General features: G+C 67.2%; 216 protein-coding genes, 1 pseudogene and 2 riboswitches (2 of these 219 only partly in view). Of the genes and pseudogenes, 91 read left to right on the top strand and 126 right to left on the bottom strand.

What is annotated here, in order from left to right:
* A protein-coding gene (locus ACNO8X_RS07695; protein WP_418004818.1) for a DUF5933 domain-containing protein crosses the window boundary here: on the bottom strand, positions 1-127 show its 5' portion. Its footprint begins 1,205 nt before the window's first position; only the first 127 of its 1,332 coding nucleotides appear in the window; it begins with the start codon at positions 125-127; its stop codon lies beyond the left edge, outside the window.
* 234 nt (positions 128-361) lie between these two features.
* Here ACNO8X_RS07695 and ACNO8X_RS07690 point away from each other — a divergent pair, with 234 nt between their 5' ends.
* The gene (locus tag ACNO8X_RS07690) at positions 362-910 is read left to right on the top strand and encodes a carboxymuconolactone decarboxylase family protein (protein WP_204354741.1); all 549 of its coding nucleotides are present in this window, start codon (positions 362-364) and stop codon (positions 908-910) included.
* Positions 911-918: 8 nt separating this feature from the next.
* Here ACNO8X_RS07690 and ACNO8X_RS07685 read toward each other — a convergent pair whose 3' ends face one another.
* The 3 genes from ACNO8X_RS07685 to ACNO8X_RS07675 all read right to left on the bottom strand — a co-directional run bounded on the left by ACNO8X_RS07685 (position 919) and on the right by ACNO8X_RS07675 (position 3,118).
* On the bottom strand, positions 919-1,128 hold the full coding sequence (locus tag ACNO8X_RS07685) for a hypothetical protein (protein WP_308204067.1): 210 nt from the start codon (positions 1,126-1,128) through the stop codon (positions 919-921).
* A gap of 67 nt (positions 1,129-1,195) precedes the next feature.
* Positions 1,196-2,590 carry a dihydrolipoyl dehydrogenase gene (gene lpdA / locus ACNO8X_RS07680; protein WP_260936877.1) on the bottom strand — a complete coding sequence of 465 codons (1,395 nt, stop codon included), beginning with the start codon at positions 2,588-2,590 and terminating at the stop codon, positions 1,196-1,198.
* Positions 2,591-2,644: 54 nt separating this feature from the next.
* The gene (locus tag ACNO8X_RS07675; RefSeq protein WP_418004817.1) at positions 2,645-3,118 is read right to left on the bottom strand and encodes a DUF779 domain-containing protein; all 474 of its coding nucleotides are present in this window, start codon (positions 3,116-3,118) and stop codon (positions 2,645-2,647) included.
* On the opposite strand from ACNO8X_RS07675, the gene ACNO8X_RS07670 reads away from it, so the two are divergent.
* A complete protein-coding gene (locus ACNO8X_RS07670; protein WP_418004816.1) occupies positions 3,112-5,178 on the top strand; it encodes a prolyl oligopeptidase family serine peptidase in 2,067 nt (688 codons plus the stop codon). The genes ACNO8X_RS07675 and ACNO8X_RS07670 overlap by 7 nt on opposite strands.
* Before the next feature lie 51 nt (positions 5,179-5,229).
* Here the strand turns inward: ACNO8X_RS07670 and ACNO8X_RS07665 are convergent, their stop codons facing one another.
* The 7 genes from ACNO8X_RS07665 to ACNO8X_RS07635 all read right to left on the bottom strand — a co-directional run bounded on the left by ACNO8X_RS07665 (position 5,230) and on the right by ACNO8X_RS07635 (position 10,839).
* Entirely contained in the window at positions 5,230-6,111 is an 882-nt protein-coding gene (locus ACNO8X_RS07665; RefSeq protein WP_418004815.1) for a hypothetical protein, read from the bottom strand.
* Between the two features lie 28 nt (positions 6,112-6,139).
* Positions 6,140-7,006: a polyphosphate kinase 2 gene (gene ppk2, locus ACNO8X_RS07660; RefSeq protein ID WP_043401274.1), complete on the bottom strand. Its 867-nt coding sequence runs from the start codon at positions 7,004-7,006 to the stop codon at positions 6,140-6,142.
* Positions 7,007-7,067: 61 nt separating this feature from the next.
* Entirely contained in the window at positions 7,068-8,585 is a 1,518-nt protein-coding gene (locus ACNO8X_RS07655) for an aldehyde dehydrogenase family protein (RefSeq protein WP_418004814.1), read from the bottom strand.
* 88 nt (positions 8,586-8,673) lie between these two features.
* Positions 8,674-9,237: a PA-phosphatase gene (locus ACNO8X_RS07650; RefSeq protein ID WP_418004813.1), complete on the bottom strand. Its 564-nt coding sequence runs from the start codon at positions 9,235-9,237 to the stop codon at positions 8,674-8,676.
* Positions 9,234-9,767: a mycothiol transferase gene (locus tag ACNO8X_RS07645; RefSeq protein WP_418004812.1), complete on the bottom strand. Its 534-nt coding sequence runs from the start codon at positions 9,765-9,767 to the stop codon at positions 9,234-9,236. The genes ACNO8X_RS07650 and ACNO8X_RS07645 overlap by 4 nt, the downstream gene beginning before the upstream one ends.
* On the bottom strand, positions 9,768-10,151 hold the full coding sequence (locus ACNO8X_RS07640; protein WP_043984863.1) for a VOC family protein: 384 nt from the start codon (positions 10,149-10,151) through the stop codon (positions 9,768-9,770).
* An 82-nt stretch (positions 10,152-10,233) separates the two neighbouring features.
* Positions 10,234-10,839, bottom strand: a complete 606-nt coding sequence (locus ACNO8X_RS07635; RefSeq protein WP_418004811.1) for a hypothetical protein — start codon at positions 10,837-10,839, stop codon at positions 10,234-10,236.
* Between the two features lie 134 nt (positions 10,840-10,973).
* Between ACNO8X_RS07635 and ACNO8X_RS07630 the strand changes: the two genes are divergently transcribed.
* From ACNO8X_RS07630 to ACNO8X_RS07620, 3 genes are all read left to right on the top strand, one after another.
* Positions 10,974-12,722 (top strand): N-acyl-D-amino-acid deacylase family protein, encoded by a 1,749-nt coding sequence (locus ACNO8X_RS07630; RefSeq protein WP_418004810.1) that lies wholly within the window; start codon positions 10,974-10,976, stop codon positions 12,720-12,722.
* A gap of 25 nt (positions 12,723-12,747) precedes the next feature.
* On the top strand, positions 12,748-13,098 hold the full coding sequence (locus ACNO8X_RS07625) for a pyridoxamine 5'-phosphate oxidase family protein (RefSeq protein ID WP_418004809.1): 351 nt from the start codon (positions 12,748-12,750) through the stop codon (positions 13,096-13,098).
* Between the two features lie 63 nt (positions 13,099-13,161).
* Positions 13,162-13,992, top strand: coding sequence for an endonuclease domain-containing protein (locus ACNO8X_RS07620; RefSeq protein ID WP_418004808.1), 831 nt, complete (start codon positions 13,162-13,164; stop codon positions 13,990-13,992).
* 68 nt (positions 13,993-14,060) lie between these two features.
* On the opposite strand, the gene ACNO8X_RS07615 is transcribed toward ACNO8X_RS07620, so the two are convergent.
* The 3 genes from ACNO8X_RS07615 to ACNO8X_RS07605 form a co-directional block, all read right to left on the bottom strand.
* Complete coding sequence (locus ACNO8X_RS07615) at positions 14,061-15,584, bottom strand: hypothetical protein (protein ID WP_418004807.1); 1,524 nt, start codon at positions 15,582-15,584, stop codon at positions 14,061-14,063.
* Between the two features lie 212 nt (positions 15,585-15,796).
* Positions 15,797-17,422, bottom strand: a complete 1,626-nt coding sequence (gene groL, locus ACNO8X_RS07610) for a chaperonin GroEL (RefSeq protein WP_043401237.1) — start codon at positions 17,420-17,422, stop codon at positions 15,797-15,799.
* A 207-nt stretch (positions 17,423-17,629) separates the two neighbouring features.
* The gene (locus ACNO8X_RS07605) at positions 17,630-18,190 is read right to left on the bottom strand and encodes a TetR/AcrR family transcriptional regulator (protein ID WP_418005813.1); all 561 of its coding nucleotides are present in this window, start codon (positions 18,188-18,190) and stop codon (positions 17,630-17,632) included.
* 102 nt (positions 18,191-18,292) lie between these two features.
* Between ACNO8X_RS07605 and ACNO8X_RS07600 the strand changes: the two genes are divergently transcribed.
* Positions 18,293-19,198, top strand: a complete 906-nt coding sequence (locus ACNO8X_RS07600) for an SDR family NAD(P)-dependent oxidoreductase (RefSeq protein WP_418004806.1) — start codon at positions 18,293-18,295, stop codon at positions 19,196-19,198.
* A gap of 77 nt (positions 19,199-19,275) precedes the next feature.
* On the opposite strand, the gene ACNO8X_RS07595 is transcribed toward ACNO8X_RS07600, so the two are convergent.
* Positions 19,276-19,611, bottom strand: coding sequence for a pentapeptide repeat-containing protein (locus tag ACNO8X_RS07595; protein ID WP_418004805.1), 336 nt, complete (start codon positions 19,609-19,611; stop codon positions 19,276-19,278).
* An 842-nt stretch (positions 19,612-20,453) separates the two neighbouring features.
* Between ACNO8X_RS07595 and ACNO8X_RS07590 the strand changes: the two genes are divergently transcribed.
* Entirely contained in the window at positions 20,454-25,046 is a 4,593-nt protein-coding gene (locus tag ACNO8X_RS07590) for a PGRS repeat-containing protein (RefSeq protein WP_418004804.1), read from the top strand.
* A 77-nt stretch (positions 25,047-25,123) separates the two neighbouring features.
* Here the strand turns inward: ACNO8X_RS07590 and ACNO8X_RS07585 are convergent, their stop codons facing one another.
* Together ACNO8X_RS07585 and ACNO8X_RS07580 are read right to left on the bottom strand one after the other, a co-directional pair.
* Positions 25,124-25,801, bottom strand: a complete 678-nt coding sequence (locus ACNO8X_RS07585; RefSeq protein ID WP_418005812.1) for a M24 family metallopeptidase — start codon at positions 25,799-25,801, stop codon at positions 25,124-25,126.
* A 31-nt stretch (positions 25,802-25,832) separates the two neighbouring features.
* Entirely contained in the window at positions 25,833-26,594 is a 762-nt protein-coding gene (locus tag ACNO8X_RS07580; RefSeq protein ID WP_418004803.1) for a polysaccharide deacetylase family protein, read from the bottom strand.
* A gap of 138 nt (positions 26,595-26,732) precedes the next feature.
* Between ACNO8X_RS07580 and ACNO8X_RS07575 the strand changes: the two genes are divergently transcribed.
* Together ACNO8X_RS07575 and ACNO8X_RS07570 are read left to right on the top strand one after the other, a co-directional pair.
* Entirely contained in the window at positions 26,733-27,230 is a 498-nt protein-coding gene (locus ACNO8X_RS07575; protein ID WP_418004802.1) for a cupin domain-containing protein, read from the top strand.
* Between the two features lie 348 nt (positions 27,231-27,578).
* Positions 27,579-29,024 (top strand): hypothetical protein, encoded by a 1,446-nt coding sequence (locus ACNO8X_RS07570; RefSeq protein ID WP_418004801.1) that lies wholly within the window; start codon positions 27,579-27,581, stop codon positions 29,022-29,024.
* Positions 29,025-29,084: 60 nt separating this feature from the next.
* Here ACNO8X_RS07570 and ACNO8X_RS07565 read toward each other — a convergent pair whose 3' ends face one another.
* Positions 29,085-31,844, bottom strand: a complete 2,760-nt coding sequence (locus ACNO8X_RS07565; protein WP_418004800.1) for an AAA family ATPase — start codon at positions 31,842-31,844, stop codon at positions 29,085-29,087.
* 112 nt (positions 31,845-31,956) lie between these two features.
* Between ACNO8X_RS07565 and ACNO8X_RS07560 the strand changes: the two genes are divergently transcribed.
* Both ACNO8X_RS07560 and ACNO8X_RS07555 read left to right on the top strand, forming a co-directional pair.
* A complete protein-coding gene (locus ACNO8X_RS07560; protein ID WP_418004799.1) occupies positions 31,957-32,598 on the top strand; it encodes a TetR family transcriptional regulator in 642 nt (213 codons plus the stop codon).
* Between the two features lie 30 nt (positions 32,599-32,628).
* Positions 32,629-34,347, top strand: coding sequence for a DEAD/DEAH box helicase (locus ACNO8X_RS07555; RefSeq protein WP_418004798.1), 1,719 nt, complete (start codon positions 32,629-32,631; stop codon positions 34,345-34,347).
* 77 nt (positions 34,348-34,424) lie between these two features.
* Here ACNO8X_RS07555 and ACNO8X_RS07550 read toward each other — a convergent pair whose 3' ends face one another.
* A complete protein-coding gene (locus tag ACNO8X_RS07550) occupies positions 34,425-35,240 on the bottom strand; it encodes an HAD-IIA family hydrolase (protein ID WP_418004797.1) in 816 nt (271 codons plus the stop codon).
* A gap of 67 nt (positions 35,241-35,307) precedes the next feature.
* Between ACNO8X_RS07550 and ACNO8X_RS07545 the strand changes: the two genes are divergently transcribed.
* The 5 genes from ACNO8X_RS07545 to ACNO8X_RS07525 are packed head-to-tail and all read left to right on the top strand — an operon-like array spanning position 35,308 to position 41,269.
* Positions 35,308-36,228 (top strand): SDR family NAD(P)-dependent oxidoreductase, encoded by a 921-nt coding sequence (locus tag ACNO8X_RS07545; protein ID WP_418004796.1) that lies wholly within the window; start codon positions 35,308-35,310, stop codon positions 36,226-36,228.
* A gap of 4 nt (positions 36,229-36,232) precedes the next feature.
* Positions 36,233-37,432, top strand: a complete 1,200-nt coding sequence (gene glp / locus ACNO8X_RS07540) for a gephyrin-like molybdotransferase Glp (RefSeq protein WP_418004795.1) — start codon at positions 36,233-36,235, stop codon at positions 37,430-37,432.
* A 29-nt stretch (positions 37,433-37,461) separates the two neighbouring features.
* Positions 37,462-38,190: a phosphatidylserine decarboxylase gene (locus ACNO8X_RS07535; protein WP_418004794.1), complete on the top strand. Its 729-nt coding sequence runs from the start codon at positions 37,462-37,464 to the stop codon at positions 38,188-38,190.
* A complete protein-coding gene (pssA, locus tag ACNO8X_RS07530) occupies positions 38,187-39,077 on the top strand; it encodes a CDP-diacylglycerol--serine O-phosphatidyltransferase (RefSeq protein ID WP_043401210.1) in 891 nt (296 codons plus the stop codon). Before ACNO8X_RS07535 ends, pssA begins: the two co-directional genes overlap by 4 nt.
* Entirely contained in the window at positions 39,074-41,269 is a 2,196-nt protein-coding gene (locus ACNO8X_RS07525; RefSeq protein ID WP_418004793.1) for an AAA family ATPase, read from the top strand. The genes pssA and ACNO8X_RS07525 overlap by 4 nt, the downstream gene beginning before the upstream one ends.
* 68 nt (positions 41,270-41,337) lie before the next feature.
* Here the strand turns inward: ACNO8X_RS07525 and ACNO8X_RS07520 are convergent, their stop codons facing one another.
* A complete protein-coding gene (locus ACNO8X_RS07520; protein WP_418004792.1) occupies positions 41,338-41,931 on the bottom strand; it encodes a TetR/AcrR family transcriptional regulator in 594 nt (197 codons plus the stop codon).
* Between the two features lie 88 nt (positions 41,932-42,019).
* On the opposite strand from ACNO8X_RS07520, the gene ACNO8X_RS07515 reads away from it, so the two are divergent.
* Together ACNO8X_RS07515 and ACNO8X_RS07510 are read left to right on the top strand one after the other, a co-directional pair.
* Positions 42,020-43,294: an NADH:flavin oxidoreductase/NADH oxidase family protein gene (locus tag ACNO8X_RS07515; RefSeq protein WP_418004791.1), complete on the top strand. Its 1,275-nt coding sequence runs from the start codon at positions 42,020-42,022 to the stop codon at positions 43,292-43,294.
* Positions 43,291-44,040 carry a hypothetical protein gene (locus ACNO8X_RS07510; RefSeq protein ID WP_418004790.1) on the top strand — a complete coding sequence of 250 codons (750 nt, stop codon included), beginning with the start codon at positions 43,291-43,293 and terminating at the stop codon, positions 44,038-44,040. Before ACNO8X_RS07515 ends, ACNO8X_RS07510 begins: the two co-directional genes overlap by 4 nt.
* Here ACNO8X_RS07510 and ACNO8X_RS07505 read toward each other — a convergent pair.
* The 3 genes from ACNO8X_RS07505 to ACNO8X_RS07495 form a co-directional block, all read right to left on the bottom strand.
* On the bottom strand, positions 44,003-45,517 hold the full coding sequence (locus tag ACNO8X_RS07505; protein ID WP_418004789.1) for a zinc ribbon domain-containing protein: 1,515 nt from the start codon (positions 45,515-45,517) through the stop codon (positions 44,003-44,005). The two genes, ACNO8X_RS07510 and ACNO8X_RS07505, sit on opposite strands and share 38 nt — an antisense overlap.
* On the bottom strand, positions 45,514-47,049 hold the full coding sequence (locus ACNO8X_RS07500; protein WP_418004788.1) for a S53 family peptidase: 1,536 nt from the start codon (positions 47,047-47,049) through the stop codon (positions 45,514-45,516). Before ACNO8X_RS07500 ends, ACNO8X_RS07505 begins: the two co-directional genes overlap by 4 nt.
* Before the next feature lie 78 nt (positions 47,050-47,127).
* Positions 47,128-47,415, bottom strand: a complete 288-nt coding sequence (locus ACNO8X_RS07495) for a hypothetical protein (RefSeq protein ID WP_418004787.1) — start codon at positions 47,413-47,415, stop codon at positions 47,128-47,130.
* 352 nt (positions 47,416-47,767) lie between these two features.
* Here ACNO8X_RS07495 and ACNO8X_RS07490 point away from each other — a divergent pair, with 352 nt between their 5' ends.
* Complete coding sequence (locus ACNO8X_RS07490; protein ID WP_418005811.1) at positions 47,768-48,391, top strand: LGFP repeat-containing protein; 624 nt, start codon at positions 47,768-47,770, stop codon at positions 48,389-48,391.
* Here the strand turns inward: ACNO8X_RS07490 and ACNO8X_RS07485 are convergent, their stop codons facing one another.
* Both ACNO8X_RS07485 and ACNO8X_RS07480 read right to left on the bottom strand, forming a co-directional pair.
* Positions 48,392-48,841 (bottom strand): SRPBCC family protein, encoded by a 450-nt coding sequence (locus ACNO8X_RS07485; RefSeq protein WP_418004786.1) that lies wholly within the window; start codon positions 48,839-48,841, stop codon positions 48,392-48,394.
* 15 nt (positions 48,842-48,856) lie between these two features.
* Complete coding sequence (locus ACNO8X_RS07480) at positions 48,857-49,870, bottom strand: VWA domain-containing protein (RefSeq protein WP_043401193.1); 1,014 nt, start codon at positions 49,868-49,870, stop codon at positions 48,857-48,859.
* Positions 49,871-50,030: 160 nt separating this feature from the next.
* Between ACNO8X_RS07480 and ACNO8X_RS07475 the strand changes: the two genes are divergently transcribed.
* From ACNO8X_RS07475 to ACNO8X_RS07445, 7 genes are read left to right on the top strand one after another with little or no spacing between them, the layout of a single operon-like run.
* Complete coding sequence (locus tag ACNO8X_RS07475) at positions 50,031-52,865, top strand: Na+/H+ antiporter subunit A (RefSeq protein ID WP_418004785.1); 2,835 nt, start codon at positions 50,031-50,033, stop codon at positions 52,863-52,865.
* On the top strand, positions 52,862-53,332 hold the full coding sequence (locus ACNO8X_RS07470; protein ID WP_043401188.1) for a Na(+)/H(+) antiporter subunit C: 471 nt from the start codon (positions 52,862-52,864) through the stop codon (positions 53,330-53,332). Before ACNO8X_RS07475 ends, ACNO8X_RS07470 begins: the two co-directional genes overlap by 4 nt.
* Positions 53,329-54,918 (top strand): Na+/H+ antiporter subunit D, encoded by a 1,590-nt coding sequence (locus tag ACNO8X_RS07465; RefSeq protein WP_418004784.1) that lies wholly within the window; start codon positions 53,329-53,331, stop codon positions 54,916-54,918. The genes ACNO8X_RS07470 and ACNO8X_RS07465 overlap by 4 nt, the downstream gene beginning before the upstream one ends.
* Entirely contained in the window at positions 54,915-55,445 is a 531-nt protein-coding gene (locus tag ACNO8X_RS07460; RefSeq protein ID WP_133760971.1) for a Na+/H+ antiporter subunit E, read from the top strand. Before ACNO8X_RS07465 ends, ACNO8X_RS07460 begins: the two co-directional genes overlap by 4 nt.
* Entirely contained in the window at positions 55,442-55,729 is a 288-nt protein-coding gene (locus ACNO8X_RS07455) for a monovalent cation/H+ antiporter complex subunit F (RefSeq protein WP_260936798.1), read from the top strand. Before ACNO8X_RS07460 ends, ACNO8X_RS07455 begins: the two co-directional genes overlap by 4 nt.
* Positions 55,726-56,061: a monovalent cation/H(+) antiporter subunit G gene (mnhG, locus tag ACNO8X_RS07450; RefSeq protein ID WP_418004783.1), complete on the top strand. Its 336-nt coding sequence runs from the start codon at positions 55,726-55,728 to the stop codon at positions 56,059-56,061. Before ACNO8X_RS07455 ends, mnhG begins: the two co-directional genes overlap by 4 nt.
* Positions 56,048-56,959 carry a class I SAM-dependent methyltransferase gene (locus ACNO8X_RS07445; protein WP_418004782.1) on the top strand — a complete coding sequence of 304 codons (912 nt, stop codon included), beginning with the start codon at positions 56,048-56,050 and terminating at the stop codon, positions 56,957-56,959. Before mnhG ends, ACNO8X_RS07445 begins: the two co-directional genes overlap by 14 nt.
* Here the strand turns inward: ACNO8X_RS07445 and ACNO8X_RS07440 are convergent.
* The 6 genes from ACNO8X_RS07440 to ACNO8X_RS07415 all read right to left on the bottom strand — a co-directional run bounded on the left by ACNO8X_RS07440 (position 56,952) and on the right by ACNO8X_RS07415 (position 61,694).
* Entirely contained in the window at positions 56,952-58,298 is a 1,347-nt protein-coding gene (locus ACNO8X_RS07440; protein WP_418004781.1) for a hypothetical protein, read from the bottom strand. The two genes, ACNO8X_RS07445 and ACNO8X_RS07440, sit on opposite strands and share 8 nt — an antisense overlap.
* A gap of 81 nt (positions 58,299-58,379) precedes the next feature.
* On the bottom strand, positions 58,380-59,015 hold the full coding sequence (locus ACNO8X_RS07435) for an LON peptidase substrate-binding domain-containing protein (RefSeq protein ID WP_418004780.1): 636 nt from the start codon (positions 59,013-59,015) through the stop codon (positions 58,380-58,382).
* A gap of 2 nt (positions 59,016-59,017) precedes the next feature.
* Complete coding sequence (locus ACNO8X_RS07430; protein ID WP_418005810.1) at positions 59,018-60,166, bottom strand: glutamate--cysteine ligase; 1,149 nt, start codon at positions 60,164-60,166, stop codon at positions 59,018-59,020.
* Positions 60,147-60,866, bottom strand: coding sequence for a superoxide dismutase[Cu-Zn] (sodC, locus tag ACNO8X_RS07425; RefSeq protein WP_043401173.1), 720 nt, complete (start codon positions 60,864-60,866; stop codon positions 60,147-60,149). Before sodC ends, ACNO8X_RS07430 begins: the two co-directional genes overlap by 20 nt.
* A gap of 10 nt (positions 60,867-60,876) precedes the next feature.
* Entirely contained in the window at positions 60,877-61,344 is a 468-nt protein-coding gene (locus ACNO8X_RS07420) for a LytR C-terminal domain-containing protein (protein ID WP_043401170.1), read from the bottom strand.
* 41 nt (positions 61,345-61,385) lie between these two features.
* Positions 61,386-61,694, bottom strand: coding sequence for a DUF3263 domain-containing protein (locus ACNO8X_RS07415; protein ID WP_029105136.1), 309 nt, complete (start codon positions 61,692-61,694; stop codon positions 61,386-61,388).
* 221 nt (positions 61,695-61,915) lie between these two features.
* On the opposite strand from ACNO8X_RS07415, the gene ACNO8X_RS07410 reads away from it, so the two are divergent.
* Positions 61,916-62,509: a peptide deformylase gene (locus tag ACNO8X_RS07410; protein WP_043401167.1), complete on the top strand. Its 594-nt coding sequence runs from the start codon at positions 61,916-61,918 to the stop codon at positions 62,507-62,509.
* The gene (locus ACNO8X_RS07405) at positions 62,509-63,378 is read left to right on the top strand and encodes a GNAT family N-acetyltransferase (RefSeq protein WP_418004779.1); all 870 of its coding nucleotides are present in this window, start codon (positions 62,509-62,511) and stop codon (positions 63,376-63,378) included. Before ACNO8X_RS07410 ends, ACNO8X_RS07405 begins: the two co-directional genes overlap by 1 nt.
* A gap of 100 nt (positions 63,379-63,478) precedes the next feature.
* On the opposite strand, the gene gjpA (ACNO8X_RS07400) is transcribed toward ACNO8X_RS07405, so the two are convergent.
* Together gjpA (ACNO8X_RS07400) and gjpA (ACNO8X_RS07395) are read right to left on the bottom strand one after the other, a co-directional pair.
* A complete protein-coding gene (gene gjpA, locus ACNO8X_RS07400; RefSeq protein WP_418004778.1) occupies positions 63,479-65,002 on the bottom strand; it encodes an outer membrane porin GjpA in 1,524 nt (507 codons plus the stop codon).
* A 130-nt stretch (positions 65,003-65,132) separates the two neighbouring features.
* Positions 65,133-66,692 carry an outer membrane porin GjpA gene (gene gjpA / locus ACNO8X_RS07395; protein WP_418004777.1) on the bottom strand — a complete coding sequence of 520 codons (1,560 nt, stop codon included), beginning with the start codon at positions 66,690-66,692 and terminating at the stop codon, positions 65,133-65,135.
* A gap of 651 nt (positions 66,693-67,343) precedes the next feature.
* Here gjpA (ACNO8X_RS07395) and ACNO8X_RS07390 point away from each other — a divergent pair.
* From ACNO8X_RS07390 to ACNO8X_RS07370, 5 genes are read left to right on the top strand one after another with little or no spacing between them, the layout of a single operon-like run.
* Positions 67,344-68,816, top strand: coding sequence for a DUF3375 domain-containing protein (locus tag ACNO8X_RS07390; protein ID WP_418004776.1), 1,473 nt, complete (start codon positions 67,344-67,346; stop codon positions 68,814-68,816).
* Between the two features lie 18 nt (positions 68,817-68,834).
* Positions 68,835-69,503, top strand: coding sequence for a DUF4194 domain-containing protein (locus ACNO8X_RS07385; RefSeq protein ID WP_260971112.1), 669 nt, complete (start codon positions 68,835-68,837; stop codon positions 69,501-69,503).
* Complete coding sequence (locus ACNO8X_RS07380; protein ID WP_418004775.1) at positions 69,496-72,837, top strand: ATP-binding protein; 3,342 nt, start codon at positions 69,496-69,498, stop codon at positions 72,835-72,837. Before ACNO8X_RS07385 ends, ACNO8X_RS07380 begins: the two co-directional genes overlap by 8 nt.
* A gap of 10 nt (positions 72,838-72,847) precedes the next feature.
* Positions 72,848-73,633 (top strand): exodeoxyribonuclease III, encoded by a 786-nt coding sequence (locus ACNO8X_RS07375; RefSeq protein ID WP_418004774.1) that lies wholly within the window; start codon positions 72,848-72,850, stop codon positions 73,631-73,633.
* Complete coding sequence (locus ACNO8X_RS07370; RefSeq protein WP_418004773.1) at positions 73,634-74,641, top strand: alpha/beta hydrolase; 1,008 nt, start codon at positions 73,634-73,636, stop codon at positions 74,639-74,641.
* Here the strand turns inward: ACNO8X_RS07370 and ACNO8X_RS07365 are convergent.
* A complete protein-coding gene (locus ACNO8X_RS07365; protein WP_418004772.1) occupies positions 74,638-75,198 on the bottom strand; it encodes a TetR/AcrR family transcriptional regulator in 561 nt (186 codons plus the stop codon). The genes ACNO8X_RS07370 and ACNO8X_RS07365 overlap by 4 nt on opposite strands.
* Positions 75,199-75,312: 114 nt before the next feature.
* On the opposite strand from ACNO8X_RS07365, the gene ACNO8X_RS07360 reads away from it, so the two are divergent.
* The gene (locus ACNO8X_RS07360) at positions 75,313-78,357 is read left to right on the top strand and encodes an MMPL family transporter (protein ID WP_418004771.1); all 3,045 of its coding nucleotides are present in this window, start codon (positions 75,313-75,315) and stop codon (positions 78,355-78,357) included.
* Between the two features lie 10 nt (positions 78,358-78,367).
* On the opposite strand, the gene ACNO8X_RS07355 is transcribed toward ACNO8X_RS07360, so the two are convergent.
* From ACNO8X_RS07355 to ACNO8X_RS07345, 3 genes are all read right to left on the bottom strand, one after another.
* On the bottom strand, positions 78,368-78,691 hold the full coding sequence (locus ACNO8X_RS07355; protein WP_418004770.1) for a hypothetical protein: 324 nt from the start codon (positions 78,689-78,691) through the stop codon (positions 78,368-78,370).
* A gap of 453 nt (positions 78,692-79,144) precedes the next feature.
* Positions 79,145-79,969: a transposase gene (locus ACNO8X_RS07350; RefSeq protein WP_418001500.1), complete on the bottom strand. Its 825-nt coding sequence runs from the start codon at positions 79,967-79,969 to the stop codon at positions 79,145-79,147.
* Positions 79,970-80,094: 125 nt separating this feature from the next.
* Positions 80,095-80,439: a transposase gene (locus ACNO8X_RS07345; RefSeq protein ID WP_418001499.1), complete on the bottom strand. Its 345-nt coding sequence runs from the start codon at positions 80,437-80,439 to the stop codon at positions 80,095-80,097.
* 92 nt (positions 80,440-80,531) lie between these two features.
* Between ACNO8X_RS07345 and ACNO8X_RS07340 the strand changes: the two genes are divergently transcribed.
* The gene (locus ACNO8X_RS07340) at positions 80,532-81,989 is read left to right on the top strand and encodes a DUF222 domain-containing protein (RefSeq protein WP_418004769.1); all 1,458 of its coding nucleotides are present in this window, start codon (positions 80,532-80,534) and stop codon (positions 81,987-81,989) included.
* A 67-nt stretch (positions 81,990-82,056) separates the two neighbouring features.
* Here ACNO8X_RS07340 and ACNO8X_RS07335 read toward each other — a convergent pair whose 3' ends face one another.
* From ACNO8X_RS07335 to ACNO8X_RS07300, 8 genes are all read right to left on the bottom strand, one after another.
* Entirely contained in the window at positions 82,057-82,677 is a 621-nt protein-coding gene (locus tag ACNO8X_RS07335; protein ID WP_166651249.1) for a hypothetical protein, read from the bottom strand.
* 800 nt (positions 82,678-83,477) lie between these two features.
* Positions 83,478-83,867, bottom strand: a complete 390-nt coding sequence (locus tag ACNO8X_RS07330; RefSeq protein WP_418004768.1) for a hypothetical protein — start codon at positions 83,865-83,867, stop codon at positions 83,478-83,480.
* Positions 83,868-83,870: 3 nt separating this feature from the next.
* Positions 83,871-84,641: a MerR family transcriptional regulator gene (locus tag ACNO8X_RS07325; RefSeq protein WP_418004767.1), complete on the bottom strand. Its 771-nt coding sequence runs from the start codon at positions 84,639-84,641 to the stop codon at positions 83,871-83,873.
* A 9-nt stretch (positions 84,642-84,650) separates the two neighbouring features.
* Positions 84,651-86,135: a flavin-containing monooxygenase gene (locus ACNO8X_RS07320; RefSeq protein ID WP_418004766.1), complete on the bottom strand. Its 1,485-nt coding sequence runs from the start codon at positions 86,133-86,135 to the stop codon at positions 84,651-84,653.
* Between the two features lie 2 nt (positions 86,136-86,137).
* On the bottom strand, positions 86,138-87,058 hold the full coding sequence (locus ACNO8X_RS07315; RefSeq protein ID WP_071287571.1) for a reductase: 921 nt from the start codon (positions 87,056-87,058) through the stop codon (positions 86,138-86,140).
* Positions 87,059-87,069: 11 nt separating this feature from the next.
* Complete coding sequence (locus tag ACNO8X_RS07310; protein ID WP_418004765.1) at positions 87,070-87,927, bottom strand: SDR family NAD(P)-dependent oxidoreductase; 858 nt, start codon at positions 87,925-87,927, stop codon at positions 87,070-87,072.
* Entirely contained in the window at positions 87,927-88,913 is a 987-nt protein-coding gene (locus ACNO8X_RS07305; protein WP_418004764.1) for an alpha/beta hydrolase, read from the bottom strand. Before ACNO8X_RS07305 ends, ACNO8X_RS07310 begins: the two co-directional genes overlap by 1 nt.
* Before the next feature lie 138 nt (positions 88,914-89,051).
* Complete coding sequence (locus tag ACNO8X_RS07300; RefSeq protein WP_418004763.1) at positions 89,052-90,782, bottom strand: MFS transporter; 1,731 nt, start codon at positions 90,780-90,782, stop codon at positions 89,052-89,054.
* Positions 90,783-90,988: 206 nt separating this feature from the next.
* A riboswitch (TPP riboswitch) is annotated at positions 90,989-91,104 on the top strand.
* Between ACNO8X_RS07300 and thiC the strand changes: the two genes are divergently transcribed.
* The 6 genes from thiC (at position 91,095) to ACNO8X_RS07270 (ending at position 96,725) form a co-directional block, all read left to right on the top strand.
* Positions 91,095-92,705: a phosphomethylpyrimidine synthase ThiC gene (gene thiC, locus ACNO8X_RS07295; protein ID WP_418004762.1), complete on the top strand. Its 1,611-nt coding sequence runs from the start codon at positions 91,095-91,097 to the stop codon at positions 92,703-92,705. Its footprint overlaps the riboswitch before it by 10 nt.
* Before the next feature lie 209 nt (positions 92,706-92,914).
* Positions 92,915-93,457, top strand: a complete 543-nt coding sequence (locus tag ACNO8X_RS07290; protein WP_418004761.1) for a hypothetical protein — start codon at positions 92,915-92,917, stop codon at positions 93,455-93,457.
* A gap of 24 nt (positions 93,458-93,481) precedes the next feature.
* A complete protein-coding gene (gene thiD, locus ACNO8X_RS07285; RefSeq protein WP_418004760.1) occupies positions 93,482-94,312 on the top strand; it encodes a bifunctional hydroxymethylpyrimidine kinase/phosphomethylpyrimidine kinase in 831 nt (276 codons plus the stop codon).
* Positions 94,302-94,928, top strand: a complete 627-nt coding sequence (locus ACNO8X_RS07280) for an alpha/beta family hydrolase (protein ID WP_418004759.1) — start codon at positions 94,302-94,304, stop codon at positions 94,926-94,928. The genes thiD and ACNO8X_RS07280 overlap by 11 nt, the downstream gene beginning before the upstream one ends.
* A 14-nt stretch (positions 94,929-94,942) precedes the next feature.
* Positions 94,943-96,430, top strand: coding sequence for a flavin-containing monooxygenase (locus ACNO8X_RS07275; RefSeq protein ID WP_418004758.1), 1,488 nt, complete (start codon positions 94,943-94,945; stop codon positions 96,428-96,430).
* 16 nt (positions 96,431-96,446) lie between these two features.
* Complete coding sequence (locus ACNO8X_RS07270) at positions 96,447-96,725, top strand: hypothetical protein (RefSeq protein ID WP_083420435.1); 279 nt, start codon at positions 96,447-96,449, stop codon at positions 96,723-96,725.
* Here the strand turns inward: ACNO8X_RS07270 and ACNO8X_RS07265 are convergent.
* The 5 genes from ACNO8X_RS07265 to ACNO8X_RS07245 all read right to left on the bottom strand — a co-directional run bounded on the left by ACNO8X_RS07265 (position 96,722) and on the right by ACNO8X_RS07245 (position 102,095).
* Positions 96,722-97,912 (bottom strand): MFS transporter, encoded by a 1,191-nt coding sequence (locus ACNO8X_RS07265; protein ID WP_418004757.1) that lies wholly within the window; start codon positions 97,910-97,912, stop codon positions 96,722-96,724. The genes ACNO8X_RS07270 and ACNO8X_RS07265 overlap by 4 nt on opposite strands.
* Positions 97,913-97,935: 23 nt before the next feature.
* Positions 97,936-98,574 carry a GntR family transcriptional regulator gene (locus ACNO8X_RS07260; protein WP_418004756.1) on the bottom strand — a complete coding sequence of 213 codons (639 nt, stop codon included), beginning with the start codon at positions 98,572-98,574 and terminating at the stop codon, positions 97,936-97,938.
* A 68-nt stretch (positions 98,575-98,642) separates the two neighbouring features.
* Entirely contained in the window at positions 98,643-99,065 is a 423-nt protein-coding gene (locus tag ACNO8X_RS07255) for a hypothetical protein (RefSeq protein ID WP_418004755.1), read from the bottom strand.
* 82 nt (positions 99,066-99,147) lie between these two features.
* Positions 99,148-100,626, bottom strand: coding sequence for a M28 family peptidase (locus ACNO8X_RS07250; protein ID WP_418004754.1), 1,479 nt, complete (start codon positions 100,624-100,626; stop codon positions 99,148-99,150).
* Positions 100,623-102,095, bottom strand: a complete 1,473-nt coding sequence (locus tag ACNO8X_RS07245) for a M28 family peptidase (protein ID WP_418004753.1) — start codon at positions 102,093-102,095, stop codon at positions 100,623-100,625. The genes ACNO8X_RS07250 and ACNO8X_RS07245 overlap by 4 nt, the downstream gene beginning before the upstream one ends.
* Positions 102,096-102,245: 150 nt before the next feature.
* Here ACNO8X_RS07245 and ACNO8X_RS07240 point away from each other — a divergent pair, with 150 nt between their 5' ends.
* The gene (locus tag ACNO8X_RS07240; RefSeq protein ID WP_418004752.1) at positions 102,246-103,994 is read left to right on the top strand and encodes a glycosyltransferase; all 1,749 of its coding nucleotides are present in this window, start codon (positions 102,246-102,248) and stop codon (positions 103,992-103,994) included.
* 49 nt (positions 103,995-104,043) lie between these two features.
* Here the strand turns inward: ACNO8X_RS07240 and ACNO8X_RS07235 are convergent, their stop codons facing one another.
* The 10 genes from ACNO8X_RS07235 to thiO form a co-directional block, all read right to left on the bottom strand.
* Positions 104,044-105,636 (bottom strand): PGRS repeat-containing protein, encoded by a 1,593-nt coding sequence (locus tag ACNO8X_RS07235; protein WP_418005809.1) that lies wholly within the window; start codon positions 105,634-105,636, stop codon positions 104,044-104,046.
* A gap of 620 nt (positions 105,637-106,256) precedes the next feature.
* Positions 106,257-106,781, bottom strand: coding sequence for a hypothetical protein (locus tag ACNO8X_RS07230; protein ID WP_418004751.1), 525 nt, complete (start codon positions 106,779-106,781; stop codon positions 106,257-106,259).
* Between the two features lie 94 nt (positions 106,782-106,875).
* Positions 106,876-107,868: an HTTM domain-containing protein gene (locus ACNO8X_RS07225; protein WP_418004750.1), complete on the bottom strand. Its 993-nt coding sequence runs from the start codon at positions 107,866-107,868 to the stop codon at positions 106,876-106,878.
* 8 nt (positions 107,869-107,876) lie between these two features.
* The gene (locus ACNO8X_RS07220; protein WP_418004749.1) at positions 107,877-108,329 is read right to left on the bottom strand and encodes a hypothetical protein; all 453 of its coding nucleotides are present in this window, start codon (positions 108,327-108,329) and stop codon (positions 107,877-107,879) included.
* A 137-nt stretch (positions 108,330-108,466) separates the two neighbouring features.
* Positions 108,467-109,210: an ABC transporter permease gene (locus ACNO8X_RS07215; protein ID WP_418004748.1), complete on the bottom strand. Its 744-nt coding sequence runs from the start codon at positions 109,208-109,210 to the stop codon at positions 108,467-108,469.
* Complete coding sequence (locus ACNO8X_RS07210) at positions 109,207-110,115, bottom strand: ATP-binding cassette domain-containing protein (protein WP_418004747.1); 909 nt, start codon at positions 110,113-110,115, stop codon at positions 109,207-109,209. The genes ACNO8X_RS07215 and ACNO8X_RS07210 overlap by 4 nt, the downstream gene beginning before the upstream one ends.
* A gap of 34 nt (positions 110,116-110,149) precedes the next feature.
* Entirely contained in the window at positions 110,150-110,920 is a 771-nt protein-coding gene (locus ACNO8X_RS07205; protein WP_418004746.1) for an SGNH/GDSL hydrolase family protein, read from the bottom strand.
* Positions 110,917-111,675 (bottom strand): thiazole synthase, encoded by a 759-nt coding sequence (locus ACNO8X_RS07200; protein ID WP_418004745.1) that lies wholly within the window; start codon positions 111,673-111,675, stop codon positions 110,917-110,919. The genes ACNO8X_RS07205 and ACNO8X_RS07200 overlap by 4 nt, the downstream gene beginning before the upstream one ends.
* On the bottom strand, positions 111,668-111,865 hold the full coding sequence (thiS, locus tag ACNO8X_RS07195; RefSeq protein WP_071289580.1) for a sulfur carrier protein ThiS: 198 nt from the start codon (positions 111,863-111,865) through the stop codon (positions 111,668-111,670). Before thiS ends, ACNO8X_RS07200 begins: the two co-directional genes overlap by 8 nt.
* Positions 111,859-112,866, bottom strand: a complete 1,008-nt coding sequence (gene thiO, locus ACNO8X_RS07190; RefSeq protein WP_418004744.1) for a glycine oxidase ThiO — start codon at positions 112,864-112,866, stop codon at positions 111,859-111,861. The genes thiS and thiO overlap by 7 nt, the downstream gene beginning before the upstream one ends.
* A 6-nt stretch (positions 112,867-112,872) precedes the next feature.
* Positions 112,873-112,983, bottom strand: a riboswitch (TPP riboswitch).
* A gap of 25 nt (positions 112,984-113,008) precedes the next feature.
* Between thiO and thiE the strand changes: the two genes are divergently transcribed.
* Positions 113,009-113,689, top strand: a complete 681-nt coding sequence (gene thiE, locus ACNO8X_RS07185; RefSeq protein WP_418004743.1) for a thiamine phosphate synthase — start codon at positions 113,009-113,011, stop codon at positions 113,687-113,689.
* On the opposite strand, the gene ACNO8X_RS07180 is transcribed toward thiE, so the two are convergent.
* Positions 113,679-114,164, bottom strand: a complete 486-nt coding sequence (locus ACNO8X_RS07180; protein ID WP_418005808.1) for an NUDIX hydrolase — start codon at positions 114,162-114,164, stop codon at positions 113,679-113,681. The two genes, thiE and ACNO8X_RS07180, sit on opposite strands and share 11 nt — an antisense overlap.
* Positions 114,165-114,360: 196 nt before the next feature.
* On the opposite strand from ACNO8X_RS07180, the gene glnX reads away from it, so the two are divergent.
* The 3 genes from glnX to ACNO8X_RS07165 are packed head-to-tail and all read left to right on the top strand — an operon-like array spanning position 114,361 to position 118,942.
* Positions 114,361-115,677, top strand: a complete 1,317-nt coding sequence (glnX, locus tag ACNO8X_RS07175) for a protein kinase G-activating protein GlnX (RefSeq protein WP_418004742.1) — start codon at positions 114,361-114,363, stop codon at positions 115,675-115,677.
* Positions 115,678-115,685: 8 nt separating this feature from the next.
* Positions 115,686-116,639: a glutamate ABC transporter substrate-binding protein gene (locus ACNO8X_RS07170; RefSeq protein WP_418004741.1), complete on the top strand. Its 954-nt coding sequence runs from the start codon at positions 115,686-115,688 to the stop codon at positions 116,637-116,639.
* Positions 116,639-118,942: a serine/threonine-protein kinase PknG gene (locus tag ACNO8X_RS07165; RefSeq protein ID WP_418005807.1), complete on the top strand. Its 2,304-nt coding sequence runs from the start codon at positions 116,639-116,641 to the stop codon at positions 118,940-118,942. The genes ACNO8X_RS07170 and ACNO8X_RS07165 overlap by 1 nt, the downstream gene beginning before the upstream one ends.
* A gap of 261 nt (positions 118,943-119,203) precedes the next feature.
* On the opposite strand, the gene ACNO8X_RS07160 is transcribed toward ACNO8X_RS07165, so the two are convergent.
* The 4 genes from ACNO8X_RS07160 to fgd all read right to left on the bottom strand — a co-directional run bounded on the left by ACNO8X_RS07160 (position 119,204) and on the right by fgd (position 124,385).
* Complete coding sequence (locus ACNO8X_RS07160) at positions 119,204-120,073, bottom strand: cytochrome c oxidase assembly protein (protein WP_418005806.1); 870 nt, start codon at positions 120,071-120,073, stop codon at positions 119,204-119,206.
* Positions 120,074-120,154: 81 nt separating this feature from the next.
* On the bottom strand, positions 120,155-121,279 hold the full coding sequence (locus ACNO8X_RS07155; RefSeq protein ID WP_418004740.1) for an acetate kinase: 1,125 nt from the start codon (positions 121,277-121,279) through the stop codon (positions 120,155-120,157).
* On the bottom strand, positions 121,276-123,345 hold the full coding sequence (gene pta / locus ACNO8X_RS07150) for a phosphate acetyltransferase (protein ID WP_418004739.1): 2,070 nt from the start codon (positions 123,343-123,345) through the stop codon (positions 121,276-121,278). Before pta ends, ACNO8X_RS07155 begins: the two co-directional genes overlap by 4 nt.
* Positions 123,346-123,374: 29 nt before the next feature.
* Positions 123,375-124,385, bottom strand: coding sequence for a glucose-6-phosphate dehydrogenase (coenzyme-F420) (gene fgd, locus ACNO8X_RS07145; protein ID WP_418004738.1), 1,011 nt, complete (start codon positions 124,383-124,385; stop codon positions 123,375-123,377).
* Positions 124,386-124,420: 35 nt separating this feature from the next.
* Here fgd and ACNO8X_RS07140 point away from each other — a divergent pair, with 35 nt between their 5' ends.
* Positions 124,421-125,158, top strand: a complete 738-nt coding sequence (locus ACNO8X_RS07140; RefSeq protein ID WP_418004737.1) for an MBL fold metallo-hydrolase — start codon at positions 124,421-124,423, stop codon at positions 125,156-125,158.
* A gap of 202 nt (positions 125,159-125,360) precedes the next feature.
* Here ACNO8X_RS07140 and ACNO8X_RS07135 read toward each other — a convergent pair whose 3' ends face one another.
* Positions 125,361-125,654 (bottom strand): hypothetical protein, encoded by a 294-nt coding sequence (locus ACNO8X_RS07135; protein ID WP_418004736.1) that lies wholly within the window; start codon positions 125,652-125,654, stop codon positions 125,361-125,363.
* 118 nt (positions 125,655-125,772) lie between these two features.
* Complete coding sequence (locus ACNO8X_RS07130; RefSeq protein ID WP_418004735.1) at positions 125,773-126,981, bottom strand: FAD-dependent oxidoreductase; 1,209 nt, start codon at positions 126,979-126,981, stop codon at positions 125,773-125,775.
* A 75-nt stretch (positions 126,982-127,056) separates the two neighbouring features.
* On the opposite strand from ACNO8X_RS07130, the gene ACNO8X_RS07125 reads away from it, so the two are divergent.
* Positions 127,057-127,911, top strand: coding sequence for an SDR family oxidoreductase (locus ACNO8X_RS07125; RefSeq protein WP_418004734.1), 855 nt, complete (start codon positions 127,057-127,059; stop codon positions 127,909-127,911).
* Positions 127,912-127,995: 84 nt separating this feature from the next.
* Positions 127,996-129,015 (top strand): annotated as a pseudogene (locus ACNO8X_RS07120) (YbfB/YjiJ family MFS transporter); the annotation flags it as partial.
* Between the two features lie 39 nt (positions 129,016-129,054).
* On the opposite strand, the gene ACNO8X_RS07115 reads toward ACNO8X_RS07120, so the two are convergent.
* Positions 129,055-129,984, bottom strand: a complete 930-nt coding sequence (locus tag ACNO8X_RS07115) for a LysR family transcriptional regulator (protein ID WP_418004733.1) — start codon at positions 129,982-129,984, stop codon at positions 129,055-129,057.
* A 121-nt stretch (positions 129,985-130,105) separates the two neighbouring features.
* Between ACNO8X_RS07115 and ACNO8X_RS07110 the strand changes: the two genes are divergently transcribed.
* Positions 130,106-130,819: an SDR family NAD(P)-dependent oxidoreductase gene (locus ACNO8X_RS07110; RefSeq protein ID WP_418004732.1), complete on the top strand. Its 714-nt coding sequence runs from the start codon at positions 130,106-130,108 to the stop codon at positions 130,817-130,819.
* A gap of 99 nt (positions 130,820-130,918) precedes the next feature.
* On the opposite strand, the gene ACNO8X_RS07105 is transcribed toward ACNO8X_RS07110, so the two are convergent.
* The 6 genes from ACNO8X_RS07105 to ACNO8X_RS07080 are packed head-to-tail and all read right to left on the bottom strand — an operon-like array spanning position 130,919 to position 134,930.
* Positions 130,919-131,311, bottom strand: a complete 393-nt coding sequence (locus ACNO8X_RS07105; protein ID WP_418004731.1) for a hypothetical protein — start codon at positions 131,309-131,311, stop codon at positions 130,919-130,921.
* A 10-nt stretch (positions 131,312-131,321) separates the two neighbouring features.
* Positions 131,322-132,521, bottom strand: a complete 1,200-nt coding sequence (locus ACNO8X_RS07100) for an O-succinylhomoserine sulfhydrylase (RefSeq protein WP_418005805.1) — start codon at positions 132,519-132,521, stop codon at positions 131,322-131,324.
* 20 nt (positions 132,522-132,541) lie between these two features.
* Positions 132,542-132,955 carry a rhodanese-like domain-containing protein gene (locus tag ACNO8X_RS07095; RefSeq protein ID WP_043398286.1) on the bottom strand — a complete coding sequence of 138 codons (414 nt, stop codon included), beginning with the start codon at positions 132,953-132,955 and terminating at the stop codon, positions 132,542-132,544.
* 20 nt (positions 132,956-132,975) lie between these two features.
* A complete protein-coding gene (locus ACNO8X_RS07090) occupies positions 132,976-133,425 on the bottom strand; it encodes a lumazine-binding protein (protein ID WP_418004730.1) in 450 nt (149 codons plus the stop codon).
* A gap of 1 nt (position 133,426) precedes the next feature.
* Complete coding sequence (locus ACNO8X_RS07085) at positions 133,427-134,566, bottom strand: ATP-grasp domain-containing protein (RefSeq protein ID WP_418004729.1); 1,140 nt, start codon at positions 134,564-134,566, stop codon at positions 133,427-133,429.
* 55 nt (positions 134,567-134,621) lie between these two features.
* A complete protein-coding gene (locus ACNO8X_RS07080; RefSeq protein ID WP_133761138.1) occupies positions 134,622-134,930 on the bottom strand; it encodes a UBP-type zinc finger domain-containing protein in 309 nt (102 codons plus the stop codon).
* Between the two features lie 58 nt (positions 134,931-134,988).
* Here ACNO8X_RS07080 and ACNO8X_RS07075 point away from each other — a divergent pair, with 58 nt between their 5' ends.
* The 5 genes from ACNO8X_RS07075 (at position 134,989) to ACNO8X_RS07055 (ending at position 139,370) form a co-directional block, all read left to right on the top strand.
* On the top strand, positions 134,989-136,581 hold the full coding sequence (locus ACNO8X_RS07075; protein ID WP_418004728.1) for a Na+/H+ antiporter: 1,593 nt from the start codon (positions 134,989-134,991) through the stop codon (positions 136,579-136,581).
* Positions 136,582-136,870: 289 nt separating this feature from the next.
* On the top strand, positions 136,871-137,266 hold the full coding sequence (locus tag ACNO8X_RS07070; protein ID WP_418004727.1) for an ArsR/SmtB family transcription factor: 396 nt from the start codon (positions 136,871-136,873) through the stop codon (positions 137,264-137,266).
* Positions 137,263-137,745: an SRPBCC family protein gene (locus tag ACNO8X_RS07065; protein ID WP_418004726.1), complete on the top strand. Its 483-nt coding sequence runs from the start codon at positions 137,263-137,265 to the stop codon at positions 137,743-137,745. Before ACNO8X_RS07070 ends, ACNO8X_RS07065 begins: the two co-directional genes overlap by 4 nt.
* A 29-nt stretch (positions 137,746-137,774) precedes the next feature.
* A complete protein-coding gene (locus tag ACNO8X_RS07060) occupies positions 137,775-138,236 on the top strand; it encodes a VOC family protein (protein ID WP_418004725.1) in 462 nt (153 codons plus the stop codon).
* A gap of 204 nt (positions 138,237-138,440) precedes the next feature.
* Positions 138,441-139,370 (top strand): GH25 family lysozyme, encoded by a 930-nt coding sequence (locus tag ACNO8X_RS07055; RefSeq protein WP_418004724.1) that lies wholly within the window; start codon positions 138,441-138,443, stop codon positions 139,368-139,370.
* Here ACNO8X_RS07055 and ACNO8X_RS07050 read toward each other — a convergent pair whose 3' ends face one another.
* Positions 139,371-139,856, bottom strand: coding sequence for a MarR family winged helix-turn-helix transcriptional regulator (locus ACNO8X_RS07050; RefSeq protein ID WP_418004723.1), 486 nt, complete (start codon positions 139,854-139,856; stop codon positions 139,371-139,373).
* 64 nt (positions 139,857-139,920) lie between these two features.
* On the opposite strand from ACNO8X_RS07050, the gene ACNO8X_RS07045 reads away from it, so the two are divergent.
* Entirely contained in the window at positions 139,921-141,894 is a 1,974-nt protein-coding gene (locus ACNO8X_RS07045) for an MMPL family transporter (RefSeq protein ID WP_418004722.1), read from the top strand.
* Here ACNO8X_RS07045 and ACNO8X_RS07040 read toward each other — a convergent pair.
* Both ACNO8X_RS07040 and ACNO8X_RS07035 read right to left on the bottom strand, forming a co-directional pair.
* Positions 141,891-142,538 carry a PaaI family thioesterase gene (locus tag ACNO8X_RS07040; protein ID WP_418004721.1) on the bottom strand — a complete coding sequence of 216 codons (648 nt, stop codon included), beginning with the start codon at positions 142,536-142,538 and terminating at the stop codon, positions 141,891-141,893. The two genes, ACNO8X_RS07045 and ACNO8X_RS07040, sit on opposite strands and share 4 nt — an antisense overlap.
* On the bottom strand, positions 142,535-143,824 hold the full coding sequence (locus ACNO8X_RS07035) for an adenylosuccinate synthase (protein ID WP_418004720.1): 1,290 nt from the start codon (positions 143,822-143,824) through the stop codon (positions 142,535-142,537). Before ACNO8X_RS07035 ends, ACNO8X_RS07040 begins: the two co-directional genes overlap by 4 nt.
* A gap of 81 nt (positions 143,825-143,905) precedes the next feature.
* Here ACNO8X_RS07035 and ACNO8X_RS07030 point away from each other — a divergent pair, with 81 nt between their 5' ends.
* From ACNO8X_RS07030 to ACNO8X_RS07020, 3 genes are all read left to right on the top strand, one after another.
* Positions 143,906-144,541 carry a peptidase M50 gene (locus ACNO8X_RS07030; RefSeq protein WP_418004719.1) on the top strand — a complete coding sequence of 212 codons (636 nt, stop codon included), beginning with the start codon at positions 143,906-143,908 and terminating at the stop codon, positions 144,539-144,541.
* Between the two features lie 9 nt (positions 144,542-144,550).
* Positions 144,551-145,324, top strand: a complete 774-nt coding sequence (locus tag ACNO8X_RS07025; RefSeq protein ID WP_418004718.1) for a site-2 protease family protein — start codon at positions 144,551-144,553, stop codon at positions 145,322-145,324.
* A 99-nt stretch (positions 145,325-145,423) separates the two neighbouring features.
* Positions 145,424-146,314, top strand: a complete 891-nt coding sequence (locus tag ACNO8X_RS07020) for a cation diffusion facilitator family transporter (RefSeq protein WP_418004717.1) — start codon at positions 145,424-145,426, stop codon at positions 146,312-146,314.
* Here the strand turns inward: ACNO8X_RS07020 and ACNO8X_RS07015 are convergent, their stop codons facing one another.
* A complete protein-coding gene (locus tag ACNO8X_RS07015) occupies positions 146,315-146,728 on the bottom strand; it encodes a DUF3151 domain-containing protein (RefSeq protein WP_043398243.1) in 414 nt (137 codons plus the stop codon).
* Positions 146,729-146,860: 132 nt separating this feature from the next.
* On the opposite strand from ACNO8X_RS07015, the gene ACNO8X_RS07010 reads away from it, so the two are divergent.
* The gene (locus ACNO8X_RS07010) at positions 146,861-147,301 is read left to right on the top strand and encodes a hypothetical protein (RefSeq protein WP_418004716.1); all 441 of its coding nucleotides are present in this window, start codon (positions 146,861-146,863) and stop codon (positions 147,299-147,301) included.
* A gap of 22 nt (positions 147,302-147,323) precedes the next feature.
* On the opposite strand, the gene fbaA is transcribed toward ACNO8X_RS07010, so the two are convergent.
* On the bottom strand, positions 147,324-148,370 hold the full coding sequence (gene fbaA, locus ACNO8X_RS07005) for a class II fructose-bisphosphate aldolase (protein ID WP_418004715.1): 1,047 nt from the start codon (positions 148,368-148,370) through the stop codon (positions 147,324-147,326).
* A gap of 88 nt (positions 148,371-148,458) precedes the next feature.
* Positions 148,459-149,472: an alcohol dehydrogenase catalytic domain-containing protein gene (locus ACNO8X_RS07000; RefSeq protein ID WP_418004714.1), complete on the bottom strand. Its 1,014-nt coding sequence runs from the start codon at positions 149,470-149,472 to the stop codon at positions 148,459-148,461.
* Positions 149,473-149,537: 65 nt separating this feature from the next.
* Between ACNO8X_RS07000 and ACNO8X_RS06995 the strand changes: the two genes are divergently transcribed.
* Positions 149,538-150,209, top strand: a complete 672-nt coding sequence (locus ACNO8X_RS06995) for a VTT domain-containing protein (protein WP_418004713.1) — start codon at positions 149,538-149,540, stop codon at positions 150,207-150,209.
* A gap of 76 nt (positions 150,210-150,285) precedes the next feature.
* On the opposite strand, the gene ACNO8X_RS06990 is transcribed toward ACNO8X_RS06995, so the two are convergent.
* Both ACNO8X_RS06990 and ACNO8X_RS06985 read right to left on the bottom strand, forming a co-directional pair.
* Positions 150,286-151,188, bottom strand: coding sequence for an LLM class F420-dependent oxidoreductase (locus ACNO8X_RS06990; RefSeq protein ID WP_418004712.1), 903 nt, complete (start codon positions 151,186-151,188; stop codon positions 150,286-150,288).
* A 42-nt stretch (positions 151,189-151,230) separates the two neighbouring features.
* Positions 151,231-151,986: an IclR family transcriptional regulator gene (locus ACNO8X_RS06985; protein WP_036420446.1), complete on the bottom strand. Its 756-nt coding sequence runs from the start codon at positions 151,984-151,986 to the stop codon at positions 151,231-151,233.
* Between the two features lie 165 nt (positions 151,987-152,151).
* Here ACNO8X_RS06985 and ACNO8X_RS06980 point away from each other — a divergent pair, with 165 nt between their 5' ends.
* Complete coding sequence (locus ACNO8X_RS06980) at positions 152,152-152,913, top strand: CoA transferase subunit A (RefSeq protein WP_071285609.1); 762 nt, start codon at positions 152,152-152,154, stop codon at positions 152,911-152,913.
* Positions 152,910-153,563 carry a 3-oxoacid CoA-transferase subunit B gene (locus ACNO8X_RS06975; protein ID WP_418004711.1) on the top strand — a complete coding sequence of 218 codons (654 nt, stop codon included), beginning with the start codon at positions 152,910-152,912 and terminating at the stop codon, positions 153,561-153,563. Before ACNO8X_RS06980 ends, ACNO8X_RS06975 begins: the two co-directional genes overlap by 4 nt.
* Here the strand turns inward: ACNO8X_RS06975 and ACNO8X_RS06970 are convergent.
* Positions 153,560-156,466, bottom strand: coding sequence for an RND family transporter (locus ACNO8X_RS06970; RefSeq protein ID WP_418004710.1), 2,907 nt, complete (start codon positions 156,464-156,466; stop codon positions 153,560-153,562). The two genes, ACNO8X_RS06975 and ACNO8X_RS06970, sit on opposite strands and share 4 nt — an antisense overlap.
* Before the next feature lie 135 nt (positions 156,467-156,601).
* Between ACNO8X_RS06970 and ACNO8X_RS06965 the strand changes: the two genes are divergently transcribed.
* Positions 156,602-157,825, top strand: coding sequence for a sensor histidine kinase (locus ACNO8X_RS06965; RefSeq protein ID WP_418004709.1), 1,224 nt, complete (start codon positions 156,602-156,604; stop codon positions 157,823-157,825).
* A complete protein-coding gene (locus ACNO8X_RS06960; protein WP_418004708.1) occupies positions 157,818-158,495 on the top strand; it encodes a response regulator in 678 nt (225 codons plus the stop codon). Before ACNO8X_RS06965 ends, ACNO8X_RS06960 begins: the two co-directional genes overlap by 8 nt.
* A 3-nt stretch (positions 158,496-158,498) precedes the next feature.
* Here the strand turns inward: ACNO8X_RS06960 and ACNO8X_RS06955 are convergent, their stop codons facing one another.
* A complete protein-coding gene (locus tag ACNO8X_RS06955; RefSeq protein WP_418004707.1) occupies positions 158,499-159,350 on the bottom strand; it encodes an SDR family oxidoreductase in 852 nt (283 codons plus the stop codon).
* Positions 159,351-159,526: 176 nt separating this feature from the next.
* Between ACNO8X_RS06955 and ACNO8X_RS06950 the strand changes: the two genes are divergently transcribed.
* The 3 genes from ACNO8X_RS06950 (at position 159,527) to ACNO8X_RS06940 (ending at position 161,558) form a co-directional block, all read left to right on the top strand.
* On the top strand, positions 159,527-159,865 hold the full coding sequence (locus tag ACNO8X_RS06950; RefSeq protein ID WP_418004706.1) for an intersectin-EH binding protein Ibp1: 339 nt from the start codon (positions 159,527-159,529) through the stop codon (positions 159,863-159,865).
* Between the two features lie 23 nt (positions 159,866-159,888).
* A complete protein-coding gene (locus ACNO8X_RS06945; RefSeq protein ID WP_090562895.1) occupies positions 159,889-160,053 on the top strand; it encodes a hypothetical protein in 165 nt (54 codons plus the stop codon).
* 107 nt (positions 160,054-160,160) lie between these two features.
* Entirely contained in the window at positions 160,161-161,558 is a 1,398-nt protein-coding gene (locus ACNO8X_RS06940; protein ID WP_418005804.1) for an alpha,alpha-trehalose-phosphate synthase (UDP-forming), read from the top strand.
* A 67-nt stretch (positions 161,559-161,625) separates the two neighbouring features.
* Here ACNO8X_RS06940 and ACNO8X_RS06935 read toward each other — a convergent pair whose 3' ends face one another.
* The 12 genes from ACNO8X_RS06935 to ACNO8X_RS06880 all read right to left on the bottom strand — a co-directional run bounded on the left by ACNO8X_RS06935 (position 161,626) and on the right by ACNO8X_RS06880 (position 173,501).
* A complete protein-coding gene (locus ACNO8X_RS06935) occupies positions 161,626-162,126 on the bottom strand; it encodes a mammalian cell entry protein (protein WP_418004705.1) in 501 nt (166 codons plus the stop codon).
* A complete protein-coding gene (locus tag ACNO8X_RS06930; protein ID WP_418004704.1) occupies positions 162,126-162,854 on the bottom strand; it encodes a mammalian cell entry protein in 729 nt (242 codons plus the stop codon). Before ACNO8X_RS06930 ends, ACNO8X_RS06935 begins: the two co-directional genes overlap by 1 nt.
* A complete protein-coding gene (locus ACNO8X_RS06925; protein WP_418005803.1) occupies positions 162,854-164,509 on the bottom strand; it encodes an MCE family protein in 1,656 nt (551 codons plus the stop codon). Before ACNO8X_RS06925 ends, ACNO8X_RS06930 begins: the two co-directional genes overlap by 1 nt.
* A gap of 2 nt (positions 164,510-164,511) precedes the next feature.
* Positions 164,512-165,717, bottom strand: a complete 1,206-nt coding sequence (locus ACNO8X_RS06920; RefSeq protein ID WP_418004703.1) for an MCE family protein — start codon at positions 165,715-165,717, stop codon at positions 164,512-164,514.
* On the bottom strand, positions 165,717-167,129 hold the full coding sequence (locus tag ACNO8X_RS06915) for an MCE family protein (protein ID WP_418005802.1): 1,413 nt from the start codon (positions 167,127-167,129) through the stop codon (positions 165,717-165,719). The genes ACNO8X_RS06920 and ACNO8X_RS06915 overlap by 1 nt, the downstream gene beginning before the upstream one ends.
* A complete protein-coding gene (locus tag ACNO8X_RS06910) occupies positions 167,129-168,184 on the bottom strand; it encodes an MCE family protein (RefSeq protein ID WP_418004702.1) in 1,056 nt (351 codons plus the stop codon). The genes ACNO8X_RS06915 and ACNO8X_RS06910 overlap by 1 nt, the downstream gene beginning before the upstream one ends.
* Positions 168,177-169,211, bottom strand: a complete 1,035-nt coding sequence (locus ACNO8X_RS06905; protein ID WP_418004701.1) for an MCE family protein — start codon at positions 169,209-169,211, stop codon at positions 168,177-168,179. Before ACNO8X_RS06905 ends, ACNO8X_RS06910 begins: the two co-directional genes overlap by 8 nt.
* A 25-nt stretch (positions 169,212-169,236) precedes the next feature.
* Positions 169,237-170,439 (bottom strand): MCE family protein, encoded by a 1,203-nt coding sequence (locus ACNO8X_RS06900; RefSeq protein ID WP_418004700.1) that lies wholly within the window; start codon positions 170,437-170,439, stop codon positions 169,237-169,239.
* A gap of 13 nt (positions 170,440-170,452) precedes the next feature.
* Positions 170,453-171,295, bottom strand: a complete 843-nt coding sequence (locus tag ACNO8X_RS06895) for an MlaE family ABC transporter permease (RefSeq protein ID WP_418004699.1) — start codon at positions 171,293-171,295, stop codon at positions 170,453-170,455.
* Between the two features lie 43 nt (positions 171,296-171,338).
* Positions 171,339-172,103 (bottom strand): MlaE family ABC transporter permease, encoded by a 765-nt coding sequence (locus ACNO8X_RS06890; protein WP_029105067.1) that lies wholly within the window; start codon positions 172,101-172,103, stop codon positions 171,339-171,341.
* 275 nt (positions 172,104-172,378) lie between these two features.
* Positions 172,379-173,296: a 3-oxoacyl-ACP reductase gene (locus ACNO8X_RS06885; RefSeq protein WP_418004698.1), complete on the bottom strand. Its 918-nt coding sequence runs from the start codon at positions 173,294-173,296 to the stop codon at positions 172,379-172,381.
* Between the two features lie 13 nt (positions 173,297-173,309).
* Entirely contained in the window at positions 173,310-173,501 is a 192-nt protein-coding gene (locus tag ACNO8X_RS06880) for a ferredoxin (protein ID WP_043398182.1), read from the bottom strand.
* A gap of 201 nt (positions 173,502-173,702) precedes the next feature.
* Between ACNO8X_RS06880 and ACNO8X_RS06875 the strand changes: the two genes are divergently transcribed.
* Genes ACNO8X_RS06875 through fadD17 form a run of 3 tightly spaced genes read left to right on the top strand, consistent with a single transcriptional unit; the run spans position 173,703 to position 177,584 of the window.
* Complete coding sequence (locus tag ACNO8X_RS06875; RefSeq protein ID WP_418004697.1) at positions 173,703-174,884, top strand: acyl-CoA dehydrogenase family protein; 1,182 nt, start codon at positions 173,703-173,705, stop codon at positions 174,882-174,884.
* A 16-nt stretch (positions 174,885-174,900) separates the two neighbouring features.
* On the top strand, positions 174,901-176,001 hold the full coding sequence (locus tag ACNO8X_RS06870; protein WP_418004696.1) for an acyl-CoA dehydrogenase family protein: 1,101 nt from the start codon (positions 174,901-174,903) through the stop codon (positions 175,999-176,001).
* Between the two features lie 26 nt (positions 176,002-176,027).
* Positions 176,028-177,584, top strand: a complete 1,557-nt coding sequence (fadD17, locus tag ACNO8X_RS06865) for a long-chain-fatty-acid--CoA ligase FadD17 (RefSeq protein ID WP_418004695.1) — start codon at positions 176,028-176,030, stop codon at positions 177,582-177,584.
* On the opposite strand, the gene ACNO8X_RS06860 is transcribed toward fadD17, so the two are convergent.
* Positions 177,581-178,678 carry a methyltransferase gene (locus ACNO8X_RS06860; protein ID WP_418004694.1) on the bottom strand — a complete coding sequence of 366 codons (1,098 nt, stop codon included), beginning with the start codon at positions 178,676-178,678 and terminating at the stop codon, positions 177,581-177,583. The two genes, fadD17 and ACNO8X_RS06860, sit on opposite strands and share 4 nt — an antisense overlap.
* Before the next feature lie 106 nt (positions 178,679-178,784).
* Between ACNO8X_RS06860 and ACNO8X_RS06855 the strand changes: the two genes are divergently transcribed.
* Positions 178,785-179,483, top strand: coding sequence for an LpqN/LpqT family lipoprotein (locus tag ACNO8X_RS06855; protein ID WP_418004693.1), 699 nt, complete (start codon positions 178,785-178,787; stop codon positions 179,481-179,483).
* Positions 179,484-179,499: 16 nt separating this feature from the next.
* Here ACNO8X_RS06855 and ACNO8X_RS06850 read toward each other — a convergent pair whose 3' ends face one another.
* The gene (locus ACNO8X_RS06850) at positions 179,500-180,621 is read right to left on the bottom strand and encodes an NAD(P)H-dependent flavin oxidoreductase (RefSeq protein WP_418004692.1); all 1,122 of its coding nucleotides are present in this window, start codon (positions 180,619-180,621) and stop codon (positions 179,500-179,502) included.
* 13 nt (positions 180,622-180,634) lie between these two features.
* Positions 180,635-182,287, bottom strand: a complete 1,653-nt coding sequence (locus ACNO8X_RS06845) for an acyl-CoA synthetase (RefSeq protein WP_418004691.1) — start codon at positions 182,285-182,287, stop codon at positions 180,635-180,637.
* A 69-nt stretch (positions 182,288-182,356) separates the two neighbouring features.
* Here ACNO8X_RS06845 and ACNO8X_RS06840 point away from each other — a divergent pair, with 69 nt between their 5' ends.
* The 3 genes from ACNO8X_RS06840 to ACNO8X_RS06830 are packed head-to-tail and all read left to right on the top strand — an operon-like array spanning position 182,357 to position 185,370.
* On the top strand, positions 182,357-183,157 hold the full coding sequence (locus ACNO8X_RS06840; protein ID WP_418004690.1) for a crotonase/enoyl-CoA hydratase family protein: 801 nt from the start codon (positions 182,357-182,359) through the stop codon (positions 183,155-183,157).
* Complete coding sequence (locus ACNO8X_RS06835; protein ID WP_418004689.1) at positions 183,157-184,125, top strand: NAD-dependent epimerase/dehydratase family protein; 969 nt, start codon at positions 183,157-183,159, stop codon at positions 184,123-184,125. The genes ACNO8X_RS06840 and ACNO8X_RS06835 overlap by 1 nt, the downstream gene beginning before the upstream one ends.
* A gap of 42 nt (positions 184,126-184,167) precedes the next feature.
* Entirely contained in the window at positions 184,168-185,370 is a 1,203-nt protein-coding gene (locus ACNO8X_RS06830; RefSeq protein ID WP_418004688.1) for a sensor histidine kinase, read from the top strand.
* On the opposite strand, the gene ACNO8X_RS06825 is transcribed toward ACNO8X_RS06830, so the two are convergent.
* The 4 genes from ACNO8X_RS06825 to ACNO8X_RS06810 form a co-directional block, all read right to left on the bottom strand.
* Positions 185,367-186,695 (bottom strand): MFS transporter, encoded by a 1,329-nt coding sequence (locus ACNO8X_RS06825; RefSeq protein ID WP_071285705.1) that lies wholly within the window; start codon positions 186,693-186,695, stop codon positions 185,367-185,369. The two genes, ACNO8X_RS06830 and ACNO8X_RS06825, sit on opposite strands and share 4 nt — an antisense overlap.
* A gap of 99 nt (positions 186,696-186,794) precedes the next feature.
* Positions 186,795-188,000 (bottom strand): cytochrome P450, encoded by a 1,206-nt coding sequence (locus ACNO8X_RS06820; protein WP_418004687.1) that lies wholly within the window; start codon positions 187,998-188,000, stop codon positions 186,795-186,797.
* Complete coding sequence (locus tag ACNO8X_RS06815) at positions 187,997-188,671, bottom strand: acetoacetate decarboxylase family protein (RefSeq protein ID WP_418005801.1); 675 nt, start codon at positions 188,669-188,671, stop codon at positions 187,997-187,999. Before ACNO8X_RS06815 ends, ACNO8X_RS06820 begins: the two co-directional genes overlap by 4 nt.
* A 184-nt stretch (positions 188,672-188,855) precedes the next feature.
* Positions 188,856-189,887, bottom strand: coding sequence for an LLM class F420-dependent oxidoreductase (locus tag ACNO8X_RS06810; RefSeq protein WP_418004686.1), 1,032 nt, complete (start codon positions 189,885-189,887; stop codon positions 188,856-188,858).
* A 58-nt stretch (positions 189,888-189,945) separates the two neighbouring features.
* Here ACNO8X_RS06810 and ACNO8X_RS06805 point away from each other — a divergent pair, with 58 nt between their 5' ends.
* The 4 genes from ACNO8X_RS06805 to ACNO8X_RS06790 are packed head-to-tail and all read left to right on the top strand — an operon-like array spanning position 189,946 to position 193,625.
* Positions 189,946-190,947 (top strand): Zn-ribbon domain-containing OB-fold protein, encoded by a 1,002-nt coding sequence (locus ACNO8X_RS06805; protein WP_418004685.1) that lies wholly within the window; start codon positions 189,946-189,948, stop codon positions 190,945-190,947.
* A 32-nt stretch (positions 190,948-190,979) separates the two neighbouring features.
* Positions 190,980-192,041, top strand: coding sequence for a thiolase domain-containing protein (locus ACNO8X_RS06800; RefSeq protein ID WP_418004684.1), 1,062 nt, complete (start codon positions 190,980-190,982; stop codon positions 192,039-192,041).
* 2 nt (positions 192,042-192,043) lie between these two features.
* Positions 192,044-193,222 carry a thiolase domain-containing protein gene (locus ACNO8X_RS06795; protein ID WP_418004683.1) on the top strand — a complete coding sequence of 393 codons (1,179 nt, stop codon included), beginning with the start codon at positions 192,044-192,046 and terminating at the stop codon, positions 193,220-193,222.
* A 1-nt stretch (position 193,223) separates the two neighbouring features.
* Complete coding sequence (locus tag ACNO8X_RS06790; RefSeq protein WP_418004682.1) at positions 193,224-193,625, top strand: nuclear transport factor 2 family protein; 402 nt, start codon at positions 193,224-193,226, stop codon at positions 193,623-193,625.
* A gap of 7 nt (positions 193,626-193,632) precedes the next feature.
* On the opposite strand, the gene ACNO8X_RS06785 is transcribed toward ACNO8X_RS06790, so the two are convergent.
* Entirely contained in the window at positions 193,633-194,157 is a 525-nt protein-coding gene (locus ACNO8X_RS06785) for a hypothetical protein (RefSeq protein ID WP_418004681.1), read from the bottom strand.
* A 66-nt stretch (positions 194,158-194,223) separates the two neighbouring features.
* Positions 194,224-194,748, bottom strand: coding sequence for a gamma carbonic anhydrase family protein (locus ACNO8X_RS06780; RefSeq protein WP_418004680.1), 525 nt, complete (start codon positions 194,746-194,748; stop codon positions 194,224-194,226).
* Positions 194,749-194,845: 97 nt separating this feature from the next.
* On the opposite strand from ACNO8X_RS06780, the gene ACNO8X_RS06775 reads away from it, so the two are divergent.
* Positions 194,846-196,000 (top strand): Rieske 2Fe-2S domain-containing protein, encoded by a 1,155-nt coding sequence (locus ACNO8X_RS06775; protein WP_418004679.1) that lies wholly within the window; start codon positions 194,846-194,848, stop codon positions 195,998-196,000.
* The gene (locus ACNO8X_RS06770) at positions 196,000-196,476 is read left to right on the top strand and encodes a hypothetical protein (RefSeq protein WP_043398133.1); all 477 of its coding nucleotides are present in this window, start codon (positions 196,000-196,002) and stop codon (positions 196,474-196,476) included. The genes ACNO8X_RS06775 and ACNO8X_RS06770 overlap by 1 nt, the downstream gene beginning before the upstream one ends.
* A 96-nt stretch (positions 196,477-196,572) precedes the next feature.
* Here the strand turns inward: ACNO8X_RS06770 and ACNO8X_RS06765 are convergent, their stop codons facing one another.
* Genes ACNO8X_RS06765 through ACNO8X_RS06755 form a run of 3 tightly spaced genes read right to left on the bottom strand, consistent with a single transcriptional unit; the run spans position 196,573 to position 199,624 of the window.
* On the bottom strand, positions 196,573-197,715 hold the full coding sequence (locus ACNO8X_RS06765) for a sulfotransferase family protein (RefSeq protein WP_418004678.1): 1,143 nt from the start codon (positions 197,713-197,715) through the stop codon (positions 196,573-196,575).
* A complete protein-coding gene (locus ACNO8X_RS06760; protein WP_418004677.1) occupies positions 197,712-198,494 on the bottom strand; it encodes an SDR family oxidoreductase in 783 nt (260 codons plus the stop codon). Before ACNO8X_RS06760 ends, ACNO8X_RS06765 begins: the two co-directional genes overlap by 4 nt.
* A gap of 2 nt (positions 198,495-198,496) precedes the next feature.
* Positions 198,497-199,624 (bottom strand): hypothetical protein, encoded by a 1,128-nt coding sequence (locus ACNO8X_RS06755; RefSeq protein ID WP_418004676.1) that lies wholly within the window; start codon positions 199,622-199,624, stop codon positions 198,497-198,499.
* Positions 199,625-199,784: 160 nt separating this feature from the next.
* Here ACNO8X_RS06755 and ACNO8X_RS06750 point away from each other — a divergent pair, with 160 nt between their 5' ends.
* The gene (locus ACNO8X_RS06750) at positions 199,785-200,693 is read left to right on the top strand and encodes an IclR family transcriptional regulator (protein WP_418004675.1); all 909 of its coding nucleotides are present in this window, start codon (positions 199,785-199,787) and stop codon (positions 200,691-200,693) included.
* Positions 200,694-200,752: 59 nt separating this feature from the next.
* On the opposite strand, the gene ACNO8X_RS06745 is transcribed toward ACNO8X_RS06750, so the two are convergent.
* Positions 200,753-201,277, bottom strand: coding sequence for a hemophore-related protein (locus tag ACNO8X_RS06745; RefSeq protein WP_236737201.1), 525 nt, complete (start codon positions 201,275-201,277; stop codon positions 200,753-200,755).
* Positions 201,278-201,554: 277 nt separating this feature from the next.
* Here ACNO8X_RS06745 and phoU point away from each other — a divergent pair, with 277 nt between their 5' ends.
* The 4 genes from phoU (at position 201,555) to ACNO8X_RS06725 (ending at position 204,597) form a co-directional block, all read left to right on the top strand.
* The gene (gene phoU / locus ACNO8X_RS06740) at positions 201,555-202,199 is read left to right on the top strand and encodes a phosphate signaling complex protein PhoU (protein WP_418004674.1); all 645 of its coding nucleotides are present in this window, start codon (positions 201,555-201,557) and stop codon (positions 202,197-202,199) included.
* A 226-nt stretch (positions 202,200-202,425) separates the two neighbouring features.
* The gene (locus ACNO8X_RS06735) at positions 202,426-203,115 is read left to right on the top strand and encodes an MspA family porin (protein WP_418004673.1); all 690 of its coding nucleotides are present in this window, start codon (positions 202,426-202,428) and stop codon (positions 203,113-203,115) included.
* A gap of 68 nt (positions 203,116-203,183) precedes the next feature.
* Positions 203,184-203,852: an MspA family porin gene (locus tag ACNO8X_RS06730; protein ID WP_418004672.1), complete on the top strand. Its 669-nt coding sequence runs from the start codon at positions 203,184-203,186 to the stop codon at positions 203,850-203,852.
* 94 nt (positions 203,853-203,946) lie between these two features.
* Entirely contained in the window at positions 203,947-204,597 is a 651-nt protein-coding gene (locus ACNO8X_RS06725; protein WP_418004671.1) for a GNAT family N-acetyltransferase, read from the top strand.
* Positions 204,598-204,667: 70 nt separating this feature from the next.
* On the opposite strand, the gene ACNO8X_RS06720 is transcribed toward ACNO8X_RS06725, so the two are convergent.
* The 3 genes from ACNO8X_RS06720 to ACNO8X_RS06710 are packed head-to-tail and all read right to left on the bottom strand — an operon-like array spanning position 204,668 to position 208,387.
* Positions 204,668-206,767, bottom strand: a complete 2,100-nt coding sequence (locus tag ACNO8X_RS06720; RefSeq protein WP_418004670.1) for a RecQ family ATP-dependent DNA helicase — start codon at positions 206,765-206,767, stop codon at positions 204,668-204,670.
* The gene (locus tag ACNO8X_RS06715; protein WP_418004669.1) at positions 206,724-207,389 is read right to left on the bottom strand and encodes a TIGR03943 family putative permease subunit; all 666 of its coding nucleotides are present in this window, start codon (positions 207,387-207,389) and stop codon (positions 206,724-206,726) included. The genes ACNO8X_RS06720 and ACNO8X_RS06715 overlap by 44 nt, the downstream gene beginning before the upstream one ends.
* Positions 207,386-208,387 carry a permease gene (locus ACNO8X_RS06710; RefSeq protein WP_418004668.1) on the bottom strand — a complete coding sequence of 334 codons (1,002 nt, stop codon included), beginning with the start codon at positions 208,385-208,387 and terminating at the stop codon, positions 207,386-207,388. Before ACNO8X_RS06710 ends, ACNO8X_RS06715 begins: the two co-directional genes overlap by 4 nt.
* A 256-nt stretch (positions 208,388-208,643) precedes the next feature.
* Between ACNO8X_RS06710 and ACNO8X_RS06705 the strand changes: the two genes are divergently transcribed.
* The gene (locus ACNO8X_RS06705) at positions 208,644-209,843 is read left to right on the top strand and encodes an IS110 family transposase (RefSeq protein WP_418004667.1); all 1,200 of its coding nucleotides are present in this window, start codon (positions 208,644-208,646) and stop codon (positions 209,841-209,843) included.
* A gap of 26 nt (positions 209,844-209,869) precedes the next feature.
* Here the strand turns inward: ACNO8X_RS06705 and ACNO8X_RS06700 are convergent, their stop codons facing one another.
* Positions 209,870-210,625, bottom strand: coding sequence for a glucose 1-dehydrogenase (locus tag ACNO8X_RS06700; protein ID WP_418004666.1), 756 nt, complete (start codon positions 210,623-210,625; stop codon positions 209,870-209,872).
* Positions 210,626-210,650: 25 nt separating this feature from the next.
* Entirely contained in the window at positions 210,651-211,448 is a 798-nt protein-coding gene (locus ACNO8X_RS06695; protein ID WP_418004665.1) for an SDR family NAD(P)-dependent oxidoreductase, read from the bottom strand.
* A gap of 185 nt (positions 211,449-211,633) precedes the next feature.
* Here ACNO8X_RS06695 and ACNO8X_RS06690 point away from each other — a divergent pair, with 185 nt between their 5' ends.
* Positions 211,634-213,043, top strand: coding sequence for a wax ester/triacylglycerol synthase family O-acyltransferase (locus tag ACNO8X_RS06690; protein WP_418004664.1), 1,410 nt, complete (start codon positions 211,634-211,636; stop codon positions 213,041-213,043).
* 63 nt (positions 213,044-213,106) lie between these two features.
* Here ACNO8X_RS06690 and dmpG read toward each other — a convergent pair whose 3' ends face one another.
* The 3 genes from dmpG to ACNO8X_RS06675 are packed head-to-tail and all read right to left on the bottom strand — an operon-like array spanning position 213,107 to position 215,899.
* Positions 213,107-214,171, bottom strand: a complete 1,065-nt coding sequence (gene dmpG / locus ACNO8X_RS06685; protein WP_418004663.1) for a 4-hydroxy-2-oxovalerate aldolase — start codon at positions 214,169-214,171, stop codon at positions 213,107-213,109.
* Positions 214,168-215,085, bottom strand: a complete 918-nt coding sequence (locus tag ACNO8X_RS06680; protein ID WP_418004662.1) for an acetaldehyde dehydrogenase (acetylating) — start codon at positions 215,083-215,085, stop codon at positions 214,168-214,170. Before ACNO8X_RS06680 ends, dmpG begins: the two co-directional genes overlap by 4 nt.
* A gap of 28 nt (positions 215,086-215,113) precedes the next feature.
* Entirely contained in the window at positions 215,114-215,899 is a 786-nt protein-coding gene (locus tag ACNO8X_RS06675; protein WP_418004661.1) for a 2-keto-4-pentenoate hydratase, read from the bottom strand.
* A 71-nt stretch (positions 215,900-215,970) separates the two neighbouring features.
* Between ACNO8X_RS06675 and kstD the strand changes: the two genes are divergently transcribed.
* From kstD to ACNO8X_RS06660, 3 genes are all read left to right on the top strand, one after another.
* A complete protein-coding gene (gene kstD, locus ACNO8X_RS06670; protein ID WP_418004660.1) occupies positions 215,971-217,677 on the top strand; it encodes a 3-oxosteroid 1-dehydrogenase in 1,707 nt (568 codons plus the stop codon).
* A 1-nt stretch (position 217,678) separates the two neighbouring features.
* Positions 217,679-218,539, top strand: a complete 861-nt coding sequence (locus ACNO8X_RS06665) for a MaoC family dehydratase (RefSeq protein WP_133764507.1) — start codon at positions 217,679-217,681, stop codon at positions 218,537-218,539.
* Positions 218,540-218,755: 216 nt separating this feature from the next.
* Positions 218,756-219,913 (top strand): DUF1942 domain-containing protein, encoded by a 1,158-nt coding sequence (locus tag ACNO8X_RS06660; protein WP_418004659.1) that lies wholly within the window; start codon positions 218,756-218,758, stop codon positions 219,911-219,913.
* 80 nt (positions 219,914-219,993) lie between these two features.
* Here ACNO8X_RS06660 and ACNO8X_RS06655 read toward each other — a convergent pair whose 3' ends face one another.
* The 9 genes from ACNO8X_RS06655 to ACNO8X_RS06615 all read right to left on the bottom strand — a co-directional run.
* The gene (locus ACNO8X_RS06655; RefSeq protein WP_418004658.1) at positions 219,994-220,749 is read right to left on the bottom strand and encodes a hypothetical protein; all 756 of its coding nucleotides are present in this window, start codon (positions 220,747-220,749) and stop codon (positions 219,994-219,996) included.
* 16 nt (positions 220,750-220,765) lie between these two features.
* Positions 220,766-221,890, bottom strand: coding sequence for a hypothetical protein (locus tag ACNO8X_RS06650; protein ID WP_418004657.1), 1,125 nt, complete (start codon positions 221,888-221,890; stop codon positions 220,766-220,768).
* A 104-nt stretch (positions 221,891-221,994) separates the two neighbouring features.
* Positions 221,995-223,842, bottom strand: coding sequence for a DUF2339 domain-containing protein (locus ACNO8X_RS06645; protein ID WP_418004656.1), 1,848 nt, complete (start codon positions 223,840-223,842; stop codon positions 221,995-221,997).
* A 130-nt stretch (positions 223,843-223,972) separates the two neighbouring features.
* Entirely contained in the window at positions 223,973-225,127 is a 1,155-nt protein-coding gene (locus tag ACNO8X_RS06640) for a lipid-transfer protein (protein ID WP_418005800.1), read from the bottom strand.
* A 2-nt stretch (positions 225,128-225,129) separates the two neighbouring features.
* The gene (locus ACNO8X_RS06635) at positions 225,130-225,540 is read right to left on the bottom strand and encodes a MaoC family dehydratase (protein WP_418004655.1); all 411 of its coding nucleotides are present in this window, start codon (positions 225,538-225,540) and stop codon (positions 225,130-225,132) included.
* A complete protein-coding gene (locus ACNO8X_RS06630) occupies positions 225,522-226,487 on the bottom strand; it encodes a bifunctional MaoC family dehydratase N-terminal/OB-fold nucleic acid binding domain-containing protein (RefSeq protein ID WP_418004654.1) in 966 nt (321 codons plus the stop codon). Before ACNO8X_RS06630 ends, ACNO8X_RS06635 begins: the two co-directional genes overlap by 19 nt.
* 12 nt (positions 226,488-226,499) lie before the next feature.
* A complete protein-coding gene (gene fadE29 / locus ACNO8X_RS06625) occupies positions 226,500-227,663 on the bottom strand; it encodes an acyl-CoA dehydrogenase FadE29 (RefSeq protein WP_418004653.1) in 1,164 nt (387 codons plus the stop codon).
* The gene (locus ACNO8X_RS06620; protein WP_418004652.1) at positions 227,663-228,667 is read right to left on the bottom strand and encodes an acyl-CoA dehydrogenase family protein; all 1,005 of its coding nucleotides are present in this window, start codon (positions 228,665-228,667) and stop codon (positions 227,663-227,665) included. Before ACNO8X_RS06620 ends, fadE29 begins: the two co-directional genes overlap by 1 nt.
* A 47-nt stretch (positions 228,668-228,714) precedes the next feature.
* Positions 228,715-229,356, bottom strand: partial view of a cytochrome P450 gene (locus tag ACNO8X_RS06615; protein ID WP_260936472.1) — the 3' portion only. Its footprint extends 606 nt past the window's final position; the window shows 642 of its 1,248 coding nt (coding positions 607-1,248); the start codon falls outside the window, past its right edge — the gene reads right to left on this strand; the stop codon is at positions 228,715-228,717.

Raw genomic sequence — 229,356 nt, 5'->3', positions numbered from 1 at the left:
GAAATCCACACAGCATGGCCGTGGCCTGCAGCGCGCACATGAACGTCGCGACCAGCGCAAGGCCGATCGCGACCTTCGTCCGGGGCGGTACACCCTCCTTAAGAAAGGGTGAATGCTCAGTGAACACGCCATAGACGATAGGTCGTCAGACGCCGCTACCAGCAATTTGCGACCAATTTGCGACTCAGCACATGTTCATTGCGCCCGCTGCACTCCGTGGATGGCGTAGGCAAGTTGTTGGCGCTGCTCGTCGATCGTGCGCCGGCCGTTCATCACCACCCTCGGCTCGATGCACTATCGAGGCGCTGCGCTCGCATGGCTCGACCCTATGACGCCGTCGCCTGTGCCAGACTCGGGAATTGTGAACACCATCGAGCCGGCCCGCATCGAACCCGGCGGCTTCCGTGAGCTGGGCCCACTCAACTGGGTCATCGCCAAGATCGGCGCCAAGACCATCCGGGCACCGAGGTTCACGCTGTTCAACGTCCTCGGCCAGCATCATCTGCTGTTCCTGACGTTCCTCCCCTACTCCGGCATGCTGCTGGGCCGCAGCAAGCTGGGCCTCAAGGATGCCGAGTTGGTGATCCTGCGCGTCGGGCATCTGCGCGGCAGCGAGTACGAGCTGCAGCAGCACCGTCGTCTGGCCCGCAGCCGCGGCGTCGACGCCGAGACGCAGGCCCGGATTTTCGAAGGCCCGGACGCCGAGGGCCTGACCGACCGGCAGCGCGTCCTGATCACCGCCACCGACGAATTCGTCATCACCCGATCGGTGTCCGATCAGACGTGGAAATCGCTGGCGTCGTACCTGGATCGCAAGCAGCTCATCGAATTCTGCCTGCTGGCAGCGCAATACGACGGGCTCGCGGCGACCATCGCCACCCTGCGCATTCCGCTCGACTTCCCGGACTGACCGCTCGGCTACAGGTAGGTGACTCCGAGTACCGCCAGCGTCATCAAGACCGGCGCAACGGGCAGACACCACAGGAACGCGGACTTCGCAAAAGCCTTGCGCTCCTGAAACTTTCGAGCGAAGAACACGGCGGCGCCCGCCACCACGAAGACCACGCCGGACATCACCAGCACCCAGAAGCTGATCCTGGTGGTGTCCATCGCGAGTGAGATGGCCACCAGCCACAACATGTGGCCGACGACCAAACCGCCTATCGCGGCAACAACATTCGCGCGCAAGACCGACTCAGAAGTTGATCATGTGGCCGGCCAGGCCGTGGATGGCCTCCTGCAGCGCCTCCGACAGCGTCGGGTGGGTGTGCACGTTGCGGGCCAGCTCGTTGACGGTCAGATCCCACTTCTGGGCCAGCGTCAGCTCGGGCAGCAGCTCGGACACATCGGGCCCGATCAGGTGCCCGCCGATCAGCTCGCCGTACTTGGCATCGGCGATCAGCTTCACGAAGCCGGTCGGGTCGGCCAGGCCGTGCGCCTTGCCGTTCGCGGTGAACGGGAACTTGGCGACCTTGACGTCGTAGCCTTCGGCCTTGGCCTGCTCCTCGGTGAGCCCGAAGCTGGCGACCTGCGGCTGGCAGAACGTGGCGCGCGGCATCATGCGGTAGTCGCCGAGCGCCAGGGTCTCGGCACCGGCGATGGTCTCGGCAGCGACGACGGCCTGCGCCTCGGCGACGTGCGCGAGCTGCAGCTTGGCGGTCACGTCACCGATCGCGTAGATGTGCGGGACGTTGGTGTGCATGTAGTCGTCGATCGCGATGGCGCCGCGGTCGGTGAGTGCGACACCCGTCGTCTCCAGGCCGTAGCCCTCGACGTTGGGGCCGAAACCGATGGCCTGCAACACCTTGTCGGCCTTGAGCTCCTGGCTGACGCCGTCCTTGCTCACCACGACGGTCACGTCCGAGCCATTGTCGGTGATCGACTCGACCTTGGTGCCGGTGAGAATCTTGACGCCCAGCTTCTTGTACTGCTTCTCGATCTCCTTGGAGACCTCGGCGTCCTCGTTGGGCAGCGCGCGCGGCAGGAACTCGACGATGGTCACGTCGACGCCGTAGTTCTTCAGCACGTAGGCGAACTCCATGCCGATGGCGCCCGCGCCGGCGATGATGATCGAGCCGGGCAGCTCCCGGGTCATGATCTGCTTCTCGTAGGTGACGACGTTCTCGCTCAGCGAGGTGCCGGGCACCAGCCGCACCGACGAACCGGTCGCGATGATCGCGTTGGCGAAGGTGATGTTCTCGGTACCGCCGGCGTTCAGCGCGACGCTCATCGAGTTCGGGCCGGTGAAGGTGCCGTAGCCCTCCAGCTCGGTGATCTTGTTCTTCTTCATCAGGAAGTGCACGCCCGCGACGCGGCCCTCGGCGACCTTGCGGCTGCGGTCGAACGCCGCACCGAAGTCGAAGCTGGCCTCGCCACTGATGCCGAACGTCTTGGCTTCCTTGTTGAAGATGTGCGCCAGCTCCGCGTTGCGCAGCAGGGCCTTGGATGGGATACATCCCACGTTGAGACAGACGCCGCCCCAGTACTTCGGTTCGACGATGGCGGTGGTCAGCCCCAGCTGGGCTGCGCGAATGGCGGCGACATATCCGCCGGGACCGGCTCCGAGAACGACGACGTCATAGTGAGTCACATGCACACCTTATAGGCGAGCGGTGCTTGGCAGGCGGGAGACCGATTCAACCGGCTACGTTCCCGGCAGCGGGCACGCCTCCTCGGCGCGGTCGACGATCAGCGTGCCGTCCCGGACGGGCCGCGCGCCCTGCGCGTACTGGACGCCGACGATGGGCGGCTGGGCGGCGAGCTCGGCGTTCTCCGCCTCGGCGAACACCCGCCCGCGTGACAGGAAGCGTTTGCCTTCGGGCGCCTCCAGGCTGAACCCGCTGCCCCGGCCCGCGACCACGTCGATGATCAGTTGCGTGTGCTGCCAGGCCTCGAACTGCGGGCCCGATATCCACACCGGTACGCCGTCGGCTCCGACGTCGAGCACCGCAAGCAGCACGTCCCGGTCCCCCACGATGAAATCGCCATCGGGATAACACATCGGCGACGACCCGTCGCAGCATCCGCCGGACTGATGAAACATCAACGGCCCGTGCTGGTTCTGCAGACTGCGCAGCAGTTCGGCGGCATCGGCGGTGATCAGTGCCCGTGATGGCATGCAGCCACCCTACGCCGGAGGGTAAGAATGTCCGGGTGACTTCTGATTCCCTCGCCCCGGGCGATGCTGATCCCTACCTGTGGCTCGAGGACATCACCGGCGACGACGCGCTGAACTGGGTGCGCGAGCACAACGACCCGACGATCGCCGAGTTCGGCGGCGAGCGATTCGAGCAGATGCGCGCCGACGCCCTCGAGGTGATGGACACCGATGCCCGCATCCCGTACGTCCGGCGGCGCGGCGAGCTGCTCTACAACTACTGGCGCGACGCCGAGAACCCCCGTGGGCTGTGGCGGCGCACCACGCTCGACAGCTACCGCACTGACGCCCCCGAGTGGGACGTGCTGATCGACCTCGACAAGCTCGCGGCCGACGAAGACGAGAACTGGGTGTGGGCCGGTGCCGATGTCATCGAGCCCGGCCTGAACCTCGCCCTGATCGCGTTGTCCCGCGGCGGGGCCGACGCGTCGGTGGTCCGCGAGTTCGACATGGAGGCAAGGCAATTCGTCGACGACGGATTCAACCTGCCGGAAGCCAAGTCCAGCGTCTCCTGGGAGACACCCGACACGGTACTGGTTGGCACCGATTTCGGGCCCGGCGCCATGACCGAGTCGGGGTACCCGCGGATCGCCAAGCGGTGGCACCGCGGACAGCCGCTGTCCGAGGCCGTGACGATCTTCGAAGGCGCGGCGTCCGACGTCAGCGTCGGCGCGGGCTACGACAGCACACCGGGTTTCGAGCGGTTGATGGTGTCGCAGTCCACCGACTTCTTCAATCGCGAACGCTACGAAGTCCGCGGCGACGAGCTGATCCGCATCGACGTGCCCACCGATGCCGCGCTCTCCATCCACCGCGAATGGCTGCTGATCCGGCCGCGCGTCGAGTGGGCAGTCGGTGACACGACCTACGCGGCGGGGACACTGCTGGCCGCCCGCTATGACGACTACCTGGCCGGAAACCGGGATCTGAGTGTGGTTTTCGAGCCCGACGAGCACAGCAGCATGCAGAACTTCGCGTGGACCCGCGACCGGCTGCTGCTGCAGACGTTGGTCGACGTCATCGGCCACATCGAGCTGGTCACCCCCGGCGCCTGGGAGCGCGAGGACATTCCGGGCGTGCCGAAGCACGCCACCACCGTCATCGTCGATGTCGACGAGTACGGCGACGAAATCTTCCTGGACTCAAGCGGATTCGACAGCCCGTCGCGCCTGCTGTGGGGGCATGCCGGCGGCGCGGTGACCGAGATCAAGCGGGCCCCGGGATTCTTCGACGCCTCCGAAGTCGAGGTGTCGCAGCATTTCGCGACGTCCGCCGACGGCACCCGCATCCCGTATTTCGTTGTGGGACAACGTGGCGTCACCGAGCCGCGCAAGACACTGCTGAGTGGGTACGGCGGATTCGAGTCGTCGATGCTGCCCGGCTACGCCGGGGTGCTCGGCCGGCTGTGGCTGACCCAGGGCGGCACCTACGTCGAGGCCAACATCCGCGGCGGCGGTGAGTACGGCCCGCGCTGGCACACCCAGGCGATGCGCGAGGGCCGCCACCTGGTCTACGAGGACTTCGCCGCCGTCGCAGCCGATCTGGTGCGCCGCGGCATCACCACCGTCGAACAGCTCGCCGCCGAGGGCGGCAGCAACGGCGGGCTGCTCATGGGCGTCATGCTGACGCGGTATCCGGAGTTGTTCGGTGCTCTGGTGTGCAGCGTGCCGCTGCTGGACATGAAGCGGTATCACCTGTTGCTCGCCGGAGCCTCGTGGGTGGCCGAGTACGGCGACCCGGACAACCCCGACGACTGGGAGTTCATCTCGAAGTACTCGCCGTACCAGAACATTTCGGCCGAGCGGACCTACCCCGCGCTACTGATGACCACTTCGACGCGCGACGATCGGGTGCATCCGGGCCACGCCCGGAAGATGACGGCGGCACTCGAGGCCGTCGGCCACCGCGTCAACTACTACGAGAACATCGAGGGCGGACACGGCGGGGCCGCCGACAACTCGCAGGCAGCGTTCAAAGCCGCGCTGGTGTATTCGTTCCTGGAGCGCACCGTCGGGGCGTGATTTGTGCACGTTTTTTCGCGCCGACCGCGGATTTTCGTGCACAAATCACTGTCAGGCGGCGGGGCTGGCTGCGGGCTTGGGCTTGCGCACCACCCGGCGGCCGAGGTTGCCCAGCAGCGTCACGAGCACGCCCAGCACCACCAGTCCGCCACCGACGGCCAGGGTGATGTTGAGCCACTCGTGAGCGTTGGCGATGGCGGTATCGACCATGACGTCGGCCACCTGGCGGACGTTGCCGGTGGTGCGGTTGAGCCCGTCGTTGATGTAGCGCCGCCCCGCCTCGATGCCGGCCCAGCCGGCGGCGCCGACGATCATGGTCGAGATGCCGAGGGCGGCAACGGTTTTTCCGCGGGATCGAGTGACTGCCAGGGTGAGCAGGGCGAAGATGCCCGTCAGGATGCAGATGCCGACCCGCGCCCACGGTCCCCACGTCGTCGCGGCGCGGAACTGGCCCGGCCGTACCGATTGGGCCGAATCGGTAATCGGCACTTCGATTTTCGACGGCACGCGGATGCCCAGCGCCGACAACGTCGCCTTGAACGACCGGTCCGACAGCATCGGAGACAGGTCGACGACCCACCGGCCGGACGCATCCGAGTGCGCCATGGTGTCGGTGAACAGCCAGTCGTGTGCATAGCCGTTCGCGGTGCCGAACTGGCCCGGGAACGCCGAGCTGGAGGTGTACAGGCCGGCGGCACTCGACATGGTGCTGGTGCTCAGGTCATATCCCGCACTGGTGGCCAGCTTGTTGATCTGGATGCCCAGCTCGCTGGCCGTGGCCTTCTGCAGCTCATGGTTCTTGGCCGCCGCGGTCGCCAGCGCGACGTAGCCGCCCCGGTCGACAATTGTGTGCTGCGCCCAGCAGACCGGCACAGCCACCGCCACAGCGACGGTGGTGACCAGCCACAACAGCAGTGTCGCGACGAATCGCAAGCGCCCTCCTACGTTGGTGGGCGCCGCCTCAGTCCGACAGCGCCCGTCCCACGATCAGCGGGTCGGCGTGCCCGACCACCTCATGGTCCTTGTTGTCGTAATCGAACTTACCGAGAACATGGCGCATGGCGTTGATCCGGGCACGCTTCTTGTCGTTGCTCTTCACCACAGTCCACGGCGCGACCTCGGTGTCGGTCCAGGCGAACATCTCTTCCTTGGCCGCGGTGTAGGCGTCCCACTTGTCCAGCGAGGCCAGGTCCGTCGGGGACAGCTTCCACTGCCGCACCGGGTCGACCTGGCGGATGGTGAACCGCGTGCGCTGCTCGGCCTGGGTCACCGAGAACCACAGCTTGGTGAGGCTGATGCCGTCGTTGGCCAGCATCTGTTCGAAAAGCGGTGCCTGGCGGACGAATTCAGCGTGCTGCTTGGGCGTGCAGTAACCCATGACGCGTTCCACACCGGCCCGGTTGTACCAGGAGCGGTCGAACAGCACGATCTCGCCGGCGGCCGGCAGGTGCGTGACGTACCGCTGGAAGTACCACTGGGTGCGTTCCCGCTCCGTCGGCTTCTCCAGCGCGACGACGCGGGCGCCGCGCGGGTTGAGGTGCTCCATGAACCGCTTGATGGTGCCACCCTTGCCGGCGGCGTCACGGCCTTCGAAGACGATGACGTGCCGCAGCCCGTTGGCCTGGCTCCACTTCTGCAGCTTCAGCAGTTCGATCTGCAGCAGACGCTTCTGCTCCTCGTACTCCTGCCGGTTCATCCGGTCGTCGTACGGGTAGCCCTCACGCCAGGTGTCGACCACTTCTCCGCTGTGCACCAGCACCAGTTCGGGATCGTCGTCGTCATCATCGCGGACTGCATAGCCGTCAACGGCAGCGGTGTCGAGGGTCACCGGCTGAAGGTAACCGCCGGGCCGAACCTGGCGGTGACGTCACGGTGAACAACAGGTGGCGCTACTTGGCGGTGCGCTTCGACCGGATCAGCGAAACCTTGGTCAGCACGTTGTTCATGCGGGCCAGGGCCTTCATCGAGTTGTGGTAGTAGTTGCCGCCGGTGCCCTTGCTGGTACGTGGCTCCACCACGGTCTCCTGGCGGCAGAACTTGCGGATGCCCTCGGCCCCACCGAAGCGCGCACCGATGCCCGACGTCTTCCAGCCGCCCATCGGGGCGGTGGTGCACATCAGGTTGGCCAGCACGTCGTTGATGTTCACCGCACCGCAGTCGAGCTGGAGCGCAACATCTTTGGCCCGCTGCACGTCGCCGGAGAACACGGTGGCGCTCAACCCGTACTGGCTGTCGTTGGCCAGGCGGACCGCGTCACCGACCGTGGCGACCTTCATGATCGGCAGCGTCGGGCCGAACGTCTCCTCGGTCATGCAGGCCATCGAATGATCGACGTCGACGAGCACCGTCGGCGGGTAGAAGCTGCCCGGGCCGTCGGGGCGCTTGCCACCGGTCAGCGCCCGGGCACCGGCCGCCACGGCCTCGTTGACGTGCCGCTCGGTGATGTCCACCTGGCCGGCGTCGATCTGGGCGCCCAGGTGGTAGCCCTCGCCGGCGCCCACCTTGAGGTTCTGCACGGCCTTGACGACGGCGTCGACGAACGCGTCGTAGGCCGGCTCCAGCACGTAGACGCGCTCGACGGACACACAGGTCTGCCCCGCGTTGAACATCGCGCCCCAGACCGCGGCGTTCGCGGCCAGCTCCACGTCGGCGTCCTCCAGGACGATCATGGGGTCCTTGCCGCCGAGTTCGAGGCTGACCGGGGTGAGACGACGGGCCGCGCGCTCCATGACCTTGCGGCCGGTGGCTGTCGAGCCGGTGAACTGGATGAAGTCGGAGTTGTCGATGACGGCCTCGGATATCTCGCGGGCACCCTGTGCCAGGGCCAGCACCTCGGGTGCACCGGAGTCGGTCCAGCCGCGCAGCAGCAGTTCGGCGGTCAGCGGGGTCCGCTCGGACGGCTTGAGCAGCACGGCACAGCCGGCGGCGAGCGCCCCGATGGCATCCATCAGCGCGTTGGCCACCGGGTAGTTCCACGGCGCGATGACACCGACGACCGCACGCGGGCGGTAGTGCACGGTGATCTTCTTGACCGACAGCATCGGCATGGGGGCCGGCCGGGTATCGGGCGCCAGCGCCTTCTCCATGGTCTTGACCACGTACGAGATGATCAGGATCGCCAGCGGGATTTCGGCCTTGGCGTCGACCATCGACTTGCCGGTCTCACGGACCAGCAGGGTCTCGATCTCGTCGCGGTGGTCGTTGAGCCACACCGCGAAACGTGCCAGCACCTTCGCCCGGCCCTGCGGCCCGCGGGCCTCCCACTCTCGCTGCGCGGCCCGCAGGCCGGCCGCGATCCGTGGTACGTCAGCCGGGTCCGTCCAGCGCACGGTCCCAGCGATGGCCCCGGTGGCGGGGTCGTAGATGGTGCCGGAACCGGGCGATTGGACGTCAGACGTAGCGGTCATACGGCCATGGTAACGACCAGGTGTGACACGGGTCGCACCCGGCTTGACGCGTGTCAAAAAATCTCCCCGGCGGCATCACGGCCGCGCCTCAATAGACCGCGGGCGGAGCTTTCGCCGCAGCCAGGCGCGCAGCCAGGCACACCACACTGGACCCGAACAGCAGCGCGCCGAGGGTGTCCGTGAAGTAGTGGTAGGTGAAGGCCTGGCCGAGCATGCCCAGCGGGACGAAGACGCCCGCCAGCACTCGAGTCCACAGCACCGCCCCGGCTGCTACGACGATCACGCCCAGCACGGTCACCATCAACACCGTGTGCCCACTGGGGTAGGCCAGTGCCCCGCTCTTGTGCCGGCCGAACAGCTCCTTGAGTCCGCGCTCGATGAACACCGCCAACTGCGGCGTCAGCGCGATGACCGCGGCGAGGCGCCAGCGCTTCTGCCACAACGTGATTCCCACCGCGATCACCAGCATCACCATGAGCACGCGCGGGTCCGTGAAGAACAGCAGCCAGCCCGAATACGGCTGACCGGCCCGGCCCGCATACTGGAAGACGTCGTCGACGGACGTGGAGCCCGTGCCGACGCCCCACCCCAACAGGGCCATCATCGCCAGCCCGACCGGCGGCCACCAGCGGACGAACTTCTCGACCGTCATCTGTGCGCGGCGATGCCCCGCACGTACGCGGCCTGACCCAGGTGCTGCGCGCAGTCGTCGACGATGCTGACCAGTCGCACGCTCGCGGTGACCGGCGGATTCCAGCGTCGGTCGACGATGCGCTCGAGCTCCTCCGACGTGACGGTCGCGACATACTCCAGCGTGACCTTGTGCACCGCGCGGTAGTAGCCGACCAACAACTCAACCGGCGGCCGCACCTTGCCGACATCTTCAGGAGTGTGGCCGTACCCGATGTCGTAGCCGGGCGCATCACTGTGCGGCAGGTCCAGCGCGAACCGCTGCTCCCAGCCTTCGCTCGTCCACACCTGCTCGACACCTGCGACGTCGCACAGCTGCATGTCCTGGCACCGCGCGCTGTGCCACAACAGCCACGCAATGCTGTTGGCCTCCGGCGTCGGACGCCAACACGACACCTCTTCAGAGAGGCCGTCGGTGACCTCGTCGACGTGCTCGATGAGCCGAGTGAACGAGTCGCGCAACAGTTCTCGCGCCGCCGCGGTGTCAGACATCTATCCGGCCGCGCCGTGGAAGACCGCCTCGACGTTGTTGCCGTCAGGGTCACGGACGAACGCACCGAAGTAACCGGGGTGGTATTCGGGCCAGAGCCGGGGCGCGTGCAAGGACTCTGCACCGAGTGCGACTGCCGCGTCGTGGAATGCGCTCACCGCATCGACATCGGCGGCCTGAAAAGCAAAGTGCACCTCGCGGTTCGGGCCCGACGCCTCCCCCGCGCTGGCATCGGCGATCCAGAAGTCCGGCTTGCCGTCGCGGCCGTAGCCGATGGCGATTCCGAAGTCCATCTGCCGGCTGAACCCGAGCACACCGAGTACACCGTCGTAGAACTGCTGAGATTTGGCCCAGTCACTGCAGTTGATACCGAAATGGTCGATCATGCCCCGATCGTGCCACGGGGCACCGACAACTCGGAGCGACGAACCCGAGATGGGTCCGCCGCCCCGATCGTTCAGTCGTCGGTCAGTTGTCGGCCAAGGTGCGGTAGAGCGCCTTCTTGGCCTCGGCGACTGCCGCGGACAGCGTCGTGACAGCCGCCGACAGGTCGGCCTTCTGCGCGTCGTTGCCGGTGAACTTGATCGTGCGCGCCAGCCCGGCGAGCTCGAACAAATCCTTGCGCAGCTTGATGACGTCGCCGAACTTCCCGGCCTGCCCGAGGAATGCCTGCACCGTCTCGCTGCTGACACCGCGCCAGGCGAGCAGCTGCTCACCGAACTCGGTCAGCGTCGCGACACCGTCCTCGACCGTGGCCACGCCACGAGCCGCGAGCAGCGAGAGGACGAACTCGACCTTGTCGACCGGCGGGGTGAACGCGCCGTCGGTGATCTCCGAAACCCGCTGCGCGAGCTGATCGGCCGTGGCCGGGCCTTCCTGTAGTAGCGCGGCCGCCGCAATCGCGGCACGCTTGATACGACCCCGGAAGAAGTGGTGTCCGGCGCCCGGCCCGAAGCCGCCGCCGAAACCACCGCCGAAGCCCGGGCCGCCGGGGCCACCCGCGCCGGGACCGAAGCCCCCGAATCCCGGGCCGAAGCCCCCACCGAAACCGGGGCCGAAACCAGCTGAAAACATCGCAATTCCTTTCATTGATTCGATGCATCTTGTACCTATCACGATACATCGGTTTTGCAATGCCTAGCCGTTCTAATCTTCAACTCAAAGCCAACTCACAGATCTGATGAGGGCCTGAGTCGTACGTTGTTCACATGAACGAAGCGGGCGCGGCCTACGACATCGTCATTCGCAACGGACTCATCGCCGACGGGTTGGGTGGCGCACCGTTCCAGGGCGACGTCGCAGTTCAGGATGGGTTTATCGCCGCAGTGGGCACCGTCGAAGGAGCCGGCGCCCGCGAGATCGACGCCACCGGCCTGCTCGTCACGCCGGGCTTCGTGGACCTGCACACCCACTACGACGGACAGGCCATCTGGTCGGATCGGATGACCCCGTCTTCCGCTCACGGCGTAACCACCGCGGTCATGGGCAACTGCGGCGTCGGCTTCGCACCGTGCCGGCCCGACGACCACGACGTGCTCGTCGACGTGATGGCCGGGGTCGAGGACATTCCCGGCGTGGTGATGGTCGACGGCCTGCCCTGGACCTGGGAGACCTTCCCCGAATTCCTCGACGCGGTTGACGCGGGACGCCGCGATATCGATGTGGCCGCGTTCCTGCCGCACTCCCCGCTGCGGGTGTACGTGATGGGCCGGCGCGGCGTCGACCGCGAACCCGCCACCCCCGAGGACCTCGCCCTGATGCGCAAGCTGGCGGCCGAGGCCGTGGAGTGCGGCGCCCTGGGGTTCGCGTCGTCGCGGCTGACGCTGCACAAGACCTCCGGCGGGCAACCCATCCCGAGCCACGACGCAGCGCAGGTCGAGATCGAGGCCATCGCCCGCGGCGTGGAAGACGGCGGCGGCGGACTGATCCAGTTCGTGCCCGATCTACTTGCCGGCGACTACGAGGTCGCCCTGAAAACCGTGTTCGACGTGGCGGCCGACGTCGGCCTGCCCGTCACGTTCACCCTGGCCGTCGGCAACGCCGGGCCGGCCACGTTCGAGGACGCGCTGCGGATGGTCGAGAAGGCCAACGAGAATGCCGGAGTCGGCGGTCCGCTCATTACCGCACAGATCTTCCCGCGCCCCATCGGTCTGGTCATCGGCCTGGAGCTGTCCGGCAATCCGTTCGTGCTGTATCCGTCATACCGCGAGATCGCCGATCTGCCGTTGGCCGAACGCGTCGCCGAGATGCGCAAACCCGAAGTGCGTCAACGCATTCTGAACGACACCGCGGCCGCCGACGGCCATCCACTGATGTTCGCGGCGCAGGCGTGGGACTACATGTTCCCGCTCGGCACTCCCCCGAATTACGAACCGGCACCGTCGGATTCGATCGCCGCACGGGCCGCCGCCCGCGGCGTCAGCCCGCTCGAAGAGGCGTATGACCGGGTGCTCGACGACGACGGCCACGCCATGCTGCTGGTGACGCTCGCCAACTTCCGCGACGGGTCACTCAACACGGTGGCCGAACTGATCCAGCGCGACGACGTCATCCTGGGCCTCGGCGACGGCGGCGCCCACTACGGAATGATCTGCGACGCTTCATTTCCCACGTACCTGCTGACGCACTGGGTACGTGACCGCGCGGCCGGCCGACTGGACCTTGCGCACGCCGTGAAGGAGCTGACGTCGATCCCGGCTCGCGTCGCGGGCCTGGCCGACCGCGGCCGAATCACGGTGGGTTACAAGGCCGATCTCAACGTGATCGACCATGACGCACTGACGTTGCACAAGCCGACCATCGCGCACGACCTGCCCGCCGGTGGGCGTCGCCTGGATCAGACCGCCGACGGTTACGTCGCGACCATCGTGTCCGGCGAGATCATCGCGGAGAACGGTGTGCCGACCGCGGCCCGGCCGGGCCGGTTGGTCCGCGGCCGGCAAGCGGCGCCGGCCTGAGGTTGCGGCGACCTATCCTGACGTCATGAGTGTGAAGGTGGATCTCGACAAGCTCGGCGACACCCTGGCCGACTTCCCTTTCGGCTTCCTGATCACCGTCGGTGACGATTTTCGCCCGCACACGGTGGCCGTGACCCCGGTGTTCGGCGGCGGCGCGCTCACGATCGAACCCGTCGGAAACACCACCCGGGGCAATGCCGGCGCCCACCCGGTCGTGACGGTGCTGTGGCCGCCGCGGGAACCCACGGGCTACTCGCTGATCGTCGACGGGACCGCCGAAGCCACCGATGCGGGCCTGCGGGTGGTACCGACGCGAGCGGTGTTGCATCGCAGCCCCGAAGGCATACACGACTGCGTTTCGCTCAAGGAGACCTGAGTTATCCACAGGCTGACACCCCGGGGACTGTCGTCGACGACGTCTGTCGGCTGCTATTGAGCGATGGGGGAAATCGAACAACTGCTTGCCGCGAACGGCGGGGTGGCATCCGCGGCGCAACTGCGGGAGGTGGGCTGGTCGCACCGGCAGATCAAGAAGCAGGGGTGGCAGCCGTTGCGGCGTGGCTGGTACGCCGGCCCGTCCGCCGACCCGCAAGTTGTGCGCGCGGTCGCGGCCGGGGGTGTCTTGGGCTGCGCCTCGGCACTGCGCCGCTTCCAGGTGTGGGTTCCCGATTCCGGTTTGCACATCCGGTACCCGGAGCGAGCACGCAAATCACAATCGAGAGTCCGGTCCTGCCACCCGTACCGACGTGATCCACCGATCACCGGGGCCATCGATCCCGTGGATATCGCAGTCGCATCGGCCGCGAACTGCCTGGATGCCGAGGGGCTCGTCGTGGTCCTGGACTCGATGCTGAACAAACGCATGATCCAGATGGCCGACGCGCGGGACATTGTCGCCGCATCGCGTTTCGCCTGGCTGCACCTGGCCGAGCGATGTGATCCGGACAGCGAGTCCGGCATAGAGACCATGATCCGGTTGCGACTGCGGGCATTGCGAATCCACCTACGCACTCAGGTGCACATCCCAGGAGTCGGACGAATCGACCTTCTCGTGGGCGACAGACTGATCATCGAAGCCGATAGCCGCGAACACCACATACCCAGATATCAGGCCGACCGGACGAGGGACAGAGTGGCGACGGGCATGGGGTATCTGGTGATTCGGCTGACCTATGAGGATGTTGTCTACCGCTGGGACACGGTGGCGGCGGACATCCTGGCCATAATCCGGCGGGACGGACACCTGGGCCCGATCACAACGTCGGCCTGAGAGCGCCGATAACCGGATATAGCCTCAACAACGCTCTCAGCCCGACATTGTGTCAGCCGTTGCGAACGTCAGGCAGCTGCATCCGCGCCGGTCGAATCGGAATGCGCGCTCCCGGCAGGCTTGTCGGCTCCCTCGGATGCCGATGGCTTGTCGGCTCCGCCAGGCGCCGACGCTGGAACCGTTGCCTTGTCGGGGCGGCCCGTGGCCGTGCCGGTCTGGGCGGACTTGGCACCCGGCCGAACCTTGTTGCCGGACTTGACCTTGTCTGCCTTCTTATCCGGCTTGCCGGTTGCGCTGCCCTGCGTGTCCGGCTTTGCTTCCGGAGCCTTCGAGGTCTCAGGGTCCTTCGAGGTGTCCGGGGTTTTCGAGGCGTCGGAGGAATCCGGGGCTTTCGTGGTGTCAACAGCCGTCGCGGTATCGACAGCCTTCGTGGTGTCAACAGCCTTCGCGGTATCGACAGCCGTCGCGGTATCGACAGCCGTCGCGGTATCGACAGCCGTCGCGGTATCGACAGCCGTCGCGGTATCGACAGCCGTCGCGGTATCGACAGCCTTCGCGGTATCGGGAGTCTTCGTGACGTCCGGAGTCTTCGCCGTGTCCGGCACCGTGAGAGTCACAGCGTTCGCGCTCGGCCCGCTGGCCGCCGGGACGTCGCCGGCCGCAACCCCTGAGACCGCGGCTGTCGGCACCGGTCCTGCCCCTGCGGCCGTTGTCGCGGCCAGGGTCGGCGGTGTCGGCGTCGGAAGGTTCGACAGCAGATTGTCGAGCCCCTGCTGGATGCTCGCTTCCAAGTTGGTCGCGAACTGGCCGACGGGTCCCGGAAGCGTGGTCAGCGGGTAGCCGAGATCGTGGATCAAGTATCCGGCGAGTCCGCCTTGTGCGTCGGAGCCGAGTAGCCCGTAGACCAGATTGCTGACCAGGCCGGGAATGTCCTGCGGGAATTTGATGGCCGACTCGATGGTCGCGGCCACGTTGTAGGGCAGGAAGCCGACGTAGTCGGCCACATCCCACAGCGCCCAAACCGGAGACAGCGCAACGTTGTTCACGGACGTCAGGATGCGCCCGGCAGTGGTCGCCCAGAAAGCATCGGTCGCGGCGACCCCGTCGGCCGCATCGGGCAGCCCGCCAAGAGCGGAACCGATGATGTTGGCGATGCCGTCGACGAGTCCGTTGATCAAGCCGGGCTGGGTGGTGCTCGGGCCCACCGGATAGGGGAACGCGTAGGCGATGGTGCCGATCGCGTTCGCTTTGAGGTCCCACGGAAAGGTGTAGTACGGATACGACTCGGCCGGGTTGGCGTACCGATTGACCAGCCAGCTCAACACCGAAGGGGCATAGTCCGGGCGTTGCACGGCGACCGCGATGGCGGTCAGCGCGTCGAACGGCAACGAGATCACCGCTTCGATCGGAATGGCGACGCTGCCGGCGACTCCGTCGACGAACCAGCCCGCACTTCCGAGCGCATCGGTGATCAACGAGGTGTTGGCCACGTTGGCCTCGATGGCCGGTAGCGCGCGTTCGGCCGCGCCGATTGATGCGCCGGCCGCGACCACGCCGGCGGTCAGAGCCGCCGCGGCCAATTTGGTCGGCATCAGCCGAATCGAAGCACCCATAACAGCGACCCCCTCGGAAGTGTGCCGGGCAACTGAACAATGCAGCGCCGACGAAGGAACCAATATTGACTTAGATGTCAATACTTACCAGATTCCCGGTGTCCGCGTACTTTGTTCGCAGCCAACCCGAGGGCGCACGAAAAAGCCCCGACTCGCCAAGCGAGCCGGGGCTTCCCGTAAAAGAGCTGGACTTAGAAGTCCATACCGCCCATGCCACCGGTCGGGTCGCCCGCGGGCGCTCCGGCCTTCTCCGGCTTGTCGGCGACGACAGCCTCGGTGGTGAGGAACAGCGCCGCGATGGACGCCGCGTTCTGCAGCGCCGAGCGGGTGACCTTGACCGGGTCGGCAACGCCGGCGGCCAGCAGGTCCTCGTACACGTTGGTCGCGGCGTTCAGGCCGTGACCGGCGGGCAGGTTCGACACCTTCTCGGCGACGACGCCCGGCTCCAGACCACCGTTGAAGGCGATCTGCTTCAGCGGAGCCGACAGCGCGACGCGCACGATGTTGGCACCGGTGGCCTCGTCACCCTCGAGCGACAGGGCGTCCAGGGCCGGAGCCGACTGCAGCAGGGCCACGCCACCACCGGCGACGATGCCCTCTTCGACGGCAGCCTTCGCGTTGCGAACGGCGTCCTCGATGCGGTGCTTGCGCTCCTTGAGCTCCACCTCGGTGGCAGCGCCGGCCTTGATGACTGCAACGCCACCGGCCAGCTTGGCCAGGCGCTCCTGCAGCTTCTCGCGGTCGTAGTCGGAGTCGCTGTTCTCGATCTCGGCGCGGATCTGGGCGACACGGCCCTGGATCGCGTCGGCGTCGCCGGCGCCCTCGACGATGGTGGTCTCGTCCTTGGTGACCACGATCTTGCGGGCGGTGCCCAGCAGGCTGACGTCAGCGGTGTCCAGCGACAGGCCGACCTCTTCGCTGATGACCTGGCCACCGGTGAGGATCGCCATGTCCTGCAGCATCGCCTTGCGACGGTCACCGAAGCCCGGGGCCTTGACGGCGACGGACTTGAAGGTGCCGCGGATCTTGTTGACGACCAGGGTCGACAGGGCTTCGCCCTCGACGTCCTCGGCGATGATCAGCAGCGGCTTGCCGGACTGGATGACCTTCTCCAGCAGCGGCAGCAGGTCCTTGACGGTCGAGATCTTCGAGCTGACCAGCAGGATGTAGGGATCCTCCAGGACGGCTTCCTGGCGCTCGGCGTCGGTCACGAAGTAACCCGAGATGTAGCCCTTGTCGAAGCGCATACCCTCGGTGAGCTCCAGCTGCAGGCCGAAGGTGTTGCTCTCCTCGACGGTGATGACACCCTCGTTGCCGACCTTGTCCATGGCCTCGGCGATCAGGTCACCGATGGACTGGTCACCGGCCGAGATACCGGCGGTGGCAGCGATCTGCTCCTTGGTCTCGATGGCCTTGGCGGAAGCCAGCAGCGACGCGGTCACGGCCTCGACGGCCTTCTCGATGCCGCGCTTCAGGCCGAGCGGGTTGGCGCCGGCAGCGACGTTGCGCAGGCCTTCGCGAACCAGGGCCTGGGCCAGCACGGTGGCGGTGGTGGTGCCGTCGCCCGCGACGTCGTCGGTCTTCTTGGCGACCTCTTTGACCAGCTCAGCGCCGATCTTCTCGTACGGGTCCTCCAGCTCGATCTCCTTGGCGATGGACACACCATCGTTGGTGATCGTGGGGGCGCCCCACTTCTTCTCCAGGACGACGTTGCGACCCTTGGGGCCCAGCGTCACCTTTACCGCGTCGGCGAGGCTGTTCAGGCCCCGCTCGAGGCCGCGACGGGCCTCTTCGTCGTACGCAATTGTCTTGGCCATTGCGAAGTAATTCCTCCGGTTGGGAATTGCACGTCTTTGGTCAGGCGCAGCGCCCGCGACGGACGACCTGGGGCTGTGCTCGCAGATGCGGCCCCGGCCTCACTGTCCCGACCTAGCACTCACCTATCGAGAGTGCCAAGGTTGTTTTTAGCACTCAGACAGGGCGAGTGCAAGGTCGTTCACCGTCCGCGAACCGCGGTTTCCGCCTCAGCGCGGTCGCAATCCGTCCATCATCAACTCGACCACCCGCTCGGCAGCGTCGGGGTTGTAGCGCTGCGCGGCCTGCGCCGCCACGAGCAGCGTCTTGATCTCGGGCACCGAGACGTCAGTGCGGACGGCGCCGGCGAGCTGCGCCGCCGTCAACAATTCACCGAGCAACGCCAGGAATTCATCCTCGACATGGGGCACCAAGGCGTTGACGTCGATCCCGAGGCCGGCGAGCGCGTCGACGAGGCCCTGATCGGTCTCTCCCCACTGGACCAGTGAGCGCAAGAAATCGAACAGCGCGTCACTCGGAGCGTCCGACGCCAAACATGCCCGACCGACATCCATGACCGACTGCAACCGATCCTCGATCACCGCACGGTAGAGATCGTCCTTGGTCGGGAAGTGTCGGTAGACGGTGCCGGCACCGACGCCCGCCCTCCGGGCGATCTCGTCGATGGGCACCGAAAGTCCCTCGTCGGCGAAGGTTTGATAGGCGACTTCCAGCACGCGGGCCCTGTTCCGGGCCGCGTCAGCACGCAGCGGCCGCTTCGGCTTGCAGATCATCATGCTCCCGGGAACAAATTAAACGGGGCTACCGTTCCGGATATGTGAAACTTCCGGGGCGCTCGCCCCGGATGAGGCCCAGGCTACCGAGGAACCGTCATGACCAAGTGGACAACCGCCAGCATTCCCGACCAGACCGGACGTACGGCCGTCATCACCGGCGCCAACACCGGGCTCGGCTACGAGACCGCAGCCGCACTCGCCGCCAAGGGTGCGCACGTCGTACTCGCCGTCCGCAACCTCGACAAGGGCAAGGATGCCGTCAACCGCATCCTCCAGGCCACCCCCGACGCCGACGTCGCCCTCCAGGAACTCGACCTCAGCTCACTGCAATCGGTCCGGGAGACCGCAGAACAGCTGAAGTCGGAGTACCCGGCGATCGACCTGCTGATCAACAACGCCGGCGTGATGTGGACGCCGAAGCAGACCACTGCCGACGGTTTCGAGATGCAGTTCGGCACCAACCACCTGGGCCATTTCGCGTTCACCGGCCTCCTGCTCGACCAGCTGCTGACGGTGCCCGGCTCCCGCGTCGTGACGGTCAGCAGCCTGGGCCACCGGATTCGCGCCGCCATCCATTTCGACGATCTGCAATGGGAACGCAGCTACAGCCGGGTGGCGGCCTATGGCCAGTCCAAGCTCGCGAACCTGCTCTTCACGTACGAACTGCAGCGACGACTGACCGGCGCGGAGACCGTCGCGCTCGCCGCGCACCCGGGCGGATCGAACACCGAGTTGGCTCGCCACGTGCCGCTGCCGCCCGCCATGGTGACACCCATCGCAGAACGGCTCTTCCAGAGTGCCGCGATGGGCGCCCTGCCCACGCTGCGCGCCGCGACCGACCCGGCCGCATACGGCGGCCAGTACTACGGGCCGGACGGACTGTTCCAGCAGACGGGCCACCCGAAGGTCGTCGGCTCGAGCGACCAGTCACATGACACCGAGTTGCAGCAGCGGCTGTGGGCGGCGTCCGAAGAACTGACCGGGGTGACGTTCCCGGTCTGACCATGGAAAAGCCCTGTGGGTTTGCGCGACAAGGGATTTCGCGCAGACCCACAGGGCTCCAGGACACCGAAAGGCTGCTAGTGCGGGTAGCCGATGTTCAGCAGGCCATTGCGCCCGTCGCCCACCGTGACGACACCGCCGCTCCCGTTGCCGATGTTCACCAGGCCGGTGCTCCCATTGCCAATGTTGGCGACGCCGGTGTTGCCGTTGCCCAGGTTGAGGATGCCCTTGTTCCCGATACCGAAATTGAGGACACCGGTGTTGAAGGCGCCGCCATTGAGCACACCGTCGTTGCTGCCGGGCCCGAGGTTGATGCCGGAGTCGGCGGACGCAGCGCCAGCGCCGAGCAGCGCGATTGCGCCAGCACCGGCTACCGCCGCCCCCAAGAGGACGGTTGAACGGATCATCGACATGACTTCTCCTTCGCTAGCCCGAATATTGATAAACCAAGGGTAGACAGTTCGCCAGCGATTGAAAAGGATTTCGGCAAATAACGCTACTTAATTTAGCGCATCCCCGAAACACACGCTCGATCAGAGTTTAATCAGGCGGATCAGCCAAACGATGCGACTACAAGATCAGCCAATCTCAGTAATTACCAACGATATTCATAGACATCCCGAGTGTGTTCGATATTGACGATACGAATCAATTTCGAACGCAATTGTCAAACCCTCGCTTGCGCACGTCATAAATACAACTGATGTGGCAAATTTTGATCCCTGCATAGTATTTACGCGACCGGGCAATTATGTAACCCGCAGATGCTGCGTATCCATTTGCTGCCAGATCCCGGCAAACAACCTCCGTGCCAGGTCCAACAGCTCGTCATAGAACCCGTCGAGCCTCAGGCTGAACATGTGCGCCCGCGGCGCGATCGCAGACCCACCTGGCGCGTTGAACGACCGTCCCCAGCGGCCCAAAGGCGCCCGATCGGTTGACCACAACCGAAATGAACGTGTTCTAAATATATTTCTTCGCACCATCCCGCCACCCCTTCAACCACGGCCACAGAGACCGCGGTCACCCGCCGGGCAACCCGCCAAAATATGCACGACAGCCGACTTTTCCGCAGGTGAGAATGCCTTTTTCAAGTTGATCCCGGTACCCGCGGTCCGCTGATATGAACGGACACACACTTTCCGCAAGATGTTCACAGCTTTCGATTACGGGTGTTAGTCTCCTCACGTTTATTTACCGGGGTGTCATATCTCACACCCGACGCGCGAGGAGGATCGTGGGCAAGCACAGGGCAGTGGGCACGAACAGCTGGTGGAGTGCGGCAGGGCCGCTCGCGGCTGCGGGATTGACGAGCGCGGCGTTCGCCAGCGCTGGTGTGATGCTGCTGCTGGGTCCCGATTCGCCGACGATGCAGTCGGTGACCGCGGACATCAGGCTCGTCAACACCGAGAGCTCGAGCGGCGACAGCGGCGCCAAGTCGGGCAACTCGAGCCCCTCCAAGGCCACGGACGGCAAGACCAAGAGCCCGACGAAGCCCAAGCCGCCGACCAAGCCCAAGCCTCAGCCCGGTGAGACGCCGGCCTCCGACGGCACCGGCAGCACCGGCAGCACGACCGACACCCCGCGAACCCCGCGCCAGCAGGCGCAGGACCGCATGCGCCAGTACGCGGACGACGCCAGAAAAGCGCTCAGCGACCTGGCGAAGGGCCCCAAGGTAAAGCCCGCTCCGGGCACCAAGCCAAAGCACGCAAGCACCGCCGGCGACACCTCGAGCGCCGCGACCGGCAGCTCCAACACGGGCACCCCGGGTACCCGTCCCGCGCGGGGTCCGCGATCGACGGCAGGCGTGGTCGCCGGCGGGCACGACGCCACCGAACCGGGCACTGCGCCGGCGACACCGCACACCACGACCAACCCGGCCGGCGCCACGACCCCGACGGTCCCGAGTGGCCCGTCCACCTCATCCGGCGCGGCAACCCCGGGCACCGGGGCGGTCATCACCGCCCCGACGACCAAGGCGTTCAACCCGATCACCAGCCTGCTGTCCGCGGTCAACCTGGGCGCCATGCTGGTCCCCCACACACCCACCAACCCCGACCAGATGCCCGGCGTCTGGGCCGTGATGGCCTGGGTGCGCCGCCAGGTCGAGTACGGCGCAGCCAACAAGCGAATGCACCCGGCCGCCCCGGCCTCCGTGGCCGCGAGCGCCCCACCGGCCACCAACCCGTTGGCCAAGCCCACTCCCCTGGGCGCCGTCAACCCCTTGGCCGCGCCCGCTCCTCTGGCAGCGGTCGGCCCGCTCGCTGTCCCCACCATCGTCCTACCCACGTTCGTCGACCCGACTGTGCTGGTCGCCAACTGGATCTATGGGAACGTGCACTTCGGCGTGCAAAGCTGGATCAACAGCCCCATCGGCTGGGTGGTCGACACCGGGATCAACCTGTTGGCCGGCCAGTACCTGATCGGCAACGGCGCCAATGGCAACGTGATCAACCCCAACGGTGGCAACGGCGGCCTGTGGTTCGGTGACGGTGGTAAGGGCTACTCGAGTGGCCTTCCTGGCGTAACCGGCGGCAACGGCGGCAACGCCCGCGGCTTCGGCAACGGCGGCTCGGGCGGCAACGGCTACTCGGGTTTCGGCATCTTCACCCCGACTGCCGGTGGTAACGGTGGCAACGCCGGCGGTATCGGCAACGGCGGCAAGGGCGGCGCGGGCGGCAACGGTGCCAATGGCGCCGATGGCCTTGCCGCGCTTGGCCAGAACGGTGACAACGGCCAGACCGGCGGCAACGGCGGCATCGGTGGCAACGGCGGCCACATCTTCGGCATCGGCGGCACGGGCGGCGCCGGCGGCAAGGCCGGCAACGGCGGTCACGGCGGCTCGGGTGTCCTCGGCGGCGGCGCCCTCGGCGGTGGCGGGAACGGCGGCAATGGCGGTAACGGCGGCGTCGGCGGCAAGGGTGGCAAGAAGGTCGGGTTCATCGGCACGGTCGGCGCCGGTGGCACCGGTGGCGCGGCCGGATACGCCGGCAACGGCGGCAACGGCTCCGACGGCAGCTCCTCGTTGATCCCGGACGGCGGCAAGGGTGGTGACGGCGGCAATGCCGGCACCGCGGGTGCCGGCGGCTTCAACGGCAGCGGCAAGAAGCAGGCCGCGACCGGTAACGCCAGCGCTACCGGTGGCAACGGCGGCAAGGGCGGCAACGGCTTCGACACCATCACCGCGATCGGCGTCGCGGGCAACGGCGGCGCCGGCGGTAACGGCGGCTCGGGTGGAACCGCGGGCAACGGCGGTAGCGGCGGCGCCGGTGGCACCGGCGGTAACGGCGCCAATGGTCTTGCCGCTCTTGGCGAAAACGGTCCGAATGGTGGCCACGGTGGCGGCGGCGGCAACGGTGGCGCCGGCGGCACCAACTCCGGCAACGGCGGCAAGGGCGGCGCCGGCGGTGGCGCCGGCAACGGTGGTTCCGGTGGTTCCGGTGTCCTCGGCGGCGGAGCCCTCGGCGGCGGCGGTAACGGCGGCAGCGGCGGTAACGGTGGCGGCGGCGGCAAGGGCGGCACCGCGGCCCATGGCACCGTCGGGGCCGGCGGCCAGGGCGGCGCGGCCGGGTCCGGCGGCAACGGCGGCAACGGCTCGGACGGCAGCTCGTCGCTGATCCCCGACGGCGGCACGGGCGGTAACGGCGGCAACGCGGGCACCTCGGGCGCTGGCGGCTTCAACGGCGCCGGCGCCAGCCAGGCCGCCAACGGCGCGGGCGGCAACGGCGGCAGCGGCGGCAAGGGCGGTAACGGGTTCAACACGATCACCGCGATCGGCGTCGCAGGCAACGGCGGCGCCGGCGGTAGCGGTGGTTCCGGCGGATCCAACGGCAATGGTGGTAACGGCGGCGTGGGCGGCATCGGCGGTAGCGGCGCCGACGGCCTTGCCGCACTGGGCCAGAACGGCCCGAACGGTGGCCATGGTGGTGCGGGCGGCACCGGTGGTGCTGGTGGCACCAACTCCGGTAACGGCGGCAGCGGCGGGACCGGCGGCGCGGCCGGTAACGGCGGCAGTGGCGGATCCGGTGTCCTCGGCGGCGGAGCCCTCGGCGGCGGCGGCAAGGGCGGCAACGGCGGTAACGGTGGAGCCGGCGGCAAGGGTGGCGCCGCGGCGCACGGCACCGTCGGCAACGGCGGCAAGGGCGGCGCGGCCGGAAACGGCAGCAACGGCGGCAATGGCTCCGACGGCAGTTCGTCGCTGATTCCCGACGGCGGCAAGGGCGGTGACGGCGGCAATGCCGGTAACGCAGGTGCCGGCGGCTTCAACGGCGCCGGCGCCAACCAGGCCGCCAACGGCGCAGGTGGCAACGGTGGCAACGGCGGTAAGGGTGGCAACGGCTTCGACACCATCACCGCGATCGGCGTCGCAGGTAACGGCGGCGCCGGCGGTAACGGTGGTTCCGGCGGCACCGACGGCAACGGCGGTAACGGTGGTTCCGGCGGCACCGGCGGTAAGGGCGCCAACGGCCTTGCCGCGCTTGGCGAAAACGGTCCCAACGGCGGACACGGTGGTGCGGGCGGCACCGGTGGTGCCGGTGGCACCAACTCCGGAAACGGCGGCAGCGGCGGGACCGGCGGCAATGCCGGCAACGGTGGTAGCGGCGGTTCGGGCGTCCTCGGCGGCTTCACCGGTGGTTCCGGTGGTGCGGGCGGCAACGGCGGCGGCGGCGGCAAGGGCGGCGCGGCAGCTCATGGCACCGTCGGCAACGGCGGCAAGGGCGGCAACGCCGGAAACGGCGGCACCGGTGGTGCGGGATCGGACGGAATTTCGTCGATCCAGCGCAACGGCGGCACGGGCGGGACCGGTGGCACCGCCGGCAGTGCCGGGGCAGGCGGCTTCAACGGCGCCGGCGCCAACCAGGCCGCCAACGGCGTAGGCGGTAACGGAGGTGACGGCGGTCGAGGCGGCAACGGCTTCGACGCCCTCACCATCCTGGGCACCGCCGGCCGCGGTGGAGACGGCGGCGCCGGCGGCTCGGGTGGCCTGACCGGTAACGGCGGCGCCGGCGGCGCAGGCGGTACCGGTGGCAACGGCGCCAACGGAACCATCGGGGCCTCGCTGGGTGCCACCGGCTTGTCCGGCAGCAACGCCGGCGCGGGCGGTAACGGTGGCGTCGGCGGCGCCGGCGGAACCGTCTCGGGCGTCGGCGGCGGAGGCGGTGCCGGCGGCACTGGCGGCACCGGCGGGTCCGGCGGCGTCGGCGGGCTCCCGGCATTCGGGTCCAACAACGCGGCCGGTATCAGCGGCGGCGGTGGCTTCGGTGGCACCGGCGGTGCAGGCGGTGCCGGTGGCACCGGTGGTGCCGGCGGATTCTCTGCGAACGGCCTCGACGGTGCCGGCGGTACCGGTGGCATCGGCGGCAATGGTGGCACCGGTGGCGACGGCCAGACCGGCGCGAACGGCACTCCGTTCATCAACGGCAATGCCGGTTCCACGGGCGGTGTCGGTGGCCACGGCGGCGCAGCGGGCGTCGGCGGCAACGGCGGAACCTCCGGCGACAATGTCGGTGGTGCCGGAGGCAACGGTGGCGTCGGTGGTACCGGCGGCACCGGTGGTGACGGCGGCAAGGGCTACAACGACAACGTGACCCAGTGGGGCAACGGCGGCAACGCCGGTGCCGGCGGCACTGGTGGCACCAGCGGCAACGGCGGTAACGGCGGCACCGGTGCGGGCACTGGCGCCGGTGGCAACGGTCCTGCCGGCGGTGCCGGGGGCGCGGGCGGTTCGGGCGGCGCCAACGGCGGCCACGGCACCCACGACGGCAGCGACGGTGCTCCGGGCAGCACCGGCGCCAGCGGTACCGGAGGCACCGGCAATCCGGCCGGCGGCACCGGAATCCTGATCTAGCCACAGATACCGAATGCGGTGTGGCGCCAATCGGCGCCACACCGCATTCGTCTATTCAGGACTGCCTCCGGATGCTGTCACCTCCGCAGGTCCAACAACTCCTCCTGGAACCCGCCGAATCGCCGACCGGGCTCGACGAGATGCACTTCCAGAATCCAATGGCACTGCCGCCCTTGGGAATCCATCCGCCGCATCGGTAGGTCCGAGCCGGGTGCGACATAGGAGTCGATCTCGTGGCCACGGATCTTCTCGTGCGGAAACTCCCCCACGAGGTGTCCGGCGATCGCGCCACCGAATTCCCAGCCGGCAGCTCGACTCAACCCGACGACGTGGTCGAACAACTGCGCGCCGGTGATATCCGGAGTCGACTCGAAGTGCGCCCGCGCCGCCTCCCACACTTTCGGTAAGTCATTGCGCAAGGCCAACTTTCGCGGATCGTCACCGAGCACGAAGGTACGGCCGAAGTCGGCTTCCCATTCCTCGAAGAGCGGGCCGAGGTCGACGAACACGATGTCGTCGGCAGCGATCACTCGGTCGGGCGGGTTCTCCCGCGCGGTCGCGAGCGTGTTCTCGCCGCCATGCACGATCCGCTTGTGCCAGTGCCGGGTGACGCCGAGGATTTCGGCCGCCAGATCACGGATCTCGTCGGTCACCTGACGCTCGCCGACGCCGGGCCGGATCAGCCCACGTTCTTCGATGGCGACGAACAGTTCCGCCGCCTTGTCCTGGGCATCCAGCAGCCGCGCGGCCCGCATGCCCTCGTCAAACTTCTCCACCGCACCGATGCTAGGCGGGCCGCACGAACTCCCACCCAGCCGCCCGCATATCGGCGATGGCCCCGCCGTAGCCGGCCGCGGTACCCGAGCCCGGATGGTTCATGTGCGAGATGACGACGGAACCAGGTTGCGCACCAACCACATTCGCGCGTACCCGAGCGGCGGGCAGCGTCGCCCCACAATCGCCGTTGACGCTGAACCCGAGCGGCTGTAGCCCGAGGTCATGCACGATCTGCACGGCCACGTCGTCGTAGTGGGCCGTGCCCGGACGGAACCAGGTGGGCGACTTCCCGGTCAGTGCGGTGAGCTTCATCTGGTTGCCCCACACCTCGTCGACGACCTCGGCAGCCGACCGCGTGCCCGCGATGCCGTAGGCGGCACGGCCGCTCACCGACAACGGCACGTGCCGGGTGCCGTGGTTACCGATCTCGAAGAGCGGATTTGCCGCAAGCTGTGCCGCCCGGTCGGGGTGCTGGTCGACCCACCGGGAGTTCAGGAACAGCACTGCCGGCACGTTGTTGCGCTGCAGTGTGTCGAGCAGTGCCTCGTCGACACCGCCGCGGCAGGCATCGAAGGTCAGGGCGATCTGCCGGCCGTTCGGCGGGAACGACGTGACGATCCCGGGCAGTGCCATTCCCCACTGGGTCGGCACCCGGCGCGCGTACTGGCCCGCGACCGCACCCGGATCCAGTGCGGCGGATGCCCGCGCGGCAAATGCCAGCGAACCGGCGGCAGCAGCCCCAGCAGCCAGGAATGCGCGTCTGGTTATCACTGCTCGGACGCTAGGCCGGGACTCTGAACAACGAGTGTCGGGAGCCTGTCAGTTTGCCGAGAACCGCGAAGGGTACGACCGCCCTATTGTGGGAACCGAGCAGCCGTCTCCGATCTCGATGGCCACCAGGAGCCGACCATGTCGTTGGTAGTACCGCCCTATCCCCCGGCCCGCTACACCGCCGACCAGCCGGAGATCAGTGCCACGCTGCGGCGCGGTGACGAGCCGGCCGACTACGACTCGCACGGCGTGATCCAGTACCACTACCTCGCGAACCAGAAGAAGACCGCGGGCGACTACGGCCTGTACCGCGTCGACATCGCGCCGCGCGGCGGTGGCCCGGGCCCGCATTTCCACCGCGCCATGTCCGAGGCCTTCTTCGTACTGTCCGGCACCATGACGCTGTACGACGGCACGGACTGGGTGCAGGCCGGGCCCAATGACTTTCTCTACGTCCCGCCGGGCGGCGTGCACGGCTTCCGCAATGAGGCCGACGAGTCCGCATCGGTGCTGATGCTGTTCGCTCCGGGAGCTCCGCGGGAGGCGTACTTCGAAGGATTCGGCCAGCTCGCCGAGATGACCGATGACGAACGCCGCGAGTGGTTCATCCGGCACGACAACTTCTTCGTCGAGTAACACCGCTGCCCCCGCGACCGCGCACGCTCGCGTGCGCGGCGGTTTTCTGCGCCTTCCCTGCACCGCAGCTGTGCACATTGAGTCATTTGTCTCTACCGACCAGTAACACAAACATCCCATGATGTGCGTTGCCGTCAATTTTTGCTCGATCCGTGATCGAACCGACGGATCAGTCAGGTACACGCTGCGCCAGGGACCGGCTGCAGCGAATGAGAGGAAACCATCTTGCACGCCGCCGTTCGTTCGTCCGTCCTTTCCGGAGCCACACTGCTGACGGCGGGAGCCATCGCAGTCGCCCCGATCCAACCGATGGCCCACGTGCCGTCGATCCCCTCGATCAGTCATGCAATGTCGACCGCCGCCGTCAACCTGACCAGCAGTCCGTTCGACCTGTACGGCCAGGTGCTGGGGACGGCCGTCGGAAACCTGCAGGCTGACGTCAAGTCGTACATGGAGATGGGCCTGTTCCCGATCCTGCGCCAGGTTCTGACCAACCAGGTCGGCACCATGACCGGTCTGGTCAACGCCCTCGGCGACAGCGGCAAGGCCGTGGTCACCGCGTTGACCACCAAGGTCCCCGGCTACCTCGGGGCCGCTGTCGGCGACCTGGGCAAGGCCAACATCGAGGGTGCGCTGAACAACCTCCAGCTCGCGATCCTGCTGCCCGTCATGGCCGCCATCAATCCGATCGGGCCCCTGCCGAAGGCCCTGGGCAACCTCATCTCGCAGCCGCTGCAGAGCATGATCAACATCGCCAACGATCTGCCGAACCTCATGCTCGAGCTGGGCGTCGGCCTCATCGGCCCGGTCGCCGGCACCCTGGGCGCCGTGGGCACTGCGACCCAGAACGTCATCAACGCCGTCAAGGCCGGCGACCTTGGCAAGCTGGCGACCGCGGTCATCCAGGCACCGGCGACCATCGTCGACGGCCTGCTCAACGGCGGCTACGGACCCAACCTCGGCGCCCTGCTGGGACTCGACATCCCGGGCTTCTCCATCTTCGGTGGCGGCCTACTCGGCGGCGGCGCAACCGTCCCCGGTGGCGCGACGATCTCCGGCACATTGCAGGCGATCGTCGCCGTGGTGAAGTCGATCCTCACCGACATCACTCCCACCAAGACACCGGCTGCGACCGCCGCGACGACGACCACCACCAAAGCCGTCTCCGATGTGGCTTCGGTGCCGTCCACCACGGCCGCGACGGTGACGCTGAGCACCGCCGCGACGACGAAGGCCGTCGCGGCGGACCCGACGAGCACCGACAAGACCAAGACCGCCGGCTTGACGAGCGAGGCCACCGGCTCGGCGACCGACACCACCACGAAGGCCACCGACACCTCGACCGACACCAATACCGGCACCAAGACGGACACCTCGACGGGCTCGAGCACCGACACCAAGACCACGGGTTCTGTCGCGGGTTCGACCTCCGCCGGTGACGGCAAGACGGGCGACACCAAGACCGGTTCCAGCCCGTCCGGCTCCAGCTCCTCCAGCTCCTCCAGCTCGAGCAGCTCCGGCTCGGGCTCCAACTCGTCCAGCTCCAGCAGCTCGGGCTCCAACAGCTCCAGCTCGAGCAGCGACGGCGGCACCAAGACGACCACGTCCGGCAACAAGGGCCATGACGGCAAGTCGGGCTCGGGTTCGAGTGCAGGTTCGACTTCGGGTTCGGCATCAGGTTCGGGTTCGGCTTCGGGCTCCGGTTCCGCCTCGGACTCGGGCGCCAAGGGCAGCCAATCCAAGGGCTCGCACCAGGGTTCGAAGAGCAAGTCGAAGTCGCACAGCGCGGCCTGACGCGTAAGACCAGTCGGCGGCGGCGGATTTTCCGTCGCCGCCGACTTCCATTTGGGGCCCTCAGGGACGGTCGATCGTCCAGGCCGCAGGGCGCGCCACGTCATGAATCTGATGACGACTGGTGACGCCGAGCTTGGGAAACGAGCGATACAGATGGTTGGACACGGTCCGCACCGACAGGTTCAAGATGGCCGCGATCTGCGGATTGGTGTACCCCTCGCTGACGAGGTAGACCACGTTGTGTTCCTGCGAGCTCAACGCATCGGTCTGCACCGATGACGAACGCGGACGCACTCCGGCCGCCCGCAGTTCACGGGCGCACAGCTCGACCCACGGCGCCGCGCCGAGATCCTGCATGACGGTCAGCGCCGCGGCCAGCTGATGCTGGCAGTCCCGGCGCCGGCGGTGCCTGCGCAGCCATCCGGCATAACTGATGCGCAGCCGCGCCCGCTCGAAAGGCCAACGGTTACCAGCCGGATCGGACAGCGCCTCGGCGTAGCGTGCACTCGCGGTATCTGGATTGAGTACGGCGTCCGCATGAGCGACCAGCTGGGTCAACCGCGGTGACACGGATCTGGGCAGATGCCCCACAATCCGGGTCAGATGTTCGCGGGCCTGATCGATTCGCCCCGTCAACACGGCGGCCTCGGCGTAATCCGCCAGCGCCAGATACGACGCGCATGGGTGCAGCGGCAATCCAGATTCGTCGAACTGCTCCGACAGTTCGGCGTAGGCAGCGGTGTTCTGGTTCTCCGCCAGCGCGATCGACCCCGCGACGTGGTGCATCCACGCCGCCAACATCGGCCGGTCCCGGAAGTCGGCCAACTCGGTGGCCGACTTCAGGCGCGCACGGCTGGTGGCGGCCTGCCCGCGCCGGGCAGCCACCGTGGCGATCACCAGGTCCGCGATCCGGGCCACCACGGGCACATCGGCGACCGCCGCCGAAGAGCTCATCGCGGTCGCCGATTCGACGGCCTCGTCCCAACGGCCCGAGTCGACGAAAGCCCAGGACAGCGCCGTTGAGGCCAAGCCGCCGAAGCGCGGCGCCAGCACACCGGTGTGCGCGCCGCGCAGGCAGCGCACCGCCAGGTCCGGTTCCCCGGCCAGCCAGGCCGACGCACCGACAGCGGTGAGCCCGACGGAATCGCCGACCTGACCGGCCAGCCCGACGATGTCCGGCAACTGCAGATGCGCCAGGTACGGGTCGGTGGCGGTACGGATCCAGACACTGTCGGCGCGCGCAGACACCGAGGCCGGTGGCTCGGCGTCCTCCAGCTGCCTCAGCAGGCGTGCGACGCCACACCGCCCCGCGGCATCGTCGGCGACGAAAGTGACCGTCGCGGCGACCCGAAGCGACTCCCAGGCGACCGCGGGGGCTATATCGACAGCCAGGCCCGCCGCCTTGAGCAACATGTCCAGAACCTGCTGGTTGTTGGCGTCCCAGCACCGGGCCGACCCCAACTCCGTATGGGCACGTACCTGAGATATGAGGTCGTCGACACCGTTCAGCGCGCGCCGGCTGAGCTCCGCCGACCAGTTGGGATCGCCGGCGTTGCGCGCCAGGGGCGCCGCCCGCACCAGACGCCGGGCATGCTCGCCGACATCGCTGGTCAGCATCGCCGCGCGGTGCATGACGGTCGCGGCCGCCAGATAGCCGTCCCGGCGCAGCACCTCGTCGCAGGTGTCGGCCAACTGCGCGGCCAGCGCGTCGTCGGGTGTGAGTGCCGCTTGCGCGCGATGCCACACCTGCCGGTGCGGTAGCGCCACCAGGGCCTCGGCCAGACGAAGATGCGCCGCCGAGCGCGCCGCCGACGGTGCCCGGTGATAGGCCGCCGACCGCATCAGCGGGTCCAGGAACCGCACCCTGCTCGATTCCACTCGGATGATCCCGGCGACCTCGGCCGGCGCGAGCGTGTGCGCATCCGCGAGCGCCGCAGGCATCAGGTGCCGCAGATCTTGTTCGGAGGCCGCCGCGAGCACGAGCAGCGCGGCGCGGGTCGGCGCGGGTAACCGCGCGAGACGGCGACTGAAGATACCGAGGCTGGGTGCGGGCAGCGCCAACGGTTCGGCGGCCGGCCCCGCCGTGAGGACATCGGCCGCGGCTGTCTCGGCGAAGGCGATCACGGCTGCCGGGTTACCCGCGGCCGCGGTCAGGACCTGCTCTCGTCGCAGTCCGCGCGGCACGTAGGGCTGCCGTTCGAGCAGCGCGGCAGCATCGTCGCGCTCCAGCGGTCGCAATTCGATCTCGACCGAGCGGCCGTCACCGCTGAGCACCTTTCCGGCCGTGGCCGGGATCGCCAGTACAACGGTCAACAACCGGCCTGCGCTGCGGCGGGCGGCGAACATCATCGCGGTGCGCGACGGTTCGTCGAGCCACTGTCCGTCGTCGATGCAGACCAGGACCGATTGCCGCTTCTCGACGGCGTCGAGCAGCCCGAGCAGGGCCATGGCGACCCGCACGGTGTGGAGTTGCTCACCGCTCGGCGACTGCAGGGCGGTTTCGATGACCCGCTGGTACTGGTGGGCCTCACCACCCCAGCAGCCGAGCGCGTGAATGAGTTGGTGCACACCGGCGAACGGGGTATCCGATTCGCCCGGGGTGCCGGCGATCGACAGCACCCGAAAGCCAACCGATCGGGCATGCCGGCAGGCCACCTCCAGCAGCGCGGATTTGCCGGTCCCGGCAGCGCCGGACACCACCACGGTGTGCCCGCGCGGGGTGTCGCTGATCGCGGACATCAACCTCGAAAGTTGTTCACCGCGACCGACGAGTTCCGGTGTCAGCGTGGCCGACCGTTGCGGAAAGGGCTCGGCGACCACACCACCTCCTGTGACCCACGTCCCACCCGATTCGGAACGTTAGGCAGACCTCACGGCGCTGTCAACTATCCGGTTAGTTAGCAAACTGGCCGGGGTGGCTAAGATCTCGGAAATGGGGCACCCGCGAGATTCCGACGCCACTCGGGCGCGGCTCATCTGCGCGGCAACTGCCGAATTCGCCGAGTACGGCATCGGTGGGGCGCGCGTCGATCGCATCGCTGCCAACGCGGGCGCGAACAAGGCGCAGATTTACCACTACTTCGGCAGCAAAGATCAGCTGTTCGACGCCGTGTGGGCGGCGATGACGCAGAGGTTCTTCGCCGACAGCCCGGTGGTCGCCGACGACCTGCCCGGCTACGCGGCCCATCTGATCGACGTCTATGCCAGCCAGCCCGAGGTCGGCCGGCTGATCGCCTGGCACCGGCTCGAGAGAGCCGACGATTCCAGCTCGGGCTTTCCCGGCGAGACCATGCACGAGCAGATTGCGTCGATCGCTGCCGCCCAGGCCGACGGCAAGCTCACCAGCGAGCTTCCCGCGCCGGTGCTCTTCACGCTCGTACTCACCATCGCGTCGATGTGGCACAACCTCAGCCCCACCTTGCTGGCCGTGATCGGCATCGACGACCACGCCCAGCGCAAGGCGATCGTCTGCGACGCGGTGACACGGCTGATCACCTCCTCTGGCGGCGACACCACCGAGGGGCGCGCCGGGACACGCCGGACAAATGTGCATCCGCCAAACCCGTTGCCCTAAACTGCCCTTCGACCAAGGAGGAGTCTTCGGGTGCGGGCTTATGCAGCGCCCAGCACCCAGGCTTTACGGGGCTGGCAACGTCGGGCTTTGGTGCGGTATCTGACCGCCAAGCCGCGGGATTTTCTCGCTGTCGCGACCCCTGGTGCAGGCAAGACGACCTTCGCCCTGCGGATCGCCGGTGAGTTGCTGACCGAGCGCACCGTCGACCAGGTGGTGGTCGTCGTCCCGACCGAGCACCTCAAGACCCAGTGGGCCGAAGCCGCGGCTCGCGTCGGCATGTCCCTTGACCCCAAGTTCAGCAACTCCGTCGGCCACACGTCCTCCGACTACCACGGCATCGTCGTCACCTACGCCCAGGTGGCCAGCCACCCGACCAAGCACCGGGTGCGCACCGAGAATCACAAGACGCTGGTGATCTTCGACGAGGTCCATCATGGCGGCGATGCGAAGAGCTGGGGCGAGGCCATCCGCGAGGCCTACGACGACGCGACGCGACGTCTCTGCCTGACCGGGACCCCGTTCCGGTCGGACGACAGCCCCATCCCGTTCGTCAACTATGAACCCGACGGCAGCGGCCATCAGCAGTCGGTGGCCGACCACACCTACGGCTACTCCGACGCTCTCGCCGACGGCGTGGTGCGGCCGGTGGTGTTCATGGCGTACTCGGGTGAGGCCCGCTGGCGCGACAGCGCCGGCGAGGAGCACTCGGCCCGCCTCGGTGAACCGCTCAACGCCGAACAGACCGCCCGCGCCTGGCGCACCGCGCTGAACCCCGAGGGCGAATGGATGCCCGCGGTGATCGCGGCCGCCAACAAGCGCCTGGGCCAGCTCCGCCGGCACATCCCCGACGCCGGCGGCATGATCATCGCCACCGATCAGACCACCGCCCGCGCCTACGCCAAGCTGCTGCACTCCATCACCGGCGAGGAGGCGACCATCGTCCTGTCGGACGACCCGACGGCGTCGGCCCGCATCTCGCAGTTCTCGGAGAGCAGCAGCCGCTGGCTGGTCGCGGTGCGCATGGTGTCCGAAGGCGTCGACGTACCGCGGCTGGCGGTCGGGGTGTACGCCACGAGCGCGTCGACTCCCCTGTTCTTCGCGCAGGCCATCGGCCGGTTCGTGCGCCTGCGGAAGAAGGGTGAGACGGCCAGCATCTTCCTGCCGTCGGTGCCCAACCTGCTCGAGCTCGCCAGCGAGCTGGAGCGCGAGCGCAACCACGTGCTGGGCAAGCCCCACCGCGTGTCCGACGGGCTCGACGACGAGCTGCTCGAGCAGGCGCAGAAGAAGGAAGACGAGAAGTCGGAGCTGGAGAACGGCTTCGAGATGCTCGGCTCGGACGCCGAGCTGGATCAGGTGATCTTCGACGGTTCGTCGTTCGGCACCGCGACGGAGGCCGGCAGCGACGAGGAGGCCGACTACCTCGGTATCCCCGGTCTGCTGGACCCCACCCAGATGCGCGATCTGCTCAGCAAGCGCCAGGACGAGCAGCTGCAGAAGCGCAGCGCCAAGGCCGCGGCCACCGGCGCGCCGCCGCCACCGATGACCACGCACGGCCAGCTCCGCGAGTTGCGCAAGGAGCTGAACCTGCTGGTGGCGGCGTTCCACCACCGCACCGGCAAGCCCCACGGCTGGATTCACAACGAGCTGCGACGCCGGCACCCCGGCCCGCCGGTGGCTGCCGCGACCCGCGAGCAGCTGCAGGACCGCATCTCCGCGCTCCGGAACATGCAGCGCGAGCTGACGGCCTAGCGCCGCCGTCGACCGTGTGGGTTGACGAGGGAATTTCGCCGATTTTCCGCGGAATCCCTCACTCTCGACGCGGATAGTTAAATCCCGAGCAACTCCGGCAGATCAGCGACCGACTCGACCACGTAGTTCGGCTGCATCGCGAATTCGTCTGCGGCCCAACGGTCCAGCGTGTCCTGCCGGAACTTGCCGGTGCGCACCAGCACGCCGGTCATCCCGACGACCTGCGCCGCGAGCACGTCATTGTTGAGGTCGTCGCCGACCATGTACATCTCTTCAGGCTCGACGCCGAGCCGCGCGGCCGCGGCCAGGAACCCGGCGGGTGCGGGCTTGCCGACGGCGGTGCCCTGATAGCCGGTGGTCTGTTCCAGGCCGGCCAGATAGAGCCCGGTGTCCACCCGCAGGCCGTCGGCGGTGTTCCACGCGTTGCTGCGATGCATCGCCACCACGGGGACGCCGCGGGCCATCCAGTCGTAGACCCAACTCAGGGTCAGATGCGTGTAGTCGGGTCCCGCGCCGCCGAGGAGCACCACGTCGGGCGTGTCGGGCTGCTGCGGTCCAGCGAAGTCGGCGGCGTACACCAGATCGACGCCGGGCATGTCCGCACCGATCTGGCCGTTGTTCACCAGGAAACATCGGGCACCCGGGTAGCGGTCGCGCACGTAGTCAGCGGTCAGTACAGCAGCGGTGACGACCTCGTCGGATGCGACGTCAATGCCTGCGGCACAAAGCAATTCGGCGATCTGCTGACGGGTCCGGGTAGTGGTATTGGTCAGGAACGAGCGGGCGATCTGACGCTCCTGGAGCGCCCGCAGAGTTTCGGCCGCACCGTCGATCGGACGCCACGAGGTCACCAGGACACCATCGATGTCGAAGAGGACCCCGCCGATTGCCATGCTGCCGACAGTAAACGCCCGCCGCTCCCGCGCAACTCAGGCGGTCCGCTCGGTAGTGTCTTCGGCCATGACCACCAAGTGGACCGCCAATGACGTGCCGGACCAGACGGGGCGGGTGGCGATCGTCACCGGTTCCAACACCGGGTTGGGCTATGAGACGGCGCGCGTATTGGCCGGCCAGGGCGCGCGCGTGGTGATGGCGGTGCGCGACACCGCCAAGGGCGACGCAGCGGCCGCCCGGCTCCGGGCGAGCACCCCGAACGCCGACGTCACCGTGCAGAAGCTCGACCTGGGTTCGCTGACCTCGGTCCGCGCCGCAGCCGACGACCTGCGGGCCGCGTACCCGCGGATCGACCTGCTGATCAACAACGCCGGCGTGATGTACCCGCCCAAGCAGACCACCGCCGACGGCTTCGAATTGCAGTTCGGCACCAATCACCTGGGCGCCTTCGCGCTCACCGGCCTGCTGATCGAGAACCTGTTGCCCGTCGCGGGCTCGCGGGTGGTGACGCTCGGCAGCATCGCGCACCGCATCCTCGGGAAGATCGACTTCACCGACCTGCAGTGGGAGAAGCGCCGCTACAACCGCGTCGCCGCCTACGGTCAGTCGAAACTGGCCAACCTGATGTTCGCCTACGAGCTGCAACGCCGGCTGGTGGCCACCAACGCCGAAACCATCTCGGTCGCGGCCCATCCCGGCATTTCCAACACCGAGTTGATGCGCCACATCCCCGGCTCCAGCCTGCCCGGCTTCAACCAGATCAGCGGGCTGGTCGCCAACAGCCCCGAGGTCGGCGCCCTGGCCACTTTGCGGGCCGCAGTCGACCCGAACGCCCGCGGTGGCGAGTACTACGGCCCGTCCGGGATCCGGCAGCTGGTCGGCCACCCGGTGCTGGTCCAGTCGAGTGCGCAGTCGCACGATGCCGGCATCCAGCGCCGGTTGTGGACGGTGTCCGAGGAACTCACCGGCGTCACCTTCGCGATCTAGCCCGATGCGAACTGTCGAGGAACATCAGCAGGTCGTCGCCGGGTTGATCAGCGCGCGGCCGGCCGTCACGGTGCCGTTGGCCGACGCCCTGGGGCTGGCCCTTGCCGACGATGTGGTGGCGCCGCTGTCCCTACCCGGTTTCGACAACTCGGCGATGGACGGCTATGCCGTGCTGGCCGCCGACGTCGCCGCGGCCTCTGCCGAGAACCCGGTGAAACTGCCTGTCGCCGAAGATATTCCGGCCGGTCGCACCGACCTGCTGACCTTGACGCCCGGTACCGCGCACCGGATCATGACCGGCGCGATGCTGCCGGCCGGCGCCACCGCGGTGGTGCCCGTCGAATCCACCGACGCCGCGACGGACATCGTCGCGATCTTCTCCTCCAGTTCGGAGGGCCGGCACATCCGGCGCGCCGGCGAGGACGTCACCGCCGGGATGACGGTGCTGCCGGCCGGTGAGGTGCTGTCTCCCGCGGCACTGGGCCTGGCGGCGGCCCTCGGCTTCGCCGAACTGAAAGTGATTCCGCGGCAACGGGTTCTGGTGCTGTCCACCGGAACCGAACTGGTCACGCCGGGCACCCCGCTGCAGCCCGGCCAGATCTACGAGTCCAATGCCGTCATGCTGGCCGCGGCGCTGCGCGAAGCCGGGGCCGACGTCACCACCGCACCCGCCACGTCCGATGACGTCGCGCTGTTCCGGGAAACCCTGGCCGGTCACGCCAAGGACGTCGACCTGATCATCACGACGGGCGGCGTCAGCGCCGGCGCCTACGAGGTGGTGAAAGACGCCCTTACCGGAGATGTCGAGTTCGTGAAGGTCGCCATGCAGCCCGGGATGCCGCAGGGTGCAGGCCGTTTGACGGACACCCCGAACGGCACGCCCATAGTTACGCTGCCGGGCAACCCGGTTTCGGCGCTGGTGTCGTTCGAGGTGTTCATCCGGCCGCCCCTGCGCGCGGCGATGGGGCTGACGTCCGAAAGGCCGCGCCGCTCGGCGACCCTCACCGAGAAGCTGACGTCCCCCGCCGGGAAACGGCAGTTCCGCCGCGGCGTCGTGGGCTCCGATGACGAAGTGAGCAGCTACGGCCCGCCGGCGTCGCACCATCTCCGGTGGCTGGCGACGGCAAACTGCCTGCTGGACATCGGCGAGGACGTCGTCGATTTGGCAGCCGGATCTCCCGTGCCCATCTGGGATCTCAGTTAGAGCCCCCCAAACCGTAGAATCGAGTCCCGATGGCCAGACCTTTGCGCCCCCCAGCTGATACCCCGGAGTCCGACCTGTCCCGTTTGGTCGATCTGGTCCGTTCCACCGTCCCCCCGATCCACCCGGCCGGGCTGCCGTTCGTCGGCGGCGCCCTCGGCGTCGCCGCGATCGGCGCCCGCAAGCCGTGGATCCGGGCGGCCGGCCTGACCGCGGCCGCTGCGTGCGCCGGATTCTTCCGGCATCCGTCGCGGACGCCACCGAGCCGGCCCGGCGTCGTCGTCGCTCCGGCGGACGGCCAGGTGACCCTGATCGACGAGGCCGTACCGCCCGCCGAGCTGAACCTGTCGGACGAGCCGCTGCCGCGGATCAGCATCTTCCTGTCACTGTTCGACGCGCACGTGCAGCGCGCGCCGGTGGCCGGCGAGGTGATCACCGTCAAGTACAAGCCGGGCCAGTTCCTGTCCGCCGACAAGGCCGAGGCCAGCGAGAACAACGAGCGCAACAGCATCTGGCTGCGCACCGCCGACGGCCACGACGTCGTCGCCGTCCAGCTCGCCGGGCTGCTGGCCCGCCGCATCGTGTGCAACACCCACCCGGGTGCGCACCTGGCGCTGGGTGAGACGTACGGCCTGATCCGTTTCGGCTCGCGCCTGGACACCTACCTGCCCAAGGGTTCGGTGATCGGCGTCGAGATCGGCCAGCGCGCCGTCGGCGGCGAGACCGTGCTGGCGGAACTGCCCGGCGGGTCGCCGGCATGAAACCGCGGATCAAGACTCCGCAGGTAAGCCTGCGGAAGCTGGTCCCCAGCGCCCTGACGGTCGCTGCCATCTGCCTGGGTCTGACGGCGGTCAAGTACGCCCTCGATCACCGCCCCACCGAGGCCATGGCGCTGCTGGCCGGTGCCGCGATCCTCGACGCGCTCGACGGGCGCGCGGCCCGCATGCTCAACGCCACATCCAAGATGGGCGCCGAGATCGACTCGCTGGCCGACGCGGTGAACTTCGGTGTGGCACCGGCGTTCATCGTGTACGCCACCCTGCTGGAGCACAACACCTCGCCGCTGGCGTGGATCGTGGTGCTGCTGTACGCGGTGTGCATCGTGCTGCGGCTGGCGCGGTTCAACGCGATGCTCGACGTGGAGGGCCCGGCGTTCGAGAAGGAATTCTTCACCGGCATGCCGGCCCCCGCCGGCGCGATCGGCGCCATCGGTCCGCTGGCGGCCAAGATGCAGTTCCCCGGCCCGTGGTGGGATTCGCACTGGGGTCAGGTGTTCATCTGCGTCTGGCTGATCGGCGTCTCGCTGCTGGTGGTCAGCACCGTCCCGATGCGCAAGGTGCACACCTTCGCCATCCCGCCGAACATGGTGCTGCCGCTGTTGGCCTTGCTCGCGATCCTGGTCGCCGCCTCGGTGATGTACGGCTACATCGTCATCCTGGTGATCATCGTGGCTTACGTGCTGCACATCCCGTTCGCCATCCGCACCAAGGCGTGGCTGCGCGAGCACCCCGAAGTGTGGGACGACAAACCCAAGGAGCAGCGGCAGGCGCGCCGGGCCATCCGCCGTGCGCAGCCGCGGCGGACCGACCGCCAGCACCGCCGCTCCACGGCCCGGCTCCGGTTGCGTAGGCCGGGTCCGCGGCGATGACACAGGCCCTGCAGCCTGCTTCCGACCCGACCGGCGCGCAGCTTCAGCTCACCGCCCGACTCAATACCTCAGCACTCGACGCCCGTCGCGGCGTGGTGATGCTGCACCCCGAAGCGATTGCCGCCCTGGGCATCCGCGAGTGGGACGCGGTGTCGCTGACCGGTACCCGCACCACCTGCGCGGTGGTCGGCGTGGCCGCCACCGGGACTCCCCCTGGCACCGCGCTGCTGGACGACGTGACACTGTCCAATGCCGGCGTGCGGGCCGACGCCCCGGTGCTGGTGTCCCCGGCGACGGTGTACGGCGCCCGGTCGGTGACGGTGAGTGGCTCCCGCCTGGCCTGCTCCTCGATACCACCCGCGACGTTGCGAATGGCGTTGTTGGGCAAGGTGATGACGGTCGGCGACACGGTCTCGCTGCTGCCACGGGATCTGGGTCCTGGCACCTCGACGTCCGCGGCCACCGCCGCGCTGGCCACCCAGGTCGGCATCACCTGGACCTCGGAGTTGCTCACGGTGACGGGCGTGGACCCCGCTGGACCGGTCAGCGTGCAACCGAATTCGGTGGTTTTTTGGGGCGACGGCATCACTCCGGCTGTGTCTCAGCCGGTGGCAATCCCGTCGGAAACCGCTGCCGTCCAAGCCTTTTCGATCGACGACCTGAAGGGCATGAGCGCCCAGGTGACCCGGCTGACGGAGTGGCTCAAGCTCGCTCTGGACGAGCCCGAGTTGCTCGAAACATTGGGCGCCACAGCCAATCTCGGCGTGGTGGTGTCCGGTCCCGCGGGCGTCGGCAAAGCCACGCTGGTGCGCGCGGTCTGCCGCACGCGCCGCCTGGTCGAACTCGACGGTCCGGAGGTCGGGGCCTTGCGGGCCGAGGACCGATTGGCCGCGGTCGCCGCTGCGGTGAGTTCTGTCCGCGATGGCGGCGGCGTCCTGTTGATCACTGACGTCGACGCACTGCTGCCCGCGGTCGCCGAGCCGGTGGCCACGCTGATCCTGACCGAGCTGCGCAAGGCCGTCGCCAGCCGGGGCGTGGCATTCATCGCGACGTCCGCCGTGCCCGACGGCGTGGACGCCCGGCTGCGTGCCCCCGACCTGTGCGACCGCGAACTCGGACTGACCCTGCCCGACGGCGCCACCCGCAAGGCCCTACTGGACGTGCTGCTGCGGTCGGTGCCCGCCAAGGAGCTGAACCTCGACGAGATCGCCGAGCGCACACCGGGATTCGTCGTCGCCGACCTCGCCGCGCTGGTGCGTGAAGCCGCACTGAGAGCCGCTGCCCGCGCCAGCTCCGACGGTGCCGAACCGGCGCTGACCCAGGATGATCTGGCCGGCGCACTGTCGGTGATCCGGCCGCTGTCGCGGTCGGCGACCGAGGAGGTCGCCGTCGGGTCGGTGACCCTCGACGACGTCGGCGACATGGTGGCCACCAAGCAGGCGCTGACCGAAGCGGTGTTGTGGCCGCTGCAGCACCCGGACACCTTCGAGCGCCTCGGCGTGGAACCGCCGCGCGGTGTGCTGCTCTACGGTCCGCCCGGCTGCGGCAAGACATTCCTGGTGCGTGCCCTGGCCAGCTCCGGCCGGTTGTCGGTGCACTCCGTCAAGGGCGCCGAGCTGATGGACAAGTGGGTGGGCTCCTCCGAGCGCGCCGTGCGCGAATTGTTCCAGCGCGCACGCGATTCCGCGCCGTCGCTGGTGTTCCTCGACGAGATGGACGCGCTGGCACCGCGGCGCGGGCAGAGCTTCGATTCGGGCGTCACCGATCGCGTGGTGGCCGCACTCCTCACCGAACTCGACGGCATCAATCCGCTGCGCAACGTCGTGGTGGTGGGCGCCACCAACCGGCCGGACCTCATCGACCCCGCGCTGCTGCGCCCGGGCCGGCTGGAGAAGCTGGTGTTCGTCGAACCGCCCGATGCCGACGCCCGTCGCGAAATCCTGCGTACCGCAGGCAAATCCATTCCACTGGCGCCCGACGTCGACCTCGGCGAATTGGCCGGCGATCTCGACGGCTACAGCGCCGCTGATTGCGTTGCCCTGCTGCGCGAGGCCGCCCTGACCGCGATGCGCCGGTCCATCGACGCGGCCGCCGTCACCGCGGACGACGTCGCGAAGGCCCGGGAAACCGTGCGGCCGTCACTGGATCCCGCTCAGGTGCAATCACTTCGGGAGTTCGCCGAGAGCCGGTAGGTTTCTGCCGAAACGGCATTCCAGCAGGTCCGTACTCGTACTTTTCCTGCCGGAATGCCGTTTCGGCGCTAGGAACCCGGGAGGCTCAGGACCGCCTGGATCGCGGCGCGGACGCGGCGTTCCAGCTCAGCGGTATCCGCGCTGTCGAACTTGCCGTCCAGGAACAGGAACGCCAGGCCGTGCACCAGCGCCCAGACAGCGTCGCTCAATGCGTCGGCATCCGCGGCCGGAAACGCGCGGGCGATGTTGGCCCGAAGGTAGGCGGAAATCGCCGCAACCGCCTCGACGCGCTCGGGACTGCCTGCGTCGCATTGCTCGGTGAACATGGCGCGGAACAGGGCGGGCCGCCGGAGCGCGAACTGGACGTAGGCGATGGCGACGTCGGCGATCTCGTCCGTCGTCGACGGGGACGGGCTCACCGCGACCAGATCCTGCGCCAGCTCGCGATAGCCGACGGCCGCCACGGCTGACATCAGCGCGTCCCGGTCCTGGTAGTGCCGGTAGGGGGCGGCGGCGGTGACCCCGGCGTGGCGGGCGACGGCGCGCATAGACAGCGCCGCGGCGCCCTCCTCCTCGAGCAGCGCGAGCGCCGAGTGCACCAGCGCGGTCCGCAGATCGCCGTGGTGGTACGTCGCTTTCGACATCGAACCAGACGTCGTCATGAGTCCTGCCTCACAAATGTTGACACTGTTTACATTGCCCCATATAAATGTGAGCAGCGTTTACATCATACCGACCCGAAGGCAGCCGATGTCTCCCACACTGTTCACCCCCTTCACCCTCGCATCAGGTCAGACGCTCCGAAACCGCATCACCAAAGCCGCGATGGAGGAAAGTCTGGCCGGCGCCGGGCAGGCTCCCGACGATCGGCTCATCGCGCTGTACCGCCGCTGGGGCGCCGGCGGCGCGGGCGTCCTGATCACCGGCAACGTCATGGTCCACGCCGAGGCGCTCACCGGACCGGGCGGCGTCGTCCTCGATGCGAACTCGCCGCTGGCGCCCTTCAAGGACTGGGCCGAAGCCGGCAAGAAGGGCGGGGCGAAGATGTGGATGCAGATCAGCCACCCGGGTCGTCAAGTCAACGCCAACATGCCCGGCGTGGTCTGGGGACCGTCGGACGTCGCGGTGGATGTGGGCAAGCACAGCAAGCGGTTCGGCCGGCCGAGCGCGATGACGCAGCAGCAGATCAGCGCCACCATCCAGCGCTTCGTCACCACCGCGGCCCGCGCAGAGGAAGCGGGCTTCGACGGCGTCGAGGTGCACGCCGCACACGGCTATCTGCTGTCGCAATTCCTGTCGCCGTTGGTCAACACCCGTACCGACGAATGGGGCGGGTCGCTGGAGAACCGCGCCCGCCTGCTGCTGGAGATCGTGCGGCAGATTCGGCTGGCGGTGAGCCCGGAGTTCGTGGTCGCCGTCAAGCTGAACTCCGCCGACTTCCAGCGCGGCGGCTTCGACGCCGACGACGCCGTGCGCGTCATCGCGATGCTCGAACCGCTCGGTGTCGACGTGGTCGAGCTGTCCGGCGGCAGCTACGAGAGCCCGGCCATGACCGGACGGCCGACGGACAGTCGTACCGCGGCCCGCGAAGCGTACTTCCTCGAGCTGGCCGCAGAACTCGCCAAGACCAGCCCGATCCCGCTGATGCTCACCGGCGGCATCACCCGCCAGGACACCGCGAACATGGTGCTGGCCAACGGCATCGACATCGTCGGCATGGGCACCGCCATCGCCGTCACGCCGGACCTGCCCAACCGCTGGAGCCACGGCGAGGAAGCTGTCGCGCACCTCAAGCCGGTGACGTGGTCCGACAAGACACTGGCCTCGGCGGCGAGCATGGCGCTGGTGCGCTACCAGATGCGGCAGATCACCCGCGGTGCCGAGCCGACGGGGCGCACGTACCCGCTGTGTGCCCTCATCGTCGACCAGCAAGTTCAGCACAAAGCCCTGGCACGCTACCGCAAATGGCTGCCCACTCAGCCGTCCGACCTGACCTCCCCCATTGCATTGAAGGACCACCGATGATCCAGCCGATCCCCCACAACCACGTCGCGATCATCGGCACCGGTTTCGGCGCCCTCGCGACGGCCGTCCGGCTGCACCAGTCCGGCATCGACGACGTCGCGCTGATCGAACACGCCGACGACGACGTGGCGGCATTGCGCTGGCAGGTGAATCGGCAGCGCTGGCGCATCACGACCGCCACCGGCGAGCGGACCGCGGCCCACGTCGTCGTCGCTACCGACGCTCCGGCCGAGCCGGCGATCCGGACCGCGCGACGAATCGTGCCCCGTCGCTTCCGTGCGATCTCCAGCCTGTCGGACAAATACTTTCCCGACGACAACCAGGAGACCGGCTCCGAGACCCGCCAACTGCCGCTGACCGACCGGCTGTTCGGCACCGAGGGCGTCTCGATGGCCGAAAGTTGGAACGGTGAGCCCGTCGCCTATCTGGGGACGTCCGTCCATGGTTTCCCGAACTGCTACTTGATGCACGGCCCGAACATCGGCGTGCGACACAACTCCATGGCGCAGATGCTGGAGTCCCAAGCGAACTACATCGCCGCATCGGTGACCTACGCCCGCGACTTCGGCTTCGCCGCCGTCGAACCGACACCAGCCGCGCAGCTGAACTACACCAATATCCGGCAAAGCAGCAGCGCCGACTTCCGCCGTCGCACAAGCCGTTTCATCCCGATCGATCACCTGGTCCAGCGCCCGGTGCGGGATCTGGTCAGCGCGGCGGTTCGTCCCGCCACTGAAAGCTGTTGACATACTTGCCCATATCCGCGGCCAGCTCCAGGCTGGCCCCCGTCGGCGGGCCGGACCCGGGGCCGAATTCCCGGAACGGCCCCGCCGCGGCGGCGACGAGCGCCAGATCGTCTTTCACGGCCACCATGACCAGGATGCGGGTCCGTGAGGCGACCACGTTCTGGCCGTCCGGCCAGTCGTCGGCGGCAACGCCGTATCCGGGCTGGTACCCCACCAAGGTGTTGGGCAGCTCGTAGGCCACCCGTGAATCCGGGAAGGCATCCGTGAGCAGTGTCGTCGTGATGTCCTTGGCGTCGCGTCCCCGTGCCGGTTCACCCCAGAGTCGCATCACCCCGCCACTGCCCCCGGTGTACTGAGCCGTCACACCGCTGTCGTTCATGGTCACCGAGTACGCCGTACCCGGCGCCGGATAGGAGACGCTGAAGGCGCCGTCAGGTGCGGTGAATCTGGGGTTGGTCACCACGGGCTTACCCATCAGCGGGTGACCACAGTTCGGCGGACACTGGTAACGAGCGACCGGTTTCGTTGTGGCAGCGGCTGTCCCGACCAACCCGAGGGCCACGACGATGATCACTGTGGTCCAGGTAGCCACCAGCCGTCGCGTGGTCAGTGTGCTTGTTGTCGGCGCTGCTTCGTCGCCGCCTTCGTGCCGCGACGTCAACTGCAGGACCAGCCGCAGCAGCAGCAACCCCAGCAGGGTGAACCCCACGTGCCAGGCCATCTTCGCCCACTGCGAGATACCTGCTGAGTCCTCGTCACCGAGCCACACGTGTGCCAGCACCGGAACGATCGCGATCAGCAGCACGCGCAACCAGACCCGCCGGCCACGGGGCCGGAACCACAGTGCGGCGCCGAGCATTCCGGCTGCGGCGGCTGCCGTGATGGGGATGGTGATGCCACGAATCGCGGCCTCGATGAAGAAGTCCGCCAACGGCTGGTCATGGTCGACCAGCCCGGAATCCAGCTGGGCGAACATCCGGACCATGGTTGTCGCGGCCGTCACGCCCAGTGCGCCGGTCGCGCCGATCACATAGCCGTACAACGACTTTCGATCGCCTGGGTGCAGCAGCCGGATGAGCAGGGTGGGCGCGATCACCACCAGGGCCTCCACCGCCGAAAGCCCGGCCTCCACTGTGCGCAGATGCACTGCGGCAACGCCGCTCTCGAGCGGGACGCCGTATGCGCGCGCGACCACCGCGCCGGACCCGAAGGCGAATGCCACGCCGAATCCGATACCCAGACCCGCGCTGACGAACACCCGGGCCCGCGCCGGTCCGTGGTAATCGAGCTGCCGGACGTAGAGCGCGAACAGCAGCGGAATCCCCACGGCCACAGTGGAGGTGAACAGTCCGAGCAGCCGCAGCGCCGACGCGCCGACCAGCGCGGCGAAGAAGACGGCCAGCCCGATCTGGAACGACCGGTGGGTGCGCGCCGGAAGCTGCGGAAAGAGCGAACTCACCAACCCGATGCGGCTCATCCGGACGTGCCCTGAGCCACCAGCAGGCTGCGCGCCAGCCTGTCGACATCAGGTGTGCCCAGACCGGTGACGGAGTCGAAGCCTGGGCCCGCCATCGCCACCGCGTTGCCGCCGACAGTGACGTCGTGCAGCGCCGACAGCCGACCGGCCCGCTGCACCCGGTACAGCAGCTGATTCAGATCGCCGAGCAGTCGTCCGCCATGGTCGAGCAGGTACTGGTCGATCACAGCGGCCATCCCGGCCCAGACCGGCGCCGACATCGAGGTGCCGCCGGCGAGCACGGTTTCGCCGCCGAACACCATGCGGGCGCCGGTGAAGAAGTCCGCGACCGCGGAGACGTCGGGGACGAGCCGCTTGTTGCGTCCGCGTTCCGACGGGACACCCCGCTGCCACGCCGGACGGTCGAACAGGGCGGACGTCCCGCCGCCACTCCCATGAGTCAGCGGCACGTCGAACCAGGCCAGCTCACCGAGCCACTGGCCGTGTTCGTCAGTGGACAGTGTGGTGCCGCCGACGGCCGTCATCTCGGGCACCGAGGCCACCGAATCCAATCCGATGTCGTCGATGCTCGGTGGTGCCGACCAATCCTGCCCGCCTTTACATTCCAGCCCGGCCAGGTCGCCGCTCGCGTCGAAGGCGGTCGTGCCGCTGCGGTGTGCCCGCGACAGCGCCGAGCGCACCGGCGCCAGATCGGCTGCGGTCAGCATCTTGTCGCAGCCCCAGCCGATCGACAGGCTCCACTCGGCGCCGGGGAATCGCCGGTCGGCGTCGGCCATCATCTCGCCGATCTTGCGGTAGGCGCCGTCACCGGACACGGTCGGCCGGGCATTGACGTAGACGGTCTGGGCATCGGGGGCGATGGCGTGGGCCATCTGCAGATCCATCGTCGTCTCGCCGGTGCGTTCGGATGGCATGTCCCCCACCACGACGGGTGTGAAGCGCGGCAACTGATTCAGCTCGGCGAACTTGTCGAGATCAGATTGATCGAAGCCGTCGAAACCGAAGATGACGATGGTGCGGCCCTTGCCGGTGTATCCCTGGTCGGTCAGCGGCATGACGTTGTAGGCGCGGCGCAGATCCTGCGCGGTCAGTCCGCCGGCGGGAACGTCGCGGGACACGATCAGCGGCCGCGACTCCCGGAACGGCGTGAAGCCGAGAAGCCTGCCGAATCCGGTGAGCTCGGCGGCCAGCGACGACGGCAACTCCGGTTGGCTGGTTGCCGCATAGAAGGTCTGCCCGCGGCGCCCGCGGTAGTCGCGCACGTCGACGCCCAGCGCTCCGGCCATGGCGCGCGCCGAGCCTTCGACGGTGGCCCAGTTGTCGCCCGGGCGCCACTGCACCGAAAGCCCTGCGTCCCTTGCCCATTCGATCAGCCCGTCGGGCCGGGTGGCGTGCGTCAGCGCAGCGGTGAGTTCGACGTGCGCCGCCGCCGACGGCCCCAGATCGACCGAGGCCGTCAGCAGATGCGCCAGTGGGCCCGACAGGGCCAGCTGTCCACCGTGCTCAGCAGGTGAGCCGGCGGACGCCAGCACCGTCAGCCCGGCTGCTACCAGTACTGCGCCGATGCGCCGTACGGCGCATCGGCGACCTACTGGGATGGGGCTCCCGTTCTAGTGCGGAGCGGTGACGACGTTGCCCGGCAACGCGGTCTGCGGTCCCGGAGCCTTCACGGTCGGGGAGAACGAGTTGCCACCCTTGGTGGGCCCGCCCTTCTCGCTCGGGGTCACCGGCGACGACGAGGCCGGTGCCGACGTCGTCGTGGTGGTGGTCGTGGTCGTGGTGGTCGGCTCTTCCTTCGCCTTCTCGCCACAGGAAGCGAGCAGGCCCATCGCGAGTCCGGCGGTCACGGCGATACCGGCCACCATCTTCTTGCGGGTCGAGTTACGAACGGTGGTCATACCGGTTCTCCTTTTGTCCATTCCGTTCGCCCCGACAGCCGTAGCTACGAAGAAACGGGCATCGCGATCGTAATCCCGATTCGCTTCTTACAGCATACCGATAGGTGAGTTCCACAACTGGGATATCTAGCCCAGCGATGGGACACGACGCTTCGCTGGCAAATACCCGCTGGGCATCGGCGGCACCCGCCGGCGCGACTACTGAGGCTGGTGCGACGGGAGATGACGAGGTTCGAAAAACGTTCAGCAGAACTAGTACGCGACGTACCAGTAGCCCATACGGTCAGAACCGTTCGGGACTTCGCTCCGGTGAAGTCGTTTTGGTATCGAATACAAGGGGAAATTTCACGTGATCAACGAGTTGCTCTTTCGTCGTACCGCTGCCGCCATCGGCATTGCAGCCGTAACCGGTGCTGCTGTCGTCGCCTGCTCACAGGCCAAAGAAATCGGATCCACCGCCTCGTCGGCCGCCAGCTCTGGCGCCAGCGCCGCATCGTCTATCGCGAGTTCGGGAGCCAGCGCGGCATCGTCTGCCGCCAGCTCCGCATCGAGTGCCGTCTCGTCGGCGATCGCCGGCTCGCCCACGACGGTCAACGTGCCGGGCGTCGGAGACGTGAAACTGGACGGCCCGATCGCCGATGCGTACGCCAAGGCCGGCGGCGAAACCGCCCTCGGCCTACCGACCGCTCAGCCACAGAAGGTGGGCGACGGAACGGTGCAGGCGTTCGCCAAGGGCACCATCTTCGACTCCCCCGCGACCGGCCCACACCTGGTGCAGGGCGAGATCCTGCGGGAGTACACCGAAAAGGGCGGCGCCGGCGGCGAATTGGGCTTCCCCACCACCGACGAAGCCCAGACCGCGGGCGGCCCTGACGCGCCCAAGGGCGGCTGGATCAGCGAGTTCCAGAAGGGCACCATCACCTGGCTGAACCAGGGCGACGGCACCTTCAAGGGCACCATCACTCCCAAGCAGTAGTCACTGCTCTTCGACGATCCCGGCGAGCCGGGCCAGCGACGCCTGCAGCCAGTCGGCCGACGTCCGCCTGGCCCGGTTCAGCCGCTTCTCGTCGGTCAATGCGGTCCAGTCGTAGGTATGGGTGACGCGGGTGTGCCCGTCGTCGATGGGCTCGAGCTCCCAGCGCCAAAGGTGCCCCGGCTGCGGGAGTCCGGGTTCGGACGGCTTCCACGCGATGCGCCGCCCTTCGACGAATTCCACGACGTGGTTCTCCCGGTTGGCGCCGAGGGTCAGCCCCATGACGAACACGTCGCCCACCGCGTGGACGCGTTGGCCGGCGGGCGCCTCCGCCAGGTTGTCGTTGCCGTCCCAGCGCGGCTGCTGGGCGGGATCGGCGATCAGTTCGAAGATCCGCGCCGCTGGGGCGGCGATGTCACGACTTGCGCTGACGACTCGAATTTCGTTGTCCACAAGTCATATTCAACCCTAAGTCGGCAACCGCCGATTGATGAACAGCGCGGAGATCACCGCGCAGGTCAGGGCGAAGACACCGAGCCGCAACCACGCGGTCCCACCGGGCCCGCGGATGATCTCGTAGCCGATCTGCTGCTGGATGGCGTCGTAGCTCTTGTTCAGGTCCTCGATCTTCGCCGCCGTGTACATCTGCCCGCCGGACAGCTCGGCGACCCGTTTCATCGTGGTGTCGTTGACCGGAACGTTGACGCTCTGGTCGTCGACCTTGATCTTGCCGCCCTTGGTCCCGAACGCGATCGTCGAGATCGGGGTGTCCGACTCCTTCGAGGTCCGCGCCGCGGTGTACGCGCCGTGCGGGCTGTCCGGGTTGCCCGGCCGGTTCTCCGCGCCGTCGGACAGCAACACGATGCGTTTCGGCGGTTTGTCGGTGTTACCGCTGCCACCGAGCACGTCGGCCAGCGTCGAGATCGCACGCAGGGCCGCGAAGATGCCGTCGCCGGTCGCGGTGCCGTCGTCGACGGACAGGTGATCGAGGGCAGTGATGGTCGCCTGGTGGTCCGGTGTCGGCGACACCAGCAGGTTGGTGTTGCCGGAAAAGGTGACCAGCCCGAGGTTCACGCCGGGGGTCAGTTTCTTCGCGAACTGCTTGGCGGCATCCTTGGCCGCGGCCAACCGCGTCGGCGAGACGTCGTCCGCGGTCATGGATCGTGAGACATCCATCACCAGCATGATCACCGCGCGGTTGCGCGGAGTCTTGATCTCGTGGGTGGGGGCCGCCAGCGCGACGGTCAGGGACAGCAGCGCAGCCACCGAGAACACCATCGGCACGTGCCGCCAGCGCGTCGGCTGCAGCGGCACCACATCGGTGCGCGGCTGGTCTCCGGCATAACTGCGGAGTCGGCTGGCACGGTTGCGCTGTGCCGCCAGATAGACCGCCACCAACGCGATGGGCAGCAGTGCGGTCAGGAGCAACCAGGGGTGGGCGAAGCCCGACAACGACACCGATCCGATTCCCGGAAGACTCATCGGCGCCCCGTCGCGTTCGTCACCATAAGTGAAAAGTGTAGGAGTCGGTGCAGTGTGCACCCGGTAGCGGGCCTGTGGCCTGCGAGAACCGCCAGACCACGGCACTGGTGGGCGCCCCGTAAGCTGGCCGCGGACCGTCCCCGACACCTGCCGGAGGCCCATGCTCACCGTTCTGTACGTGCACGCTATCGCCACTGTGCTCGCTCCGCTGTCGGTACGGCGCTGGGGACGGCAGGCGTTCTATCCCCTTGCCCTGGCGCCCGCCGGCTCGCTGATCTGGCTGACCCTGAACTGGCCCGGCACCGGCGAGCAGACGCTGCACATCGACTGGGTTCCGCAGCTGTACATGGACATCACGCTGCGCCTGGATTCGCTGGCGGCGATCATGTCGGTGCTGGTGCTGGGTGTCGGCACCCTCGTGCTGCTGTACTGCGCCGAGTACTTCCACCACGCCGACGGGCACACGGAGAATCGGTTGCCCAGCTTCGCCGCCGAGCTGGTCGCATTCTCCGGCGCCATGTTCGGGCTGGTGTGCAGCGACAACACGCTGCTGCTGTACCTGTTCTGGGAGCTGACGACCGTGCTGTCGTTCCTGCTCGTCGGCCACTACGCAGAACGCGCCACCAGCCGGCGCGCCGCGACCCAGGCGCTGCTGGTCACCACGGCCGGCGGTCTGGCCATGCTGACCGGCATCATCATGCTGGGCACGCTCGCCGGCACCTACCGGCTGTCCGACGTCGTCGCCAACGCGCCGACCGGGACCACCTCGTCGGTGGCCGTCGTGCTGGTGCTGATCGGCGCGCTGTCCAAGTCGGCCATCGTCCCGATGCATTTCTGGCTGCCGGGCGCCATGGCGGCACCGACGCCCGTCAGCGCCTACCTGCACGCCGCGGCCATGGTGAAAGCCGGCGTGTACCTGATCGCCCGCATGACGCCCGGTTTCGCCGATCACCAGCCGTGGCGGCCGACGGTCGTGGCGCTGGGGCTGGCGACGCTGCTGCTGGCCGGTTGGCGCGCCGTCCGCGAGTACGACCTCAAACTGATCCTGGCGTTCGGCACGGTGAGCCAGCTCGGGTTGATCACGGTGATGGTCGGGGCCGGCGGCGGAGATCTGATGCTGGCCGGGCTGGCCATGCTGTGCGCGCACGCCATGTTCAAGGCCGCGCTGTTCATGGTGGTCGGCATCATCGACCACGCCACCGGCACCCGCGACATCCGGAAACTGGCCTGGCTCGGCCGGCGCAGCCCAGTACTGCTGGGCATCGCCGTCGCCGCTGCCGCCAGCATGGCCGGGCTGCCGCCGTTCCTCGGTTTCGTCGCGAAGGAAGCCGACTTCGAAACCCTGTGGCACAGCCCGACGTTGGGCGCATCGGCTCCGTTCGTGCTGGCCACCGTGGCGTTCGGCTCGGTGTTCACCATGATCTACAGCCTTCGGTTCCTGCACGGGGCATTCGCCCGAAAAGGCTTGCCGAATCCGACGATTCGCGTCGCGGAGATGCACCGCCCCAGCATCGGTTTCCTGCTGCCGCCGGGCATCCTGGCGGTCGCCGGCCTCGGATTCGGGCTGCTGCCGAACGCGCTGGACCACGCCATCGCCGACTACACCGCGACCATGCCGGGCAGCTCCGGGTATCACCTGGCGCTGTGGCACGGCGTCAACTTCCCGCTGGTGTTGTCCGCCGCGATCGTCGCCACCGGCGCGGCGGCATTCGGCCTGCGGCACCGCCTCGAACGGATCCGGGTGCCCTATCTACCGCTCGGCAACGCCGACCGGATGTACGACGCGGCAATCCGGGGCGCGGACCGGTTCGCCGTGCGGCTGACGGCACTGACCCAGCGCGGATCGATTCCGACGACCCAGGCCATGATCCTGTCCACCCTCGCCGTGCTGCCCATCGCGGTGCTGCTCCTCGGTGAGCGCGACCACCCCGAGCTGCGGTGGTGGAACTCGCCGATCCAGGTGGTCGTCGGCCTCATCGTGCTGGCAGCGGCGATCAGTGCGACGGTGATGCGCAACCGGCTGGCGGCGGTGCTGGTGGTCGGTGTCACCGGCTACGGCTGCGGCACGCTCTATATCTTCTACGGGGCGCCCGACCTGGCACTCACCCAATTCCTGGTCGAGACACTGACTTTGGTGGTCTTCCTGCTGGTGCTGCGCACCCTGCCCGCCGAATCCGACGCCACCCACATGAAGCGGCACCGGCTGCCCCGCGCACTGTTGGCCACGGCGGTCGGCTCGTCGGTCACCGCGCTGGCGGTCTACGCCATGGCCGCACGCAACACCCGGCCGCTGGCCGAACTGCTACCCGACGCGGCCTACTACCGCGGGCACGGCGCCAACACCGTCAACGTGCTGCTGGTGGACATCCGGGCCTGGGACACGCTCGGCGAAATCTCGGTGCTGCTGGTCGCCGCGACCGGCGTGGCGTCAATGGTGTTCCGGCACCGGCGTTTCGGATCGGCGCCCCGGGTCCCCAAAGACCATCCGTCGACGCCCGACACCACCTGGCTGCGCGGCAGCGACCTGCGCGATCCACGGCACCGTTCCCTGGTCCTCGAGGTCGCGACACGCATGATCTTCCCGCTGATCATGGTGCTGTCGGTGTACTTCTTCTTCGCCGGGCACAACACTCCCGGCGGCGGTTTCGCCGGTGGCCTGACGGCCGGCCTGGCGTTGGTGCTGCGGTACCTGGCCGGGGGCCGTTACGAATTGGGCGAGACGCTGCCGCTGGACGCCGGCAAGGTGCTGGGCGCCGGCCTGACCCTGTCCGCCGGCACCGCAACGGCCTCGCTGCTGCTGGGTGCGCCCGTCCTGTCCAGCGCGGTGGTGAAATTCACGCTGCCCCTGCTGGGTTCGGTGAAGGTGGTGACGGCGCTGTTCTTCGACCTCGGCGTGTACCTCATCGTCGTCGGCCTGGTGCTGGACATCCTGCGCAGCCTGGGCGCCAAAGTCGACGAAGAGTTGTACGCACCACGTGAGGTGGCCACCCGATGACGACCTATCTCGTTCCCCTGGTGCTCATCGGCGGCCTCACCGGCACCGGTGTGTACCTGCTGCTGGAGCGCAACCTGACCCGAATGCTGTTGGGCCTGTTGCTGATCGGCAACGCGGTGAACCTGCTGATCCTGGTGATGGGTGGCGAGTCCGGCAATCCGCCGGTGCGCGGCCGCACCAGTCACGGCCAGACCGGGACCGCCGATCCGCTGGCGCAGGGCATGGTCCTGACCTCCATCGTCATCACCATGGGCGTCGCCGCGTTCGTGCTGGCGCTGATCTACCGGGCCTACCGCCTGACCACCGTCGAAGAAGTGGGCAACGACCCCGAGGACAGCCGCCTGGTGGAGCTGTCGTCCACCGACGCCCCGGCGGTCGAGGAAGACCGGGGCGAGCCGGCCGTCGTCACCGACACCGACGCACCCGCCGAACTCGACGCGCTGCCAACCGAATCGGAGCCGGCGTGACGACGGGCGCGGTGCTGGCGCCGCTTCCTGTTCTCATCCCGATCCTCGGCGCCGCCGCGACGTTGTTCGCCGGACGCCGTCCCCGGTTGCAGCAGATCATCGCGCTCGTGGCGCTCACCGCGATGACGGCGGTCTGCGCGGCTCTGGTCTACGTCGTCGATCACAGCGGCACCGTCGCGGTCCACGTCGGCGGCTGGGGCCAGACCGAACCCGGGATGGGACCGCTCGGGATTGTCCTTGTCGTGGACCGGCTTTCGGCCCTGATGCTGGTGGTGTCCGCGATCGTGCTGCTGGCGGTGGTCTGGTACGCCATCGGGCAGGGTATCCGCGACGGCGGCGACGAGCAGCCGGTGTCGATCTTCCTGCCGACCTACCTGGTGCTGTCGGCGGGCGTGTGTATCGCCTTCCTCGCCGGCGACCTGTTCAACCTGTTCGTCGGCTTCGAGGTCCTGCTGGCCGCGAGCTTCGTACTCCTGACCGTCGGCGCCAGCGAGGAGCGGGTGCGCGCCGGTATCGGCTACGTCATGGTGTCCATGGTGTCGTCGGTGATCTTCCTGATCGGTATCGCGCTGATCTACGCGGCCACCGGCACCCTCAACCTGGCCGAGCTGGCGAACCGGCTGGACGGCATCACACCGGGCACCCGGGCGGCGCTGTTCGCGGTGCTGCTGGTGGCCTTCGGCATCAAGGCGGCGGTGTTCCCGCTGTCGGCGTGGCTGCCCGACTCCTACCCCACCGCCCCGGCGCCGGTCACCGCGGTGTTCGCCGGCCTGCTCACCAAAGTCGGTGTGTACGCGATCATTCGGGCCCACAGCCTGCTGTTCCCGGGCGGCGCACTGGACAACGTATTGATGGTCGCGGCGCTGTTGACCATGTTGATCGGCATCTTCGGCGCCATGGCCCAGAGCGACATCAAGCGGCTCCTGTCCTTCACCCTGGTCAGCCACATCGGCTACCTGGTGTTCGGCATCGCCGTGTCCAACCGGGTCGGCATGGCCGGCGCCATCTACTACGTCGCGCACCACATCGTCGTGCAGACCACGCTGTTCCTGGTGGTGGGACTGATCGAGCGGCAGGCCGGCGCGTCGACACTGCAGCGCCTCGGCGGGCTGGCCGCGGCCAGCCCGCTGCTGGCGTGCGTGTTCATCATCCCCGCGCTGAATCTCGGTGGTATCCCGCCGTTCTCGGGGTTCATCGGCAAGGTGGCGTTGCTGCAGGCCGGCGCGACGAGCGCGTCGGTCCTGGCCTGGGCGCTGGTCGCCGGGTCCGTCATCACCAGCCTGCTGACGCTGTACGTGATGGCGCGGGTGTGGACGCTCGCGTTCTGGCGCGCCCGCGCCGACGCACCCGAAAGCCTGGTGACGGGGGCCCCGGCCGGTCTGTTGGTGCCGACGGCGGATGTGGCCGTCGACGATCGGGCGGACGTCGGCCGGATGCCCGTCGGGATGCTGGCTCCGACCGCGGTCCTGATCGTGGTGGGGCTGGCCCTCACGGTGTTCGCCGGGCCAATCTTCGGGTTCGCCGAACGCGCAGCCGACCAGGTCGCCGACCGCGGCCAGTACGTCTCGGTGGTGTTGACGCCATGAGGCAGTGGTTACCGCGCGCCGGCATCCTGGTCTGGCTGATGGCCGTGTGGATTCTGTTGTGGGGCAACGTCTCCGTCGCCAACATCCTCGGCGGCCTCGCCGTAGGCCTGCTGATCACGGTGCTGTTGCCGTTGCCGCAGGTTCCGGTGGCCGGCCGGCTGCACCCGCTGTCGCTGGCGTGGCTGGCCCTCAAGGTCGCCTACTACCTGGTGCTGTCGTCGGTCCAGGTGGCTTGGCTGGCGATCAGACCCGGTCCGCCTCCGCTGACCGCGGTGCTGCGGGCCCGGCTCGAGCTCAAGTCGGATCTGGTGCTGGCGCTCGCGGTCAACGTCATCAACCTCATCCCCGGCTCGATCGTGCTGGAGATCGATCAGGCCCGCCGGTTCATCTACGTCCACGTCCTCGACGTCGGGTCCGAACGCGCGGTACAGCAGTTCTACCGCCAGATCGCCGAAGTGGAGCGGTTGATGATCGCCTCGTTCGAACGTGAATCCCATTGGCAGCCAGTGGAAGCGGACCCTGCATGAATACCATCTGGATCATCGCCGCGGTCATGCTCGTCACCGCCGCGGCCATCACCGTGTTCCGGCTGCTGGCCGGTCCCGGCACCCTGGACCGGCTGGTCGCGCTGGACACGTTCGTCGCCGTCACCATGTGCGGCATCGGCACCTGGGCGGCCTACAGCCTCGACACCACGGCGACCTACAGCTTGACCGCGCTGGCCCTGATCACCTTCGTCGGCTCGGTCAGCGTGGCCCGGTTCCGCGTCCGCGACACCGATACCAACACTGAAGCCGAGCCGCCCCGATGAATCTCTTCGACGTTGTCTCAGGCACTTTGGTGCTCTGCGGTTCGGCCCTGGCACTGACCGCCGCGATCGGCGTGGTGCGCTTCCCGGACACCTTGACGCGGATGCACGCCGCCTCCAAACCTCAGGTGCTGGGACTGCTGCTGGTGCTGACCGGCGCCGCGCTGCGGCTGCGCGGGCACGCCGACGTGGGCATGCTGATCCTGGCCGGTTTGTTCACCCTGATCACCGCGCCGGTAGTGGCCAACCGGGTCGGCCAACTGGCCTATCGTGAGCAGAGTTTCCGCGACGACCTGCTGATCCGCGACGAATTGGAAGACCATGGCGCGCACTGACGACGACTCCTGGGACATCACCGAGAGCGTGGGCGCCACTGCCCTGGGCGTGGCGGCGGCCCGGGCCGCCGAATCCGGTTCGGAGCACCCGTTGTTCGACGATCCCTGTGCCCGGATCTTCGTCGGCGCGGCGATCGCGCGGGGCTGGTCGTCACCGTTCACTGCCGCCGACCCAGGTCCGGCGCAGGCCGGCCGCCTGCGCATGCTGATGGCGTACGTGCCGTCCCGCACCAAGTGGTTCGACGAGTACTTCGCCTCGGCCGGCGCCGATGGCATCCGTCAGGTGGTCATCCTGGCCGCCGGATTGGACGCCCGGGCGTGGCGGCTCCCGTGGCCGGACGGCACCGTGGTTTTCGAGATCGACCAGCCGAAGGTGTTGGCGTTCAAGGAGGAAACCCTGGCTGCCCATGGGGTCGAGCCGGTCGCCCGGCACGTCGGCGTACCGATCGACCTGCGCCAGGACTGGCCGGAAGCATTGCGGCAGAGCGGTTTCGACCCCACTCGGCCGACGGCCTGGCTCGCCGAAGGGCTACTGCCCTACCTGCCCGCCGAAGCCCAGGACCTGCTGTTCGACCGCCTCCATGAGCTCAGTGCACCCGGCAGCCGGGTCGCGGTCGAAGGGTTCGGCCCCGAGTACTTCAGCGCGGCCAAGCAGCGCATCCGGGAGGAGCGGATGGACGCGGTCCGCGCCGAAGCGGCCCGCAGCGGCAAGCCGATCTTCGACGTCAGCGACCTGTTCTACATCGAACCGCGCGAAGACATCGCCGAGTGGCTGACCCGCCACGGCTGGCAGACCAGCGTCGAGACCTCCGCCGAGGTCACCGCCCGCTACAAGCCCGAGGTCGCCGGCGAGGTGCCGGACGTGGGTAGTGAGTTCGTCGACGCCAAGCTCAGTTGAACTTGAGCTTCACCTGCTCGCCGCTGACGTCGGCAGTGGTTCCGGTGACGTACGAGGTCACTGTGCCACTGGTGGTTCCGCCGCGGCGGCCCTGACCGCTGACCTGGTAGTGCACCTCACCTGAGATCCGGACCTCCATCCGGTATTCGTCCAGATCACCGAGTTTGACGGCGCTCATGTCGGGTTGACTCCACGTCACGGTGCCGTCGACCAGCTCGCGGTCGCTGATCTTCACAGGGCACGGTGACGGCGGGACCAGCGAGCGCGACGACGAGCAGCTGCCATACGCCGCGTTGAGCAGCTTGGTGATGGTCTTGGTGCCGTCATCGTTGAGCGCGAACTTCGGCTGCAGGTAGGAGCTCGCCGAATATCCTCCGATGTCGTCGAGCAGCAACGGCTTGCTGTTGGTGACCGACACGTACGGGCTGGTGCTGCCGAGGTCCAGGAAGCCCGGGAAGACGTAGATCGCGGATTCGTCGCTGATCTCCTTGCCGAACACCGTCAGCGTCTTACGTGCCGCATTGTCGGTGCTGCTCAACGACGACAGATCGAGCTTGATGGCGGCATGGGCCAGTTGCCACTTGCCGCCTTCCTTCTTCACGTTGATCGTGGCGTCGGAATTCTTGTCGCCGAACTTGGCCGCCACATGGACGTCGCCGCGCCCGATGGATTCCATGGTCTTGTCTTCGTTCAGGATGCGGATCTCGCTGATCGGCCATTCGGCGATCTGCTTCTTCAGCACATCGCTGGAGAGGAACTCTTTCGAGGCCGGCTGGTCGCTGCTGAAGGACAGCGCCGCCTCCGCGTTACCGTTCGACAGCGCTTCCAGGTAGCCCTTGACCACCTCGCTGGCCGAACCTGAGCCGCCGCTGTCGCCCGAGCCGAACGAGTCGTAGACGTAGTAGATGCCGCCGCCCACGACGACGAGCACCACCACGATGGCCGCGATGATCAGCGGCACCTTGTTCTTCTTGGGCGGGGTGGCGAACGGCTGGGCGCCGTAGCCACCGGGCGCCGCGGGCGCACCCGGCCACCCTTGTCCGGCTCCGGGTACCGCCGGCGGGGTCCCCCACCCCTGCGGCGCAGCACCTGGCGTGCTCGGCGCCTGGCCCCAGCCGCCGGTCTGCGGCGCGGCCGGCTGGCCCCATGCCGGCGTCTGCGGCTGACTGGCCGGAGGCTGGCTCAACGGCGGCGGCGTCTGCTGCGGCGTCTGACCCGGCCAGCCCGGCGCGGCCGGTGGCGTGGTCTGGTGAATCGCCGTCTCTTCTTCGTCGGACGACCTACCGGCGCCCCCACCTGGGTTGGGACCGTTGTAACCGCTCCCCTGCCAACCCGTCATTAGCCCTCCCCGTAACGCATGAACTGTGTCCAGGATAGGGGGTGTGGCACCACCCTGGCTGCACGGAAGTGCCGAACCCCGTCATTCCTCCGACAGTTGGAACTCCACCATCGCCGTGATGCTCTCGACCGCCTCGTCGAGCGCGTCCAGCCGGGCCGCCGAATTCGGCGCAGCCAGCACCGAATACTTGTCAGCCTGACCGATCGGCAGTAGGGAAGCCAGGGCGTACAGGCGTTGTCCCACATCGGGTTTGACTGTCCTGGCCAGGATCGAGCCCCGGTCCCGCAGCCGCGCGCCCTGAATCGAGGCGATGCGTTCGAACAGCGCGATGATCCGGTCCTCGATCGCCACGATCGACGACTCGGGCACCACCGGCCCCGGCTCGTCGGGCCATCGCTCGACCTCGGCGCGCGGGTACGGATCGTCGTTGTGCCACTGCAGGATTCGGATGCGATCGGTCACACTGCAGCTCAACATGTACCGGCCGGTCCCCTGCGGCTGACACCGGTCGATGCGCGCCAGCGCCCCCACCGAGCACCGGGCTTCGCCGCCGCCGACCTCACGGCCGGCCGAGATCAGCACCACACCGAACACCTGCTCCGCGGCGGCCATGCAGTCCCGCACCAGTTCGACGTACCGCGGCTCGAAGATCCGCAACGGCAGTTCGTCGCCGGGCAGCAGCGCGGATTCCAGCGGGAACATCGGCGTGATGGCCACGGCTACAACTCCAGCTCCGCCACCAACGCGTCGACGACTTGCAGCAGGTCCCCGTCGGTCTCCTCGGCGACGCGGCGCTGCCGTTGATAGGACCCGCCCAGGGTGTAGATATCGGCGACCCGGGCCAGCTCGTCGGCGCAATTCAGCGATGCCGCAACAGGTTCCAGCCGGTTCAGCAGGTCGTCCAGGTCGTCGGTGACGAGCCGCTCATTGCTGTCCGCATCGAGGATGATCTCGGCGTCCAGCCCGTAACGCGATGCGCGCCACTTGTTCTCCTGCACATGCCAGGGCGGCATGGTCGGCAACTGCTCGCCGGCGTCGAGCCGGCGGTCCAGGTCGACGATCAGGCAGTGCGTCAGCGCAACCAGCGCACCGAGCTCGGCGATGTTGGACACGCCGTCGAAAATCCGGACTTCGATGGTCCCCAGATGCGGCGACGGCCTGATGTCCCAACGGATTTCATTCATGTGGTCGATGATGCCGGTCTTGCGCTGGTCGTAGACGAAGCGCTCGAAGTGCGACCACTTCTGGAAATGGAACGGCAGGCCCGCGGTCGGCAGCTGCTGGAACATCATCGCCCGGTTGCTGGCGTAGCCGGTGTCCTCACCGTCCCAGTACGGCGACGACGCCGACAGCGCCAGCAGATGCGGGTAGTGGTTCAGCAGCGACGTGATGATCGGCATCACCTTGTGCGCCGACGAGATCCCGACGTGGACGTGCACGCCCCAGATCAGCATCTGCCGACCCCACCACTGGGTGCGCTTGATCAGCTCGGCGTAGCGCTGGCCCTCGCTGAGCTGCTGGCTCTCCCATTCCGCGAACGGGTGTGTCCCGGCGCAGAACAGCTCCATGCCGCGCTCCCGCACGATCCGGCGTACCGGACTCAACGTGGAGCGCAGATCGTCCATGGCCTCGCCGACGTTGTCGCAGACGCCGGTGACCACCTCGACGGTGTTGCGCAGCAATTCCTTGTGCACATGCGGTGTCTCGCCGATCTCGGCGATGACCGCGGCGGCCTCGTTGCTCAGGTCACGCGTGTGGGCATCGACGAGAGCGAACTCCCATTCGACGCCGAGGGTCGGTCGTGGCGACCCGGCGAAATCGATCCGCGGTGGGGTGTGGCTGTCCGCGCTACCCGGCAGAGATGACACCGCACGCCACGCGCTTGCCGGAGTCACCGGTATTCATCGAAGTCTCGTCGGCACCCGGGACGGCACCCTGAATCTGGGCGTACCGATCAGCCGGGATGTTGCCGAAGTTGTCGGCCTTCTCATGGATGATCAGCGCGGTCTTGTTGCCGGCGAGCAGCTGCTCGGCGGTGACGGCGTCGGTGGTGGTCACCAGCTGCGCGGTGCCGTCATTGCGGACCTGCAGCGAGGCCAGGTCGCCGCTCATCGGGTGCGCGGTGTGGCCCGGAGCCTGGTAGTGCCCGCCGGCGGACAGGAAGTCGCCGGGCGCGCCGCCGGCCGGCGCGACCGAGTTCGGCTCGCACTTACCGGTCGAGTGGATGTGCAGACCGTGGAAGCCGGGTGCCAGCACGCCGCCCTCGGTCGTCTTGACCGTCAGGGTGGCAAAGCCACCGTTGAACAGGAACTCAGCGGTCGCGACCGTCGCACCGTCGGGGGTCTTCAGCTCGGCGACCAGCTTCTCGCCGATCGGCGCCGCCTGCGGGGCAGCCTTTTCGCCGGCCTTCTCGCCATGACCCTGCGGGGCGTGCTCGACACCGGTCCAGACCGCCGGCGTGGTGCCGGGCACGGAGCTGGGAACCTGTCCCGGAGGGGCACACGCCGCCACCACGGGCGCGATGACCGCAGCGGCGGCAAGGAAGCGAATCGGAGCTGAGATCGGCATGCCCGAGAGCCTAACCGGTCACCAAAACGATCACGCCCGGTCCCTTGTCATTGAGCGCCGGGATACGCGGTTCGACCGGCGCCTCGAGGATTTTGCCGACCGCCTCGGCGGCTTCCTTCTCCCCGGCCGCGTCACCGAAATACACGGTCGTGGCGGCCGGTGGGGCATCCACGCTCAGGTTATCGGTCTCCGTCACGTTCCACTGCGCCTCGTGCAGCTTGTTGGCGACGGTCTGCGCCGCGCCGGCAACCTCGGAGATGTTGAAGACCTTCACGTCGGCTTTGGCCGGCGCGGGCGTCGTCGACGTCGTCGTCGCACTGGCGGACGCGGCGCTGCTGGAGCTGCTCGACGAGCTCGACTCGGAGCTGCTGTCCGAACTCAGTGACTGGAACGCCACGAGCAGGAACACGACACCGAGGAACAGCAGCACCATGACCATGGCGCGCAGGGGTAGTCCGGAAGACTCTCGCTGATTCATTGCTCCCCACCTTATCGAGGCGGACCCTCAGGGCAGAAAAGCTAGGTGATTTCGAAACCGAGCCGACGCGCAGCCTTGGCCTTCTGCCGGCTGGCCCGCTGCCGGCGCAGTCGCTTGACCAGCATCGGGTCCGCGGCCAGCGCCTCAGGTCGATCGACCAGTGCGTTGAGCACCTGGTAATACCGGGTCGCCGACATCGAGAACAGCTCCTTGATGGCGTCCTCTTTGGAACCCGCGAACTTCCACCACTGACGTTCGAAACCAAGAATGTCGTGTTCGCGGCGGGTCAACCCGTCGGCGAGCTCAGAGTCGTCCCCGGATCGCTCAGTACGCGCCATAGCGCCGTCCATTTCGCCCCTGGACCCTTTCTCTGATCTCGGTATATGCCAGCCTGTTTCGTACGTCACAACGGATCTGGGACACACCAGGTGGTTCGGCGAACATTCAACCACGGCGGACGGTATTGAGCCGTGATCGTTACCCGCGAGTCGGATCACGGTTACATTTGCCGGACTCCGCAACGCGGCTGGCGCCTCAACGCTGGATCGTCGTCCGCCTAAGATTGCTCCTCATGGCTGTACGTCCAATCTGCATCGTCGGTGACCCTGTTCTGCACACCGCGACCACTCCGGTGACCGTCGGCGCCGACGGATCCCTTCCCTCCGATGTCGTCGCGCTGATCGACGACATGTACGAAACGATGGACAAGGCCAACGGCGTGGGCCTCGCGGCCAATCAGATCGGTGTCGGGCTGCGGCTGTTCGTCTACGACTGCGCCGACGACCGCGGCCAGACCGAGCGCCGGCGCGGCGTGGTCATCAACCCGGTGCTGGAGACCTCGGAAATCCCCGAGACCATGCCCGACCCCGACTACGACGACGAAGGCTGCCTGTCGGTCCCCGGCGAATCGTTCCCGACCGGCCGCGCCACCTGGGCCAAGGTCACCGGCGTGGACGCCGAGGGCAAACCGGTCGAACTGGAGGGCACCGGACTGTTTGCTCGCATGCTGCAGCACGAGACCGGGCATCTTGACGGCTTCCTGTACCTCGACTGTCTGATCGGCCGTAACGCGCGCGCCGCCAAGCGGATGGTGAAGTCGAACAAGTGGGGCGTGCCCGGGTTGAGCTGGATGCCCGGCGAGGTCGACGACCCGTTCGGGCACTGATGCCCGCCGGCGGGCGCGTCGGCAGCCGCGTCTCGCTTCGCTACCGGTTGCCCGAGTCGGAGGTTGAGGCCTTCACCGACGTCGTCGGCCACATCGAGGCACTCACCCCGTTCGTGGTGGTGCGCACCAAATCGGGTGAGCGCGTCGAGATCAGCCCGACTGACGTGCTGTCGGTCCGGGAGCTGTCGCACGCCCCGGTGCGCAATTCGGAGATTCGCGCGGTCGAGCATGCCGCCGCACTGGCCTGGCCGGGTACGCAGCAGCAATGGATCAACGGCTGGCTACTGCGGGCGGGTGGACCGACCAAGCGAACCAACTCGGCTGTGCCGCTGCTCTTTTCGTCGGATCTGACGGCGTTGCCGGCAATCGCCGACTGGTATGCCGCACGCGGGCTGCAGCCGTGGGTGGCGCTGCCGGAACGGTTGCTGCCGGTCCGCGCCGAGGGCGTGGAGCCGAATCGGGTGCTGACCATCGCCCTGTCGGGCGGTTCCGATGCCGCGCTGCCGTCGCACCCCGACAACCAGTGGCTGCGGATTCACGGAGCGGACGTGCCTGCCGAGGTACTGAGCGCCGTCGTCGACGGAGAAGTGGCGTTCGCCACGGTGGACGATGTCGCGATCGGGCGTGTCGCGGTGACCACGGCGCCCGGCGGCAGGGTGTGGGCGGGGTTGTCGGACGTCGTCGTGCTCGAGTCGGAGCGTCGGCGCGGACTGGGCCGCGCCGTCTGCGCGGAGATGCTCGCCTGGGCTGCGGGCCGCGGTGCGACGCACGCCTACGTTCGGGTCCCCGACGACAACACCGCGGCGATAGCGCTGGCCGAGTCGATGGGTTTTCGGCTGCATCACCGGTCTCGGTACGTGCTCCTGTAGGGCAGGGGCTACAGCTTCTTTCAACTCGCGAACAGACGCAAAACTGTCGAATTTGCGGGGAGAAGTCGACAGTTTTGCGTCAGCTCACGGAAGGGACGACCTAGCTGGCGCCGGCGTCCGAACCGTGGGCCGAACCGCCCTGGCTTGCAGTGGATTTCGCCGGGGCCGGCTTCTTCACGGGCTTCGGCTTCTCCGACTTCTGCTTGCTCGGCTTCTTGATCTCCGACTTGGGCGCGGACTTCGTCTCAGACTTCGTGTCCGATTTGGTCGAGTCGGATTTGGTCGAGTCGGAATGGGTCGCGTCCGGCTTCGTCGCGTCCGGCTTCGTCGTCTCGGGCTTGGTCGTCTCGGGCTTGGTCGTCTCGGGCTTCGTCGCCTCGGGCTTCGTCGCCTCGGGCTTCGTCGTCTCCGGCTTCAGGTTGTCGGACTTCGCGGGCGTAGCGGGTGTCTCCGAGCCGGCCTGGGTGGCGGGCTTGACCTGGGTGGCCGGCTTCACCGCGAGAGCAGGTTGCGGGATCGAAGTGATCGAGTTGTCCGTGGCTGCCTTGGTCACCGACACCTGGGTGGCGGCGGCCGGATTCACGGCAGGTGCCTTGGGGGCCAACGGATTTCCGGTGCCGCTCCAGCCGATGGCCTTGGCCAGGATGTGCCCCAGCGACATCAGCGCACCGATCGGTCCGACGCCTTGGCCGGTGATCGGCAGGTCGAGCGGGAACCCCATGACGCCGGTGGTGACGACCTGACCGAGCGAGTTGAGGATCGAACCGCCGATGTTGTTGGCGGCGCCGGTGACGGGGTCCACCCCGGTGACGCCGGGCGTGAGCAGCCCACCGAACTGGATGCTCAGATCGTGCAGGGTCGTCTCATGGGTCAGGAGTCCGGAGCCGTTGATCAGTGGCGCCAGCGCGCCGAGGTTGAGGTTGGCACCGTTGAGGAAACCGCCGACCACCTTCGCCGGGATGTTGATCACGTGCTGCAGTGCGGCCATTGCGTCGCCGGTGGACAGCGCCGCTCCGGCCGCGGTGAGGCTGTTGACCAGCGCCACCACCGGGCTGATCGCCGGACCCGCCAAGCCGATCAGGACGCCGCTGAGCGGAGAGGCAAGAACGTTGAGGACCTGGGTGATCACCTGCGTCGCCCGCGGGTCGTTCTCCGTCGGGAGCAACTTCGGCATGATGTTGAGAGCCATGTAGTGCCAGCCGTCGAGCGATCCGAAGGCCTGACCGGTGTTGTAGTCGGTGTTCAGGAGCGTGGCGGCCTGAACCACGGACTGCACGTTCTTCACCACCTGACCGAGCACCGTCCCGATGCTGCCCGGGTTCTGCAGGACCGTGCGCAGGTGGCTCACCTGGTTGGCCAGAATCTGCTGGAGCAGCACGGCCGGCGCCGCGGCGAATTCCTTGCCGAGTCGCTGCGCACTGGCACCGGCCGTCTCGAATACGTCCTGCCACGGCTGCAGCGGGTTGTACGCGGCGGTCAGCTGCACCGCGGCCGTGCTGACCGAAGGCAGCGCCGGCAGGTGGGTCGTGGCGGGTGTCGACGCCAGCAGCGGGCTGACCACAAGGGCCGCCGTGGTCGCTGCGCAGATACCCGCCTTGGTATGGCGACGGACCGCTGAATCCATGAGAACGACTCCCTCTTTCCGAGCTGATTGGGGTTGATGTGGGTACGACAAAGCGCTCGGTTGCCTGACGGAGAGTTCCGGGCGGGAATCGGTGGGTCTCCCCCGAGCAGGGAGACCCACCGACTACTGACTACTTGCTCGAAGCGCCCGATGCGTGCGAGCTGGCACCACCATCGGCACCGTGAGTCGAACCACCCTGGCTTGCAGTGGATTTCGCCGGAGCCGGCTTCTTGACGGGCTTCGGCTTCTCCGACTTCTGCTTGCTCGCCTTGGTTTCGGACGTCTTGGTCTCGGACTTCGTTTCCGACTTCGTGTCGGACTTGGTCGAGTCGGACTTGGTTGCGTCCGACTTGGTGTCCGACTTGTGGTCATCGGCCTTCGTCGGCGTCGCGGGTGTCGCGGGCGTCGCCGGGGTCGCCGGCGTGGCAGGCGTCTCCGGGGTCGCCGGTGTCGCCGGTGTCGCGGGCGTAGCCGGAGTTGCGGGAGTCTCCGCCTTGGCCGGGGTCTCGGCCTTGACAGGCGTCTCTGCCTTGGCCGGGGTCTCCGGCTTGGCCGAGGCCGGCGCGACGGCCTTCACCGGGGTCACCGCCAACGCGGGCTGCGGGATCGAGGTGATCGAGTTGTCCGTGGCCGCCTTGGTCACCGACACCTGGGTGGCGGCCGCCGGATTCGCGTCGGGCGCCTTGGGGGCCAGCGGATTACCGGTGCCGCTCCAGCCGATGGCCTTGGCCAGCAGGTGGCTGAGGTTCACCAGCGCACCGATCGGCCCGATGCCCTGACCGGCGATGGTCAGAGGATCGTTCGGGGCAAGCGACGTGAGGGCGGTCAGCCCGAGGGAGTTCAGGATCGAGCCGCCGATGCCACTCATGTCCATGCCGGTCACTCCGGCGGTGAACAGGCCGCCGAACTGGATGTTGAGTTTCTGCAGCTCATTGCCGGCGGGCATGGTCTTGGTGATCAGCGGCGCCAGCACATCCAGGTTGAGGTTGGCTCCGTTGAGGAAGCCGTTCACCATGGCAGCCGGGATGTTGATGGCGGCTTGCGCCGCTGCCATCGCGTCACCGGTGGCGAGCGAGGTGGCAATCTTGGTGATGCTGTTGACCAGCGCCACCACCGGGCTGATGCCCGGGCCCACCAGACCCATCAGGACGCCGCTGAGCGGTGACGCCAGCACGTTGACCACCTGCGTGACGATCGCGGACGCCTGCGGGTTGCCCGCCGTCGGGAGCATGTTCGGGATCATCTGTGCCACCAGCCCGTGCCAGATGTCATTCGAATCGGCGATGGTCCAGTCTTCCGGCTTGGTCCCCAGCAGCGTGGCGGCGGTGATCGCCGACTTCACGTTCTGGCCGACGTCCTGGATCACGGCGCCGATGTTGCCGGGGTTCTGCAGGATCGCCCCCACGTGGCTGATCTGGTTCGCCAGGAACTGCTGCAGCAGCACCGCCGGCGCTTCGGAGACCTCTGCGCCGATGCGCTTGGCGTTCTCCGACGCGGTGTTGAACGCGGCGAGCCATGGCTGCAGCGGGTTGTACGCCGCGGTCAGCTGCACCGCCGCGGTGCTGACCGACGGCAGCGCCGGAAGGTGGGCGGCGGCAGGCATCGACGGCAGCAGCGGGCTGACCACAAGGGCCGCCGTGGTCGCTGCACAGATACCCGCCTTGGTATGACGACGGACCGCAACATTCATGAACAAACTCCTCCAGTTGTCTGCTTACTGGCGGGTAATTTACCGACGAGTAACTCAGTTAATCCAGGGTTTTTGACGAAGTCGTAACGAATCAATAGCGACCACCGTTACTTCACGGCCCACACCACGCCGGTCGCGGTCTTAGCCGGTAAACCACCATTAATAGTCCGGCTAACCTTCCGGGCAAATGGCCAGTCGGCAAACCCATTTACGTGGCCGAGAGACCGTTCCGCGAGGCCCCGGGCGCACGGACGCACCACCCCGATATATTCCGATTAGTAATGCTCAGGCGCCGTATTCACGTCGTGACCGGCAACACACCACATCGTGATCGTGACTCGGATCTCACAGGCGTCAGCCACGGCCGGTGAGGCTCGCCCGGGACGTTTCGTACCCGTCCCGAGCAAATCGGATACGGGCCGGATCGGCGTCTCGGAGCAGTTGCTGCACCCGCCCGCGCCGAAGGCGGTGCGGACACCGGCCGGTGTCCACATACTGAGACCAAATGTGGGACGGGCCGTGCCCGGCAATATCAGCAAGCACCTTTCGGGCCTCAAACCGGAGCCACCGCTGACGCCGACCGGCAGTTCGCCAAGTATCTTGGACCGGCGGTGGAACGCACCGAAGAGTCAGGTTGGTCAGGGGTTGCGGGTGCAAGAGAATGCGGCGCTGTCGGCCGCCGAGCTGCTCGAACTCAACCGTGACGTTCAGGGCTCGCGCGCAGTCCGGCTGCTGGCCACCAACAACCTCGGGGTGTACGCCACCCTGATGGAGCGGCACCTCAGTGACGGCATGGTCGCCGAGACCGATCTGGTGGTCCGGCTGGAACGCGATCTGGCGGCCCTCGGCGAGACCGACGAACAGCTCGGCCAGTCCGGCCTCGCCCTGATCAAGTTGTGGGCCAGCCAGGGCTGGCTGCATCGGGTGGCCGAAAACCGTGCCGGAGCAGAACGCAACGTCTGCTACCTGACGCAGGACGCGCGACGCGCACTCGACTTCGTCCGCGGCATGCGCCGGGGCGACAGCATCGCCACGGGCGGCTCGATCAGCGGCATCGCATCCCGCATGCGCCAGATCGCCACCCGCGCCGGCAATGACCCCGACCGCATCCGGGCCGGCATCGAAGCCGACATCGCCGCGCTGCACCGCGAGCTCGACGAGCTCGAAGCCGGCCTGCGGCCCGAGCCCGACGTCACCGACATGTACGACGAGGCCCGCGCCATCGCGCTGCAGATGGAACGGTTGATCACCGACATCGGGCTGTACGGCACCATGATCGAGCAGGCCACGCAGGCGCTGGACGATCCCATCGATACCAACATCGAGTACCGCGACCGGCAGCGCCAGATGTACGCCGACTATCAGGCGGCGTGGGATTCGGCGGGCCGCGATTCGCACCGGGCGTTCCTGCGGATGATCAACGACCCCGACCAGCGCGCCGAATTCGAGACCGACATCGCCACCGTCGCCTCCGCCCTCCCGGAACTGGACCCGGCGTTGCGCAAGGTGATGGCCGGTTTCTTCGAGCTGATCGGACATCAGATCGACGAGGTCGAACGCATCCAGCAGCGCTGTGCGCAGCGGGTCAAGCGGTTCACCGCGGTCGGCACCATGGAGTCCAGCCGCGGCGTCGCCCGGCAGCTCAACGAGGCGATCGGCGCGGCCCGGACGCTGCTGAAGTCGTCACTGACCGACTCCCGGCTGGACATCGAGGTCCCGCTGGCGCGTCACGCGATCAGCTCCATCGGCGCGCTGAGCTTCAAGATCGGCGACCTGTCGGCGCCGAGACAGGCTGAAGCGGCACAAGGCGACGTCGACCTGTCCAGCTTCGCGGCGCTGACCACCCAGGTCGATGCACCGGCGATGTCCGAGATGCTCAATTCCGCGGTCGCCCGCCGGCCGGTGTCGCTGGCCGAGGCCGTCGCACTGCTGGATTCGGCATACCTGGGCCACGTCATCGTGTTGTGGTCGTGGGCCCTCAAGCAACCCTCAGGAGCAGGCGACCCGGGTGACAACACCATGTCGGTGCGCTTCCGTTCGCTCGACGGCCGAGACCGCGAGATCGAGGTGCCGTATCTGATGTTCACCGAGCCAGTTGCGGTGGCGGGAGCCTTACATGACTAGCCTTGGCGGAGGCCAATAATGAGCGACAGCCCAATCGATTTCGCCTCGCTTCCCGAGGTCGACGGCGCCAGCCGAGTGGCGCAGCAGCGTCGGCCCCGGTTCGACGGCGACGTCAGCGCCATGCCGGACCGGGCCTGCTGGGCACTGCAGCACCTGCTGACCCGCCGCTATATCAGCAGCGAATCCGATCGCGACATCTACAGCTGGATCCTGGAGTACCGCAACGAATTATCGGTGCGGCTGTCCGAACTCGACCTGCAGCTGCGCATCTCCGAAGGCGTCGACATCGCGTTCATCGAGCAGGCCCGCTACGAGTCCGCCAAGGGCATCAAGGTGTTGCGGCGCGAGCCGCTGGGTACCTACGACTCGATTCTGGCGCTGCACCTGGCGCAGATGATGCGCGCCGGCGGCGACCAGAGTTTCCTGATCAGCCGCGACGAGATGCATGGCATGTTCACCGGGGTGCTCAACGAAACCGACCGCGACGCCGTGACTTTCACCGCCCGGATCGACGCCGCCATCGCGCGTCTCACCGGTCTCGACATCCTGCGCCGCAGCCGCGACGACGAAGACAGCTACACCGTGAGCCCGGTGATCACCGCGGTGATGACGGCCTCGGTGATCACCGAGTTGCAACAGCAGTTCGAACAACTCACGGGCACTGGGGGATCCGATACAGATGTCTGAGCAGTTCCACCTGTCCCGGCTCCAGATCATCAACTGGGGTGTGTTCGACGGCTACCACACCATTCCGTTCAGTGCCGGCGGTTCGCTGGTCGCCGGCGCCTCCGGCAGCGGCAAATCGTCACTGCTGGATGCCATCTCACTCGGCTTCCTGCCGTTCAACCGGCGCAATTTCAACGCCTCCGGTGACAACACCGCGGCCGGCTCGAGCGCCGGCCGCCGCACCGTCGACAAGTACGTCCGCGGCGCGTGGGGTCAGCGCAGCGACGCGGGCACCAGTCAGGTCATGTACCTGCGCGGCGACGGCACCACGTGGTCCGCGGTCGCGGTCAGCTACACCAGCAACACCGGCCGCACCATCACCGGCCTGGTACTCAAATGGCTTACCGGAGAATCACGTTCGGACTCCTCGAGCCGGTTCGTCATCGGCGACGGCGATCTGGACATCGAGGACGTGTGCAACCGGTGGGCCGCGGGCCGGTTCGACACCGGGGTATTCAAGGAAAACGGCTGGCGGTTCACCACCAAGGTCGAGTCGCAGTACCTGGCGCAGCTGTACGCCTCGATCGGCATCCGGGCCTCGGACGCCGCGCAGCAGCTGCTGGGCAAGGCCAAGTCACTGAAAAGCGTTGGTGGACTGGAGCAGTTCGTCCGCGAGTTCATGCTGGACGAACCGGACAGCCTGGCCCGGCTGCCCGAGGCCCTCAAGCAGATCGATCCCCTCGTCGAGGCCCGTGAACTGCTCGCAGTGGCCCAGCGCAAGCGCAAGATCCTCGGTGACATCGAGGCGATCCAGGTGCGCTACGCCTCCGAGTCGACCGACCTCGGCATCATCGATCTGGTCGACCTGCCGATGGTGCGGGCCTACACCGACCACGTCCGGCTGCGGCACTGTCCCGCCGAGATCGAGACGCTCGACGCGACCATCGACCAGCTGGAGCACGAGAACGCCGACCTGACCCGGCAGCTGAATCTGGCCAAGGCCGAGGGCGATTCGCTCAATGCCCAGATCAACGGGGCATCGGCGAATGTCGCCCCGCTGCAGTCGCAGGTAACCGCGGCCGAGGCGCAGGCCGACGATGTGGCCCGCCGGCGCGCGGGCTACGAGGAGATGGTCGCGGCCCTTGGCGTGGAAGTGCCCGACAGCGCCGACGAATTCTGGAATCTGCGCGAGGAGTTGACCCGGCAGGCCACCGAGATGCTGGGCAAGTTGGAGTGGGGCCGCGATACCTCCACCGACGCCGAGTACGCGCAGAAGTCCGCGCGAATCCTGCGCGACAACGCGGCCAAGGAACTCAAGCGCGTCGAGCACGTGGGCTCGGCGCTGCCCGAGTCCGCGGTCACGATGCGCGACCAGATCTGCGCGGGCGTGGGCATCGACCCCGCCGAACTGCCCTATGTCGCGGAGCTTTTCGATCTGCAGCCCGAGCACACGCGGTGGCGCCTCGCGGTGGAGAAGGTGCTGCGCTCGGTCGGCCTGCGGCTGCTGGTGCCGGACCAGCACTACGCCAAGGTGCTGCGGTTCGTCAACGAGACCAACATGCGCGGACGCCTGGCGCTGCACCACGTCCGGGCCGGCTCATCCGGTCGCGAGGCAGAACCGAACACGTTGGCGGGCAAGCTGTTCCTGGTCAAGCCGAAGCATGCCTGCGCCGCCGAGGCCGTAGATGTGATCGCCGCGGCCGGTGACCACATCTGCGTGGACACCCCCGACGTGTTCGTGCGGTTTCGCCGCGCCGTCACCGATACGGGTCTGTACAAGGACTCCGACCGGCTGGCCATCAAGGACGACCGGCGCCCGATCAAGCCGTCCGAGTACATCTATCAGGGCGACATCAGCTCCAAGCTGGAGGCGCTGCACACCGAGCTCACCGAGGCCGAGGAGGCCTTCAGCGCCGCCCGTCGTGCCGCGGATGAGATTGCGGCGCAGCGGCAACGCTGGCGCGACCGGGCCGCGGCCTGTAAGGCCGTCTACGAGCAGTTCCCGCAATGGAGCCAGATCGACACCGACACCGCCGAAGGCCATGCCGACCGGCTCCGCGAACAGTACGACCTGCTGCTGGCCGACCACCCCGACATCGAGGCGCTGTCGGCCCGGGCCGAGGAATGCTGGGTCGACATCCAGACCCTGATGACCCGGCGCGGCGCCATCCAGACCCGGCGCGACGATCTCGACGGCCGTCGTACCAAGCTGATGGACCTGCAGGACCGGCTGTCCCCCGCCGACGTGTCGGAGCACGCGACAGATCTGTTGCGTCGCTACGCCGCTGATGTTCCGGTGCCGCTGGAACTGCTCAACCCTGAGCCGCACCGCGAGGCGTTGTTCGCGGCCATCCGCCGCGAACGCGACCAGCTCACCGAGAGCCGCCGGCGCTCCTACGAGGAACTGTCGCGGATCGTCGCGACCTTCGACACCTCGTTCCCGGACGCCATCCCGAACGACTCGGATGACTTCGACGAGCGCATCTACGACTACGTCGCGGTCTGCCGCCACATCGACGAGCGCGAGCTACCCGACGCCTACGACCGCATGATGCGGCTGATCACCGAACAGGCGCCCGACGCGATCCTGACGCTGCACCGCGTCGCCGAGCAGGAGACCCGGCGGATCAGCGAGCAGATCGATCGGGTCAACACCGGTTTGGGCGCAGTGGAATTCAACCGCGGCACCCGACTGACGCTGCGCGCCAACCCGCGCAGCATGGTCGCGGTCTCCGAGCTGACCGACATCGTCAAGGCCATCTCGCGACGCATCGCCGAGGTGGGGCTGGGCGACAAGAAGGCCATCCTCGATCAGTACGCCGACATCCTGCGTTTGCGAAACCGGTTGGCCGGCAACAACCCCGAGGACCGGGCCTGGACCCGGGACGCACTCGACGTGCGTAACCGCTTCACGTTCGATTGTGCCGAGTGGGATGTCGCCAACGACGAACTGATCCGCACGCACAGCAACGCCGGCGACAACTCCGGCGGTGAACAGGAGAAGTTGATGGCCTTCTGCCTGGCCGGCGCGCTCAGCTTCAACCTGGCCAACCCCGAAAGCGGCGACAACAAACCGGTTTTCGCGCAGCTGATGCTCGACGAGGCGTTCTCCAAGTCCGACCCGCAGTTCGCCTCGCAGGCCTTGCAGGCGTTCCGCAAGTTCGGCTTCCAGCTGGTGATCGTCGCAACGGTGCAGAACGCCACCACCATTCAGCCGTACATCGACGGCGTGGTGATGGTGTCCAAGTCCGAGGCCACCGGTCGCAATGCCCGGCCCGTCGCCAATGTCGCCACCAAAACCATCACCGATTTCACCGCCCTGCGTCGGGAACTGAAAGTCCCCGAACCCGTCTGATCGGAGCGTCATGCGTATCGCCACCTGGAACGTCAACTCCATCCGCACCCGGGTCGACCGGGTCACGGACTGGTTGTCCCGCGCGGACATCGACGTGCTGGCCATGCAGGAAACCAAGTGCAAGGACGACCAGTTCCCGACCATGCCGTTCGCGGCACTGGGATACGAAGTCGCGCATGTCGGACTCAGCCAGTGGAACGGTGTGGCGATCGCGTCCCGCGTGGGCCTCGACGACGTGCGGGTCGGTTTCACCGGCCAACCTCAGTGGCAGGACGCCGACGAGGCCCGCGCCATCGGCGCCACCTGCGGCGGGGTCCGGGTGTGGAGCCTGTACGTGCCCAACGGCCGGACACTGGACGACCCGCACCTGCCATACAAGCTGAAATGGCTTTCCGCCCTGCGGGATACCGCAGCCGGCTGGCTGGGGGACGATCCGTCGTTGCCACTGGCTTTGATGGGCGACTGGAACATCGCGCCGACCGACGAGGACGTCTGGGACATGGCCGAGTTCCAGAATTCGACGCATGTCTCGGAGCCGGAGCGCGCCGCGTTCCGCGCCATGAACGACGCCGGATTCGCGGATGTGGTGCGCCCGTTCACCCCGGGTCCGGGGGTCTACACCTACTGGGACTACACCCAGCTGCGGTTCCCCAAGAAGCAGGGCATGCGCATCGACTTCGTGCTGGGCTCACCGGAATTCGCAGCCCGCGTCACTCACGGCGAGATCGTCCGCGAGGAACGAAAGGGCAAGCAGCCCAGCGATCATGCACCCGTGCTCGTGGAATTGGAGAAGTAGATGGCAGCCCTCCCGATTGTCTATGCCGCTGAACCGGCCAGCCTGCGCGCCCGCATCATCCACCTCTTCGCGTCATTGTTCTTGGCCCGCATCCTGATTCGCGCGCTGACCACGGCAGGGTACGAGGCCACCTCACGCCGGATCGTCCGGATGGGACACAACGTCAACCGGCTCGCCAGTCTGCAGCGGCGTCGACCGCCACGCGGCTTCCGATTGGCCGCCGAAACTTGGAACGGTCTGCCGGCCGAGTGGGTTTCGCCCGCCACCCTCGACGCGCCGATCACCGACGGGGTCATCCTCTACTTCCACGGCGGCGGATTCGTCCTCGGCGATCTGAACACCCACCTGCGCGCCGTCGCCGCCCTCTCTCGCGTCACGCGATTGCCGTTGGTACACATCGAGTATCGGCAGTACCCCGAGGTCGATCTGGAGACGACGATCCAGGACTGCCTCGGCGCCTACCGCGAGCTGCTGAGCCGGGGCGTCGATCCGGCCAAAGTCATCATCGCCGGCGACTCGGCCGGCGGGTTCCTGGCGTTCGCCACCGCGCAACAGGCCCCGAAGCACGGGCTCCCGAGTCCCGCAGGGGTGGTCGGTATTTCGCCCTTGCTGGAACTGGACAACGCTTCGCGCGCTGCACATTCGACCGCGTCGACGGACGTCTTCGGGATTGCCACCGGCTTGCCGGTCATCACCGAGCGCATCTGCCCCACGGGAAATCTCGACCAGTTGGAGCCGGTCTCCGGCCCCATGGATGCGATGCCGCCGTCCCTGATCGTCGTCTCCGCAACGGAATCACTGCTATGCGACGCCGAGCGGATGCAGGGCAGGCTGCACCAAGCGGGGCGCACCTGCGAGGTCATGGCCTGGCCCAGTCAGCTCCACGCGTTCCCGGCCATATTTCCCGGGCTGCCCGAGAGCCGTCGGGCGTATGCGCGGATGGCCAGTTTCATCGCCGAATGTCTTTCCGGCAGAGCCACCGACGTACCACCCGCCCAGTCCGCCTAACGCAGGAGCTGCTCCACCGACTCGACAAGCGCTTCCTCGACCCGGCGTAGCGGCAATTCCGACCTGGTCGATTGCGCCATGACGATGGCGCCCTCCACCGCCGCCACGGTCAGCGTCGCCTGACGCGCCGCATCGCCGGCTGACAGCCCGGCCGATTCCAGCCCGGCAGCGATCCGGCGCTCCCAGTCGAGGAAGACCTCACCGGCGGCGTCGGCCGCTCCGGGGGCCTCACTGCGGCCGAGCGCGGCCGCGACGATCGGGCAGCCGACCTCGAAGTTGCTACTGGTCAGATTCGCGATCCACATCTCGACGAAGGCCCGTACGGCACCCACCGGACCCCGCTCACCGATCAGTCGGTCGATGCCGTCGGCCAGCATGTTGCCCGCCGTGACGGTCGCGTCAGCCACGAGTTCAGCCTTGCCGCCAGGGAAGTTCAGGTAGAGCGACCGGCGTGCGGTACCGCTGCGTTCGAGCAGCTGGCTCAGGCCCATACCCGAAACGCCCTGCCGCCGAATCAGATCGATGGCTGTGACGACGAGCCGATCTCGGGCACTCATGTGACGTAACTCCCTGTCTCGCGGCATTGTTTGCATACCGATTGGTCTACTAGCGTCTGGCTTCAATAGTAGACCGGACGGTGTAGTTCGGGTCTCGAATCGAGGGGGTCCTGGGTGGGACACAACAGCCGGTTTTTCGGCGTCACCAGCCGTTTCTGTGCGAAATGGGCGTGGTTGATCATCGGTTTCTGGGTGGCACTGGCCGGGATCCTGAACGTGACCATCCCGCAGCTCGAGCAGACCGTCGCAGAGCGCTCCGCGCCTTTCATGCCCGCCAACATCAAGGCCGCGCAGACGCTGCGTGAGATGTCCGATGCCTTCGGCGTCCCCCGGTCGTCCGCGGTGGGCAGCGTGGTGCTGGTCGATGAGCACGGCATCGACGCCGCCGACGAAGCCCTGTACCGGAACGTCGTCACCACCCTGCGGCGGGACAAGACCAACGTCGCCTACGTGCTCGACACCTACGACAATCCTCAGTTGCGCGATATCGCGCTAAGCCCGGACCACAAGGCGATCAACCTGGTCATCGCCGGCACCGGTGACGTCGGGTCGACCAAGGCGCACAAGAACACCATCGAGATCCGCGATCAACTCCACGCGCTGCCCAAACCACCCGGGGTCGGGATATACCTCACCGGGCCGTCACCGACGCTGGCAGATCTGTTCAGCGCCATGGACTTTTCGCTGCTGATCATCACCGCGGTGTCCGTTCTGCTGATCACACTGGTACTGCTGATGGTCTATCGGTCCCTGCCCACCGCGATGGTGCCGTTGCTGACCATCGGTATCGCCCTCGGGGTGGCCCGCCCGATCGTGTCGCTGCTCGGTATGACCGGGATCCTCACCGTTTCGAACTTCACCATCTCCCTGATGACCGCGATGCTGCTCGGTGCCGCCACCGACTACGCGATCTTCATCCTGGCCGGCTACCACGAAGCCCGGCGTAGCCAGGTGCCCGTCACTGATGCGATAGCTCAAGCCGGACAGCGGGTTTCAGGCATCCTGATCGCGTCGATGCTGACCATCGCGGCGGCCGCCACGGCGATGGGATTCACCGAACTGGGCATGTTCAAGGCCGCCGGCCCGCCGATCGCCATCGCCATCGTGGTCGGCCTGGCGGTGTCGATGTCACTGCCCTACGCCCTGCTGTCGATCCTGGGCGCGCGCGGACTGGCCGAACCCCGGCCCCTCAACGACCGCCGCTGGCGCCGGATCGGATCGACGATGATCCGCCGGTCCGGCGTGCTGGTGACCGCGTCGCTGGTGCTGTTGCTCGCTGCCGCATCGGTTCTCACCACCTTCCGGGTGAACTTCGACGAGAACGCCATGCAGCTCGACGACACCGAGAGCGCCATCGGCTACCAGAAGACCTATGCGCACTGGGGTGTCAATGAGGCGGCGCCGGAATACCTGATCGTCTCGGCCGACCATGACATGCGGAACACCGACGACCTCGCCGCGCTGGACCGGGTCGCGGGGCGCATTGCCGGCATGCCCGAGATCGCATACGTCCGTTCAATGACGCGGCCGGCCGGAAAGCAGTTGCCGCAGACCACCATCGGCTATCAGGCCGGGATCGTGGCAGACCGGCTCGGCGACGCGCGGACTCAGGTCGCCAGGGCAGTGCCCGACATGCACCGGCTGGACTCCGGAGCGGCACAGTTGCGCGACGGCGCCGCCTCCGCGGTGACCCAGATCCCCCAATTGGTTTCGGGCATAAAACAAGTGACCGGACTCGCCCATCAGGTCCTCGACGGGTACCAATCCGCCGGCGCGGGGCTCGCCACCCTGACCGACGGGACGGTGGACGTCCAGTCCGCGCTGGCGGATCTGACCTCCTCCACCGGATTGCTCGATGCGGCGTTGCAGGCCATCGACGGCAACGCGCAGGTCGCCGAGGCCGGTCGACTCGTGAGTTCGGCGCTCGGCTCGGCACTTTCACCGCAGCCCGGGCCGGACTGTCTGCTGAACCCGGTATGCAGCCGAGCCCGCGCGGACATCGCGGACCTCGACTCGATCTCCAATGGCGCGGTCAGCCGGGCACTGCTGCAGGCCCAGCGCCTCACCGCGATCCCGCAGGTCACCGTCGACAAGGTGCGGGCTGCCGAGCCCGCCATCCGGGATGCGTTGGCCACGTTGCAGAAAATGGTGTCGAACCTGCCCGGCGGTTCACCGGCGCAGGCCCGTGTCCAGCTGACCGAGCTGGTGCGCGGCGCCGATCAGCTCAGCGCCGGGATGACGCGCCTCGCCGTCGGGCTCGACCAGGTCAAGGGCGGCGTGGACCGGGTGGTCGACATGTCGGGGCAGCTCACCGACGGGCTCGGCCAGGCGACGGACTATCTGACGACCTTGAGCACCCACACCACCGACGGCCCGGCATCAGGCTTCTACCTTCCGCCCCAAGGTTTTTCCGACCCGAAGTTCCGGGCCGCACAGGACCTGCTGTTCTCCCCTGACGGCAAGACGGCGCGAATGCTGGTGATCTGGAAGATCAATCCGTACAGCGCCGAAGCGCTGGACGCGACGCGGACGCTGGCCCCGGCCGCGACCCAGGCTGCCGCCGGAACCTCTTTGCAGACAGCACGTTTCGCCAGCACCGGTCTGGCTACGCTGTCGGCCGACATGCGCGACCAGGTGTGGCACGACTTCGCCCTGTACGGCATCGTCGCGATCCTGGGTGTGCTGCTGGTGTTGATCGTGCTGTTGCGCAGCATTCTCGCGCCGGTGTTCATGGTCGCGGTGGTGACGCTGTCATTCGCCGCCGCCGCCGGAGTCAGCGTGCTGGTGTGGCAGCACATCATCGGAGTCGACGTGGACTGGTCGGTGTTCCCGGTGTCGTTCATGGCACTCATCGCCGTCGGCGCGGACTACAGCATGCTGTTCGCCGCACGTATCCGCGACGAATCCGGCGACGGCATGATCCGCGGCATCATGCGCAGCTTCGGCACCACCGGCAGCGTCATCACCACCGCCGGAATCGTCTTCGCGCTCACCATGTTCGCGTTGATGAGCGGACGGGTGATCAACCTGCTGCAGATCGGGTTCACCATCGGCATCGGGCTGCTGATCGACATCACTCTGGTGCGCACCGTGCTGGTGCCGGCCGCCATGGCCATGATCGGCAACCGCATCTGGTGGCCGAGCAAGGTGAAGCCCTAGGCGGTCGTAGCTACGGGCACCCCAAGAACTGACAGGTCGCGTTGGTGTTCTCGCCTGCGACTGTCCGGTAGTGGGGGTGCCCGCCGTACCAGCCGTCTTCCGCTGTCATGCCAACGACCTGAGGCGGCATTCCGCGGTGTACCAGGTTGTACCGATGGCAGGTCGTCCAGTCCCAGTCAACTTCGGTAAATCCTCCGGGGACCGGCTGACCTGGACACCAGGTACCCGAGGACGGTTCTGCTTGGGCGGTGCCGGCGCTCAACCCGAACGCGGCCAGACTCATCCCGCCGGACAACAGTGCCGCCGCGGCCAGTCGTGTGATTCGTCGCGTCATGTGGACTCACCTCTCTGTTCGTCGACACTGTCGTCGATCTGCTGCTGAATGGTGAAGGAAGCATGCAGCTCGGCTCTTGGCGAATTCTTGGCTGGCATGCCGCCGGCCCTACCCCACAGAGAGTGATGCGGCTAGCCGAGCGCGGGCATCGTCGATGCTTAGTGTGCCTAGCCACCGCGTAGTCGTTAAGCGTATCTGCGACTCGATCCTGCGGTCCGCTCAATCGGAGCAGACCCTCGACGATCAGGCCACCCAAGCGTCAAGCCCATCTGCTCGCCACTGAGGCATCGCCAACTCACCTCCTCACGACGACGCAGAATGGCTAGTTGACCTAACCGTTGAAGATCCCGTCGAGTCCAATCCTGCTGCGGCGCTTGTGTTTAGGTGTCCTAACCGTCGCCGATGCAAGCTCGCACTTTCCGCGGGTTCTTGTCAGTGGACGGGTGTCTTGCGTCAAGAAGTTGGCAGGTTTTGTGGGTTCGTCGAGTTTAGGTAGGCCTGTTTGGGGGTGCGGTCGTCGAGGGCTTGGTGGGGTCTGATGGTGTTGTAGATGGTTCGGAAGTGGTGGGCTTCCATGTCGAGGGCGTCGCCGTCGCCGATGTATCCGCGAAATAGGTGCTCGTATTTAAGGGTGCCGAAGAACCGTTCGATGACGCCGTTGGTTTGTGGGGATTTGATCCGGGTTCGGACGTGCCGCAGCAGTGGGTCGGTGTGGTCGGCGAACAGTGCCCCGAAGTCCTTGCCGCGGTAGCAGGGGCCGTTGTCGGTGACGATGGCGATCGGTGCGGGTGTCTGGCCGATGATGTTGTCGTGGGCGTCGAGGACGTCCATCAGGGCGCGGTCATCGCGTAGGTCGTCGATAGCCAGGACGCGTTGGGCTTCGTCGATGGCCAGTTGTATGCAGCGCACGGCATCGATGCCGCGGCTGGTGGGGGTGACGGTGATCGCCAGGCAGTATTTGGTGGCGTAGTCGATGACGGCACTGATCCTCCAGATGCCGCCGTTGGTGGTTTCGAATTCGGAGAAGTCCGTCTGCCAGACCCGGTTGCGTTCGGTGGGTGGGTCGCGGAACACTTTGCGGCGCAATATCGCCCAGGATTTGCGGTCGGCGCGAAATCCCTGGGGCAGCAACAAGCCTCGTCGTTTCAGTGCTCGTTGCACTGAGGAATTGGTGACGTCGTGGCCGTCGGCGCGCATCATGGCGGCGATCTTGCGGTAGCCCCAGGCTGGCCACGCTTCGGCGTATTTGGCAGCCAGGCCTTCGACGCGATCAACCACCGGCGCCGGCCACGGACCTCTATCCGCAGCGCCATGACGCAATCGGGCCAACCGCCGCCGGTAGGTGCGTTCGGGGATGTCTGCCAGTACCGCGAACCTCGAAACCGGCAGCCCCGCCGCCTCTCTTAGGGCTTCGAGGTCTTGGAAGGGACCTGATCGATCAGCGCGGCACCGCGCTGCCAAATCCGAAGCTGCACCGTGGCTTCGGCCAGCGCCAGTTTGAGTTGCTCGTTTTCGATCTGCAGGCGCCGCTGTTCGGGTGTGCCCTTAGCCCCGGCCGGGCCGCTGGGCACCTCCTCAAGCCGCTCGGCGCCAGCGGCTAAAAACTGATGCTTCCACTTCGTCACGGTTTCACGGCAGACCCCGCTGCGGCGTGCGGCCTCCCCGCACGTCATTTCGTTGGCCAACACGGCCAGCACCAGTCGGGTCTTTTCTTCGGCAGGGATCTTCGTCCGTCGCGATCTGGCCATGACTCACTCAACCTCCTGAACCCTGGCCTCGTTGTGGATAACGCGACCCTGCCAAAAAGTTTGAGTCAGTAGACGGGAGTAGGGTCGCACAGGTGTTCGAATTTGATAGTGATCCCCACGCCGAGTCCGCGGCGGTCGACGCGATCACCCTCGCCACCCGGGAAGAGAACGCGGCCGGTGCCCGCCGCCTGGCCGCGATCGGTGACCTGTGGGCGCTTCGGGCTCCTGATGATGATGTGGAAAAGCGGTATTGGGCGATCGACGGGTATTCGGGGCTGGTGGTCGAGGTCGCGGCCGCTCTTGGGGTGTCCCGCAAGCGGGCGCAGGCGCAGGTGGACCGGGCGGTGCTGCTGCGCACCCGGCTGCCGAAAGTGGCGGCGGTGTATGCCAAAGGCCTGATCGATGCGGTGCTGGTCGCGATGATCGTCTCGCGCACCGACCTGATCATCGACGACGACGTCGCCCAGCAGGTCGACGCCGACCTCGCGGCCAAGATTGCGTCCTGGGGCCGGTTGTCGAAACCGAAGATGGCACAACGCATCGACGCGATCATCGCCGCCTCCGACCAAGCGGGGGTGCACGCCCCCCAACCTCCGTCGCAGGCCCGCTACCTCGACATCCGTGTATCCGGCCCGGGAAGTGCCAATGTCTGCGGCACGGTGGATGCGGCGACCGCCGCCGTGCTGGACGCCGCCCTCGATGACCTGGCCCGCCGGGTGTGCAAGAACGATCCGCGATCGCATGATCAACGCCGCGCCGCCGCCATGGACGCCCTGGCCCGGGGTGGCCGGCTGCAGTGCCAATGCGGGCAATCCGACTGCGAGGCCGCGGCCACGCCGAATCTGCCGGCGCCGACCGTCGGGACCCGCTCGGTGATCCACGTGATCACCACCGCCGACGCCCTCGACGGTGGTGGGCCGGGATTCCTGCCGGCGTACGGGCAGATCCCCGCAGGCCAGGTGGCCCAACTTGCCGAGGGCGCGACGCTGCGGCAGGTGCACACCCCGCCGGATGTCATCGAACCGCGGTATCGGCCGTCGGCCAAGCTGGCGGAGTTCGTGCGGTGCCGCGACCTGACGTGCCGATTCCCCGACTGTGACCGGCCGGCTGAAGCCTGCGACATCGACCACACCGTGCCCTACCCAGCTGGGCCGACGCACCCGTCAAACCTCAAGTGTCTGTGCCGGTTTCATCACTTGCTCAAGACGTTCCACGGTTGGACCGATCACCAGTTCCCGGACGGGACCGTGGTCTGGACCGCGCCCACTGGGCACACCTACGTCACCAAACCTGAAGGTGCGCACTGGTACCCGCAACTCGGCAAGCCGACCGGCGCAGTCGAAATCACTGGGGAGCCGGTGCGGAAACCGGGGCGGGGGTACTGCATGCCCAAACGCAAACGCACCCGAGCCCAAGAACGCCAAGAACTCATCAATGAGACGCGGATGTTCAACGAAGAACACATCGCCGACGACGAATGGCGCCGCCGCCTCGAACTCGAAAAGATTCTGGCCGCAGAAGAAGACTGGGACCAACCAGCACCGTTCTAGACGCGGAACGGCGGCCGCTCACGCCGATTCGGCCCGGCGTGAGCAACCGTCGTCAATCCCGTTGTGGCTAAACCAGTTCCGGCACCCGTAGGTGGGCGAAGGCCACCTCGAATTCACCTTCGTCGAGCTCGGTCGCACCGGCTTCCGGAAGTCTCGATTCTTTGATCGTCTGCGCCTGAGCCCGGTTGCGCGCCATGGCTTCTCGGCTGTCGAACGTCGTGCAGGACACGCCACGGCCGGTGGCCCGATCGACCATCAGGCTGACGCTGCAGAAGCCTTCGAGTGCCTCGGTGTCGGGCACGATGTTCGACCTGAAGTAGTCGATCGCGGCATCGGCGTTCGCCGGGTCGGCATGCCCCCAGGTCACTCGAGCGCACGCGCCCTCGGGGATCTGGTGAGCGCGGTGCATGACGGCGATGTCCCACTCGTCGACGGTCGCGGCGCCGCCGAACATCCCGATGGCCCGTTCGCGGATCGGCCGAACCTGGTCAGCGAGCGCACTCATCGCCTCCTCGGATTCCCATGCCGTCACAGCGATGCACCGACCCGATTCACGGTCGGTGAGCAGCGACATGCCGACGAACCCGTTCAGCTCTTGCAGTTTGGGCATCACTTCATCGCGCAGGTGAGCCACTCCTGCGTCGATAGCCGAGGGTTGTGCATGAATAGTGGTAGAGCGTGCGTACACGACCCACCCCCTCTATATATCGGGGCAGCGCCCCAGCGGCGCCGCCGGTCCACCGATATACGTTCCTCCGATGTCCGGCAGGTGGCAATAGCCGGTCGGCACACCTCATCGCTTGAGGTATTTCCTTGACGCCCAAGGAAAATAGCTGCAGTCCCGACGCGAACTCGCTGCCGCGGAGCGTCTGCGTCAACCGGCGCGGTCATGAGCCTCAGCGATGGGGTTCGGCCCGCCCCAACGGCTGGCCACTATGCGTCGGCGGCCCGGGTGATTCTTGCTGCCGACTGACCTCGATCGTAAATATCGACGACCGCGCCATTGGCCACCATGCTCAGGTAGCGGCCGACGGCGGAGCGGAACGCCGGAAGAGCTACCCGAATCACCAAGTGGCCCGGCAAAGGCAGCCGACGGCGGTGCTCCCGCGTCGGGCGCCCCGGGGGATGGATCGACGCCACATCAATGCCTCTGCGTTTCACCGTGATTGACTCACCGCTTGCGGCAAGTTCAAGGTAATACCTTGTCGCACTGCGTAGTTGGCCAATGCCGATGGTGCGGTGCATAGTTGTCCGCCGCCTGGTCAGTGGGACACGCCGGTCACGGAGACCAGGAATCGAGTAGTGCGCAACGCCGAATCAGCCAATGAATTTCCCCTATCCCCTTGGCGTCGTTGACACCCCACGATAGTTATACCGATCGGTCTACTCGCCGTTTTGAAGTTAACCGACCGCCGCCACCGTTGTCAATGAGGTCAGGCGATATTGGGGTTGTGCGCAAGAACGGTGTTCTTGCGCCGTCTCACTTCCCTAGCTCCGCTTTCCGCCCGGAATCCGGTCGACGAACCACCCGAGCCGGGCCACCGTGGTGTCCAGCGGTTCGACGACTTCGGCGAGTCGCTGCAGGCTCGGCAGGGTCGCGGCAATCGAGTTCGCGCCGAACGCGATCTTCTCGGCGGAGGTGTCGATGCCGGCCGCGGCCTCGGTCAGGGTGGTGATCTGACTGGCGATCAATTCCGCGTGCCGGTCGATACCGGCAGCACTCACACTCAGGGCAGCGATGTTGTCCGCGATGTATTGCGACGACTTCCGTAGCTCGGCGACGTCATCCATCAACGCGAACACCGCTTGGATGAGCGTCTTCGGTCCGCGTCGCTTCCGTTTGCCGGACTCGGTCCCAGCTTCGTGTGCCCCTGCCATGACTCACGCCTTCCGTTCGGCAGGAGCCCCCTGATCCTTGGCCTCCTGCTGGTACTGCCGAAGCTCGGCCCGCACCGCTTCATCTAACGCGCGGTCAAGGCTAGCGTGGGCAGATCGGCGAGATACGCGGCGCATGGCGTCGATGAGATCGGCGGCCCAGGCAAGTTCGACATCGTTGCTGGGGTACCAGCCCGGACCCCGCTGCCGGACCACCTCGGTGTGTCCGGCCCGGGTCATGGCACGGGCCGCGTCGTCGAGCTTCTTGTCGACCGCCGTGGTGGTCTTCAGGATCGCCGCCAACGGCATGCCGCGGGAGATGAGCCTGGCGAAGTCGTCGATCACCCGGCGGTCGGGCACCAGGTACGAGTCCTTGTCGCCCGTCGGCTCGATGATGCCGCCGGCGACCAGCCGTTTCACCGTCGCGCCGTCCAGTCGGCCGAGCTGCATCTGCAGCTCTTCGCGCGTCATGGTCTGCGCCTGCGGATTCGACCACGGCGAGATCACCAGCTCCTCGAGCTCCGCCAGGTCCAACACCTCGACCAGCCCCTCGCCGCGCTGCAGGCCGGTGAGGAACTTCAAGATGTGTTTGACGGTGAAGCCCTCGCTGAGCAGCCGGACGATGGCTTGCAACTGGCTCAGGTGCCGGTCGGTGTAGATCGCGACCCGGCCCCGGCGCTGAGGCCGGGGCAGCAGGCCGCTCTCCTGGTAGACGCGGACGTTCCGGGTTGTCGTCCCCGCTTCGCGTGCGAGGTCGTCGATCCGGTACTCAGCCACCAGCGGATTCTATGCGGTCAGGACCGACGCACCGCTGGTCTGCTCAGCAGTGATCTTGAAGTCGTGCAGATTGACCGCCTTCAACTGATTGACGTACTGGGTGGCGAACCCGGGGAACATCGTCGCGTTGAAGCCGTCGTCGGTCAGGTACCAGCTCTGGCAACCGGAGTTCCACGTCGTGGATTGCAGCCGCTGCTGGATGTCCTCGTTGTAGCGGGCCTGCACCTCGGGACGCACGTCGAGCGACTTCCAGCCGAACTGCAGCAGCGTGGAGATCGCCTCGACGATGTAGTCGATCTGCGCCTCCATGTACACCAGCGCCGAGCTGTGGCCGGGGCCCGAGTTGGGCCCGAAGGTGAAATACAGGTTGGGATAACCGGATACCGCGACGCTGCGGTAGGCGTAGGCGCCCCGGCTCCATTCCGCGCTGAGCTCCCGGCCGTCGATGCCGATGACGGGGAACGGGGTGCCCTGCTTGGACACCTCGAAGCCGGTGGCGAACACGATGGCGTCGAATTGGTGCTCGATGCCTTCGACTGTCCGAATTCCCTTGGGCGACAACCGGGAAATGGGCCAGGTCACCAGCTTGCAATTGTCTGCCTGCAGCGCAGGGTAGTAGTCGCGGGTCATCAGTAGCCGCTTGCAGCCAGCCGAGAAGTCGGGCGTGAGTTGCCGGCGCAGCCACGGATCCTTCACCTGCATGCGCAGATTCGCGAGGCTCAGCGCTTCGACCACCCGGGTGAACGGGCTGTCCCACACCACGCCGAGCGCGACCGACTCATGGCCCCAGAACCAGGCCGACCGGGCAATCTTCTCGGCGAACGGCACGTCCTTGTAGATCCGCTTCATCCAGCCGCTGGTGGATCCGTTGATCCGGGGGATCACCCAGCCTGGTGTGCGCTGGAACACCTTGACCGACTTGGCGACCTTGACCAGTTCCGGGACGATCTGCACGCCGCTGGCGCCGGTGCCGACGACGGCGACCTTCTTCCCGGTGAAGTCGTAGTCGTGATCCCAACGGGCACTGTGGATCTTGTGACCCTCGTAGGTCTCGATGCCGTCGATCTTCGGGAAGCTCGCGTTCGCCAGCGGCCCGGAGGCGACGATGACGGTGCGCGCCCGGACCGGTTCGCGGCCTTCGAAGTTGACGGTCCACTCCCCCGCCACCTCGTCGAACTCGACGCCGGTCACGTTGTGACCGAACCGGATATGCGGTGCAATGCCCGAGGATTCGACCATGCTGTCGATGTACCCGAGGATCTCATCGCTGGCCGAGTAGGTATGCGACCAGTCCGGGTTGGGCGCGAAGCTGTACGAGTACAGGCGCGACGGAATATCGCACGCCGCACCGGGATACGTGTTGTCACGCCAGGTGCCGCCGACTCGGGTGCCGCGTTCGAAGATCTCGAAATCGGTGATGCCCTGGTCTTTGAGCCGGATGGCGGCGCCGATGCCGGCGAACCCGGCACCGATGATGGCAGTAGAGATTGTCATGATCAGGCCACCGGCTCGTAGGTCATCTCGTCCGACCAGCTGGGCGTGTTCCGAATCAGCGGCATCGGGATGGCGCCGGTGACAACCACCAGGGAATCGGCCAGCCAGTGGTACTTCGAGGTCCGGTCGATCACCTTCTTGGCATGCCACGAGACGAACCGGTACATCGGTACCCGACGCGCGAAAGAGCTTCGCTCGCCGACACTTTGGAACCGGCGCATCGCCTGGTACAGCCGCTCTTCGTTGACGCCCATGGCGACGATGTTGTCGCGCATCTTGTTGAGCAGCGGGAAGTAGCTCAGCGTGCCGATCACCAGCGCCGGGTTCAGCCAGCTGCCGACGAAGTCGACGGCCAGCTTGCGCAGGTCGGCGTGACCCAGGATGTCCATCACCTCGAAGTCGACCGCGAGGTGCCGCGATTCGTCGGAGTTGATGCGCTTGAAAACCTCTTGCGCCACCGGGTCTTTGACCTCATCGGTGATGAATTTGATGAGCGCACCGTCCAACGCCACTTCCAGCATCGGGATGACGGTGCCGAGGATCGACAGCGACATGCCGTCGGAGAACTTGTCGAGCCAGGTGATCACCAGTTGCACGTTGACGCTGGGCGGCGGGACCTCGTCGTTCTCGAGCATGCCCCAGCGCCGCATCAGCGCGAGCTCGGCGTTGGCGTGCTTCTGCTCCTCCGCGTGGAAGTGCTCGTAGATGCTCTTGAGCGTCGGGGTCGGGGCCTTCTTGGCCAGCGCGGCGAAGCCACGGGCGCCGACGTTCTCGATCCACATCAGGTCGGTCATGAACGGCTTGAGCTTGGCCCACAGTTCGGGCTCGATCAACTCGGCTCCCGGTGCGTCCCAGTCGATGTCGACCAGGGCCCACTGCTTGTCCTTGATCTTCTGCAGCATCTCATCGAGATCCATTGCCATGATGCGTCCTTTCAGTTCGCGGGGAGGATTCGGTTCAGCAGTCCGGCGCCCTGGGTGTACAGCGCGGGGAAATGACGTTTGAGATGCCAGATGACGTTCGCGTCGAATTGCGGTACCACGTACAACCGGCCGCCGTCGTGGGCATCGAGCGTGCGGGCGGCGACGTTGTCGGGAGACAACCCGGTCCACCGCATGAGCTGCTCGGCGAGGTTCGACGATCCTGGCGTGATGCGCCCGTCTCGCGCGACATTCGTCTTCACGAAGGTGGGACACAGCACCGTCACCGCAACGCCTGTGCCGTTCAATTCCGCCGACAACGTTTCGGACAGCGACATCACGCCGGCCTTGGAGACGTTGTAGGCGGCCATCGACGGCGCGGCGGCGAACCCGGCGGCCGAGGCCACGTTGATGATGCCGCCCTTGCCGGCCTCGCGCAGCAGTGGGGTGAAGACCTCACAGCCGTACACCACGCCCCACAGGTTGATGCCGAGTGCCCAGTCCCAGTCCTCGAAGCCGATGTCGCCCACCGGTTTTCCGCCGATGCCGACGCCGGCATTGTTGATCACCAGGGTTGGTGCGCCGCCGAAAATCTCCTGTGACTGCTTGGCCAGCAGCTCGATGGCGGTGCGGTCGGCGACGTCGCACTGCACGGCGTGGCCTTTGCCGGTCGGCAGCTGGCCGATCAGCGCCACGGTTTCCTGCGCCCGCTCCATGCTGATGTCCGCGCAGATGATCTCGCCACCGCGCCGGGCGAGTTCGAGGGCGAAGGACCGCCCGATGCCACTGCCGGCACCGGTGACCACGGCCTTCGCCTTGTCCGAGCGGCGTTCGCCGCGAAAGACATTGAGTATCGTGTCGATGCCGATCATCAGCACACCTCTTCGAGTTCGTTGGATTTGTAGGCATCGGCGATGAAGGCCGCGGCGCGACGGAGCGCCGGTGCGGCTTCGGGTGCCAGATGCGGCAGGGCCTGGAAGACGTGCACCATGCCGGGCCAGACCTCGAGCGCGCTGGTGCCGCCGGCGCGGCGCAGTTCGGCATCGAGGTAGCGGGCGTCGGCGCGCAGCATCTCGAAACCACCGACCTGAATCAACATGGGCGGCAACAGATCAGCTTTCGCGAAGTCGAGCCGCAGGCGCGGATCGGTCAGGTTCTGCCCCTGGGTGTAGAGCCCGACCATGCGCGCGGCGGCAGTGGCGGACATCGCCGGATCGCGGTACGTCGCCTTCTCCTGCTCCAGCGCGAGCCCGAGCGTCACATCGATCAGCGGAGAGAACAGCACCACGCCCGCGGGCCGGAAGTCAGCGTCGCCGGCGTGCGCCAGCAGCATGTCGCAGGTGAGATGGCCGCCGGCCGAGTCTGCGCCCATCACGATGTCCGACGCCGCATAGCCTTCCGACAACAGCCACCGGTAGCCGGCTTCGACGTCCTCGGCCGCGGTCGGGAAGCGGTGCTCGGGGGCCAGCCGGTAGTCCACCACGAACATCGGCAGGCCGGTCGCCTCGGACAACCGCGCCACCAGCTTGCGGTGCGTGCGCGCCGAGCAGATGACATACGCACTGCCGTGCACGTAATAGCCCGCACGGCTGCCGAATTCCACTCCCGGGCCCAGCACCCATTCGCCCCGCATCTCGGGCGTACGAACCGGGATGATCCTGGTGCCGCCGGGCATGGAACCGAAGGTCTCCATGATGGTGGCGATCAGCCCGCGTCCGAACCAGACACCGGGGGTGTTCATGGGGATGGCGCTGGTCAGATTGCCCAGGGTCCAACGGGTCACAGTGGCCGAGAGCGTCGAGCGCAACGTTGCGCGGCTGGGTACCTCGGGCAGCGTTGCCCGATCAGTTTCCGTCACGCCAACTAGAGCACCACCAACTGTGCCATTTGTCAATGGCACAGTCAGCGTCGGCGTCCTGACCAGCGACGAATGGCCACTTGGAGCACGGTTTCTGTCAGATTCCGTGCTCTAAGTGGCCGTTCGGCGGTGGGAAAATCAGGCCTCGTTGTCGGCGCCGGGCTCCGTGGCGTAGGTGCCCGGATTGAACATCGACGCCACCGCGCCGAGCAGCATCATGATCGCCGCCGCGCCGAAGACCACGGCCAGTCCGGAATGGAACGGTTCGGTGATCAACTGAGGGAAGAACGACTGGCCGGTCAGCGTGGCGGCGTTGACGCCGGGCTGCTGCAAGGCATGGAACGGAGCCAGCAATTCGCCGATCGGGTTGTAGCCGAGGAAGGCCGCGAACAGGCTGCCCACCGGCGGCAGTTCGGCCACCTGGTGCGCGACGTCAGCCGAAACCCCTTGCTGCTGAAGGCCGCTGGACAGTGCGGACGGCAACGTGTTGGCCAGCCCCACGATCATGAGGGAGAAGAAGATACCGATCGACAGTGAGTTGCCGGCGTTGAAGAACGTCGACCGGACGCCCGATGCCGCGCCCCGCTGCGCGGCCGGCACGCTCGACATGATGGCCGCGGCGTTGGGCGCGGTGAAGATGCCGCCGCCGACGCCGTTGAGGAACACCAGCAGCGCGAATTCCCAGTACTCGAAGTTGACCGGAATCATCAGCAGGGCAACGAAAGTCACCGCCATCAGCAGCATGCCGCCGACCGCCAGGGGCCGGGCGCCGAGCCGGTCGGAGAGGGTACCGGCGACGGGTGCCGCGACCAGGAAGCCGATGGTGGCCGGCAGCAGATAGATACCTGCCCACAGCGGGGTCGATTCAAAGTCGTAGCCGTGCAGGGGCAGCCAGATGCCTTGCAGCCAGATGATCAGCATGAACTGCAGCCCGCCGCGGCCCACCGACGACATCAGCCCGGCCAGGTTGCCCATGCCGAACGTCGCCGACTTGAACAGCCGCATGTCGACCATCGGCGACTCGACCTTGAGCTCGACGACGCAGAAGGCGACCAACAGCAGCAGGCCGACGGCGATCGATCCCAGCACCGCCGGGCTGCCCCAGCCCGTCGGCGAATTGCCGTACGGCTGAATGCCATACGTGATGCCGAGCAGCAGCACCGTCAAGCCCACGCCGAACGTCGCGGTGCCGGCCCAGTCCATCCGGCCCGGCGTGCGGGAGCCCAATTCATGCAGCGAGCGGTAGCTCCAGATGGTGCCGACGATGCCGATCGGGACGCCGACCCAGAAGACGGCCTTCCACTCCCACTCCGAGAGGAACCCGCCGATCAGCAGACCGAGGAACGAACCGGCCACCGCAGCCACCATGTTGACGCCGAGCGCCATGCCGCGCTGGTTGGCCGGGAAGGCGTCGGTCAGGATCGCCGATGACGACGCCATCAGCATGGCGCCACCGATGCCCTGAATCACGCGCCAGGCGATGAGCCACACCGCGCCGCCGCCGAGATGGAACGGATCGAATGACAACGCGACTGCAGCGAAGGTGAAGACGACGAAACCGATGTTGTAGATACGGACCCGGCCGTACATGTCACCGAGGCGGCCGAACGGCACCACCAGCACGGCCGTCACCACGAGGTAGCCCATCAGCATCCACAGCAGGTAGCTGACGTTGCCCGGCGCCAGCGGGTTCAACCCGATGCCCCGGAAGATGGCCGGCAGCGAGATCAGCACGATCGACGCGTTGATGGTGGCCAGCAGCGTGCCCAGCGTGGTGTTGGACAGCACCACCCACTTGTAGTGGGGATGGTCGTGGTCCATCTGGACACGCCGGCGCGCGGTTGCTCTGAGCTCGGTGTCAGTCGTCATCAGTCGGTCTTCGCTCCAATATCAGAAAAACATATGTTAGCTATACAAACGACCTCATGACAATTCGATTCACCGACCAACGCCCGCCGAAACGGCATTCCAGCAGAAGAAGTGCGAGTAACGGCCTGCCGGAATGCCGTTTCGGCAGGGGCACTACCTGGGCAGCGTCGCAACCTTGCCTTCCTGCGGCGATCGGCTACGGTGAACAACGTCCGCGCGGGAGCGCACACCTTGGTGCGCTGAGAGGACGGCTGTATGGCGCCGTCGACCGTATGAACCTGACCGGGTAATGCCGGCGTAGGGAGTAAGCAGATGACTGCAATTGCTGTATTCAACGACCTTTCTTGCGGCCCGATCCAGGGCAGCACCAAGGTTTACCGGGAGCTTCCCGACGGTGGAAAGGTCCCGTTCCGGCGGGTCAACCTGACCAACGGCGAGCACCTCGACCTGTACGACACCTCGGGTCCGTACACCGACGAGACCGCCACCATCGACCTGGAGAAGGGCCTGCCCGCCCGCCCCGGCGTCGTCAAGGACCGCGGCACCCAGCTGCAGCGCGCCCGCAACGGCGAGATCACCGCGGAGATGGCCTTCATCGCGGTCCGCGAAGGCATGCCCGCCGAGTTGGTGCGCGACGAGGTGGCCCGCGGTCGCGCGGTGATCCCGGCCAACCACAACCACCCCGAGCTGGAACCGATGGTCATCGGCAAGGCGTTCAAGGTCAAGGTCAACGCCAACATCGGCAACTCCGCCGTGACGTCCTCGATCTCCGAAGAGGTCGACAAGATGGTGTGGGCCACCCGCTGGGGCGCCGACAACATCATGGACCTGTCCACCGGCAAGAACATCCATGAAACCCGCGAGTGGATCCTGCGTAACTCCCCCGTCCCGGTCGGGACCGTGCCGATCTACCAGGCGCTGGAGAAGGTCAACGGGGATCCGACGCTGCTGACCTGGGAGCTCTACCGCGACACCGTCATCGAGCAGTGCGAGCAGGGCGTCGACTACATGACGGTGCACGCCGGCGTGCTGCTGCGCTACATCCCGCTGACGGTCAAGCGCGTCACCGGCATCGTGTCGCGCGGCGGCTCGATCATGGCGGCGTGGTGCCTGGCGCACCACCAGGAGTCGTTCCTGTACACGCACTTCGAAGAGCTCTGCGAGATCCTGCAGCGCTACGACGTCACCTTCTCCCTCGGTGACGGCCTGCGTCCCGGCTCGATCGCCGACGCCAACGACGAGGCCCAGTTCGCCGAGCTGACCACCCTCGGCGAGCTCACCAAGATCGCGAAAAGCCATGGCGTGCAGGTGATGATCGAAGGCCCGGGCCACGTCCCGATGCACAAGATCGTCGAGAACGTGCGGCTGGAAGAAGAGCTGTGCGAGGAGGCCCCGTTCTACACGCTGGGGCCGCTGGCGACGGACATCGCGCCGGCGTACGACCACATCACCTCGGCCATCGGCGCGGCGATCATCGCTCAGGCCGGCACCGCGATGCTGTGCTACGTCACCCCGAAGGAGCACCTGGGCCTGCCCAACCGCAAGGACGTCAAGGACGGGGTGATCGCGTACAAGATCGCCGCGCACGCCGCTGACCTGGCCAAGGGCCACCCCGGCGCGCAGGACCGCGACAACGCGCTGTCCCAGGCCCGCTTCGAGTTCCGCTGGCACGACCAGTTCGCGCTGTCGCTCGACCCGGACACCGCCCGCGAGTACCACGACGAGACGCTGCCCGCCGAGCCCGCCAAGACCGCGCACTTCTGCTCGATGTGCGGGCCCAAGTTCTGCTCGATGCGCATCACGCAGGACATCCGCGACGCGTACCCGGATGGCGTCGCCCCTGACGACATCGAGCGGGGCATGGCCGAGAAATCACAGGAGTTCGCCGACAACGGCAACCGCGTGTATCTCCCGATGGCCTGACGCGTCCGATGTTCAAACAGGCTGCGACTCTTGTGCTTACGGCAGTCGTCGCAGCCTGCTCGAACACCCCGGGCAGCCCTCCCGGAACGTCACCGACAACCACCTCCAGCACGTCGCACAGCACGGCTGCGCAACAGGCGGTGGTTGTCGGTGAAGTACCCGGCCAGCCGGCAGCGGCCGTTGCCTTACGCCGTTGGGTTGGCGACCTCGTGTCCCTCAGCACCGGCGACGTCGTCGCGAAGTGCTGGACCGTCGCCCCGGACCGAGCCAGACACATGTACGCAGACCGAGCTCCGATTCTTGCTGCGGTCGCGCAGCCGGGCATCGATGGCCAATTCGCGGTGATTTGGCAGGACGAGACCACGAACGTCTCGGTGCGGCGCAGCGAGATCCGGTCGGGTTACGCCTGCCCGTACGTGCACGCGGCCGGCGCGGGAAATCACCTGACACCCGAGGACGCCGAGTACATCGTGCAGCGGTACCTGTCCCGGGTCGTCGGAAAGCCCGTCAATCCCGACGACATCGAATCCAAGTACCGACTGAAATGCAACAACTTGTCGATGGTCGCGGAGCAACTCCTCGGAAAAGTGACGTCGTTCGACGCCAATTCCATAAAGTCGAACGGCGAGACCGACAGCCCGGTTGTCACCGTCGCCGTCCACCGCGCCGGCAGTTCTGGCGACATCCACGTGTCGCTCAGCGGCGGCATCGACGGCTCCGACAGCATCTACTGCATCAGCGACAGCGACTGAGGGGAGCACGCTAAGTTGGCTTCCATGCTTCCGCTCACCCACGCCGGCGAGACCCCACTGCGGGTGATGACCATCGCTGGCTCGGATTCCGGCGGTGGCGCCGGCATCCAGGCCGATCTGCGTACGTTCGCGATGCTCGGCGTGCACGGCTGCGTCGCCGTCGCGGCAGTGACGGTACAGAACTCGGTGGGGGTGAAGGCTTTTCACGAGCTGCCGCTGGACATCATCAGCGGGCAGATCACCGCGGTGGTCGAAGACATCGGTATCCAGGCCGCCAAGACCGGGATGCTGGCGTCGGCCGAGATCATCGGTGTGGTCGCCGAGACCTGGCAGAGCCTCGACGGTGACATCCCGTTGGTCGTCGACCCCGTGTGCGCATCGATGCACGGCGACCCGCTGCTGCACCCGAGCGCACTGGATTCTGTTCGCACCCAGCTGTTTCCGATCGCCACCCTGGTCACGCCGAACCTCGACGAGGTCCGGCTGATCACGGGCATCGAGGTGGTGGACGCGTCGACTCAGCGCGACGCGGCCAAGGCCCTGCACGACCTGGGCCCGAAGTGGGCGCTGGTCAAGGGCGGTCATCTGCGGTCCAGCGACCACAGCCCGGACCTGCTTTACGACGGCACCGAGTTCTACGAGTTCACCACCGAGCGCATCGACACCGGCCATGACCACGGCGCCGGCGACACCCTCGCCGCGTCCACGGCTTGTGCACTGGCACATGGTTTTTCGGTGCCCGATGCGGTGGCGTTCGGCAAAAGCTGGGTGACGGAATGTCTGCGGGCGGCCTACCCGTTGGGCCACGGCCACGGTCCGGTGAACGCGCTCTTCCGGTTGAGTCATGGATCTTGATGCCATCGCGGGCGTCGGGCACGAACCCGACGGCACGCCCAAAGGTACGGTGCTGCTCACGCACGGTGCGGGCAGTAACCGCGACGCCCCGCTGATCATCCGACTGTGCGATGAGTGGGCGCGCCACGGCTGGCTGGCCATCCGCTACGACCTGCCGTACCGCCGTCGCCGGCCGAAAGGCCCGCCGTCGAACTCGGCGGCGTCCGACCAGCAGGGCATCGTCGAGGCGATCGAGCTGGCCCACACGCTGACCGCCGGCCCCGTGATCGCGGGCGGCCATTCCTACGGCGGCCGGATGACCTCGATGGTCGCGGCCGACGGTGCCGATCTGGCCGTCCTCGCCCTGTCCTCCTATCCCCTGCACCCGCCCGGCAAGCCTGAGCGGGCCCGCACCGAGCACCTACCCCAGATCGCGGTCCCGACGGTCTTCACGCACGGCACCGCCGACCCGTTCGGCACCATCGCCGAGCTCACGGCCGCCGCCGCCCTGATTCCCGCGCCCACCGAACTCGTCGAGATCACCGGCGCCCGCCATGACCTGGGATCCAAGACCCTGGACGTGCCCGCACTGGCGGTTACTAGAGCCATTGGACTCATTACCCGAAGCGGTACCTGAGGTACCGTCTGAATATGACGACGCAGCAGTTCGACGCGGTCATCGTCGGCGCGGGATTCGCCGGTATCGGTGCGGCCATCCAGCTCAAACGCCTCGGGATCGACAATTTCACCATCCTCGAGCGTGAGGACGACCTCGGCGGCACCTGGTACGTCAACCACTACCCGGGCCTCGCGGTCGACGTGCCCACCACCACCTACTCGTACTTCTTCGAGCCCAACCCGAACTGGTCGCGCCTGTTCACCCCCGGCCCGGAGATCAAGCGATACGCCGACGACGTCGCCGCCAAATACGACGTGCGCCGGCACATCCGGTTCAACGTCGTGGTCGACGGGGCCCGCTGGGACGAGGACGCCTCGCTGTGGCGCATCAACGTCGATGGCGGCGAAACCCTCAGCGCCCGGTATCTGATCACGGCCACCGGCTTCCTGTCTCAGCCGAACATCCCCGCGATTCCGGGCATCGAGACGTTCGCCGGCCGCGTCATCCACACCACCGACTGGGACGACGACTACGACCCTGCGGGCAAGCGCGTCGCGGTCATCGGCACCGGCGCCACCGCGGTGCAGCTGATCCCCGAGCTCGCCAAGACCGCCGCCGACCTGACGGTGTTCCAGCGCACGCCGATCTGGGTGGTGCCCAAGATCGATCCACGCTTCGGCGCCCGGGCCAAGAAGATGTTCGCCCGATTCCCGTTGACGCAGCGTGTTCTTCGCTGGCTCACCGACTCCATCTATGAGGTCATGGTGTCCGTCGGGGTCCGGCACTACGGCATGTTCCGGGGCCGCTTCAACGTCTCGGCCTCCGACCTGTCGAAGATGCACCGGTTCTTCGTCATCCGCGACAAGGACCTACGGCGCCGGCTGACCCCGGACTACGACTTCGGTTGCAAGCGGCCGACTTTCAGCAACGGCTACTACCAGGCCTTCAACCGACCCAACGTGCACCTGCAGGATGCCGGCATCGACCGGGTCGAGGCCGACGGGATCGTCGGCAACGACGGCGTCAAGGTCGAGATCGACACGCTCGTGCTCGCCACCGGTTTCGACCTGTGGGAGGCCAACTTCCCCGCCATCGAGGTGATCGGCCGCGAGGGCCGCGATCTCGGAAAGTGGTGGCGCGAAACGCGTTTCCAGGCCTACCAGGGTGTGTCGATGCCCTACTTCCCGAACTACCTGAGCCTGGCCAGCCCGTACGCCTTCCTGGGGTTGAACTTCTTCAACACCATGGAGTACCAGATGCGCCTGATGGACCGGCTTTTCACCGAGGTCAAGGCGCGCGGCGCGACGACGTTCGAGGTCACCGAGGAAGCCAACACGGCGTTCCTGGACCGGATGACCGAACTGCTCGGCGACTCGCTGTTCACCCTCGGCAACTGCGCCAGCGCCCACTCGTACTACTTCAACCCGGCGGGTGAGCCCACGCTGCTGCGTCCGTCGTCCACCGAGACGGCGATCCGCGAAGCGTCCGAATTTCCGTTGAGCGACTACCAGATTTCGTGATCAGAGAGGACCACAGGTGACCAACGCCGCTGAAAGTGCCCCGGGGAAGAAGGGCCTGCTGGCCGGGATCGGATTTGTCCTGGCCGGGCTGGCGCACTTCGTCAAGCCGGAGCTGTTCCAGTCGATCACCGCGACGGCGTTCCCGCAGGACACCGACAAGCACCTCAAGGTCAATGGATCGATCGAGACGGCACTCGGCGTCGGGCTGATCGTGCCCCAGACCCGCAAGGTGGCGACGGTCGGCGTGCTCGGCTACGTCCTCTACCTGGCCGCGAACGTCGCCCGTAACCGCTAGGCGCGGGCCGGCAGGTGCTTGGACCAGCCGGCCGCACAGATCACCGTGCATCCTGCCGCCAGTAGGCCGACCACGGTCAGCATCGCCGGGTAGCTGACGTAGTGGGCCAGCGCGGCTAGCACCGCCGGCAGCAGGAAGCCGACGTACGCCAGCGAGTAGTACACGCCGGACACCCCGGCCAGCTCGTGGGGTTGGGCGATGCGCTGAATCTCGAGCAGCCCGGACACGATGGCGATGCCGTAGGCACTGCCCAGCAGCATGGCCACCAGCACCGCGATGGCAGGTGAGCGCGTCACGGCGGTGGCGACGGCGGCGAACACACCCGCCGACATCAGCACCATGGACACCACCACTGCGCGGGCGCTGGAATGGTCGTCCAGGCGCCGGGCGATCGGCTGCACCAGCACGCCGCAGGCCAGGGTCAGCACCGTCAGGCCCGCGGTGTACAGCAGCGCCCAGGAACCGAGTCGATCGGCGACCAACGCCGGCACGATGGCGTACGCGATGGCTGCCGAGCCGAACACCCATGGCGCCATCGGGGCCACCACGCGGACGAAGCGGCGGTGCGTCGCGGCCGGAACCCGCAACTGGGACAACAGATCTCCGCTGACGCGAGCGCCCCGCGTCTCTACGGTCCGGGTCAACACCAGCCAGAGCGCCGGAGCGCACAGCGCGGCCTGCACCAGGTAGGTCAGGGTCAACGGCAACGGGGCGAACTGAGCCAGCAGGCCCGAGCACAACGGCCCGATCGCCAGCCCCAACGACAGCCAGATCGAGGCCCGGCGCGCTCCGGCCCCGGCCGCGGCCGTGTCATAGGGCGGCGCGGACAGCTCCGCGATCCAGGTCGAGCCGACGGCCATCGCGACGCCGACACTCAGCCCACAGAGCAACCGTCCGACGAAAAGCGCTGGAAATCCACCTAATTCGCCGGTCGCGAGGATCAGGCTGCCCGCTGCCGAACTGATCAGCCCAGCAATCATCAACGGGCGACGGCCGTAGCGATTCGACATCGCGGCGGCGATCAGCAGTCCGGGGATCAGGCCCAGCACGTAGGCGCCCAGCAGGACGTCGACGTCGACACGGGAGTATCCGGCGCGGTGCACGTATTCGATCAGCATCGGGGTGAACTGGTTTCCGCCCCAACCGATGCAGAAGACGCCGGCGGCGACGGCGAGCCACGGCTTCACATTTGCTCCTTGCGTGCGCGGCCTCATCGCAGCACCACCTCGTACGTCGACTCGAGGTGCGCCACCAGCCGGGCATCGAAGGCCGCCGCGTCGCGGGCGCCGATGGCGTGCGCCAGCTCGGCGTGCTCGGCGATGAGCCGGTCGACCAGGGTCCGGTCGGCCTGCACGGCGTCGGCCATCATCCGGCGCTGCCGGTCCCCCAGCGAGCCGTAGAACCGCTGCGCGATGCAGTTGCCGGCGGCATCGACGATGTGCCGGTGGAAGGCGTCGTCGAGCTCGGCGAAGCGCACCAGGTCGGTGGCGGCCCCGCGCTGCTGGTCGATCAGCCGGGCGAGTTCGGCGGCCGCGGCCTGCGCGCTGGCCTCGGAGCGGCAGAGCCGGCGCACGGCGCTGCCCTCCAGCGCCAGACGCATCTCGAGCAGGTCGGTCGCTTCCCGCGGCGGGATCGGCACTACGACCGCGCCCCGGCGCGGCAGCAGGTCGAGCAGGTCCTCGGCGGCCAGCCGCAGGAAGGCCTCGTGTACCGGGGTGCGGCTCACGCCGAGTTCCGCGGCCACCTCGACCTCGCTGAGCAGCTGTCCACCTTTGACCGCGCCGACCAGGATCTTGGTCTTGGTGTCCTGGTAGGCGCGCTCGCTGGCGGGCGTCTGCTCGATGGCCATCTGACGACCGTATCAACTTGCATGCAAGGTTGCATACAAGCAGTGATGGAGTTAACGCCGCGCGGCGGTCAGTGCCCCTGCTGCGGCTGCTGCCACTGTTGTTGCTGCTGGCCACCGTTGTAGCCGCGCCGCTGCGGCTCCTGCGTGACGGTCTGCGTCGACGTCTGCACCGAGGTCGACGTCTCCGTCGAGGTCTGGACCGACGTCGAAGTCTCGGTCTGCGTCTGGGTGGCGGTCTCGGTGTTGGTCACCGTCTCGGGAGCCGGCGCGGGCGCCTGCTGCTGCCCGCCGCCATTCCCACCGCCGCCACCACCGCCGCCGTGGTGCTCCTTGGCCGTCGTCGTCGTGGTGGTCGTGGTGCTCGACGGGGTGACCGTGACAGTGGTCGGAGCGTTGTTGCTCTGCGAGCCGCAAGCGACGGTCAGCCCGCCCATGGCCAGGATGGTGAGAGTGCCGGCAGCCGCCGACCAACGACGATGGGTGCTTTTCATGGGCACCATTACTAACCTGGCAACCTGGCAAACAGACTCTCAGAAAGCGCGATTCTGGTTATGAGCTCGCTGTGAACCTTCGCTACTTGCCTGGTTGCCGGTGTCGCTGGTCGCGCGGCGGCACGCCGTTGGGTCCGGTCAGCGACTGCGCGTAGGTGCCGACCGCAAACGCGACCGCCGGCCCGGTGACGGTGAGTGCGGCCCGGTTCAGCTGTTCGACGGTGTCGCCCGTCGGCCCGTGCGCGGGATCGAAGGCGACGCCGGCCTGCCCGCCCCACAATCTGGCCTGCAACGGCGTCTTGCGTTGCGACGTCCCCGTCGAGATGCCGCCGACGGGAACCCCGGCAGTGAGGAACGGGCCGTAGCCGCTGCCCAGATCCATCGTCATGTCCGCGGGCCGTTTGCCCGCGAGGTAGAGGTATCCGGCCAATGTGCGCTCGACGCCGGCCGACCCGGCGGGCACCGCGTCGAGCGGAATCTCGGGGTTGGACTGCCCGGACTGGTCCCCATCGAAGGTGAAGAACCCCGCGTTGGGCGAGCCGAGGATGTCGAAATCCAGGTACAGCGCAATGTCATTCAGCGGTTCGGCGGCCAGCCCGCGCACGTACTTGGTGGCGCCTTCCTGGCCCACGGCTCCCGAACCCCAGAAGGTGAACCGCACCGCGTTCTCGATCTTGGGCGAACCGCCGAGCGCTGCGGCCGTCTCCAGCAGTGCGGACACTCCGGTCGCGGCATCGTTGATGCCCGCGCTCGTCGGCGCGCTGTCGAGGTGCGCACCCGCCAGCACGACGCTGTGCTGATCACCGGTCTTGGTCTGGGCCAGGACGTTTCGTGACTTCACACCGGTGTTCTTGGCGTCGAGGGTGAGCTTGACCGGGGCATTGGTTTTCAGCAGGACGGCATCGGCGTCCTTGCCGATGATGCCCATCGGCGTGTTGAGATGCTCGTAGTAGCCGGGGCTGAACAGCCCACGCGGGGCGCCGTTCGGGTTGGGCGGACTGACCACCAGCACTGCGACGGCCCCGCGGGCCACCGCCGCGTTCTGCTTGTCGACCACTGAGCAAGTGGTGTCGTCGACCACCGCGATGGCTCCGCGCAGATTGAGGGTGCCGTAGTCGTCCGGTGCGCATCCGGCCGGCTTGACCGCGTGCAGAGTCGGCGCGCTCAGGCCACCGGGCGCGGTGGACGTCAGCAGTGACGCCTGCACCACCGACCATCTACTACCGCCGACATCGAGCACAGGGTTGCCGGGGGCACCCCGCAGCACGCGCACATACTCCGGGGTCTCGACATCGAAACCTTTGTCTCGCAACAGATTTGCCACGTAGTCGACGCTGGCCTGGTAGCCGGGCGTGCCGTCGGCACGGGTGCCCTTGTTGTCCGCGGCGATGGCGGCGAACTTCTTCAGGTGCGAGTAGATGCCGTCGGCACCCACCTTGGCCGCCAATGAGTGGCCGAGATCGGGGTCCGGTGCGGGCGGTGGCGGGACGGGTGCCTGCGCGGGCGACGCACATGCCGTCAACGCCGCCGCCAGCAGGCTTGCCGCCAATACCCGCCTCATGACGCGGAGACCACGTGCCGGGTCCGGTCATCACGAACCGGAACGCCGTTGCGGCCACCCAGATCCTGGGCGTACCGGCCGACCCCGAAAGCCACGCCCCGGCCCATGATGTCCATTGCCGTGCGGTTGATGTGCGCCAAAGTGTCCGTCTTCTTGTGATAGTTGGGGTCGAAAGGTTTACCAGCGATGCCGCCCCACAGGCGGGCCTGCTCGTCGTTCATGTTCTCCTCATCGCCGGTGCCCAGTCCACCCGCCGGAATGCCGGCCGTGGTGAAGGCGTCGTAATCCGACCGCCCGTTGAAGGGGTAGTCCTGAGGCCGCTTCCCGGCGCCGGCCAGATACCTCGTCAGCGTGCGATCGATACCCGCGGAGCCCTCGGGGATGCGTGGCACCAGGTCGTCAGCCAGCGGCGCGCCGGACAGGTCACCGTCATAGCTGAAGTAGCCGGCGTTCTCGGAGGCGAGCATGTCGAAATTCAGATACAGCGCAATGTCTTTGAGCGCTTCGACGTCGAGGGATTCGATGTATCGGTCAGAGCCGATCGTCCCCTCCTCTTCGGCGCCCCAGAACGCGAATCGCACAGCGTTCGCGACCTCGGGCGCGCTGCCCAGCTGCAGCGCCGTCTCCAGGACCGCGGCCACCCCGGACCCGTTGTCGTTGATGCCGGGTCCTTCCTTGACGCTGTCCAGATGCGCGCCGACCATCACGACGTCGTGCGCGGAACCGGTCTTGGTCTGCGCAATCACGTTGCGGGTGCGCTCAATCCGCACTCCGGCATCGAGCTTGAGGGTGACCGGACCGGGAGCGGAGCGCAGCCGGGCCCCGTCTGCCTTCGGGATGAGCACCGCCGGAATCTTCACCGTCGCCTTGGCGCCGAGGGTGCCGCCGCGCACGGGCACCCCCGCATCGTCGACGTCGTCCTTGTTGTCGGCCACCACCAGCGCCACCGCGCCGTGGACCGCCGCGGTCGCTTCCTTCACCGCGAACGGACATGTGCCGCGGTCCACCAGCGCCACCGCGCCCTTGATCGGCAGGCCGTCGTAATCGGCGCTGTTGCAGCCTGATCCGGCCCCGCCACGAACAGGCACCAGCGGTGCGGTGAGCCCTGGGGTGCCGACCGAGTACTCCAGCGCCCGCGCCGGTAGCCGCTTGCCGGCGACGGTCAGTTCCGGCGTGTTGTTGTACGCCACCTTGACTTCCATATCCGGGGTCGCGACCTCGAATCCCTTGGCGCGCAGTGCATTAGCCACGTAGTCCACGCTCGCGTCGTAGCCCGGAGTGCCGAACGCCCGGTTGCCGCCGTTGGCGTCGGCGATGGCTTGCAGCTTGGCCAGGTGACCGGTCGTCGCGTCGACGGTCACGGCCCTGGACAGATCCCCGGCGAACCCATCAGCAGCGGGTGACGACTGCGCGCACCCCGAGATTCCGACCGCCAGCACCAGCGCGAGCGCGAGCGGCGTGCGGACCATGGGCACCACCGTAGCGTGAGCGCGCACAGATTCGGCTGCGCCTGGCCAGACGGCGAATCTGAAGGCCGACGCGAGAAACCGCAAGGACCGCGCGGAAGCGTTTCTGTCGAAGCGCAGCAAACAGCAGCCGGAATCGGGTATACGAATTCAGTGGAGATTCCGCAGGGGTCGACGATCTGTCTCAACATGATCGTGCGCAACGAAGCACACATCGTCACCGAGGTGCTGGATGCGGTCGCGCCCTTCATCAACTTCTGGGTGATCGTGGACACCGGCTCCGACGATGGCACCCAAGAGACGATCCGAAATCACATGGCGCATCTCGGAATACCGGGCGAGGTGCATGAACGGACGTGGCGCAATTTCGGCGAGAATCGTTCCGAAGCGCTGCAGCTGGCGCAAGGCCACAGTGACTACATCTGGGTCATGGACGCCGACGACACCCTGCAGGGCCGGCCCGACTTCACGCGACTCTCCAACGATGTCTACGCCATGCGGATCAGCGACGGACTCCTCTACTGGCGGCGACAGCTATTTCGCGACGGCATGCCGTGGCGATACGTCGGCGTGGTGCACGAATACGCAGACTGTGCGGAGCCGTTCCGCGAGGCGCGCCTCGAAGGCGACTACTTCATCGAATCGCGCCGACTCGGCGCCCGCAACAACGATCCGAAAAAGTACGAACGGGACCGCGACCTGTTGTTGGCGGAGGTACAGCGGGACCCGACCAACGAACGCTCAGCGTTCTACCTCGCCGAAAGCTATTTCAACCTGGGCGATTTCGCCAACGCCCGGATCTGGTCGGAACGGCGCGCCGAGATGGGCGGTTGGGACGAAGAGACTTTCTACGCCCTCTGCCAGGTGGCCAGATCAATGCACCGACTCGGCGAACCATGGCCGGCGGTACTGGACGCCTACTTACGGGCCTGGGAGTTCCGGCCTACCCGCGCCGAGCCACTGCACGACATCGCCGCCGAGTACCGCGCCCGAGGCGAGTACCAGCTCGGCCATCTGTTTGCGCAACGCGCAGCGGCGATACCGCTTCCGGAGGAAGACATCCTGTTCGTCGACGCATCCGTTTACCAATGGCGCGCCACCGACGAGCAGTCGGTGTGCGCATCGTGGATCGGCCGGCACGAAGAATCGTTCACCTTGTGCCGCGAGTTGCTGAACCGCTCCGATATCCCCGACGACGACCGTCGCAGAATCGCCACCAACCGCGACCAAGCAGCTCCGGCCCTGCTGGAGGCCGCAACGTCTTATCCAGAATCGTTGGTGCGCACTACTATTGGTCACGACGTGAAGGCTGAGATCAGCGTCAGCCTGGTAACCGGGGCACGCCGCAGCGTAGTGGAAGCGACCGTGGATTCCTTCTTGAACTGCTGCCTCGACGTCGCGCGCGTCGGCCGCTTCGTCGCGCTCGACACCGGATTGCCGGAGGCGGATCGGCGGGCGTTACTGCGCAGGTATCCGTTCCTGGAACTCATCACCGGCCCTCGCAGCGCGGGCGTCGCCCAACTGCAGTACATCCAGGACAGACTGCGCAGCCGATATTGGCTGCACCTCGGTCAGGGCTGGCGGTTCTTCTCGCCGGAGGCTCTCATCGGCCGTCTGCAGGCAGTACTGGCCGCGGAGCCGCATGTCGTCCAAGTCGGCGTCAACGTCGATGATGCCCACTCACTGGCGGGCTCATGTGCGGTCGCCGATGCCGTCCGCAGCACGGGCGACGGTACTCGGTACGTGCTCGTCGGCGCAGCCACCACAGGACCCGCGATGTTCGACGTCGAGCGACTCAATCAAGTCCTGGGCTCCGGACCCATCACCGCTCAACTAGACGGGGTGTTCTGCATCCAGCGTCCAGAGCAGGTAGAGCCGGAATCCACGAAAGACCACCCCTGACAAGGTATTTCACTGCCAGGGGTGGTCGACCGCCGTGGTTGGTTGACAGCTATGCGCCGCCGCCGGCACCACCTGCGCCGCCGGCACCGCCACCGCCGCCTGCGCCGCCCGCGCCACCTGCGCCGCCACCGGTCACCGCACCAAACGGACCCGCAATGCCGATGGAACCGTTGGTCCCCTTGCTGCCGGTACTGCCCTTGCTGCCGGTACTGCCGGTGTGTCCCGCACTGCCCGGGGTACCGCTGGTTCCGGTAGCTCCGGTACTTCCCGACGCACCGGTGCTTCCTGTCTTTCCGGTGGCACCCGTAGACCCGGTGGCGCCATTCGCACCAGTCGAGCCCTTTGCGCCTGTCGCTCCAGTGCTGCCGGCCGTTCCACCCGAACCGAGACCCAGGCCGCCCAGCAATCCGCCGCCGCCACCCGCGCCGGCCGCACCTCCGGTACCGCCCGTGCCACCGATTCCACCCGAGCCGCCCTGGCCGCCACCACCACCGGCACCGGCGTTGCCCGGGTTGCCGCCGCTACCACCAACACCACCAGTGCCCCCGGCGCCGGCCACTCCACCGGTGCCACCCGTGCCACCGGTGCCACCGGTGCCACCCGTGCCACCCGTGCCGCCGTCTCCACCCTTGTAGGGCGTGAACGGAGTCACGATCGCGTCGCCACCAGCGCCGCCGGTACCGCCCGTGCCACCAGTGCCACCGGTGCCACCCGTGCCACCCGTGCCACCGGTGCCACCAGCTCCACCAGTACCACCAGCGCCACCTTTGCCGCCGTCGCCGGCATTGCCACCGGTGCCGCCCGTGCCACCGGATCCACCGGTACCGCCCGTGCCACCGGTGCCGCCGATACCGCCGTTGCCGCCCTGTCCACCGCCGCCGAACAGCGTGAGCAACCCAGCGTTGCCGCCCGCGCCACCTGCGCCTGCAGCTGTGCCTTGCAAGCCGGTTCCGCCCGCGCCACCGCCGCCGCCAGAACCACCCGGGGTGCCTGATCCGCCGACGCCACCGGTGCCACCGGTACCACCCGTGCCGCCGGTGCCACCCGTGCCGCCGGTGCCACCGGCACCGCCCGCGTTGCCCGCGCCGCCCGTGCCGCCCGTGCCGCCGTTGAAACCGAGCAAGAAGCCGTTGCTGCCGCTGGAACCGACGCTACCCGCCGTACCCGCCGTACCTGCGGTACCCGCCGTACCCGCGGTACCCGCGGTACCCGCTTGGCCGGTCGAGCCCGTACTACCCGCGCCGCCGGTCGCGCCATCGGTACCCACAGCACCGTCGCCGCCGGCGCCGCCGGTCACACCGGTGTCGCCAAAGCCGCCGGCGCCGCCGGCGCCGCCTTTGCCACCGGTCCCGAACAGCCCGAGCAGACCCATGCTTCCGCCACGCCCACCGTTGCTGCCGGCGATCGTTGCGGTGCCGTCGGCGCCATTACCGCCACCACCACCGCTACCGAACAGCAGGCCGGCAGCACCGCCGTCCCCGCCGTCTACGCCGGCATCTGTGCTGTCCCAGCCCGCCCCGCCATCACCGAACAAAATGCCGCCGGCCTGCCCGTTCGGATGCAGGGCCGTGCCGGCCGCGCCGTTGCAGATCAGACCACACGGGCTATCCAGCGGATCCTGAGCCGGCTGCATCAGCGGCATCAACATCTGCGGCGGGTTGTTCCCACCTTCGCCGAACAAACCGGTCAGCCACCACAACGGGTTGTTCGGATCCGACGGAGGAGCCAGCGGAAGGCTGAAATCAGTCAATTGGACGGCACGCACCGGCGGCGACGACGCAGTAAGCGCATCGAGCGCCCCGGGCGGAATCGCCATGACGATGCCGGCACTCGCGGCCGCGACGCCCAAGGCACCGGTAGCGAGATAGTTGACGGACCTCAAGGTCCTGCCGGACTTTTGTTTGCGATGCTTGGACACGATCGAATCCTCCTTCGGATTCAAAGTGTTTCGTCGGCCCCGCGCTCGACTAAATGGAAATTACCACCGTTTGCCCCATTGCCAATAGATTCGTCAGAAAATTCCGATAATCGCACTTCAATGGCCAGTATTCTTCCACCATTGTTAATTTATGGAATTTGCGGCGGGCCGGATATTAACTACCGATGCAAAATAATTTTCAGCGATTTCGGCGCACAGTCCGAGCACGTAGGCCACCGGACGATGAATAGTCAATTTCGACGATCGAATTACCATTTGGTGATTCGCGACAACTTCCGATCAGCTACCGCGGGGCAGCCCGCCGGCTGCAGCGCCTGTCGGGCTTACTTGCAGAGGCCGGCGATTTTCATGCTGACGGCTTCGCCAGCCTTCAACCGACCGGCCTGCGCCGGGTCGGCGCCGCTGACCCCCGCCTGTCCGTACATCGAAATATCCTGCAGATCAATGGAGAACTCGCGAATTGCGGCAGCCAGGTCGGCGGGCGTCGCCGCATCGAGATGCGCCTGCAAGTACTCCGCGCCGCTGCTCATTGCCAGACGCGAGACCGCCGTGACGGCCTGCACCGCAACCGGCTCAGAACCGAGATCCGTGTGCGTCTGCAGCGCCACCGCCGTACGCACGGTCGCAAAGGCGCCACACGCGCGGGCCTTCGCGTCAGCGATCTGTTGCCCACTGGGCGCCGGCGCCGACGGAACTGATTGGTGCGGCGGCGATACCAACGCCCAGACTGCGACACCGAGTGCAACCATCGCAACTGCCAGCGACGCCGGAGCGATCCACCTCGGCTGAACATCCACCTCGACAGGCCGGCGCGAGACGGGCGATGCTTCCGATTCTGCGTCCGACATGATCGCGATGGTAGAACAGCGAACCCGTCAACATCGGGCTGTTGGACGAACAGCCGGCAGCACCGAGTCCATTCGAGCCATAGCTGGGGTGCGGCTATCGCGGCGGAACAGAAACAGCGTCACTGTCGTCCACCTCAACAAGGGGTGCCGCGGTTACCTTGCAACGACAGACCCGTCGTACCAGCGAACCGAGCCCACCACGAACGTCCTCCGCTACCGCCTTGCACCGTTCCCACGGCACGAACGACAGGTACAGCACGAAGACGGCCAGTGAGAAGAATCCGACGACCATCGTCAACAGGATGATCAGATGCAGGACTACGCCGGCTATCAATACCTTTGTGCGCCAACGTTTGTTCCACACGAACACCCCGACCGAGAACTCGACCAGCAGGGTGCCCCACGTCATCGCATTGCCGATCAGCGGGCTGGCGGCCATCCACGCCGGACTCGGCAGCAGCAGCATGTCGTCGAGTCGCAACGTGTAGGACACGGCGGAGCCGTTCTGCCACGTATCGCCATGCAATTTCGCAATCACCGTGGTGATGTAGATGATCGATATCTGGACCTGCATCAAACGGAGCGGCCAGACCTTGATGTCCCGCGCGGACCAGAAGGACCCCGAGTTCCGACGCTGGTCCAACGACAGCGCCGCACCACACGGCGAGAGCGCCAAATACAGTGACAGGATTCGGATCAACCCGTCACCCGAGTTGAATATCCAGGGATTGCGGCGTTCGAAAGACATGATCATCACGAACACCAGGAAGGCTGCCAGCTTGGTGCGCCAGCCGACGATCAGGACAAGCGACGCCAGCATCAGCACGATCCAGCCGACGAGCAACGCGGTATCACCCGGCCAGGCGTAGAACACGCCCCACAAGTAGGGGTACGTCGGCGGCTGCGGCACGATGCCGTTGACGCTGAACTTGTCGTACAAGTCGAATCCGAGCTCGATCGACCAGAGGAAAGCCAACGCGCCGAAGGCAATCCGGATGATCCCCAGCGTGTAAGCCGGCTCCGTACTGAACCAGAAGCTCCGCCAGCTCTGCAACGCGCTGAGGCCCGATTCACGCAACTTCGCCACCGGAGCAATCATGACGCGGGCCCAAACTTCCAGTCGTACAAGATCTTTTGTTCGTGTTCCTCCGGCGCATTGGAGCCTGGAGGCCGAAGCTTGCGGGTATCGGAGAAGATCGTGACACCGACCGGGCGCTCCCCGGGCCGCATCAGTTTCCGCACGACCCACATCGCATACGCCGGTCGGGTCACCGGCTCATTGACCAACTGTTCCTTGAACTTTCGCCACCGATCCCAGTTGAACTGGCCTATCAGCGACCGGTCGCCTTCGAATTTCCATACCCGTCGCGCACCACTGTCATACAGCACAGCGGTTTCCACTTCCGCCACCGACAGCGGCGGGTTCGGTGAGAACATGCCCCACCCCTGGTCCAAGCCCGTGAACCGGGCAACCGGCTGCAACGGCGGCACCATGGCGTCCTTGATCGGCGCGCCCGGAATGCTCCAGATCACCGCAACGGTCAGCACGATGATGATGCCGAAGCTGGCGAGAGCCTCCCGCAATTCAGACCCACGGGAGGTATGCCGCCCGAGCGATCTCTCCAACAGGCGTCGCAAACGAGACATTCTCAGGATCGTAGAACCGGGGCCCTGGATCCCGCAGGCTACGGATCGCGCCGGGTGACCACCACGAGCGCCAGCGCGAACACCACCGCCGCAACCGCGGCGAAGTAGAGGGCCGCGCCGACCGGTCCCCACCACAACGAGAACGTCTGGAACCAAGGGGTCTTGGTGAAGGTATAGGCGTTCCCGAAGGGCAGCCACGGTCCCACTCGCGCGCCGACCTGAGGCAGCGCGCCGAGCACCGGTTCCACGACGAACGGCATCAACAACACCACCGCAACCACTGCCGCGGCGTGCCGTAACAACCCGCCCAAACCGACGGCCAGCACCGCTCCCAACACGGAGTACAGCGACATCGCACCGACGGCACGCCATACCTGACTGCTGGCGAAGGACAACTCCGCGCCCTGCTGCGCGTTCACCAACGAAGCCGCAAACGCGATCGAGCCCGCCACCATGATCGCGGTGACGACGGCGGAGAGCGCCGCCATCACGATCGCTTTCGCCGCCAGCGCCCACGCCCGGTGCGGGGTGGCCAGGAACGTCGTGCGGATCATGCCGGACCGGTACTCCCCCGTTACCGACATGGCGGACAGGATCATCAGCACCGGCACGCCGAAAACACTGACGCCGATCGCCGCCCGCTCGGGCTTGAGCACCCCGTAGGGCCCCAGCGCCGCCGCCTGAATCGCGGCGAACCCCAGGCCCACCACCACAACCGTCAGGATGAGCCAGATCGGTGAACGCGTGGTCTGCAGCTTGATCCGTTCGGCATTGATGGTCATGGCGCACCCACTGCCCGGTAGTCGACAGCGTCGTCGGTCAGTCGCATGTACGCCTCCTCCAAGGAGGCCTGCTGGGCGGCCAGTTCGTGCAGCACGATTCCGTGGCCGGCAGCCAACTCCCCCACCTGCTCTGCCGAGATTCCCCGAACCAGCAGCACCCCGTCGGAAAGCTGGGCCGACGCATCGTGCGCCGTCAACAACTCCTGCAGGCGATCCAACTGCGGGCTGCGCACCCGGATGGTGTCGCTGCCGGAGCTCGTCAGGAACTCGGCCATGGTGCTCGAGCTGATCAACTGGCCCCGTCCGATCACCAGCAGTCGGTCTGCCGTGTTCGCCATCTCCGCCAGCAGGTGACTCGAGACCAAGACCGTCCGGCCCTCAGATGCCAAGTCCCGCATGAGCGTCCGAATCCACCGAATGCCCTCCGGGTCCAGCCCGTTCACCGGTTCGTCGAACAGCAACACCTCGGGATCGCCGAGCAATGCCACCGCGATACCCAACCGCTGCGACATACCGAGCGAGAATGTGCCGGCCTGTTTCCCCGCGACATCGGTCAGTCCGACGATGTTCAGCACTTCATCGACGCGCGCCTTCGGCAGTTTGTTGCTGGCGGCCAGCCACCGAAGATGCGCCCGAGCCGTGCGGTTGGGATGCACCTGCCGGGCATCGAGCAGCGCGCCGACGCTGCGCAGCGGATGCTTCAGCTCCCGGTACGTCTTGCCGAGCACCGTCACGGTGCCGGCGGTCGGGCGGTCCAGCCCGACGATCATGCGCATCGTGGTGGACTTGCCCGCGCCGTTCGGGCCCAGAAAACCGGTGACGAAGCCGGGCTCGACGGAACAGGTCAGATCATCGACGGCACGTTTGCGCCCGAAAACCTTTGTCAATCCGGTCAGCTGGATCATCGCCCGACAACCCCCTTGCCTGGTGGCAACACCATCAGGCGCACGATACGCGTTCGATCACCATCCGCGCGACGGCGCGCATACCCGCGGCATTGGGGTGCAGCGGCGCCACCCGGCCCGGCAGCGGCAGGTGAAACGCGGTGGTCCAGGGATCGGCGGACCACGCATGGTGATCGCGACTGGCGTCCGCGGCCCGCACCAGTTCGCAGCCGGTGTCCGCGGCGGCCGCGGCCGTCAGCTCGGCCAGCCGAGCGGCGACGTGCCGGCCGAGGTCGGCTTCAGTGGCACCGATCGGTGGCGCAGGTACCCCGGCCGGCGGCAGCAGCGTCAGGTAGTCGACGAACAGCACCCGGGCCTGTGGCGCACGCCGACGTACTTCTCGCCCAACGGTTTTCAATGACTCGGCCACAACATCGAGCGCCTGGTCCCGCGCCGTCGGGTCGAGTAGTCCGCGCAGCAGCCCGCCGGCGACCGGCACCGACCGCAGGAAGCGGGGCAAACAGGCGGCCCCGAGCATCGGGACGTAGCCGGCGTCGTTACCACCGATGGTGATGGTGACCAACGACTCCGTTCCGTCGAGGGCGTCGACCTGCGGCGGCTCGCCGAACTGCCGTTCGGAGAGCACGTGCGCGGTGGTGGCGCCCGAAAAGGTCACGTCGACAAGGTCGTAACCGAGATGCGCGGCGACGAGGCGCGGATAGTTGACCGCCGACCTGCCGGACCGCTTCGGTGCGCCGGGCGCCCCCGGCGCGATGCCGGGTCCGGCCGCCATCGAACTACCGAGGGCGACGTACCGCGCGGTCATAGCGCCGGGCTGGAGGCCTGCGCCCAGAACCGCTTGGGGACGCGGCCTGCCCGCGACGCCAGCCGACCGGCGCTGACCGCGGCGGCCATCGCGGCGGCCATCATCGGCGGGTCCGAGGCCCGCGTCACCGCGGTCGCGAGAAGCACTGCGTCACAACCCAGTTCCATCGCGAGGGCAGCATCGCTTGCCGTGCCGATACCGGCGTCGAGCACCACCGGCACCCCGGCGGCCGCGACGATCATCTCGATGTTGTGCGGGTTGGAGATGCCCAGCCCCGTGCCGATCGGCGCGCCCAACGGCATCACCGCGGCGCAACCGGTGTCCTCGAGCCGCCTGGCCAGCACCGGGTCATCGTTGGTGTAGGGCAGGACGACGAAACCGTCATCCACCAATTGTTCTGCGGCGCGGACCAATTCGATCGCATCCGGCAGCAGGGTGCGCTCGTCGGCGATCACTTCGAGCTTCACCCAGTTGGTCTGCAAGGCTTCGCGCGCCAGCTGCGCGGTCAGCACCGCTTCGGCGGCACCGCGACAGCCGGCGGTGTTGGGCAATGCCGCGATGCCGAGCCGATTGAGCAAATCCAGTACCCCGGTGCCGGTTTCGGCATCGATGCGCCGCATCGCGACGGTGGTCAGCTCGGTGCCCGAGGCGACGAGCGCCTCCTCCAGGATCGCCAGATTCGCCGCGCCGCCGGTACCCATGATGAGCCGGGAGCCGAACTCGCGGTCCTCGATGCGCAGGATGTCCTCAGCCACCTTGCACCGCCGTCACGACCTCGATCTTGACGCCCTCGGTCAGGACGTCGTCCCACTCCGACCGCGGCAGCACCGACCAGTCCACGGCGACGGCGATGCCTTTGTCCGGAAAGCCCAGTGTGTCAATCAATTCGGCTACCGTGGTGCCTTCACGGATGTCCACGCTCTCATCGTTGACTGTGATCAGCACAGTGCCACCTTCTCTCTCGCATCGCCGGTCAACAGGTCCGAAATCCGTTGTGCGGTCCACGGGGCCAGCAGAAAGCCGTTCCGGCCGTGACCGGTGGCCGCCAGCGTGCGGTCGTCGAGCCAGCCCACGATCGGCAGACCGTCCGGTGTCATCGGCCGCAGTCCCGCAGCACATTCGGCCAGTTCGTATTCGCCGAGTGCCGGCATCACGGCACAGGCATCGTCGAGAATGTCGCGCACGCCGGTGACCGTGGGAGCGGTGTCGCGGCCGTGCTCATACTGGGTCGCGCCGGCGACCACACCGTCGGCCCGCGGCACCAGATACACCTGGCGCCCATGCACCCGGGCCCGAACCACCCGCTGCGGCACCGGCATACAGCCCTTGCGCCAGCGCAGCCGGAGAATCTCGCCCTTCACCGGACGCACCTGCAGGCCCGGCCACAGTGCCGGGGCGTCGATTCCGTTGGCCAGCACGGTGATGTCGGCATCGCGCGTCTGATCCAGCGAGTCGACCGGCCCGGCCCACTGCACGCCCAGGCGGTCGCAGTGCGCGATCAGCCCCTCGACCACCAGCCGGTTGTCCACGGCCAGTTCGGTTTCCGCGTGAAAGCCGTGTCGAATCCCCTGCGCCAGCAGCGGTTCGAGATCGCGGGCGGCGGTCGTGAGGGTCACGGGATAGCCCTGCGCCGCCAGCCACTCGGCGACCGTGCGGACGTCGGCCGCATCGGCGCGGTCCACCGCCACCACCAGCGAGTCACGGGCCGTCACCACGTCGTCGGGCAGTCCGTCGAGGAAGCCGCCGTGCCACAGCGCCAGGGAGTCCAGGCCCAGCTGCAACTGGTCCTGCTCTCCCGGCCAGCCCTCGGAGTGCGGTGCGAGCATGCCGCCGGCGACCCAAGAGGCACCGGGCGCCTCGGTCCGGTGCACGCGCACCGACCATCCGTCGAGCGCGGCGCGGCGCGCCACGGACAGACCGATGACGCCGCCGCCAACTACAGCCATGCCAGCCGGCACGATAAATCCTCTCCCTTCGCCGGCATGATCCGGATCAGGTGTGACGGTAAGGGTAGGACGACCCCACTCTCAGCCCCCGGTCCTGGGACTCCCGTGTTGCGGCGTCCACGGTAGTCGCTACCGTCGCGCTGTGCCTAAAGCCACCCAGCGTCTGCAGTCCGCATCCCTCTACCTGTGCACCGACGCCCGCCGGGAACGCGGTGACCTGGCCGAGTTCGCGGACGCGGCGCTGGCCGGCGGCGTGGACATCATCCAGCTGCGGGACAAGGGCTCAGCAGGCGAAGCGCAGTTCGGTACCCTGGAGGCCAAGCAGGAATTGGCGGCGCTGGAGGTGCTGGCCGAGGCGGCACAACGGCACGGCGCGCTGTTCGCGGTGAACGACCGGGCCGACATCGCCCGCGGCGCGCACGCTGACGTGCTGCACCTGGGCCAGGACGATCTGCCGCTGTCGCTGGCCCGTGAGATCGTCGGGCCCGATCCGCTGTTCGGCCGCTCGACGCATGACGAGCAGCAGCTGGCCGTCTCGGTGACCGAGGACGTCGACTACTTCTGCGTCGGCCCGTGCTGGCCGACGCCCACCAAGCCGGGGCGTACGGCGCCCGGACTGGATCTGGTGCGGGCCGCGTCTCGAGCCGTCACTGCGTCGGGTTCCGCTAAACCCTGGTTCGCAATCGGCGGTATCGACCTGGCACGCGTCCCCGAGGTGGTGGCCGCCGGCGCCCGCCGCATCGTGGTGGTCCGGGCGATCACCGCTGCCGAAGATCCGGCCGCGGCGGCCCGGGCTCTCAAGCAGGCGCTGCCTACGAACTGAGCGGGATAGCCGCCGTCACGCTGCGCAGCTGTTCCCAGCTGGCGGCGAACCCGGGATGCAACGGCAGCGAGTCGACATCGTCCTCGGAGACCCAGCGCAGCTCGACGCTCTCGCGGTTGGGCACGGTCTCGAGTTGTTCAGGCGCGTCGGCGATGACCGTGGTGTACGTCCACACCTCGCCGATCGCGGTCGCGGTGACGACCGTGGTCCGGACCGTCAGCTGCTCGGCCAGCAGGCCGGCTTCCTCGTAGGCCTCCCGGACCGCGGCTTCCTCGACAGTTTCGTGGCTGTCGCGCGCCCCGCCCGGCAGCGCCCAGGTACCGCCTTGATGACTCCACGGCGCGCGGTACTGCAGCAGCACCGCCGCCCCGCCACCCGGCTGCGGCGCCCGCAGCAGAAGTCCGGCCGCGCCATGGCGACCCCAGAAGTGGGAGCCGTCAGCCGCGAGCACCCATCCGTCACCGTCGCCCTGCACGGAACCCACAATAGGACCATCCCTATTGATGCCAAGTTCTCGATGTTGGCAGAGTCGGGGCGTAGCGCTTGGAATCTCCGAATATTTGAGACCGGGCCGACCGGGAATCCACCCCCTACGCGCCGCAAGCTCTTAGACTTCTATTAAACGAGTTCGGCAGGGTCAGCGGATCCGGAAAGTTGAGGTCGGCGCACACGTGACGGTGGAGTTGGCGCACCCTTCGACCGAGCCCGTCGTGTCCCGGTCACCCGGAGCTCCCGCGCACACTCGATGGTGGTTCATGTGGACCACGCCCGGCCGCATCCTGCTCATCGGATTGATGCTGGCCAGCCTGGTGCTGGCCTGCGCCTTCGCCACGTCGACCACGATCCACGCCCGCCAGCAGGCGCTGACCACGGTGCTCGATCACACCGAGCCGCTGGCATTCGCGGCCGGCCAGCTCTACACCACGCTGTCTGTCGCCGACGCCGCGGCCGCGACGGCGTTCATCGCGGGCTCGGAGCCGCAGGATGTCCGGCAACGCTATGAGCAGGCGATCACCGATGCCGCGGTCGCGGTCACCGCCGCGTCCAGCGGTCTGACCGACGAGCCCATGGTGAAAGTGCTCGGGCACATCAATGCCGAACTGGCGGTCTACACGGGCCTGGTGGAGACGGCCCGGACCAACAACCGCGCGGGCAACCCGGTGGGTTCGTCGTACCTGTCCGAGGCGTCGTGGCTGATGCAGACCCAGATCCTGCCCGACGCGCAGCGGCTCTACGAGAACACGTCGGCACGCGTGAATTCGGAGACCAGCGGCTCGTCACAGGTGCCCGCACCGGTGATCCTGGTGGTCGCGGCGACGCTGATGTTCGGCTTCTTCTCCAACCGCTGGCTGGCCCGGCACACCCGCAGGCGCGTCAACATCGGGTTCGTCGCCGGGGGCATGGCGGTGCTGATCATGACCGTCTGGATAGGTGCCACCCTCATCATCTCGACGGCGGACACCCGGCATGCCCGCAACACGGCGGCATCGCTGCAAACCGTGACCAGCATGGCCATCACGGCACAGCAGGCGCGTGCCGACGAGACGCTGTCGCTGATCCGGCGGGGCGACGAGAGCGTCCGCAAGCAGTCGTACTACCACCGCATCGACGCCCTGCAACTGCAGCTGGCGGAGTACATGCGCCGGCCCGATGCGATCGGCAAGAAGGACCTGACGGGCGCCGATCAGCTGATCCGCCGCTGGCGCGCCGCCGACGACCGGATCAACGCCTACATCTCCACCGGTAACTACCAATCCGCCACCCAAGTGGCCCTTGGCACCAGCGAGGACGATTCGACGCCGGCCTTCGACAAGCTCGACGAGGCTCTCTCCAAAGGCATCGACGAAAGCCGCAAGCAGCTGCGCAGCGACATCCTGAATGGACGTCAGGCCCTGTCCGGAGCGACGGTCGGCGCGGCGGCGCTGAGCGTCGCCGCGGCCCTCGCGGTGGCGCTCGGGCTGTGGCCGAGGTTGAGTGAATACCGATGAGTTTTTCGATGCGTGCGCGTTTGGTCCCGGCGATGGTCGCGGTGCTGGTGGCCGCCGGTTGCGGCGAGGCCGCACCGCCGGTTGCGCCCCAGAGCATCACCATCGCACCGCCGACACCCGCCGGCATGGAGGTGCAGACCGCGGTTCCGGACCTGGGCCCGGAGGACAAGTCCGACTGCACCGCGAGCCTGCGGCCGTTCCCGACGCCCGAGGCCGCGGCGGCGGCCGTCACCAACATCAAGGACCGCGGCCGGCTGATCGTCGGGCTCGACATCGGCAGCAACCTCTTTACGTTCCGCGACCCGATCACGGGGCAGATCACGGGCTTCGACGTCGATATCGCCGGTGAGGTGGCGCGCGACATCTTCGGCACCCCATCACAGGTCGAATACCGGATTCTGTCGGACAACGACCGGATCTCGGCGCTGCAGCACAACCAGGTCGACATCGTGGTGAAGACCATGAGCATCACCTGCGAACGACGCAAACTGGTCAACTTCTCCGCCGAGTACTTCTCCGCGAAACAACGGATCCTCACCACCCGGGGCTCCGACATTCGCCGGCCATCGGATCTGTCGGGCAAGCGGGTGTGCGTCGTGAAGGCCACCACCTCGAAGGCACGGCTGCAGCGCATCACCCCGCCGCCGGTCCTCGTGGAGGCCATCACCTGGGCCGACTGCCTGGTGGCATTGCAACAGCGGCAGGCCGACGCCGTGTCCACCGATGACGCCATCCTGGCCGGCCTCGTGGCCCAGGACCCGTACCTGCACATCGTCGGCCCCAACATGGCCGAGGAGCCCTATGGCATCGGGATCAATCTGAACAACACCGGGTTGGTCCGGTTCGTGAATGGGACGCTGGAGCGGATTCGCCGCGATGGCACGTGGAACACGTTGTACCGCAAGTGGTTGACCGTGCTGGGCTCGACGCCGAACCCGCCCGTACCGAGGTACAGCGACTGATGCCCGAAAGCGAAGCGACGACTGGCCCCGTGGACGCAAGTCCCGTGGGTGCAGGTCCCGTGGATGCGGGTCCCGACACCGACCCCGGCACGCAGGCCGTTGAGGTGACGTGGGATTCGCTGGCCACCATGCGGCCGATGGGCACGCAGGCGGTGTTCCGCCCGCTGTTCGACGACTCGATGAGCATCCCGGTGCCGGTTCCGCCCGAACGTGATTCGGCGCCCACCAGCGTCGTCACCGCCACCACCCGGGTTTCGCCCGTCCGGCGACTCGGTGGCGGTCTGGTCGAAGTGCCGCGAATGGTGGATCAGGATCCGCTCGCGGCGTTGATGACCAACCCCGTGGTGGCCGAGGCCAAACGCTTCTGTTGGTCCTGCGGCAAGCCGGTCGGCCGCTCCGAAGACGGCAAGCCCGGCCAGTCGGAAGGTTCGTGCCCGCATTGCGGCAACGCGTATTCGTTTCTGCCACAACTGAGTCCGGGCACCATGGTGGCCGATCAGTACGAGGTGAAGGGTTGCATCGCCCACGGTGGGCTGGGCTGGATCTACCTGGCGCTGGACACCAACGTCAACAACCGGCCGGTGGTGCTCAAAGGCCTGGTGCATTCCGGGGACGCGGAGGCACAGGCGATCGCCATGGCCGAGCGGCAGTTCCTGGCCGAGGTCACGCATCCCGCGATCGTGAAGATCTTCAACTTCGTCGAGCACGCCGACAAACACGGCGACCCCGTGGGCTACATCGTGATGGAGTACGTCGGCGGCACCTCGCTGAAACAGGTGAAGGGCGCCAAACTGCCGGTGGCACAGGCGATCGCCTACATGCTGGAGATCCTGCCGGCGCTGGGTTACCTGCATTCGATCGGGTTGGTCTACAACGACCTCAAGCCCGAGAACATCATGTTCACCGAGGAACAGCTCAAGCTCATCGACCTCGGCGCGGTGTCGCGGATCAACTCGTTCGGATTCCTGTACGGCACACCGGGTTATCAGGCACCGGAGATCGTCCGGACCGGGCCGACGATCGTCACCGACATCTACACCGTCGGCCGCACCCTGGCCGCGCTCACCCTGGACCTGAAGACCGACAGAGGCCGTTACGTCGACGGGCTGCCCGAGGACGATCCGATTCTGGCCCAATACGATTCGTTCGGCCGGCTGCTGCGCCGTGCCATCGATCCGGACCCGCGCCGGCGGTTCGGCAGCGCCGAGGAGATGTCCGGGCAGCTGCTGGGGGTGCTGCGCGAGGTCGTCGCCCAGGACACGAGGTCGCCGCGGCCCGGCCTGTCCTCGGTGTTCAGCCCGTCGCGGTCGACATTCGGCGTCAACATGCTGGTGGCCCACACCGACGTGTACATCGACGGGCAGCAGCACACCGAAAAGATCACTGCCCCAGAGATTGTCCGGGCGCTACAGGTGCCGCTGGTCGACCCAGCCGACGTCGGTGCGACGGTGCTGTCGGCCACCGTGTTGAGTCAGCCGGTGCAGACGCTGGATTCGTTGCGCGCCGCCCGGGAGGGGTCGCTCGATTCGGAAGGCGTGGATCTGTCGCAGTCGGTCGAGCTTCCGCTGATGGAAGTGCGCGCCCTCCTCGACCTGGGCGACGTGGCCAAAGCGAACCGGAAACTCGAGAACCTGGCCGACCGGGTCGGCTGGCACTGGCGGCTGGTGTGGTTCCGCGCGGTCGGCGAGCTGCTGGCGGGCAACTATGACGCTGCGACAAAGGATTTCACCGAAGTCCTCAACACCCTGCCGGGCGAGTTGGCCCCCAAGGTGGCGTTGGCGGCCACTGCCGAACTGTCCGGATCGGCCGCAGAGCGGGCCTTCTACCAGACGGTGTGGAACACCGACAACGGCGTCATCTCGGCCGGATTCGGCCGCGCCCGCGTGCAGGCGATGGCCGGAGACCGGGAAGCCGCCGTCCACACCTTGGACGAAGTGCCCGCTACTTCAAGGCATTTCACCACCGCACGACTGACCAGCGCCGTCACCCTGCTGTCGGCACCCACCACCGCCGACATCACCGAACGCCAAATCCGTGACGCCGCACGCCGAGTCGAGGCGCTGCCGGAATCCGAGCCGCGGGTGCTGCAGATCCGGACACTGGTGCTCGGCACGGCCCTGGACTGGCTGGCCGACAACACCGCCAGCACCAACCACATCCTGGGCTTCCCGTTCACCGAGTACGGCCTGCGCCTCGGCGTCGAGGCATCCTTGCGCGGGCTGGCCCGCGTGGCGCCGACCAAGGCACACCGCTACGCGCTCGTCGACCTGGCCAACAACGTGCGGCCGATCAGTACGTTCTAGCTCGGTGCGATGCGCGGCGGCGTGTCGCGCCTGGCGTGTCGCCTCTCCTTCGACACATTCGACCTGGAGCCGTCAACTTTCCTTGACTGTCAAGGAAAGTTGACGCCTCCGGATCAAACATGCGGGGTTAACGGCCGACTTCCGCGGTCCGAGCGTTGGGCACTTGACTAGCAAACTATCTGCGGCAGTTGAGATTGCGCTGACGCAGGAAGAGTTCGAGTAGCAGTCTGCGTGGACGCACGGTCAACGCAGCGAGCCGGCTCAGCGGTAGCGGTCACGCAATTGCGGATCGTTCTGCCACCAGAGGCCGCTCGCCGGTGCATCGTCGGCCGTCTCAACGCCGGGTGCGGCAGCCGGTACAGACGGGGCGGCGGCGGCTGCGTCGAGCTCCGCATCCACCTCAGCGGCCTTGCGCTGTTCGTCAGAACCCAAGGCGCGCATGAGCAAGAGGATGAATGGCACACCGACGACGTCACCCAGAATCCACAGGATGCCGGCACCGTAAGTCTGGTCCTGGCGGATGCTCGGCCCGAAGTCGCGGCGCAGACCCGCGTAGTAGTCATAGGCGATCACCGGGCCCAGCCACAGCACCAGCCCGAGGATGCCGTCGCCGAGGCCCTCGGCCACGCTGATCCCGATGGACAGCAGCGGCGGGTACCGTCGCGGCACCGGGTCGACCTGCAACCTCGCGTAGAAATAGCCAAAACCGATACCCAGCAGCACAAGTCGCGTCAGTGACGCGAGCGGTCCGGTCATCGATGCGACGTACCACGGCGTCAGGTACAGCAGCCACGGCGTCGCCAGCATCAGCACCGACGTCACCGGAGGCGACAGGAGTACCCGTGCGACAACGGAATTCAGCACCGCGTCAACATGCTCCGCAGCCACCGGACCGAGCGCCGCGCGCACCGTCGCGACCGGACGACTGAGCGCCAAGAAGAACGGCACCACGTACAACAGCAGCAGGAGTTGCAGCGCACGCAGCCAGAACAGCGACGGCGCGTAGACCGCGATGACGCTGAACGTCGACAATGCCCACACCGCGATGGCGACACCGAAGGACCACCGCTGCGCGCTCGCCACCGGGACCCGTCGATGGGCCCAGACCATGGCACCGATGGCGAGCAGCATCAGCACCACAGCTACAGGGTCGAACGTCCCGGTCAACAAGGGCACGAGGCGCAAGCTACGCCTCAACCCTGGCAGGTTCCTTCAGACAACCTTGCAGAGGTCGACGCAGGCCCGCGCGATGGCCAGCTCTTCGTTGGTGGGAATGACCAGCACGCTCACCGGTGAGGTGTCCGTCGAGATCCGCCGGGGCCCGCGATTCGGGGACAGGTTGCGCTCCTCGTCGAGCTCGATCCCGAGCGCCAACAACCCGGCGAGCGCATCGCGGCGGACGGCGGCGTCGTTCTCCCCCACCCCGGCAGTGAAGGTGATGACGTCGGCGCCACCCAGCAGTGCGAGGTACCCGCCGATGTACTTGCGCAGCCGGTGGATGTACACGTCGTAGGCCAGCTGGGCTGCCGCATCTCCGGCATCCATCCTCTTGTGCAGCGCGCGGAAATCGGTGGCGCCGCCCAATCCCGATACACCGGAGCGGCGGTTCAGCATGACGTCGATGTCCTCGACCGACATCCCGGCGGTGCGCGACAGGTACATGATGATACCGGGGTCGACGTCGCCGGAGCGGGTACCCATCACCAGGCCCTCCATCGGCGTCATCCCCATCGAGGTGTCGATCGGCCGGCCGCCGGCGATCGCCGAGGCCGACGCGCCGTTACCCAGATGCAGGACAATCTGATTCACCGATTCGAGGGGCAGGCCGAGGAACTGCGCGGCCTGTTCGCTGACGTACTGGTGCGACGTGCCGTGGAAGCCGTATCGCCGAATGTGCCACTGCTCAGCGACATCCCGGTCGATCGCGTACTCGGCTGCGGCCGCCGGCAGATCGTGGAAGAACGCCGTGTCGAACACCGCGATGTGGGGCGCATCGGGCAAGAGCGCGCGGGCCTCGGTGATACCCAGCACCGCGGGCGGATTGTGCAAAGGGGCCAGCGGGGCCAGCTCGTCGAGCTTGGCGACCAGCGCGTCGTCGATCAGCGTGGGCCGGTAGAACTGCCGCCCGCCGTGCACCACGCGGTGCCCGACGGCCATCACGTCGTCGGGAGCGACGCCCACCGAGCCGACGGCGTCGAACACCTGCTGCAGCGCGGCGCGGTAGTCGACGACGCGCTCGACGATGCCGTCAACCAGGGACTCGCCCGTATCCGGCTGGACCAAACGGTATTTCACCGAGGACGAACCGGAATTGAGCACCAGGACCGGCCGACTCATTTCTCCCCCTGCGCCTGGATGGCCGTGATCGCGACGGTGTTGACGATGTCCTCCACCAACGCACCGCGCGACAGATCGTTCACCGGTTTGTTCAGACCTTGCAACACCGGTCCGATCGCGATGGCACCGGCGCTGCGCTGCACCGCCTTGTAGGTGTTGTTGCCGGTGTTCAGGTCCGGGAAGATCAGCACCGTCGCGCGGCCGGCCACCGGCGAATCCGGCATCTTGCTCGCGGCCACCGACGGCTCTACCGCGGCGTCGTATTGGATCGGCCCTTCGACCAACAGCTCCGGCGCGCGCTTGCGGACCAATTCCGTTGCCGCCCTGACCTTGTCGACGTCGGCACCGGTGCCCGAATCGCCGGTCGAGTAGGACAGCATGGCCACCCGCGGCACGATCCCGAACTGCGCGGCGGTCTGCGCCGAGCTGATCGCGATGTCGGCGAGCTGCTCGGACGTCGGGTCCGGCACGATCGCACAGTCGCCGTAGGCCAGCACCCGGTCCGCCAGGCACATCAGGAAGATGCTCGACACCGTGGAGATGTCCGGCGCGGTGCGGATGATCTCGAACGCCGGGCGCACGGTGTGCGCCGTGGTGTGCGCGGCACCGGACACCATGCCGTCGACCATGTTGTTGTGTACCAGCATGGTGCCGAAATACGAGACATCGTGGATGATTTCGCGGGCCTGCTCGAGGGTGACGCCCTTCTTCTTGCGCAGTTCGGCGTACTGCGCCGCGAACTGGTCGCACAGCTCACTGGTGCGGGGATTGAGCACCACAGCGGCCGACAGGTCCAGGCCCAGCTCGGCGGCCCGCGCCCGCACCGTCGACTCGTCGCCGAGGATCGTCAGGTCGGCGACCGAACGGGCGAGCAGCCGGCTCGCCGCCCGCAGGATCCGGTCATCATCGCCTTCGGGCAACACGATGCGCCGGCGATCGGCCCGGGCCCGGTCCTGCAATTGGTGCGTGAACATCTGCGGCGTGACGACCGACGGGATCGGAACCGCCAGCTGGGCAAGCAGATCCGCGACGTCGACATGCTCGTCCATCAAGGCCAGCGCGGTGTCGATCTTGCGCAGCGACGTGGCCGTCACCCTGCCCTTCGCCGTCGACGCGGCGCGGGCGGTGTCGTAGGTACCCAGCTCGGTGGCCACGATGGGCAACCGCAGGCCAAGGCCCGCAACCAGTTTCGCGATCGCCGGATGCAATGGCAGGCCGCCGTTGAGGATGAGGCACGAGATCGACGGAAAACCTTCCGCCGCATGGGCACTGGCGATGGCCAGTACCACGTCCGACCGGTCGCCCGGCGTGATGACCGCCATTGATTCGCGCAGCCGCTCCAGGCAGTGCTCGGCGGTCATGCCGGCGACCATCATCCCCATGACCTCGCGGGTCAGCAGCTCTTCGTCACCGCTGATCAGTTCGCCCTGCACCGCGTCCCGCAGCTCCGCCACCGTCGGCGCGGCCAGCAGCGGCTCCTCCGGCAGCACATAGCTTTTCGGCGCGAACCGCTGCAGTGCGGCGGCGACGTCGGCCAGTTCGTCCGGGTCGCACCGGTTGGCGACCACTGCCGCGGTGTGGGCGTGCTGGGCGGTCAGTTCGGCCAGGCACAGCTCCACGACATGGGCCACCTCGCCGGGCGTGCGATCGGCGGCCCGCACCGAGAGCAACACGGGCGCACCGAGATTCACCGCGATGCGGGCGTTCATCGACAGCTCGCTGGGCGAGGCGACGTCGGTGTAGTCGCTGCCGACGATGACCACCGCGCCGCATTTGTCGGCCACGCGGTGGTACCGGTCGACGATGTCCGCGATCGCGGCGTCGGGGTCGTCGTGCAACTGCTGATAGGTGACCCCGGCGCAGTCGTCGTAGTCCAGGCCGGCCGTGCTGTGCGCGAGCAACAACTCGAGGATGTAGTCGCGGCCGGTGCCGGCCCGCACGATCGGACGGAACACGCCGACATTGGCGACCGTGGCCGCCAGCCGGTGCAACAGCCCTAGCGCAATGGTCGACTTACCGGTGTCGCCTTCAGGCGAGGCGATGTAGATCGCGGTGGCGTCAGGCACTGCGACAGCCTACCGAGCCGGACCGGCCGTCAGGCCAGCTTGCGCAGGCGAGGCTCCAGGTCGGTCTTGAACAATTCCAGGAACCGGCGCTGATCCTGCCGGGGGTCGTGGAAGACCAGGTGGTTCAGGCCCCAGTCGACGTATTGCTTGACCTTCTCGACGGCTTCGTCCGGGTCGGAGGCCACGATCCACCGCTTGGCGACCTGTTCGATGGGCAGCGCGTCGGCGGCCGCTTCCATCTCGATCGGGTCTTCGATGGAGTGCTTCTGCTCCGCGGTCAGCGACAGCGGTGCCCAGAACCGGGTGTTCTCCAGAGCCAGTGCGGGATCCGGGTCGTACGAGATCTTGATCTCGATCATCCGGTCGACGTCGTCCGGGTTCTTGCCCGCGGCCTCGGCGCCCTCGCGCATGGCGGGGATCAGCTTGTCCTTGTAGAGCTCTTCGCCCTTGCCGGAGGTGCAGATGAACCCGTCGCCCGCGCGGCCCGCGTACTTGGCCACCTGGGGCCCGCCCGCGGCGATGTAGATCGGGATGCCACCCTCGGGCACGTCGTAGATCGAGGCGCCCTTGGTCTTGTAGTACTCGCCGTCGAAGTCGACCCGGTCGCCGTTCCACAGCTCACGCATCAGGCGTACCGATTCGCGCAGCCGGGCGTAGCGCTCCTTGAACTCGGGCCATTCGCCCTCGTAGCCGGTGGCGATCTCGTTGAGCGCCTCACCGGTGCCGATGCCCAGGAAGATCCGGTCCGGGTACAGGCAGCCCATGGTGGCGAAGGCCTGCGCGATGACGGCCGGGTTGTAGCGGAACGTCGGGGTGAGCACCGAGGTGCCCAGGAGCAGCCGCTCGGTACGCTCGCCGACGGCGGTCATCCAGGCCAGGGAGAACGGCGCGTGGCCGCCGGTATGGCGCCACGGCTGGAAGTGATCACTGACGGTGGCGCTGTCCATGCCTGCCGCCTCGGCAGCCACTGCCAGCTCCACCAATTCACGCGGCGCAAACTGCTCCGCCGACGCCTTGTAGCCCAGTCTGAGTTCAGCCATGAGTCTTTTCTACCCCCTTGCCTACACTCGTCGACATGGCGGTAGTCCTAAGCGCGATCACCGAAAATGTGCACTTCGCCCAGACCGACCTGGTGAACTGGACCCTGGTCAGCGACGACAGCGGGGTGATCCTGATCGACGCGGGTTTCCCCGGCCAACGCGACGATGTGCTCCGCTCGCTGCGTGACCTTGGCTTCGAGGCCGGCGACGTGCGGGCGATTCTGCTCACCCATGCTCACGTCGACCACCTCGGCGCAGCCATCTGGTTCGCCAAAACCCATGGCACGCCGGTGTTCTGCCACGGCGCCGAAGTCGGCCATGCCAAACGCGAGTATCTGGAACAGGTTTCACCGGCAGACCTGCTGGCGCGGGCCTGGAACCCGCGGTACCTGGCTTGGTCGATGCACATCGTCGGCAAGGGCGGGCTGGTTCGCGAGGGCATCCCGACCGCGCAGGCACTCACCGAGGACGTCGCGGCGACGCTGCCGGGCAGCCCACAGGTGATCCCCAGCCCGGGGCACACCGGCGGGCACTGCTCCTACGTGTTCGGCGACGTGCTGGTGGCCGGCGACGCCGTGGTCACCGGTCACCCGCTGATCACCAAGGGCGGCCCCCAGCTGCTGCCGCAGATCTTCAATCACGACCAGGCGGCGTGCCAACGCAGCCTGTCGGCGCTCGGCCTGCTGGACACCCAGGTACTGCTGCCCGGCCATGGCCCGGCGTGGCGTGGGCCGGTCCGGGAGGCCACCGAGCTCGCCTTGCAGCGGCGCTGACGCCCGTCGGCGTCACCCGCCGTGCTTGACCAGTTCCAGAAATAACACGAACAGGCCGGACAGCAGCAGACACCCGACGGTCCAATCGGTAAGCACAATCAAGCGTATCGACCGGACGGTCCGAACGACTGTGATTCAGCAGCCGGTCAGGCACAGACCGCCGATGCCATCACCAGGGCTCGACGCTGCGGGAGCTCCGAGGTCAGTGCAGGAGCAACATGATGAGCAACAGGAAGACACCGGCCACGAGCACGCCCCCGCTCACAGTAGCGGTGGGCATCATGACCATGTGGTGTAGCTCTTCTTCGTCAAAGATGTTGTTGCCCTGCGCATCACGATCGAGTGGGCCGTAAATCAACAGCCCCGGACCGGAGCACCGCACCGCGCGGGCCGCCCGGACGATCGGATGCTCAGCCGGCAACAGGGTGACGTAGCCCCGCACCAGAAGGCCCGTCCCGAATATCACCACTGCCACTGCGATCAGCAGCCACGCCACGGTCCAGCCCGAGAGCACACGCAAGCTTAGCCAGCGGACGGTTCGGACAGCCCAGATTCCGCAATGTCCTTGACGAACGCTGCCGGAAAGTCCTCCCCGACCGGCGGGGGCGAGTCCGTCACCGGGCGTGCACGTCTGGTGTGCGGACATGCTCGGGACGGAAACCGCGGCCGACGAGCAGCGGCGGGAGGTATTGCAGCGGACCCTTTCCCACGAACGACGGCACCGCGATCGGCGATAGGTCACCGGCCAGATTGGGCTCGATCACGCGGTTCTGGGCCAGTACCTGGCCGGCCTGGATGATGCGGGTCGGCAACTCCCGGCGGCGCTGCACCTTGGCCAGGTCGGCGTCGGCGAGCAGGCCGTTGCGCAGAGGGCCGCACAGGATGTTGGCGGCGGCTACGGCGTCGGCCACCGCCAAGTTGATGCCGACGCCGCCGGCCGGCGACATCGCGTGGGCGGCGTCGCCGATGCACAGCAGCCCGGGCCGCCACCAGGTCTTGAGCCGGTCCACGCGCACGTCGAGGTGGCTGGTGTCATCCCAGGACGTCAGATCCTGGACATGCTCGCGAAGCTGCGGCCGTACCGACACGAGTCGGGCCTTGAAGTCGTCGAGTGATCCGCTCTGCGGGTTGGTGCCCTTCGGCATGAGGTACGCGACCTGCCAGTAGTCGCCGCGATAGATCATCGCCATCAACAGGCCTTTGCGGATGATCCCGAACAGTTCCTGCGGATCGCCGGGGCGCCAGCCCAGCCGGAACCACAGCACATCCATGGGGCTGTGGGCGCTCGCCATCTCGAGCCCGGACGCCTCGCGCACCGCGGACTTGCGGCCGTCGGCGGCCACCACCAGGTCAGCGTGGACCTCCAGCTCGGGTGTGCGCACTCCGACGACCCGACCGTCCTCGCTGATGAGGTCGGTCACCTCGGCGTTGCGGATCAGGGTGAATTCCGGATAGGCGGACGCTTTTTCCGCGAGGAAGTCCAGGAAGTCCCACTGCGGCATGAGCGCGATGTAGGGCTCGGGGAAGCGCAGCAGCCGCAGGGCGCCGAAGCTGCCGAAGGTCCGCAGGGTGCCATCGGCGTCCATGCAGATCCGGTTGATCTTGGTGTGGGGCAATTTCAGGAACTCGTCGACGAACCCCAGCTCGTGCATGATGCGCAACGTGGTGGGGTGGACGGTGTCGCCGCGAAAGTCCCGCAGAAAGTCGTTGTGCTTCTCCAACACGACGACGTCGATCCCCGCCCGGGCCAACAGCAGTGCGTGCACCAGACCCGCAGGTCCACCACCGGCTACACAAACCTGAGTCCGCAGGGTGCGCGTCATGCCCTGACAGTAGCCCGCCGAAGCAGCCAAATAGGGGCTTCATTTCAAAACTTGACACGTGTAAAGTTTGCGGCCATGGACAACATCAGCGGCAAGACCATCGCGATCACCGGAGCCGCGCGGGGCATCGGCTTCGCCACCGCCAAGGCCCTTCTCGCCCGCGGCGCGCGCGTCGTCATCGGTGACCGGGACGTCGCGGTGCTCGAATCGGCGGTCTCCGACCTGGTCAAACTCGGCCAGGCGACCGGGTACCCGCTGGACGTCACCGACCGCGAGTCTTTCGAGGTGTTCCTGGACAAGGCCCGCAGCGACGGCGCCGGTCACCTCGACGTGCTGATCAACAACGCCGGCGTCATGCCCATCGGCCCGTTCCTGGACGAGTCTGAGAAGTCCATCCGCTCGGCGATGGAGGTCAACCTGTACGGGGTCCTCACCGGCTGTCAGCTGGCCCTGCCCGAGATGGTCGCCCGCCGTCGCGGCCACATCATCAACATCGCATCCCTGTCCGGGCTGATCCCGCTGCCCGGGCAGGTCGTCTACAACGCCACGAAGTTCGGAGTGGTCGGGTTGACCACCGCCCTGGCCGACGAAGTCGCGCCACATGGAGTCGAGGTGTCGGTGGTCATGCCACCCTTCACCCGCACCGAATTGATCTCGGGCACATCGGAAACCATGGCCATCAAGCCCGTCGAACCGGAAGCCATCGCCGACGCGATCGTCAAGACGCTGAACAAGCCCAAGACCCACGTCTCGGTGCCCGCGGCGCTCCGGTTCACCGCCCAGAGCGCGCAGCTGCTCGGACCGCGGGGTCGGCGCTGGATGAACAAGAAGCTCGGACTCGACACCGTGTTCATGTCGTTCGACGCCGCCAAACGACAGAGCTACACCGACCGCGCGCAGGCCGCGTTGGGCGTCATCGAGAAGGACTGAGTGCGCCTCGCTGCGAGGTAATTCCTTTCAGCTGCAAGGAGATAGGTCGTGGCCCGGGGCGGCCTCGGCACGCACCATCGGGGCATGCGCAGCTCAGCCTGGCTCTCGATCGCCCGCGCCGCGGCGGCGCTGGCCGCGGCGATGGGCATCGGCCGGTTCGCCTATACGCCGATCCTGCCGTTGATGACGGCCCACGCCGACCTCACGGCGCAGGCCGCGGGACAGCTGGCCACCGCCAACTACGTCGGCTACCTGATCGGCGCGGTGGGCGCCGCCGCCTCCCCCCGACTCGCCCGTTCCGTGGCCGCCTGCCGGGCGTCACTCGTGGCCCTGGTCGCGACGCTGGCGGCAATGCCATTGAGTACCAACGTCATCGAATGGAGCGTCCTGCGCCTGGTCGCGGGGATCGCCAGCGCGCTGGTGTTCGTGATCGCCGTCAACACACTCCTGGACCACGGACATCCGGCCCACCACGCCGGCTGGGCATTCAGCGGCGTCGGCATCGGTATCGCCCTGTCCGCTGCCCTGCCCGCCACCAGAGACTGGCAGGGCGCGTGGTGGGGGGCGACCGCATTGGCCGCACTGCTCAGTGCTTGCGCCTGGCACATGCACCCCGGTACCTCCGGCGAGACGGCGACAGCAGCCACCGAACGCCAAGCGGGCGCCCGCGGTCCATTGGCCCTGCTGATGGCCAGCTACACCCTCGAAGGCCTGGGCTACATCATCGCGGGCACGTTCCTGGTCGCCGCCGTCACACAGCAGTCACCGGGCGGGCTTGGCAGCGCGGTGTGGCTGCTGGTCGGCCTGGCCGCGGCACCGTCAGCAGCGCTCTGGGCGCGGTTCACCGGCCGCTTCTCGTACGCGGCGCTGCTCGTCGCCGCGTTGTTGCTGCAGGCCGCCGGAATCGCCTGGGCGGGAACAGGTAACAGCGCCGCTGCGCTCGTCGGGGCGGTCCTGTTCGGCGGGACCTTCATCGGCATCAGCACCTTGGCTCTGGCCGCGGGCCGTGCGCTGCAGTTCCCGGGTGCCGTCGCGCTGCTGACGACGGGCTACTCGGTGGGCCAGATCGTCGGACCGGTCGCCGTGGCACCCCTGCTGCACAACGGATTTCAGCAGGCTCTGCTCGCCGGTGCGGCCGTCGTGCTACTGGCCGCCCTGGCCGCGCTGCTGATGTGGATCTGTGGCCGGCAGCCACGCCGCGGCATCGATGCCCAGGGCGGCGACGTCACGCGTGAGCGCGTCGACGACAGCGTGCACGGCAGGGTTGTCTTCTCCCCGCCGCCACACCAGTGACCAGGTCCACAGCGGCGTCGGTTGAATCACCGGACGGCGCACCAGGTCTCGCGGCAGCGCATCCGTCTGACCCCGGGGGTTGTTGAGCACTGGCCGGCCCAGCTGCCGGACGTGCTCGAAGAACGTCGGACCCGTGACGCCACCGTCGTCGGTACGCATCACCCGCGCGCCGGTATCCGCGGCGAACTGCTCGCCGTAGCGGTTCCACGACTCCCAACTCGCCGTGTCCGAATCCACCAGCACCAGAGTGTCTTTCGCCGCCACCGGCGACTCGTCCGTGCCGACGCACAACGCGAACAGCCGGTCCACCCCCATCAGTCGCGCCTCCAGCGACAACGCTTCCAGGTCGGCGTTCTGCACCCAGCAGATGGCCAGGTCGAGGACACCGTCCGCCACCCGGGTCGCCTGCGTGTGCGACGGCATCACCCAGGTGTCGACGCGCAACTGCGCGACACCCGCCGCTCGTTCCGCGAGATCGGTCGGACACCAGTTGACGTAGCCGATGCGAATGGGCTCCGAGTTCGACAAACCGATTGCCCGCCTCCGGAATTCATCCGCCTGGGCCACCAGGGACCGGGCGTGGGGCAACAGCGAGGCGCCCGCGGCAGTGAGACTCACCGAGCGGCGATCGCGATCGAACAGTTCCACCTTGAGGTCGCGTTCGAGCGCCTTGATCTGCTGGGACAGCGACGGCCCGGCGATCCGCAACCGCTCGGCAGCACGACCGAAATTCAGCTCATCGGCAACGGCGACGAAGTACCGAAGTTGCCGCAGTTCCATGGCCACAGCGTAGTAGGCAGCACCTACCAGTAAAGAGCCAATGCGTCCCGTGACGCAGGCATCGGCCCGGCCCCGGCCGCGGTTGTGGAGGGCAGCAACATCAACCGAAAGGAACCACCCCATGAGCACAACGCCCCGCGTCGCGATCGTCACCGGCGCATCCCAGGGCATCGGAGCGGGCCTGGTGGCGGGCTACCGCAAGCTCGGCTACGCCGTCGTCGCCAACTCCCGCACCATCGCGCCGAGCGACGACCCCATGGTGCACGCGGTCGCGGGTGACATCGCCCGGCCCGGGGTCGGACAGCAGCTCGTCGACGCGGCGGTCGAGCAGTTCGGCCGCGTGGACACCGTGGTCAACAACGCGGGCATCTTCATCGCCAAGCCGTTCACCGAGTACACCGACGAGGACTACGAGGCCATCACCGGGGTGAATTCACGCGGATTCTTCGAACTGACCCGCGCCGCCATCCGGACGATGGCGGCCCAGGGCGACGGCGGCCACGTCGTCACCATTTCCACCAGCCTTGTGGACCAGGCCAACTCACAGGTGCCGTCGGCCCTGGCGTCCCTGACCAAGGGCGGCCTCAACGCCGCGACGAAAGCACTGGCCGTCGAGTACGCAACCCGCGGAATCCGCGCCAACGCAGTCGCTTTGGGCACCATCAGAACCCCGATGCATGCGCCGGAGACCCACGACTTCCTGTCGGCGCTGCACCCGGTCGGTCACCTGGGCGACATCTCCGACGTCGTCGACGGCGTGCTATATCTGGAGCACGCCAAGTTCGTCACCGGCGAGATTCTGCATGTGGATGGTGGTCAAAGTGCCGGGCACTGAAGCAACTGAAGTGGTGCCTCAACCTGAGTGTCCTTGTCACGCAAGGCGATGCGGGCTGGCAGATCGCGCACTACCAGGTTTCACCCGTCACCTGACGAATCAGAACTGCGGCGTGGGATCCCCGACGCGGTAGGCCTCGATGACGTCCAGGTTCGCCATCAGCTGCTCGACGGTGAAGCTGTAGATCGCGCCATCCTCTTCGGTGCCGACGAGAATCAGCTGTGGCTGGTCCGGATCGGCTACCCAGATCCTGGTCACCAACTCGCGCGGATCGTCCTCGGTGGATTCGAAGCCCGACGGCGGGTAGTACCAGATCAGGTATTCGTCGTTGGAGTAGTCGGAATCGAATACCCAACCGCGCGGCAGGATTTCGCCCGCGATCCGCCCGACGGCCTCGACTTCGGCATGCACCTCGTCAGGCAGCCAGTTGGCGTTCCGCGTGGTCTGCCGCTTCTTCCGACGGGCCTTCTTGGTTGCGGACTGCTTGGACATCCGAATCCCCCTAGCTCAGCGCCTGGTCCAGGTCGGCGATCAGATCCTCGGTGCCCTCGAGCCCGACGGAAATCCGCACCACACCGTCGCCCAGACCGATCGCGGCCCGACCCTCCGGCCCCATCGCACGGTGCGTGGTGGTGGCCGGGTGGGTGATCAGCGTCTTGGAGTCACCGAGGTTGTTCGAGATGTCGATGACCTGCAGCTTGTCGAGCACCTCGAACGCCCGGTCCTTGCCGCCATCGAGTTCGAACGTGACGACGGTGCCGCCGCCGCTCATCTGCCGCTTGGCCAGGTCGTGCTGCGGATGTGACTGCAGGAACGGGTATTTCACCCAGTTCACGCCGCGCACACCTTCCAGGAACTCGGCCACCCGCTGCGCGGAACGGTTCGAGTAATCGACCCGAATGGACAGCGTCTCAAGACCTTTCAGCATCGTCCAGGCGTTGAACGCGCTCATCGCCGGACCCGTGTGCCGCATCAGCTGCTGCACCGGTCCGTTGATGTACTCCTTGTCGCCCAAGATGGCGCCGCCGAGCACCCGACCCTGGCCGTCGATGTGCTTGGTGCCCGAGTACACGACGATGTCGGCACCGAGCTGCATGCCCTGCTGCAGCAGCGGCGTCGCGAAGACGTTGTCCAGCACCACTTTCGCGCCGGCCGCGTGCGCCAGTTCGGAGACCGCGGCGATGTCCACCAGAGACTGCATCGGGTTGGACGGCGTCTCGAAGAACACCGCGGTCGTCGGCACCGACAGTGCTTCCTCCCACTGGGACAGGTCGTCACCGTCGACGAAGACGGTCTCCACACCCCAGCGCGGCAGGATCTCGTTACAGACCACGAAGCACGACCCGAACAGGCTGCGCGCCGCAACCAACCGGTCACCGGAGGCGAGCAGCGCACCGAGTGCGGTGAACACCGCGGCCATGCCGGTCGCCGTCGCAAAAGCAGCGGGCGCGCCTTCGATCAGCCGCAGCCGTTCCTCGAACATCTGGATGGTCGGGTTGCCGTAGCGCGAGTAGACGTAGCGGTCGATCTCGCCGGTGAACGCCTGCTCCGCGGCAGCCGCCGACTCGTAGACGTACCCCGAGGTCAGGTACATCGCCTCGGCGGTCTCCTCGAACTCGGACCGCAGGAGGCCGCCGCGCACGCCGATGGTCGCCTGGCTGACGCCGTCCGGCAGCGGCGCCGGGACCCGGACCGAGGGCACACCGTCGGCGTTGAGGCCCCTCACGACTGAACCCACGGCAGTCCGATGGCGCGCCAACCGCTGCCACCGCGATGCCGCTGTCCGTCGAGGTTGCCCTCGAAGCCGTCGAGCACGTTGTACGACGGGCCGATCCCCGCCGCGGTCGCGGCCTCGGCGGCACCGATGGAACGGTTACCCGAGCGACAGAGGAACACCACCGGCCGCTCGCCGGGTGTCACGCCGGCGGCCAGCAGGTCGTCGACGAATCCGTCGTTGCGCCTGCCGTCGCCGGACACCCACTCGATGTACACAACGTCACGACCGAGGCTGGAGATGTCAGGCACGCCCACCCAACGCCATTCGGCGTCGGTCCGGCAGTCGACAAGCACCGCCTCGGGGTTGTCACTGAGCAGGTCCCAGGCCTGCTGCGGCGTGATATCTCCCGCGTAGCTCACGGATGCGAGTCTGTCACAAACTAGCTCGGGACCGGCGAGCACACCTTCCATGCGCCGTCCTCGTTCACCAGCACCACGGGTGCCGTGGGCTTCTGGTCCGGCGTCTTGTCGAAGTGGTACATCAACACCGCGGTGGCCTTCTGGCCGTCGAACTTGATGTCCGTCACTTCGTCGACGTAGCGCTGCCCGTTCTTGGCCGCCGAATCCTGTTGCTGGGCAAGCACATCCGCCTCGGTGCCGGCCTGCGCCTTGCAGGTGTACGTCTGGAAGCGCGCATAGTCCTTGCGCTGCAGCCCGTCGTTCTGGCCGACGACCGCGGTGCGCACCAGCTGCTCCGGCGTCGGATCATTCCGGCCGAACACCCCGATCGCGTTCAGCACCGCGATTATCACCACGAGGACCACAATGAGCGCCAGCGCGGCCAGGAACGGCCCCAAGGTCTGGCGCGGGTGCGATTCCGATTCGGTCATGTCACTTCCCTGTCTGGTCGATCGCCGCTGCTTGGTTGAGCACAGCGGCCACCTGATGCGCACGGTCACGCGCCCGCACCACGTCCGGCGCCGTCGCCAAGGCCACGCACACCTCGCCGGAGAGGCGTACGTCGCTCTCGGCGACAGCCAGCGCGTCGGGCAGTGCGCGCGCGACCGCCGCCTTGTCCGACGACGGGCGACTGACCTCACCGGCCGCCGGCGAGATCATGATGGTGTCGACCGGCAGGCCGAGGACCGCCCGCGCGTGCAGATCGAACTGCGACAGCCGCTGCGACCGCGTCGTCACGAACCCGGCGCCGGTGAGCATCGGATGGACCGTCGCGAAGTACACCTCCTCGGCCCCCGATTCCGCGTCGGTGCCGAGCAGCAGGTCGACGGCGAACAGCCCCGTGCCACCGAGCTTGCCCGCGATCCGGGCCGCGATCGAGCGGGCCGCGTCCAGCGCCGACTCCGACAGCAGCTGCGGCTGCCACAGCTCCAGCGGACCGCCGTTGTCGCGGCGGTGACCGATGGGCTCGCAGAACTGCACGACCGGGCCGGCCGGGCCCTGGGTCCGCACCGTCAGCATGGTGAACTCGGCGGCCACGTCGACGGCCGTCTCGGCCATCACCCGGTCACTGCCCGCCGCCACCGCACGGTGCCAGGCGACGTCGACGTCTTCGGGGCGGGACAGCACCGAGCGGCCCGCACCTTCGGTGTTCGCCGCCGGCGACACCGTCAGCGGCAGCCCCGCGTGCTCGGCCACCGCGGTGAGCTCGTCGACCGATCCGGCGAACCAGAACGGCGCCGTCGGCAGCCCCAGCTCGTTGGCCGCCAACGTGCGCAGCGCCTCGCGATCGGACGCGAGCCGCAGAGCACTCGGCGTCGGGAACACGGCGACCTCGTCGAGCCCGGCCAACCCCGCCACGACGTCGGCCGCCAGGTCCGCCACCGCGGACTGGACCACCACCACCTGCGGCGTGTGCCTGTCGATCAAGGCCCGCAGTGCCGCCGCCCCGGCGGGCGCGGCCACCGCGGTCGCCCGCGTCCCCAGCCGCTGAAAGGACAGCACCAGCTCACTGCTCAACTCACCGGTGCCGAGTACCAGAACCGTTGTCCGGTCTACCAACTCATCAGCCAATCTCCCCGTCGCTCCGCTCGCCGCACCGACATCCCCCGTCGCTCCGCCCGCCCGATCAACCCAATCTGATGTCGACGTAGCACCATCGCCAGCTCTCCCCCGGCTCGACCGACCGCATCACCGGATGACCGGTGCGGCGGTAATGCTCATTGGCGTGTTGGTGCGGACTGGAATCGCAACAGCCGACCTGTCCGCAGGTCAGACACATCCGCAGGTGTGCCCACGTATCCTCCCCAAGTGCCGCACAGTCACCACAGCGTCCAGGCGTCAGCGGCTCCGGTTCAGCTTGACCGACCGCGTCGGCGAGGTGCGCGCAGGTGGTCGGGGAATTTTCTTCGCGCGGACGGGTTGCCCGTGACTGCATCCATTTCCCCAGCATGTTGAACAAGGATAGGGCTGGCTGACCGAGGAGGTTTGAGGACATGGGTGCCCCACTGCTGGCAGTGCTGGTGGCCTCGGTGTTGTTGGCCGCGCTGGCCCGCCGATACGACGTCTCGGCACCGTTGGGACTCGTCGTCGCCGGACTCGCCGTCGGGCTGATTCCCGGCGTGCCGGCGATCGAGATGCAGCCGCAATTGGTCATGTTCGTGGTGCTGCCGCCGCTACTGTGGTCGGCCGGCCTGGAGAGCAGCTACCTGGCCCTGCGCAAGAACGTCCGCGCCATCGGGCTGCTGGCGGTCGGGCTGCCACTGGCCACCACCTTGGTGGTCGGGTTCGTCGCTTTCCACACCGTTCCGGAGCTGACGGTCGCCGCAGCCCTCACCCTGGGCGCGATCGTCGCGCCGCCCGACGCGGTGTCTGCCGCGGCCATCGGCCGCCGGCTGGGACTGCCGCGCCAGATCATGACGCTGCTCGGCGGCGAGAGCCTGCTCAACGACGCGACGGCACTCACCGCGTACAAGGTCGCGCTGGCCGCTGCCATCGGCGCAGCGGCGACGTGGCAGGGCGCGCTGGGCACCTTCGCGCTGGCCGCGGTGGGCGGTGTCGTGATCGGCGGACTGATCGGCTGGCTGATCGAGTTCATCCGGACCTGGCTCGACGACCCACTGGTGGAGAGCGCCATCGGGCTCGTCGCGCCGTATTTCATCTACTGGGTGGCCGAGGAGGTGCACGGCTCCGGAGTGATCGCGGTGGTGGTCGCCGCGCTGCTGCTCGGACAGCGCGCCACGCGGGCGTCCTACGCCACCCGGCTGCAGGACGACGCGGTCTGGAAGTCGATCCAGCTGGTGCTGGAGTCCTTCGCGTTCCTGATGATCGGCCTGCAGCTGCCGACCGTCGTCGACGAGCTGACCGGTATCCGCGCCGTCACCCTGGCCACGGCGTCGGCCGCGGTGCTGGCCACGGTGATCGGCGTCCGCATCGTCTGGGTATACGTCATGGCCTACACGCCGCGCGCCCTGTTCCGCGGCATCCGGGAACGGGAACCCAGACCGACGGCGTCGCAGGTTTTCATCGTGGCCTGGGCGGGGATGCGCGGCGTGGTGTCACTGGCCGCGGCGTTCGGCGTGCCACTGGTGACGCTGAGCGGCGAGCCCTTCCCGGGGCGCGCGCAGCTGGTGTTCCTGACGTTCGTCGTGGTGATCGGCACGCTGCTGTTGCACGGTCTGACGCTGCCGTGGCTGATCCGGATGCTGGACGTCCAAAGCGAAGCCGAGGCTCATCAGGATGCTCTGGAACAGGCCGCGGCGTCGAGTCGCGCAGCCGCGGCGGCCGCCGACCGGCTCGATGAATTGCTGGCCCGCAGTAGCGATTCCAGTGCCCAACAGCACGTCGGCGAGGTACTGCAGAGCTGGAACGACCGGCGTCGCAACGCGGTCTGGGAGCGACTGGGCCGCAGCGACGACGACATCGGCGAAAGCCCGGCGTCGGCCATGCGGCGCTTGCGGTTGGAGATGCTGGCGGCCGAGCGCGCGACGTTCATCGCCGAACGCGACGCCGGAAACATCGACGACGAAGTGCTGCGGTCCGTGCTGCACGGGCTGGACCTCGAAGAGGCTGCGCTGAATCGGGAGTAGCGCTGCCGCCGGTGCGCCGCGAGCGCCGAGATGGCCGAAATGGCTGCAAAACTGGCTGGAAAGCGACCATTTCGTCCTTCTCGACGATTGCTGGCCAACACGCGCTCGGCGAACTTTGGCGCCCGCAGTTCAGGGTCAACGACGTCGGGCCGCCGATTCGGGTTGAGCCTGCACCTAGGGCGGCGCCTACTCGCACAAGTACGCCCTGAGTTCAGGGTCAACGCGATTGCGCACCCTCGACTCGACCCACTCTTGACGGCGCCATTCAGCCGGCCTAATCTACAACCAAATGGTTGTAGATACTTTTCCGGACTCGTTCACCGATGCGGAGATCGACAAGATCTTCCACGCATTGGCGGACGCCACGCGCCGCGACATCGTCGCCCGGACGATGCGCAGCGACCAGTCGGTGAGCGCACTCGCGCGCGGCTACGACATGAGCTTCGCCGCGGTGCAGAAACACGTTGCCGTACTGGCCTCCGCGGCATTGGTGCATAAAGAACGCCACGGCCGGGAACAACTCGTCCGTGCAGTGCCCGAAACCCTGCACCGAGCGGGTGTGCTCCTGGAGCGTTACGCGGCACTCTGGCACGACCGCGCCGCGACCATCGAGGCAATCCTCGCCGAAGACGGTTACCCGCCCCACCAAACATCAAGCAGCACAAAACGAAAGGACCACCGATGACGGTGCTCAGCAGCGCAGCCGACCCGCAAACCCTCACCATGACCTTCGTGGCCGAGTTCGCCGCGCCGCCGGCGCGGGTCTGGCAGGTGTGGGAAGACCCGCGCCAGCTGGAACGCTGGTGGGGCCCGCCGACCTGGCCGGCCACCTTCACCCGGCACGCCCTCACGCCGAGCGGTCAGTCGCGGTACCACATGACCGGCCCCGAGGGCGAGATCGCGCCGGGCTGGTGGACCACGCTCGAAGTCGACGCGCCGAACCGGCTGCTCATCGAGGACGGCTTCTCCCAGCCGGATGGCGAACCCGACCCCGAGATGCCCACCATGCGCTTGGAGGTGTCGTTCGACGCGATAGACACCGGCACCCGGATGACGATCGTCACCCGGTTCACCGATCTCGAACAGCTCGAGAAGGTGACCGCGATGGGCATGGTCGAAGGCATGACCGGCGCGCTCGGCCAGATCGACGCACTGCTGTCCTGATCCACCGAAAACCACTGGAAGGAAACGACATGCCGACAGCCATCCAGCCGTGTCTCTGGTTCAACGACCAGGCCCGCGAGGCCATGGACTACTACGTCGAGGTGTTTCCGAATTCGCGGATCATCTCGGTGGAGGAATACCCGGACGCGGCCCTCGACGAACACTTCGCCGGCATGGCGGGCAAAGTGCTCAACGGCCGATTCAGCTTGAACGGCGTCGATTTCGTCTGCCTCGACGGCGGACCGCTGTTCACCTTCAACGAGTCCATCTCGTTCGTCGTCGAATGCGCCGACCAGGACGAGATCGACCGCTACTGGTCGAAGCTCTCGCACGTACCCGAGTCCGAGCAATGCGGGTGGTGCAAGGACCGCTTCGGGATCAGCTGGCAGATCATCCCGTCGAACATGGATCAACTGCTGGGCCGGCCCGCACAGATCCAGACGATGATGCGGCAGAAGAAGATCGTGATCGCCGAGCTGGAGAACGCCTGACCGAACCCGGCAGCGGAGATCGCGCTATCGTGGAAGCGCCCTTCGACACTGAGCGACAACGAGAATCGAAGCGGGACAATGCTTCCACGGCAGAATGCGAGGATTCGCCATCAACACCGCGGGCAAACCCGAAGCCCTGGGCGAGGTATACGAACAAGCGGGCGCGATCGCCACGTCGACCCATGATCCAAACGGCTCGCTGCAATGGACGGTGCAGCTGAGCGACGGATCCAGCACCGAGACAAAAGCTTTGGCGAGCACGACGAGCTGGACACCGGTGGATCAGGGGCCGACGTCATGACCCTGTACGGACCGGACACGTCGAACAACAACTTTCGTTCGGCCGGCGACGCCATCGCCTTCGTCTCCGCGCTGCCCGGCCAGGGCTTCTCCTGGATCGAGCAGAAGGTGTCCGAAGGCAGCTATTACCGGGACCCGTACTGGCCGGTGATCGCACAGTGGTGCCGGGACAATCACTTTCCGCACATCGGCTATCACTACGTCACCACCAACAGCCCGGCCGCGCAGGCCCAGACCTGGCTCAGCAATCACGGCGGCGAGTACGCGATGCTCGACTTCGAGGCGAATTCCGGTGACATCAACAACTTCTGGGCGGTGGTCAGAGCCTTCAACGATATCGGGGTGACCATCTCGCTGTCGTACATCCCGCACTGGTACTGGCAACAGATCGGCTCTCCCGATCTGTCCACGGTGCCCGGGCTGATCGCGTCGAACTACGTCAACGGCACCGGCTACGCGTCAAACCTCTATCCCGGCAACGACAATCAGCGTTACTGGTTCCCGTACGGCGGCGCCGCACCGCAGATCCTGCAGTTCACCGACGCCGCCCGGATCGGGAATCTGTCGGTGGACTGCAACGCATTCCAGGGCACCCTCGATCAACTCATCTCACTCCTGCAAGGAGGAACCGTGACCCAGCCCGACCCCACCACCGCGACCCTCAACCAGATCCTGGCCATCGTGCAGGACATTCAGACCCAGCTCCGCGGCCCGAACCTGAAAGGCTGGCCGCAGCTCGGTCATGACGCGGCCGGCCAGAACCTCACCGTGGTCGATGCGCTGGCCGCGCTCAGAGCCGACGTGGACGCCCTCAAGGCCTCGGCCGCGGTGTGATCACGGCTCACCGGGGGCGGTGTCGGCACGGAACGTCCGCATCGCTCCGGTGAGCGCCACGAAGACCCGGTGTGCCGCCGCCAGATCTGCATCGGGCAGGTCGGCCAGGGCCTGGGTGTTGAGCTGAGCCAGCGGGCTGAAGAACTCCCGGCCGGTGGCGAGGCCCTTGTCGGCGTTCCGCAGGATGACCTTGCGCCGGTCGGCGGGATCGGCGTCGCGGCGCAGGTGTCCGGAGCCGATCATCCGCTCCACCAGGTAGGTGATGGCCGCACCTGAGGTGCCCATCAGCTTGCGCAGCTCGCCCGCCGTCAACGGCGTCCCCGCGGATTCGGCGACCATAATGTGCAGCAATGCCCGAAAGTCATTGGCGCCCAGTTCGTTCTGGACCGCGAAGGCCCGGCCGATCTGGTCGGATTCGGCCGTCAGCGCCCGCACGTCGGCCGAGATCTGCGCTTCCAGGTCGGAACGATCCGACGGCGTTGACACGCGGAGAGCATAGCGTCCGCGAAGTTCATTTGATTAATAGTTAAGTATCTGAAATATTTTCGAGGTGTCCACACGTATCGCATGGGCATCAGCCCTGATCGTCCTGGTGCTCTCCGGTCTGGCGATGGCCCTGCTCGGTACCGGGGGTTCATCGTCGAAGTCGCCGGTGGCCGTGCCGGCCAGTGCCGAGTCCGCCCGCGCCGACGCGCTGCGCGCCCAGTTCCCAGGCGGCGAGACCGCGCCGGCGATCATCGTGGTGACCCGCACCGACGACGCACCCTTGACCCCGGCCGATATCGCCGCCGCAGGTGCCGGCGCGCAGGTGTCGACCGACGGCAAGGCCGCGTTGCGCGTCGCGCCGCTGGCGACGGACCTGTCCGGCTTCGACCTCCGCGACGCGGTCCACGACCTGCGGTCACAGGTATCGACGTCGCTGCCCGACGGACTGCGGGCACAGGTCACCGGCGGACCGGCGTTCGGCGCCGACATCGCCAATTCCTTTGCCGGAGCGAACTTCACGCTGTTGGCGGTGACCGCCGCCGTCGTGGCGCTGCTGCTGATCGTCACGTACCGCTCCCCCGTGCTCTGGCTGATCCCGCTGTTGGTGATCGGTTTCGCCGATCAGGTGGGTGCCGTCGTCGGTACCGCAGTGGCCACCGCGACGGGACTGAATCCCGACGGGTCGACGGCGGGCATCACCAGCGTGCTGGTGTTCGGAGCGGGCACCAACTATGCGCTGCTACTGATTTCGCGCTACCGCGAGGAACTGTCCCTACATCGTGACCATCGGGATGCCCTACGGGTCGCATGGCGCGCCGCGGCCCCGGCGATCCTGGCCAGCAACGCCACCGTGGTGCTGGCGCTGCTGACCCTGTTGCTCGCCTCGGCCCCGACCAACCGCAGCCTCGGCGTGCAGGCCGCGGCCGGCCTGGTGGTCGCCGCCGTGTTCGTCTTACTGGTGCTGCCGCCGCTGCTGGGATTGTTCGGCCGCCGGCTGTTCTGGCCCTTCATCCCCGAAACCGGTTCGCACGCCATGCCGCTCACCGAAAGCGGCGTCTGGCACCGCATCGCCGCGGGGGTCTCCCACCGGCCCGGCCGCGTCGCCACGCTGGCGCTGGCCGCCTTGGCCGTGCTGTGCGCCGGACTGGTCAACCTGCCCGTCGGGCTGTCGCAGACCCAGCAGTTCCGGGTCCAGGCCGAGTCCGTCGCCGGCTACGACACCCTCGCCGCACACTTCCCCAGCGGCCTGACCAACCCGACGACCGTCATCGCAGCCGCCCCCGAGGTCGCTGAGGCCATCACCCGCACGCCCGGCGTGGTGTCGGCGACCCCGGCGGGACGGTCGGCGTCGGGCCTGAATCAGTGGTCGGTGGTGCTGGCTGCCGCGCCCGCCTCCCCAGAGGCATTCAAAACCGTTGACGCTCTTCGCGATTCGGCGCACCAACTCGACGCCGACGCCGTGGTCGGCGGCCCCGACGCGCAGGCCCGCGACGCCGCGGCGGCAGCGCAACACGACCGACGGATCGTCATCCCGGCGATCCTGCTGGTGGTCCTGGCCGTCCTCTACGTCCTGCTGCGCTCGGCTCTGGCACCGCTGATCCTGGTCGCGGTGACGGTACTCAGCGCGCTGGCCGCGCTCGGCGTTGGCGGCTGGGCCAGCGTGCACCTGTTCGGATTTCCCGCGCTGGACAACGGAACTCCGCTGTTCGCGTTCCTGTTCCTGGTCGCGCTCGGCGTCGACTACACCATTTTCCTGGTGACCCGGGCCCGCGAAGAGACCCCGGAATTCGGCAACCGGCAGGGCATCGTGCGGGCGGTCTCTGCGACGGGCGCGGTGATCACCAGTGCCGGCATCGTGCTGGCCGCGGTGTTCTGCGTGCTGGGCGTGCTGCCGCTGATCGTGCTCACCCAGCTGGGCATCATCGTCGGCCTCGGCATCCTGCTGGACACCTTCGTGGTGCGCACCGTCATCATCCCGGCGCTGTTCACCCTGATCGGCCCCCGCATCTGGTGGCCCGGGCTACGCGCCGAACGCTAGGGCTGGCCGGGCAGCAGGCTGACCATCAGGCCATTGGCCTCGGCCAGCAGATTGCCCTCGGGGTCGAACAGTTCGGCAGCGACGAACGTCTTGCGGCCATCAACCTCGGTGACGCGTGCCTTGGCGGTCAGCACCGTGTCGATCGGGGTGACCTTGCGGTAGTCGACATGCAGGTACGCCGTGCGGCTCATCGGCCGACTGACCGCGTGGATCAGCATGCCGAAAGCCTGATCGAACAGCAGCGGCAGCACCCCGCCGTGCACGGCGTAGTTGCCGCCCACGTGGTAGCGGCTGAACTCGACCTGCATTTCGACGCCCTCGGGCGAGAACTTCGTGACCGTCCACGGCGGCATCAGCAGGCTGCCGGCGCCTGGCAGCGACGGCACCCGGATGGCCGGGCCGACGCCTTCAGCTGCCTGGAACGGCGCCAGCAGCTTGACCAGTTCCTCGACGCGGTCGGCGGCGTCGTCCCAGGTGTCGCTGTCCGGATTGGCCGAGACCGCCAAATCCTGCAGCCGCCGCATGCCCTCGAGGAAGCGACCGAACCCCGGGCCGGGGTCGGCAACCTCGAATCGTGGGAACCCGCCGTGCTGGTCGATGAATCCTTCGGATTTCCCCGTCGCTTCGCTCGCCCCTTGGGTCACCCGAGGATGTCCCGGCGCACGATCGTCTGATCCCGGCCGGGACCGACGCCGATGCACGACACGTGGGCTCCGGAGAGCTCCTCGAGCCGCAGCACGTAGTCCTGCGCCTTGGCGGGCAGATCGGAAAACTCGCGCGCGGTGGAGATGTCCTCCCACCAGCCCGGCAGTTCCTCGTAGATCGGCTCGGCGCGGGCGATGTCGGCCTGCGTCATCGGCATCTCGTCGGTGCGCTTGCCGTCGACGGTGTAGCCGACGCAGATCGGCACCGTCTCCAGGCTGGACAGCACGTCGAGCTTGGTCAGGAAGTAGTCGGTGATGCCGTTGACCCGGGTCGCATATCGGGCGATGACGGCGTCGAACCAACCGCAGCGCCGGGCGCGGCCGGTGGTCACACCGACCTCGCCGCCCGTCTTGGACAGGTAGGCGCCGTACTCGTCGAACAGCTCCGTCGGGAACGGACCCGAGCCCACGCGCGTCGTGTACGCCTTCAGGATGCCCAGCACCGTGGTGATGCGAGTCGGGCCGATGCCCGAGCCGACCGCCGCGCCACCCGCAGTCGGGTTGGACGACGTCACGAACGGGTAGGTGCCGTGGTCGACGTCCAGCAGGGTGCCCTGCGAGCCCTCCAGCAGAACCGTCTCGCCACGCTCCAGCGCCTCATTGAGCAGCAGCCGGGCGTCCGCGATGCGGTGCTTGAAGCCCTCGGCCTGCTCCAGCAGGCTCTCGACGACCTCAGCCGGGTCGAGCGCCTTGCGGTTGTAGATCTTGACCAGCACCTGGTTCTTGAACTCGAGAGCGGCCTCGACCTTGTTGGCTAGCTGCTCCTCATCGAGGACGTCGGCCACCCGGATGCCGATGCGCGCGATCTTGTCCTGGTAGCAGGGACCGATGCCGCGACCGGTGGTGCCGATCTTCTTGCTGCCCGCGTACCGCTCGGTGACCTTGTCGATCGCCACGTGGTACGGCATCAGCAAGTGCGCGTCAGCCGAGATCATGAGCTTGCTGGTGTCCACACCGCGGTCCTCGAGCCCTGACAGCTCGCTGAGCAGCACGCCCGGATCCACCACGACACCGTTGCCGATCACGTTGGTGACCCCGGGTGTCAAGATGCCCGACGGGATGAGGTGAAGAGCGAAATTCTCCCCCGTGGGCAGTACCACCGTGTGCCCGGCGTTGTTGCCGCCTTGGTAGCGAACCACCCATTGCACACGTCCACCGAGTAGATCGGTGGCCTTACCTTTGCCCTCGTCACCCCATTGGGCCCCGATGAGCACGATTGCCGGCATCGTTTTGCCTCCCGCATCACCTGCCTGAATACAGTGGCAGCCGGTGAGCAACCTTATCCCAGCAGGACGAGAGGAGAGGCCTTGACCGCCAGAGAGGCCTCCGGTGATGTCGTGGCGTTGGTCTTCGGCGACCGCAGGATCCCCCGTGCGCTGGCAGATCTGACGGCCGTCACAGTGCCGTCGGCCAGCGCTCCGACGATCCCCGACGACGCCGTCCGGGTGATCGTGGTCGGCGGTCATGCCGACCTGTCGGCCACCCTGGCCCGGCTACTGCGCGACGACCGGCTCGACGTCGAGGTCGGCTTCGTCCCACCCCTGCCACACGGCGGCTGGGGTGCCGCACGCCGCGCCAGAGGCGGTGTCGCCCAACGTGTTCCACTGATCCGGGACGAGACCGGCGCGGTGATCGTGCGGTCCGCGCGCTGGCTGCCGTCGGACGGCGACGCCATCACCGGAGAGGCCGTCGTCGACGACACGGTGCTGTTCGACGGCGAGTCCACAGGCGTCGTGATCGAACCACTGCCCGGCATGCCGGGACTGCGGGCACGGACCCTCGGGGCCGGGCGTTCGGGGCTGGGCCGGGGCTGGGTGGCGGGCCGCGCCGCGCAACTCGGGAGCACCGGAGTTTTGGTGGAACGCGACGGCGTGGCGGCCGCCCGCCCGGCGCGACGGTCGGCGTTCTACCGCCACATCCAAGGTTGGCTGCGAGTCGGCTAGTTTGCAGTCATGACCATGCCCGTGCGGCGCGCAGTCCGTCCCAGCCCCGTCTTCTGGGCGATCGTGGCCCTGACCATCGCCGGTGGCGCCGTCGCCTGGTTCTGCGGTGCCGAGGTCCGGCCGCTGGCCTACGCGGGCGTCTTCGTGTTCGTCATCGCAGGCTGGACCGTCTCGCTCTGCCTGCACGAATTCGGCCACGCCTACACCGCCTGGCGGTTCGGCGACCGTGACGTGGAACTGCGCGGCTACCTCACGCTGAACCCGGCGAAGTACGCCAGCCCGCTGCTGTCCCTGGGCCTGCCCGCGCTGTTCATCGCCCTCGGCGGCATCGGCCTGCCCGGCGGCGCGGTGTACGTGCGCACCGAGTACATGACGCCGCGCCAGCGCACCCTGGTCAGCCTGGCCGGCCCGTTCGCGAACCTGGTGCTGGCCGTCGTCCTGCTGGTCAGCACCGCGGCGCTGTTCGACAGCGACCATCCGGTGTTCTGGGCGGGCCTGGCCTTCCTGGGGTTCTTGCAGGTCACCGCGCTGTTCTTGAACCTGTTGCCGATCCCGGGCCTGGACGGCTACGGCGCGCTGGAACCGCACCTGAGCCCCGACACGCAGCGCGCCCTGCTCCCCGCCCGGCAGTGGGGCTTCCTGCTGCTGATGCTGCTGCTGATCGTCCCGGAGCTGAACCGGCTGTTCTTCAACGTCGTCTACTCCGCCGTCAGCCTGACCGGGGTGCCGCCGCGCCTTGCGATGATCGGCAGCGCGCTGACCAGGTTCTGGTCCGCCTGGTAGCAGGGATTTGTGCACGATTTTCCACGCTGACCGCGGATTTTCGTGCACAAATCCCACGCCACCTTGCGACATATGCGTAGTTCTGCATATATTTCTGGCATGGGTGCCGGACACGACCACAACCACGGCGCGAACACGCGTGCCAGTCGGATGATCATCGCCGCGGCAGTACTCGGCGTCTTCTTCGTCATCGAGCTGACCACCGCGTTGATGATCAACTCGATCGCGCTGCTGGCCGACGCCGGCCACATGCTCACCGACCTGGTCGCGATGTTCATGGGCCTGGGCGCCGTCCTGCTCGCCCGCCGCGGATCGACCTCAGCCGCCCGTACCTACGGCTGGCACCGCGCCGAAGTGTTCACCGCGGTGGCCAACGCGGCGCTGTTGATGGGCGTCGCGGCGTTCATCCTCTACGAAGCGTTCGAGCGCCTCGGGAACGCGCCGGAGATTCCCGGTGTGCCGATGATCGTCGTCGCGCTCGCGGGGCTGCTCGCCAACCTCGTCGTCGTCCTGCTGCTGCGCTCCGACGCCGACAGCAGCCTCGCGGTCAAGGGCGCCTACATGGAGGTCGTCGCGGACACCGTCGGCAGCGTCGGCGTCCTGATCGCGGGCATCGTCAACGTCACCACCGGCTGGCCGTACGCCGACGTCGTCGTCGCCGTCCTGGTCGCGCTGTGGGTGCTGCCGCGGGCCATCGCGCTGGCCCGGGCCGCCCTGCGCATCCTGTCGGAGTCCTCACCCAGCCACATCGACGTCGACGAACTGCGCTCCGCACTGGCCGCCGTCGACGGCGTCACCGATGTGCACGATCTGCACGTGTGGACCCTGGTGCCCGGCAAGGACATGGCCACCGCGCACCTGACGTCCGCCGAGGATTCGGCCCGCGTCCTGGAGTCGGCCCGCGCCGTGCTGGCCGCCCGCGGGCTGGACCACGCCACCGTTCAGGTGGAACCGCCGGCTGACGGCGCCTGCCACTGCGAGATGGACTAGCTACAGACCCAGCTCGCCACGGGCTGCCGGATCGCAGTCGTCCAGCAGGTCCAGGCAGCGCAGGTGCTCGTCCTGCTCACCGATCGCCCCCGCGGCCTTGGCCAGCACGGCCACACAACGCAGGAAACCCTGGTTCGGTTCGTGTGCGAACGGCACCGGGCCGAAGCCCTTCCAGCCGTTGCGGCGGAGCTGGTCCAGGCCGCGGTGGTAGCCCGTGCGGGCGTAGGCGTACGCGGTGATGGTCTGGCCGTCGGCCAGCGCGGCCTCTGCCAGGGCGGCCCAGGCGATCGACGCGGTCGGGTGAGCCGCAGCAACGTCGGTCGCGGACGTGCCCGCGGCCAGAGCGTCCTCAGCCTCGAAGTTGGCAGGCAGCAGCACCGGCTCCGGACCCAGCAGATCACCCATTCGCGTCATGGCGCCATTGTGCCGTGCGGCCGCTCGCTGAGATCCCGCAGGCGGGCGATTAAGCTCCAGGTAGGACGTCGCGGCCGGCAACGGGCGCATCGGCCCCAGTGCGCGACTTTGATCGGGAGGACAGACACCCCCATGTCGAACCCAGCCGCCATGTCGAATCCGACGGGACCGGACGACCGTCGCGACGCGAATCCGCGCACTGCCTCGACAGCCGAGGACGACGCCGCGGCGGCAACCGAAATCTTCGAGCCCGCCGATCCGGCGACCGACCCGACCATTCCGGTGCGGCGCTTCACCGCGCCGTCGAGCTTCGATGGCAAGACGCAGATCATCACCCCGCTCCCGGACCCGGAAACCGAGCTGATGCCGCCGGCCGCACCGCAGCTGATCCCGGGCGCCGTCAAGGCCCCGAAGGACCGGCGTAGCTGGGGCTGGGTCATCGCGCTCGTGCTGGTGATCGCGGCCATCGCGGCCGTGGCGGTGCTGGGCACGGTGCTCCTGACCCGCGGCCATTCCGCCATGAACGCCGAATGGCCAGCTATGACACGGAATCTCGCGATTTTGGTGTCGTAACTGGCCAGTCGGCGGTGTTGGTCTAGCTGGACAGGCCCGCCGAGACGCTGCGCCCGGTGCTGTGCAGGTCGTTGCACGCTTCGATGACGCGCTGGGTCATCGAAGCCTCGGCCTTCTTCAGGTAGCTGCGCGGGTCGTAGACCTTCTTGTTGCCGACCTCGCCGTCGATCTTCAGGACGCCGTCGTAGTTCGTGAACATGTGTGCCGCCACCGGACGGGTGAATGCGTACTGGGTGTCGGTGTCGACGTTCATCTTCACCACGCCGTAGCGCAGCGAGTCCTCGATCTCGGACTTCAGCGAGCCCGAACCACCGTGGAAGACGAAGTCGAATGGCTTGGAGCCCTCGGCCAGTCCGAGCTTGGCGGCGGCCACCCGCTGGCCCTCGGCCAGCACCTCGGGCTTGAGCTTGACGTTGCCCGGCTTGTAGACGCCGTGCACGTTGCCGAAGGTGGCGGCCAGCAGGTACTTGCCGTTCTCGCCGGAGCCCAGCGCATCGAGGGTCTTCTCGAAGTCCTCGGAGCTGGTGTACAGCTTCTCGTTGATCTCGGCCTCGACGCCGTCCTCTTCACCACCGACGACGCCGATCTCGACCTCGAGGATGATGTTCGCGGCCGACGTCAGCTTCAGCAGTTCCTGCGCGATCTGCAGGTTCTCGTCGATGGGCACCGCGGAGCCGTCCCACATGTGCGACTGGAACAGCGGGTTCTCGCCGCGGGCGACGCGCTCGGCCGAGATGGCCAGCAGCGGCCGGACGAAGCCGTCGAGCTTGTCCTTGGGGCAGTGGTCGGTGTGCAGCGCGACGGTGATGTCGTACTTGGCGGCGACGACGTGGGCGAACTCGGCCAACGCGACCGCCCCGGTGACCATATCCTTGACGCCGAGACCAGAGGCGAATTCTGCACCGCCAGTGGAGAATTGGATGATGCCGTCGCTACCGGCGTCGGCGAATCCCTTGATCGCGGCGTTGACGCTCTCGGAGCCGACGCAGTTGATGGCCGGGAACGCGAACGAGTGCTCCTTGGCACGCGCCAGCATCTCCGCGTAGACCTCGGGCGTGGCGATGGGCATGTTTTTCCTCTCGGCGAACCTGCAGTCTGGGCCAGTATGTCAGTCAATCTCAGCTCAAGTGCGACACCGGGTCCGGCAGTTGACGAGTTCAAACGGTCAGGACCACCCGGTAGTGCGCGTGGCCGCTGTTCATGCGCTCGAAGGCCTCGGCGGCCTGCGCGAGAGGTCGTTCCTCGATGACGGCCCGTACGCCCGTGAGCGCGGCGAAGTGCAGCGTCTCCTCCACGTCGCGCGAGGTGCCCGACGGATGCCCGGTGATCGAGAAGCCGCCGTTGATCAGGTCGAGTGGACTGACCGGCAGGGGCTCGGGAGTGACGCCGACGGTGACGAGTTCGCCCTCGGGCCCGAGCCCTGCGACGGTGTCGGCCATCGCCGTCGAGCTCGCCGCGGTCGCGAGCACGACCGCCGCCCCGCCGAGACGCTGCAGTTCGGCGGCGACATCCGAGGCGTTCGAATCGATGTAGTAATGGGCACCGAGTTCCTTGGCGGCGGCTTCCCGCTCCGGACCGCGAGCGATCGCGACCGTCTCGAAACCCATCGCTCGGGAGAATTGCACCCCAAGGTGACCGAGTCCGCCGATGCCGATCACCGCGACCAGATCACCGGCCTTGGCGCGCGTCTTGCGCAATCCGTTGAACGTCGTCACGCCCGCGCACCCCATCGGGGCAGCCTCGGCGAACGAGAATTCGTCCGGAATCCGAGCCAGCGCCGTTGCCGGCACGACGACCGATTCGGCGTAGCCGCCCGGGTAATGCCAGCTCGGCACCTCCATGCGGACGCACTGCATGAAGTAGCCCCGGCGGCACGGCACACAGCGGTTGCAATTGCCGCCGAACCAGCCGACCGCGACCCGATCGCCGACGAAGAAATCCTCGACACCGTCGCCGAGTTCGGCGATGGTGCCCGCGATCTCGTGGCCGAGGGTGATCGGCCACGAAAGTCCGGGGAAGTGCCCTGCGTAGAACTCACGGTCGGTGCCGCACACGCCGCAGGCGGCGACGGCGATCCGAACGTGATCGCGCGGCGGAGAAACAGTGTCGACTTCTACGAGAGTGAGCGGCGCGTTGGCTTCCGCAACGTGAATTGCCTTGTGAGTCGCCATGGCCCTGACCCTATGAGGGATGTGCAGTTAATGGAACGGCCAGCAAGCACCGGTATGTTGACCCCATGATCAGCACCCTGTCCCTCATGCCGGACTTCATGGATCCGGTCAAGCTCATCGCCTATTTCGGCACCTGGGCCCTGGTCGGGTTGTTGGTCGTCATCTTCGTCGAGTCGGGCGTGCTGTTCCCGATCCTGCCCGGCGACACCCTGCTGTTCGTCGCGGGCATGCTGGCCGCCGGCACTGCCGCTCAGGCCGAGGTCGCCGCCGAGGCCAACTTCAACATCTGGCTGCTGATGGTGACCATTCCGCTCGCGGCCATCCTGGGTGGGCAGGCCGGGTACCTCATCGGACGCTTCCTCGGCACCTCGATGTTCAAGCCCGACGCCCGCGTCCTGAAGCAGAAGTACCTGGACGAGGCGCACACCTTCTTCGAAGAACGCGGGCCGTTCGCGATCCTGCTGGCCCGCTTCGTGCCGATCGTGCGCACCCTGGCGCCGATCACCGCCGGCGCCGCGAAGATGGGCTACGCCGCCTTCACGCTGTACAACGTCATCGGCGCGATCGTGTGGGGCTGCGGCATCACGCTGCTGGGCTACTGGCTCGGCGGGTTCCCCATCGTCCAGAAGCTGCTCGAGCCGATCTTCATCCTGATCCTGGTCGCGTCCATCACGCCGATGATCTGGCACTGGTACCAGCGGCGTAAGGCTGCCACCGAGGGCGCTACCGAGGGCTGAGCCGGTCCAAGCCCGGCGCCGGGTCCACGACGCCTCGCCTCGCAGCGTCGCGGACCGGCCCAGCCGGCAGCTGGGGCTACAGCCCCAGGACTGCGGCCAACTCCCGCAGGCCTGGCCGCGGGTCGGCCGTCGGGTGCTCGCCGAGCACCTGCACGACCACGTGGTCGGCACCTGCCTCCAGATGCGCCCGCACCTTGGCCGCGGCGTCGTCGACGCTGCCCATGCCGACAACCGCACGCGCCAGTCGCTCGGACCCACCACGGACCAGATCGCTCTCGTCGAAGCCCTGGCGCAGCCAGGAGTTCCGGTAGTTCGGCAGGCCGCTGTAGACGTTCAGGTGATCGTGGGCACGACGCAGCTGTTCAGCGTCATCACCGCCGACAACCACTGCCTGCTCGGAGACGATCCACTTGTCCGGCCCGAGGATGTCCCGCGTCGTCGCAGTGGCTGAAGGTAGAACCAGGTACGGATGCGCGCCGTCGGCGTGACTGCCCGACAACTCGATCATCTTGGGGCCCAACGCCGCGAGCAGTCGAGGCGGTCGACCCACCCCGGGTTCGATGGCGTCCGGCACCGCGGCCATCCGCTCCAGATAGTTGCGCATGGTGGCGAGCGGCTTTTCATAGCTGCCGCCCATCCCGCGCTCCACCAACGGTGCGTGGCTGACACCGAGACCAAGCACGAACCGACCCGGGTACAGAGCGGTCAGCGTGCGAGCACCGGCCTCGGCGGCCGACGGAAGGCGCACGTGAATGTTGGCGATGCCCGTGCCGACCACCAGCCCGTCGGTGGCCGCGAGGAAAGCTGCCGACTCCGTGAGGCACTCCTTGCCGACCGTCTCAGGCAGGAACAGCGATCCATAGCCCATGGCTTCGATGTCGCGGGCCACGGCCTGCGCGTCGGGCATGGCCCAGCTGTCGCTGGCCCACCAGACACCGATGCGGGACGGGAAGTCGATACGCGCGCGCTGAGTGGTCACCCGTCCACAATCGCCTACCGCCACCCGCACGGCGACGCGGGGTCACCCCTGGAGCCGGCCCGACAACTCGTGGGCCTGCTCGAGCAGCAGCCGCCCCAGTTCACGCCGGCGGCCGGCCCGGAACCGGGTTTCGACGCCGGTGAGGCTCAACGCCCACCCGGGCAGGCCGCGCCGGTCGAACACCGCGGCCGCCATCCCCCAACTGCCTTCGACCAGCAGCGCGGGATTGACCGCATAGCCCGCGCGCCTCGTCTGCTCGATGCGCTTGCGGATGGCCGCCTCGGAATGCGTGGGCCCCCAATTGGTTTCGGGCTGCTCGCGGGAGAAATAGTCGTCGACGTCCGCGGCCGGCAGATGGCTGAGGATGGCCAGGCCGGCGCTGGCCACGCCGAGCGGAAATCGGATTCCGACCTGCAACACGTGGGAGCGCAACGGGAAGCTGCCCTCCTCACTGAGCACGCAGACGGTCTGATCGCCGCGGCGGGCGGAGAAAAACGCGCTCTCGCCGGTCTCGCGGGCCAGTCGGGTCACCACTGCCCGCGCCTGATCGGTGACGTCGTGGTGTTGGGCCGCACCGACACCGAGCAGGTACAGCTCGGGGCCCAGCGACCAGCGCCCGGTCTTCTGATCCCGGCTGACCAGATGTTCGTCGGCGAGTGCCGTCAGCAGCCGGTGCGCCGTGGGCCGGGCCAAACCCGCCAACTTGCCGAGCTCGGTGGTGGAGGCACCGTCGGGTTCGGCCGTCGCCACCGCCCGCAGCATCGCCCCCACGCGGGCGACGACATTCGGACCGGTCATCACCACATGGTAGGCGTTCATTGAATGAACGCCCATGGCGTCACTGCTCATCCTGTGAACACTTTTGACCTGCTTCGAGCAGGGACTTGCCATGTCAGCGGCCTGGAGTGAAAAGTGGGTCCCGCGTTTACTGAATGAACGGCATGTTTGACTGGATGGAGTGCCATGACCTCGAAGGTGTACGCCTCGGCCGCCGCGGCGGTCGCCGACATCGGTGACGGCGCCACGCTGGCCGTCGGTGGATTCGGCTTGTGCGGAATCCCCGACCAACTCATCGATGCCATCGCAGCATCGAGTGCCACCGACCTCGAGGTGTTCTCGAACAACTGCGGTGTCGACGGTGTCGGCCTCGGTGTGCTGCTCGGCCTCGGCAAGGTCCGCCGGGTCACCGCGTCGTACGTCGGCGAGAACAAGGAGTTCGCCCGTCAGTACCTGTCCGGCGAACTCGAGGTGGAACTCACCCCACAGGGCACGCTGGCCGAGCGGATGCGCGCCGGCGGCGCCGGCATCCCGGCGTTCTACACCCCGGCCGGCGTCGGCACGCCCGTCTCCGACGGCGGCCTGCCGTGGCGGTACGCGGCCGACGGTTCGGTCGCGGTTGCCTCGCCGCCCAAGGAGATTCGCGAATTCGGCGGCAAGCGGTACGTGCTGGAGGAGTCGATCAACGCCGACTTCGCCCTGGTGCACGCGCTGCGCGCCGACACCGCAGGCAACCTGGTCTTCAACAAGACCGCCCGCAACTTCAACCCGTTGGCCGCGATGGCCGGGCGGATCACCATCGTCCAGGTCGAGGAGCTGGTGCAGCCCGGCGAGATCGACCCCGACGACGTCCACCTCGCCGGCGTGTTCGTGCAGCGCATCGTGCACACCGGCCCGCAGGACAAGCAGATCGAGAAGCGCACCATCAGCGAGGGAGCCGCAAAGTGACCGCACCAGCCGGTTGGAATCGTGACCAGATGGCCGCCCGTGCCGCCGCCGACATGATCGACGGCGAGTACGTCAACCTCGGCATCGGCCTGCCCACCCTGATCCCCGGCTTCCTGACCGGCGACGTGCACGTCACGCTGCACTCCGAGAACGGCATCCTGGGCACCGGCCCCTACCCCACCGACGACGCCGTCGACCCCGACCTCATCAACGCCGGCAAGGAGACCGTGACGGTGAATCCCGGTGCGGCGTACTTCGATTCGTCACTGTCGTTCGGGATGATCCGCGGCGGCCACATCGACACCGCGGTGCTGGGTGGCATGGAGGTGGCGCGCAACGGCGACCTGGCCAACTGGATGGTGCCGGGCAAGATGGTCAAGGGCATGGGTGGCGCCATGGACCTGGTGCACGGCGCGTCGCGCGTCATCGTGCTGATGGAGCACACCGACAAGGCCGGCAACCCGAAGATCGTCGAGGCGTGCACACTGCCGCTGACCGGTCAGGGCGTCGTCGACCGGATCATCACCAACCTGGCCGTCATCGACGTGCCCGGAGACGGCACCCTGATCCTGCGCGAGACCGCCCCCGGCGTCAGCGTCGACGACGTCGTCGCGGCCACCGGCGCCGAACTGACGGTGGCATTGAGCTAACTCAGGTTCACGGCGGGTTCAGCCCGGAACACCCGACGCCCGACTGGGCGGCGCGGCGTCCGTTCCCTACGCGTGAAGGTCCGGGCCAGCACGCCCCGCACCAACGGCACCGGCGACCACCAGAACCACCGGCCGAGCAGCCCGGCGATGCCCGGCACCACGAAAGTCCGCACGATCAGGGTGTCGATCAGCAGGCCGACGCCGATGGTGGTGCCGACCTGTTCGATGCTCAGCACGTCGCTGGAGAGCATCGCAAACATGGTGATGCCGAAGACGATTCCGGCGGTGGTGACCACGCCGCCGGTGCCGCCGAACGTCCGGATCATGCCGGTCTTCAAGCCCGCGTGCGGCCGGGTCACCTCCTCGCGCAGCCGCATGGTCAGCAGCAGGTTGTAGTCCGCGCCGACGGCCACCAACGCGATCAACGCGATCGACGGCACCGCCCAGTGCAGATCCTTGCCCAGCAGGTCCTGCCAGATGAAGGCGCTCACCCCGAGCGCCGACGCGTACGACACCACGACGGTGCCGATCACCACCGCGGCCGCCACCGGACTGCGCAGCATGACGAGGATGATCAGGAAAACCAGCGCCAGCGCTACCCCGGCGAGCAGCAGGAAGTCATCGGACACATAGCCGCGAAGCTCCGCGGTGCCGGTGCCAAAGCCGGTGACATATACCGTGTTTCGGACCAGCGTGCCCTCTTTCGTCGACTCCCGAACGGCAGCCAGAATCTCGGGTGACCGTAGCGCCCCGTCGGTGCCGAACACCTTGCCGTCGCCGTAGACCAGCAGCCGCGTCGACCGGCCGTCGGGCGCGAAGTACAACCCGGCGGCGCGCTGGAAGCGCGGGTCCTGCCATGCGCGTTGCGGCAGATAGAAGCCACCCGCGCCACTGTCCTGGAAATCCGCCCGTACCCCACGCAGATAGTCGGTCAGCCCGGTGAACATGCCGCGGGTCTCGCCGACGGTCTTGGTCAATTGTGTTGTCACCGCGCCGAGTTGGTCGACGGCGGCCCGCATCGAACGCACCGACGCCTGCGCACCGGTCAGCGACCGCGCCATCTCGGTGGTGCCCGCGCTGAAACCCACCGTGCTGTCGGTCAGCGTGCCAGTGGCCGCCACCACGGAATCCATCGGTTCGACGACCCTGAGTACCAGTGAGCAGATGGCGTCGCCCGCGCAATTCGGGTTGGCGCCCGTGAAGCCGCGCAGCGGGTCCATGTACTGCGACACCGAGGTGACGTTGTCCCGCAACTGCTGCATGCCGCCGTGCATCGCCTCGATCCCGGAGCCGAGCTGCCCCAGCCCGCGGACGCTGCCACCGAGCCCGTTCTGCAATTGCGTTATCGCCGAAGAGAAGTGGTCCAACGTCGCGGACAGCTGGTTGACGGCTCCGAGCCGCTTGCTCAGCTGGGCCACCCCGTCATCGAGCTGGTCGGCGATGGTGCCGGCCTGGTCGGTCAGCGCGGCCTGCTCGGGCAGCGAGCCCGACGGCCGCGATGCCGACTGCACCATGCGAATACCGGGAATCTCCATGATCTTTCGGGTCACCCGTTCGACGGCGATGACGCCCGCCGGATCGCGCAGGTCGTGATCGGTCTCGATGGAGACGATCTCGGGCAGCAGCCGGTTGGGCGGGAAGTGCCGGTCCATGGCCTGGTACCCGCGGTTGGCGTGCGTGGTATCCGGTTGTGCGGCAAGCTCATCGAAGCCCAGGCGCACGCCGAGAACCGGGAGTGCGCAGATCACCAGGACCAGCGTCGAGGCCACCAGTACCGGCCCCGGCCACCGGGCGACGACGGTCCCGACCCGGCGCCAGCTGCGCCCGGGCACCTTGGCGGCGGCGCGCGCTCGTGGCTGTGCCAGGCCATGCCGACCGGCCAGCCCGATGAACGCCGGCAACAAGGTGAGCGATGCGAACATCCCGGTGAGAATGCCGATCGCACAGGGTAATCCGGCGCTGCGAAGCATGCCGACCTGAGCGAACAGCAGACAGGACAACGCCGCCGCGATGGTCAGGCCGGACGCGGCGATCACCGGCGCCACGCTGCGGTTGGCGACGACCAGCGCGTCCTCGTGGTCGACGCCGGCTCGCCGCTGTTCGTGATAGCGCCCCAGCAGGAAGATGCCGTAATCGGTTGCCGCACCGAGCACCATCGCGGCCAACAGGGACACCGAGAAGATCGACACCTCGATCAGGTCCCGCTCCCCCAGGAACGCGACGAATCCCCGTGCCACCCCGAGACCCAGGCCGACGGTCAGCAGCGGGATCGCCGCGGTGACCACCGATCGGTACACGACGAACAGCAGCACGGCGATCAGCACCACGGTCACCCCGGTGATCATCAGCATCTGCTTGTCGATGGCACTCAGCTCATCGGCGATGGTGGCGCCGGGACCGGTGACGTAGGCGTGCAGGCCTGGCGGCGCGGGCGCGGCCGCGACGATGCGCCGCACCGCATCCAGCGCGGCATTCGCCTTCGCCGCACCGAGCTCGCCGCGAATCCGCAGCATCGTGTAGACGGCCTTGCCGTCGGTGCTCTGCGCGCCGGCCGCTGTCACCGGATCGGACCACAAGTCCATCACCGAATCCACGTCCGTCGTATCCGCGCGCAGCGTGCTCAGCAGGCGGTCGTAGTAGGCCCGCTCCGGCGCGGCGAGCGGGTGATCGCCCTCCAGCACCAGGTAATTGAGGTTGCCGCCCGATCCGTCGTGGAACTGCTGGTCCATCTGGACACCGGCGACGTTCACCGGCGCGTCTGCGGGCAGGAAGCCACGCGCGTGGTTGTGTGCGGTGGTTTCCACCTGCGGCACAAGGAGATTGCCCGCCGCCGCGGCCAGCACCCACAATCCGATGATCAGGACCGCGAAGCGGCTACAGAATCTTGCGATGGCATCCCACATGGGAACTGAAACTACGAGCGACCGGGGTCCGGAAGCGTCGTGCTGCGGACGAGACCGGGCCTCCTACCGTGGTAGGAGAACCGGGCCGCCCCGCGAATGATGTGTAAATCCCGGCACCCGCTCTACGCTGGCGGTATGGCCTGGATCCGCGACTTCGCCCTGCGACGACGCGGCCTGATGTCCTACCAGTTCCCGTTCACCGTCCCGGTCGTCATGTACAGCGGGTCGCTGCTGGTTGCCGGCACCGCCGCGATGCAACGGGATTTCGCCCGGCCGTGGCTGTTGGTCGTCGCCATCTCACTGGTGTTCGCGCCGATCGTCGCGTTCATCGTGTTCGGCCACAAGCCGTCGACTCTAACCACCACAGCTTCGGTGCTGACGGGCGTCGGTCTGCTGCTGTTGTGCTGGCCGCCGGTCTTCCTCGACGCGGCGCCGTTCCTGCTGATGTTCATGCTCGGTGAGGTGTTCGCGCTGGGTTCGGTGCGGCACGGGCTGGTGGCCGCGGCGGGATGCGCCGTGCTCCTGGTCGGCGCCGCCCGCGCCGGGCATCTCACCACCTATGTGCCGTACCTGCTGTTCTTCCTGGCCATCGCCGCGATGATCGGCCGCATCCTGCAGTTGCAGCAGCGTCTCGTCCTGGAGGAGCGCGCGCGCCAGGCCGCCCTCACCGAACAGGCGACCGCAGATGAACGACGTCGGATCGCCCGCGAGATACACGACGTGATCGCCCACTCGCTGTCGGTGACGATGCTGCATCTGACCGGCGCCCGACGGGCGCTGCAGGAGGACAACGACGTCGACGAGGCGGTCGACGGCCTGCTGGACGCCGAGCGTCTCGGCCGGCAAGCCATGTCGGACATCCGGCAGACCGTCGGCCTGCTCGGCGCACGCGACGCGGCTCCGCTGCGGCTGACCCCCGAGCCCGGGTTGTCCGACATACCCGACCTGGTGACGAGTTTCGCCGACGCGGGATTGCAGGTGGAGTCGAGCATCGAGGTCGACCCGGCGTCGGTCACCGCCGGAATCGGCCTGGCGCTGTACCGGGTGGCCCAGGAATCTTTGGCGAACGTCGCCAAGCACGCACCGGCATCCGCGGCACGGCTGCGACTGTATGTGGAGAAAGGCACGGCCATCCTGTCGGTCAACAACGAGCTGTGGCGCCCGGTGACCAGCGGGCCGGCGGGCGCGGGACTGCCGGGCATGCGCCAGCGCATCGCGTTGCTCGACGGCGATTTCCAGGCCGGTCCAGGACCCGACGGGTGGACGGTCCAGGCTCGCGTGCCGGTCACGCCGACGGCAACCCAGCACTGCGCCATGCACCGAATCCGGATGTCACGCAACGAGACCCACAATGGCTGACGGCACAGTCCCGAAAGACGGTTCGACCGTCGACGTACTGCTGGTCGACGATCAGGAGCTCGTCCGCTCGGGCCTGCGCCGGATCCTGCGGCGTAAGGACGGCTTCACCATCGTCGGCGAATGCGCCGATGGCGACGAGGTACCCCGCGAAGTGCTCCGGTGCCGCCCTGACGTCGTCGTGATGGACCTGCGGATGAAGCGCGTCAGTGGCGTCGACGCCATCCGGGCTCTGCGCACCGGCGGCGGCCCACCGGCGTTGGCGCTCACCACTTTCGACGACGACGACCTGTTGTCCGCCGCGCTGCGCGCCGGGGCGTCGGGCTTCGTCCTCAAGGACTCACCGGCCGAGGAGCTGATCCGGGCCGTGCACGCCGTCGCGCGCGGCGAGGCGTACCTGGATCCCGCTGTCACCGCCCGCGTGCTGAACGGCTACCGACGTGCACCCGGCGTACCGTCCGACGATGTGGCCGATCGGCTCACCGCCCGCGAACTCGACGTGCTGGAACTGATCGGATCGGGCGCGACCAACGCCGAGATCGCCGGCAGGCTGGTCATCTCGGAGGTGACGGTGAAGAGCCACATCGGGCGCATCTTCACCAAGCTGGACCTGCGGGATCGTGCGGCCGCGATCGTCTACGCCTACGACCACGGCGTCGTCGCGCCGAAGTAGGACTCAGTCGGCGAACACACCACGCATGGCGTCGGCGCCGAACATCGGCTCCATCATGGCCGAGAAGTCCGGGCCACGGCGCAGCTTCTGGCCGCCGTCGACGTTGATCAGCTGGCCCGTGATCCACTGCGATGCGTCACTGAGCAAGAACAGCGCCAGGTTGGCGACGTCCTCGACCTCGCCGGCCCGGGGCAACGGGGTGCACTGCTGGTAATCCTCACGCAGCGGCTCGAATTCGAAGATGCTGGCTGCCACCAGGTCGGTGCGGATCAGGCCGGGACGGATGCTGTTGGCCCGCACCCAGGAGGCGCCGAGCTCGTCGGCCGCCAGCTGCACGAGGTGATCGAGCGCAGACTTGGTGACGCCGTACGGACCGAACCAGCGGTGGGTGTTGCTCGCCGCGATCGACGAGATGCCGACGAACGATCCGCCGCCGCCGCGCACCATCTCCCGCGCGGTGCGCTTGACGACGTACATGCTGCCGTTGACGTTCAGGTCGACGGTCTGCCGCCACATCTCCGAATCCAGGTGCGTGACGGGCCCGACGGTCAGCGAGCCACCGGCACAGTGCACGGCGCCGGAGAGCTTGCCGTTCCAGGCGGCGGCGGTCGCGACGGCGGCGGCCACGTCGTCCTCGTTGGTGACGTCGGCGGTCTGGCAGCGGATGGCGCCCGGTCCCCCGGCCGCCGCAATTTCCTCGGCGGCGGACTGCAGCGTGGCCTCGGTGCGGCCGACGATGAGGGCGTTGCCGCCGGCGGCCACGACGCCTTGCGCGATGGCCTTGCCGATTCCGCTGCCACCGCCGGTGATCAACACGGTCCGATCCGTCAACCAACCCTGAACTGAAAACTGCACCGACGTACTCCTCATAGACAGATCGACGGGGACTCGTCCTGTATACACTTTTCGAAAGTTGTACACAATGCTGGTCGGGCGCCGATTTCCCATGTACACCCCGGACCACACATTCCCCGTCCGCCACACAGCACCTGGGCGTACCCTGAAATTTTCCTTGACGAAAGCGTGACGCCATGAGCATCCACCCGATCCACCGGCGCCTCCTGGTGGCCGGCGGCTTCGCCATCGCGACGGTCGCCGCACCCGCGGTTTTCGCTCTCGGCAGCCCGGCGTCCTCCGCATTGCTCGGAGACACCAACTGCCCGCCGGGAATGACCGAAAACCCGGTCAGCGGTTCATGTTTCGAGGGCGGCAACGACCAAGCCCCCGGACCGGTGTCCGGGCCGTCCGACCAACTCGGCGAAGTCGACGGAATTCCGTGCACCGGCCACAACACAGGCGAATGCATCGGCCTCTCGGAGAACGAGGCACCCGAGGTGCACCCGCACTCGTCGGTGAGTTCCAGCCCGTAACAACAGTCGCCTAGAGTTGTGTAATGCCTGCAAAAACTGATCCCGCAGATATCGGCGACGTGGAGCCCCTGGCCGACAGCACCGCCCGTCAGGCCCGCCGGGTCGTCGCCGCGTACGCCAACGACGCCGACGAGTGCCGCATGTTCCTGTCCATGCTGGGTATCGGGCCCACGAAGCTCGACGCGTGACGGCGCGCGGAGGCAACGACGCTGCTGCCGGTTCCGCCGCGACTCCCAAGACCACCAAGGGCGGTAAGGCCGCCAAGCAGTCCACGGTCGGCAACTCCGACTTCGTCGTGGTCGCCAACCGGCTGCCCGTCGACATGGAACGGCTTCCGGACGGCTCCATCACCTGGAAGCGCAGCCCAGGCGGTCTCGTCACCGCCCTGGAGCCGTTGCTGCGCAAGCAGCGCGGCGCCTGGATCGGCTGGCCCGGCGTCGCCGACAGCGACGAAGAGCCGATCGCTCAGGACGAGCTGACGCTGTGCCCGGTCAGCCTGTCGGCCGACGACATCGCCGACTACTACGAGGGCTTCTCCAACGCGACACTGTGGCCGCTGTACCACGACGTCATCGTCAAGCCCACCTACCACCGCCACTGGTGGGACGCCTACGTCGCGGTCAACAAGCGCTTCGCCGAGGCCACGGCCCGCACGGCAGCGCAGGGTGCGACCGTCTGGGTACAGGACTACCAACTGCAGCTGGTACCCAAGATGCTGCGGGAACTGCGTCCCGACCTGACCATCGGGTTCTTCCTGCACATCCCGTTCCCGCCCGTCGAGCTGTTCATGCAGATGCCGTGGCGCACCGAGATCATCGAGGGCCTGCTCGGCGCCGACCTGGTCGGCTTCCATCTGCCAGGCGGCGCACAGAACTTCCTGGTGCTGGCCCGCCGGTTGCTCGACGCCAACACCACCCGCCACACCATCGGCGTGCGCTCCCGGTTCGGCGAGGTGACCTACGGCAATCGCACCGTCAAGGTCGGCGCCTTCCCCATCTCGATCGACTCGGCCGCGCTGGACGCCCAGGCCCGTAGCCGCACCATCCGGCAGCGAGCCCGTCAGATCCGCGATGAGCTGGGCAACCCGCGCAAGATCATGCTGGGCGTGGACCGGCTGGACTACACCAAGGGCATCGACGTGCGGCTGCGGGCGTTCTCCGAGCTGCTCGCCGAGGGCCGCGCCAACCGGCACGACACCGTGCTGGTGCAGCTCGCCACCCCGAGCCGGGAACGGGTGGAGAGCTACAAGGTCATGCGCGAGGACATCGAGCGCCAGGTGGGCCACATCAACGGCGAGTACAGCGAAGTCGGCCACGCGGTCGTGCAGTACATGCACCGGGCGATCGGCCGCGACGAGCTCATCGCCTTCTTCGTCGCCGCGGACGTCATGCTGGTGACGCCCTTGCGCGACGGCATGAACCTGGTCGCCAAGGAGTACGTGGCCTGCCGCAGTGACCTCGGCGGCGCGCTCGTGCTCAGCGAATTCACCGGTGCCGCAGAGGAATTGCGGCAGGCGTACCTGACCAACCCGCACCACCTGGACGGGGTCAAGGACGCGATCGCCGACGCCCTGACCCAGTCCCCGGAAGAGGGACGACGTCGCATGCGCGCACTGCGTCGTCAGGTGCTGGCCCACGACGTCGACCGCTGGGCCCGGGCGTTCCTCGACGCCCTGGCGCACACCCGCGACTGACGCCGCGACCGTACAAACAATTCAGGCCCCGGAGCTGCCGCTCCGGGGCCTGAATCATGTTGGGGTGCTAGAAGATCGGCGTCATCTCGTCGATCAGCCACTTGCCGTCGATCTTGCGGTAGTCGACCTTCAGCCGGCTGCCCTCATAGTTGGGCTGCTTGCGCTCATCGGTGATGACCCGGTTGACGAACGCCAGCACCGACCCGGTGTCGCGGTGCGACGCGATCATGCCCGCGCCGACCACATTCACCTGGCTGATCAGCTTGCGCTTCACCGCGTCGTTGAAGATGTTGTTCTTTGCCGTCAGTTCCTCGTACCGCTTGCGGAACTCCGGCGTCATCAGCGTCAGCGCCTGCGTTGTCGAACGCTGCACGCTGCTGTACTCATAGCCGAGAATCTGCGGGATCTGAGACTTGGCCAGGTCGGGCAGTTCCGCCGCGGCCTCCTGCTCACCGGCCAGCTGCACGTGGTTCCAATACGCCGAGCCGCCGAGCGCCCCGAGCGCCACCACGGCAACCGCCAGCACCGCTCCGAGTACCGTCGTCAGGACAGTGGACAACCGGCTCATCAGTTGCCTCCGTCCGGGTATTTGATGTCGTAGGCGGCCATGTGGCCGCTGTCGTCCTCACGGATGAACACGCGCTGCCGGTAGGGCGTCGACGGCTGGTTCACCCCGTTGATGTCGGTCAGGGTCACCCGGACCGTCACCAGCACCTTCGCGATGTCAGAGGTGTTGTCGATGCTCTCCAGCGCCGCCGCGGTGATGACCGCCTCCGAGTTGGCCTGAGTCTGCTTGAACAGGTACTTCAGGTTCTCGGCGTTGTTGCTCTGGTTCATCATGTCGCGCAACGGGCCGGGGCCGATGCCGTTGACGAAGCGGTTCACGCTCTCGTCGACGGTCTTCTGCGTGTAACTGAACATGTTGACCACGGTCTGTTTCGCGGTGTCCACGAACCGCTGATCGCGGTCCTGCGTCGCCTCGATCTGTCCGTTGCCGTGCCAGAGGAACCAGGTGCCGCCGGCCAGCGCCGCCACCAGGACGGTGACGACCGCCAGGCCGATGGTCGCGACCAGGGACCGGTGCGGTTGCCGCCGCGGTACCTGGATCGCCGAACGTACCGACTTGGTGGTTCCCGATTCTGTTGATGTCTTGCTGGATGTCGACGGAATCGCCACATCGAGCACTGTTGAAGCCTCTGCTGAGCCGCTGCTGCCGGCGGGCCGTGAGGCCCGCCGACGCACGCGGCTCACCGGCGGCTCCGACGTCTCGTCCGTCGCAGCCGGTTGGTCACTCATCAAACCTGCCTTGGATCCTTCATCAGGTCGACCCAGGACTCGCCTGTGTCGCCATTACTCGAGCCGGCGTTGAACACTCCCGTACCGCCGGCAGGGTCTGCGAAGACCCCGGTATTCGCATCGTACGTCGTACTCTGCGGTCCCTTCGGTCCGCTTGCCTGCGGCTGACCCTCGGGTCCAGGCGCCGGCGGGTTGTTGATCGCGTACGGCGGAGTCACTTGATCCGGCGGCGCGAAGAACGGCCAGGGCAGCGGCTGCGGACCCGGATCACTCGGCGGGTACGGCAGTGGGAACGGCGCGTTGGGCGCAGGTCCCGGCCCGGCGGGCACCCCCGGCGGCAACTGCACCGACGGCGGACCCGGGTCGTAGTCGGCTCCCGGCGGGATCATCGGGAACCGGTTGGGCGGGGTGATGTTCCGCGGGTCGTTGACCGGAGTGTCGTACGGCACTGGCGGGCCACGCCACGGGTTGCTGCCGATCGGCACGTAACCCCGCGGGTCGCGGCAGATCTGGACCGTGGGGGCGCGCTTGCCCGGGTACTCCATGCAGGGGTAGTTGCGGGCACCGCGGACGGTGCTCGGATCGCTCTGCGCGGTCTTGCAGTACAGGTCGTTCGGCAGGTCGCGCACGGTGGTGTCAGCCGGTGTGCGGATCTCCGGAGCCGGGACGAAGCCCGTCATGCAGGGCGGCTGGCCGAGGCTGATCTTGAAGTCCAGCTTCGCGCCTTCGTCGATGGGCAACCCACCGGCGTCGGTCAGCAGGGCCGCGATCAGCGCCGGGAAGATCACCAGCGCCTGCTCGATCGACTTGTGGTAGATCACGCCGATCCGGCCGAAGTTGGCCAGGTTGGCCGCCAGCACCGGGAACGTCGGACGGATGCCGTCGAACGTCTCGTTGACGGTCTGGACGGCGCCCGGGACGGTCTTCAGCAGCGAGCGGATCTGCGGGTCGGCCTGGGCGGCCTCACCGGTCAGCGTCGCGAGGCTGCTCGCCATGGTCTTGAGGTCGGCGCCGGCACGGATCTGCGCCTTCAGCAGCGGGCCGGCCTGGTCGAGCAGCTTGTTGATCTCGTCGGTGTTGGCGTTGGCCTCGTCGACCAGCAGCCGCGACGACTGGATCATCCGCGACAGTTCCGGACCGGATCCGTTGAACGCCTTGAACGACTCCCGCAGCAGGTCCTGCAGCCGCGTGTTGCTGATGCTGCTGACCAGACTCTGGGCCTGGTTGAGCAGATCCACGATGTCCTGACCGACCGCAGTCCGGTCGACGCCGATGGTGGCGCCGTCCTTCAACATGTTCTTCGACGGGTTGGCCGGCGGCACCAGATCGATGTACTGCTCACCGATCGCGGACACGCTCTTGACGGTCGCGGTGACGTTGTCCGGCACCGGGGTGTCGGTGTTCAGCCGCATCTGGGTCGTCACGCCGTTGTCGGTCAGGCCGACATTCTGCACGCGACCGACAGTCACGCCGCGGTAGGTGACGTTGGCGTTCTGGTAGATGCCGCCACCGACCACGAACTTGGCGTCCACGTGGTAGACCCCCAGGCCGAGCGCGGCCGGCAGGTGCAGGTAGGACGTCGTGATCAGGGCGAGGCAGATGATGGTGACGACACCGAAGATCGCCAGCTGGAAACGCGCAAGACGGGTCAACAACATTACGGCTTCACCCCTCCATGTTGCGTCGCTGTGCCTGCTGGAATCTTGAACGGATCGGCGGCCTGTCCGGACAGGTTCGCCAGTGCTCCCAACAGGAAGTCCGGCGGGTTGACCACTTCATCCAGGTGCCTCATGTTCGGGTCGAAGGCCCCCGAGGTGGTGAAGACGGTCTCGCCGAGGCGTCGCAACGTCAGGTCGAACGTCACGAACACGTTCAGGTAGTCGCCGCGCACCGCGTTCCGGAAGTACTTGTTGGAGAACGGGAACGTCGGAACCAGGTCCAGGTCGTGAATGAATTCGTCGGCGTTGTCGTTGAACGCCTTGATGACCGGGAAGATGTCCTTGAAGTCGGCGGCGAAGTCATCCTTGGTGGCGGTCATGACCTTGGCGCCGACAACGGCGAGCTTCCGCAGCGCGGTGAACGCGTCCACGATGTTCTTGCGGTTGTCGTTGAGCACCTTGATCGCACCGGGCAACGTGTCCAGCGTGCGGCCAAGGCTGTCCTTGCTCTTCGCCAGGATCGAGGCGAACCGGTTCAGCCCGTCCATGGCCCCGACGATGTCGCTGGTCTGCTTGTCCAGGGACTGGGTGAGCTCGGCCAACCGCGGGATGAAGTCGACGAACTGCCCGGCCCGGCCGGCCACCGCGGCGTACGCCTCATCGGTGATGTCCTGCAGCGCACCGAGATTGCCCTTGTTCACCACCAGACCGAGCGACGACAGCACCTCTTCGGTGGTCGGGTAACGGCCGGTGTGCGACAGCGGAATCTCCGAGCCCTGCTTGAGCCGGCCCTCCGGAGCCTTCCCGACCGGATCGGCAAGCTGCACATGCTGCGAACCCAGCAGCGAGGTCTGCGCGACCTTCGCAGTCGCGTTCGCCGGCAGCTTCACGTCGCCGTTCAGCGACAGCTTCACCGCGGCGTAGAAGGTGCCATCGGGGCGCTGCACCGCGTCGATACCCGACACACTGCCGACGGTGACGTCGTGGACCATCACCGGCGAGTTCTGCGGCAACGTCGCGACGTCGGGCAGCTGCACCGTCACGGTGTAGGAACCGGCGCCGTGGCCCTCGGTACCGGGCATGTCCAGTGAGTTCAGGCCGCCGAACTGGCAACCGGCGAGCACCACTGCACTCGATCCGAGTGCCAGCGCCTTGGTGGCCCTGCGCGCACTGCGTGCGTTACGGGCTTTGACGACCGCCTTCATCAGTTGCCACCTCCGGCTTCAGCGGGCAGCGGCGCGCCAACGGGCGCCGGGGCGGGTCCGGGCAGCGGGCCCGAACCGTTCAGTGGCGTCGAGCCCGGTCCCACCGGCGGTGTGGCCGGAGAAATCTGGCCCGGGACTGCCGGCGGCGGCAGGATCAGGTCACTGAGCGTCCCGTCCGGCTGGACCTTCGGCGGGATGACGCCAGGTGCGGAATTCCACTGCAGGTACGGCACCGGCGTCTGCGCCTTGGCCTCGGTCTGCGGGGTGTCGTAGATGAGCTGGCCCTTGTACGCCGTGATGCTGTTGATCGGGTGGAACAGCACCGGCGGGTAGTTCATCGCGATACGACGCAGCACCGGGGCCATGCGCTGACGGCAGATCTCCGCACGCTTGTAGTTGTCCGGCGTCGCACCGACGTCGAAGTTACCGCCGCACAGGAACTGCACCGGGTTGGAGAAGTTCGGCAGCGACAGGAGACCGTCCAGGGAGCCCTGCGCCGGGTTGTAGATGTTGTAGAAGTTGGCCAGACCGTTGGGCGTCACGTGCAGAACCTGCTCGACGTTGTCGCTGTTGTCGGTGATGATCTGAGTGAATTCGGCCAGCTTGCCGACCTGGTCGATCAGCGCCTTGTTGTTGTCCTTCAGCAGGCCCTTGACGTCACCGAGTGCCTGGTTCAGGGCACCGAGGGTCTGGTCCAGACCGGCCGAGCTCTCCGCCAACACCTGCGAGACGGACGCGACATGGTCGGTGAACTGCACGATCTGCTCGTTGCTGTTCGACAGCGCGTTGACCAGAATCTGCAGGTTCTTGATCGTGCCGAACAGGTCGCCACGCGAATCGCCAAGGCGCCCAGCGGTTTGCGACAGTTCACGCAATGCACTGCGGAACGAGTCGCCCTTGCCGTCGAGGGTGTCTGCGGCCTGGTTGATGAACGCACCGAGCGGGCCCTGCGGGGCACCGTCCTGCGGACCGAGCTGCGCGCTGAGCTGGGTCAGCTGCTTCTTGACGTCGTCCCACTCGACCGGGACACCGGTCCGGGCCAGCGGCACCTCGGCACCGTCGGCCAGCGCCGCGCCGCCGTTGTAAACGGGGGTGAACTGCACGAACCGTGCCGCCACCAGGTTCGGCGAGATGATGATCGCCCGCGCGTCGGCCGGGATCTTCACGCCGTCCTTGACGGTCATGGAGACCTTGACCGAATTGGGCTGCGGCTCGACCGAATCGATGGTGCCGACCGGCACACCGAGCACCCGCACGTCATCGCCTGCGTACAGACCGACGGCGTTGGTGAAGTAGGCGACCACCTTGTGGCCGCCCCGCGACGGCCACATCAGGTAGGCGCCACCGGCGACCAGCGCCACCAGTGCGACCACCAGGGCGATGATCGCCCCGCGTGACTTCAGGTTCTTCATCATGGCGACTTCGGCCTCACGACGATCCGTTCAGAGATGTATCCACGCAGCATGTCTCCGAGGCTGGCGGGCAGCTTGCCTGGCTGGAAGTACGTGTCGAGCAGGACTTCCGTCATCGTCGCCGGCGGCAGGCCGTACAGGTTGATGTTGAAGCCCGGCCCGTTGCCGACGACCTCGCCGAGCGCGGTGGCGTAGCCAGGCAGACGCTTGAGCGCCTCGCTGATGTGCTCCTTGCGCTGCAGCAGCTGGTCCATCACCAGGTTCAGCTGCTTGAGGGCCGGCCCGAACTCCCGCTTGTTGTCCGCGACGAATCCCGAAAGCTGTTGGGAGACACCCCGTATGCCGGAGATCAGCGTGCTCAGGGACTGCCGCCGCTCGTCCAGCGCGGCGAACAGCTGATTGCCGTCGACGACCAACTTGTTCACCTGGTCGGCACGCTGCGCCAGGGTGTCCGACACCTTCTTGGCGTGGCCCAGCAGCTGCTCGAGCGCCTGGTCGCGGGTGTTGAGGCTGCGTGACAGGGCTGCCACACCGTCGAGCGCACCGCGCAGCTGCGGGGTCGCGTCGTGCAGCGTGTCGGTCAGCACCTTCAGCGCCTGCTCCATCTGCGGCTTGTCCAGCTCGCTGGTGTTCTGGCCCAGATCCTGTAACGCGGTGTTGATCGTGTACGGAGTCGTGGTGCGGCCCAACGGAATAACCGTTGCTTCCTTCGCGCCCTTAGGCGTCACCCACAGGGACTTCTGGCCCAGCACCGTGTCGGTCTTGATCGCGACCAGCGACTGGTCGCCGACCTTGATCTGACGGTCGACGGTGAAGTTCACCTTCGCCGCGGTACCGGCGAGCTCCACCGTGCCGACCTTGCCGACCCTGATGCCCGAGACCCGGACGTCACTGCCCGGCGTGATGCCACCGGCATCGTTGAAGAACGCGGAGTAGTTCTTGCCCTGCGGCCAGAACGGCAGCCCGGTGTACCCGAACGAGATCAGCACGAGGCAGACCACGATGAAGACGCCGAGGATGCCGGTGCGGATCGGATCCTTTTCCGGCTTAGCCATTTTCGGAGCACCTGCCCTTCGACGGATCCGCGGGACCACCGAACGGCACGATCAGGTCGCTGCCTGCGGGGCCACTCATCTTGATCTTCACCGAGCAGTAGTAGATGTTGAAGAACGCGCCGTAGGCACCCAGGGCGTTGAGTCGCAGGTAGTTCTCCGCGAGATTCTCGATGACCGGGTTGACGTCCGCGCGGCGTTCGTACATCCGCTGCGCGAACGGCCGGGCGTTCTCGATGACACCCTGCACCGGACGCCGCGACTTCTGCAGCATCTCGGTCAGGTCGTTCTCGGCGGACGCCAGCGGACCGATGGCGCCGGCGATGGGGTCACGTCCCTCGGCCAGGCCGGTGATCAGCTGCTGCAGCTGATCAATACTGGTGTTGAACTGGGAGCCCTTGGAGTCGACCGTCGCCAGCACCGTGTTGAGGTTGGTGATGGTGTCACCGATCAGCTGGTCACGGTCGGCCAGCGTCTGGCTGAACGAACCGGTGTTGGACAGCAGGTCCGACAGCGCGCCACCCTGCCCTTGCAGGGCCTCGATCATGGCGGCCGTGATCTCGTTGACCTTCTTGCCGTCCAGACCCTTGACGACGGGACGCAGACCACCGAGCAGCGCGTCGAGGTCGAGCGCCGGCTGGGTGTTGGCGGTGACGATGGTGCCGCCGGCGGGCAGCTTGCGCAGTTCGCCCGGGCCGGAGGTGATCTCCATGTACCGGTCGCCGACCAGGTTCTGGTAGCGGATGACGGCACGGCTCGAGCTGTACAGCTGGTACCGCTCGTTCAGCGTGAACTTGACGTCAACCGTGTTGTCGCCCTTGAGCTTCACGCTCTTCACCGAGCCCACCGGGACACCCGCGATGCGGACGTCCTCGCCGGCCTTCAGCCGGGAAGCGTCGGTGAAGTTGGCGTGATAGGTGGACGAAGCGGCGAATCGGAACTGGCCGAACACCACCACCAGGCCGGCGGCGACCAACAACATCACGACGGTGAACACCGTGACGTTGATCATTTCGCGCTTGTGTCTCATGGGCGGCCCCACTCACTCGCGGACATCAGTAGCGGTCCCTCTCTGCGTAGGCACCGGAGAACAGGAACTGCAGCGTCGAGGGAGCGTCGAACTGCAACTCGGTGTTCGGCTGGAACGGAACGTAGGCGTTGTCGGTCACCAGGAACGGCGAGTGGTACCAGGAGCCGCCGTACTGCTTGGACGGGACGTCCGGTAGACCACGGCAGTTCGGGCCGCCGGAGGCGTTCACCATCGGCAGGCTCTCGGGGTAGGTGTAGTTGGGCGCGCCGGGGAAGAAGTTCGAGGACACGAACAGACCCGGCTTGACGCCACCGAACACCGGACCGAATTGGTCCACTGCTTTAGACAGACCTTGGAGCAGGCAGGGCAGTTCTGGTGAGTAGTCACCCAGGACCTTCAGCGGTGCGCGCAGCCGCTGGATGGCGGCGATGTAGTCGTCGGCGGCCGGTGAAATGGTCGCGTACGCATTGTTGGCGAACCCGGTGGCCGCCAACAGCGCCGCGTTCAGATCATCCTTCTCATCGACCAACGACTTACCGACCGTCGGCGCATTATCGAAAACCTTCGCCAGATCCGGCGCCGCATCACCATAGATACCGGCCACCGTCGCGGTGTCCTTGAAATCCTGCTGCAACGTCGGCAACTTCGGGTTGAAGTACTGCAGATACCTGCTCAACCCGGCCGCCGCCGCACCGGCATCATCGCCGTGGCCCCGCAGGCCCTCACCGAGCGCGGTCACCGTGGCGTTCAGGTTGACCGGATCGATCTTGTCGAGCAGGTCGGTCAACGTCTGAAAGACCGTGTTCATCTCCAGCTGCACATCCTTGGCCTGCACCTGCGCACCCGGACGCAACGACTCCTTCGCCGGATGCTCCGGCGGCAGGAACTCCACCGACTTGGCGCCGAACACCGTCGTGCTACCCAGCCGCACCCGCGCATTCGACGGGATATAGCGCATCTGATCGCTGAGCACCGACAGCGTCAGCTTCGCCTGATCCCCCGCATAATCGATGTCCTTGACCTTGCCCACCTGAATACCCCGGTACTTGACCTTCGCATCGGGATCCATCACCAAACCCGCACGCGGCGCCAGCACCGACACCGTATCCGTGGGCGTGAACGCCGCGGTGTACGACAAATACGTGAACACCACCGCGGCCAACAAGAAACTGATCAGCACCGCCGCCGCGAGCCTCACATGACTGCGTTTAGGACCACCTGAAGACATCGTCGTACACCCCCTATCCGGAGAGGTTGAAGTTGCCGGACGCGCCGTACACGGCCAGGGAGATGAGCAGGACGATGGTGACGACCACGATCAGCGAGGTCCGCACGGCCTGACCGACCGCGATACCCACGCCGACAGGTCCACCACTGGCGTTGTAGCCGTAGTAGGTGTGCACCAGCATGACCGCGATGGACATGACGATGGCCTGCAGGAATGACCACAACAGATCGGTGGGCACCATGAAGGTGCTGAAGTAGTGGTCGTACAGACCGGCCGACTGACCGTTGATGTACACCGTGGTGGCCCGCGCCGCGAAGAACGAGGCCAGGACGGCCAGGGCGTACAGCGGAATGACGGCGATCAGACCCGCGATGATCCGGGTGGACACCAGGTAGGACACCGAGTGCACGGCCATCGATTCGACGGCGTCGATCTCCTCGGCCACGCGCATGGCGCCCAGCTGCGCGGTACAGCCGGCGCCGATGGTGGCGGCCAGTGCGATACCCGCGATGACAGGCGCGACGATGCGCACGTTGAGGAAGGCGGACAGGAAGCCGGTCAAGGCCTCGATACCGATGTTGCCCAGTGAGGAGTAGCCCTGGACGGCGATGACGCCACCGGAGGCCAGGGTCATGAACGCCGCGACACCGACAGTGCCACCGATCATCACCAGCGCGCCGGTGCCCATCGTCATCTCGGCGATGAGCCGGATGGTCTCGCGGCGGTAGCGGGTCAGCGCGTTGGGGATGTACCGGAAGGACTCCCCGTAGAACAGCGCCTGCTCACCGAGGCCGTCGAAGATGCCGGGCACTGCCCGGAACATTCGTTTGAAGCGGAGTGTTGCGTCGTAACTCATGCGTGATCCGTCTCCGCTACTCGCTGGGTGCTCATTGCCCGCATCACCTCACCAGGACCCGGACGCCGATGGCGGTCATGATCACGTTGATGACGAACAGGCAGATGAAGGCGTAGACCACGGTCTCGTTCACCGCGATGCCGACGCCCTTGGGGCCGCCCTTGACGGTCAGGCCGCGGTAGCAGCCGACCATGCCGGCGAGCAGGCCGAACAGCACGGCCTTGATCTCGGCGAGCATCAGCTCGCCCAGGCCGGTCAGCACCGTCAGGCCGTTGATGAACGAACCCGGGTTGACGCCCTGGAGGAATACCGAGAAAACGTAACCGCCGGAGATGCCGATGGCACACACGAGGTTGTTGAGCAATACCGCGACGAAGGTCGATGCCAGGACGCGCGGCACCACCAGGCGTTGGATCGGGTCGATGCCGAGCACGCGCATGGCGTCGATCTCTTCGCGGATGGTGCGGGCGCCCAGGTCGGCGCAGATGGCCGTGGCGCCGGCGCCGGCCACCACCAGCACGGTGACGACGGGTCCCAGCTGGGTGACGGTGCCGAAGGCGGTACCCGCGCCGGAGAGGTCGGCGGCGCCGATCTCACGCAGCAGGATGTTCAGCGTGAAGGCCACCAGGACGGTGAACGGAATGGCGACGAGCAGGGTCGGCACGAGCGATACGCGGGCGATCATCCAGGTTTGTTCGAAGAACTCCCGGAACTGAAACGGGCGACGCCACATCTTCGTGAATGTGTCGAGGGCCATTTCGAAGAACCCGCCAACGGCCCGGGCCGGAGCCGCAAGCTGTTCGATCAACCTTCGACTCCATTCTCGGTCGTGGTTGAGCAGTCACGGCGAAGAGTGGGAATTCCCTCGTTCGCAGCGGCCTGATCACCACTTCGTAATGCGTAGCTCTTGTGAGCCGGCTCATAGTAGCTAGAACATGTTCGCAGTGGCAAAAGAACAGCAAAATCACTGGGAAACGACATATAATCGCAGCTCAGGATATATTTTGACGTTGTCGTCACTGTAACAAGTTCTAGTGCTGACGCGGCGCTTTCTGCGCCGCGTCAGCACTAGATCCGGGACGTTCAGTCCCTCGACTCCATCAAGGCAGTCGCAGAGAAATTCCGTTCCGGATCGCGGTCAGCAAAATATCCGTGCAACGTGGAACTCAGTTGTGTCATGTCCCACTCAGCGGACGACGCTGTGAAGTGGCTCTCCACGGTCGGGGCTGCTACCAGGGTCACAGTCGGACCATAAACGATGAAGAGCTGGCCATTCACGTTTTCCGACGCGGGCGAGGAAAGGAAACGCACCAATTTCACGACGTGCTCAGGCGACAGCGGATCAACCTCACCCGCACCAGGAGCCGCACCGAACACATCTGCCGTCATCGCGGTACGGGCCCGCGGGGCGATCGCATTGGCGCGCACGCCGTAGCGCTCCAAGCCGCGGGCCGCGGTCAGCGTCAGCGCCGTGATGCCGGCCTTGGCGGCTCCGTAGTTCGCCTGTCCCACCGGACCGGCCAGGCCGGCCTCGGACGAGGTGTTGACGATCCGGCCGTACACCTTGCCGTCGGCCGACTCCTTCGCCTTGGCACGCCAGTAGGTCGCGGCGTTGCGGGTCAGCAGGAAGTGACCGCGAAGGTGGACCGCGATGACCGCGTCCCAGTCCTCGTCGGTCATGTTGAACAGCATCTTGTCGCGAGTGATACCCGCGTTGTTGACGACGATGCTCAGCCCACCGAGCTTGTCGGCCGTTTCGACGAGTTCGTCGGCGGTGCTGCGGGCGCTGATATCCCCTGCCACCGCAATGCCTTTGGAACCGGCCGCCTCGATCTCGGCGAGCACATCCGACTTGTCGAGGGCGGCGGCCATGTCGTTCACCACGACGGTGGCGCCGGCCTGCGCCAGGCCGATGGCCTCGGCACGGCCCAGTCCTGCGGCGGCACCGGTGACCACAGCCACCTTGCCGGACAGGTCGGTGGAGTCGTTTTCGCTAGTCAATTTATGAATACCTCTAGTCTTTGCGGAGCAGGGCGGCGCGGGGGCATTCCGCGATGGACTGCTCGGCCAGTTCTTCCTGGTCGGCAGGCACCGGATCGGCCTTGACTACCGCGTAATCGTTGTCGTCCAGATCGAAAAGGTCCGGCGCAATTCCCACGCAAACCGCATTTCCTTCACAGCGGTCGTGATCAACTTCAACCCGCATGACACCCTCCTGACGGCCCGGATTTCGACGGTGAGGCCAACATAACGACCCCGCCATGGCGATGCCAGTGTGGCACGCTCTGGACCGCAAGACTAGAACGTGTTACAAGTTTGAGTAGGCACGGGCCGCCCAAAGCGGCCTCTGCAATGTGACATACAGACCAAAGACGTACCCCAATCCGACTGATAAAGGATGAATTCGATGCGGATCGGCTACACGCCCGAGCAGGAGGAGTTGCGGCGCGAACTGCGCTCGTACTTCGCCAAACTCATGACCCCCGAGCGCGCCGAGGCTCTGGCGTCCAATGACGGCGAGATGGGGCGCGGCAATGTGTACCGCGAGACCGTCGAGCAGATGGGCAAGGACGGCTGGCTGACGCTGAGCTGGCCGAAGGAGTACGGCGGCCAGGCCCGGCCCCCGATGGACGGCCTGATCTTCAACGACGAGGCCGCAATCGCCAACGTTCCGGTGCCGTTCCTGACCATCAACTCGGTGGCGCCGACGATCATGCACTTCGGCACCGTGGAGCAGAAGAAGTTCTTCCTGCCCAAGATCGCCGCGGGCCAACTGCACTTCGCCATCGGCTACTCCGAGCCCGGCGCCGGTACCGACCTGGCCTCGCTGCGCACCACCGCGGTCCGCGACGGCGACGACTACGTCATCAACGGCCAGAAGATGTGGACGTCACTGATCGCCTACGCCGACTACGTCTGGCTGGCGGCCCGCACCAACCCCGAGGCCAAGAAGCACCGCGGCATCTCGATGCTGATCGTGCCGACCACCGCCGAGGGCTTCTCCTGGACCCCGGTGCACACCATGTCGGGTGTCGACACCAGTGCCACCTACTACCAGGACGTCCGTGTCCCGACCTCCAGCCTCGTCGGCGAGGAGCACGGCGGCTGGAAGCTGGTCACCAACCAGCTCAACCACGAGCGCGTGGCCCTGGTGTCGGCGCAGCCGATTTTCGTTGCGCTGGACGGGGTTCGGGAATGGGCCCAGAACACCAAGGACCACCACGGCAAGCGGCTGATCGACTCGGAGTGGGTGCAGCTGAACCTGGCCCGGGTGCACGCCAAGGCCGAAGTGCTGAAGCTGATCAACTGGGAGCTGGCCTCGGCCACCGATTCCGCGCCCTCCCCCGCCGATGCATCGGCGGCCAAGGTGTACGGCACCGAGCTGGCCACCGAGGCCTACCGGCTGCTCATGGAGGTGCTCGGCACCTCGGCGACCCTGCGCCGGGACACCCCGGGTGCGCTGCTGCGCGGCCGGATCGAACGCTGGCACCGGTCCTGCCTGATCCTGACCTTCGGCGGCGGCACCAACGAGATTCAGCGCGACATCATCGGCATGGTCGCGCTCGGCCTGCCCCGAGTGAATCGCTAAGAGAGAGCGGCGAGAAATGGACTTCAAGACAACCGAAGCATCTGACGACCTCGGCGGCCTGGTCCGGTCCATCACCGAATCGGTGGTGACCCCGGAGCGCCAGAAGGAACTGGACAAGCTCGATGAGCGGTTCGACCGCGAGCTGTGGGCCAAGCTGATCGACTCCGACATCCTGTCCACCACCGCACCGGAGTCGGTGGGCGGCGGCGGTTTCGGCGCGCTGGAGCAGGGCGCCGTGCTGGTCGCACTGGGCCGTCAGCTCGCGGCGGTGCCGTACCTCGAGTCGACCATCCTGGCCGCCGGCGCCATCGCCGAATTCGGTTCGGCGAAGCTGCAATCCGAGTGGGCCGCCCCGGCCGTCGCCGGCAGCAAGATCGTCGTGCCGGCACTGGAAGGCGAGATGGGCCAGGGTCCGGTGCAGGCCACCGGTTCCGACGAGGCCGGATACACCCTGACCGGCACCCGCACCCAGGTCGCCTACGGCCCGGTCGCCGACGCCTTCCTGGTCCCGGCCGAAACCGATTCCGGCGTCAAGGTTTTCCTGGTCGCCGCTACTGATTCCGGCGTCACCGTCACCTCGCTGGACACCACGGGACACGGCAGCATCGCGCACCTGGATCTGCAGGGCGTGGCCGTCGCCGCCGACCGCGTCGTCGGTGGTTCGGAGGTTGCCTCCTGGCTGCAGCTGCACAACGTCCTGGGCCGCAGCGCATTCCAGCTCGGTGTGGTGGAGCGCGCGTTGGAGCTCACCGCTCTGTACGCCCGCGAACGCGAGCAGTTCGACCGCCCGATCGGCAGCTTCCAGGCCGTGTCGTCCCGGTTGGCCGACGGTTACATCGACGTCAAGGCACTGCGCCTGACGCTGACCCAGGCCTCTTGGCGCGTGGCCGAGGGGCTGCCCGCCGAGATTGACGTGAACACCGCGGCGTTCTGGGCCGCCGAGGCCGGACACCGGGTGGCGCACACCGCGGTGCACGTGCACGGCGGTGTCGGCATCGACATGGATCACCCGGTGCACCGGTACTTCCTGGCGGCCAAGCAGACCGAGTTCGCCATCGGCAGCGCCACCGGGCAGCTGCTGCGCATCGGGCGCGAGCTGGCGGACACGCCGGCCTGATTCACGTCTCCGACATGGCAAGCCTGATGTCCGACCGACCCACCGTCAGCGACCTGCTGCGCCCGCTGGTCGATGTCACCGACCGCGGGTTGTACGACTGCACTGCGGCGCCGGACGATTCATCACAAGAAGATGATGGCGGCCCGGCTGATCTGATCAGCTGGGCCGACCACATCGCCGCGGGCGCACAGTTGGCCGCGGCGCTGAAAGCACGACTGGACCCGGCCAAACCACCGCATATCGGTGTGCTGCTGAGCAATACGACGTTCTTCTCGTCCCTGTTGGTGGCCGCCGCACTGGCGGGGCTGGTCCCCGTCGGCCTGAACCCGACCCGCCGCGGGGCCGCGCTGGCCGGCGACGTCGAACGCTCCGACTGCCAGTTGGTGCTGGCCGACAACCTCGATCTGGTCCCCGCCGGTGCCGCGGGCATCGACGTCATCGACGTCGAATCTTCTTCGTGGGCAACCGAACTCGCAGGATTCGCCGGCGCGCCGGTGCAGTTCGCCGACGTCGACCCCGACGACCTGTTCATGCTGATCTTCACCTCCGGCACCAGCGGTGACCCCAAGGCCGTCCGGGTCACCCATGACAAGGTGGCGTTCCCCGGTCAGATGCTGGCCGACCGCTTCGGCCTCGGGCGCGATGACACGTTCTATCTGTCCATGCCGCTGTTCCACTCCAACGCGGTGATGGCCGGCTGGGCGGTGGCGCTGGCGGCTCAGGGGTCGATCGCGTTGCGCCGCAAGTTCTCCGCCTCGGGATTCCTCCGGGATGTGCGCCGCTATGGCGCCACCTACGCCAACTACGTCGGCAAGCCGCTGTCGTACATCCTGGCCACCCCGGCGCAGCCGGACGACACCGACAATCCGCTGAAGTTCATGTACGGCAACGAGGGTGCCCCGCGCGATCTGAACCGGTTCGCACAGCGTTTCGGCGTCGTCGTCGTCGACGGTTTCGGCTCCACCGAAGGCGGCGTCGCAGTCGCCCGCACGCCGGGCACCCCGGCCGGTGCGCTCGGCCCACTGACTGCCGAGGTGGCCATCGTCGACGTGGAGACCGGCCTGCCGTGCCCGCCCGGCGTCGTCGGCGAACTGGTGAACCCGACCGGCCGTGGCTGGTTCCGCGGCTACTACAACAACGCGGCCGCCGAGGCCGAGCGCATGGCCGGCGGCATCTACCACACCGGCGACCTGGCCTACCGGGATGCAGATGGATTCATCTATTTCGCTGGGCGCCTTGGTGATTGGATGCGGGTCGACGGCGAGAACCTCGGCACCGCACCCATTGAGCAAGTGCTGCTGCGGCACCCCGACGTCGTCGAGGCGGCCGTCTACCCGATACCCGATCCCGCCGTCGGCGACCAGGTGATGTCGGCACTCGTCCTCCTCGACGACGCGACATTCTCCGCGGATGACTTCAGCGCCTTCCTGGCCGCCCAGGAGGATCTGGGTCCCAAGCAGTGGCCCCGGTTCATTCGCGTCGCAACGACACTGCCCCGCACCGAGACCTTCAAAGTCATCAAGCGGCAGCTGTCCGCCGAGGGCACCGACTGCGCCGACCCGGTTTTCGCGATCGCCCGCTAGTCGTGTACGGGGACGGCCTCGACGAGCGACATCGGCCCGGCCGTCGGGACCACGCGGGTCTGCCGAAAGCCGGCGCGCGCCAACAGATCCGCGTATTCCGAACCGGTGCGCTCCTGGCCGCCGGCAGCCACCAGCATCTCCAGGTCCAGCAGCATGCCGGGGTGGTTCGGCGCGCCTTCCGGGAGCACCATCTCGATGAGGGCCAGGGTTCCGTCCGGGGCGATCGCCTTGCGGATGTTGCGCAGGATCACCAGCGCGCTGTCCTCATCCCAGTCATGGATGATCGTTTTCAGCAGGTAGGCGTCCCCGCCGTCGGGGACCGACTCGAAGAACGAGCCGCCGCTGACCGTGATGCGGTCGGATACGCCGGCCTCGTCCAGCACCGGACCGGCTCCGGCCACGACGGACGGTAGGTCGAACAGCACGCCGCGGGCTTCGGTCGCCTGTTGCAGCACCGCGGCCAGCAGTGCCCCATGGCCGCCCCCGACGTCGACGATCGTGCGGAAACGACCGAAATCGTAAGCCGGCATGAGGGTTTCGATCGCCATGGCGGACACCGCGGTCATGGCGTTGTTGAACACCGCCGCCAGGTCGCGATCTTTCTCCAGGTATTCGAAGATGGGCATGCCGCGCAGCATCTCCGCGGACGTCTTGCCGGTCTGCACCGAGTAGAGCAACTGACCCCAGTGCTCCCAGTGCTTGGGATGGCCGATGAACAGCAGCATGGGCGCGAGCGAGCCCGGCACATCGGATCGCAGGGCCTGCCCGAGGCGGGTCAGCACGAACCGGCCGTCGCGCTCCTGCTTGAGCAGCGAATTGCTCGCCAGTGCCCGCATGAGCCGCGTGGTGGCCTCTGGGTGCGAACCCACCCGACGCGCGATGTCGTCGGCCGTTGCCGGACCGGCAGCCAGCGCGTCGAAGATGCCGAGTTTGGCGCCGACGTACATGGCCTGGGTCAGCCAGGCACCCTGGCCCAGCTCGAAGAGCGCGACGTTCGCCGGGACGACAGACCGGCGCAACTGGCCCAATCCGTCGCGAACCCGGCCGATGCCGTCGATGAGCCAGCCGGGCGGTGGTTTCTGCGCGCTTGCCACGCGCTCACAGTAGTGCCACAGCTAATCCACACGCTAGAGCCGGTTTCGCGCCGGCTCGACCCCGGCTCACAGGATCACTGCGAGCTTGGTCCACTAGTCTCGCCACATGAGAACGTCCGCGATCACCGGCCTCGTCGCGGCAGCGACCGCACTGTCCATGGTGCTGGCCGGCTGCGACTCCGGAAAAGATGCGAGCGCGGCGTCCGACAGCCCGACCAGCGCCGCGCCGACGACAGCGGCCGCCGCTGCGGATGCGGGCAACAGCAAGGCAAGTGACGGCCCCAACCCGACGATCGCCAGCTACATCAAAGACCACAAGATCACCGAACAGCAGGTGCACCGCACCGACAACGGCGAGCCGAAGGTCGACCTGCCGAAGCCGGACGGCTGGAAGGCCACCGGTGACGACAATCCGCCATGGGCGTACGACTCGATCATCTACAACGGACCCGTCGACCCGGCGAACTACGCGCCCAGTGTCATCGCGCTGCTGTCGAAGCTGACCGGCGATGTCGATGCCAAGGCGCTGATGGCCACCGCGCCCGGGGAGATTCAGAACCTGCCGGGCTTCACGCCGTCGGGTCCCGGTACCGAAACCAAGGTGCGCAACTACCCCGCCTACCGCATCGCCGGCACCTGGGTGTCCGACGGCAAGACGAAGTTCGTCGCGCAGCAGACGGTGATCTTCCCGTCAGGCGGGGCAACCTATGTCCTGCAACTGAATTCAGACGGTGCGGTGGACCAGACGCCGATCATCCAGGCCGCCACCGACACCGTCGCGCAGCAGGTCAAGATCACGCCCTAGCGCTCGCGCAGGGAAATCAGTTGTCGCGGATGGCATCCAGGCGCTTGGTGGCCGCCTCGAACTCGGCGACCAGATCGGCGATGATGACCTCCACCGGGCGGATCTCGTTCATCCGGCCGACGATCTGACCGACCGGCATGGCGACCGCGGTCGGATCATCGGAAAGGCTCATCCGCTGATGCGCCTCTCCGACGAGAATGTTCTGCAGTGGCATCGGCAGCGCTTCGGGCGCATCCGGTGCGTCCCAGGCGTCGGTCCAGCGGCTCTTCAGAATCCGAGCGGGCTTGCCGGAGTAAATCTTTCGGCGCACGGTGTCGGCGGAGGTGGCATTCAGCAATGCCTCCTGGATCACCGAGGCACCCGACTCGCGACGCACACCCAGGTCGTATTCGGCCGCGGTCAGGAATGCCGAGCCCATCCAGACGCCCTGCGCGCCGAGCGCCAGTGCCGCGGCCAGCTGCCTGCCACTGCCGATCCCTCCGGCAGCGAGCACCGCGGCCTTACCGTCCACGGCGTCGACGATCTCGGGCCACAGCACCACGGAACCGATCTCGCCGGTGTGCCCACCGGCCTCATGCCCCTGGGCGATGACGATGTCCACTCCGTTGGCGACGTGGCTGAGCGCATGCTTCGCGCTGCCGGCCAGCGCGGCCACCGGGACACCTGCCTCGTGGACCTGCTCGATGACGTCATTGGGCGGGGACCCCAGCGCGTTGGCGATCAGCTTGATCGGATGGCGCAATGCCACCTCGACATGGCTTCGCGCCACCGAGTGCAGCCAACCCAGCACACCGGTGTTGTGCTCACCCTCGGCGGGAAGCGGCGGAACCCCAAGATCAGCAAGGGTTTTCGCGACGAAGTCCCGATGAGCCTGGGGAATCAGCTTGTCGATGTCGACCGCGCTGCCCTCGGTGGGGACCTTGTTGGGCATCACCACGTCGACGCCGTACGGCTTACCGTCGGTGTTGGCGTCCATCCAGGACAGCACGTTTTCCAGCTCGTCGGGATCGTTGAACCGGACGCAACCCAGCACACCCATGCCGCCCGCGCGGGTCACAGCCGCCGCCACCTTCTCCGACGGAGTGAAGACGAAGATCGGGTACTCGATGCCGAAGCGTTCGCAGAGTTCGGTTTTCATGTCTGTTTCCTAACTACGCCTGCACGCCTGCGTGCTTGGCGTGCACCTCGTCGGCCGGACGGGCCTCGGTCTGATCCTTGGCCCAGCGGTAGTCGGGCTTGCCCGCCGGGGACCGCTTGACCTCATCGACCAGCCACAGGCTGCGCGGCACCTTGTAGCCGGCGATCTCGCTACGGACGAACGCGTCCAGGTCGGCCAGCGCGGGCTTGGTGCCCTCGCGGGGCTGCACGACGGCCGCGACATGCTGGCCGAAGCGCGGGTCCGGAACGCCGACCACCAAGGCGTCGAACACATCCGGGTGACCCTTGAGCGCGGCCTCGACCTCTTCGGGGTAGATCTTCTCGCCACCCGAGTTGATCGACACCGAGCCGCGGCCCAGCATGGTCACGCTGCCGTCGGCCTCGACCTCGGCGAAGTCACCGGGGATCGCGTACCGCACCCCGTGGAACGTCCGGAAAGTCTCGGCAGTCTTCTTCTCGTCCTTGAAGTAACCGACCGGGATGTGGCCGCACTTGGCAATGATGCCGCGCACGCCCGAACCCGGAACCACCTCGTTGCCGTCCTCGTCGAGGACCTTGGTGTTCTTGTCGATGGTGACCCGCGGGCCGCCGGTGTGCGACTGCCCCTTGGCGACGATGCTGGTGCCGCCGAAACCGGTCTCCGACGAGCCGATCGAGTCGGTGATGATCCGATTCGGCAGCAGCTCGAGGAACTTCTCCTTGAGGCTGGTGGAGAACAGCGCGGCGGTGCTGGCCAGCAGGAACAGCGAGGACAGGTCGTAGGTGTTGCCCTCCTCCTGGTGCGCCAACAGGGCGTCCAGCAGCGGGCGGGCCATCGCGTCGCCGGTGAAGAACAGCAGATTCACCTTGTGGTCGTGGATCATTCGCCACGCGGTGTCGGCGTCGAACTCCGGCATCAGCACCACGGTGTGGCCGGTGAACATGGCCATCCAGGTGGCCGACTGGGTCGCGCCGTGGATCATCGGCGGGATGGGGAGCCGGATCATCGGCGGGTTCGCGGCGGCCTGCTTGGACAGGTCGTACTCGTCGGCGATCGGCTCGCCGGTGGCGAAGTCGGTGCCGCCGAACAGAACTCGGTAGATGTCCTCGTGCCGCCACATGACGCCCTTGGGGAATCCGGTGGTGCCGCCGGTGTACAGCAGGTAGATGTCGTCTTCGCTGCGCGGGCCGAAGTCGCGCTCGGGCGAGTGCTCGGCGATGGCGGAGTAGAACTCGACGCCACCGTAACGCTGGAAGTCGTCGTCGGAGCCGTCCTCGACGACCAGGATGGTCTTGAGCAGCGGCAGCTCGGGCAGCACGTTGGCGACCCGGTCCGCGTACTGGCGCTCGTGGATCAGCGCGACCATGTCCGAGTTCTCGAACAGGTACTTCAGCTCGCCCTCGACGTAGCGGAAGTTGACGTTGACCAGGATGGCGCCGGCTTTGATGATGCCGAGCATGCCGATCACGATCTCGATGCGGTTGCGGCAGTAGAGCCCAACCTTGTCGTCCTTCTTGACGCCGCGGGAATGGAGGTAGTGAGCCAGGCGGTTGGCCTTCTCCTCCAGCTGGGCGTAGGTCAGTTGTTCGTCGCCACAGATGAGGGCGACGCGGTCCGGCACAGCATCGATGGCGTGCTCGGCAAGATCTGCGATATTCAGAGCCACGTTACATAAACTAGAACGTGTTACATTTTGTGACAAGTCTAACGTTCTCGAGCCCGGAGGAAGGCACCTGTGAGCGAGCCCGAAAAAGGCCCCGACGCCCTCATTGAGCAGCGCGGACACACTCTGATCGTCACTTTGAACCGACCCGAGGCCCGCAACGCCCTTTCTGGCGAGATGCTCTCGATATTGGTCGAGGCCTGGGACCGCGTCGACAACGATCCCGAGATTCGCACCTGCATCCTGACCGGTGCAGGCGGCTACTTCTGTGCCGGCATGGACCTCAAGGGCGCCACCAAGAAGCCGCCGGGCGACTCCTTCAAGGACGGCAGCTACGACCCGTCGCGCATCGACGGTCTACTCAAGGGCCGCCGCCTGACCAAGCCGCTCATCGCCGCGGTCGAGGGCCCGGCCATCGCCGGCGGCACCGAGATCCTGCAGGGCACCGACATCCGCATCGCCGGGGAGAGCGCCAAGTTCGGCATCTCCGAAGCGAAGTGGAGCCTGTACCCGATGGGCGGCTCGGCGGTGCGCCTGGTGCGCCAGATTCCGTACACCATCGCGTGCGACATGCTGCTGACCGGACGGCACATCACCGCGGCCCAGGCTCTGGAATACGGGCTGATCGGGCACGTGGTGCCGGACGGCACCGCGCTGGAGAAGGCCCTGGAGATCGCCGAGGTGATCAACAACAACGGTCCGCTGGCCGTGCAGGCCATCCTGAAGACCATCCGCGAGACCGAGGGCATGCACGAACTGGACGCCTTCAAGCCCGACACCGCCAACGGCATCCCGGTCTTCCTGTCCGAGGACGCCAAGGAAGGCCCGCTGGCATTCAAGGAGAAGCGCGCACCGCAATTCAAGATGCGCTGATGCACATCGCCGTGACGGGCGGCACCGGCTACGTCGGTGCCCACACCGTCCGCGCGCTGCTGGCAGCCGGGCATACGGTCCGGCTGCTGGTGATCCCCGGCGGCAGCGACGACGCGGCGCTCGACGCACTGTGCCAGCTGGGTCCCCTCGAGGTCCTGGCCGGCGATATCCGCAATCCCACAACGGTTTCCGAGCTACTGGCCGGATGCGACGCCGTGCTGCATGCGGCCGGTGTCGTCGGCACCGACAGTCGCCGCACCCAGCTGATGTGGGAGATCAACGCCTACGCCACCGAGGCCCTGCTGACGCAGGCCGCCGAGTTGGGGCTCGACCCCATCGTGTCGGTGTCGTCCTACAGTTCGCTGTTCCCGCCGCCCGATGGCATCATCGGGCCCGACACTCCCCCGGCACCCGGCCGCAGCGACTACGCCCGCACCAAGGCCTACGCCGATCTCGCGGCCCGGCGGCTACAGGCCGAGGGCGCTCCCGTCGTCGTCACCTACCCGTCGTCGGTGGTCGGGCCGGCCTTCCACACGGCAGTCGGTGTGACGCAACGTGGTTGGGACCCGATCGTGCGGTACCGCATCGCCCCGCGCCTGCGCGGGGGCATGCAGATGATCGATGTCGGCGACGTGGCCCGCGTACACACGGCGCTGATGCAGCCCGGCCGCGGACCGAAGCGCTATGTCTGCGGCGGCGTGCTGCTGACGTTCGACCAGATGGTCGACGCACTGCAGTCCGCACTGGGCCGGCCGATCCGCCGGATTCCCCTGTCGCCCAGCCTGTTTCGCGGCGTCGGCCGAGTTTCGGATTTCGCCGGGCGCTGGCTGCCCCTGGCCGAGGGCCTGAGCCACGAAGCCGCCGTGCTGCTGACGGCGGCCGTACCCACCGACGACAGCCTGACCTTGTCCGACCTGAGCCTGACCTGGCGCGACCCCCGAGAGTCGATCGTCGAGTCATTTGCGTGATTCGTGCACGATTTTCCGCGGTCATCGCGGAAAATCGTGCACATGTCTGAACCCAGTAGGCCTCTGCTGCGCGGCCTACTACTGCAACTCGCGTTGCGGGCGCTGTTGGCGGTGTTCATCGGGTTCGGGTTGCTGTTCGAGCCCCCGAACGCCAACGTACGGCTGCACTGGGGCATCTTCGCCTGCTACGTCGCGATGGTCGCGGCGTGGGGATTGTGGGCGCGACGCTCGGCCGATCAATCCGACCAGCGAACCAAGCGGGTGGCGGCACTGTTCCTGTTATGCGCGGATCTGACTGTGGTGGCGGTCATTTCAGTGGACAGCGGGCTCAGTTCGCCCGAAACCTGGACGTCCGACGTCCTGCAGCACGGGCTGTTCCTGATCCCGCTGATCGCGGCGGCGCAGCTCGATCCCGCCGTCAGCGCCATGATCGCGATCCCCACCGTCGCCACGTTCTTCGTCGTGAACTGGATCGACCGGGAAGCCAACGGTCACGAGCCCTGGGGCTCGATCCTGTTGCGGACCGCGATCGTGTTCGGCCTGGCCGCAGGGTCGGTCGCGCTGTCGTGGATTCAGCAAGCCAAGACGCGGACCATCGCCGACCTGGCCCAGGAGCGGACCCGGCTGCTCGAAGAGGTGATCAGCCTGGAGAAGCGGGAGCGCCAATCGCTCTCGGAGCGTCTGCACGACGGCGCGCTGCAGTACGTCCTGGTGGCCCGGCACGACATGGAGGACGTCCGCGACGGGTCGATCGAGGGCATGGACCGCGTCGACTTCGCGCTCGCGGAATCCTCCCGGCTGCTGCGCGACGTGGTGCGTGAACTGCATCCCGAGGTGCTGGCCCGCTCCGGTCTCAAGACCGCGATCACCTCGCTGGCCGACGGCATCGCCGCACGGACCAGCATCACGGTTCACCTGGACGCCGAAGGCTGGCCCGACAGCCTGCGCACCAACGTCGACCATCTGCTCTACAGCGCGGCCCGGGAGTTCTCGACCAACGTGATCAAACACGCGCACGCCGACAATCTGCGATTCAGGCTGGCACACAACGGCAGTCGGGCCGAACTACGCATCGCCGACGACGGCGTCGGCATTCCGGCGGACCGGCTCGCGCAGAGCGTCGAGGACGGTCACATCGGCTTCGCCTCGATCTGCACGAAAGTGCTTGCCACGGGCGGCCAATTCACGGTCACGGGTTCCCCCGGCACCGTCATCTCGATGGCGGTGCCTGCGACCCCCAGCTAGAACGCCGCGCCCTGCTCGCGGTCGAGGTAGGTGCTGGTCTTGTTCTTCAGGAACACCAGGTACACCACCAACGACACGGCGATGCACACGGTGACGTAGCCGATGAACAGCGGCACCTGGTCACGCGCCTTGAGTGCTTGATAGATCAGCGGCGCGGTACCGCCGAAGATCGAATTGGCCAGTGCGTAGCCGACTCCCACGCCCAGGGCCCGCACATGCGCGGGGAACAGTTCGGACTTCACCAGCGCGTTGATCGACGTGTAGCCGGTCAGGATGACGTAACCGACCGCGAGCAACGTGAACGTCGCGATCGGCGAATGTGTCTGCGGCAGATAGGTGATCAGCACATAGGTGTAGACCAGACCACCGAAACCGAACCACAGCAGCAGGGGTTTGCGGCCCACCCGGTCACTGATGATCCCGCCGATCGGCTGCAACAGCATCAGGAAGATGAGGCCGGCCAGGTTGATCCACGTCGCTGTCATCGCCTCGGTCTTGTACGTGGTCTTGACGATGGCGGGGGCGTTCACGCTGTAGGTGTAGAACGCGACCGTGCCGCCGAGCGTGATCAGGAAGCACAGCAGCAGCGGCCGCCAGTACTTGGTCAGCAGTTCGCGCAGCGAGCCCGCACCGGTGTCTTTGCCCGCTTTGATCGCCGCCAACTGCTCCTCGGACAGCGACTCGTCCATGGACCGGCGCAGCCAGAACACCACCACCGCTGCCACGCCACCGATGGCAAAAGCGATGCGCCAACCGAATTCGTGTACCTGATCCTTGGTGAGCGCGGTCAGGATGATCAGCAGGGTGAACTGGGCGAGCACATGCCCGCCGACCAGCGTGACGTACTGGAACGAGGAGAAGAAGCCGCGCCGTTCCCGCGTGGCCGCCTCCGACATGTACGTCGCGGAGGTGCCGTATTCGCCGCCGGTGGCGAAACCCTGCACCAGCCGGCACAAGATGAGCACGACCGGCGCGGCCGCCCCGATCGTCGCCTGCCCGGGCACCAGCGCGATCACCATGGAGCACATCGCCATCAGCGACACGCTGAAGGTCAGGGCGGCGCGCCGGCCGCGACGGTCGGCGTACCGCCCGAAGAACCAGGAGCCCACCGGCCGGGTCAGGAACGTGACGGCGAAGATCGCGTAGACGTAAATCGTCGAATTCTGGTCCGCCTCATCGAAGAACTGCTTCTCGAAGTAGGTGGCGAACACGGTGTAGACGTAGACGTCGTACCACTCCACCAGGTTGCCCGAGGAGCCCCGAATAGTATTCCAGATCGCGCGGCGGTTTTCGGCTTTGGTCGATGAGATCATCGATGTGGTCATGCCGCCCATCATTGACGCACGCCACTACACCGTGCGACGGAACCTGCCGATTCCTTGCATTCCTTGCACAGTTCTCACATTGGCCGGCGCCTCGGCGCGCTACAGCACCCGGGCTGTCGGGGTGAACACCACCGGCATGGCCTCGGGGCCGCTGACGAAGTTGGCGGCGCGCAGCGGGATCGCAGCGCCTTCGGCCAGGCGGAGGTCGGGCAGCCGCTGCATCAACCGCTCGGTCATCAGGCGCAGCTCCAGCCGGGCCAGCTGGTTACCCATGCAGAAGTGGGTGCCGAAGCCGAAAGCCAAGTGACTGTTGGGGGTCCGGTCGATGTGGAACTCGTCCGGGTTCTCGAACTGGTCGCCGTCGAAGTTCGCCGCCTCGAACATCAGCATGACCTTCTCGTCCTTCTTCAGCTCGGTGCCGTAGAAGACGGTGTCCGCGGTCAGGACGCGACACATGTTCTTGATGGGCGAGGTCCAGCGCAGCATCTCCTCGATGGCACCGGGCATCAGCGAAGGATCGGCGACCAGCCGGTCCCACTGGTCGCGGTGCCGCATCAGCTGTTCGGTGCCGCCGGACAGGGTGTGCCGCGTGGTCTCGTCGCCGCCGATCAGGATCAGCAGCGTCTCCATGACGATCTCGTCGTCGCTCAGCCGCTGACCTTCGACCTCGGAGTTGATGAACACCGAGAACAGGTCGTCGGTCGGGTTGGCGCGCCGGTCCTTGATGACGTCCATGGTGAAAGCGGTATATGCCGCAAAGGTTTCCATCAGTTTCTGGATCGACGACTCGTCCAGGTGTGAGGACAGCCCGGACACCAGCTCGTCGGACCAATCGAGCAGCATCTCGCGCTCTTCCGGCACCACACCCAGCATGTCGCCGATGACGGCCATGGGCAGCGGCGACGCCAGATCGCGGACGAAGTCGGCCTCGCCCTTCTCACAGATGTTGTCGATCAGGGCGTCACACAGCCGCCCGATGGACGGCACCTTGTCCATGACGCGCTTGCGGGTGAAGCCGGCGTTGACCAGCTTGCGCCGCACCAGGTGCGCCGGATCGTCCATGTCGATCATGTAGGGCATGCCCGGCTGATCGGGGCGGATGCCGCCGGCGTTGGAGAACAGCTCGGCGTTGCGCTCGGCATCGAGCACGGACTGGTACGTGGTCACCGCGGCCTGCCCGGTGCGGTCCCGGAACACTGGCTCGTTGTCCCGCATCCAGCGATAGGCCTCATGCGCGGCCTGCCGGTCGGCATAGAACCGACCGTCGGCCAGGTCAACGTCGGGGCGGGTCAGAACACTGGTCACTTGATCTCCTGAGCGTCGGCGAAAGTCATGTCTACGTTTTCAGCGGAACCGGAAAGCATGGCGCGTTTCGGCAATCCGAGCGCCGCCAGTTCCTGGGCAAAGGGGTGGTCACCAAGTCGCACCGTCACGCCGCCGGGCCGGTAGCGCACGCCGGACGGCCGCATCACGCCGACGGTCTCCCGGGTGACGCCATCGAGGTGCGAATACGTCGGGGGCGCTTGCGGTTTGGACGGCGCGGGCACCGGGAAGCCCGGCCGGAAGTCCATCCCGACGGCGAACCGGCCGTCGATGGTGACGTCGAAGGAGAAGTTCTTTCCGCCGTCGATGGCGAAATCCGCCATCACCTTGGGGTAACCCCAGATGTTCCGGCCGGCTTCCAGGGTGAAGGCTTGGTCGACGGGAAGGTGATGGATGAAGGCGCCCGCCGATTGCAGGGCGCGCAGGCCCGAGGCGTTCGAACCGGGCGGGTTCACCATGATGTTGGTGCCGTACTCGTAGTACTGGCCGAGGTCACTGTCGACGTAGTGCATCAGCATCAGCACGGCCACCGCGCGGCGTGGGCGGAACCGGCACACCTGCAGGCCGCTGTAGTCGATTATGCGTTGCGCGGCATCGGCGTCGACCGAGAACATCGCCATGTGCTGCGTCGCCTTGCGGACGCGCACCGGCATGGTCAGCACGGTGCCCGCGATGGTGTGCTGCGAGGGCGCGGCCCCGGTGGCGTCTGTCACACCACAAATCTAGAACACGTTATAGACACTTCGCAATAAGTGTCTACTGCCGCATTCGCGAACAGACGCAAAACTGCACTTCGGCGGGCCAAAGAGACAGTTTTGCGTCTGCTCGCGGGACTGACTAGACCAAGTCAGCCAATTGGTTGATCTGCTCGACCGACTTGGCCCCGACCACCATCATCGTGACGCCGGAGGCCTCCCAGGCCTTGATCTGTTCCTTGACGTAGTCGAGGTTCCCGACGATCGCGGAGTCGTCGACCAGCTCGTCCGGAATGACCTTGGCGGCCTCGTCCTTGCGGTCGGTGCGGAACAGCTTGGTGACGTCGTCGACGACCTCGGCGTAGCCCATGCGGCGGTACACCTCGGCGTGGAAGTTGGTGTCCTCCGAGCCCATGCCACCCATGTAGAGCGCGAGGTGCGGCTTCATCATCTCCATGACCATCGGCCGGTCGTCGGTGACGACGATCTGTGCGGTGGCACAGATTTCGAACGTCTCGCGGGTCCGCCGGGCGCCGGCGCGGGCGAAGCCCTCGTCGAGCCACTCGTTGTACATGCCGGAGATCCGCGGCGAGTAGAAGATCGGCAGCCAGCCATCGGCGATCTCGGCGGCCAGTGCGACGTTCTTGGGGCCTTCGGCGCCGAGCATCACCGGGATGTCCGCGCGCAGCGGATGGGTGATGGGCTTGAGCGGCTTGCCCAGACCCGTGGTGCCCTCACCCGACAACGGCAGCGGGTAGTGCGGGCCGGCGCTGGTGACCGGGGCTTCGCGGGCCCAGACCTGGCGCAGGATGTCGACGTATTCGCGGGTGCGGGCCAACGGCTTCGGGAACTTCTGCCCGTACCAGCCCTCGACGACCTGCGGCCCCGAGACGCCGAGGCCCAGGATGTGGCGACCACCCGAGAGGTGATCGAGGGTCAGCGCCGCCATGGCACACGCGGTGGGCGTGCGGGCCGACATCTGGATGACCGAGGTGCCCAGGCGCATCCGGGTGGTTTCCCGCCCCCACCAGGCCAGCGGGGTGTACGCGTCCGAGCCCCAGGCCTCCGCGGTGAAGACGGTGTCGAACCCGGCTTCCTCCGCTGCCGCGACGAGCGTCGCGTGATCGGTCGGCGCCTTGGCGCCCCAGTATCCGAGCTGCAAACCGAGTTTCATGGGGCCGCCTTTCCGAACCTGCTTGCCACGATTGTTAGAACCTGTTCTACTCGATGCCGTGAGCGCTAGCCAAAGCAGCCCAGCCCAGATGGCAGGCCATGAGCCGCCCCTTTCAGCTCCGCTGAAACTGTCATTCGACTACACCCGTTCAGTAGGTCCGGTCCTGAGTCAGTTCTTCACCGCGCTGCGCGGACGACGCGTCGTCGGCACCCGCGGTTCGGACGGCCGGGTACACGTACCTCCCGCCGAGTATGACCCTGTCACCTACGAGGCCCTGACCGAGGTCGTTCCGGTTTCCAGCGTCGGCACCGTGGTGTCGTGGACCTGGCAGCCCGAGCCCCTGGAAGGGCAGCCCCTGCAGCAGCCGTTCGCCTGGGCGCTGATCAAGCTCGACGGCGCCGACACCCCGTTGTTGCACGCGGTCGATGCTCGGGAGGGCTCGCTGAAGTCCGGCGACCGCGTCCGCGCGCACTGGGTCGACGAGCCCGTCGGCGCCATCACCGACATCGCATACTTCGTGCCCGGTGAAGACGCAGAAGAACCGCTGCCGGCCGACGATCGCGACCCCGTGACCATGCTGGTCGTGCCGTCGTCCATCGAAATCCAGCACACCGCTTCGCATCCCGAGACCGTGTTCCTGCGTGGTCTGCAGGAGGGCAAGCTGCTCGGTGCCCGCACCAAGGCCGGCCGCGACGGCAAGCCCGGCGCGGTGCTGTTCCCGCCGAAGGAGGCCGACCCGGCCACCGGTCTGGAACTCGACGAATTCGTCGAGTTGGTCGACCGCGGCACCGTCACCACCTTCGCGATCATCAACATCCCGTTCGCCGGGCAGCGCATCAAGCCGCCGTATGTGGCCGCCTATGTGCTGCTCGACGGCGCCGACATCCCGTTCCTGCATCTGCTCACCGAGATCGACGCGGCTGAGGTCCGGATGGGTATGCGGGTGGAGGCGGTGTGGAAGCCCCGCGAGGAGTGGGGTCTGGGCATCGACAACATCTCGCACTTCAAACCGTCCGGCGAGCCTGACGCCGACTACGACTCGTACAAGCACCACCTGTAAAGGGCCACAATGACTTTCGTAAGGGGCCAACAATGACTTCCACTGACGTAGCGGTCGTCGGGTTCGCGCATGCCCCGCATGTGCGCCGCACCGACGGCACCACCAACGGCGTCGAGATGCTGATGCCGTGTTTTGCAAAGCTGTACGCCGAGTTGGGCCTCAAGCAGACCGACATCGGCTTCTGGTGCTCCGGATCGTCGGATTACCTTGCCGGCCGGGCATTTTCGTTCATCTCGGCGATCGACTCGATCGGCGCCATCCCGCCGATCAACGAATCGCACGTCGAGATGGACGCGGCCTGGGCACTGTATGAGGCCTACATCAAGATCCTGACCGGCGAGGTCGACACCGCGCTGGTCTACGGCTTCGGTAAGGGCAGCGCCGGCACTCTGCGCCGGGTGCTGGCCCTGCAGACCGACCCGTACACCGTCTCGCCGCTGTGGCCGGACGCCGTGTCGATGGCAGGTCTGCAGGCCCGCTTCGGTCTGGACGCCGGGAAGTGGACCGCCGAGCAGATGGCGCAGGTGGCGCTGGATTCGTTCGCCGTCGCCGAGCGCGTCGACCGGCTCGAGTCCGCCGCCACGGTGAGTGAGCTGCTGGACCGTCCGTTCTTCGCCGACCCGCTGCGCCGCCACGACATCGCACCGATCACCGACGGCGCCTCCGCGATCGTGCTGGCCTCAGCAGACAAGGCGCGGGAACTGCGCGAAAACCCCGCGTGGATCACCGGTTTCGAGCATCGCATCGAGACCCCGATCCTGGGCGCCCGTGACCTGACGGTCTCGACCTCGACCGCCGCATCGGCCGCCGCCGCCACCGGTGGGGACGTCGGCTCGATCGACATCGCCGAGTTGCACGCGCCGTTCAGCCACCAGCAGCTGATCCTCGCCGAGGCGATCGGGTTGAAGGACTCGACGAAGATCAACCCATCCGGTGGCGCCCTGGCCGCCAACCCGATGTTCTCGGCCGGCCTGGAGCGCATCGGCTTCGCCGCCGAACACATCTTCAACGGATCGGCGAATCGCGTACTGGCCCACGCCACAAGTGGTCCTGCGCTGCAACAGAATCTGATTGCCGTTCTGGAGGGCAAGTAGCAATGGCCAAGAATCTCGCCGCCGTCCTCGGCACCGGACAGACCAAGTACGTCGCCAAGCGACTCGACGTGTCGATGAACGGCCTGGTGCGCGAAGCCATCGATAGAGCGCTCGCGGATTCCGGGTGCACCATGGCCGACATCGACGCCGTCGTGGTCGGCAAGGCACCGGACTTCTTCGAGGGCGTCATGATGCCCGAGCTGTTCATGGCCGACGCCACCGGCGCCACCAACAAGCCGCTGATCCGCGTGCACACCGCGGGTTCGGTGGGTGGCTCGACCGCGATCGTCGCCGCCAGCCTGGTCAAGTCCGGCAAGTACCGCCGCGTGTTGACCATGGCCTGGGAGAAGCAGTCGGAGTCGAACGCCATGTGGGCGCTCTCGATTCCGGTGCCGTTCACCAAGCCGGTGGGCGCCGGCGCGGGCGGTTACTTCGCCCCGCACGTGCGGGCCTACATCCGCCGCTCGGGCGCGCCGGAGAACATCGGTGCCATCGTGGCGGTCAAGGACCGGCTCAACGGCGCCAAGAACCCGCTGGCTCACCTGCACCAGCCCGACATCACCGTCGAGAAGGTGATGGCCTCCCAGATGCTCTGGGACCCAATCCGCTTCGACGAGACGTGCCCGTCCTCCGACGGTGCTGCCGCACTGGTCATCGGCAACGAGGAAGTCGCCGACGGCCGCGTCGCCGAGGGACATCCGGTCGCCTGGATTCACGCCACCGCGCTGCGCACCGAACCGCTGGCCTACTCGGGCCGCGACCAGGTGAACCCGCAGGCCGGCCGCGACGCGGCCGCTGCCCTGTGGCGCGACGCCGGCATCACGAGCCCGATCGATGAGATCGACGTGGCCGAGGTGTACGTGCCGTTCTCGTGGTTCGAACCGATGTGGTTGGAGAACTTGGGCTTTGCCGCGGAAGGCGAAGGCTGGAAGCTCACCGAGGCCGGCGAGACGGCCATCGGCGGCAAGATTCCGTTCAACGCGTCCGGCGGCGTGCTGAGCTCCAATCCCATTGGCGCATCCGGCATGATTCGGTTCGCCGAGTCGGCCATCCAGGTCATGGGCAAGGCCGGCGACCACCAGGTCGAGGGCGCCCGCAAGGCGCTGGGCCACGCGTATGGCGGTGGCGCACAGTACTACTCGATGTGGGTCGTCAGCAGCGACAAACCTGGAAAGGACTGACATGACGGTTTCCGATCCGAATCACCCCGCACACTTGGCCGGCAAGCGCTCCCGCGATGCCGTCGCCGCCCGCGACAAGGAAGCCTGGCTGGCCAATTTCGCCGACGACGCCATCGTGCAAGACCCGATCGGACCGTCGTTCCTGGACCCCGAGGGCAAGGGGCACAGCGGCAAGGAAGCCATCTCGGCGTTCTGGGACAAGGCGATCGCTCCCGCCGACAAGCTGGTGTTCAACTTCGAGACCACCTACCAGTGCGGTGACGAGGAAGCCAACGTCGGCAACATCGTGACCACCATCGCCGGGCGCGACTTCACGACTCCAGGCGTCTTCACCTACCGCGCGAACGAAGCCGGGCAGCTGCTGGCGCTGCGCGCCTTCTGGGAGGCTCCGCGTACTTCGTAAGGCGGGTTCAGAACGTCCAGGACCCCGAGGGTTGCAGGACGAAGCCGTGGCCGCCGGCGGTGCTGTCGATGCACGCGGTGACACCGCCCGGGGCGACGCCGCACGTGGCCGTCCCCAGAGACACCTTCTGCGTGGGCGCGAGCAGTGCGCCGCCGGCCAGATCGGTCGGGCAGGCACCCTGGTAGCGGCTGATCGTCCCCTCATTGGCTCCGTGCAACTGCGCCATCCCGAAATCGCACGGTGCCTTCGCGGAGGGGTCGACAGTGACAGCCACGCCCGCGGCTCCGGGCACCGGCCCATAACAGCGGACCGTCGTCCCGGCCCCGGCCAGTGCGCCGATGTCGCACGACAGGCCGTCGGGGGTGGCGAACTTCACCACCTGCTGCGTGGTGCTCCGGTAGGGGGCCAGGTGGGTGTTGGTGACGATGTCGAAGTTCGCGAAGTCGGGAAAGTTGGGTGGCGGCGCGGCGTGCGCGAGCGGGGCCATGAGCACCACGGAGGCACCGGCCAAGACAAAGAGTGGCAACTTCATGGGCCCAGTCTTGGCCGAACCGCGGCCCGAATATCAGATTTCCGTGAAATCCGGCACGCAACCGCCCTACAGCTCTTCGAGCCCTGCCAGGTAGCGCTCGGCCAGCTCGCGGTAGGCCTGCGGGTTGGTGTTGATCCACGTCTCGGCGCCGGTCCCGGCAATTGGGCCCCGAATCTTGGCCGGCGACCCCATGACCAGCACTTCGTCGGGAATCTTGGTCCCGGCGACCACCAGCGAGTGTGCCGCGACCAGACTGCGCCGACCGATCACCGCACCGTCGAGCACCGTGCTGTTGTTGGCGATCAGCGCCTCGGCACCGACATGCGCGCCGTGTACGACACACAGGTGGGCGATGGTCGCGCTGGGCCCGATATCGACCGGAATACCGGGAGGGGCGTGCAGCACGGACCCGTCCTGCACGTTGGCGCCGTTGCGGATGACGACGGGCGCGTAGTCGGCGCGCAGTACCGCGTTGAACCACACAGATGCCCCGGCCTCGACGCGGACATCGCCGATCAGGACGGCGGTGGGGGCGATGAAGGCCGTGGGGTCGACGACCGGGCTACGGCCCTCGAAGGAGTAAAGCGGCATGACATAGATATACCGCAGGTCGGGACGCTTGCATTGCGCTGCACCAAGTAAAAACTGTAACGTGTTCTAGTTACTCGGCACAGATTGGGAGGCCAAGGTGAGCACCGAAACCGCGGGGGTTCGCGAGATCGATACCGGCGCGCTGCCGGACCGCTTTGCCCGTGGATGGCACTGCGTGGGTCCTGTGAAGGACTTCCTGGACGGCAAGCCGCACTCGTTCGAGGCATTCGGCACCAAGTTGGTGGTGTTCGCGGACTCGAACGGTGACCTGAAAATCCTGGACGGCTACTGCCGCCACATGGGCGGAGACCTGTCACAGGGCACCATCAAGGGCGACGCGGTCGCGTGCCCGTTCCACGACTGGCGCTGGGGCGGCGACGGCAAGTGCCAGCTGGTGCCCTACGCCAAGCGCACGCCGCGCCTGGCCCGCACCCGCGCTTGGCACACCGACGTCCGTGGTGGCCTGCTCTTCGTCTGGCACGACCACGAGGGCAACGCGCCGACCGATGAGGTCCGGATCCCGGAGATCCCCGAGGCGGCCAGCGACGAGTGGACCGAGTGGCAGTGGAACTCGATGCTGATCGAGGGCAGCAACTGCCGCGAGATCATCGACAACGTCACTGACATGGCGCACTTCTTCTACATCCACTACGGCCTGCCGACGTACTTCAAGAACGTCTTCGAGGGCCACATCGCCAGCCAGTACCTGCACAACGTGGGCCGGCCGGACATCGGTGGCATGGGCACGCAGTACGGCGAGGCGCACCTCGACTCGGAGGCCTCGTACTTCGGGCCGTCGTTCATGATCAACTGGCTGCACAACAACTACAGCGGCTACAAGGCCGAGTCGATCCTGATCAACTGCCACTACCCGGTCAGCCAGGACGCGTTCGTGCTGCAGTGGGGCGTCATCGTCGAAAAGCCCAAGGGCATGGACGAGAAGACCACCCAGAAGCTGGCCGACGCCATGACCGACGGTGTCAGCAAGGGCTTCATGCAGGACGTCGAGATCTGGAAGCACAAGACCCGCATCGACAACCCGCTGCTGGTCGAGGAAGACGGCGCGGTCTACCAGATGCGTCGTTGGTACCAGCAGTTCTACGTCGACGTCGCCGACATCACGCCGGACATGGTCGACCGCTTCGAGCTGGAGATCGACACCACCGTTGCCAACGAGAAGTGGCAGGGCGAGGTCGCCGAAAACCTCCGCATCCAGGCCGCGGCCAAGGAAGCCGCGGAGCAGTCCAGCTGATGACCCAGCACGACGAACGGACCCAGGCTCCCGATGCCGAGAGCCTGGCCCGTTCGATGCTGCAGCTGATGGGTCACGGTGACGAGGATGACCACGCACATCCGGCGTCCGACTCACCCGCGAGCGGATCCTGGTCCAAGGCACCAGATTTCGCCGACGACCCGGTGCGCTTGGCCGCCGTTCGCGAGGCCACGGCGGCTGATCGCCAGCGCTACCTGACGGCGGGCCTGGTTCCGGTGGACTGCCGGTTCTGCCACTCGACGGTGGCGGTGAAGAAGCTGGGACCCGAACACACTGCGGTGCAATGGAATTCGGGAGCGACGCAGCGGTGCGCGTATTTCAGCGAGATCCGCGCCGGAGGCGGCGACCCCAGTCGCAGCCGCTCGTGCCCGAAGATGTCCGACAGCATCAAGCATGCCGTCGCCGAGGGGTGCCTGGAGGAGTTCTCCACCGCCCCCTCCCCTGGCGACGGCTAGCGGTTCTCTCACGAGCAGACACAAAACTGCCCCTCTTCACGTGAAGAGGGGCAGTTTTGTTGGGGCAACTCCCGCTTGCGGGGGACTGCTCGGCAATTACAGGTTGGCGAAGCGCTCCTTGACCTGCTCCCCGGTCAGCCCGTAGTCGGACAGCGAGTAGGTGTGCTTCGGCGCCCGCGGACCCTGCTGGCTCTGGGCGTGGCTATCGACCATCGCCTGCCGCGCGGCGTCGGTGAACTCCAGATCGAAGGTGCGGTAGATGCCCTCGACAGCACCGACCGGGTCCTTGATGAACTCGAAGTAGTCGACGTCGCAGAACTGCTTGGGATCATGCTTCGCCCGCTCGGCGTTGAACAGTTCCAGCCCACGCGACCAGGTTTCCAGCGAGTCGTCGCCGATCACCTTGCCGGTGAAGGAGTTCGACCAGCCGGCCGTGGTGTGCTGCGACAGCGAGCACATGGACGCCAGGATGGTCTCCGCCGGCCGGTGGCACTGCACGACGAGCGCGTCGGGGTACACCTTGAACAGCGCCTCGAGGGCGAACAAGTGGCTGGGATTCTTGAGTACCCAACGCTTTTCGGGCTCGTTCAGGCCGATCAACTGCAGATTCTGGCGGTGCCGCTGGTAGGACTTGGTCCAGTCCTGACGGGCCAGCCACTGGGCGTACGACGGGACGTGCGCCAGCGTCTCGTACGACACCGAATGCAACGACTGCCGCAGCAGCTGCCAGCATTCCTCGACCTCGTCAGCGGTCATGAAATGCAACCCGGTGTAGTCCGGGTTCTCCTCGTGCGCTTGCTTGAATCGGGCATCCAGCGCACTGAAAACCGGGTTTTCCGACCAGGTTTCACGCGGCGGCCGCGGCTGCGGGAACTCCGCGAGCCACATCTCCAGCCCCTGGTGTGCCGGGTCGGCAGTCAGCAGCCGGTGGATCACCGTGGTGCCGGTGCGCGGCAGGCCCGTGACGAAGATGGGCCGTTCGATCGGCACATCAGCGTGCTGCGGGTACTGCTTGAACGCAGCGTTGGACACCAGCCGCGCCACCAAGGCGTTGCGGGTGAAGAACCGCTGCATCTTGCTGCCGAGCTCGGTAAGGTCGGCTTCGCGCTGGTACGCATCCAGCAGTACGCCAAGGGCTTCCAGGTAGTTGTCGTCGTCGCCGCCGAAATCCTCCAGCCCACAGGCCTTCACGGCCGAGGCGTGCAGGTCCTCGATGGTGCCCACATTGGTGCGTGTCATGCCTTGTACTCCCCGCAGTTCACATCCAGCGCCTGGCCGGTGATGCCGCTGGACAGGTCACTGGCCATGAACAGGATGGCAGAGGCCACCTCGTCCTCGGTCGGCAGCCGCTTCAGATCGGAGCCGGCGGCCGATGCAGCGTAGATCTGCTCGACGGTGGTGCCGTACTTCTGCGCCTGGTGGCCGAAGTAGCCCTCCAGGGTCTCGCCCCAGATGTAGCCGGGCAGCACCGAGTTGACCCGGATACCCTTCTCGCCCAGCTCGGTCGAGAGGGTCTGGGACATGGCCAGCAGCGCCGACTTCGCCATCTTGTAGGCGCCGTACTTGGCCTGCGAATGCCGGACGACCATCGAGTTCACGTTCACCACAGAGCCTTTGGCGGCCTCCAGGGCCGGGGTGAACCCCTGGGTCATGCGCAGCGCGCCGAACACCGTCAGCTCGATCGCATCCCGCATGTGCTCGAACGTGGTGTTGGCGAACGGCTTCATGGACGGCACCCGGAACGCGTTGTTGATCAACACGTCTGCCTTGCCGAACTCCTCCAGGGTGCGAGCCACCACGTTGGCGACCTGCTCGTCGTCGGTGATGTCGGTGCCCACAACCAGTGCGCGACGACCCAGCGCCGCCACCTGCTTGGCGACGAGCTCCAGCCGCTCCACCGTGCGGGCGGCCAACACGAGATCGGCACCGTTCTCCGCACATCGGCGGGCCAGCGTCGTCCCGAGCCCGGGCCCGACACCGCTGATCACCACTACCTTGCTTGTCAGCAGTCCGCTCACGGTCAGCCCACCATCCTCTCGCCAATAAGCTTCTGCCGCAGCGCAATCCGCGCGCGCCAATCTTCGTCGGAAATCTTGTTGCTCTCGTAGAAGGGCAGCTTCGACGCCACCTCATCCAGGGTGACGACCTCGCACGTCGGGCCGTCCTCGGCCGCCAGCTCGCGGGACACTCGCTGCCAGCGGAACTGCAGGTAGCCCTTGGCGTGGCCCAGCGTCTCGCACCAGTTGGTCACGCCGGGGTTGTTCTCGGACACCACGATCCGGATCTTTCCGTCCGGATCCGCCTGCGCCTGAGTGCCGTTCAGCGACGTCTGGTGGTTGATGTAATCCAGCGAGATGTACCAAAGACTGCCCAGCTGGAAGCCCAGGTACGGCGCGTCCGTCACCGGAAGCGTGATGACCATGGCCTGGTCGGGTGTCATGTCGTAGTGCCCGACGGCCGAGTACTGAGTCGCCAGTCCACCAGGGGTCAATCGCGGCGCGGTCAGGGTGTTGACCGGCAGGTTGTCGTAGAACCACTTCGGGAACTGCAGCCAGGTCTTGACCCGCTGCACCAGCTGCTTACCGGCGACGGCGTACCGCTTCTCGATCAGCTCACGGGTCAACGGGTCCGGCGCGGTCCCCGCGGTGTCGGTCCGGGAGATGGCGAACGAACCACGCTGCGCCGACCAATCGTTGTAGACCTCGCGGATCACCAGCTGCGCCGGGGTGGCCGGCGTGAACCGCCACTCGAACGTGCCGTCGGCGGCGATGTCGAGCTTGCGGTCGTCGAAGGCCGTCTCGCTGTCCGGCACGTTGGCGTCGGTGTACTCGCCGCCGAGCAGCTGGAAGCTGACATCGGTGGTGGTGCCGCGACGCCCGGTGACGACGTATTCATGACCGGGCTGCACGCGGGTGCCGAAGTACATGGTGTCGGGGTTGTCGAGGCCCATCTTCTCGAAGGGACCCGTGCCGCTGTGCAGGAACGGGTGGTCCTTGTCGAAGTCGAACGCGACATGCGCGCACGACGCGATACAGCCGGCGAGGTACTGCAGGCCTTCGAGCAGGTCGGCCTCGGTTTCGATGAAAGGCGCGGCGGCGACGAGGCGCTCCGCCTCGGCGACGGCGTCGATGAACGACTGCGTAAACATTCGGTAGCACCCTTCCGTTCCAATATTGGAACGTATCGGTAGATATTCCGAATGAAGAGTAGAACGCGTTGCAGTTGTCGTCAATGCCGCGCAGGTCAACAGGCCGGCCAAACCCCCTGACACCGGTCCATATTTGGACCGGTGTCGTACATTCCTTGCCATGACCGACATCGGCCGCGCGTCGCCGCCCACCGCCCGCGTCGTGGCGGTGCTGGACTTCCTGGCCCGTCATCCCCAGGAACAATTCGGGCTATCGGAGTTGGCGCGCCGGCTCGACCTCAGCAAGCCCACCTGTCTGGGCATCGTCACCACGCTCGCCGAGGCCGGCTATCTGGTGCGCGACACGGCCGAGAAGACCTACCGGCTGGGCCCGCGGCTGATCACCCTTGGACATACCGCGCAGGAGTCCATGCGGATCAGCCCGGCCGCGCGGGCCGAACTGCGCCGGCTATCGGAGACGTTCAATGCCACAGCGGCGCTGTCGGCGGTGATCGACGACCGCATCACGCTGCTGGAACTCGTTGCGCCGCCGGGCAGTCCGGAACCGGTGCAGGTCGGGCAGAGCTACCCGTTCGCCCCGCCGGTCGGCCTCATGTTCGTGCTGTGGGACGAGCGTGCGGTCCGTGATTGGCTGGGCAAGGAGCCGACGATCCCCCTGCGCACCGACAGTGCGCGGCTGGAGCGGGTGATTGCCGAGTGCCGCGAATCGGGCTATCTCGTCGAGCGGCTGACGCCCGGTGGCCGGCGGCTGTACGCCATGATGGCCGGCATGTCGAGCAACCTGCCCGACGAATTACGGGTCCTGCTGGGCGAACTCGTCTCCGACATCGGCGAGCGCGTGTACCTGCCCAGTGAATCGAGCGCGGCGTCAGGCGGGCGATCCAAGCACGACATCAGCGTCATCGCCGCGCCGGTATTCGACCATCACCAACGTCAGGTCATGGTGCTGTCACTGCAGATCGGCCGTGCGCTGACCGATACCGAAATCAGTAAGCGCGCCCGCGGGCTGGTGGCCGCAGCCGCGACGCTGACGACGCAGCTGGGCGGGTCTCAGCCCGGCCGAACGTGAGCTAGTGTGCGAAATCCGTTGGCAGATTTGCACATTTGCTCACGTTCGACGGGTGAGAACTAGATGCCGTTGAGCACCGCGAGCGCGTCGGTCGGCGCGACCTGCAGGCCGCAGCGGTCCTTGAAGGCGGCCAGCGGCGCCTGGATGCCGCGCAGCGCGTCGGCCTGGTCCGGGTGTTCCTTGAAGTAGTTGTCGAACTGGCTCATCGCGGTGAACGCCGGCTGACGAGTGGCGTCGAGCAGCGAGCTGTCGGCATCCGGGTGCGCGGCGAAGTAGTCCGACAGCTGCAGGGTGACCGAGCTGATGGTCTTGGCCAGCGTCGCGGTGCTGCAGTCGGCGACAGTGGCGGCCGGCGCCACGGTGGTCGTCGTGGTCGTCGTCGGCGCCGCGGTGGCGGATGTGGTGGGAGCGGCCGACGTGGTCGGCGCAGCCGTCGCGGACGTGGTCGGCGCGGCTGACGTGGACGGCGTGGGCGTCACCGGCGTCGGATCCGCGGACGCGCGGGGCACGACCAGCGCGGCGCAGGCAGCGCCCAGGGCGATGAAGCCGAGGGTGGAACGGCCGAAGGTAACGGCACGAGTCATGGAATCCTCCTTGGTTCTGGCCGCATCCTTCTTCCCCGGCCTCTGGGGGTATTTCGCTCGCTGCGGCACTGCTGTTACACAAGCGACCAAAGATGCAGTTCAGGGCCTATGGGTGCGGGCATGAGCCACTTACTCGCATTAGCTCGATATGCCCCACGAGAGCGGCGGCAGGCGCGGCACTTTCGCCACCTCTTCAGTGAGACTGCCCGCGATGAGTTAGCTGACAGTTAACACAGCCGTCACGGAAATCGCCGTAAACGCTCTACGCTGATGGCCCGTGCGGACTGCATTCCACGAGCAACTCGACGCTCTCAACGACGGTATCGCCGGATTGTGCGAACACGCTGCAACGACGATGCAGCTGGCCACCGACTCATTGCTACTTGCTGAGGTGAGAGCCGCCGAACTGGTTCTCGACCGCCAGCACGAGATCGATCACGGTGCCGCTGCCCTCGAAGCGGATGCCTTCACGATCCTGGCCCGCCAGGCACCGGTGGCCCGTGACCTGCGCGCGGTCGTGAGCACGTTGCGGACGGTCGCCGATCTCCAGCGCATGGCGGCCTTGGCAGCGCACATCGCCCAGATCGGGCGCCGCCGCCACCCTGCGGCCGCCGTACCCGCCGAGGTGCGCGGCTACTTCGACGAGATGGGCCGCATCGCCGTCGAGTTGGCCTGGGAAGCGAAAGATATTGTGCTCGAGCAGAATCCAGAAAGAGCAGCACAACTTGCCGCTGAAGACGAAGCGATGGACGACATCCATGAGCGGCTGTTTGCCGTCGTGATGAGCCCGGATTGGCGCCACGGCACGACCGCAGCGGTGGACGTCACGTTGCTCAGCCGCTACTTCGAACGCTTCGCCGACCACGTGGTCGAGATCGCCGGCCGCGTCGTCTACCAGAACATGGGCACCCGCCGGAATTGACGCATCCGCCGCGGCCGGGTGACCGAGCCCGCGGCGTGAAACCTTTCACGCACGGGATCCGCCCCGTGTGAACAGGTCCTTACCGGGCGGACACCACAGGGAAACCGGATACGCACCTCGTCATTGCGATGGTCTGGCGGTAACAGGCACGCTCGCCAATTCCGTTGAGCAGCTTGCCCACCGGCCGGTGAGAACCGGCTCCCCAATGAGAGGCGCGCTCATCACCATGTCGAACCGTTATGCCATGTTGGCAGCCCTTTGCGTGGTGCTCCCGGTCGGCACCGCGCCGCTGGCACTCGCCGACCCGCCCACCGACCCTGCCCCCGTGCAGCCGGCCGGCAACCCCGGTCCCCCGCCGCCAGGCGAAGGCGCCGTCCCCTCAGGCCCCGCCGGAATCCTCGACACCCCCGACGGCTGGCACCTGTCGGTCGTCGGCAGCAACGAGACCCAACTGCCCGTCGCCCCCCTGACCACCGCACTCTCCTCACGCGAATACTGGGTCGCCGGCACCTTCACCGGCACCGTCACCGGCGGCGGAAAAACCAAACTCGCTGGTGGAACCCTCGAAGCCGGCGAACAGATCGGCTGCGGCATCATCTCCGACGAAACCGAGATCAACCCCGGCATCAGCTTCACCCCCGGTATCAAGATCCCGTTCGCCGGCACCGACCCCAGCCTGGGTACCGGTATCAGCCTGCAGGGCAAGGTCTACCTCAAGCCCGGCACCGTCACCACCGTCGCCATCGACAAGAAGTCGTTCAAAGGCACCACCGCCCGCGTCACCATCACCGGCGTCCGGATCAAGACCGACCAATGCGCCGGCCAGTCCTTCATCCGCTCCTACGCCACCCTCACCAGCTCCACCGACAACACCGACGACGTCATCACCTACCTCGGCGTGACCAAGTCCGTGTAGCGGCTGCCCCGTATTCCATTACAGCCCAAACCATTTCATTGCCGACACCGTCGAGAGGCATCACCACCATGTTCAACCGTCTAGCCGCCGTCGCCGCCGCAGGCACGCTGCTCTCAATCACGACAGCCCCCCTGGCCCCGGCCAACCCGGCCGACCCGGCCGGCTTCGACGGCCCACCACCGGACACCGGCATCGTGGCCTCCGACGAACCCGCCACCGTCACCTCCCCCGACGGCTGGATCCTGACCGTCGTCGCCAAAAACGAGACCGAGCTCCCCGTCGCCCCACTGACCACCGCGGTCAGCTCGCGCGAATACCTGGTGGGCGGCACGTTCAGCGGCACCGTCACCGGCAACGGCAAGACCACCCTCACCGGCGGCACCCTGGAAGCCGGCTACCAGATCGGCTGCGGCATCGAACTCGGCCAGGTGAAGTTGATCGGCTCGGTTGGCATCAGCACCGCGGGGTCGACCCTGGCCGGTCTGCTCCCCACCGGTGTCAGCTTCCCGATTGTCGGACAGATTGAAGTCCACCCGAAGCCGGGCACCGTCACCACCGTGCCCGTCGACAAGAAGTCCTTCAAGACCGCACCCGTGCGCGTCACCCTCAAGGACACCCATGTCAAGGTCGACGGCTGCGTGGGCCAGTCCTTCCTGCGGTCCTATGCCACGCTGACCAGCTCCACCACCGACACCGACGACGTCGTCGCCTACTACGGCATCACCAAGTCCGTGTGAGTGTCGAGAAGCTCACAATAGTTCCTGGTCAGCGCGCGTGAGTGCGGAGAATATTCGCTTTCCCGTCCAAGCTTGATGTGTTGCCATTGGGGCCATGCACCATTCGCCTTGGCCACTGGCGGACCTGGAAGTGATCACTCCGGTCCTGCGGCTCTGCCATGTGACCGACGCACTGGCCGACCAGCTCGCCCAACTGGCCGCCGAGGGCATCCACGATCCGGCCACCATGCCGTTCTCCACCCCGTGGACCGATGCGGTCTCGCCCGAGCTGGAGCGCAACACCGTCGCGTACTTCCGGCAGACCCGTGCCGAGGTGTCGACGGAGCACTGGGATGTGCCAATGGCCGTTCTGGTTGCCGGCACCGCTGCGGGCGTCTGCATTGTCAGTGCGGACGGCTTCCCGGCCCGACGGACCGTGTCCACCGGCTCCTGGCTGGGCCGCCGCTATCAAGGCCGCGGCCTCGGTCGGGAGATGCGCACCGCGGCGCTGCAACTGATCTTCGCCGGATTCGACGCCGACGTCGCCCGCACCGCCGCGTGGCATGACAACGCGGCGTCACTCGGCGTCACCCGGTCGCTGCCCTATGAGCGGACCGGGTCGTCCCGCCAATCACGGCGCGGTGTCTTCGACACCATGCTGGAGTTCACTATGACCCGCGCACAGTGGGACACCCTGCGCCGCAGCGATATCCAACTGCGTGGCGTGGATGCGGCGATCAACCAGCTGGGGCTGCACCGGAGCTAGCTCAGCGGCCAGTTATCGCACGCATATTGCGAAAATGCGTGCGATAACTGGACACTCGGCGAAGGACCATTCAGCTGACGGACGCGATCCCGAACGGCAGCACTGCGGGCGCCCCGGCGGCGCGCAGCACCTGCGTCGCCATGGTCAGGGTCCAGCCGGTATCGACGAGATCGTCCACCAGCAGCACCGGACCGCTGACGTCCAGGGCGGGGACCTCCCACGAATCCACCAGCGCCGCTACCCGATACGCCGAGTTGGCCGCGGTCACCGGGCGCCGCTGTGGCCGATAGTGCAACGTGCCGAGGTTCTGCAGCCGGCCGAGTTCGGCCAGCCGGGTCACCAACGAGCCGATCAACTGCGGGTGGCTGTCGGAGTCCAGGCCCATCACCGCTACCGGTCGGGCATCCCAGTTCCAGGCCTTGAGCACCGCAACCGCAGCCTGCACCACCTCGTCGGGCGCCTCGGCGTCAGGTCCGTCCAGCAACTGCCGCAGCCGAGCACCCCAGCCGAGGTCGGTCAGGCGCCCGATCACCCGGCCCGGCTCGGCTCCGCCGGAAATCCGTCCGGACAACTCAATTCCCAAGGAACGCAAGCCTGTCGGCCACTGCTTTCGCGCGGCGAGCTCGACGCCGGGTCGCATCAGCTGATCCCGTACCGCCGACGCCGCACTGGCGTCGACGTCCGCGGCGTAGTGCGCACCCGCGCAGTTGTCGCAGCGGCCGCAGCCTTGGCCGTCGAGTTCGGGATCGTCGAGTTGGCTGCGCAAGAACACCATTCGGCACTCGGTCGTCGATTGGTACTCCCGCATGGCCTGCTGCTCACGCTGCCGCGCGGCGTCCAGATTCCGGTAGCGCTCCTCGTCGTACGACCACGGTTCACCGGTACTGATCCAGCCGCCCTTGACCCGGCGCACCGCACCGTCGACGTCGAGCACCTTGAGCACCATCTCCAGCCGCGACCGGTTCAGGTCCACCAGCGGCTCCAGCGCCGCGGTCGACAGCGCCCGGTCCATCTCAAGTTCGCCGATCACCTTGCGCACCAAGGCTTCCGACGGGAAGGCGACCGAGGCGAAGTATCGCCAGATGTCGACGTCCTCCTTACCCGGCAGCAAGATCACCTCGGCGCTGGAGGTGGCACGGCCGGCACGGCCGACCTGCTGGTAGTACGCGATGGGCGACGACGGGGCACCCAGGTGCACGACGAAGCCCAGGTCCGGTTTGTCGAACCCCATACCGAGCGCCGAGGTGGCGATGAGCGCCTTGACCCGGTTGTTCAGCAGGTCGGCTTCCAGCTGTTCGCGTTCGGCGGCCTCGGTGGAACCGGTGTACGAGGCGACGGGGTGCCCCTGCTCGCGCAGCAGCGCGGCGATGTCGTGGGCCTGCGACACCGTCAGGGTGTAGACGATGCCGGAGCCGGGCAGCGAATCCAGGTGCGCCGCAAGCCATGCCGCGCGTTGTGTCGGCCCGCCGGCGTGCACCACCGACAACCGAAGCGACTCCCGGTCCAGCCCGCCGCGCAACACCAAGGTGTCGCCGCCGCCGACGCCCAGCTGCGCGGCGACATCCTGCACCACGCGGTCGTTGGCGGTCGCGGTGGTGGCGAGAACCGGTATACCCGAACCCAACTCACCGATCAGCGTGCGGATGCGCCGATAGTCGGGACGGAAGTCGTGGCCCCAGTCGGAGACGCAGTGCGCCTCGTCGACCACGACCAGCCCGGCATCGGCGGCCAGTGCCGGCAGCACCGTGTCGCGAAAGTCCGGATTGTTCAACCGCTCCGGACTGACGAGCAGGACGTCGAGGTCGCCCGCTGAGACTCGCTGGTGCACCTCGTCCCATTCGGTGACGTTGCTGGAGTTGATGGTGGCAGCGCGGACGCCCGCTCGTTCGGCAGCAGCCACCTGGTTGCGCATCAACGCGAGCAGCGGCGAGACGATGACCGTCGGGCCGCGGCCGGCGGCCCGCAGCAGCTTGGCGGCGATGAAGTACACCGCGGATTTACCCCACCCGGTGCGCTGCACCACCAGCGCCCGACGGCCCTGCACCACCAGTGCCTCGATGGCCACCCACTGGTCGTCACGCAGCACGGCGCCGGGACCGGCGAGCTGTTCGAGGAGCGCCTGTGCGTCAGTACGCGTAGGTGTTGCGGGGCTTGGGAATTGGGTCGGCACTGGTCACTTCCATGGTCGGGACGAAATTCGTGGACGGGCTGGACGTCCCGGGTATCACCTTGCCCTGCACCTTCAGCCAGGTGTCATCCGGGTGCGGACCGACGGCGCCGGTCAGGTGGACGCGGGCCAGTTGCGCGTCGGCAGCGCAACACACGATCACGACCCGGGCCAGATCGCCGCCCATCGTGAATCCGGTGACGGTGATGGTCCGTCCCTCAAGGCTTTTCGTGGAGTCGGCGGCCGCGCGCAGCACCACCTCCGGCAGCGACACGGCGCCGTCGGCCGGGAGCGGGGGAAACGCCCGCTTCGGCGGGGCAACTGCCGCGGTGACCGTCTCGGCGCCGACCGGGCTCATCGGCGGCACGGCGACGAACGCGGTCAATGCCACCGGCACGAGCAGCAGCCACGCCAGCAGACCCCGGTGATGGTGCCCGCCCGGCGGCCCGCGGCGCAGGTCCCGCACCAGACACACCAGAGCCAGCGCCACCAGCAGGACGGCGGCCACCAACAGCCACGGGAACAGCGCCGGTTTCACGAAATTCAGGTAGGTGCCCTTCACGGCGATCAACCCCGTGCTCAGGCCGATCAGCAGCACCAGGATGTTCTGCGTTTCCCGGCTCATCGCACGTCCCCGAGCACCAGCAGCCCGACGGCCGTGGCGCACGCCGCGGCCACCACCAGGGTCACGGGTGCGAACCGCACGGCGAACGGCCGGCCGAACACGCCGGCCTGCATCGCGAACAGCTTGACGTCCACCGCCGGACCGACCACCAGGAACACCAGTCGCGGCACCAGCGGGACCATGGTCAGGCTGGCCGCGACGAACGCGTCGGCCTCGGAGCACAACGCCAGCACCACGGCCAACAGCGCCATGGTCACCACACCGACCGCCAGGTTGCCAGCGACATGCTCGAACACCCACGGTGGCACCGCCGCGCGCAACACGGCCGCCGCGCCGGCGCCGATCACCAGATAGGCCGCGGACTGCAGGAAGTCGTGCCGGGCCGCCTCGGTGAACACGGTGAATCGGGACGCGCCCTCGTCGTGGTGGGTGGGCAGGGTGCGGGTCACCCATTCGGCGCGGCCCCAGCGCTGCCACAACAGGCCCATCACCACGGCCGTCAGCAGCGACGCGACGCAGCGGGCCACCACCATCTGCGGCTGGCCGGGAAACGCGACCGCTGTCGCCACCAGCACCACGGGGTTGATCGCCGGCGCCGACAGCATGAAGGTCAGCGCGGCCCCTGCCGTCTCGCCGCTGAACAACCGGCGCGCCACGGGCACCGACCCGCATTCACATCCCGGCAGCGCGGCACCCCCGACACCGGCCACCGCCACGGCGAGCGCAGGCCGGCGCGGCAGCAGGCGAGCCAGCCGTTCCGGGGTGAGATACGCAGCCACCAGGCCGCTGACGATGACGCCCAGCACCAGGAACGGCAGGGCCTGCACGAAAACCCCGCAGAACACCGTGGCCGCGGTGGCCAGGCGGGCGTGGTCCGTCAGTAGGCCGCTGACCCAGGAACCCGACAGCGCCAAAGCGGCGAGGCCGACGAGCAACAGCTCCATCGACCCGGCCCGCCGTCGGCGCTCCGGCGCCAGCGTTGATTCGTCCCCGGCCATGCGCCCATCTTGCCGGGGAAGTCTGACATTGATGATGAAAGAGCGTTACCGCGCAGGTCGTGACCCTGGGTCTGACTGACGCTCTGCTGGGTTGTCTTTAACTTGATCTGTCCGGCCTGTGTGGTGCGCGTCTTGTTCACGCCGGACAGGACGGACATGACTTAATCAGGAGCTTGGCCGTTCCTCACCAATGTCTTGTCTGCCCGCCCTGGCCGGTGTGCCCCACCTAATGCTGGTCAGAAGGGACACCATCATCTTGACAGAATCTGCGCGCATCGTTGCCGGTGCGGACACCCATGCCGGCACGATCCATGTCGCCGCGATCACCATGACTGGTGCCGCTGTTGATGATCGGGAGTTCCCGACCACGCGCGCCGGATACAGCGCGGCCATCAGCTTCCTGACCTCACTGGGTCAGGTTGAACGGATCGGTGTGGAAGGCACCGCCAGCTATGGTGCCGGATTCACCCGGGTGCTGACCGCGGCTGGCGTTGAGGTCGTCGAGGTGACCCGGGCGGTTAAATCCACTCGCCGCCTCAGAGGCAAATCTGATCCGCTCGATGCCTACAGCGCCGCGCGGACCGCGTTGGCCGGTGACGGGCTGGCCACCCCGAAAGACGACACCACCGCCGGCCTGCGGGCCCTGCATGTCGCTCGTCGGTCGGCGGTCAAGCACCGCACCGCGGTGATCAACCAGATCAAAGCCATGCTGGTATCGGCGCCCGATGTGATACGCGAAAAATACCGTGGTTTAACGACATTGAAGATGGTCGAGGCGATCGCCCGCTGCCGCCCCGACACCCAGCCCGAGCCGTGGGCGCAGTCGATGCTCAGCGCAGCCAAGCTGCTCGCCCAACGCGTGCAATTCCTCGAAACCCAAGCCGAGGCACTCGGCGCCCAGATCGACGCATTCGTCACCGCGGCCAATCCCGCACTACGCGCGGCCCACGGCGTCGGCGCGGACACCGCCGCTCAGCTATTGATCACTGCCGGGGCTAACCCGCACCGGCTGCACAGTGAAGCTGCGTTCGCCGCGTTGTGTGGGGCCGCGCCGGTACCGGCGTCCTCGGGTAAGACCAACCGACACCGACTCTCTCGCGGTGGTGACCGCGCCGCCAACAGCGCACTGCACCGCATCGCACTAGTACGGATGTCCAACCACGATCGGACCCGCGATTACGTGCAACGCCAGGTCACAAAAGGGCACAGCAAAAAGGAGATCTTGCGCAAGCTCAAACGAGCCATCGCCCGAGAAATATTCACCCTGCTGACCCGCCAGATCGACGTGCCCGAGTACACCGACCTGCGCCCGGCTCGGCAAGCCAAGAACATCACCGTGACCGCCGCAGCCAACCATTTCGGGGTCTGGCCCACCGTGATCTCCCGCATCGAACGCGGACTACAACGCGACGACACCTTCGCAGACACCTACAGAAACTGGCTCAACGCGGCTTGACATGAATAGGAGCATCAAGTCGCTCGTTACGTCGGGACGACCGGGATACGGCCCGCGCTCGCGCCGCCGTCGACCGCCAGATCCGCGCCCGTCATGTACGACGACGCATCCGACGCCAGGAACGCCACCACCTCGGCGACTTCCTCGGGGGCACCGACCCGGGTCAGCGGTGCGCCGGGGTGCCCGCCGAGGCCACGTTCGATCGGCAGGTGCGCCACCATCGGGGTGTCGATCATCCCGGGGTAGACGGTGTTGACGCGAATTCCCATGGGGCCCAACTCGATTGCGGCAACCTTGGTGAAGCCGCGCAGGCCCCACTTGGAGGCGCCGTAGGCGCTGTACCCGGCCAGCCCCTGCAGCCCGGCCTGCGACGAGATGTTGATGATCGAGCCGCCGCCGATCGCGCGCATGGGCTCGACGACAGCCTGGGTGCCGAGGAACGGTCCGATCAGGTTGACGCGCAGCTGCCGCTCCCACGACTGCGCGGTGTGGTCCATGAGGGGTTCGACGGTGCAGATCGCCGCGTTGTTGACCAGCGCGTCGATCTGGCCGAACTCGCTCAGTGCCAGCTCGACCGTTGTCAGCCAATCACTTTCGCTGCCGACGTCATGTCGCTGGAAGCGGGCGGCGTCGCCGATCGACGCGGCGACCGCCTCCCCCTCCTCGACCAGGACGTCGGTGAGGACGACCTTCGCGCCGAGGGCGGCGAACAGCCGCGCCTCGGCCTCGCCCTGACCGCGCGCCGCGCCGGTGATGATCGCGACCTTGCCGGTCAGGTCCACTGTGCCTCCCGCCCGCCATCCATGACTAGTCGGTGTCCTGGTCGATACCGGTCAGCATCAGCTCAGAAACCCGGCGCGGGGTCTCCGTGAGGTAGGCCATCGCCGCGATGCGCTTGGGCAGGATGACGTGCTTCTTCTCGTGCTCGACCGCGTCCGCGATGGCCTCGGCGACCATGTCGGCGTCCAGCGGCTCCTGCGGGATCATCCGGAACTTGAGCGACCGCTCGATGGTGCGGCGGGCCGGCCCGAACGACCGGATGTGGTCGATCATGTCGGTCTTGACCTCACCGATCTGCACCAGCGTGGTGTTGACCGGCTTCTGGCGCAGCTCGGAGCGGATGCCGGCGGTGAAGTGGCTGAGCCCGGCCTTGGAGGCGCCGTACAGGGTGACGCCCGGTCCGGTCGAGATGGCGCCCATCGAGGACACGTTGACGATGTGGCCACGGCCCCGCTTGATCATCAGCGGCATCACCTGGCGACACAGCTCCATCGGCGCAATCAGGTTGACCTGCAACAGGTCTCGCACATCCTGGGACGACGCCTCGTAGAAGCGGCCGACCCGGTCGACACCGGCGTTGTTGACGATGACGTCGATGGGGCCGTCGGCCTCCACCCGGTCGATCAGCGCCTCGACGGCCGCGGGGTCCATCAGATCGGTCGGATATGCCTTGCCGCCGAGTTCCTTGGCGAGCTCTTCGAGCTGGTCAGCGTTCCGGGCAACCAGCGCGACGTCGGCGCCGCGGCGAGCCATCGCCTGCGCGATGTTCTTGCCCAGACCACGGCTGGCACCGGTGACCAGAACTCGGCTGTTCCTCAGTTGCATATCCCTACTCCATTCAAAAAATCGTGCAGACACGGACCGGCAAAGCCCCCTCCAGCTCCGCGTCGCGACGCCGAGTCAGCTCATGGTGTGCACGCTAAACGGGGTGCGAGCCGAAATTCAGAGGTAGTTCCCAATCAACGAGACAACATGTCCGCTGGCTCACATTTTTGGCCTCATAGTGATGTATGCGACGTTTATCGGGCGAGGACAACAGCTTCCTGGCGTGGGAAAGTGCCGTCCAGCCGCAGCACACCATCAAGGCCGTCGTGCTCGATCCGGCACAGGGCCATGAACCCATCTCCTTCGAGGCTGTCCGGGCCGCACTGCCCGGCCTCGTCGACCGCGTCGAGCCCCTGCAGTGGCAGCTGATGTCGCCGCGGTTCGGTGCCGGCCGGCCGTGGTGGGTCACCCGTCCCCGGGGCGACCTGAGCTACCACATGAAGCGCGCCACCGCCGCCGCTCCCGGAACCGACCGCGAGCTGGGCGCGGAGATCGCCAAACTCTTCGAAGAGCCCCTCGATCGGAACCGCCCGGCGTGGCAGATGTGGTACATCGACGGCCTGGCCGACGGCCGCGTCGCCCTCGTGCTCAAGATCCACCACGCCGTCGCCGATGGCATGGCATCGCTGAACCTGCTCGAGCAGTTCTACAGCCAGGACCCCGCCGATCGGCTGCCCGAGCCGACCGACCGCCCGGCGCCCGACGAGCACCGCCCGCCGGCTGCCGAATGGCTGCCGATGGTGGCGCGGCAACAGGTCAAGTCGCTGACCAAATTCCCGAAGGTCGTGGCCCGCACAGCCAAGGTCACCCGCACCATCCAGGACCGGCAGAAGTCGGGCAAGCCCGGCTATGCCGAGGCCTTCATCCCGCCGGCTCTGCCGTTCAACGAGCCGCTGACCGCCAACCGCGGATTCGCGTTCGTCAACGTCGAGATGGACCAGATCAAGCGGGTGACGAAGGCGTTCGGCGTCAGCGTCAACGACGTCTTCCTGGCCATGTGCAGCACCGTCCTTCGCGAGTACCAGGCCTCGCGCGGCCCGGTCGGCGACGACACCATGACCGCCGTGGTACCGGTGTCGATGCGCCCGCAGGACGGCGACCGCTGGGGCAACAAGGTGGCCCGCTGGAACGTCGAACTGGCCACCAACATCGCCGATCCGGTGGAGCGGTTGCAGGCCATCTCGGCGAACACCGCCACCGCCCGCGAGGTGCAGAGCGAGCGCGACGCCTGGCTGCAGCACGACTGGATGGAGTACTGGCCGCTGTTCAAGGTCTACTCGCGGGTGCTGCCGACCATCGGGGCGCAGGTCAAGAAGCGTCCGATGTTCAGCATGATCGCGTCGAACATGCGCGGCCCGCAGCAGACGCTGTACTTCGGCGGCGCCCCGGTCGAGAAGCTGATCTCGACCGGCCCGCTGGTCTTCCCGATGGGCATGAACATCACCGGCTGGAGCTACCAAGGCGGCATGCAGATCTGCGTACTCACCTGCACCGACCAGGTCTCCGATCCGCAGGGCATCGCCGACCGCCTGCCGGTGGCGCTAGCCGAGCTGGTCGCACGCTGCGAGACCGCGGCGGACTCCGTCAACAGCTGACTCGGCTACGCAAAACGCCGGCCGCCCCTTTCGGGACGGCTGGCGTTTTCGTGTCTCGGTCGGTCAGGCCTTGCCCTCGGCCCGCTCCCGCTGGATCTCGAGCGCGATGTCGATCAGCTGGTCCTCCTGGCCACCGATCAGCTTGCGCTGGCCGACGCGGAGCAGCAGCTCGTGGGCGGGCACGCCGTAGCGCTCGCCCTGGCGCACCGCGTGCTTGAGGAAGCTGGAGTACACGCCCGCGTACCCCATCACCAGCGCGTTGCGGTCCAGCAGGCACTCGGCCGGCATCGCCGGGGCGACGACCTCTTCGGCCGCGTCGGCGATATCGAAGAAATCGATACCGGTCTTGACGCCGATCTTGTCGAACACCCCGACCAGCGCCTCGACCGGTGCGTTACCCGCACCGGCGCCGAACCGGCGGCAGGAGCCGTCGATCTGCTTGGCCCCGGCGCGCACGGCCTCGACCGAATTGGCAACGCCCAGACCGAGATTCTCGTGTCCGTGGAAACCCACCTGCGCGTCGTTGCCGAGTTCGGCGACCAATGCGGCCACACGGTCGGCGACACCTTCGAGCACCAGCGCGCCCGCGGAGTCCACCACGTAGATGCACTGGCAGCCGGCGTCGGCCATGATGCGGGCCTGCGCGGCCAGCTTCTCCGGGGAGATGGTGTGGCTCATCATCAGGAAGCCAACGGTCTCCAGGCCCAGTTCCCGGGCGAAGCCGAAGTGCTGGATCGCGACGTCGGCCTCGGTGCAGTGGGTGGCGATGCGGCAGATCGAGCCGCCGTTGCCCTGCGCGATGCGAATGTCTTCCTTCGTGCCGACACCCGGCAGCATCAGGAAGGCGATCTTGGCGGTCTTCGCGGTCTCGGCCGCGATGGTGATGAGTTCCTGCTCCGGGGTCTTCGAGAACCCGTAGTTGAAGCTCGAACCACCGAGCCCGTCACCGTGCGTGACCTCGATGACCGGAACGCCGGCATTGTCGAGCGCACCGACGATCGCGCGGACCTCGTCACCGGTGAACTGGTGGCGTTTGTGGTGCGAGCCGTCGCGCAGCGAAGTGTCCGTCATGCGGACGTCCCAGGCGGCGTCGAAGAAGATGTCTCCGGGTTGAAGTGCGGTGCTCATGCGTTCGCTCCCACGATTTCCTTGGCGATCTCCTCGCCCACCTTGGTGGCCGCGGCGGTCATGATGTCCAGATTTCCAGCGTAGGTCGGCAGGTAGTCGCCGGCACCCTCCACCTCGACGAAGATGCTGACGACGTGCTGGCCACCGTTGACCACCGACGGCTCGTCGAACTGCGGCTCGTTGAGCAGCCGGTAGCCCGGCACGTAGGTCTGCACGTCGGCGACCACGTCCTTGACCGACTGGGTGATGGCGGCGTGGTTCGCATCTTCGGGGATGGCGCAGAAGATGGTGTCGCGCATGATCATTGGCGGATCGGCCGGGTTCAGGATGATGATGGCCTTGCCGTCGCGTGCCCCACCGATGTTGCGCACACCGGCGCTGGTGGTCTTCGTGAACTCATCGATGTTGGCCCGGGTGCCGGGGCCGGCCGAAGCCGACGACACCGACGCCACGATCTCGGCGTAGGGCACGCCGCCCTGTGCCTCGACGGCACGGGCCACCGCGTAGACCATCGGGATGGTGGCCTGGCCACCGCAGGTGACCATGTTGACGTTCATCGAATCCAGGTGCGCCCGCAGGTTGGCCGGCGGGATCACGCCCGGGCCGACTGCGGCCGGGGTCAGGTCGATGGCCCGGATGCCCGCTTCCTCGTACCGCGGCGCGTACGCCTTGTGCACGTAGGCGCTGGTGGCCTCGAAGATGAAGTCCGGCTTCTCGCTCTGGGCCAGCAGCCAGTCCGCCCCTTCGGCGCTGGTCTCCAGCCCGAGCTTGCGGGCGCGGGCCAGGCCCTCGCTCTCCGGGTCGATACCGATCATCCAGCGCGGCTCGAGCCAGTCCGACCGCAGCAGCTTGTACAGCAGGTCAGTACTGATGTTCCCCGAGCCGACGATCGCGACGCTCGCTTTTGACGGCATGCTCACTCCTCTTTTGAAACTTTGGGTATTAGGCGAAAGACAGGTGGACGGAACCCAATCCGGCGAATTCGGCGACGAAGTCGTCGCCCGGCTTGGCATCGAACGCCCGCATGCAGGCGCCGGGCAGCACCACGTCACCGGCCTTCAGGCGCACGCCGAACTGGTCGACCTTGCGGGCCAGCCACGCCACCGCGGTGACCGGGTTGCCGAGCACGGCGTCGCTGCGGCCCTCGCCGAGCACCTCACCGTTGCACTTGAGCACGGCGTCGATGCTGCGAATGTCGATGTCCTTCGGGGACACCCGCTCCTTACCAAGCACCCAGCCGGCGGACGACGCGTTGTCGGCGATGGTGTCGCACAACTTGACCTGCCAGTTGGTGATGCGGGTGTCGATCAGCTCGATGGCCGGTGCGAAAGCAGCGGTGGCGGCCAGCACGTCGTCCTCGGTGCAGCCGGCCCCGGGCAGATCGTCGGCCAGTACGAACCCGACCTCGACCTCGACCCGCGGCAACAGGTACTTCGAGGTCAGCACGGGCTGGTCCTCGAATACCTGCATGTCGTCGAGGAGGTGCCCGTAATCGGGTTCATCCACATTCATCATTTTCTGCATGGCCTCGCTGGACAGGCCAACCTTGTGTCCCACCACGCGGGCACCTTCTGCGACACGCTGACGAATGTTGAGCAGCTGAATCTCGTACGCGTCGACGACGTCGATGTCGGTGTACGTGTCGGTCATCGGCGACATCGCGACCCGGCTGCGCTCAGCTTGAGCCAGCGAGGCGGCGAGCTCGGCACGCACGTTGTCGGACAGCATTCGTGAATTCCCCTAACTTCATGGACCGGCGCAGTTGTCCACAGGCCGGGCAATTCTATAACGTGTTCTACATGACTGGACAGGAGTACGACGTTGTCGTCGTCGGCAGCGGTGCAGCCGGTATGGTCGCCGCCCTCACCGCAGCCCATCAGGGCCTTTCGACAGTAGTCGTTGAAAAGGCCCCACACTATGGAGGTTCCACTGCGCGGTCAGGTGGCGGCGTCTGGATCCCGAACAATGAGATTCTGCAGCGTGCGGGGGTCAAGGACACCCCGGAAGCGGCCCGCACCTACCTGCACAAGATCGTCGGCGACGTGGTGCCCGCAGAGAAGATCGACACCTATCTGCAGCGCGGCCCCGAGATGCTGTCGTTCGTGCTCAAGAACTCGCCACTGAAGCTGTGCTGGGTGCCCAACTACTCCGATTACTACCCGGAGACCGAGGGCGGCCGCGCCGGCGGACGGTCCGTCGAGCCCAAGCCGTTCAACGCCAAGAAGCTCGGGGTCGACGAGAAGGGCCTGGAGCCGGCGTACGGCAAGGTGCCGCTGAACATGGTTGTGATGCAACAGGATTACGTCCGGCTCAACCAGCTCAAGCGCCACCCGCGCGGCGTGCTGCGCAGCCTGAAGGTCGGCATCCGCGCCACCTTCGCCGGCATCACGGGCAAGAACCTGGTCGGCATGGGCCGCGCCCTGATCGCGCCGCTGCGCATCGGCCTGCAGCAGGCCGGCGTCCCCGTCGAGCTCAACACCGCGCTGACCGACCTCTACTACGAGGACGGCCGGGTTGCGGGCATCTATGTCCGTGACACGAATGCGCCGGAAAGCGCTGAACCGCAACTGATCCGGGCCCGCAAGGCGGTCATCCTGGGCAGCGGTGGCTTCGAGAAGAACCAGGAGATGCGCACCAAGTACCAGCGCCAGCCGATCACCACCGACTGGACCGTGGGCGCCAAGGCCAACACCGGCGACGGCATCCTGGCCGCCGAAAAGCTCGGTGCGGCACTGGAAATCATGGAAGACGCGTGGTGGGGCCCGACAGTGCCGCTACCCGACAACCCGTGGTTCGCGCTGTCCGAGCGCAACTCCCCCGGCTCGATCATCGTGAACCTGAGCGGCAAGCGGTTCATGAACGAATCCATGCCGTACGTCGAGGCCTGCCACCACATGTACGGCGGCCAGTACGGCCAGGGCGATGGCCCCGGCGAGAACGTGCCGGCCTGGCTGCTCTTCGACCAGCAGTACCGCAACCGCTACATCTTCGCGGGTCTGCAACCGGGACAACGCATTCCGAAGAAGTGGACCGAGGCCGGCGTCGTCGTCAAGGCCGACACCATCGAAGAGTTGGCGGAGCTGACCTCCTTGCCGGTCGATGCCCTCAAGGCGACCATCGAGCGGTTCAACGGCTTCGCCCGCGGCGGCGTCGACGAGGACTTCGGCCGTGGCAACAGCGCCTACGACCGCTACTACGGCGACCCGACCAACAAGCCGAACCCGAACCTGGGCGAGATCAAGCACGGCCCGTTCTACGCGGCCAAGATGGTGCCCGGCGACCTGGGTACGAAGGGCGGCATCGTCACCGACATCCACGGCCGCGCACTGCGTGAGGACGGCTCGGTGATCGAGGGCCTGTACGCGTCGGGCAACGCCAGCGGACCGGTGATGGGTCACACCTACCCCGGCCCCGGTGGGACCATCGGCCCCGCCATGACCTTCGGATACCTCGCGGCGCTGCACGTGGCAGCGGCCGGGCCGGCCACATCGAACGCAGGGGGCTGATATGCCGATCAATCTGAACGAGGCCATCGGAGCCGAACTCGCACCCGTCGAATTCTCGTGGAGCAGCAGCGATGTGCAGCTGTACCACCTGGGCCTGGGCGCCGGCGCCGATCCGATGAGCGAGCGCGAGCTGCGCTACCTGATCGACGACAAGCCTCAGGTCCTGCCGACCTTCGGCAACGTGGCACAGAGCTTCCACGAGACCAAGGCGCCGTCGGTCAAGTTCCCGGGCATCGACATCGAACTGAGCCGGGTGCTGCATGCCAGCGAGGCGATCTACACCGACGCACCGATCCCGCCGTCGGGCACGGGCCGCGCCGTCACCCGCTTCACCGAGATCTGGGACAAGGGCAAGGCCGCGGTCATCTGGTCGGAGACCACGGTGACCACCCTCGACGGCGCTCCGCTGTGGAAGCAGAAGCGATCCATCTTCGCCCGCGGCGAGGGCGGTTTCGGCGGCGACCGGGGTCCGTCGACCTCGGCGGCCGAGCCCGACCGGGCACCGGACCTGCAGATCTCCCTGCCCACGCTGCCGCAGCAGGCGCTGCTGTACCGGCTGTGCGGCGACCGTAACCCGCTGCACTCGGACCCGGCGTTCGCCAAGGCCGCCGGCTTCGACCGCCCGATCCTGCACGGCCTGTGCACCTACGGCATCGGCTGCAAGGCCATCGTCGACAACGTGCTCGACGGCGACGCCGGCCGGGTCCGGTCCTACGGCGCGCGCTTCGCGGGCACCGTGATTCCGGGTGAAACCTTGCAGGCCAACCTTTGGCGTGACGGTGAACGAATCACCGGCGTGCTGACCGCGCCCAGCCGGGACAACGTCGTCGTGCTTGCTGGAATCGAACTCACCGCGTCCTGAACAGGACATATTCGGAATCGGCCGCCCAAACGGCGGCCGATTCCGGCAAACTAGGGGCAGCGGCCGGGTCACCGCTGCGGCGTCTGCCTGCATCCACAGCTGACGCTTAACCTGCTAGCTTGCGTAGTAGTCAGTATTCATCCGACTACACGAGACTCAACTTCCGTGGGGGAAGCCGCCCGTCGGACGACTTGGAGACAGAGGAGCCACATCACCATGAATACCCGCAAGATCACCATCGCTGTCGGCGCAGCCGCCGCATTCGGCCTGATCGCCACACCGTTCGCGCTGGCAGACTCCGCTCAGCCCGCAGGTGTCGCGCCCGCACCCACCACCGTGGCGTTCGGCGCGGACGGCAAGCTCGTCAACGGAAACACCGTCGGGGAATGGGAGATCAGCAACCTCAAGCCCAGCACCGATGTCCTGTCGGAGCATCTCAACGGCACGCTGTGGGAAGCGACGGCGGAGTACACGGCCGAGCGCGGCAACTCGCAGCCGTTCGTGCCGAACCTGAACGCCCGCACCGCGAGCGGTGACAACTACCGCGTGCTGTGGGGCGTTGCCTCCCCGCAGGGCATCAACCCCGCCGGACTCTCCGAAGGTCAGGAATCCAAGGGCAAGATCTACTTCGACGTGACGGGTGCTGCTCCGACCAGCGTCGTGTACACCGACGGAGACCGCGAAGTGATCAAGTGGCAGGGCACTGAAGCCCCCGCTGCTGCCGCTCCGGGCACCGCACCGGCCCGTGGCGCCACCCCGGTCACCGCCGCGACTCCGGCTGCTGCACCCACCGCCGCTCCCGCTGCCACCCCGGCAGCTGCTCCCGCCGGCCTCGGCAGCGCCGTGCCCGGCGCCACCCCGGCGGGCGCTGTTCCGGCCGCCACAGGTGCGCAGCCTACGGCCGGCACCACCACCGGTGCGGTTCCGGCGGCGACGCCGAACGGTGAGACCCCTGCTGCCACCCCGGCCGGTACCCCGGTTCCCGCCGGCACTCCGGCTCCCGCCGGCACTCCGGCTCCGGCCGGTACCCCGGCGGTGGCACCGGCGCCGGCCGGCACCCCGGCGGCTGACGCTCCGGCCCCGGCCGGCGCTCAGGTTCCGGCGGGCACCCCGGCCACGGCTCCGGTCGCGGGCCAGGCTCCGGAAGCTGCTCCGGTTCCCACCGCCGCCGAAAGCGGCCCGGGCACCGCTGCCACTGCCGGTGGCGCCGTTTCGCAGGCTCCGCTGACCCCGGCTCCGGCCCCGGCGCCGAGCCAGGCCATCGCCGGCCAGCCCGCGTCCAGCGCGGGTCAGGGCACCGCCGCCCCGGCCGGCAACCAGCAGGCCGCTCCGGCTGCTGCCCCGGTCATCCCGACCCCGGCACCGGCGTCCTAACGGTCGAACATCGAATTGGGGCCAGTCGCGATCTTCGCGACTGGCCCCAATTTCTTTATCTGGCTTGTTGTTTGGCGTAACTACATCTGACGGCTGACGTCACCGCCACGCGGCGGCGGAGCCACCGGGGCGATCGGCGCGGGTCCCGGGTTGGACGTGCCCGCGCTGGGGCCCGCTGCCGGCGGCTGGACCGGAGCGGACGTGTGCCGACGGGAGTCGCGGGCATCCTGCTGAGCCTCGCGCCGATCCTGCTGCGACTGCCGGTTGTCCTGCTGCTGTTGCCGGTTGTCCTGCTGGGATTGCCGGTCGTTCTGCTGGTTCTCCCGGGTGTCCTGCTGCGCCTGACGCTGTTCCGGGGACATCGGTGCGCCGCCGCCGGCCGGGCCACCGGGCTGGCCTTCCGAGGGTTCCCCGCCCGGCATGCCGCCTTCCTTGCCGCCGCCCTTGCCCATGGCCTGCTGGATCATCTGGCCGAACTGACCGGCCTGCTGACCCATCTGTCCCATGCCGCCGCCCTGGCCGGCCATCTGACCCGCCTGCTGACCCATCTGACCGAGTTGGCCGAGCATCTGACCCAGCTGACCGACGCCCTGCCCGCCCTGACTGTCGCCCTTGTCGTATGCCGATTGGGCGGCATCGACCTTGCCGGAGAACATGCCCTCCTTGGCCTGCAACGAGGCCACGTTGGCGGTCATGTCAGCGGCCATGGCCGGCAGCACGGCAGCGATGGTCGCGCTCATGGCGTCCTCGCCGGGCTGGATCATCGGCATGTCGGGCAGCTCGACGGACGCCGCATTCCAGCTGATGTTGTCCGGTGTCTGCAACGGTGAACCCATCAGATATCCCCCCTAATCACCAGTCGTCGTCGACATCTTCGTCATATGAGCCATGGTCCAGCGCTTCGGGCACGGCCAGCTGGTTGATCCGACCGCCGCCACCACCACCTTCGCGGTGCCCCATGCCGCCCATGGCACCCATCGCGCCGCCGGCACCAGCTGCGGCTGCGACCGGGGCCAGGCCACCGGCACCCATGCCGCCTGCCACGCCCGCGGGCATCACTCCGGGTCCGCCAGCACCGGGACCGACCATCTTGGCGAGCAGAGGCGTCTGCACGGAGGCCGCGCCGACACCGCCGCCACCGCCGCCGGGCATGCCGCCCTTCATCAAGCCGGCGCCGGTCGCCGCACCGGAACCGCCGGCCAACGGATGGTTCGAGAACGCGCCGAACGGCGAGGCGCCGAGCCCGGCCTTGCCCTGGCCGCCGCCGGAGAACAAGGAGGTCAACTGCTGCAGCGGCTGCGAAAGTTGTTGCAGCGGCTGCATGGCCTGCTGCGGCAGCTGCCCGAGCATCTGCGGGAGCTGTCCGGCCATCTGCATCATCTGGCCCATCATCTGACCCATCTGATCGCCACCCTTGGACGCCGACTCCGCGGTCTTCTGCGCCGTCTCCGCCACCTGCGGCGGCACGCCGGGCGTCGGGATGCTCGGGGGTGCGCCGACGAAATTGGCCACCTCGGTGGCGCTGGCCGTCACCGCGGCGATGTTCTGGGACAGGCCCATCTTGATCCGGCTCTGGATCAACTCCTGCACGTTCGGGAACGGCGCCGCCGACAGGGCCATGCACTCCGCCTGGACTTCCTCGGCGGTGGCGTTGACCAGGTTCTTGGTCTTGATGACCGCGGCCACCATGGACTGCAACTTGGCAGCGATGGCCGCCGCCTGCGCGCCGTTGGCCTCGTGACCGCCGATGATGGTGCCGGCCTCGCCTGCCGCCGCCGCAGACGCCGCGCCCATCCACTGGCCGGTGAGATTCATCAGCTGGCTGGTCTGCTGCGGCACCACGTGACCGGTGATCTTGGTGGCCAGCTTCGTATAGTGCGCGGCCGCTTCTTCGAGCTGCTCCTCATTGACGTTGGGCCATCCCGGCCCCGTCACCGTCTGCGATCCGAACGGACTGCTGTCCGGCTGAATCCCCATAGACACGGCCCCCTTCCCCAGACATACCGCGTCCGTTCGAGCCTACCGCCCCGACGGGCACCTACCCGACGCAAAATGATGGTGCGGTCGTTTGCGCGGGGCGCCTATGGATTCGGCTGATCCTGCCGGGCGAGCAGCCGGGCGTAGCCGGTCCCCATGGCCAGCAGCACCAGGCCCACGACGATGAACACCGCCACCCGGAACATGCCGTTCAGGGTGCCGAGATCGAACAGGAACAGCTTGGCCATCGCCGCGGCCACCAGCGCCAGGCCCCCGCCGATCGGCAGTGACCGCTGCACCTTCTGTTGGCGCGCCGCGTACCCGAACAGTGCGGCCGCCACCGCGATCCAGCCGATCGTCGCGACCATGTGGCCGGCGAAGAATCCGCCGTTCACGCCGCCGATCAGTACGCCGGCGGTCACGGTCAGCATGGTGGACGCGTAGGCGGCGACCGCCACCGCGCCGGCCCACATCAGCCGGACTTCGTCATCGTCACGCTTGCCGGCCCACGACCACACGACCGCCACCACCGCAGCCACGGCCAAGATGCTGGAGATGATCGTGGAGACCGCGCTGCGCGTGCTCAGTTCCACCGCGCGGAACAACAATTCGGGCGGAGAGTAACTGAGGTAGACGGCACCGCCGACGGCGCCGAACCCGACAGCCACCCAGCGGGCGATCGGGTCACGACGGCCTGCGACGGCCACCACGACCGACATCGCGAGCAGCACCGCACCGCCGGTCCTGCCGTCGCAGGCCACCAGCACCGCGACCAGCGCGCACACCGCCGACACCGCCGACCAGATCCGTTGCACCACACCGGCGAGACCGGGCAGCCGGTTCCCGGCCAGCACGACCGCGAGGAACAGGGCCGCCACCGCGGCGATGATCGACGCGGCGATCATCGGGCGGACCACCCCGGCGATGAACAGGACCGGCAGCGCACCGCCCGCGGTGGCCAGGGCCAGCAGTGTGCGGTTGGTGGTCTTGGGCAACAGGATCAGCGCGCCGGCGACGGCCAGGACGGCTGCAGCTGCGCAGGCGCCCGCGAGTCCCGGACCGCGGTTGGTGCCGAATGAGGCCGAGGCCAGCGCCAGCAGCAGTGGAAATGTGCAGACGACGGTCCGCGCCACGTACATCCAGACCCAGTCCTTGCCGATTTGCACCGGCAGCGACGCCGCGGACAGCGCCAGCATGAACCCGATCAGCAACAGCGAGACACCGTCGGCCACCACCGGCGCCAGCACCGCCAAGGGCACCAGCACCAACAGCGCGAGCTGCTGAGAGTCCCAGCGCCGGGCCAGGGTCAGACCGCCGCCGCCGATCACCGCCGCCAAGACCAAACCGACTGGCGCAGAAAGCCATTCATAGACCGTCGTGACCGCGACGACGTCGATGTACGCCGCGGCGATACCGGTGGCGGCCAGGGCAACCGCCCCCACCGTCCCACCGGGCCGCGTCTTCAGCCGGATCGCTCCGACCACCAGACCGGCGGCCAGCACCGCCCCCGCGGCGACACGGAACTCGGGCCGCAACAGCCCGGCCTGTGCGGCCAGGACCAAGAGCAAGGCGACGCCGATCAGCGTCACCGCGACACCAGCTGCGGCCAGCACCTTGCCGATCCAGCCCTCCGAGCGCTCGGGCCGCGGCCGGGATGGCTGCTGTGGCTGGGGCTGTGGGTACGGCACCGCCATCGGCGGCTGGGGCTGAGGTGCCGGCTGCGGCGCCGGCGCCGTGACCGGCGCGGCCTGGGCCGGCTGCCAATACTGCTGCGGTGCGGCGTACGCGACGGGCTGCGGTGCGGCGTACGCGACGGGCTGCGGCGTCGGCTGCTGGTGTGCCATCGACCGATCGAGTTCGGTGAGGCAGGCCGACACCCAGGCCAAATGATGGGACATCGCTGCGACATCCTGGGAAAGCCGGGCAACCATCGCCCGCTGCGGTTCGGTCATCGTGACATCATCGCGCCGAGTGACCCCGATCCGGATGAGTAGGACTACCCGACCACCGATCGTCACCAGACACAAAACTGCCCCTCTTCCGTAGAAGAGGGGCAGTTTTGTGTCTGCTCGTGAAGGCGACTCAGCCCAGGATGAGGCCCGACGTCGGGACGCCGGTGCCGGCGGTGACGAGCACGTGCTCGACATCAGGCACCTGGTTCACCGAAGTGCCGCGCAGCTGGCGGACGCCCTCGGCGATGCCGTTCATACCGTGGATGTACGCCTCACCGAGCTGGCCGCCGTGCGTGTTGATCGGCAGCTTGCCACCGAGCTCGATCGCGCCACCCGCGATGAAGTCCTTGGCCTCGCCCCGGCCGCAGAAGCCGAGCTCTTCGAGCTGCAGCAGCGTGTACGGGGTGAAGTGGTCGTAGATGACCGCGGTCTGAATGTCATTGGGCGTCAAGCCACTCTGACCCCACAGCTGCTTACCGACCAGGCCCATCTCGGGCAGGCCGAGCTCGTCGCGGTAGTACGAGTACATGGTGAACTGGTCCTCGCCGGCAGCCTGCGCCGCCGCCTCGACGACGACCGCACGCTGCTTGAGGTCCTTGGCACGCTCGGGCGTGGTGACGACGATCGCGACGCCACCGTCGGTCTCCTGGCAGCAGTCCAGCAGGCGCAGCGGCTCGGCGATCCACCGCGAGTTCTGGTGGTCCTCGATGGTGATCGGCTTGCCGTAGAAGTGCGCCTTCGGGTTGGTCGCCGCGTGCTTGCGGTCGGCCACCGACACCGCACCGAAATCGGCACTGGTGGCGCCGTATTCGTGCATGTAGCGCTGCGCAACCATGGCCACCGAGGCGGCCGGGGTGCTGAGCCCGTGCGGGTAGGACCAGCTGTACTCGACGCCGCGGGAGTCGGCGTTGACGGTCAGACCCGTCATCACCTGGCCGAAGCGGAACTCCGAACGCTCGTTGAAAGCCCGGTATGCGACAACGACTTCCGCGATGCCGGATGCCACCGCCAGCACGGCCTGCTGGACGGTCGCGGCCGCGGCGCCGCCGCCGTAGCCGATCTGGCTGAAGAACTTGAGCTCGCCGATACCGGTGGAGCGGGCCACCGCGGTCTCCAGGTTGGAGTCCATGGTGAAGGTCACCAAACCGTCAACGTCCTTGGGCGACAAGCCCGCATCGTTCAGAGCGTCGGTGACCGCCTCGGCGGCCAGCCGCAGCTCGCTGCGGCCGGAGTTCTTGGAGAAGTCGGTGGCGCCGATGCCGGCGATGACCGCCTTGCCGGAGATGCTCACTGCGCGGCTCCCATCGTGAGCGTGGACGTGGCGATGACGTGATCGCCAAGACTGTTGCTACCCACCACTTTCAGCGTCACGAGGTCGCCTTCGACAGCGGTGACCTCACCGCGGAAGGTGATGGTGTCGTAGGCGTACCACGGCACACCGAGGCGCAGCTTGATCGACTTGATGATGGCGTTCGGGCCGGCCCAGTCGGTGACGTAACGCCCCACCAGACCGGTGTCGGTCAGGATGTTGACGAAAATGTCCTTGGAGCCCTTGGCCTGCGCCTTGTCCCGGTCGTGGTGCACGTCCTGGTAGTCCCGGGTGGCGATGGCCGTCGAGACGATGAAGGTCGGGTCACCGTAGATGGAGAGCTCGGGCAGCTTGGTGCCCACGGTGGCGGTCACTTTGCGGCCTCCCATGCGTACAGGGTCCAGGCCGGACTGATGTCGCTGTCCGGGAAGTCGATAAACGTTGCGGAGACCGGCATCCCGATCTTCACGTCGTCATGCTCGACGCCGCGCAGCTCACCGAGCATGCGCACGCCCTCTTCCAGCTCGACGAGCGCGATGATGAACGGCAGGCTGCGGCCGGGCACCTTCGGCGCGTGGTGCACGACGTAGCTGAACACGGTGCCCTGGCCCGACGAGACGACGTAGTCGATCGGGGCGTCCTTGTCCTGCCAGATCGCGGGCACCGGCGGGTGCTGCAGCGAGCCGTCGGGCCGCTTCTGGATCCGCAGTTCGTGAGCGTTGACGCCGTCCCAGAAGAACTGGGTGTCCCGCGACGACGACGGACGCATCAGCTTGTCCGGGTCCAGATCGGCTGGGATCGAACCGGTTTCGGCAGCTTCCTTGCCCTGCTTGTTGGCGGGCAGGAACTTCATGATGCGCCAGTCCATGTCGGCGACTTCCTCGTCACCGACATGCCAGCGGATCTTCTGGTTGACGAAGTAGCCCTCGCCGAGCGCGGTCTGCTTCGGGCCCACCACGTCGGTGACCTCGGCGCTGATGCTGACGCGCTCCCCCGGCTGCAGATAGCGGTGGTAGGTCTGGTCGCAGTTGGTGGCGACGACGCCGACGTATCCGGCGTCGTCGAACAACTTCATGATCCGGGCCAGCGGATCGTCGTCGGACCGGGTGCGGCCCAGACCCATCATGGTCCAGACCTGGATCATGGCCGGCGGCGCCACGATGCCGGGGTGCCCGGCAGCCTTGGCGGCCTCCTCGTCGACGTAGATCGGGTTCTTGTCGCCGATCGCATCGGTCCAATGGTGAATCATGGGCTGGTTCACCGGATCCCGACTCAGGGTCGGCTTGCTGCGCCCGGCGGCGACGATCTCGTCGATGCCGGCCTGAAGGTCACTCATCGCTTGCCTTTCCTACCGCGAGACCCGCGGCACCTTGAGGCCCGATGCCGCGATCATCTCGCGCATGACCTCATTGACCCCGCCACCGAAGGTGATGACCAGGTTGCGCTTGGTCATCTTGTCCAGCCACACCAGCAGGTGCGCGGTGTCCGCGTCAGCCGGGTTGCCGTAGCGGCCGACGATCTCCTCGGCCAGCCGTCCGACTTCCTGAATGCGTTCGGTGGAAAAGACTTTCGTCGCCGCCGCGTCGGCGACGGCGATGGTCTCGCCGGAGGATGCGACCTGCCAGTTGAGCAGTTCGTTGACGCGCCAGATCGATTTGATCTGGGCGAGCAACCGGCGTACCTCGGCATTGTCGATCGGTGTGACGCCGTTCGACCCAGGCTTGGAGGCCCAGGAGTGCACCTGGTCGTAGATGCCCGCGACGCGACCGGACGGCCCCAGCCCTACCCGCTCGTGATTGAGCTGGGTGGTGATCAGCTTCCAGCCACCGTTCTCCCCGCCGACCAGCATGTCGGCGGGCACCCGCACGTCGTTGTAGTACGTCGTATTGGTGTGGTGGGCACCGTCGGACAGGATGATCGGGGTCCACGAGTAGCCCGGGTCCTTGGTGTCGACGATCAGGATCGAGATGCCCTTGTGCTTCGCCGCGGTCGGGTCGGTGCGGCAGGCCAGCCAGATGTAGTCGGCGTCATGGGCGCCGGTGGTCCACATCTTCTGGCCGTTGACGATGAACTCGTCGCCGTGCCGCACCGCGGTGGTCCGCAGCGAGGCGAGGTCGGTACCGGCCTCGGGCTCGGAGTAACCGATCGCGAAATGGATGTCACCGGAGAGGATTCCGGGCAGGAACTTCTTCTTCTGTTCCTCGGTGCCGTACACCTGCAGGGTCGGGCCCACGGTCTGCAGGGTGACCAGCGGCAGCGGGATGTCGGCCTGGTTGGCCTCGTTGATGAAGATCTGCTGCTCGATGGGGCCGAAGCCCAGGCCGCCGTATTCCTTGGGCCAGCCCACGCCGAGCTTGCCGTCGCTACCCATCCGCTTGATGACGGCGCGGTAGGCGTCGTTGTGGCGATCGGTCTCCATCGCCGCCGCCTCTTCCGGCCTGATCAGCGTCGAAAAGTATTCGCGCAGTTCGGCTTGCAGCTTGCGCTGTTCCGGAGTCAGTTCGATGTACATCAGGCTCCCACCAGGTCCAGACGGTGCGACGGACCACCCAGCAGTCGGGTCAGGTCCTTGATCGACGAGTAGTAGCGGTCCATCGGGTACGTGATGTCCATGCCCATGCCGCCGTGCAGGTGGTGGCACAGCCGCATGGCCGGTGCGGCCTGCGAGGTCAGCCAGTACCCGAGGATCTCCAGATCCTCGGCGGCGTCCAGCCCCTCCGAGAGCCGCCATGCCACCGATGTGGCGAGCAGATCGATTGTCCGCGAAGCGATGTAGACCTCGGACAGCTGCGCAGCGACGGTCTGGAACGTCGACAGCGGACGGCCGAACTGCTCCCGGGTCGCGACATAGTCGGCGGTCAGGCGCAGCGCGCCGGCCACCAGACCGGCACCGAACGCGCCGATCATGGCCAGCGCCAACTGGTTCATCCGCGCGACGGTGGCGCCGGTCAGGACGTCCTCATCGGGCACCGCGACGTCGGCGAAGGTCACCACGTACTCGTCGGAACCGTTGGCCGTCGGGGTCGCGGTCACGGTGACACCGGCGGCTTGCGGTGACACCACGACCACACCGCTGTTGGTGGTGACCAGCAGCCACTGCGCGGTTTCGGCATAGGCCACACCGATTTTGGTGCCGTTGAGCTTGCCACCGGCAAAGCTGGTCGACGGCGTCTCGGGCAACTGGGCACCGGGCTCGTCCAGTGCGGCCGAGATCACCGCGCCCTTGGCCACCTCAGCCAGGTACCGGTCCTGCTGCGCTTCCGTCGCCAGTTCCAGCAGCGGCACCAGGGTGAGCCCGATGGTGGCCAGGGCCGGTCCGGTGGTGCCGCGCCGACCGATCTCGGTCAGCGCGGTGGCCGCCTCCAGCAGCCCGAGCCCGTCACCGCCCAGTCGATCGGGCACCGCAAGCGCCACGACGCCACCGGAAACCAGTGCGTCCCAAGTGTTTTCCCGCTCCAGCACGGATGTCACCACGTCGGCGACAGCCTGCTGCTCCGGGCTCGGTGTGAAATCCACCCGAATCCTCCTTGATTCGTGTTACCGGGCTACTCGCTCAGTTGCCGTCAGTGCTGGACAGGGCACTTGCCCGTGTAATCGACCTGCCAGTGCTTGATGCCGTTGAGCCAGCCCGACATCAGCCGCTCGGGCTCGCCGATCGAGACCAGGTCGGGCATGTTGTCGGCGATGGCGTTGAACATCAGGTTGATGGTCATGCGCGCCAGGTTGGCACCGATGCAGTAGTGCGCACCGGTGCCGCCGAAGCCGACGTGCTGGTTCGGCGTGCGCAGGATGTCGAAGGAGTGCGGGTTCTCGAACACCTCGTCGTCGAAGTTGGCCGAGCGGTAGGACATGACGACCCGGTCACCCTTCTTGATCGTCACGCCACCGAGCTCGGTGTCCTCGAGAGCAGTGCGCTGGAACGCGGTAACCGGTGTGGCCCAACGGACGATCTCGTCCGCGGCGCTCTCCGGGCGTTCCTTCTTGTACAGCTCCCACTGTTCCGGGTTCTGCGCGAAGGCGATCATGCCGTGGGTGATCGAGTTACGGGTGGTCTCATTGCCGGCCACCGCGAGCATCACCACGAAGAAGCCGAACTCGTCGTCCGAGAGCTTCTCGCCGTCGAAGTCCGCCTCGATCAGCTGGGTGACGATGTCGTCGGTCGGGTTCTTGGCCCGCTCCGCGGCCATGTTCATGGCGTACGTGAT

The sequence above is a fragment of the Mycobacterium sp. PDNC021 genome (assembly GCF_048282635.1).
Classification (GTDB): domain Bacteria; phylum Actinomycetota; class Actinomycetes; order Mycobacteriales; family Mycobacteriaceae; genus Mycobacterium; species Mycobacterium llatzerense.
This window is presented reverse-complemented; position numbering and strand designations above follow the sequence as displayed.

Bases quoted from the DNA above. Each gene is read 5' to 3' on its own strand.
- ACNO8X_RS06945 (WP_090562895.1), top strand. From the start codon at position 159,889: ATGCCTGCAAAAACTGATCCCGCAGATATCGGCGACGTGGAGCCCCTG.
- ACNO8X_RS07300 (WP_418004763.1), bottom strand. From the start codon at position 90,782: ATGACGACTGACACCGAGCTCAGAGCAACCGCGCGCCGGCGTGTCCAG.
- ACNO8X_RS07370 (WP_418004773.1), top strand. From the start codon at position 73,634: ATGGCAGCCCTCCCGATTGTCTATGCCGCTGAACCGGCCAGCCTGCGC.
- ACNO8X_RS07280 (WP_418004759.1), top strand. From the start codon at position 94,302: ATGGATCTTGATGCCATCGCGGGCGTCGGGCACGAACCCGACGGCACG.
- ACNO8X_RS07675 (WP_418004817.1), bottom strand. From the start codon at position 3,118: ATGCCATCACGGGCACTGATCACCGCCGATGCCGCCGAACTGCTGCGC.
- ACNO8X_RS06690 (WP_418004664.1), top strand. From the start codon at position 211,634: ATGCGACGTTTATCGGGCGAGGACAACAGCTTCCTGGCGTGGGAAAGT.
- ACNO8X_RS06950 (WP_418004706.1), top strand. From the start codon at position 159,527: ATGAGCATCCACCCGATCCACCGGCGCCTCCTGGTGGCCGGCGGCTTC.
- ACNO8X_RS06895 (WP_418004699.1), bottom strand. From the start codon at position 171,295: ATGAGTTACGACGCAACACTCCGCTTCAAACGAATGTTCCGGGCAGTG.
- ACNO8X_RS07385 (WP_260971112.1), top strand. From the start codon at position 68,835: ATGAGCGACAGCCCAATCGATTTCGCCTCGCTTCCCGAGGTCGACGGC.
- ACNO8X_RS07115 (WP_418004733.1), bottom strand. From the start codon at position 129,984: ATGGAACTGCGGCAACTTCGGTACTTCGTCGCCGTTGCCGATGAGCTG.
- ACNO8X_RS07495 (WP_418004787.1), bottom strand. From the start codon at position 47,415: ATGACCACCGTTCGTAACTCGACCCGCAAGAAGATGGTGGCCGGTATC.
- ACNO8X_RS07625 (WP_418004809.1), top strand. From the start codon at position 12,748: ATGAGTGTGAAGGTGGATCTCGACAAGCTCGGCGACACCCTGGCCGAC.
- ACNO8X_RS07215 (WP_418004748.1), bottom strand. From the start codon at position 109,210: ATGACCATCAATGCCGAACGGATCAAGCTGCAGACCACGCGTTCACCG.
- kstD (WP_418004660.1), top strand. From the start codon at position 215,971: ATGACTGGACAGGAGTACGACGTTGTCGTCGTCGGCAGCGGTGCAGCC.
- ACNO8X_RS07345 (WP_418001499.1), bottom strand. From the start codon at position 80,439: ATGGCCAGATCGCGACGGACGAAGATCCCTGCCGAAGAAAAGACCCGA.
- ACNO8X_RS07415 (WP_029105136.1), bottom strand. From the start codon at position 61,694: ATGGACGGCGCTATGGCGCGTACTGAGCGATCCGGGGACGACTCTGAG.
- ACNO8X_RS06630 (WP_418004654.1), bottom strand. From the start codon at position 226,487: ATGAGTGACCTTCAGGCCGGCATCGACGAGATCGTCGCCGCCGGGCGC.
- ACNO8X_RS06905 (WP_418004701.1), bottom strand. From the start codon at position 169,211: ATGAGACACAAGCGCGAAATGATCAACGTCACGGTGTTCACCGTCGTG.
- ACNO8X_RS06915 (WP_418005802.1), bottom strand. From the start codon at position 167,129: ATGAAGAACCTGAAGTCACGCGGGGCGATCATCGCCCTGGTGGTCGCA.
- ACNO8X_RS07585 (WP_418005812.1), bottom strand. From the start codon at position 25,801: ATGCGGGCCGCGCGGCTGCTGGATGCCCAGGACAAGGCGGCGGAACTG.
- ACNO8X_RS07070 (WP_418004727.1), top strand. From the start codon at position 136,871: ATGGTTGTAGATACTTTTCCGGACTCGTTCACCGATGCGGAGATCGAC.
- thiD (WP_418004760.1), top strand. From the start codon at position 93,482: ATGCTTCCGCTCACCCACGCCGGCGAGACCCCACTGCGGGTGATGACC.
- ACNO8X_RS07245 (WP_418004753.1), bottom strand. From the start codon at position 102,095: ATGGTCCGCACGCCGCTCGCGCTCGCGCTGGTGCTGGCGGTCGGAATC.
- ACNO8X_RS06790 (WP_418004682.1), top strand. From the start codon at position 193,224: ATGACGGTTTCCGATCCGAATCACCCCGCACACTTGGCCGGCAAGCGC.
- ACNO8X_RS06795 (WP_418004683.1), top strand. From the start codon at position 192,044: ATGGCCAAGAATCTCGCCGCCGTCCTCGGCACCGGACAGACCAAGTAC.
- ACNO8X_RS07210 (WP_418004747.1), bottom strand. From the start codon at position 110,115: ATGATCCAGCTGACCGGATTGACAAAGGTTTTCGGGCGCAAACGTGCC.
- ACNO8X_RS06930 (WP_418004704.1), bottom strand. From the start codon at position 162,854: ATGAGTGACCAACCGGCTGCGACGGACGAGACGTCGGAGCCGCCGGTG.
- ACNO8X_RS07260 (WP_418004756.1), bottom strand. From the start codon at position 98,574: ATGGCCATCGAGCAGACGCCCGCCAGCGAGCGCGCCTACCAGGACACC.
- ACNO8X_RS07640 (WP_043984863.1), bottom strand. From the start codon at position 10,151: ATGATCGACCATTTCGGTATCAACTGCAGTGACTGGGCCAAATCTCAG.
- fgd (WP_418004738.1), bottom strand. From the start codon at position 124,385: ATGGCTGAACTCAGACTGGGCTACAAGGCGTCGGCGGAGCAGTTTGCG.
- ACNO8X_RS06870 (WP_418004696.1), top strand. From the start codon at position 174,901: ATGGACTTCAAGACAACCGAAGCATCTGACGACCTCGGCGGCCTGGTC.
- ACNO8X_RS07375 (WP_418004774.1), top strand. From the start codon at position 72,848: ATGCGTATCGCCACCTGGAACGTCAACTCCATCCGCACCCGGGTCGAC.
- ACNO8X_RS06680 (WP_418004662.1), bottom strand. From the start codon at position 215,085: ATGCCGTCAAAAGCGAGCGTCGCGATCGTCGGCTCGGGGAACATCAGT.
- ACNO8X_RS07520 (WP_418004792.1), bottom strand. From the start codon at position 41,931: ATGACGACGTCTGGTTCGATGTCGAAAGCGACGTACCACCACGGCGAT.
- ACNO8X_RS07570 (WP_418004801.1), top strand. From the start codon at position 27,579: ATGTCGACCGCCGCCGTCAACCTGACCAGCAGTCCGTTCGACCTGTAC.
- ACNO8X_RS07020 (WP_418004717.1), top strand. From the start codon at position 145,424: ATGGGTGCCGGACACGACCACAACCACGGCGCGAACACGCGTGCCAGT.
- ACNO8X_RS07125 (WP_418004734.1), top strand. From the start codon at position 127,057: ATGGACAACATCAGCGGCAAGACCATCGCGATCACCGGAGCCGCGCGG.
- ACNO8X_RS07255 (WP_418004755.1), bottom strand. From the start codon at position 99,065: ATGAAAAGCACCCATCGTCGTTGGTCGGCGGCTGCCGGCACTCTCACC.
- ACNO8X_RS07650 (WP_418004813.1), bottom strand. From the start codon at position 9,237: ATGACGGTCGAGAAGTTCGTCCGCTGGTGGCCGCCGGTCGGGCTGGCG.
- glp (WP_418004795.1), top strand. From the start codon at position 36,233: ATGCGAACTGTCGAGGAACATCAGCAGGTCGTCGCCGGGTTGATCAGC.
- ACNO8X_RS07445 (WP_418004782.1), top strand. From the start codon at position 56,048: ATGGCGCGCACTGACGACGACTCCTGGGACATCACCGAGAGCGTGGGC.
- ACNO8X_RS06830 (WP_418004688.1), top strand. From the start codon at position 184,168: ATGTCTGAACCCAGTAGGCCTCTGCTGCGCGGCCTACTACTGCAACTC.
- ACNO8X_RS07380 (WP_418004775.1), top strand. From the start codon at position 69,496: ATGTCTGAGCAGTTCCACCTGTCCCGGCTCCAGATCATCAACTGGGGT.
- ACNO8X_RS06800 (WP_418004684.1), top strand. From the start codon at position 190,980: ATGACTTCCACTGACGTAGCGGTCGTCGGGTTCGCGCATGCCCCGCAT.
- ACNO8X_RS07140 (WP_418004737.1), top strand. From the start codon at position 124,421: ATGGCGGTAGTCCTAAGCGCGATCACCGAAAATGTGCACTTCGCCCAG.
- ACNO8X_RS07545 (WP_418004796.1), top strand. From the start codon at position 35,308: ATGACCACCAAGTGGACCGCCAATGACGTGCCGGACCAGACGGGGCGG.
- ACNO8X_RS06810 (WP_418004686.1), bottom strand. From the start codon at position 189,887: ATGAAACTCGGTTTGCAGCTCGGATACTGGGGCGCCAAGGCGCCGACC.
- ACNO8X_RS06825 (WP_071285705.1), bottom strand. From the start codon at position 186,695: ATGACCACATCGATGATCTCATCGACCAAAGCCGAAAACCGCCGCGCG.
- ACNO8X_RS07165 (WP_418005807.1), top strand. From the start codon at position 116,639: ATGCCCGAAAGCGAAGCGACGACTGGCCCCGTGGACGCAAGTCCCGTG.
- ACNO8X_RS06730 (WP_418004672.1), top strand. From the start codon at position 203,184: ATGTTCAACCGTCTAGCCGCCGTCGCCGCCGCAGGCACGCTGCTCTCA.
- ACNO8X_RS07000 (WP_418004714.1), bottom strand. From the start codon at position 149,472: ATGGCGACTCACAAGGCAATTCACGTTGCGGAAGCCAACGCGCCGCTC.
- ACNO8X_RS07620 (WP_418004808.1), top strand. From the start codon at position 13,162: ATGGGGGAAATCGAACAACTGCTTGCCGCGAACGGCGGGGTGGCATCC.
- ACNO8X_RS06910 (WP_418004702.1), bottom strand. From the start codon at position 168,184: ATGGCTAAGCCGGAAAAGGATCCGATCCGCACCGGCATCCTCGGCGTC.
- ACNO8X_RS07505 (WP_418004789.1), bottom strand. From the start codon at position 45,517: ATGAGCCGCATCGGGTTGGTGAGTTCGCTCTTTCCGCAGCTTCCGGCG.
- fbaA (WP_418004715.1), bottom strand. From the start codon at position 148,370: ATGCCCATCGCCACGCCCGAGGTCTACGCGGAGATGCTGGCGCGTGCC.
- ACNO8X_RS07080 (WP_133761138.1), bottom strand. From the start codon at position 134,930: ATGCAGTCACGGGCAACCCGTCCGCGCGAAGAAAATTCCCCGACCACC.
- ACNO8X_RS06645 (WP_418004656.1), bottom strand. From the start codon at position 223,842: ATGACCGAACCGCAGCGGGCGATGGTTGCCCGGCTTTCCCAGGATGTC.
- sodC (WP_043401173.1), bottom strand. From the start codon at position 60,866: ATGCCGATCTCAGCTCCGATTCGCTTCCTTGCCGCCGCTGCGGTCATC.
- ACNO8X_RS07320 (WP_418004766.1), bottom strand. From the start codon at position 86,135: ATGACAATCTCTACTGCCATCATCGGTGCCGGGTTCGCCGGCATCGGC.
- ACNO8X_RS07525 (WP_418004793.1), top strand. From the start codon at position 39,074: ATGACACAGGCCCTGCAGCCTGCTTCCGACCCGACCGGCGCGCAGCTT.
- ACNO8X_RS07060 (WP_418004725.1), top strand. From the start codon at position 137,775: ATGCCGACAGCCATCCAGCCGTGTCTCTGGTTCAACGACCAGGCCCGC.
- ACNO8X_RS07105 (WP_418004731.1), bottom strand. From the start codon at position 131,311: ATGTCCAAGCAGTCCGCAACCAAGAAGGCCCGTCGGAAGAAGCGGCAG.
- ACNO8X_RS07075 (WP_418004728.1), top strand. From the start codon at position 134,989: ATGGGTGCCCCACTGCTGGCAGTGCTGGTGGCCTCGGTGTTGTTGGCC.
- ACNO8X_RS07355 (WP_418004770.1), bottom strand. From the start codon at position 78,691: ATGACGCGACGAATCACACGACTGGCCGCGGCGGCACTGTTGTCCGGC.
- ACNO8X_RS07230 (WP_418004751.1), bottom strand. From the start codon at position 106,781: ATGTCGGACGCAGAATCGGAAGCATCGCCCGTCTCGCGCCGGCCTGTC.
- gjpA (WP_418004778.1), bottom strand. From the start codon at position 65,002: ATGGATTCAGCGGTCCGTCGCCATACCAAGGCGGGTATCTGCGCAGCG.
- ACNO8X_RS07560 (WP_418004799.1), top strand. From the start codon at position 31,957: ATGGGGCACCCGCGAGATTCCGACGCCACTCGGGCGCGGCTCATCTGC.
- ACNO8X_RS06745 (WP_236737201.1), bottom strand. From the start codon at position 201,277: ATGACTCGTGCCGTTACCTTCGGCCGTTCCACCCTCGGCTTCATCGCC.
- ACNO8X_RS07035 (WP_418004720.1), bottom strand. From the start codon at position 143,824: ATGCCGGCAATCGTGCTCATCGGGGCCCAATGGGGTGACGAGGGCAAA.
- ACNO8X_RS07365 (WP_418004772.1), bottom strand. From the start codon at position 75,198: ATGAGTGCCCGAGATCGGCTCGTCGTCACAGCCATCGATCTGATTCGG.
- gjpA (WP_418004777.1), bottom strand. From the start codon at position 66,692: ATGAATGTTGCGGTCCGTCGTCATACCAAGGCGGGTATCTGTGCAGCG.
- ACNO8X_RS06655 (WP_418004658.1), bottom strand. From the start codon at position 220,749: ATGGGTTCACCGTTGCAGACACCGGACAACATCAGCTGGAATGCGGCG.
- ACNO8X_RS06835 (WP_418004689.1), top strand. From the start codon at position 183,157: ATGCACATCGCCGTGACGGGCGGCACCGGCTACGTCGGTGCCCACACC.
- ACNO8X_RS06780 (WP_418004680.1), bottom strand. From the start codon at position 194,748: ATGCCGCTTTACTCCTTCGAGGGCCGTAGCCCGGTCGTCGACCCCACG.
- ACNO8X_RS06750 (WP_418004675.1), top strand. From the start codon at position 199,785: ATGACCGACATCGGCCGCGCGTCGCCGCCCACCGCCCGCGTCGTGGCG.
- ACNO8X_RS07615 (WP_418004807.1), bottom strand. From the start codon at position 15,584: ATGCCGACCAAATTGGCCGCGGCGGCTCTGACCGCCGGCGTGGTCGCG.
- ACNO8X_RS06900 (WP_418004700.1), bottom strand. From the start codon at position 170,439: ATGTCTTCAGGTGGTCCTAAACGCAGTCATGTGAGGCTCGCGGCGGCG.
- ACNO8X_RS07440 (WP_418004781.1), bottom strand. From the start codon at position 58,298: ATGACGGGTTGGCAGGGGAGCGGTTACAACGGTCCCAACCCAGGTGGG.
- ACNO8X_RS07405 (WP_418004779.1), top strand. From the start codon at position 62,509: ATGCCCGCCGGCGGGCGCGTCGGCAGCCGCGTCTCGCTTCGCTACCGG.
- ACNO8X_RS07455 (WP_260936798.1), top strand. From the start codon at position 55,442: ATGAATACCATCTGGATCATCGCCGCGGTCATGCTCGTCACCGCCGCG.
- ACNO8X_RS07475 (WP_418004785.1), top strand. From the start codon at position 50,031: ATGCTCACCGTTCTGTACGTGCACGCTATCGCCACTGTGCTCGCTCCG.
- ACNO8X_RS07330 (WP_418004768.1), bottom strand. From the start codon at position 83,867: ATGGCAGGGGCACACGAAGCTGGGACCGAGTCCGGCAAACGGAAGCGA.
- ACNO8X_RS06735 (WP_418004673.1), top strand. From the start codon at position 202,426: ATGTCGAACCGTTATGCCATGTTGGCAGCCCTTTGCGTGGTGCTCCCG.
- ACNO8X_RS06715 (WP_418004669.1), bottom strand. From the start codon at position 207,389: ATGAGCCGGGAAACGCAGAACATCCTGGTGCTGCTGATCGGCCTGAGC.
- ACNO8X_RS06660 (WP_418004659.1), top strand. From the start codon at position 218,756: ATGAATACCCGCAAGATCACCATCGCTGTCGGCGCAGCCGCCGCATTC.
- ACNO8X_RS07575 (WP_418004802.1), top strand. From the start codon at position 26,733: ATGTCGTTGGTAGTACCGCCCTATCCCCCGGCCCGCTACACCGCCGAC.
- ACNO8X_RS07250 (WP_418004754.1), bottom strand. From the start codon at position 100,626: ATGAGGCGGGTATTGGCGGCAAGCCTGCTGGCGGCGGCGTTGACGGCA.
- ACNO8X_RS06675 (WP_418004661.1), bottom strand. From the start codon at position 215,899: ATGCTGTCCGACAACGTGCGTGCCGAGCTCGCCGCCTCGCTGGCTCAA.
- ACNO8X_RS07410 (WP_043401167.1), top strand. From the start codon at position 61,916: ATGGCTGTACGTCCAATCTGCATCGTCGGTGACCCTGTTCTGCACACC.
- ACNO8X_RS07235 (WP_418005809.1), bottom strand. From the start codon at position 105,636: ATGCCGCTGATGCAGCCGGCTCAGGATCCGCTGGATAGCCCGTGTGGT.
- ACNO8X_RS06815 (WP_418005801.1), bottom strand. From the start codon at position 188,671: ATGCCGGTGCGCGTCCGCAAGGCGACGCAGCACATGGCGATGTTCTCG.
- ACNO8X_RS07315 (WP_071287571.1), bottom strand. From the start codon at position 87,058: ATGGCAATGGATCTCGATGAGATGCTGCAGAAGATCAAGGACAAGCAG.
- ACNO8X_RS06960 (WP_418004708.1), top strand. From the start codon at position 157,818: ATGGCTGACGGCACAGTCCCGAAAGACGGTTCGACCGTCGACGTACTG.
- ACNO8X_RS07090 (WP_418004730.1), bottom strand. From the start codon at position 133,425: ATGACCGAATCGGAATCGCACCCGCGCCAGACCTTGGGGCCGTTCCTG.
- ACNO8X_RS07275 (WP_418004758.1), top strand. From the start codon at position 94,943: ATGACGACGCAGCAGTTCGACGCGGTCATCGTCGGCGCGGGATTCGCC.
- ACNO8X_RS06880 (WP_043398182.1), bottom strand. From the start codon at position 173,501: ATGCGGGTTGAAGTTGATCACGACCGCTGTGAAGGAAATGCGGTTTGC.
- ACNO8X_RS06875 (WP_418004697.1), top strand. From the start codon at position 173,703: ATGCGGATCGGCTACACGCCCGAGCAGGAGGAGTTGCGGCGCGAACTG.
- ACNO8X_RS07470 (WP_043401188.1), top strand. From the start codon at position 52,862: ATGACGACCTATCTCGTTCCCCTGGTGCTCATCGGCGGCCTCACCGGC.
- ACNO8X_RS07160 (WP_418005806.1), bottom strand. From the start codon at position 120,073: ATGCTGCTCGCCATCGGTGCCATGGTCTGGGCCCATCGACGGGTCCCG.
- mnhG (WP_418004783.1), top strand. From the start codon at position 55,726: ATGAATCTCTTCGACGTTGTCTCAGGCACTTTGGTGCTCTGCGGTTCG.
- ACNO8X_RS06650 (WP_418004657.1), bottom strand. From the start codon at position 221,890: ATGGGGATTCAGCCGGACAGCAGTCCGTTCGGATCGCAGACGGTGACG.
- ACNO8X_RS07065 (WP_418004726.1), top strand. From the start codon at position 137,263: ATGACGGTGCTCAGCAGCGCAGCCGACCCGCAAACCCTCACCATGACC.
- ACNO8X_RS06970 (WP_418004710.1), bottom strand. From the start codon at position 156,466: ATGTGGGATGCCATCGCAAGATTCTGTAGCCGCTTCGCGGTCCTGATC.
- ACNO8X_RS06850 (WP_418004692.1), bottom strand. From the start codon at position 180,621: ATGAAAACCGAACTCTGCGAACGCTTCGGCATCGAGTACCCGATCTTC.
- ACNO8X_RS07110 (WP_418004732.1), top strand. From the start codon at position 130,106: ATGAGCACAACGCCCCGCGTCGCGATCGTCACCGGCGCATCCCAGGGC.
- ACNO8X_RS07480 (WP_043401193.1), bottom strand. From the start codon at position 49,870: ATGAGTCTTCCGGGAATCGGATCGGTGTCGTTGTCGGGCTTCGCCCAC.
- ACNO8X_RS07635 (WP_418004811.1), bottom strand. From the start codon at position 10,839: ATGTTTTCAGCTGGTTTCGGCCCCGGTTTCGGTGGGGGCTTCGGCCCG.
- ACNO8X_RS06855 (WP_418004693.1), top strand. From the start codon at position 178,785: ATGAGAACGTCCGCGATCACCGGCCTCGTCGCGGCAGCGACCGCACTG.
- ACNO8X_RS07310 (WP_418004765.1), bottom strand. From the start codon at position 87,927: ATGATCGGCATCGACACGATACTCAATGTCTTTCGCGGCGAACGCCGC.
- fadE29 (WP_418004653.1), bottom strand. From the start codon at position 227,663: ATGTACATCGAACTGACTCCGGAACAGCGCAAGCTGCAAGCCGAACTG.
- ACNO8X_RS07130 (WP_418004735.1), bottom strand. From the start codon at position 126,981: ATGACGCGCACCCTGCGGACTCAGGTTTGTGTAGCCGGTGGTGGACCT.
- ACNO8X_RS07205 (WP_418004746.1), bottom strand. From the start codon at position 110,920: ATGACCGCGCGGTACGTCGCCCTCGGTAGTTCGATGGCGGCCGGACCC.
- ACNO8X_RS06725 (WP_418004671.1), top strand. From the start codon at position 203,947: ATGCACCATTCGCCTTGGCCACTGGCGGACCTGGAAGTGATCACTCCG.
- ACNO8X_RS07170 (WP_418004741.1), top strand. From the start codon at position 115,686: ATGCGTGCGCGTTTGGTCCCGGCGATGGTCGCGGTGCTGGTGGCCGCC.
- ACNO8X_RS07630 (WP_418004810.1), top strand. From the start codon at position 10,974: ATGAACGAAGCGGGCGCGGCCTACGACATCGTCATTCGCAACGGACTC.
- ACNO8X_RS07550 (WP_418004797.1), bottom strand. From the start codon at position 35,240: ATGGCAATCGGCGGGGTCCTCTTCGACATCGATGGTGTCCTGGTGACC.
- pssA (WP_043401210.1), top strand. From the start codon at position 38,187: ATGAAACCGCGGATCAAGACTCCGCAGGTAAGCCTGCGGAAGCTGGTC.
- ACNO8X_RS06665 (WP_133764507.1), top strand. From the start codon at position 217,679: ATGCCGATCAATCTGAACGAGGCCATCGGAGCCGAACTCGCACCCGTC.
- ACNO8X_RS06755 (WP_418004676.1), bottom strand. From the start codon at position 199,624: ATGTTTACGCAGTCGTTCATCGACGCCGTCGCCGAGGCGGAGCGCCTC.
- ACNO8X_RS07600 (WP_418004806.1), top strand. From the start codon at position 18,293: ATGACCAAGTGGACAACCGCCAGCATTCCCGACCAGACCGGACGTACG.
- ACNO8X_RS06920 (WP_418004703.1), bottom strand. From the start codon at position 165,717: ATGAAGGCGGTCGTCAAAGCCCGTAACGCACGCAGTGCGCGCAGGGCC.
- ACNO8X_RS07420 (WP_043401170.1), bottom strand. From the start codon at position 61,344: ATGAATCAGCGAGAGTCTTCCGGACTACCCCTGCGCGCCATGGTCATG.
- ACNO8X_RS07515 (WP_418004791.1), top strand. From the start codon at position 42,020: ATGTCTCCCACACTGTTCACCCCCTTCACCCTCGCATCAGGTCAGACG.
- ACNO8X_RS07010 (WP_418004716.1), top strand. From the start codon at position 146,861: ATGTCGAACCCAGCCGCCATGTCGAATCCGACGGGACCGGACGACCGT.
- ACNO8X_RS07055 (WP_418004724.1), top strand. From the start codon at position 138,441: ATGGACGGTGCAGCTGAGCGACGGATCCAGCACCGAGACAAAAGCTTT.
- ACNO8X_RS07460 (WP_133760971.1), top strand. From the start codon at position 54,915: ATGAGGCAGTGGTTACCGCGCGCCGGCATCCTGGTCTGGCTGATGGCC.
- ACNO8X_RS06980 (WP_071285609.1), top strand. From the start codon at position 152,152: ATGACCTCGAAGGTGTACGCCTCGGCCGCCGCGGCGGTCGCCGACATC.
- dmpG (WP_418004663.1), bottom strand. From the start codon at position 214,171: ATGAGCACCGCACTTCAACCCGGAGACATCTTCTTCGACGCCGCCTGG.
- groL (WP_043401237.1), bottom strand. From the start codon at position 17,422: ATGGCCAAGACAATTGCGTACGACGAAGAGGCCCGTCGCGGCCTCGAG.
- ACNO8X_RS07155 (WP_418004740.1), bottom strand. From the start codon at position 121,279: ATGAGTCGGCCGGTCCTGGTGCTCAATTCCGGTTCGTCCTCGGTGAAA.
- thiC (WP_418004762.1), top strand. From the start codon at position 91,095: ATGACTGCAATTGCTGTATTCAACGACCTTTCTTGCGGCCCGATCCAG.
- ACNO8X_RS06785 (WP_418004681.1), bottom strand. From the start codon at position 194,157: ATGAAGTTGCCACTCTTTGTCTTGGCCGGTGCCTCCGTGGTGCTCATG.
- thiO (WP_418004744.1), bottom strand. From the start codon at position 112,866: ATGGCTGTAGTTGGCGGCGGCGTCATCGGTCTGTCCGTGGCGCGCCGC.
- ACNO8X_RS07655 (WP_418004814.1), bottom strand. From the start codon at position 8,585: ATGACCGCTACGTCTGACGTCCAATCGCCCGGTTCCGGCACCATCTAC.
- ACNO8X_RS07670 (WP_418004816.1), top strand. From the start codon at position 3,112: ATGGCATGCAGCCACCCTACGCCGGAGGGTAAGAATGTCCGGGTGACT.
- ACNO8X_RS07015 (WP_043398243.1), bottom strand. From the start codon at position 146,728: ATGACGCGAATGGGTGATCTGCTGGGTCCGGAGCCGGTGCTGCTGCCT.
- ACNO8X_RS06965 (WP_418004709.1), top strand. From the start codon at position 156,602: ATGGCCTGGATCCGCGACTTCGCCCTGCGACGACGCGGCCTGATGTCC.
- ACNO8X_RS07595 (WP_418004805.1), bottom strand. From the start codon at position 19,611: ATGTCGATGATCCGTTCAACCGTCCTCTTGGGGGCGGCGGTAGCCGGT.
- ACNO8X_RS07510 (WP_418004790.1), top strand. From the start codon at position 43,291: ATGATCCAGCCGATCCCCCACAACCACGTCGCGATCATCGGCACCGGT.
- ACNO8X_RS06695 (WP_418004665.1), bottom strand. From the start codon at position 211,448: ATGCAACTGAGGAACAGCCGAGTTCTGGTCACCGGTGCCAGCCGTGGT.
- ACNO8X_RS06995 (WP_418004713.1), top strand. From the start codon at position 149,538: ATGATCAGCACCCTGTCCCTCATGCCGGACTTCATGGATCCGGTCAAG.
- ACNO8X_RS07535 (WP_418004794.1), top strand. From the start codon at position 37,462: ATGGCCAGACCTTTGCGCCCCCCAGCTGATACCCCGGAGTCCGACCTG.
- ACNO8X_RS06770 (WP_043398133.1), top strand. From the start codon at position 196,000: ATGACCCAGCACGACGAACGGACCCAGGCTCCCGATGCCGAGAGCCTG.
- ACNO8X_RS07645 (WP_418004812.1), bottom strand. From the start codon at position 9,767: ATGTCTGACACCGCGGCGGCGCGAGAACTGTTGCGCGACTCGTTCACT.
- ACNO8X_RS06935 (WP_418004705.1), bottom strand. From the start codon at position 162,126: ATGAGCCGGTTGTCCACTGTCCTGACGACGGTACTCGGAGCGGTGCTG.
- ACNO8X_RS06765 (WP_418004678.1), bottom strand. From the start codon at position 197,715: ATGACACGCACCAATGTGGGCACCATCGAGGACCTGCACGCCTCGGCC.
- ACNO8X_RS06985 (WP_036420446.1), bottom strand. From the start codon at position 151,986: ATGACCGGTCCGAATGTCGTCGCCCGCGTGGGGGCGATGCTGCGGGCG.
- ACNO8X_RS06710 (WP_418004668.1), bottom strand. From the start codon at position 208,387: ATGGCCGGGGACGAATCAACGCTGGCGCCGGAGCGCCGACGGCGGGCC.
- fadD17 (WP_418004695.1), top strand. From the start codon at position 176,028: ATGTCCGACCGACCCACCGTCAGCGACCTGCTGCGCCCGCTGGTCGAT.
- ACNO8X_RS07025 (WP_418004718.1), top strand. From the start codon at position 144,551: ATGACCATGCCCGTGCGGCGCGCAGTCCGTCCCAGCCCCGTCTTCTGG.
- ACNO8X_RS06635 (WP_418004655.1), bottom strand. From the start codon at position 225,540: ATGGGAGGCCGCAAAGTGACCGCCACCGTGGGCACCAAGCTGCCCGAG.